Source organism: Leifsonia sp. GW821-FHT13C09 (genome assembly GCF_058806435.1).
This window is the reverse complement of sequence record NZ_JBXAPS010000004.1, coordinates 1-219155: the sequence shown is the minus strand read 5'-3', so window position 1 is coordinate 219155 and position 219155 is coordinate 1. Positions and strand designations below refer to the sequence as shown.

Annotated in this window: 220 protein-coding genes and 2 pseudogenes; 98 read left to right on the top strand and 124 right to left on the bottom strand. The window is 70.8% G+C overall.

Translation table 11 applies throughout. From position 1 onward, the window contains the following. Positions 1-33: 33 nt before the first annotated feature. Positions 34-1752 (top strand): DEAD/DEAH box helicase, encoded by a 1719-nt coding sequence (locus AC1ROW_RS14795; protein ID WP_493019680.1) that lies wholly within the window; start codon positions 34-36, stop codon positions 1750-1752. Positions 1753-1861: 109 nt separating this feature from the next. On the opposite strand, the gene AC1ROW_RS14790 is transcribed toward AC1ROW_RS14795, so the two are convergent. Genes AC1ROW_RS14790 through AC1ROW_RS14780 form a run of 3 tightly spaced genes read right to left on the bottom strand, consistent with a single transcriptional unit; the run spans position 1862 to position 3943 of the window. Beyond that, positions 1862-2458: a TetR/AcrR family transcriptional regulator gene (locus AC1ROW_RS14790; RefSeq protein WP_493019679.1), complete on the bottom strand. Its 597-nt coding sequence runs from the start codon at positions 2456-2458 to the stop codon at positions 1862-1864. Continuing rightward, complete coding sequence (locus AC1ROW_RS14785) at positions 2451-3305, bottom strand: alpha/beta fold hydrolase (protein ID WP_493019678.1); 855 nt, start codon at positions 3303-3305, stop codon at positions 2451-2453. The genes AC1ROW_RS14790 and AC1ROW_RS14785 overlap by 8 nt, the downstream gene beginning before the upstream one ends. Before the next feature lie 56 nt (positions 3306-3361). Beyond that, the gene (locus AC1ROW_RS14780; protein WP_493019677.1) at positions 3362-3943 is read right to left on the bottom strand and encodes an NUDIX hydrolase family protein; all 582 of its coding nucleotides are present in this window, start codon (positions 3941-3943) and stop codon (positions 3362-3364) included. A gap of 111 nt (positions 3944-4054) precedes the next feature. On the opposite strand from AC1ROW_RS14780, the gene AC1ROW_RS14775 reads away from it, so the two are divergent. The 6 genes from AC1ROW_RS14775 to AC1ROW_RS14750 all read left to right on the top strand — a co-directional run bounded on the left by AC1ROW_RS14775 (position 4055) and on the right by AC1ROW_RS14750 (position 13476). After that, the gene (locus tag AC1ROW_RS14775; RefSeq protein ID WP_493019676.1) at positions 4055-4705 is read left to right on the top strand and encodes an alpha/beta hydrolase; all 651 of its coding nucleotides are present in this window, start codon (positions 4055-4057) and stop codon (positions 4703-4705) included. 254 nt (positions 4706-4959) lie between these two features. Beyond that, positions 4960-9663: an Lhr family ATP-dependent helicase gene (locus tag AC1ROW_RS14770; RefSeq protein ID WP_493019675.1), complete on the top strand. Its 4704-nt coding sequence runs from the start codon at positions 4960-4962 to the stop codon at positions 9661-9663. Between the two features lie 6 nt (positions 9664-9669). After that, positions 9670-10446: a DNA-formamidopyrimidine glycosylase family protein gene (locus tag AC1ROW_RS14765; protein ID WP_493019674.1), complete on the top strand. Its 777-nt coding sequence runs from the start codon at positions 9670-9672 to the stop codon at positions 10444-10446. A 57-nt stretch (positions 10447-10503) separates the two neighbouring features. Then, on the top strand, positions 10504-11043 hold the full coding sequence (locus tag AC1ROW_RS14760; protein ID WP_493019673.1) for a hypothetical protein: 540 nt from the start codon (positions 10504-10506) through the stop codon (positions 11041-11043). 49 nt (positions 11044-11092) lie between these two features. Beyond that, complete coding sequence (locus tag AC1ROW_RS14755) at positions 11093-11593, top strand: MarR family winged helix-turn-helix transcriptional regulator (protein ID WP_493019672.1); 501 nt, start codon at positions 11093-11095, stop codon at positions 11591-11593. Between the two features lie 131 nt (positions 11594-11724). Then, on the top strand, positions 11725-13476 hold the full coding sequence (locus AC1ROW_RS14750; protein ID WP_493019671.1) for an LCP family protein: 1752 nt from the start codon (positions 11725-11727) through the stop codon (positions 13474-13476). A 116-nt stretch (positions 13477-13592) separates the two neighbouring features. Here AC1ROW_RS14750 and poxB read toward each other — a convergent pair whose 3' ends face one another. Next, complete coding sequence (poxB, locus tag AC1ROW_RS14745; protein ID WP_493019670.1) at positions 13593-15326, bottom strand: ubiquinone-dependent pyruvate dehydrogenase; 1734 nt, start codon at positions 15324-15326, stop codon at positions 13593-13595. 148 nt (positions 15327-15474) lie between these two features. On the opposite strand from poxB, the gene AC1ROW_RS14740 reads away from it, so the two are divergent. Next, the gene (locus AC1ROW_RS14740; RefSeq protein WP_493019669.1) at positions 15475-16107 is read left to right on the top strand and encodes a ScbR family autoregulator-binding transcription factor; all 633 of its coding nucleotides are present in this window, start codon (positions 15475-15477) and stop codon (positions 16105-16107) included. Positions 16108-16340: 233 nt separating this feature from the next. Continuing rightward, positions 16341-16718 (top strand): DUF3566 domain-containing protein, encoded by a 378-nt coding sequence (locus tag AC1ROW_RS14735; protein WP_493019668.1) that lies wholly within the window; start codon positions 16341-16343, stop codon positions 16716-16718. On the opposite strand, the gene AC1ROW_RS14730 is transcribed toward AC1ROW_RS14735, so the two are convergent. Then, positions 16699-17343, bottom strand: a complete 645-nt coding sequence (locus AC1ROW_RS14730) for a TetR/AcrR family transcriptional regulator C-terminal domain-containing protein (protein WP_493019667.1) — start codon at positions 17341-17343, stop codon at positions 16699-16701. The two genes, AC1ROW_RS14735 and AC1ROW_RS14730, sit on opposite strands and share 20 nt — an antisense overlap. Before the next feature lie 57 nt (positions 17344-17400). Here AC1ROW_RS14730 and AC1ROW_RS14725 point away from each other — a divergent pair, with 57 nt between their 5' ends. The 6 genes from AC1ROW_RS14725 to AC1ROW_RS14700 are packed head-to-tail and all read left to right on the top strand — an operon-like array spanning position 17401 to position 21987. Next, complete coding sequence (locus tag AC1ROW_RS14725; RefSeq protein ID WP_493019666.1) at positions 17401-18138, top strand: biotin transporter BioY; 738 nt, start codon at positions 17401-17403, stop codon at positions 18136-18138. Next, entirely contained in the window at positions 18135-19253 is a 1119-nt protein-coding gene (locus tag AC1ROW_RS14720) for an AMP-binding enzyme (RefSeq protein ID WP_493019665.1), read from the top strand. The genes AC1ROW_RS14725 and AC1ROW_RS14720 overlap by 4 nt, the downstream gene beginning before the upstream one ends. Next, positions 19243-20364, top strand: a complete 1122-nt coding sequence (locus AC1ROW_RS14715; protein WP_493019664.1) for a thiolase family protein — start codon at positions 19243-19245, stop codon at positions 20362-20364. Before AC1ROW_RS14720 ends, AC1ROW_RS14715 begins: the two co-directional genes overlap by 11 nt. Beyond that, the gene (locus AC1ROW_RS14710) at positions 20361-21062 is read left to right on the top strand and encodes an energy-coupling factor ABC transporter ATP-binding protein (protein ID WP_493019663.1); all 702 of its coding nucleotides are present in this window, start codon (positions 20361-20363) and stop codon (positions 21060-21062) included. Before AC1ROW_RS14715 ends, AC1ROW_RS14710 begins: the two co-directional genes overlap by 4 nt. Continuing rightward, the gene (locus AC1ROW_RS14705; RefSeq protein WP_493019662.1) at positions 21056-21667 is read left to right on the top strand and encodes a CbiQ family ECF transporter T component; all 612 of its coding nucleotides are present in this window, start codon (positions 21056-21058) and stop codon (positions 21665-21667) included. The genes AC1ROW_RS14710 and AC1ROW_RS14705 overlap by 7 nt, the downstream gene beginning before the upstream one ends. Next, positions 21664-21987 (top strand): CHY zinc finger protein, encoded by a 324-nt coding sequence (locus tag AC1ROW_RS14700; protein ID WP_493019661.1) that lies wholly within the window; start codon positions 21664-21666, stop codon positions 21985-21987. The genes AC1ROW_RS14705 and AC1ROW_RS14700 overlap by 4 nt, the downstream gene beginning before the upstream one ends. A gap of 125 nt (positions 21988-22112) precedes the next feature. Here the strand turns inward: AC1ROW_RS14700 and AC1ROW_RS14695 are convergent, their stop codons facing one another. Beyond that, entirely contained in the window at positions 22113-26906 is a 4794-nt protein-coding gene (locus AC1ROW_RS14695; RefSeq protein ID WP_493019660.1) for an ExeM/NucH family extracellular endonuclease, read from the bottom strand. 208 nt (positions 26907-27114) lie between these two features. Here AC1ROW_RS14695 and AC1ROW_RS14690 point away from each other — a divergent pair, with 208 nt between their 5' ends. Continuing rightward, on the top strand, positions 27115-27987 hold the full coding sequence (locus AC1ROW_RS14690) for a LysR substrate-binding domain-containing protein (RefSeq protein WP_493019659.1): 873 nt from the start codon (positions 27115-27117) through the stop codon (positions 27985-27987). A gap of 2 nt (positions 27988-27989) precedes the next feature. On the opposite strand, the gene AC1ROW_RS14685 is transcribed toward AC1ROW_RS14690, so the two are convergent. Continuing rightward, the gene (locus AC1ROW_RS14685) at positions 27990-28571 is read right to left on the bottom strand and encodes a TetR family transcriptional regulator (protein ID WP_493019658.1); all 582 of its coding nucleotides are present in this window, start codon (positions 28569-28571) and stop codon (positions 27990-27992) included. 331 nt (positions 28572-28902) lie between these two features. Here AC1ROW_RS14685 and AC1ROW_RS14680 point away from each other — a divergent pair, with 331 nt between their 5' ends. Next, positions 28903-29301 (top strand): DUF805 domain-containing protein, encoded by a 399-nt coding sequence (locus AC1ROW_RS14680; protein ID WP_493019657.1) that lies wholly within the window; start codon positions 28903-28905, stop codon positions 29299-29301. Between the two features lie 28 nt (positions 29302-29329). On the opposite strand, the gene AC1ROW_RS14675 is transcribed toward AC1ROW_RS14680, so the two are convergent. After that, complete coding sequence (locus tag AC1ROW_RS14675) at positions 29330-29809, bottom strand: nucleoside/nucleotide kinase family protein (RefSeq protein ID WP_493019656.1); 480 nt, start codon at positions 29807-29809, stop codon at positions 29330-29332. 112 nt (positions 29810-29921) lie between these two features. Between AC1ROW_RS14675 and AC1ROW_RS14670 the strand changes: the two genes are divergently transcribed. Then, complete coding sequence (locus AC1ROW_RS14670) at positions 29922-31103, top strand: toxic anion resistance protein (RefSeq protein ID WP_493019655.1); 1182 nt, start codon at positions 29922-29924, stop codon at positions 31101-31103. On the opposite strand, the gene AC1ROW_RS14665 is transcribed toward AC1ROW_RS14670, so the two are convergent. From AC1ROW_RS14665 to fdhD, 4 genes are read right to left on the bottom strand one after another with little or no spacing between them, the layout of a single operon-like run. Then, positions 31096-31341, bottom strand: coding sequence for a hypothetical protein (locus AC1ROW_RS14665; RefSeq protein WP_493019654.1), 246 nt, complete (start codon positions 31339-31341; stop codon positions 31096-31098). The two genes, AC1ROW_RS14670 and AC1ROW_RS14665, sit on opposite strands and share 8 nt — an antisense overlap. 45 nt (positions 31342-31386) lie before the next feature. After that, on the bottom strand, positions 31387-32982 hold the full coding sequence (locus AC1ROW_RS14660; RefSeq protein ID WP_493019653.1) for an alpha-amylase family glycosyl hydrolase: 1596 nt from the start codon (positions 32980-32982) through the stop codon (positions 31387-31389). 31 nt (positions 32983-33013) lie between these two features. Then, positions 33014-35308, bottom strand: a complete 2295-nt coding sequence (locus AC1ROW_RS14655; protein ID WP_493019652.1) for an FdhF/YdeP family oxidoreductase — start codon at positions 35306-35308, stop codon at positions 33014-33016. Beyond that, positions 35308-36174, bottom strand: a complete 867-nt coding sequence (gene fdhD, locus AC1ROW_RS14650) for a formate dehydrogenase accessory sulfurtransferase FdhD (protein ID WP_493019651.1) — start codon at positions 36172-36174, stop codon at positions 35308-35310. Before fdhD ends, AC1ROW_RS14655 begins: the two co-directional genes overlap by 1 nt. A gap of 117 nt (positions 36175-36291) precedes the next feature. On the opposite strand from fdhD, the gene AC1ROW_RS14645 reads away from it, so the two are divergent. The 5 genes from AC1ROW_RS14645 (at position 36292) to AC1ROW_RS14625 (ending at position 42020) form a co-directional block, all read left to right on the top strand. Continuing rightward, entirely contained in the window at positions 36292-37449 is a 1158-nt protein-coding gene (locus AC1ROW_RS14645) for a molybdopterin molybdotransferase MoeA (protein ID WP_493019650.1), read from the top strand. A 111-nt stretch (positions 37450-37560) separates the two neighbouring features. Next, positions 37561-39828 (top strand): maltose alpha-D-glucosyltransferase, encoded by a 2268-nt coding sequence (treS, locus tag AC1ROW_RS14640; protein ID WP_493019839.1) that lies wholly within the window; start codon positions 37561-37563, stop codon positions 39826-39828. A gap of 85 nt (positions 39829-39913) precedes the next feature. Continuing rightward, entirely contained in the window at positions 39914-40306 is a 393-nt protein-coding gene (locus AC1ROW_RS14635) for an ArsR/SmtB family transcription factor (RefSeq protein WP_493019649.1), read from the top strand. Then, positions 40303-41403 (top strand): cation diffusion facilitator family transporter, encoded by a 1101-nt coding sequence (locus AC1ROW_RS14630; protein ID WP_493019648.1) that lies wholly within the window; start codon positions 40303-40305, stop codon positions 41401-41403. Before AC1ROW_RS14635 ends, AC1ROW_RS14630 begins: the two co-directional genes overlap by 4 nt. Then, complete coding sequence (locus AC1ROW_RS14625) at positions 41400-42020, top strand: cation efflux transmembrane domain-containing protein (RefSeq protein WP_493019647.1); 621 nt, start codon at positions 41400-41402, stop codon at positions 42018-42020. The genes AC1ROW_RS14630 and AC1ROW_RS14625 overlap by 4 nt, the downstream gene beginning before the upstream one ends. 39 nt (positions 42021-42059) lie before the next feature. Here the strand turns inward: AC1ROW_RS14625 and AC1ROW_RS14620 are convergent, their stop codons facing one another. After that, on the bottom strand, positions 42060-42737 hold the full coding sequence (locus AC1ROW_RS14620) for an NADPH-dependent F420 reductase (protein WP_493019646.1): 678 nt from the start codon (positions 42735-42737) through the stop codon (positions 42060-42062). A gap of 139 nt (positions 42738-42876) precedes the next feature. Between AC1ROW_RS14620 and AC1ROW_RS14615 the strand changes: the two genes are divergently transcribed. The 3 genes from AC1ROW_RS14615 to AC1ROW_RS14605 are packed head-to-tail and all read left to right on the top strand — an operon-like array spanning position 42877 to position 45314. Beyond that, positions 42877-43443, top strand: a complete 567-nt coding sequence (locus AC1ROW_RS14615; protein WP_493019645.1) for a TetR/AcrR family transcriptional regulator — start codon at positions 42877-42879, stop codon at positions 43441-43443. Positions 43444-43497: 54 nt separating this feature from the next. Beyond that, positions 43498-43941 (top strand): hypothetical protein, encoded by a 444-nt coding sequence (locus tag AC1ROW_RS14610; RefSeq protein WP_493019644.1) that lies wholly within the window; start codon positions 43498-43500, stop codon positions 43939-43941. Further along, positions 43938-45314: an MBL fold metallo-hydrolase RNA specificity domain-containing protein gene (locus AC1ROW_RS14605; RefSeq protein WP_493019643.1), complete on the top strand. Its 1377-nt coding sequence runs from the start codon at positions 43938-43940 to the stop codon at positions 45312-45314. Before AC1ROW_RS14610 ends, AC1ROW_RS14605 begins: the two co-directional genes overlap by 4 nt. Here AC1ROW_RS14605 and mgtA read toward each other — a convergent pair. After that, positions 45286-47928 (bottom strand): magnesium-translocating P-type ATPase, encoded by a 2643-nt coding sequence (mgtA, locus tag AC1ROW_RS14600; protein ID WP_493019642.1) that lies wholly within the window; start codon positions 47926-47928, stop codon positions 45286-45288. The two genes, AC1ROW_RS14605 and mgtA, sit on opposite strands and share 29 nt — an antisense overlap. After that, positions 47925-48833, bottom strand: coding sequence for a universal stress protein (locus tag AC1ROW_RS14595; RefSeq protein WP_493019641.1), 909 nt, complete (start codon positions 48831-48833; stop codon positions 47925-47927). Before AC1ROW_RS14595 ends, mgtA begins: the two co-directional genes overlap by 4 nt. A gap of 158 nt (positions 48834-48991) precedes the next feature. Here AC1ROW_RS14595 and AC1ROW_RS14590 point away from each other — a divergent pair, with 158 nt between their 5' ends. Next, a complete protein-coding gene (locus tag AC1ROW_RS14590) occupies positions 48992-49546 on the top strand; it encodes a flavodoxin family protein (protein WP_493019640.1) in 555 nt (184 codons plus the stop codon). Positions 49547-49590: 44 nt separating this feature from the next. Here AC1ROW_RS14590 and AC1ROW_RS14585 read toward each other — a convergent pair whose 3' ends face one another. Genes AC1ROW_RS14585 through AC1ROW_RS14575 form a run of 3 tightly spaced genes read right to left on the bottom strand, consistent with a single transcriptional unit; the run spans position 49591 to position 51392 of the window. Further along, positions 49591-50052, bottom strand: coding sequence for a universal stress protein (locus tag AC1ROW_RS14585; protein WP_493019639.1), 462 nt, complete (start codon positions 50050-50052; stop codon positions 49591-49593). A 22-nt stretch (positions 50053-50074) separates the two neighbouring features. Beyond that, positions 50075-50494: a pyridoxamine 5'-phosphate oxidase family protein gene (locus tag AC1ROW_RS14580; protein ID WP_493019638.1), complete on the bottom strand. Its 420-nt coding sequence runs from the start codon at positions 50492-50494 to the stop codon at positions 50075-50077. Continuing rightward, positions 50481-51392: a universal stress protein gene (locus tag AC1ROW_RS14575; RefSeq protein ID WP_493019637.1), complete on the bottom strand. Its 912-nt coding sequence runs from the start codon at positions 51390-51392 to the stop codon at positions 50481-50483. Before AC1ROW_RS14575 ends, AC1ROW_RS14580 begins: the two co-directional genes overlap by 14 nt. A 131-nt stretch (positions 51393-51523) precedes the next feature. Here AC1ROW_RS14575 and AC1ROW_RS14570 point away from each other — a divergent pair, with 131 nt between their 5' ends. From AC1ROW_RS14570 to AC1ROW_RS14555, 4 genes are all read left to right on the top strand, one after another. Continuing rightward, positions 51524-52525: a zinc-binding alcohol dehydrogenase family protein gene (locus AC1ROW_RS14570; RefSeq protein WP_493019636.1), complete on the top strand. Its 1002-nt coding sequence runs from the start codon at positions 51524-51526 to the stop codon at positions 52523-52525. 13 nt (positions 52526-52538) lie between these two features. Continuing rightward, positions 52539-53438, top strand: coding sequence for a universal stress protein (locus AC1ROW_RS14565; RefSeq protein WP_493019635.1), 900 nt, complete (start codon positions 52539-52541; stop codon positions 53436-53438). 111 nt (positions 53439-53549) lie between these two features. Then, a complete protein-coding gene (locus AC1ROW_RS14560) occupies positions 53550-55190 on the top strand; it encodes a GAF domain-containing sensor histidine kinase (protein ID WP_493019634.1) in 1641 nt (546 codons plus the stop codon). Then, entirely contained in the window at positions 55187-55831 is a 645-nt protein-coding gene (locus AC1ROW_RS14555; RefSeq protein ID WP_493019633.1) for a response regulator, read from the top strand. The genes AC1ROW_RS14560 and AC1ROW_RS14555 overlap by 4 nt, the downstream gene beginning before the upstream one ends. 51 nt (positions 55832-55882) lie before the next feature. Here the strand turns inward: AC1ROW_RS14555 and AC1ROW_RS14550 are convergent, their stop codons facing one another. Then, positions 55883-56644 (bottom strand): SDR family NAD(P)-dependent oxidoreductase, encoded by a 762-nt coding sequence (locus AC1ROW_RS14550; RefSeq protein WP_493019632.1) that lies wholly within the window; start codon positions 56642-56644, stop codon positions 55883-55885. A gap of 14 nt (positions 56645-56658) precedes the next feature. After that, on the bottom strand, positions 56659-57090 hold the full coding sequence (locus AC1ROW_RS14545; protein ID WP_493019631.1) for an Hsp20/alpha crystallin family protein: 432 nt from the start codon (positions 57088-57090) through the stop codon (positions 56659-56661). Positions 57091-57234: 144 nt separating this feature from the next. Here AC1ROW_RS14545 and AC1ROW_RS14540 point away from each other — a divergent pair, with 144 nt between their 5' ends. The 4 genes from AC1ROW_RS14540 to AC1ROW_RS14525 are packed head-to-tail and all read left to right on the top strand — an operon-like array spanning position 57235 to position 61748. Next, a complete protein-coding gene (locus AC1ROW_RS14540; RefSeq protein ID WP_493019630.1) occupies positions 57235-57945 on the top strand; it encodes a BON domain-containing protein in 711 nt (236 codons plus the stop codon). Positions 57946-57986: 41 nt separating this feature from the next. After that, a complete protein-coding gene (locus tag AC1ROW_RS14535; RefSeq protein ID WP_493019629.1) occupies positions 57987-59138 on the top strand; it encodes a DUF8173 domain-containing protein in 1152 nt (383 codons plus the stop codon). 22 nt (positions 59139-59160) lie between these two features. Further along, on the top strand, positions 59161-60081 hold the full coding sequence (locus tag AC1ROW_RS14530; RefSeq protein ID WP_493019628.1) for an ABC transporter ATP-binding protein: 921 nt from the start codon (positions 59161-59163) through the stop codon (positions 60079-60081). Next, positions 60078-61748 (top strand): ABC transporter permease, encoded by a 1671-nt coding sequence (locus AC1ROW_RS14525; RefSeq protein ID WP_493019627.1) that lies wholly within the window; start codon positions 60078-60080, stop codon positions 61746-61748. The genes AC1ROW_RS14530 and AC1ROW_RS14525 overlap by 4 nt, the downstream gene beginning before the upstream one ends. Positions 61749-61803: 55 nt before the next feature. Here the strand turns inward: AC1ROW_RS14525 and AC1ROW_RS14520 are convergent, their stop codons facing one another. Next, positions 61804-62730: a universal stress protein gene (locus tag AC1ROW_RS14520; protein ID WP_493019626.1), complete on the bottom strand. Its 927-nt coding sequence runs from the start codon at positions 62728-62730 to the stop codon at positions 61804-61806. A gap of 82 nt (positions 62731-62812) precedes the next feature. Between AC1ROW_RS14520 and AC1ROW_RS14515 the strand changes: the two genes are divergently transcribed. The 4 genes from AC1ROW_RS14515 (at position 62813) to AC1ROW_RS14500 (ending at position 65805) form a co-directional block, all read left to right on the top strand. Continuing rightward, the gene (locus tag AC1ROW_RS14515) at positions 62813-63115 is read left to right on the top strand and encodes a DUF5652 family protein (RefSeq protein WP_493019625.1); all 303 of its coding nucleotides are present in this window, start codon (positions 62813-62815) and stop codon (positions 63113-63115) included. Positions 63116-63167: 52 nt separating this feature from the next. After that, on the top strand, positions 63168-64832 hold the full coding sequence (locus AC1ROW_RS14510; RefSeq protein ID WP_493019624.1) for a SulP family inorganic anion transporter: 1665 nt from the start codon (positions 63168-63170) through the stop codon (positions 64830-64832). A gap of 92 nt (positions 64833-64924) precedes the next feature. After that, positions 64925-65074: a hypothetical protein gene (locus AC1ROW_RS14505; protein ID WP_493019623.1), complete on the top strand. Its 150-nt coding sequence runs from the start codon at positions 64925-64927 to the stop codon at positions 65072-65074. Next, positions 65071-65805, top strand: a complete 735-nt coding sequence (locus tag AC1ROW_RS14500; protein WP_493019622.1) for a cytochrome b N-terminal domain-containing protein — start codon at positions 65071-65073, stop codon at positions 65803-65805. The genes AC1ROW_RS14505 and AC1ROW_RS14500 overlap by 4 nt, the downstream gene beginning before the upstream one ends. Positions 65806-66733: 928 nt before the next feature. Here the strand turns inward: AC1ROW_RS14500 and AC1ROW_RS14495 are convergent. The 5 genes from AC1ROW_RS14495 to AC1ROW_RS14475 form a co-directional block, all read right to left on the bottom strand. Next, positions 66734-66976: a ferredoxin gene (locus AC1ROW_RS14495; RefSeq protein WP_493019621.1), complete on the bottom strand. Its 243-nt coding sequence runs from the start codon at positions 66974-66976 to the stop codon at positions 66734-66736. Further along, the gene (locus AC1ROW_RS14490) at positions 66973-68217 is read right to left on the bottom strand and encodes an NADH-ubiquinone oxidoreductase-F iron-sulfur binding region domain-containing protein (RefSeq protein ID WP_493019620.1); all 1245 of its coding nucleotides are present in this window, start codon (positions 68215-68217) and stop codon (positions 66973-66975) included. Before AC1ROW_RS14490 ends, AC1ROW_RS14495 begins: the two co-directional genes overlap by 4 nt. Continuing rightward, positions 68214-68795, bottom strand: a complete 582-nt coding sequence (locus AC1ROW_RS14485) for a ferric reductase-like transmembrane domain-containing protein (protein WP_493019619.1) — start codon at positions 68793-68795, stop codon at positions 68214-68216. Before AC1ROW_RS14485 ends, AC1ROW_RS14490 begins: the two co-directional genes overlap by 4 nt. A gap of 27 nt (positions 68796-68822) precedes the next feature. Then, entirely contained in the window at positions 68823-69176 is a 354-nt protein-coding gene (locus AC1ROW_RS14480) for a hypothetical protein (protein WP_493019618.1), read from the bottom strand. 116 nt (positions 69177-69292) lie between these two features. Continuing rightward, the gene (locus AC1ROW_RS14475) at positions 69293-70945 is read right to left on the bottom strand and encodes an FAD-dependent oxidoreductase (RefSeq protein WP_493019617.1); all 1653 of its coding nucleotides are present in this window, start codon (positions 70943-70945) and stop codon (positions 69293-69295) included. A gap of 124 nt (positions 70946-71069) precedes the next feature. On the opposite strand from AC1ROW_RS14475, the gene AC1ROW_RS14470 reads away from it, so the two are divergent. Further along, complete coding sequence (locus AC1ROW_RS14470) at positions 71070-71246, top strand: DUF8730 family Cys-rich protein (RefSeq protein ID WP_493019616.1); 177 nt, start codon at positions 71070-71072, stop codon at positions 71244-71246. Positions 71247-71248: 2 nt separating this feature from the next. After that, positions 71249-71515, top strand: coding sequence for a metal-sensitive transcriptional regulator (locus AC1ROW_RS14465; RefSeq protein ID WP_493019615.1), 267 nt, complete (start codon positions 71249-71251; stop codon positions 71513-71515). Here the strand turns inward: AC1ROW_RS14465 and AC1ROW_RS14460 are convergent. Continuing rightward, positions 71499-72653: a cation:proton antiporter gene (locus AC1ROW_RS14460; protein WP_493019614.1), complete on the bottom strand. Its 1155-nt coding sequence runs from the start codon at positions 72651-72653 to the stop codon at positions 71499-71501. The two genes, AC1ROW_RS14465 and AC1ROW_RS14460, sit on opposite strands and share 17 nt — an antisense overlap. A gap of 140 nt (positions 72654-72793) precedes the next feature. Between AC1ROW_RS14460 and AC1ROW_RS14455 the strand changes: the two genes are divergently transcribed. The 5 genes from AC1ROW_RS14455 to AC1ROW_RS14435 are packed head-to-tail and all read left to right on the top strand — an operon-like array spanning position 72794 to position 77407. Beyond that, on the top strand, positions 72794-74179 hold the full coding sequence (locus AC1ROW_RS14455; RefSeq protein ID WP_493019613.1) for a ferredoxin reductase family protein: 1386 nt from the start codon (positions 72794-72796) through the stop codon (positions 74177-74179). A 13-nt stretch (positions 74180-74192) separates the two neighbouring features. Beyond that, positions 74193-74681 carry an FMN-binding protein gene (locus AC1ROW_RS14450; protein ID WP_493019612.1) on the top strand — a complete coding sequence of 163 codons (489 nt, stop codon included), beginning with the start codon at positions 74193-74195 and terminating at the stop codon, positions 74679-74681. 13 nt (positions 74682-74694) lie between these two features. After that, positions 74695-75453, top strand: a complete 759-nt coding sequence (locus AC1ROW_RS14445) for an FAD:protein FMN transferase (RefSeq protein WP_493019611.1) — start codon at positions 74695-74697, stop codon at positions 75451-75453. A 59-nt stretch (positions 75454-75512) separates the two neighbouring features. After that, complete coding sequence (locus AC1ROW_RS14440; RefSeq protein ID WP_493019610.1) at positions 75513-76181, top strand: response regulator transcription factor; 669 nt, start codon at positions 75513-75515, stop codon at positions 76179-76181. Further along, positions 76178-77407 (top strand): sensor histidine kinase, encoded by a 1230-nt coding sequence (locus tag AC1ROW_RS14435; RefSeq protein ID WP_493019609.1) that lies wholly within the window; start codon positions 76178-76180, stop codon positions 77405-77407. Before AC1ROW_RS14440 ends, AC1ROW_RS14435 begins: the two co-directional genes overlap by 4 nt. Before the next feature lie 74 nt (positions 77408-77481). Here the strand turns inward: AC1ROW_RS14435 and AC1ROW_RS14430 are convergent, their stop codons facing one another. Continuing rightward, the gene (locus AC1ROW_RS14430) at positions 77482-78405 is read right to left on the bottom strand and encodes a S1C family serine protease (RefSeq protein WP_493019608.1); all 924 of its coding nucleotides are present in this window, start codon (positions 78403-78405) and stop codon (positions 77482-77484) included. A gap of 61 nt (positions 78406-78466) precedes the next feature. Next, entirely contained in the window at positions 78467-79810 is a 1344-nt protein-coding gene (locus AC1ROW_RS14425) for a wax ester/triacylglycerol synthase domain-containing protein (protein ID WP_493019607.1), read from the bottom strand. 170 nt (positions 79811-79980) lie between these two features. Here AC1ROW_RS14425 and AC1ROW_RS14420 point away from each other — a divergent pair, with 170 nt between their 5' ends. From AC1ROW_RS14420 to AC1ROW_RS14405, 4 genes are read left to right on the top strand one after another with little or no spacing between them, the layout of a single operon-like run. Beyond that, entirely contained in the window at positions 79981-81084 is a 1104-nt protein-coding gene (locus AC1ROW_RS14420; RefSeq protein WP_493019606.1) for an ABC transporter ATP-binding protein, read from the top strand. Beyond that, positions 81081-82289: an ABC transporter substrate-binding protein gene (locus AC1ROW_RS14415; protein ID WP_493019605.1), complete on the top strand. Its 1209-nt coding sequence runs from the start codon at positions 81081-81083 to the stop codon at positions 82287-82289. The genes AC1ROW_RS14420 and AC1ROW_RS14415 overlap by 4 nt, the downstream gene beginning before the upstream one ends. 13 nt (positions 82290-82302) lie before the next feature. Continuing rightward, positions 82303-83121 (top strand): ABC transporter permease, encoded by an 819-nt coding sequence (locus tag AC1ROW_RS14410; RefSeq protein ID WP_493019604.1) that lies wholly within the window; start codon positions 82303-82305, stop codon positions 83119-83121. Further along, positions 83118-83933 (top strand): ABC transporter permease, encoded by an 816-nt coding sequence (locus tag AC1ROW_RS14405; RefSeq protein ID WP_493019603.1) that lies wholly within the window; start codon positions 83118-83120, stop codon positions 83931-83933. Before AC1ROW_RS14410 ends, AC1ROW_RS14405 begins: the two co-directional genes overlap by 4 nt. Before the next feature lie 72 nt (positions 83934-84005). Here AC1ROW_RS14405 and AC1ROW_RS14400 read toward each other — a convergent pair whose 3' ends face one another. The 3 genes from AC1ROW_RS14400 to AC1ROW_RS14390 all read right to left on the bottom strand — a co-directional run bounded on the left by AC1ROW_RS14400 (position 84006) and on the right by AC1ROW_RS14390 (position 86260). Beyond that, positions 84006-85016: an aldo/keto reductase family protein gene (locus tag AC1ROW_RS14400; protein WP_493019602.1), complete on the bottom strand. Its 1011-nt coding sequence runs from the start codon at positions 85014-85016 to the stop codon at positions 84006-84008. Between the two features lie 160 nt (positions 85017-85176). Continuing rightward, the gene (locus tag AC1ROW_RS14395) at positions 85177-85761 is read right to left on the bottom strand and encodes an ABC transporter substrate-binding protein (protein ID WP_493019601.1); all 585 of its coding nucleotides are present in this window, start codon (positions 85759-85761) and stop codon (positions 85177-85179) included. 172 nt (positions 85762-85933) lie between these two features. Next, entirely contained in the window at positions 85934-86260 is a 327-nt protein-coding gene (locus tag AC1ROW_RS14390) for an alpha/beta fold hydrolase (protein WP_493019600.1), read from the bottom strand. 203 nt (positions 86261-86463) lie between these two features. Here AC1ROW_RS14390 and AC1ROW_RS14385 point away from each other — a divergent pair, with 203 nt between their 5' ends. Beyond that, on the top strand, positions 86464-86910 hold the full coding sequence (locus AC1ROW_RS14385) for a DUF805 domain-containing protein (RefSeq protein ID WP_493019599.1): 447 nt from the start codon (positions 86464-86466) through the stop codon (positions 86908-86910). Between the two features lie 3 nt (positions 86911-86913). On the opposite strand, the gene AC1ROW_RS14380 is transcribed toward AC1ROW_RS14385, so the two are convergent. Further along, positions 86914-87549 carry a TetR/AcrR family transcriptional regulator gene (locus AC1ROW_RS14380; RefSeq protein WP_493019598.1) on the bottom strand — a complete coding sequence of 212 codons (636 nt, stop codon included), beginning with the start codon at positions 87547-87549 and terminating at the stop codon, positions 86914-86916. A 129-nt stretch (positions 87550-87678) separates the two neighbouring features. On the opposite strand from AC1ROW_RS14380, the gene AC1ROW_RS14375 reads away from it, so the two are divergent. After that, entirely contained in the window at positions 87679-89202 is a 1524-nt protein-coding gene (locus AC1ROW_RS14375; RefSeq protein WP_493019597.1) for an MFS transporter, read from the top strand. A 129-nt stretch (positions 89203-89331) separates the two neighbouring features. Here the strand turns inward: AC1ROW_RS14375 and AC1ROW_RS14370 are convergent, their stop codons facing one another. From AC1ROW_RS14370 to AC1ROW_RS14340, 7 genes are all read right to left on the bottom strand, one after another. Then, positions 89332-89505, bottom strand: a complete 174-nt coding sequence (locus tag AC1ROW_RS14370; protein WP_493019596.1) for a hypothetical protein — start codon at positions 89503-89505, stop codon at positions 89332-89334. Positions 89506-89622: 117 nt separating this feature from the next. Continuing rightward, the gene (locus tag AC1ROW_RS14365; RefSeq protein WP_493019595.1) at positions 89623-90387 is read right to left on the bottom strand and encodes a class I SAM-dependent methyltransferase; all 765 of its coding nucleotides are present in this window, start codon (positions 90385-90387) and stop codon (positions 89623-89625) included. Next, positions 90384-90920, bottom strand: coding sequence for a hypothetical protein (locus tag AC1ROW_RS14360; protein ID WP_493019594.1), 537 nt, complete (start codon positions 90918-90920; stop codon positions 90384-90386). The genes AC1ROW_RS14365 and AC1ROW_RS14360 overlap by 4 nt, the downstream gene beginning before the upstream one ends. Next, on the bottom strand, positions 90917-92719 hold the full coding sequence (locus AC1ROW_RS14355; protein WP_493019593.1) for an alpha/beta fold hydrolase: 1803 nt from the start codon (positions 92717-92719) through the stop codon (positions 90917-90919). Before AC1ROW_RS14355 ends, AC1ROW_RS14360 begins: the two co-directional genes overlap by 4 nt. 207 nt (positions 92720-92926) lie before the next feature. Beyond that, positions 92927-93097: a hypothetical protein gene (locus AC1ROW_RS14350; protein WP_493019592.1), complete on the bottom strand. Its 171-nt coding sequence runs from the start codon at positions 93095-93097 to the stop codon at positions 92927-92929. A 16-nt stretch (positions 93098-93113) separates the two neighbouring features. Continuing rightward, the gene (locus tag AC1ROW_RS14345; protein ID WP_493019591.1) at positions 93114-94313 is read right to left on the bottom strand and encodes an ABC transporter permease; all 1200 of its coding nucleotides are present in this window, start codon (positions 94311-94313) and stop codon (positions 93114-93116) included. After that, positions 94310-95233 (bottom strand): ABC transporter ATP-binding protein, encoded by a 924-nt coding sequence (locus AC1ROW_RS14340; protein WP_493019590.1) that lies wholly within the window; start codon positions 95231-95233, stop codon positions 94310-94312. The genes AC1ROW_RS14345 and AC1ROW_RS14340 overlap by 4 nt, the downstream gene beginning before the upstream one ends. A 123-nt stretch (positions 95234-95356) precedes the next feature. Between AC1ROW_RS14340 and AC1ROW_RS14335 the strand changes: the two genes are divergently transcribed. Beyond that, the gene (locus AC1ROW_RS14335; RefSeq protein WP_493019844.1) at positions 95357-95509 is read left to right on the top strand and encodes a hypothetical protein; all 153 of its coding nucleotides are present in this window, start codon (positions 95357-95359) and stop codon (positions 95507-95509) included. A 31-nt stretch (positions 95510-95540) separates the two neighbouring features. On the opposite strand, the pseudogene AC1ROW_RS14330 reads toward AC1ROW_RS14335, so the two are convergent. Next, positions 95541-95828 (bottom strand): annotated as a pseudogene (locus AC1ROW_RS14330) (HAD family hydrolase); the annotation flags it as partial. Between AC1ROW_RS14330 and AC1ROW_RS14325 the strand changes: the two are divergent. From AC1ROW_RS14325 to AC1ROW_RS14315, 3 genes are all read left to right on the top strand, one after another. Further along, positions 95827-95991, top strand: coding sequence for a hypothetical protein (locus AC1ROW_RS14325; protein WP_493019589.1), 165 nt, complete (start codon positions 95827-95829; stop codon positions 95989-95991). The pseudogene AC1ROW_RS14330 and the gene AC1ROW_RS14325 overlap by 2 nt on opposite strands. A gap of 127 nt (positions 95992-96118) precedes the next feature. Further along, complete coding sequence (locus AC1ROW_RS14320; RefSeq protein WP_493019588.1) at positions 96119-97606, top strand: MinD/ParA family ATP-binding protein; 1488 nt, start codon at positions 96119-96121, stop codon at positions 97604-97606. Between the two features lie 113 nt (positions 97607-97719). Continuing rightward, complete coding sequence (locus AC1ROW_RS14315) at positions 97720-98706, top strand: Abi family protein (RefSeq protein ID WP_493019587.1); 987 nt, start codon at positions 97720-97722, stop codon at positions 98704-98706. A 23-nt stretch (positions 98707-98729) separates the two neighbouring features. On the opposite strand, the gene AC1ROW_RS14310 is transcribed toward AC1ROW_RS14315, so the two are convergent. Then, positions 98730-99131: a VOC family protein gene (locus AC1ROW_RS14310; protein ID WP_493019586.1), complete on the bottom strand. Its 402-nt coding sequence runs from the start codon at positions 99129-99131 to the stop codon at positions 98730-98732. Positions 99132-99191: 60 nt separating this feature from the next. Here AC1ROW_RS14310 and AC1ROW_RS14305 point away from each other — a divergent pair, with 60 nt between their 5' ends. Further along, positions 99192-99668, top strand: a complete 477-nt coding sequence (locus AC1ROW_RS14305; RefSeq protein WP_493019585.1) for a MarR family winged helix-turn-helix transcriptional regulator — start codon at positions 99192-99194, stop codon at positions 99666-99668. A 10-nt stretch (positions 99669-99678) separates the two neighbouring features. On the opposite strand, the gene paaK is transcribed toward AC1ROW_RS14305, so the two are convergent. The 7 genes from paaK to AC1ROW_RS14270 form a co-directional block, all read right to left on the bottom strand. Continuing rightward, positions 99679-100992 carry a phenylacetate--CoA ligase PaaK gene (paaK, locus tag AC1ROW_RS14300; RefSeq protein WP_493019584.1) on the bottom strand — a complete coding sequence of 438 codons (1314 nt, stop codon included), beginning with the start codon at positions 100990-100992 and terminating at the stop codon, positions 99679-99681. A gap of 15 nt (positions 100993-101007) precedes the next feature. After that, a complete protein-coding gene (gene paaI, locus AC1ROW_RS14295) occupies positions 101008-101436 on the bottom strand; it encodes a hydroxyphenylacetyl-CoA thioesterase PaaI (RefSeq protein WP_493019583.1) in 429 nt (142 codons plus the stop codon). A 124-nt stretch (positions 101437-101560) separates the two neighbouring features. Next, entirely contained in the window at positions 101561-102733 is a 1173-nt protein-coding gene (locus AC1ROW_RS14290; protein ID WP_493019582.1) for a glycoside hydrolase family 1 protein, read from the bottom strand. A gap of 39 nt (positions 102734-102772) precedes the next feature. Beyond that, positions 102773-104464 carry an ABC transporter ATP-binding protein gene (locus AC1ROW_RS14285; RefSeq protein WP_493019581.1) on the bottom strand — a complete coding sequence of 564 codons (1692 nt, stop codon included), beginning with the start codon at positions 104462-104464 and terminating at the stop codon, positions 102773-102775. After that, entirely contained in the window at positions 104461-105423 is a 963-nt protein-coding gene (locus AC1ROW_RS14280; protein ID WP_493019580.1) for an ABC transporter permease, read from the bottom strand. The genes AC1ROW_RS14285 and AC1ROW_RS14280 overlap by 4 nt, the downstream gene beginning before the upstream one ends. Further along, positions 105420-106400, bottom strand: coding sequence for an ABC transporter permease (locus AC1ROW_RS14275; protein ID WP_493019579.1), 981 nt, complete (start codon positions 106398-106400; stop codon positions 105420-105422). Before AC1ROW_RS14275 ends, AC1ROW_RS14280 begins: the two co-directional genes overlap by 4 nt. A 73-nt stretch (positions 106401-106473) precedes the next feature. Then, a complete protein-coding gene (locus tag AC1ROW_RS14270) occupies positions 106474-108129 on the bottom strand; it encodes an ABC transporter substrate-binding protein (RefSeq protein WP_493019578.1) in 1656 nt (551 codons plus the stop codon). 171 nt (positions 108130-108300) lie between these two features. Between AC1ROW_RS14270 and AC1ROW_RS14265 the strand changes: the two genes are divergently transcribed. From AC1ROW_RS14265 to AC1ROW_RS14255, 3 genes are all read left to right on the top strand, one after another. After that, entirely contained in the window at positions 108301-109389 is a 1089-nt protein-coding gene (locus AC1ROW_RS14265; protein WP_493019577.1) for a LacI family DNA-binding transcriptional regulator, read from the top strand. Positions 109390-109541: 152 nt separating this feature from the next. Continuing rightward, a complete protein-coding gene (locus AC1ROW_RS14260) occupies positions 109542-110510 on the top strand; it encodes an alkaline phosphatase family protein (RefSeq protein ID WP_493019576.1) in 969 nt (322 codons plus the stop codon). A gap of 45 nt (positions 110511-110555) precedes the next feature. Then, entirely contained in the window at positions 110556-111743 is a 1188-nt protein-coding gene (locus tag AC1ROW_RS14255) for an alkaline phosphatase family protein (RefSeq protein WP_493019575.1), read from the top strand. Positions 111744-111767: 24 nt separating this feature from the next. Here AC1ROW_RS14255 and AC1ROW_RS14250 read toward each other — a convergent pair whose 3' ends face one another. After that, entirely contained in the window at positions 111768-112502 is a 735-nt protein-coding gene (locus AC1ROW_RS14250) for a GNAT family N-acetyltransferase (protein ID WP_493019574.1), read from the bottom strand. A gap of 89 nt (positions 112503-112591) precedes the next feature. On the opposite strand from AC1ROW_RS14250, the gene AC1ROW_RS14245 reads away from it, so the two are divergent. Both AC1ROW_RS14245 and AC1ROW_RS14240 read left to right on the top strand, forming a co-directional pair. Further along, entirely contained in the window at positions 112592-113551 is a 960-nt protein-coding gene (locus tag AC1ROW_RS14245; protein ID WP_493019573.1) for a diacylglycerol/lipid kinase family protein, read from the top strand. Positions 113552-113866: 315 nt separating this feature from the next. Continuing rightward, positions 113867-114304, top strand: coding sequence for a VOC family protein (locus AC1ROW_RS14240; protein ID WP_493019572.1), 438 nt, complete (start codon positions 113867-113869; stop codon positions 114302-114304). A gap of 5 nt (positions 114305-114309) precedes the next feature. Here the strand turns inward: AC1ROW_RS14240 and AC1ROW_RS14235 are convergent, their stop codons facing one another. Then, positions 114310-114753 (bottom strand): tautomerase family protein, encoded by a 444-nt coding sequence (locus AC1ROW_RS14235; protein WP_493019571.1) that lies wholly within the window; start codon positions 114751-114753, stop codon positions 114310-114312. 68 nt (positions 114754-114821) lie between these two features. Between AC1ROW_RS14235 and AC1ROW_RS14230 the strand changes: the two genes are divergently transcribed. The 7 genes from AC1ROW_RS14230 (at position 114822) to AC1ROW_RS14200 (ending at position 120975) form a co-directional block, all read left to right on the top strand. Beyond that, positions 114822-115415 (top strand): TetR/AcrR family transcriptional regulator, encoded by a 594-nt coding sequence (locus AC1ROW_RS14230; RefSeq protein WP_493019570.1) that lies wholly within the window; start codon positions 114822-114824, stop codon positions 115413-115415. A gap of 229 nt (positions 115416-115644) precedes the next feature. Beyond that, positions 115645-116415, top strand: a complete 771-nt coding sequence (locus AC1ROW_RS14225) for an amino acid ABC transporter ATP-binding protein (protein WP_493019569.1) — start codon at positions 115645-115647, stop codon at positions 116413-116415. Between the two features lie 3 nt (positions 116416-116418). Continuing rightward, positions 116419-117057: an amino acid ABC transporter permease gene (locus AC1ROW_RS14220; protein WP_493019568.1), complete on the top strand. Its 639-nt coding sequence runs from the start codon at positions 116419-116421 to the stop codon at positions 117055-117057. Beyond that, positions 117054-117725 (top strand): amino acid ABC transporter permease, encoded by a 672-nt coding sequence (locus AC1ROW_RS14215; protein WP_493019567.1) that lies wholly within the window; start codon positions 117054-117056, stop codon positions 117723-117725. The genes AC1ROW_RS14220 and AC1ROW_RS14215 overlap by 4 nt, the downstream gene beginning before the upstream one ends. Before the next feature lie 35 nt (positions 117726-117760). Further along, positions 117761-118606: a substrate-binding periplasmic protein gene (locus AC1ROW_RS14210; protein ID WP_493019566.1), complete on the top strand. Its 846-nt coding sequence runs from the start codon at positions 117761-117763 to the stop codon at positions 118604-118606. A 45-nt stretch (positions 118607-118651) separates the two neighbouring features. Beyond that, a complete protein-coding gene (locus AC1ROW_RS14205) occupies positions 118652-119488 on the top strand; it encodes a substrate-binding periplasmic protein (protein ID WP_493019565.1) in 837 nt (278 codons plus the stop codon). 83 nt (positions 119489-119571) lie between these two features. Further along, positions 119572-120975 carry a DUF6421 family protein gene (locus AC1ROW_RS14200; protein WP_493019564.1) on the top strand — a complete coding sequence of 468 codons (1404 nt, stop codon included), beginning with the start codon at positions 119572-119574 and terminating at the stop codon, positions 120973-120975. Here the strand turns inward: AC1ROW_RS14200 and AC1ROW_RS14195 are convergent. The 4 genes from AC1ROW_RS14195 to AC1ROW_RS14180 all read right to left on the bottom strand — a co-directional run bounded on the left by AC1ROW_RS14195 (position 120956) and on the right by AC1ROW_RS14180 (position 124024). Beyond that, positions 120956-121336: a type II toxin-antitoxin system death-on-curing family toxin gene (locus AC1ROW_RS14195; protein WP_493019563.1), complete on the bottom strand. Its 381-nt coding sequence runs from the start codon at positions 121334-121336 to the stop codon at positions 120956-120958. The genes AC1ROW_RS14200 and AC1ROW_RS14195 overlap by 20 nt on opposite strands. An 11-nt stretch (positions 121337-121347) precedes the next feature. Further along, the gene (locus AC1ROW_RS14190) at positions 121348-121575 is read right to left on the bottom strand and encodes a hypothetical protein (protein WP_493019562.1); all 228 of its coding nucleotides are present in this window, start codon (positions 121573-121575) and stop codon (positions 121348-121350) included. Between the two features lie 137 nt (positions 121576-121712). Further along, on the bottom strand, positions 121713-122699 hold the full coding sequence (locus AC1ROW_RS14185) for a LysR family transcriptional regulator (protein ID WP_493019561.1): 987 nt from the start codon (positions 122697-122699) through the stop codon (positions 121713-121715). Between the two features lie 5 nt (positions 122700-122704). Beyond that, positions 122705-124024, bottom strand: a complete 1320-nt coding sequence (locus tag AC1ROW_RS14180; RefSeq protein ID WP_493019560.1) for an amidohydrolase — start codon at positions 124022-124024, stop codon at positions 122705-122707. A gap of 95 nt (positions 124025-124119) precedes the next feature. Between AC1ROW_RS14180 and AC1ROW_RS14175 the strand changes: the two genes are divergently transcribed. The 3 genes from AC1ROW_RS14175 to AC1ROW_RS14165 all read left to right on the top strand — a co-directional run bounded on the left by AC1ROW_RS14175 (position 124120) and on the right by AC1ROW_RS14165 (position 126409). After that, positions 124120-125070: a LysR family transcriptional regulator gene (locus AC1ROW_RS14175; protein ID WP_493019559.1), complete on the top strand. Its 951-nt coding sequence runs from the start codon at positions 124120-124122 to the stop codon at positions 125068-125070. 143 nt (positions 125071-125213) lie between these two features. Then, complete coding sequence (locus AC1ROW_RS14170; RefSeq protein ID WP_493019558.1) at positions 125214-125678, top strand: RidA family protein; 465 nt, start codon at positions 125214-125216, stop codon at positions 125676-125678. Beyond that, positions 125675-126409 carry an aspartate/glutamate racemase family protein gene (locus AC1ROW_RS14165; protein WP_493019557.1) on the top strand — a complete coding sequence of 245 codons (735 nt, stop codon included), beginning with the start codon at positions 125675-125677 and terminating at the stop codon, positions 126407-126409. Before AC1ROW_RS14170 ends, AC1ROW_RS14165 begins: the two co-directional genes overlap by 4 nt. 34 nt (positions 126410-126443) lie before the next feature. On the opposite strand, the gene AC1ROW_RS14160 is transcribed toward AC1ROW_RS14165, so the two are convergent. The 8 genes from AC1ROW_RS14160 to AC1ROW_RS14125 form a co-directional block, all read right to left on the bottom strand. After that, positions 126444-127388 carry a nucleoside hydrolase gene (locus tag AC1ROW_RS14160; protein ID WP_493019556.1) on the bottom strand — a complete coding sequence of 315 codons (945 nt, stop codon included), beginning with the start codon at positions 127386-127388 and terminating at the stop codon, positions 126444-126446. 16 nt (positions 127389-127404) lie between these two features. Beyond that, entirely contained in the window at positions 127405-128370 is a 966-nt protein-coding gene (locus AC1ROW_RS14155; protein ID WP_493019555.1) for a nucleoside hydrolase, read from the bottom strand. Positions 128371-128402: 32 nt separating this feature from the next. Beyond that, positions 128403-129197, bottom strand: a complete 795-nt coding sequence (locus tag AC1ROW_RS14150; protein ID WP_493019554.1) for an energy-coupling factor ABC transporter ATP-binding protein — start codon at positions 129195-129197, stop codon at positions 128403-128405. Further along, positions 129178-130050 (bottom strand): energy-coupling factor ABC transporter ATP-binding protein, encoded by an 873-nt coding sequence (locus AC1ROW_RS14145; RefSeq protein ID WP_493019553.1) that lies wholly within the window; start codon positions 130048-130050, stop codon positions 129178-129180. Before AC1ROW_RS14145 ends, AC1ROW_RS14150 begins: the two co-directional genes overlap by 20 nt. Continuing rightward, a complete protein-coding gene (locus tag AC1ROW_RS14140) occupies positions 130041-130862 on the bottom strand; it encodes an energy-coupling factor transporter transmembrane component T family protein (RefSeq protein ID WP_493019552.1) in 822 nt (273 codons plus the stop codon). The genes AC1ROW_RS14145 and AC1ROW_RS14140 overlap by 10 nt, the downstream gene beginning before the upstream one ends. 2 nt (positions 130863-130864) lie before the next feature. Next, the gene (locus AC1ROW_RS14135) at positions 130865-131533 is read right to left on the bottom strand and encodes a hypothetical protein (protein ID WP_493019551.1); all 669 of its coding nucleotides are present in this window, start codon (positions 131531-131533) and stop codon (positions 130865-130867) included. A gap of 134 nt (positions 131534-131667) precedes the next feature. Continuing rightward, positions 131668-132684, bottom strand: a complete 1017-nt coding sequence (locus AC1ROW_RS14130; protein ID WP_493019550.1) for a LacI family DNA-binding transcriptional regulator — start codon at positions 132682-132684, stop codon at positions 131668-131670. Beyond that, positions 132681-133658, bottom strand: coding sequence for a ribokinase (locus AC1ROW_RS14125; RefSeq protein WP_493019549.1), 978 nt, complete (start codon positions 133656-133658; stop codon positions 132681-132683). Before AC1ROW_RS14125 ends, AC1ROW_RS14130 begins: the two co-directional genes overlap by 4 nt. A gap of 248 nt (positions 133659-133906) precedes the next feature. Between AC1ROW_RS14125 and AC1ROW_RS14120 the strand changes: the two genes are divergently transcribed. Further along, a complete protein-coding gene (locus AC1ROW_RS14120; protein WP_493019548.1) occupies positions 133907-134527 on the top strand; it encodes a trimeric intracellular cation channel family protein in 621 nt (206 codons plus the stop codon). 91 nt (positions 134528-134618) lie between these two features. On the opposite strand, the pseudogene AC1ROW_RS14115 reads toward AC1ROW_RS14120, so the two are convergent. The 3 genes and pseudogenes from AC1ROW_RS14115 to uriH all read right to left on the bottom strand — a co-directional run. Continuing rightward, a pseudogene (locus tag AC1ROW_RS14115) lies at positions 134619-135494 on the bottom strand (ribokinase); the annotation flags it as partial. After that, positions 135491-136927 carry a uridine transporter UriT gene (gene uriT, locus AC1ROW_RS14110; RefSeq protein ID WP_493019547.1) on the bottom strand — a complete coding sequence of 479 codons (1437 nt, stop codon included), beginning with the start codon at positions 136925-136927 and terminating at the stop codon, positions 135491-135493. The gene uriT and the pseudogene AC1ROW_RS14115, both read right to left, overlap by 4 nt. Next, the gene (gene uriH / locus AC1ROW_RS14105; RefSeq protein WP_493019546.1) at positions 136924-137925 is read right to left on the bottom strand and encodes a uridine-preferring nucleoside hydrolase UriH; all 1002 of its coding nucleotides are present in this window, start codon (positions 137923-137925) and stop codon (positions 136924-136926) included. The genes uriT and uriH overlap by 4 nt, the downstream gene beginning before the upstream one ends. A gap of 100 nt (positions 137926-138025) precedes the next feature. Here uriH and AC1ROW_RS14100 point away from each other — a divergent pair, with 100 nt between their 5' ends. Further along, positions 138026-139048: a LacI family DNA-binding transcriptional regulator gene (locus tag AC1ROW_RS14100; protein ID WP_493019545.1), complete on the top strand. Its 1023-nt coding sequence runs from the start codon at positions 138026-138028 to the stop codon at positions 139046-139048. Between the two features lie 60 nt (positions 139049-139108). On the opposite strand, the gene AC1ROW_RS14095 is transcribed toward AC1ROW_RS14100, so the two are convergent. Genes AC1ROW_RS14095 through AC1ROW_RS14085 form a run of 3 tightly spaced genes read right to left on the bottom strand, consistent with a single transcriptional unit; the run spans position 139109 to position 140484 of the window. Beyond that, positions 139109-139930 (bottom strand): DUF1206 domain-containing protein, encoded by an 822-nt coding sequence (locus AC1ROW_RS14095; RefSeq protein ID WP_493019544.1) that lies wholly within the window; start codon positions 139928-139930, stop codon positions 139109-139111. A 9-nt stretch (positions 139931-139939) separates the two neighbouring features. Further along, on the bottom strand, positions 139940-140167 hold the full coding sequence (locus AC1ROW_RS14090; RefSeq protein WP_493019543.1) for a hypothetical protein: 228 nt from the start codon (positions 140165-140167) through the stop codon (positions 139940-139942). Further along, complete coding sequence (locus tag AC1ROW_RS14085; protein WP_493019542.1) at positions 140164-140484, bottom strand: hypothetical protein; 321 nt, start codon at positions 140482-140484, stop codon at positions 140164-140166. The genes AC1ROW_RS14090 and AC1ROW_RS14085 overlap by 4 nt, the downstream gene beginning before the upstream one ends. 217 nt (positions 140485-140701) lie before the next feature. Here AC1ROW_RS14085 and AC1ROW_RS14080 point away from each other — a divergent pair, with 217 nt between their 5' ends. The 6 genes from AC1ROW_RS14080 to AC1ROW_RS14055 all read left to right on the top strand — a co-directional run bounded on the left by AC1ROW_RS14080 (position 140702) and on the right by AC1ROW_RS14055 (position 145757). Beyond that, the gene (locus AC1ROW_RS14080; RefSeq protein WP_493019541.1) at positions 140702-141055 is read left to right on the top strand and encodes a DUF7882 family protein; all 354 of its coding nucleotides are present in this window, start codon (positions 140702-140704) and stop codon (positions 141053-141055) included. 42 nt (positions 141056-141097) lie between these two features. Then, positions 141098-141664, top strand: coding sequence for a MarR family winged helix-turn-helix transcriptional regulator (locus AC1ROW_RS14075; protein ID WP_493019540.1), 567 nt, complete (start codon positions 141098-141100; stop codon positions 141662-141664). A gap of 10 nt (positions 141665-141674) precedes the next feature. Continuing rightward, positions 141675-142160, top strand: coding sequence for a MarR family winged helix-turn-helix transcriptional regulator (locus tag AC1ROW_RS14070; RefSeq protein ID WP_493019539.1), 486 nt, complete (start codon positions 141675-141677; stop codon positions 142158-142160). A gap of 200 nt (positions 142161-142360) precedes the next feature. Further along, positions 142361-142912, top strand: coding sequence for an RNA polymerase sigma factor (locus tag AC1ROW_RS14065; protein WP_493019538.1), 552 nt, complete (start codon positions 142361-142363; stop codon positions 142910-142912). A gap of 66 nt (positions 142913-142978) precedes the next feature. Then, the gene (locus AC1ROW_RS14060; RefSeq protein WP_493019537.1) at positions 142979-143980 is read left to right on the top strand and encodes an AraC family transcriptional regulator; all 1002 of its coding nucleotides are present in this window, start codon (positions 142979-142981) and stop codon (positions 143978-143980) included. A 145-nt stretch (positions 143981-144125) separates the two neighbouring features. After that, the gene (locus tag AC1ROW_RS14055) at positions 144126-145757 is read left to right on the top strand and encodes a glucoamylase family protein (protein WP_493019536.1); all 1632 of its coding nucleotides are present in this window, start codon (positions 144126-144128) and stop codon (positions 145755-145757) included. A 65-nt stretch (positions 145758-145822) separates the two neighbouring features. Here AC1ROW_RS14055 and AC1ROW_RS14050 read toward each other — a convergent pair whose 3' ends face one another. Both AC1ROW_RS14050 and AC1ROW_RS14045 read right to left on the bottom strand, forming a co-directional pair. After that, entirely contained in the window at positions 145823-146032 is a 210-nt protein-coding gene (locus tag AC1ROW_RS14050; RefSeq protein WP_493019535.1) for a hypothetical protein, read from the bottom strand. A 10-nt stretch (positions 146033-146042) separates the two neighbouring features. Further along, positions 146043-146711 (bottom strand): hypothetical protein, encoded by a 669-nt coding sequence (locus AC1ROW_RS14045; protein ID WP_493019534.1) that lies wholly within the window; start codon positions 146709-146711, stop codon positions 146043-146045. 156 nt (positions 146712-146867) lie between these two features. Between AC1ROW_RS14045 and AC1ROW_RS14040 the strand changes: the two genes are divergently transcribed. After that, a complete protein-coding gene (locus tag AC1ROW_RS14040) occupies positions 146868-147563 on the top strand; it encodes a hypothetical protein (RefSeq protein WP_493019533.1) in 696 nt (231 codons plus the stop codon). On the opposite strand, the gene AC1ROW_RS14035 is transcribed toward AC1ROW_RS14040, so the two are convergent. Then, positions 147564-148016 carry a hypothetical protein gene (locus AC1ROW_RS14035; protein WP_493019532.1) on the bottom strand — a complete coding sequence of 151 codons (453 nt, stop codon included), beginning with the start codon at positions 148014-148016 and terminating at the stop codon, positions 147564-147566. A gap of 134 nt (positions 148017-148150) precedes the next feature. On the opposite strand from AC1ROW_RS14035, the gene AC1ROW_RS14030 reads away from it, so the two are divergent. From AC1ROW_RS14030 to AC1ROW_RS14015, 4 genes are read left to right on the top strand one after another with little or no spacing between them, the layout of a single operon-like run. Beyond that, entirely contained in the window at positions 148151-148870 is a 720-nt protein-coding gene (locus AC1ROW_RS14030) for a histidine phosphatase family protein (protein WP_493019531.1), read from the top strand. Continuing rightward, the gene (locus AC1ROW_RS14025) at positions 148857-149732 is read left to right on the top strand and encodes an NAD(P)H-hydrate dehydratase (RefSeq protein ID WP_493019530.1); all 876 of its coding nucleotides are present in this window, start codon (positions 148857-148859) and stop codon (positions 149730-149732) included. Before AC1ROW_RS14030 ends, AC1ROW_RS14025 begins: the two co-directional genes overlap by 14 nt. Positions 149733-149741: 9 nt before the next feature. Continuing rightward, positions 149742-149969, top strand: a complete 228-nt coding sequence (locus AC1ROW_RS14020) for an RNA-binding S4 domain-containing protein (protein WP_493019529.1) — start codon at positions 149742-149744, stop codon at positions 149967-149969. A 49-nt stretch (positions 149970-150018) separates the two neighbouring features. Beyond that, positions 150019-150273, top strand: a complete 255-nt coding sequence (locus AC1ROW_RS14015) for a Smr/MutS family protein (RefSeq protein ID WP_382461460.1) — start codon at positions 150019-150021, stop codon at positions 150271-150273. Positions 150274-150279: 6 nt separating this feature from the next. Here the strand turns inward: AC1ROW_RS14015 and AC1ROW_RS14010 are convergent, their stop codons facing one another. Beyond that, positions 150280-151353 carry an alkene reductase gene (locus AC1ROW_RS14010; protein ID WP_493019528.1) on the bottom strand — a complete coding sequence of 358 codons (1074 nt, stop codon included), beginning with the start codon at positions 151351-151353 and terminating at the stop codon, positions 150280-150282. Between the two features lie 255 nt (positions 151354-151608). On the opposite strand from AC1ROW_RS14010, the gene AC1ROW_RS14005 reads away from it, so the two are divergent. Continuing rightward, positions 151609-153471 carry a pectate lyase-like domain-containing protein gene (locus tag AC1ROW_RS14005; RefSeq protein ID WP_493019527.1) on the top strand — a complete coding sequence of 621 codons (1863 nt, stop codon included), beginning with the start codon at positions 151609-151611 and terminating at the stop codon, positions 153469-153471. A gap of 88 nt (positions 153472-153559) precedes the next feature. Here AC1ROW_RS14005 and AC1ROW_RS14000 read toward each other — a convergent pair whose 3' ends face one another. Continuing rightward, positions 153560-153880 (bottom strand): hypothetical protein, encoded by a 321-nt coding sequence (locus AC1ROW_RS14000; RefSeq protein ID WP_493019526.1) that lies wholly within the window; start codon positions 153878-153880, stop codon positions 153560-153562. Positions 153881-154412: 532 nt separating this feature from the next. Then, positions 154413-154688, bottom strand: a complete 276-nt coding sequence (locus AC1ROW_RS13995) for a MerR family transcriptional regulator (protein ID WP_493019525.1) — start codon at positions 154686-154688, stop codon at positions 154413-154415. Between the two features lie 415 nt (positions 154689-155103). On the opposite strand from AC1ROW_RS13995, the gene AC1ROW_RS13990 reads away from it, so the two are divergent. Further along, positions 155104-155529: an Hsp20/alpha crystallin family protein gene (locus AC1ROW_RS13990; protein ID WP_493019524.1), complete on the top strand. Its 426-nt coding sequence runs from the start codon at positions 155104-155106 to the stop codon at positions 155527-155529. Between the two features lie 148 nt (positions 155530-155677). Here AC1ROW_RS13990 and AC1ROW_RS13985 read toward each other — a convergent pair whose 3' ends face one another. The 6 genes from AC1ROW_RS13985 to AC1ROW_RS13960 form a co-directional block, all read right to left on the bottom strand. After that, a complete protein-coding gene (locus tag AC1ROW_RS13985; RefSeq protein ID WP_493019523.1) occupies positions 155678-156382 on the bottom strand; it encodes a BON domain-containing protein in 705 nt (234 codons plus the stop codon). Positions 156383-156470: 88 nt separating this feature from the next. Then, the gene (locus AC1ROW_RS13980) at positions 156471-157541 is read right to left on the bottom strand and encodes an alcohol dehydrogenase catalytic domain-containing protein (protein WP_493019522.1); all 1071 of its coding nucleotides are present in this window, start codon (positions 157539-157541) and stop codon (positions 156471-156473) included. A gap of 68 nt (positions 157542-157609) precedes the next feature. Further along, positions 157610-158470: a universal stress protein gene (locus tag AC1ROW_RS13975; RefSeq protein WP_493019521.1), complete on the bottom strand. Its 861-nt coding sequence runs from the start codon at positions 158468-158470 to the stop codon at positions 157610-157612. After that, on the bottom strand, positions 158467-158922 hold the full coding sequence (locus AC1ROW_RS13970; RefSeq protein WP_493019520.1) for a universal stress protein: 456 nt from the start codon (positions 158920-158922) through the stop codon (positions 158467-158469). The genes AC1ROW_RS13975 and AC1ROW_RS13970 overlap by 4 nt, the downstream gene beginning before the upstream one ends. Before the next feature lie 4 nt (positions 158923-158926). After that, on the bottom strand, positions 158927-161368 hold the full coding sequence (gene ppsA, locus AC1ROW_RS13965) for a phosphoenolpyruvate synthase (RefSeq protein WP_493019519.1): 2442 nt from the start codon (positions 161366-161368) through the stop codon (positions 158927-158929). A gap of 79 nt (positions 161369-161447) precedes the next feature. Then, a complete protein-coding gene (locus AC1ROW_RS13960; protein ID WP_493019518.1) occupies positions 161448-162467 on the bottom strand; it encodes a 1-phosphofructokinase family hexose kinase in 1020 nt (339 codons plus the stop codon). Positions 162468-162559: 92 nt separating this feature from the next. Here AC1ROW_RS13960 and ftsH point away from each other — a divergent pair, with 92 nt between their 5' ends. Next, positions 162560-164500, top strand: a complete 1941-nt coding sequence (ftsH, locus tag AC1ROW_RS13955) for an ATP-dependent zinc metalloprotease FtsH (protein ID WP_493019517.1) — start codon at positions 162560-162562, stop codon at positions 164498-164500. On the opposite strand, the gene AC1ROW_RS13950 is transcribed toward ftsH, so the two are convergent. Beyond that, the gene (locus AC1ROW_RS13950; RefSeq protein ID WP_493019516.1) at positions 164421-167072 is read right to left on the bottom strand and encodes a cation-translocating P-type ATPase; all 2652 of its coding nucleotides are present in this window, start codon (positions 167070-167072) and stop codon (positions 164421-164423) included. The two genes, ftsH and AC1ROW_RS13950, sit on opposite strands and share 80 nt — an antisense overlap. 173 nt (positions 167073-167245) lie before the next feature. Here AC1ROW_RS13950 and AC1ROW_RS13945 point away from each other — a divergent pair, with 173 nt between their 5' ends. From AC1ROW_RS13945 to AC1ROW_RS13935, 3 genes are all read left to right on the top strand, one after another. Continuing rightward, positions 167246-170377, top strand: a complete 3132-nt coding sequence (locus AC1ROW_RS13945; RefSeq protein WP_493019515.1) for an HAD-IA family hydrolase — start codon at positions 167246-167248, stop codon at positions 170375-170377. 88 nt (positions 170378-170465) lie between these two features. Next, on the top strand, positions 170466-170918 hold the full coding sequence (locus AC1ROW_RS13940) for a hypothetical protein (RefSeq protein WP_493019514.1): 453 nt from the start codon (positions 170466-170468) through the stop codon (positions 170916-170918). Continuing rightward, on the top strand, positions 170911-171210 hold the full coding sequence (locus AC1ROW_RS13935) for a hypothetical protein (protein WP_493019513.1): 300 nt from the start codon (positions 170911-170913) through the stop codon (positions 171208-171210). The genes AC1ROW_RS13940 and AC1ROW_RS13935 overlap by 8 nt, the downstream gene beginning before the upstream one ends. A gap of 210 nt (positions 171211-171420) precedes the next feature. On the opposite strand, the gene AC1ROW_RS13930 is transcribed toward AC1ROW_RS13935, so the two are convergent. Then, positions 171421-172173 (bottom strand): PASTA domain-containing protein, encoded by a 753-nt coding sequence (locus tag AC1ROW_RS13930; protein ID WP_493019512.1) that lies wholly within the window; start codon positions 172171-172173, stop codon positions 171421-171423. A gap of 106 nt (positions 172174-172279) precedes the next feature. Further along, positions 172280-172588: a hypothetical protein gene (locus AC1ROW_RS13925; protein ID WP_493019511.1), complete on the bottom strand. Its 309-nt coding sequence runs from the start codon at positions 172586-172588 to the stop codon at positions 172280-172282. A gap of 182 nt (positions 172589-172770) precedes the next feature. Here AC1ROW_RS13925 and AC1ROW_RS13920 point away from each other — a divergent pair, with 182 nt between their 5' ends. Beyond that, positions 172771-173376 carry a DUF1269 domain-containing protein gene (locus tag AC1ROW_RS13920; RefSeq protein WP_493019510.1) on the top strand — a complete coding sequence of 202 codons (606 nt, stop codon included), beginning with the start codon at positions 172771-172773 and terminating at the stop codon, positions 173374-173376. Positions 173377-173448: 72 nt separating this feature from the next. Here AC1ROW_RS13920 and AC1ROW_RS13915 read toward each other — a convergent pair whose 3' ends face one another. From AC1ROW_RS13915 to AC1ROW_RS13875, 9 genes are read right to left on the bottom strand one after another with little or no spacing between them, the layout of a single operon-like run. Continuing rightward, on the bottom strand, positions 173449-175128 hold the full coding sequence (locus AC1ROW_RS13915) for an FAD-dependent oxidoreductase (RefSeq protein WP_493019509.1): 1680 nt from the start codon (positions 175126-175128) through the stop codon (positions 173449-173451). Next, entirely contained in the window at positions 175128-175349 is a 222-nt protein-coding gene (locus tag AC1ROW_RS13910) for a UBP-type zinc finger domain-containing protein (protein WP_493019508.1), read from the bottom strand. Before AC1ROW_RS13910 ends, AC1ROW_RS13915 begins: the two co-directional genes overlap by 1 nt. Positions 175350-175377: 28 nt before the next feature. Beyond that, positions 175378-175893 carry a thioredoxin gene (gene trxA, locus AC1ROW_RS13905; protein WP_493019507.1) on the bottom strand — a complete coding sequence of 172 codons (516 nt, stop codon included), beginning with the start codon at positions 175891-175893 and terminating at the stop codon, positions 175378-175380. Continuing rightward, positions 175890-178541 (bottom strand): ATP-dependent chaperone ClpB, encoded by a 2652-nt coding sequence (gene clpB / locus AC1ROW_RS13900; RefSeq protein ID WP_493019506.1) that lies wholly within the window; start codon positions 178539-178541, stop codon positions 175890-175892. The genes trxA and clpB overlap by 4 nt, the downstream gene beginning before the upstream one ends. Next, positions 178532-178849 carry a chaperone modulator CbpM gene (locus AC1ROW_RS13895; protein WP_493019505.1) on the bottom strand — a complete coding sequence of 106 codons (318 nt, stop codon included), beginning with the start codon at positions 178847-178849 and terminating at the stop codon, positions 178532-178534. The genes clpB and AC1ROW_RS13895 overlap by 10 nt, the downstream gene beginning before the upstream one ends. Continuing rightward, positions 178846-179796 carry a DnaJ C-terminal domain-containing protein gene (locus AC1ROW_RS13890; RefSeq protein WP_493019504.1) on the bottom strand — a complete coding sequence of 317 codons (951 nt, stop codon included), beginning with the start codon at positions 179794-179796 and terminating at the stop codon, positions 178846-178848. The genes AC1ROW_RS13895 and AC1ROW_RS13890 overlap by 4 nt, the downstream gene beginning before the upstream one ends. A gap of 4 nt (positions 179797-179800) precedes the next feature. After that, positions 179801-180352, bottom strand: coding sequence for a nucleotide exchange factor GrpE (locus AC1ROW_RS13885; protein ID WP_493019503.1), 552 nt, complete (start codon positions 180350-180352; stop codon positions 179801-179803). Between the two features lie 13 nt (positions 180353-180365). Continuing rightward, on the bottom strand, positions 180366-182240 hold the full coding sequence (gene dnaK, locus AC1ROW_RS13880) for a molecular chaperone DnaK (protein ID WP_493019502.1): 1875 nt from the start codon (positions 182238-182240) through the stop codon (positions 180366-180368). Further along, positions 182233-182694, bottom strand: a complete 462-nt coding sequence (locus AC1ROW_RS13875; RefSeq protein WP_493019501.1) for an Hsp20/alpha crystallin family protein — start codon at positions 182692-182694, stop codon at positions 182233-182235. The genes dnaK and AC1ROW_RS13875 overlap by 8 nt, the downstream gene beginning before the upstream one ends. A 156-nt stretch (positions 182695-182850) precedes the next feature. Here AC1ROW_RS13875 and AC1ROW_RS13870 point away from each other — a divergent pair, with 156 nt between their 5' ends. Beyond that, positions 182851-184521, top strand: coding sequence for a PucR family transcriptional regulator (locus tag AC1ROW_RS13870; RefSeq protein WP_493019500.1), 1671 nt, complete (start codon positions 182851-182853; stop codon positions 184519-184521). On the opposite strand, the gene AC1ROW_RS13865 is transcribed toward AC1ROW_RS13870, so the two are convergent. Then, a complete protein-coding gene (locus AC1ROW_RS13865) occupies positions 184509-186329 on the bottom strand; it encodes a hypothetical protein (RefSeq protein ID WP_493019499.1) in 1821 nt (606 codons plus the stop codon). The two genes, AC1ROW_RS13870 and AC1ROW_RS13865, sit on opposite strands and share 13 nt — an antisense overlap. A 119-nt stretch (positions 186330-186448) precedes the next feature. On the opposite strand from AC1ROW_RS13865, the gene AC1ROW_RS13860 reads away from it, so the two are divergent. After that, the gene (locus tag AC1ROW_RS13860; RefSeq protein WP_493019498.1) at positions 186449-186670 is read left to right on the top strand and encodes a CsbD family protein; all 222 of its coding nucleotides are present in this window, start codon (positions 186449-186451) and stop codon (positions 186668-186670) included. Positions 186671-186725: 55 nt separating this feature from the next. Here the strand turns inward: AC1ROW_RS13860 and AC1ROW_RS13855 are convergent, their stop codons facing one another. Next, positions 186726-187298, bottom strand: a complete 573-nt coding sequence (locus AC1ROW_RS13855; protein ID WP_493019497.1) for a TetR/AcrR family transcriptional regulator — start codon at positions 187296-187298, stop codon at positions 186726-186728. 79 nt (positions 187299-187377) lie between these two features. Here AC1ROW_RS13855 and AC1ROW_RS13850 point away from each other — a divergent pair, with 79 nt between their 5' ends. Further along, positions 187378-187674, top strand: a complete 297-nt coding sequence (locus AC1ROW_RS13850; RefSeq protein WP_493019496.1) for a hypothetical protein — start codon at positions 187378-187380, stop codon at positions 187672-187674. 93 nt (positions 187675-187767) lie between these two features. On the opposite strand, the gene AC1ROW_RS13845 is transcribed toward AC1ROW_RS13850, so the two are convergent. The 14 genes from AC1ROW_RS13845 to AC1ROW_RS13780 all read right to left on the bottom strand — a co-directional run bounded on the left by AC1ROW_RS13845 (position 187768) and on the right by AC1ROW_RS13780 (position 200659). Next, positions 187768-188217 carry a DUF1931 family protein gene (locus AC1ROW_RS13845; protein ID WP_493019495.1) on the bottom strand — a complete coding sequence of 150 codons (450 nt, stop codon included), beginning with the start codon at positions 188215-188217 and terminating at the stop codon, positions 187768-187770. A gap of 7 nt (positions 188218-188224) precedes the next feature. Next, positions 188225-188623 (bottom strand): hypothetical protein, encoded by a 399-nt coding sequence (locus AC1ROW_RS13840; RefSeq protein WP_493019494.1) that lies wholly within the window; start codon positions 188621-188623, stop codon positions 188225-188227. 133 nt (positions 188624-188756) lie between these two features. Further along, complete coding sequence (locus AC1ROW_RS13835; protein WP_493019493.1) at positions 188757-189620, bottom strand: sugar phosphate isomerase/epimerase family protein; 864 nt, start codon at positions 189618-189620, stop codon at positions 188757-188759. 24 nt (positions 189621-189644) lie between these two features. Then, positions 189645-190400 (bottom strand): AraC family transcriptional regulator, encoded by a 756-nt coding sequence (locus AC1ROW_RS13830; protein ID WP_493019492.1) that lies wholly within the window; start codon positions 190398-190400, stop codon positions 189645-189647. Between the two features lie 51 nt (positions 190401-190451). Continuing rightward, positions 190452-191327: a sugar phosphate isomerase/epimerase family protein gene (locus AC1ROW_RS13825; RefSeq protein ID WP_493019491.1), complete on the bottom strand. Its 876-nt coding sequence runs from the start codon at positions 191325-191327 to the stop codon at positions 190452-190454. Then, positions 191324-192325, bottom strand: a complete 1002-nt coding sequence (locus AC1ROW_RS13820; RefSeq protein WP_493019490.1) for an alcohol dehydrogenase catalytic domain-containing protein — start codon at positions 192323-192325, stop codon at positions 191324-191326. Before AC1ROW_RS13820 ends, AC1ROW_RS13825 begins: the two co-directional genes overlap by 4 nt. Then, positions 192322-193344, bottom strand: coding sequence for an ABC transporter permease (locus AC1ROW_RS13815; RefSeq protein WP_493019489.1), 1023 nt, complete (start codon positions 193342-193344; stop codon positions 192322-192324). The genes AC1ROW_RS13820 and AC1ROW_RS13815 overlap by 4 nt, the downstream gene beginning before the upstream one ends. Next, positions 193341-194348, bottom strand: a complete 1008-nt coding sequence (locus tag AC1ROW_RS13810) for an ABC transporter permease (RefSeq protein ID WP_493019488.1) — start codon at positions 194346-194348, stop codon at positions 193341-193343. The genes AC1ROW_RS13815 and AC1ROW_RS13810 overlap by 4 nt, the downstream gene beginning before the upstream one ends. Then, a complete protein-coding gene (locus tag AC1ROW_RS13805; protein WP_493019487.1) occupies positions 194345-195868 on the bottom strand; it encodes a sugar ABC transporter ATP-binding protein in 1524 nt (507 codons plus the stop codon). Before AC1ROW_RS13805 ends, AC1ROW_RS13810 begins: the two co-directional genes overlap by 4 nt. A gap of 42 nt (positions 195869-195910) precedes the next feature. Continuing rightward, a complete protein-coding gene (locus AC1ROW_RS13800; protein WP_493019486.1) occupies positions 195911-197026 on the bottom strand; it encodes a sugar ABC transporter substrate-binding protein in 1116 nt (371 codons plus the stop codon). 53 nt (positions 197027-197079) lie between these two features. Continuing rightward, a complete protein-coding gene (locus tag AC1ROW_RS13795) occupies positions 197080-198081 on the bottom strand; it encodes a sugar phosphate isomerase/epimerase family protein (RefSeq protein WP_493019485.1) in 1002 nt (333 codons plus the stop codon). Positions 198082-198085: 4 nt separating this feature from the next. Then, positions 198086-198940, bottom strand: coding sequence for a sugar phosphate isomerase/epimerase family protein (locus tag AC1ROW_RS13790; protein ID WP_493019484.1), 855 nt, complete (start codon positions 198938-198940; stop codon positions 198086-198088). After that, a complete protein-coding gene (locus tag AC1ROW_RS13785) occupies positions 198937-199737 on the bottom strand; it encodes an alpha/beta fold hydrolase (RefSeq protein WP_493019483.1) in 801 nt (266 codons plus the stop codon). Before AC1ROW_RS13785 ends, AC1ROW_RS13790 begins: the two co-directional genes overlap by 4 nt. Further along, positions 199724-200659 (bottom strand): sugar phosphate isomerase/epimerase family protein, encoded by a 936-nt coding sequence (locus AC1ROW_RS13780; protein WP_493019482.1) that lies wholly within the window; start codon positions 200657-200659, stop codon positions 199724-199726. Before AC1ROW_RS13780 ends, AC1ROW_RS13785 begins: the two co-directional genes overlap by 14 nt. Positions 200660-200896: 237 nt before the next feature. Here AC1ROW_RS13780 and AC1ROW_RS13775 point away from each other — a divergent pair, with 237 nt between their 5' ends. After that, entirely contained in the window at positions 200897-201877 is a 981-nt protein-coding gene (locus AC1ROW_RS13775) for an AraC family transcriptional regulator (protein WP_493019481.1), read from the top strand. Between the two features lie 39 nt (positions 201878-201916). Here the strand turns inward: AC1ROW_RS13775 and AC1ROW_RS13770 are convergent, their stop codons facing one another. The 13 genes from AC1ROW_RS13770 to AC1ROW_RS13710 all read right to left on the bottom strand — a co-directional run bounded on the left by AC1ROW_RS13770 (position 201917) and on the right by AC1ROW_RS13710 (position 214552). After that, the gene (locus AC1ROW_RS13770; RefSeq protein WP_493019480.1) at positions 201917-202336 is read right to left on the bottom strand and encodes a GlcG/HbpS family heme-binding protein; all 420 of its coding nucleotides are present in this window, start codon (positions 202334-202336) and stop codon (positions 201917-201919) included. After that, a complete protein-coding gene (locus AC1ROW_RS13765) occupies positions 202336-203796 on the bottom strand; it encodes an APC family permease (protein WP_493019479.1) in 1461 nt (486 codons plus the stop codon). Before AC1ROW_RS13765 ends, AC1ROW_RS13770 begins: the two co-directional genes overlap by 1 nt. Before the next feature lie 198 nt (positions 203797-203994). Then, complete coding sequence (locus AC1ROW_RS13760; protein ID WP_493019478.1) at positions 203995-204294, bottom strand: putative quinol monooxygenase; 300 nt, start codon at positions 204292-204294, stop codon at positions 203995-203997. Continuing rightward, positions 204291-205241 carry a phosphotriesterase family protein gene (locus AC1ROW_RS13755; RefSeq protein WP_493019477.1) on the bottom strand — a complete coding sequence of 317 codons (951 nt, stop codon included), beginning with the start codon at positions 205239-205241 and terminating at the stop codon, positions 204291-204293. The genes AC1ROW_RS13760 and AC1ROW_RS13755 overlap by 4 nt, the downstream gene beginning before the upstream one ends. Further along, complete coding sequence (locus tag AC1ROW_RS13750; protein WP_493019476.1) at positions 205238-206167, bottom strand: shikimate dehydrogenase family protein; 930 nt, start codon at positions 206165-206167, stop codon at positions 205238-205240. Before AC1ROW_RS13750 ends, AC1ROW_RS13755 begins: the two co-directional genes overlap by 4 nt. Continuing rightward, the gene (locus AC1ROW_RS13745) at positions 206164-206814 is read right to left on the bottom strand and encodes a bifunctional 4-hydroxy-2-oxoglutarate aldolase/2-dehydro-3-deoxy-phosphogluconate aldolase (protein ID WP_493019475.1); all 651 of its coding nucleotides are present in this window, start codon (positions 206812-206814) and stop codon (positions 206164-206166) included. The genes AC1ROW_RS13750 and AC1ROW_RS13745 overlap by 4 nt, the downstream gene beginning before the upstream one ends. Continuing rightward, positions 206811-207788, bottom strand: a complete 978-nt coding sequence (locus AC1ROW_RS13740) for an NAD(P)-dependent oxidoreductase (protein WP_493019474.1) — start codon at positions 207786-207788, stop codon at positions 206811-206813. Before AC1ROW_RS13740 ends, AC1ROW_RS13745 begins: the two co-directional genes overlap by 4 nt. Next, positions 207785-209293: a xylulokinase gene (gene xylB / locus AC1ROW_RS13735; RefSeq protein ID WP_493019473.1), complete on the bottom strand. Its 1509-nt coding sequence runs from the start codon at positions 209291-209293 to the stop codon at positions 207785-207787. Before xylB ends, AC1ROW_RS13740 begins: the two co-directional genes overlap by 4 nt. Then, positions 209290-210345: an ABC transporter permease gene (locus tag AC1ROW_RS13730; RefSeq protein ID WP_493019472.1), complete on the bottom strand. Its 1056-nt coding sequence runs from the start codon at positions 210343-210345 to the stop codon at positions 209290-209292. Before AC1ROW_RS13730 ends, xylB begins: the two co-directional genes overlap by 4 nt. Continuing rightward, the gene (locus AC1ROW_RS13725; protein WP_493019471.1) at positions 210335-211951 is read right to left on the bottom strand and encodes a sugar ABC transporter ATP-binding protein; all 1617 of its coding nucleotides are present in this window, start codon (positions 211949-211951) and stop codon (positions 210335-210337) included. Before AC1ROW_RS13725 ends, AC1ROW_RS13730 begins: the two co-directional genes overlap by 11 nt. A gap of 5 nt (positions 211952-211956) precedes the next feature. Continuing rightward, positions 211957-212997, bottom strand: a complete 1041-nt coding sequence (locus AC1ROW_RS13720) for an ABC transporter substrate-binding protein (RefSeq protein ID WP_493019470.1) — start codon at positions 212995-212997, stop codon at positions 211957-211959. 57 nt (positions 212998-213054) lie between these two features. Further along, on the bottom strand, positions 213055-213651 hold the full coding sequence (locus tag AC1ROW_RS13715; protein WP_493019469.1) for a glucose-6-phosphate isomerase family protein: 597 nt from the start codon (positions 213649-213651) through the stop codon (positions 213055-213057). Between the two features lie 88 nt (positions 213652-213739). Continuing rightward, on the bottom strand, positions 213740-214552 hold the full coding sequence (locus AC1ROW_RS13710; protein WP_493019468.1) for a GntR family transcriptional regulator: 813 nt from the start codon (positions 214550-214552) through the stop codon (positions 213740-213742). A 199-nt stretch (positions 214553-214751) separates the two neighbouring features. Between AC1ROW_RS13710 and AC1ROW_RS13705 the strand changes: the two genes are divergently transcribed. Beyond that, positions 214752-215759: an AraC family transcriptional regulator gene (locus AC1ROW_RS13705; protein ID WP_493019467.1), complete on the top strand. Its 1008-nt coding sequence runs from the start codon at positions 214752-214754 to the stop codon at positions 215757-215759. Between the two features lie 470 nt (positions 215760-216229). Here the strand turns inward: AC1ROW_RS13705 and AC1ROW_RS13700 are convergent, their stop codons facing one another. Then, complete coding sequence (locus AC1ROW_RS13700) at positions 216230-217327, bottom strand: FAD-dependent oxidoreductase (RefSeq protein ID WP_493019466.1); 1098 nt, start codon at positions 217325-217327, stop codon at positions 216230-216232. Then, positions 217324-217836 (bottom strand): GNAT family N-acetyltransferase, encoded by a 513-nt coding sequence (locus AC1ROW_RS13695; protein WP_493019465.1) that lies wholly within the window; start codon positions 217834-217836, stop codon positions 217324-217326. Before AC1ROW_RS13695 ends, AC1ROW_RS13700 begins: the two co-directional genes overlap by 4 nt. A gap of 99 nt (positions 217837-217935) precedes the next feature. Between AC1ROW_RS13695 and AC1ROW_RS13690 the strand changes: the two genes are divergently transcribed. After that, positions 217936-218961 carry an LLM class flavin-dependent oxidoreductase gene (locus AC1ROW_RS13690; protein WP_493019464.1) on the top strand — a complete coding sequence of 342 codons (1026 nt, stop codon included), beginning with the start codon at positions 217936-217938 and terminating at the stop codon, positions 218959-218961. Positions 218962-219155: the final 194 nt, after the last annotated feature.

Genomic DNA, 219155 nt, shown 5'->3' with positions numbered 1-219155 from the left:
CCACCGTGGGCCGACTCTGCCAGAAAGGCACCAGTGACCAACCAGACTTTCGCCGACTTCGGCGTGCCCGCTCCCCTCGTCGCCGTCCTCGCGGCCGACGGCAAGTCGGAGCCGTTCCCCATCCAGGCCGACACCCTGCCCGACACGCTCGCCGGACGCGACGTCCTCGGCCGCGGCAAGACCGGCTCTGGCAAGACGATCGCGTTCTCGCTGCCGATGGCCGCGCGCCTCGCCGCGTCCGCCGCTGCGTCGACCGGCCGCCCCTCCCGCGGCCGCCGCCCCCGCGGCCTCGTGCTCGCCCCGACCCGCGAGCTCGCCACCCAGATCGACGCCACGCTGAAGCCGCTCGCGGCCGCGCTCGGCCTCACCACGACCACCATCTTCGGCGGGGTCTCGCAAAGCCGCCAGGTGACCGCGCTGCAGGCCGGCGTCGACATCGTCGTGGCCTGCCCGGGCCGCCTCGAGGACCTCATGAAGCAGGGCATCGTCCACCTCGACAAGGTCGAGATCACGGTGCTGGACGAGGCCGACCACATGGCCGACCTCGGCTTCCTGCCGACGGTCACGCGCATCCTGAACGCCACTCCGGCCCGCGGCCAGCGCCTGCTGTTCTCGGCGACGCTGGACAACGGCGTCGACAAGCTCGTGAAGAAGTTCCTCCAGAACGAGGTGCTGCACTCGGTGGACGACGCCACCAGCCACGTGGAGGCCATGACCCACCACGTCTTCGAGGTGGCCGACCAGGACGCCAAGAAGGACCTCATCCACGCCCTCGCCTCTGGGCGCGGCCGCCGCATCCTCTTCATGCGCACCAAGCACCAGGCCAAGCGCCTCGCCAAGCAGCTGACGTCGGCGGGCATCCCCGCCGTGGACCTGCACGGCAACCTCAGCCAGGGCGCCCGAGACCGCAACCTCGCCGCGTTCGGCAGCGGCGACGTGCGCGTGCTGGTGGCGACGGACGTCGCCGCCCGCGGCGTCCACGTGGACGAGGTGGAGCTGGTCGTGCACGTCGACCCGCCTGCGGAGCACAAGGCGTACCTGCACCGCTCGGGCCGCACGGCGCGCGCCGGAAGCGCGGGCGACGTCGCCACCGTGATGCTGCCGGAGCAGGCGGGCGACGTGAAGCAGCTGCTGCGCGCCGCCGCGATCACGGCGGCACCGCAGCGGGTGACGGCCGAGTCGGCCGCGGTGACCGCCCTGGTGGGCGAGCGCGCGGAGCGCGTCGCGCCGGCGCCGGTCGTGAAGGCGGCCGGGAACGGCGGCGGTCGCGGTGCCGGGAACGGCGGCGGCCGCGACGCTGCTGCCTCGGGCGCGGGCAACGGCGGTGGCCGGAGGCGGCGTCGTGGCGGCCAGAACGGGGCCGCGGGTGACGCGGGCCAGAACGGCGCGGGCCGCGAGGCCGGAGGCCGCAACGGCGGCCGGAACGCCGCCGGCCGTGAGGCCGCAGGTGAGAATGCCGCGGGTCGCAACGGCGGCGGCCGCAACGGCGGAGGCCGCAACGGCGGCCGCGGCGCCGACCAGACCGCCTCGGGCCGCAGCGCCGGCGTCCGCGGCGGCCAGAGCGACAGCTCCTCGCGCGGCAACGGTCGCGCCCGCCGCGCGTCCAGCGGCGACGCCGCTTCGCACACCACCTCTGGACACAAGGGCGGCTCGAACCACGGCTCGAACGCCTCGCGCCAGGGCATGCGCGTCGGCGACCTGGTGAACGCGGGCACCACCCGCGGCCGCGGCACCCGCCGCGCCCGCGGCTGACCCACAACGCACGCACAACGGAGGAGATCCGGCCCACAACCGGCCGGATCTCCTTCGTTGACTGCTTTTCGGGCCGTTTCCCGACTGGAACTCCTCCGTTGCCGCCGCGCTAGCGGGTCGCGGGGGCGGCCAGGGTGGCGATGCCGGCCTCGATGCCGTCGATGAGGAGGCGGAAGCTGCGGTCGAGGTCGTCGGGGAGGCCGAAGCCGCCGCCGAGCTCGAGGGTGACGAAGCCGTGCAGCGCGCTGCGCAGCATCCGGATGGCGTCGACCGTCGCGTCCTCGGGCAGCCCGAAGCCGCGCAGCGCGGCGGCCAGGACGGCGATCGTCTCGGCGGCGCGCGCTGCCAGTTCGGCGTCGGCCTCCGAACCCAGGTCGGGCGCGACCTGCGTGGCTGCGTATCGTCCCGGATGGCGGTGCGCGTAGGCGCGGACGGCGTCCGCCGCCGAGTGGAGGGCGTCCGGGCCGGACCGTCCGATCGTCGCCTCGGCGAGCACCGCGGTCAGCTCGGTGACGCACTCGGTCGCGACCACGCGGCGCAGGTCGTCGAGCGAGGCGACGTGCTTGTACAGGCTCGGCACCGCCACACCGGCGCGGGAGGCCACGGCGGCGAGCGTGAGCCGGTCCAGGCCGTTCACCCCGCCCTCGTCCACGAGGTCGAGGGCGACGGCGGCGACGGCGGCGCGGGTCAGCCCGGCCCTAGGCACGCTTCTCACCCCACCCGCTCGCCCGCCGCTCCGCCAGGAACCGCAGGGTGGCCGGCACGATCACGTCCGGCCGCTGGGCCTGCGGGTAGTGGCCCGACTCCGGCACGCGGACGACCTCCGCGCCGAAGGACTCGATCCAGTCGGCCTCGGCGGCCGGGTCACGGTAGTCGGGGTCGAGGGCTCCGACGAAGGCGAGGATGGGGGCCTTCACCTCGGACATCCGCGGCTCCACCACCGAGTGGGTGAGCTGGACCGTCAGGTGGCGGAACGAGCGCAGGCGGCCGGGCTCCTTCATGTTGCGCTTCAGGTCTGCGGCGTGCTCGTTCAGCCAGGGCGCGGTGCGGCCCTTGTTGATCGAGCGGTAGTAGCCGGCCCAGACGCCCGGACCCCACGGGCCGGTGAACAGCACCCGGTACATCCCGTGGATGGCGGCCACCGTGAGGCGGCTCATCGCGGGGTCGCGCAGCAGCGGTCCGTAGAGCACGAGGCCGGCGATCGCGTCGGGACGCTCGGCGGCGGCCCACGCGGCGGCGGCCGCGCCCATCGAGTTGCCGAGGACGACGGCGTTGCCGCCGAGCTCGTCGATCAGCGCGATCAGGTCACGGGCGGTGGCGATGTCGCCGAACTCGCGGAAGGTCGTGTCCGACTCGCCGTGCGCCCGCAGGTCGGTGACGGCGACGCGATAGCCGGCCTCCAGCAGCGGGCCGGTCAGCTCGCGGTAGGTGGAACGGAGATCGCCCATCCCGGGGACGGCGACGACGAGCGGGCCGGAGCCCTCGACGGTGTAGCTGATGCGTCCCTCGGGGCGCTGCAGGTACCGGACCTGCGAAGCGATGGAAGTGTTCATAGCCCTAAAGCTAATGGCATTAGCTAACAAGCACAAGAGGGATTTCGAGAATCGCGTCAGACGATCTTGCCGACCGACGCCATCGCCGCCTTCACCAGCACCCCTCGGCCGCCCTCCAGCTCCTCGCACACCGTGTGGGAGACCGCCTCCTCCGGCGTCATCCAGGTGATCTCGAGCGCGTCCTGCCGCGGTTCGCAGGTGCCGGTCACCGGCACGACATACGCGAGCGAGACCGCGTGCTGCCGCTCGTCGGTGAACGCGGTCACTCCCGGCAGCGGGAAGTACTCCGCGACCTGGAACGGCACCGGACTCGCCGGCAGAAGGGGGAACGCCATCGGCCCGAGGTCCTTCTCGAGGTGCCGGAACAGCGCCTCCCTCAGCGTCTCCCCATACATGACGCGACCGGAGACGAGCGTGCGGGTGATCTCCCCCACCGCGTTGGCCCGCAGCAGGACGCCGACCTCTGTCACCTGGCCGAGACCGTCGACCCGCACCGGCACGGCCTCCACGTAGAGCAGCGGCAGCCGTCGCCGGATCTGCTCCAGCTCGATGTCGCTCAGCCAGGCGGGGCCGGGCTGGACGCCCTCGCCGTCGAGCGGGTCGGGGGTCGGGTCCGGGTCGGGGGTACGCACGCTCATGCACTGATCCTACGGATCACGCCTCCCGCCGCCACCAGCACAGACCGATCTGTGGACTGCGCCGCGATCTGGGGGGATGTGGAGGACTACATGTCGTGAGCAGAATGGATCATGCCCTTCCCCGCCCCCGAGCTCCACCTCGACCACGAGGCCGTGCTCTGGTCCGCCGGCGAGGCCGACCGCGTCGGCCGCCCCCGGCTGATCCTTCTGCACGGCTACGGGTCGGACGAGGCGGACCTGTTCGGGATCTCGGCGTACCTGCCGCTGGAGCCGGTGATCGCCTCGCTGCGGGCGCCGATCCCGGAAGGGCCAGGCTTCGCGTGGTTCTCGCGCTTCACCAACATCTCGGTCGATCCGCTCGCCGCCAACGCCGACGCGGCCGCCCGCGCCGTCCTCGACTGGCTGGACGACCAGCCGGACGTGCCGACCGGCCTCCTCGGCTTCTCGCAGGGCGGCGCGCTCGCCATCCAGCTCATGCGGCTGGCGCCCGAGCGCTTCGACTTCGCGGTCGCACTGTCGGCGTTCGTCGTGCAGGGCTCGGAGGAGGGCGACACGGCGCTCGCCGAGCGCCGACCGCCGGTGCTCTGGGGCCGCGGAACGCACGACGACACCATCCCCGCGGCCGGTGTCGCGCGCGCGGCGGAGTGGCTGGCCGCACACACCGACCTCGACGCGCGCATCTACGAGGGCCTCGGCCACGGGATCTCGCCGCTCGAGCTGGGCGACATCTCCTCCTTCATCCGGACGCACCTGCCGCGCTGACGGCCCGCTGCGGCGGCCGCGGGCGGCCTCCCGTTGGCGGTGTCCGCGCTGACCGCCGAGACCGGGGCCGGCCGGTGTCCCCTTGGCGGTGTCTGTCCCCTTGGCGGTGTCTGCGCTGACCGCCGAGACCGGGGCCGGCCGGTGTCCCCTTGGCGGCGTCGTGTCCCCTTGGCGGTGTCTGCGCTGACCGCCGAGACCGGGGCCGGCCGGGTGTCCCCTTGGCGGTGTCGGTGGCCGGGAGCAGGATGGAGGCGATGAGCGACGTGCTCGACCGGTTCTCCCCCGCGACCCGTGAATGGTTCCGCGGGGCCTTCGCCGCGCCCACCGACGCCCAGACCGGAGCGTGGGAGGCCATCTCGCGCGGACGCCATGCGCTCGTCATCGCGCCGACCGGCTCGGGCAAGACGCTGGCGTCGTTCCTCTGGGCGATCGACCGGCTGGCGAGCGAGGAACGACCCGCGGACGCGCGACCCGGTACGCGCGTCCTCTACATCTCGCCGCTCAAGGCGCTCGGCGTGGACGTGGAGCGCAACCTCCGCGCGCCGCTCGTCGGCGTCACGCAGACGGCGCGGCGGCTCGGGGCCGAGCCTCCCCACGTCAGCGTCGGCGTGCGCTCCGGCGACACGTCGTCGGCGGACCGCCGCGCGCTCGTCTCGTCGCCGCCGGACATCCTGATCACGACGCCCGAGTCGCTCTTCCTCATGCTCACCTCGCAGGCCCGCGAAACCCTCACGAGCGTGGAGACCGTCATCGTGGACGAGGTGCACGCTGTCGCGGCCACCAAGCGCGGCGCCCACCTCGCGCTCTCGCTCGAACGGCTCGACGCCCTGATGGAGAAGCCCGCCCAGCGGATCGGCCTCTCCGCCACCGTGCGTCCGCCGGAGGAGGTCGCCCGGTTCCTCGGCGGCAGCTCGCCGGTGGAGATCGTGGCGCCGGCCGCGGGCAAACGGTTCGACCTCCGGGTGGTCGTCCCGGTCGAGGACATGAGCGAGCTCGGCACGTCCACCTACACGAGCGACAACGACGACGGGTCCGCGCCGCAGGCCGGCTCAATCTGGCCGCACGTGGAGGAGGCGATCGTCGACCGCGTGCTGGAGCACCGCTCGTCGATCGTGTTCGCCAACTCGCGTCGCCTGGCCGAGCGGCTCACCGCCCGGTTCAACGAGCTGTACGAGGAGCGCGTTCTCGGCGGGGAGGCGGGAAGCGCCGCCTCCCGGCCGCCGGCGGAGCTGATGGGCGGCTCCGGCCAGACCAAGGGCTCCGCCGCGGTGGCGGACCCCGAGTCGCTCGTGCTCGCCCGCGCGCACCACGGCTCGGTCAGCAAGGAGCAGCGCGCGCTGATCGAGGACGACCTCAAGTCCGGGAGGCTGCGCTGCGTCGTCGCGACCTCCAGCCTCGAGCTCGGTATCGACATGGGCGCCGTGGACCTCGTCGTGCAGGTGGAGGCGCCGCCGTCGGTCGCGAGCGGCCTCCAGCGTGTCGGCCGCGCCGGCCACCAGGTCGGCGAGGTGTCGCGCGGGGTGGTCTTCCCCAAGCACCGCGCCGACCTCATCCACTCGGCGGTCGCCACCGAGCGGATGGTCGGCGGCCTGATCGAGACCATGCGGATCCCGACCAACCCGCTCGACATCCTCGCCCAGCAGACCGTCGCCGCAACGGCGCTCGAACCGCTCGACGCCGACGACTGGTTCGACACCGTGCGCCGCAGCGCGCCGTTCGCGACGCTGCCGCGCAGCGCCTACGACGCGACTCTCGACCTGCTCGCCGGCCGCTACCCCTCCGACGAGTTCGCCGAGCTGCGCCCGCGCATCGTGTGGGATCGCGACGCCGGGACGCTCACGGGCCGTCCCGGCGCGCAGCGCCTCGCCGTGACCAGCGGCGGCACGATCCCCGACCGCGGGATGTTCGCGGTCTACATGGTGGGCGAGCGCGCCAGCCGGGTGGGCGAGCTGGACGAGGAGATGGTCTACGAGTCGCGCGTCGGCGATGTATTCGCGCTCGGGTCCACGAGCTGGCGGATCCAGGAGATCACCCACGACCGCGTGCTGGTCTCCCCCGCGTTCGGCGAGCCCGGGCGCCTGCCGTTCTGGAAGGGCGACGGCATCGGCCGGCCCGCCGAACTCGGTGCGGCTGTGGGCGCGTTCGTCCGCGAGCTGAGCGCGGCCTCCCCCGCCGACGCGGAGCTGCGGTGCGTGGAGGCCGGGCTCGACGCCTTCGCGACCGCCAACCTGCTGGCCTTCCTGCGCGAGCAGAAGGAGGCCACCGGGCACGTGCCGACCGACCGGACGCTCGTGGTCGAGCGGTTCCGCGACGAGCTCGGCGACTGGCGCGTCGTACTGCATTCCCCGTATGGCATGCAGGTGCACTCTCCGTGGGCTCTGGCGGTGCAGGCGCGCGTGCGCGAGCGCTACGGCATCGACGCCGGGGCGATGGCGGCGGACGACGGCATCATCGTGCGTATTCCCGACACGGAATCCACGCCTCCCGGCGGCGAGCTCTTCGTCTTCGAACCGGCCGAGCTGGACGAACTGGTGACCCTGGAGGTCGGCGGCTCCGCGCTGTTCGCCTCCCGGTTCCGCGAGTGCGCGGCGCGTGCGCTGCTGCTGCCGAAGTACAACCCGGGCAAGCGGTCGCCGCTCTGGCAGCAGCGCCAGAAGGCATCGCAACTGCTGGACGTGGCGCGCAAGTACCCGAGCTTCCCGATCATCCTGGAGACAGTGCGCGAGTGCCTGCAGGACGTCTACGACCTCCCGGCGCTGGACGAGGTGGCGCAGAGCATCGCCCAGCGGCGCATCACGCTGGTGGAGGCCGCGACCGAGACGGCCTCACCGTTCGCCCGCTCGCTGCTGTTCGGCTACGTCGCGGCGTTCATGTACGAGGGCGACAGCCCGCTCGCCGAGCGGCGAGCGGCGGCACTGTCGCTCGACGCTAGCCTGCTCGCCGAGTTGCTCGGCCGGGCGGAGCTGCGCGAACTTCTCGACCCGATGGTGATCGAGCGGGTGGACTTGCAGCTGCAGCGACTCGATCCTGAGCGGCGGGTGCGCGGCGAGGAGGGCGTGGCCGACCTGCTGCGGCTGCTCGGGCCGCTGACGGCGGCGGAGGTCGCGGAGCGGTTGCAGGGTGAGGACGCGGGCGACGACGGGACTCCCTCGCGCGCCGAGGTCGCGGAGGGCGACGCCTCTTCCCACGACGCGCCCGCTGCCGCACCGCACGCCAGCCTGGCCGTCGCCCGCACGCACCTCGCCGCCCTGGTCGACACCAAGCGCGCCCTCGCCGTCACCATCGCCGGCGAGGAGCGCTATGCCGCGATCGAGGACGCCGGCCGCCTGCGCGACGCGCTCGGGGTCCCGCTGCCCATCGGCGTGCCGGTCGCCTTCATCGAACCCGTGGACGACCCGCTCGGCGACCTGGTCAGCCGGTTCGCGCGCACCCACGGCCCGTTCGAGGTGGCGGAGGTCGCCTCCCGCTTCGGCCTCGGCCCCGCGATCGTGCACGACGCGCTGCGCCGGCTCTCCCGCGACGGCCGGGTCGTGGAGGGCGAGTTCCGCCCGCACGCCACCGGCTCGGAGTGGTGCGACGCCGAGGTCCTGCGGCGACTGCGGCGGATGTCGCTCGCCGCGCTCCGCCAGGAGGTCGAGCCGGTCGAGACGACGACCTTCGCGCGATTCCTCGGCGACTGGCAGCACGTCGGCTCCACCCTGCGCGGCGTGGACGCCGTCGCCTCGGTGATCGAGCAGCTCGCGGGAGCGCGCATCCCGGCCTCCGCGTGGGAGTCCCTGGTGCTGCCGAGCCGCGTCGCGGACTTCAGCCCCGCGATGCTGGACGAGCTCACCGCCACCGGTGAGGTGATCTGGGCGGGCGACGGCTCGCTGCCGGGAAACGACGGCTGGATCAGCCTCAACCTGGCCGACTCCGCGCCCCTCACGCTGGCTCCGCCGACGGACCACGATCCCGACGAGCTGCAGCGCGGCGTGCTGGCGGCGCTCGCGCGCGGCGGCGGGTACTTCTTCCGCCAGCTCTCCGACACGCTCGGCGCTGAACGCGGTGAGGCGATCGAGGACGCCGTGCTGGTCACCGCCCTGTGGGACCTCGTCTGGGCCGGGCTGGTCACCAACGACACGCTGGCTCCGCTGCGCACACTGACCGGAGGCGGTGGAGCCCACAAGCGGCCGCGCCAGCCGACCCGCTCGCGGATGTACCGCGGCCGCGTCGGGGCCCCGAGGACGTCCGCGATGGTCACCCGGATGGGACCGCCGACCGTCGCAGGGCGCTGGTCGCTGCTCCCGGAGCGCGACCTGGACTCCACGATGCGCGCGCACGGCCAGGCCGAGACGCTGCTCGACCGCTACGGCGTCGTGACCCGCGGCTCGGTGATGAACGAAGGGACGCCTGGAGGCTTCGCCCTCGCCTACAAGGTGCTCAGCGGGTTCGAGGACAGCGGCCGGGCACGCCGCGGCTACTTCGTGGAGACGCTCGGCGCGGCGCAGTTCGCGAGCGGACCCACCGTGGACCGGCTGCGCACCTTCGTCCGCGACCACACCCAGCCACGGCCGTTCGACGCGGTCGCGCTGGCGGCGACCGACCCCGCCAACGCGTACGGCGCGGCGCTGCCGTGGCCGGCCGTCCCGGCGCCGAGTGGAGGGGTGGAGGGCGGCACAGGCCACCGGCCAGGGCGCAAGGCGGGCGCGCTGGTCGCGCTGGTCGACGGCGAGCTCACCCTCTACGTCGAGCGCGGCGGCAAGAGCCTGCTCTGCTTCGCGGACCAGGAGGACGAGGCGGTGCGCCCGGCGCTCGTCGCGGCCTCCCGGGCGCTCGCCGGACTGGTGACGTCCCGTCGCGTCGACAAGCTCGCGATCGAGACGGTCAACGGCGCCTCCGTGCTCGGCAGCCCGCTCGGCGCGGCCCTGACCGAGGCCGGGTTCCTGGCGACCCCGCGCGGCCTCCGGCTGCGCCGGTGACGGCGGATGCCTGAGGGCGACACCGTCTACCAGACCGCCGCGCGCCTGCGCCGCGCGCTGGAGGGGCGCCTGCTGACCGAGACCGACTTCCGGGTGCCGCAGTACGCGACCGTCGACCTCAGCGGGCGGCACGTCGATGAGGTGCTCAGCCGGGGAAAGCACCTGCTGATCCGGGTCGGCGATCAGACCATCCACAGCCACCTCAAGATGGAGGGCTCGTGGGAGGTCTACCCGCCGGGCGGTCGCTGGCGGCATCCCGCGTTCCAGGCGCGGGTCGTGCTGCAGACCGCCGAGACGCAGGCGGTCGGGTTCCAGCTCGGCGTTCTGGAGGTGGTGCCGCGGGCCCACGAGGACGAGGTCGTCGGCCACCTCGGACCCGACCTGCTCGGGCCGGACTGGGACGCCGAGGAGGCCGTCCGCCGGCTCGCCGAGCAGCCGGACACTCCGATCGCCGTCGCGCTGCTCGACCAGCGGAACCTCGCCGGCATCGGCAACGTCTACGCCAACGAGCTGTGCTTCGTGCGCGGGATGCTGCCGACCCGCCCGGCAGGCGAGGCCGACCTCCCAGCGACCGTCGACCTCGCGCGCCGCATGCTCGTCGCCAACCGCGACCGGCCGCTGCGCGTGACGACGGGCGACACGCGACGCGGCCGCAACACCTGGGTGTACGGCCGCGACGGGCGGCCGTGCCGGCGCTGCGGGACGCTCATCCGCCGCTCGGAGCTCGGGCGCACCGAGCTCGAGGAGCGGGTGACCTACTTCTGCCCGGTCTGCCAGACCTGAACTCGTCCGGCGGCGATGTCTGCGGCCCCGGCGACGGCCGCCCGCTAGTCTCGACGCATGTCCGACCGGCGCGTTCCCGACGACGCTCATCTGCCCGCCGACGCCACCGAGGAGGAGCGCAGGGAGGCCGGCGACCGCCTCCGCGAGCGCATCTACGTGACCTTCACCGCACTCGCGATCCTGATGGCGCTGAACGCGCACGGCGAGCACCTCGACTCCCCGACGGTGCTCTGGACGCTCGTCATCTCGGTCGTGGGCGTGCTGCTCGCCGGCCTCGCCTCCGACCTGGTCTCGCACATGATCGTGCACAACACCCTCCCGACGGCGCGCGAGTTCCGGCACCTGCTCGCCGTCGCCTCCCGCGCCCTCGGCGTCATCGTCATCCCCGTGCTGGTGCTCGTCGCCGCGATGCTCGGCTGGATGGAGGCGAGGACGGCCGTCGTGATCGCGATCACCGCCCTCATCGCGTCGCTCGCGGTGATCGCCCGGATCGCGGTGTCGCGCACGGGGCTCGCCTCGTGGAAGCAGCTCATCGTGCTGGTGGGGATCGTGGCGCTCGGTGTGCTGGTCGTGTTCCTGGAGCAGCTCGCGCACTGAGCCGGGCGCGGGCGGTCACGCTGTCCGGGGGCGCGTGCAAGGATGACGTATGCCGATCGCGCGCACCCGACCCGATCCGCGCAAGCTGAGCGCGGCCGAAGCGGAGCTCTTCCACGCGTTCTACCTGATGCGGCGCGGATTCGACCGCACGCTCGACGCCCAGCTGCAGCGCGACGACGGCATCTCCATCTCCGAGCTCGAAGTGCTGATGGCGCTCGTGCGCTCACCCGGGCGCCGGTTGCGCGTGCGCGACCTGGTCGAGCTGACCGGCTGGGAGAAGAGCCGCGTCTCGCATCAGGTCACCCGCATGGAGGGCCGCGGCCTGGTGGAGCGCGAGGACTGCGCCGAGGATCGCCGCGCGAGCTGGGTCCGTCTCAGCGGCGACGGTCGCCGGGTGGTCGTGCGGGCGCTCCCCAAGCACACCGCGACGATCCGCCGCATCCTGTTCGACGCGCTCACGCCGGCGCAGCAGGACGAGCTGCTCGCGATCTCCACCCGGATGACCGAAGCGATGGGCTCCGGAGACGCGCAGGCCGCACCGGACGCGTGAGGGTTCTCGCAGCCCCCCGCCGTCGCATTGCCGTGAGCATGCTGAGAACTGCTCGCTGATCTGCTGGCCATTCCGCCGGAACACCGCGGGAAACCAGGCTGTTCGCAGGTCGCACCCCCTAGCGTTCTGGTGTGCGACGCCCGAACTATCCCTCAGGTGACTCCGGCGCCGGGCGGGACGACCGTCCCGAGCCGCCGACCGAGATCTTCGGACGCGTGCCCGCAGCCGACCCGCGCCGGCCGGTGCGGGCGACGCGGCCGGCGCCCGGCGTGCCCTCCGGGCGCGGCGGCGGTGGCCGGGCTGCGGGAGCCGCGGGGGCGGGTGCAGCGGCGGGCGCCGCGGGAGCGAGCGCCGCGGGAGCGAGCCCAGCGGGTGCGCCCTTCGACCTCTTCGGGCTCTCCGGATCGCCGGACCCGAGCCGCGCGGACGGCGGCTTCGGCGACGGCGGTCACGGTGACGGCGGCGACGGCTCCGGCGGCGGCGCGGGCGGCGGCAAGCCCCCGAGGAAGCACCGCCGCGCCAAGCGCATCATCGTCTGGACCGCGGCGGGGCTGGCCGTCCTCCTCGTCGTGCTCGGCGGTTACGCCGCATACAGCTACTTCCGCTTCGTCGGCGGCGTCAACCACGTGAACGTGATCAGCAAGAACGGGCACGACGTGGACGGCGCGGACCAGAACATCCTGCTCGTCGGCGACGACCACCGCCCCGACAACGCCACGCAGGCGGAGCTGAACCAGCTGAGCACCACGCAGGACGGTGGCGGCACCAACACGGACACGATGATGATCCTGCACATCCCGGCCGACGGGAAGTCGGCGACCCTCGTCTCCCTCCCCCGCGACTCCTGGGTGGATGTGCCCGGCCACGGGATGAACAAGCTCAACGCGGCGTTCTCGCTCGGCGGCGGCGCCAGCGACCCGACCAGCGGCGCCAAGCTGCTCATCCAGACGGTGCAGAACCTCACGGGCCTGTCGATCGACCACTACGTGCGCGTCTCGCTGCTCGGCTTCTACACGATCGCGAAGGCCCTCGGCCCGGTGCAGGTGTGCCTCAACAATGCGGTCAACGACCCGTACTCGGGCGCGAACTTCCCGGCCGGCGTGTCCACGCTCAACGCGCAGCAGGCGCTCTCGTTCGTGCGGCAGCGGCACGGCCTCCCGCGCGGAGACCTGGACCGCGTCGTGCGCCAGCAGTACTTCCTCTCGGTGGAGGCCCACAAGTTCCTGTCCGCGGGGACGCTGCTGAACCCGGGCAAGCTCACGAGCGCGCTCGACGCCATCAGCGGGTCGCTGGAGACGGACCCCGGACTGAACTTCCTCCAGCTGGCGGCCCAGTTGCAAGGGCTGACCGGCGGCAAGATCCAGTCGGCGACCATCCCGATCTCGGGGACGCCGACCATCACGGTCGACGGCTCGGACGTGTCGATCGTTCAGGTCGACACCGCGGCGATGCCCGCGTTCATCAAGAGTCTGATGGGCACGCCATCCGCCTACGACAGCGCGACGGCGGCCAAGCCTTCGGACACGAAGGTGACGGTGCTCAACGGCGGCAGCACGAACGGCGCGGCGGGAACGGCGACGCAGACCTTCAGCAAGGCGGGCTTCAAGACCGGCACCGCCGGCGACGCCCCCTCGCAGCAGACGACGACCATCCAGTACCCATCCGGCCAGGAGTCGCAGGCGAAGGCCGTCGCCGCCCTGCTCCCGGGCGCCGCAGTGCAGGAGAGCGGCAGCGTCAAGGGCGTCACCGTCGTCCTCGGCGACGACGGCCTGATGCCGGCCGCTCCCGGCGCCGCCCCCAGCGCCGCCGCCCCGGCCCCCGCGCCGTCCCCCACCCACTCCGGCCCCACCACCAACTACTCCAGCACCGTCTGCATCAACTGACCGACACCGCCGAGTACGCAGATTCTCTGCGTACTCGGCGGTTTCCGGCTGACTTTTCGCGTACTCGGCGGTTGGGCGCGGGGCGGCGGGGCGGCGGGGCGGCGGGGCGGAGGGGGTTAGTCGAAGAGGCGGCGGAAGACGTTGGTGTCGGCCAGGTCGATGAGCTCGTCGCCGCGGCCGGACATGATGGTGCGCAGCGCGTAGAGGGTGAAGCCTTTGACCTGCTCGGCGGTGATCGCCGGGGGGATGCTCAGCTCCTGGCGCGCTGTGACCACGTCCACGAGGGCCGGTCCGTCGTGAGCGAACGCCGTGCGCAGGGCGCTCTCCAGCTCGTCCGGCTTCTCGACCCGCTGACCGTGGATCCCGATCGCCTGCGCGACTCGGGAGAAGTCCGGGTTCTCCAGCCCCGTCCCGAAGTTGACGAAGCCGGCGGCCTTCATCTCGACCTCCACGAAGTTCAGCGAGGAGTTGTTGAAGACCACGATCTTGACCGGCAGCTTCCTCTGGACCAGCGTCAGCAGCTCGCCCATCAGCATCGCCAGACCACCGTCGCCCGCCAGTGCGACCACCTGCCGGCCCGGGAAGGCGGCCTGCGCGCCGATCGACTGCGACAGGGCGTTGGCCATGCTGCCGTGGTTGAAGGAGCCGATCAGCCGGCGCGAACCGTTCATCCGCAGGTAGCGTGCGGCCCAGACCACCGGCGATCCCACGTCCGGGATGAAGACCGCGTCCTCGCTGGAGAGCTCGCTGATCAGCCGGGCGACGTACTGCGGGTGGATGGGCGTGCGGTTGCGGTCGTTCACCGCCAGCTCGTCCAGGCTCTTGCGGGCCTTCAGGTAGTGCGAACGGGACGCCTCGAGGTGCTTGGTGTCGTTCCGATCGGCCAGCAGAGGGAGGAGCGCCTCGACGGTGTCCTTGACGCTGCCGACCAGCCCGAGGTCGATCGGCGTTCGCCGGCCCAGGTTCTCGCCGCGGAGATCGACTTGGATGATCTTCGCCTTCGACGGATAGAACTGCTGGTACGGGAAATCGGTGCCGAGCATGAGCAGCGCGTCGCAGGACTCCATCGCCCGGTAGCCGGAGGAGAAGCCGAGCAGGCCGGTCATCCCGACGTCGTAGGGGTTGTCGTACTCGACGAACTCCTTGCCGCGCATGGCGTGCACGACCGGCGCCCGCAGTGCGCCGGCGATGTCGATGAGCTGCGGGTGGGCGCCTTCGACGCCGGCCCCGGCGAGGATGGTGACCTTCTTCGCGGCGTTCAGGATGTCGGCGGCCGCCTTCAACTCGCCGTCGGCCGGCCGCGTGACGCGGGGCGAGTAGGCGATCGGCGCTGACGGCTTGCGTCCGACACTGTCCGCAAGGAGGATCTCGCCCGGCACGACCACGACCGCGACGCCGCGACGCTCGATGGCGGTGCGCATCGCGATCTCCAGCACGCGCGGAAGCTGCTCGGGGATGCTGACGAGCTCGGTGTAGACCGCGGCCTCCCGGAACAGGTCCTGCGGGTGCGTCTCCTGGAAGTAGGTGCTGCCGACCTCCGGCCCGGGGATCTGCGCGGCGATCGCGAGGACGGGGACCCGGCTGCGGTTGGCGTCGAACAGGCCGTTGATGAGGTGGAGGTTGCCGGGGCCGCAGCTTCCGGCGCAGACGGCCAGCTCGCCGGTGAGCGCGGCCTCCGCCCCCGCCGCGAACGCCGCGGCCTCCTCGTGCCGGACGTGCTCCCAGGTCACGTCGCCGGCCCGGCGCAGCGCGTCGGTGAAGCCGTTGAGCGAGTCACCGGGGATGCCGTAGACGCGCTTGACGCCCGCCTCCCGGATGATCTGGACGATGGTGTCGGCGACGGTGGTCATGCGACCTCCCTCTCGGTCGGCGTTGCTGAGTGATCCCGGCGACGGATGTTCCTCACGCTACTCCGCGGGCGTCCGCCGCGTCTGGTCCCGCCCCGATCCCGGTTCATGCATCACGCACAGAGGTCGGCCGCACTACTGTGTTCAGGTCATGGTCACGCAGAATCGCGCCCTCGCCACCCGCGACGCCATCCTCCGGGGTGCGGCCGAGGTTTTCGGCGCGCGCGGGTACGGGCTGGCCTCCATCTCGGACATCGCGAAGGCCGCCGGGCTCACGAAGGGCGCGCTGTACTTCCACTTCGCGTCGAAGGACGAGCTGGCCCTCGCGGTCGTCGCCGAGGAGCACCGCCGGACGATGGAGGCCTCGGCCGCGATCCTGGCAGAGGGGCGGCCCGCGCTGGAGACGCTCGTGCTGCTCAGCCGGAGCCTCGGGCGTCAGCTCCTGGAGGACCCGCTGGTGCAGGCCGGCATCCGGTTGACCACGGACGTCGGGACGGCCGGTCAGGCGATAATCGAGCCCTACGAGGACTGGTTCCGCGCCATCGAGGAGCTGACCCGCCGGGCGATCGAGGAGGGCGACGTCTCGGAGCGCGTGGACCCTGCGATGTTCGCGCATCTGCTGTCGCCGGCCTACACGGGGGTGCAGCTCGTCTCCGAGGCGCTGACCGGTCGCGCGGACCTGCTGCAGCGTGTCCGGGAGTTGTGGATCGTGCTGCTTCCGGGGATCGTCGCGGAGGGGCGGCTCGACGCGCTGCGGGCACTGCCGGACCTCGTCGTGGAGTGACCTGATCGCGTCCCCTCGGGAACCGCCCGACCGACATCCCCCCAGTGGTCGCCGTTGCGACGTGCACGTCGGTCGGGCGTTCGCCCCCGCACGCCCATATTACATGCATAACCGGTCGCTCGGTTTGTTTCGACGGCCCGGTCGCTCCCGGTGCGCGGCGGCGTGTCGGTTAGACTCGCCCGATGGGGGAGCCGCCGAGCGGTTCGGGAGCAGCACCACCGGGGAGGTCGCCGATGTCGGCACGGACGAAGCAGAAGAAGCGCGCGACGATGCGCCTGGTCTACATCGACTTCTGGTCCGCGCTGAAGATGTCGTTCCTGATCAGCGTCGTGCTGGCGGCACTGACCGTGGTGCTCGCGTTCTTCGGCTGGTCGCTGCTCGACAAGGTCGGGGTCGTGGGTTCCATGACGACGTTCCTGGAGAGCATCGCGGGGGCTCAGGGCGCCGCACTGCTCGCCGGACTGACCTTCGGGAACGTCATGATGTTCACGCTCGTGGTCTCGCTGCTGGAGGTCATCGTCGTGTCGGCGCTCGGGGCGATCTTCGCCGCGCTGTTCAACCTGGCGACCATGGTGGTCGGCGGGTGGAAGGTCACGTTCGGGAGCGACTGACGTTCCCGGCCGCACTGTCGGTGACCTCGGCGTCGCGCTGCCGCTGGAGCCCGCCGACGAGGAGGTCGACGCCGAAGGCGAAGGCCGCGGCGGAGTCCCCCTGGTCGAGCGGGTCGGACGCCTCCCCCGTCGCCAGGACGCCGATGCTGTCGAACTGCATCCGCTGCTGCTCATGGGAGACGTGGCCGAGCACGAAGTGGAGCAGCGCGGTGGCGGCGCGGTCCGCGGTCTCCTCGCTGAAGCCTCCGGAGCGGACCGCGGTCTCCAGGCGCTGCTGCGCGGGCGCGGAGCCCAGGCCGAGGGCGGCGGTGCTGGCGACCACCTCCGCGCCGTCGCGGTAGGCGAGCAGGGCGTCGCGGAGAGACGCGGACTCCGCGCGCACCCGGTCGGGCCAGGGCGCTTCGGCGGGCGTGACGGCGGCGCGGCCGACGATGCGGTCGGCGAGCTCGGCAAGGAGGGTCTGCTTGTTCGGGAAGTGCCAGTAGAGCGCGCTGGGCTGCACGTCGAGCGCGCCGGCGAGGCGGCGCATGGTCAGGTCCGGGAGGCCGTAGTCGTCGAGGATGCGCAGGGCCGTCTCGGCCACGTCGTCGCGGCTGTGTCTGCGTGCGCTTTCGTTTCCCGTCACGGTTTCACTATAGTGAACGCTGTTCAGGTGAACAGCGTTCAGGTGAAGGAACCCTCGATGACCGACTCCCCCCGCACCACCCCGGCCGCACCCGCGCCGGCAGACAGCGCAGCCGCACAGCCCGCAGCCGCACAGCCCGCAGCCGCGCACCCCGCAGCCGCCCACCCCACAGCCGCACGCCCCGCCGACGCGCGCCCGGCCCGCCGCGGCCTGGACGCGACCGACATCGCGCGCGTCGCCGTCGTGGCAGCGATCGTCGCCGTCCTCGGCCTCCCCGGCGGCTTCACCGTGTTCGGCGCGGTTCCGATCACGGCGCAGACCCTCGGCGTCATGCTGGCCGGAGCGCTGCTCGGCCCCTGGCTCGGCGCGCTGTCCATGACCGTGCTGCTCGCGCTTGTGGCCGCCGGACTCCCCCTCCTGGCCGGCGGCCGTGGCGGGATCGGCGTCTTCGTGGGGCCCTCGGCCGGCTACCTGTTCGGCTGGATCGCCGGGGCAGCGGTGATCGGCCTCATCGTCCACGCCGGCAACCGTAAGCCGGTCGTCTGGCGGACGCTCGTCGGCGTCGTCGTGGGCGGTATCGGCGTGGTCTACGCGTTCGGCATCCCCGTGCAGAGCCTGGTCACCCGCCTGCCGCTCGGCGAGACGGCGCTCACCAGCCTGGTGTTCGTGCCGGGCGACCTCATCAAGGCCGTCCTCGCGACCGCGATCGTGGCGACGCTGGTCCGCGCGTACCCGCGAGCGTTCCGGCGCACCTGGGCGGCGACTCCCCGTCGGGACGGTGCGCCCGCCGCATGACCGCGATCGTCCCGCTGCGCGACGACGACCCCGCCCTGCTCGACCGGCTCCGCGAGGCGCGGTCGGCCGGCGACGTCCCGCTCGTTCTCGACGGTCGACGCCCGGCTTCGCACCGGGCCGCGGCGGCGGAGACGGCGGCGCGCGCCGACCTGGAGGACCAGGACGGGTGCGGCCGGATCGGCTGGGCGACCCTGACCTCCGGCAGCAGCGGTCCGCCGCGGATCGTGCTGCGCAACCACGCGTCGTGGGCGTCGTCGTTCGCCGCGGTGGCCGAGCTGCTGGGCGGCGGCCGGACGGTCGCCCTCCCGGCGCCCGCATCCTCGTCGCTGACGCTGTTCTCGCTCGCGCACGCACTGGACGGCGGCCCCCGGCCGGCAAAGGACGGCGCCGCCGCTGACTGTTTCCATGGCACCCCCGAGGCGCTGCGTCGCCTGCTGGAGTCGGGGTCCGCGTCCGGCATCCGCTCGGCGCTGGTCGGCGGGTCGCATCTCGACCCGGCGCTCCGGGCCGGAGCCGAGGCCGCCGGAATGCGCGTGACGGCCTACTACGGTGCGGCGGAGCTCTCCTTCGTGGCCGTCGATCGTGGCGACGGTCTCGTGCCGTTCCCGGGTGTCGAGCTGCGAGTGCGCGACGGGGAACTGTGGGTGCGTTCGCCCTTCGTGGCCCGCGGCTACGCCGGCGCGGCCGGTCCGCTGCGCCGCGACGGGGACTGGGCGACGGTCGGCGACCGCGCCGAGCTGGTGCGCGCGCCGGACGGCGGCGAGCGCGTCCGCCTGCTCGGCCGAGCGGACGACGCCATCCTCAGCGCGTCCGCGACGATCGTGCCGGACGAGGTGGAGGCCGCGCTCCGGTCGGTGCCCGGCGTGCGCGACGCCGTCGTGTTCGGCCTGCCGACCGGGCGCGTCGGCGCGCTCGTCGCCGCGTTCGTGGAGCCGGACGGCAGCCTCCCGCCATTGGCCTCGCTGCGCGCAGCCGCGGCAGAACGCCTCGCCCCCGCCCATCGCCCGCGGCGCTGGTACGCGGCCGAGCTGCCGCGGACCGCCGCGGGGAAGCCGGCCCGCGCGGAGGCCGTGCGGCGGGTGCTGGCCGGGGAGGTGGCGCCGTATGCCGGCTGAGGCCCCCGTCGTCATCGCCGCCCGGCGCACCCCGATCGGCACCCGCGGTCGCGGCCTCGCGCGCCTCCGGGTGGAGGAGCTGGCCGCGTCCGTGCTGCGCGCGGCCCTCGACGATGCCGTGACCGCGACCGGCGCGCCGGTCGAGGTCGCCGATGTCCTGCTCGGCAACTGCATGGGCCCCGGCGGCAATCCGGCGCGCGTCGCGGCGCTCGCGGCCGGACTGGACGCGGCTGTCCCGGGCGGCACCGTCGACCGCCAGTGCGGCAGCGGGCTCGCGGCCGTCCTCGACGCGGCCGCGGCGATCCGGGCGGGCGACCAGAGGCCGCGGCTCGCCGGTGGCGCGGAGAGCGCCTCCACCGCACCCGTCCGTTCGGTCGGCGGGGTCGCGTACGACCGGGCGCCGTTCGCGCCGGAAGGCTTCCCGGATCCGGACATGGTCCGGGCCGCGGAGGACCTGGCCACGCACGACGGCATCCCGCGGTCGCGGCTCGACGCGCACGCCGCGCGAAGCCATGAGCGGGCGCGTGCCGCGTTGGACGCCGGGCGGTTCGCGGACGAGCTGGTGCCGCTGGCAGGCCTCGACCGGGACGACGCCATCGGCGGGGCCGAGCGGCTGCTGACCCGGCTGCCCGCGCTGTTCCCGGACGGCGCGCTCACCGCGGGAACGTCGACCCGGATCGGCGACGGGGCGGCGGCCGTCGTGCTCGCACCCTCCGGCGCCGCGCCAGGACTCGCCGTGCGGGCGGGTGCGATCGTCGGCTGCGACCCGGCGCTGCCCGGGATCGGCGCGGCGCCCGCGATCCTTACCGCGCTGGCGGACGCGGGCGTCGCCCAGCGCGAGGTCGCCGCGTTCGAGCTGGTGGAGGCGTTCGCCTCGCAGAGCATCGCCGTGCTGGAGCGCGTCGGTGTCGCCGAGGACGATCCGCGGGTGTGCGCCGACGGCGGCGCGCTGGCCCTCGGGCACCCGTGGGGCGCGAGCGGCGCGGTGGCCGTCGTGCGGCTGTTCAGCCGGCTGGTGCGCGGCGGCGCCCCCGCCGGGACGCTCGGGGTCGCGGCGGCGTCGGTCGGCGGCGGCTTGGGCGTGGCGGCGGTCTTCGAGGTGGTGCGATGAGCGCCCTGCAGCTCGACGGCGTCGGCGTCCGCCTCGGCGATGTGGACGCCCTCCACGACGTCACCCTCCACCTCGACGCCCGCACCATCGCGGTGATCGGCGAGAACGGGTCGGGCAAGTCGACCTTCGCGCGCCTCCTCGGCGGCCTGATCACGACCTCGGCCGGGGAGCTGCGCATCCTCGGACTCGACCCCGCGCGCCAGTCCGCCGAGCTGCGACGGCGGATCGCGGTCGTGTTCAGCAATCCGGACGCCCAGATCATCATGCCCACCGTCGCCGAGGACGTCGCCTTTTCGCTCCGCGCCGACCGCCTCGGCCGGGAGGCCACGGCCGCGCGGGTCTCCGAAGCCCTGGACCGCTTCGGGCTGACCGACCTGGCCGACCGGCCCTCGCACGACCTGTCGGGCGGCCAGAAGCAGCTCCTCGCGCTGTGCGGCGCGTTCGTGCGGCGGCCGGAGCTGGTGATCGCGGACGAGCCGACCGCGTACCTGGACGCCCGCAACGCCCGGCGCGTCTCCGACCACCTGCTCGAGGACGCCGGGCACCGGCTCGTCCTCGTCACGCACGACCTCGCGCTCGCCGCCCGCTGCGACACCGCGGTGCTGTTCGCGGAAGGGACGGCGGCCGCGGTCGGCGAGCCCGGCGACGTGGTGGCGGCGTACGAGCGCCTGCTGGCCGAGAGGAGCCTCCCGTGCTGACGCTGTACCGACCGGGAACGGGACCGCTGCACCGGATGCCGGCCGGCCCCAAGCTGCTGCTCGTGCTCGCGGCGGCGCTCGCGGTGTCGCTGCTGCCCTCCACGTGGGGCGCGGCCATCGCCGCGGCGACACTGCCCGTGATCGCGTACGCCCTCGCCGGGCTCGGCGACGGGATGCTCGGGATGCGCGAGCTCGCCCGTCAGGTGCTCGCCGTACGCTGGGTGATCGTGATCACCCTGGGCGGCCAGCTCCTCTTCCTCGGCCCGGAGCCGGCGGTCGCGAACACCGCGCGCGTGGTGTCCGCGGTGGTGCTCGCGGCGCTGCTGGTCCTGACGACGCGCGTCGCCGACCTCCTGGATGCGGTCGAGCGTGGCCTGCGACCGCTCGCGGCGCTGCGGATCGACCCCGCGCGGACGGCGCTGCTGCTGACCGTGACGCTGAGCACGGTGCCGGTGCTCGCGCGGCTGGCGGGGGACGTCCGCGACGCCCAGCGCGCGCGGGGCGCCCGGGCGGGACTCCGGGCGTTCGCGGTGCCGTTCCTGGTGGTGGCGTTCAAGCACGCGGACGAGCTGGGTGACGCATTGACGGCGCGCGGGGTGCGATGACCGCCGCCCCGCGCGTGCTCGGTCCCACAGTGGACGACCAGACCCGCTGCATCCACTACCGGACCCCGCTCGACGTGATCGCGATCCGGTTCGCCTGCTGCGGCGAGTTCTACCCCTGCCACGCCTGCCACGCGGAGACGGCCGGACATCCGGCGCAGCAGTGGCCCGTCGCCGCGCGGGGCGAGCGCGCGGTGTTGTGCGGGGTGTGCGCGGCGACGCTGACGATCGCCGACTACCTGGAGACGGAGTCGTGCCCGGAGTGCGGGGCGGCGTTCAACCCGGGGTGCAAGCTGCACACGGAGTTGTACTTCCAGGTGTGAGCGGCGGGATTCGTGACGAATGTCGCGAAAGCGCCGCGCATCGCGCGATTCGTCACGAATGCGGGGCGCGTACGAGCGACCGCCGGGCGCAGCGTGCGCGCCCGGCGGTCGCCGTCAGTCAGGGACTACTGCTGTTGCCAACCCCAGAGCCAGCCGGTGAGCCAGTTCCAGATCAGCGTCCACACCCAGTGGCCGACCGCGTTGCCGTTGGAGACCTTGAGGTCGTCCCAGCCGATCACCGAGTTCGTGCTGTCCTGCACGGACAGCTTGTGGTCTCCCTTGGCGAGCGGCTTCGGCAGGGTGAGGTGCAGCACGCCGTCAGCGGGCACCTGGATCCAGCCGGCGCCGACGGCCTGCGGCTGCGAGTACACCCACACCGAGACCCACTGGCCCGCGCGCGCCTTGCCGACCGACACGTCGATCGGGTCGCCCGCGTGGTAGGCCTTGTCCTTGAACGAGATCTTGCCGTTCAGGGCCTTGGTGAGCGCGGACTCGGCCGCCGCCTTCGGGTCGGTCGTGGGCTTGCCGTCGGTCGGGGCGGCCTCCACCGTGAGCGGGATGCGCACGGTCGTGCCGGACTCCTTGGCGGTGAGAACCAGGGTGCTCGCGCCCGCGGCCGAGGCCGGGACCGTGAACGTCACGGTCGCGTTGCCGGAGGCGTCCACCGGCACGCTGCCGATGACCGCCGAGCCGCCCCAGCTCAGTTCGAGCGAAGTGTTGGCCGGGCTGCCCAGGCTGGTCAGGTTCAGCTTCTGCACTCCGAAGCTCACCTGCTGGCCGCGCGTCAGCGTCGCCGTCGGCACGTCCGTGACGGACACGCCGCGGCGGGCGAAGCTCGGCGACAGCGGGCTGTGCGCGGTGATGTAGCCGATCCAGGCGTCCCGGTCGATGAGGCCCGAGTCGCGCGTGTCGGTCCCGGCCGCGAACGCCCGGAAGTTGTCGCCGCCCTGCGCGAGGAACGAGAACGTGCCGATCCGGTACGACTTCGCCGGGTCGATCGGCGTGCCGTTCACGATGATGCTCGTGATGCGGTCGCCCTCCGGCCGGGTGGCGTCGTAGGTGTACGTCACGTTCTTCGACAGCCCCAGGTTGAGGAACGGCCGGCTCGGCACCGTGCCGTCCGCGTTCCGCTGCCACTGCTGCTCGAGAGCCTGCTTGAACTGCGCCCCGGTGAGGGAGGTCGTCCACAGGTTGTTCACGAACGGCAGCACGGCGTTCGCCTGCGCGTAGCTGACCGAGCCGTCCGTGCCGTACAGCAGCTCGGCGCGGAGGCCGCCCGGGTTCACCACGCCGATCTCGGCGCCGCCCGACTGGGCGGGCGACAATGTCGACAGCAGCGAGTCGGCGACGAGGTTGCCCAGGGTGGACTCGCTCATCCGGTCGTCACGCGCGCCGTTGATGTACGCCGTGGTGATGTCGGAGGTGACCGAACCGATCTTCTGGTTGCCGATGACCGCCGCGTCGGCGAGCGCCTTGTCGACGATCGTCTTCACCTTCGCCACCCGCGGGTACGCGGAGACCAGGCCCGCGTCGGCGTCCGTGGTGCGCTTGACGTTGCGAGCGGTGTACGAAGTCACCGCGCGGGTGTCGGGGTCGACGGTGAGCTTCACCTGGCCGACGTTCTCGCCGTAGCTGCCGGTCTGCACGATCGGACGGGTCGCACCCGCGACGCCCGGGACGGGGCCGTCCCAGCTGTATTCCTTGTGCGTGTGGCCGGTGAAGATCGCCGACACCTTCGCGCTCGTCTTGGTGACGATGTCCGCGAACGCGCCGCCTGCCGCGACCTCCTGGTCGAGCGTGGCGCCGTCCGGCGTGCCGAAGCCGGCGCCCTCATGGTACTCGGCCACGAGCACGTCGGCCTCACCGTTGGCCGGGTCGCCGTCGGTGAGCTGCGCCGCGACGCGGTTCACCGCCTCCACCGGGTCGCCGAAGTCGAGCGTCGAGATGCCGCCGGGCGAGACGAGGGTCGGTGTCTCCTGCGTCACGGCACCGATGACGCCGACCTTGAGGCCGTTCACGGTGAACACCGCGTACTCCGGCAGCGCCGGGGTCTTCGTGCCCTTCTGGTAGACGTTCGCACCGAGATAGCCGAAGTTCGCGGCGTCCTTCACGCGACCGGTGAGGTCGGCGAAGCCCTTGTCGAACTCGTGGTTGCCCACGGCGCTCGTCTTCAGGTCGAGCGCGTTCAGCACGTCGAGGGTGGGGACGTCGCCGGCCGAGGCCGAGGCGAACAGGGAGGCGCCGATGTTGTCTCCGTCGGAGAGGAAGAGGGTGCTGCCCTCTCCGCCCTCCGCGCGCAGCTTCTCGACAGTGCCCGCGAACTTCACGGTGTTGCTGTCGATCCGACCGTGGAAGTCGTTGATGTTCAGCAGGTTGAGCGTCACCGGGGTTGCCTTCAGAGCCAGGCCGACGACGATCGGGTCGTGGTCGCTGGAGCGGTACGGGTCCGCCGCGTAGAAGTTGGTGACGTTGTAGTTGTAGCGGCTGTACTCCAGGGCCACCGACTCCACGGAGTTGATGTTCCAGACATCCGCGCCCGTGATGGCCGCGTTGGCCGACGGGGACGCGAGCACGTGGTCGAGCGAGCCGACCGTGCCGCCGAAGGAGTAGGTCGCCTTCGCGGTGCGGCTGCTGACCTGGTCGATGTAGCCGGCGTCCGTGAGCACCTTGATCGGGTCCTCGTTGAGGTAGGCGTTGAAGTCACCGATGAGCAGCACCTTGTCGGAGCCGAGCGCGGTCGTGCGCTCGTTCGCGAAGGCGACGAGGGCGTCGGCCTGCTTGACGCGGGAGGCGTTGGACGCGCCCTGCCCGTCGCCCTGGTCGGCGTCGGCGCCGGTCCCGGAGCCCTTCGACTTGAAGTGGTTCACGATGGCGATGAACGCCGACGAGTCCTGCGAACCGACCTTCTTGAACGCCTGCGCGAGCGGCTGGCGGGCGTTCGAGAACGCCGCATCGTCGAGGATCTTCGACGCGCCGACCGGGGCCGCGACGGCCTTCTTGTAGATGAACGCGGTGCGGATGACGTCCTCGGAGGCCGGGACCGCCGCCGGGGACGGGACGAACGCCCAGACATCGCTGCCGGCCGCGGCGTTGAGCGCGGAGACCAGAGTCTTCAGCGCGTCGTCGCGGTCGAGGCCGAAGCGCTTCGAGTTCTCGATCTCCTCGAGGGAGACGACGTCGGCGGTCAGCGCGTTGATCGCGGCGACGATCTTGTCCTGCTGGCGCTTCAGGCTGATCGCGTCGGCGGCGCCGCGGGCGTCGCAGCCGGAGTTGACCGTGATCTTGTTGCCGTCGCGGTCGGTGTAGAACGTGCAGCCGGTGAGCTGGTCGCCGGTGGTCGGAAAGTAGTTCAGCACGTTGAACGTCGCGAGCCGCAGGTCCCCGCCGACGTTGGCCGGGGCCGCGGTGCGGGTGTTGCCGAAGGTCACGGGCTGGACGGCGGACGCGTTCGCCGGGGTGAGCTCGGCGGTGGGCTGGAACTTCCAGGTGTCGTTGCGGTAGTCGAGGATGACCGGCTTGGTGAAGGTGACCGGCGCGCCCACGCGGACCGGGCTGGTCAGCGAGAGGTACGGCAGCGGCTTGGACTTGTTCGCCGAGCTGAGGAAGTTGGTCGAGGCCCCGTCGTCGAGGGTGACGGAGCGGGTCTTGTTGTCGGCGACGGCCGCGGCGTAGGCCGCGGTGCCGGGACGGGCGGTCTCGGTCGCCTGGACGAGCGGCTTGTCGCCGGCCGCGAGGCCGATCTCGCCGTACTGGTTGGCCGAGTAGACGTCGGTGACGGTGAAGGCGCCCTGGGGGGTCAACAGCATCCCCTCGAGGCTCTCGCGCTGCGCGTCGGTGGCCGGGAGGCCGACGACCGCGGGAGTGGGTGCGGTGACGGTGTTCTTGTCGAGCGTGTCGACCTTCGTCGCGGTGAGCTCGGTGAGGCCGTTGAACTCGCTGACCGCGCCGGTCACCTGGACGTAGTCGCCGACGGCGACGCCGGAGGCGGCTGAAGAACCGAAGACGAAGATCGCGTCGGACGCGGTGTGCGTCGCGAGGTCGATCGCGCCGCCGGTGCCCGGGGTCTGCAGGTAGAAGCCGTTGAAGCCTCCGGTCGGGTAGGCCGCGGTGACGACGCCGACGGTGCTGACCGTCTGGCCGGCCTTCGGGCTGGTGTCACCGGTGCCCTGGATGTCCGAGATGGCGATCGTGCCGGGCGGACCGGGGTCGGTGCCCGTGCCGGGGTCGGTGCCGCCGCCGTCTCCGGGGTTGCCCGGGCCGGTGGCCGACGCGGTGTTCTGCGGGGTGATCGTCGCGCTCAGCGAGATGTCCGCGGAGTTGTCATCGGTGTCCGTGAAAGCCGTGCGATTGAGAGACTTCACATCCGTGTTGCCGCTCGGGGCGGTCGCAGCCTTCGAACCTTCGAAGGTGTTCGAACTGCCGTAGCCGATGAGGTCGGCGACGCTCGGGTTGCCGGTGACCGAGCCCGTCGGGAGGGTCAGCGCGGTGGCCGACGTGGCCAGGATGAGGGTGCCGGAGGCGCCGGACGGGTTCAGTCCGTTGCTCGCGGCGTCGGGGGTCGGCAGGGCGGCGCCGGCGGTGCCGTTGGAGGCGCCGGCGACCAGGTAGTAGCCCTTGGCGGCGATCGTGCCGCTCAGCGGGACGACGCCGTTCGCCGCGCCGGTGCTGGTCGCGGAGCGGTACTGCACGCTCCAGCCGGTCAGCGCCACGGGCTGGTCGCCCGGGTTGTAGAGCTCGACGAACTTGTTGGCGTAGGCGGCACCGGCGCTGCCGCCGGACAGGTACGCCTCGTTGATGACGACACCAGTGCCGTCGGTGCTGGCGAACGCCGGTGTCGCGGCAAGGGAGCCGGCTGCGAGGCCGGCTCCGACAGCCACGGCGGTGGCGGCGCGCCACAATGTGCGCAATCTGGATGACATTTCTCTCCTCGGTCGGGAAGGGGGAACTCGTGCGAGCCCGCGGTCACCTTAGGGATCGCAGAGAACCGCGCACTGTCTTGTGTGTGAACGTACAGAAAACTCGAACGGGGGTAGACCGCTCATTTGAGCACTCACCCGTTCCCGCCGGTCCCGTCCGTGACCGCCGGTCTCCCGGCGCTCGCCGCACGGGTGGGCCATGATGGTGTGCATGCGGATCGACGAGATCGCCCACTTCCGGGCGCTGGCGGCGGAGGGCCACCTGGCGCTGGCCGCCGAGACGCTCGGGGTCTCGCAGTCGACCCTCTCCCGTTCGCTGGCCCGACTGGAGGCGGAGGCCGGCGTCGAGCTGTTCGACCGCCGCCGCGGCCACCTGGAACTCAACCAGTACGGCGAGATCCTGCTGGCCCACGCGTCCCGCGCCGAGGCCGAACTGGAGACCGCCCGCGCCCGCATCGACGCCCTGCGCGACCCGGCCGCGGGGATCGTCTCGCTCGCCTACGTCTCGTCGTTCGGGAGCTGGCTGCTGCCGCGCGTGGTCAGCGAGTACCGGAGCCTGTTCCCCGACATCCGCTTCGCCCTGCGCGGCGGGACGGCGGACACGGTGCTCGACGCGCTGCGCGAGGGCTCCGCCGATCTGGCGTTCCTCAGCCCCGATCCGCGCGACTCCGAGATCGACTGGGTGCCGCTGACCGCGGAGCGGCTGGTGCTCGGCGTTCCGGTGGGGCATCCGCTCGCCGCGCGCACGGAGGCGTCGTTCGCGGACCTGTCCGCCGCCGAGCTGGTCGCGCTGCGCCCGGGATCAGGGCTACGGACGATCGCGGACGCCTACTTCGCGGCGCACGGAGAGGTGCTGGCCCCGGTGATCGAGGTGACCGAGCTGTCGACCCTGCGTGCGCTCGTGCGCGACGGGGTCGGTGTCGCGCTCATCCCGGACACCCCCGCGGAGCCGGGGATCGTGGCCGTGCCGCTCGCCGACGAGGCGGAGCGCGTCATCGGCCTCGCTCGCAACCGCACCCGCTCGCAGTCGGCGGCGGCGGAGCAGTTCGCGCGCTTCGTCCGCGAGGAGCTCACCGCGCTCTGAGCTCAGGCCCCCTTCGCGGCGAGCGCGCCCAGCGCGACCCACAGCCGTTCGACGTCGGCCGGGAGCTCGTCGAGGCGGCCGCGCTCCGCGGCGATCATGTACGCGCCGAAGACGCCCTGAACCGCCAGGAGCGCGACCGCTCGCGGCGTCAGCCCCTCCGGCAGCGCACCCTCCTCCTGCTCCAGGTAGCCGGCGACGACGCCCACCCAATGCTCGTAGCGGTCGGCATCCGGCCCGGGCCGGAGGATGGTCTGGGTGAGCGCCATCGCCGCCCGCACCCGTACGTTGGACACGATCAACGCGCAGACCCTCCTGGTCAGCTCCGCGGCGGCCGCCACGCCGCGCAGGCCGCTCGCGTCGACCTCCGAGACGATCGCCGGCCAGTCGGCGTGCCTCTCCACGACCAGGGCCTTGGCCAGGTCGAGCTTCGACCGGAAGTGGAAGTACACCGCGCCCTTGGTGAGCCCGGTGCGCTCGACGATCCGTTCGAGCCGGGCGCCGGCGTAGCCGTGCTGGTCGAACTCGTCGGCGGCCGCCTCGAGGATGCTGGCACGGCTGCGCTCGGCGCGCTCCTGACGTGGCATGGCGGGGTCCTCGAATCCGTTCGATGCGGCGGTCCCCCAGCGGCCAACTCTAACCCGCGAGCGGACGTAGGACACGAAACGGCGCTCGATTGATCGGAGACCCGCGTCGCGGCCTCGGCAGGCCCGGGCGGCCCGGCGCTCCCCGACGCGGACGAAGACGCTGGTGCGCGGGCCGGCCCGACGTCGCATCCTGGACTCGTAGCCTCGCGAGGGGAGGACTTCGATGTCGACGACGCCACCACCCGCACCGCCACCACCCGCACCGCCGCCGCCCCCTCCCGAGCCGCCCTCCGGCCCCGTCCCGCTCTGGGCGCCGCTCTACGGAGCGAACATGGGCGACGCGATCCGGCGGTTCTTCACCAAGTACGCCGACTTCACCGGCAGGGCGAGCCGCACGGAGTACTGGTGGTTCTTCCTGTTCGACGTGCTCCTGGCGATCGTCTACTGGACCTTCGTCGTGGTGATCGGCCGCCTGAGCGGCAGCCTGCGCCTGACCGGATCGGCGCGCCTGGTCGGCCCGCTGTTCTGGGTGCTCCTGGCGGTGTGGATCGTGTGGGTCTTCGCGACGCTGGTGCCGCACCTGGCACTGGTCTGGCGCCGCCTGCACGATGCGAACCTGGCCGGCCCGTGGTACTTCCTGTCGTTCGCGCCGTTCGGCTGGGTGGTGCTGCTCGTGCTCACGGCGCTGCCGTCGAATCCACTCGGGGCGCGCTTCGACCGGCCGCGCTAGGACCCGCGCTCGGAGGGGAAGCCGGCGCTCAGCAGGAGTCCGCGAACAGCCGCCGCGGCCGCTCCGGCTCGGCGTCGTCGAACAGCACCGACGCGACCTCGCGCGGCGCGCCCAGCGGGTCCTTGCGTCCGGTGGCCACGAACGACCAGTCGGCGTCGCGCTCCGGGTCGTGCTCGATCCAGACCGAGAAGTTCCAGAACCCGCGCAGGTTCTCGCCCAGGAGCCCGGGGCCGTCGACGACGAGCACGCCCTCGGGGGACGCGGCGCGGAACGGCGTCACCACCTCTGCCCGGAGCCCGTCCGGGGTGGCGTGCGCGGTCGCGTGGGTGCGCTGGACCTCCTGGCCGGACGCGCGCAGGGCCTCGGCGAGGTCGTCCGCCGCCGCGGGGAGGTCGGCGCCGGCGACGCCCGTGACCGCGATGAACCGCGGGCCGCGCGTGTAGTGCTGGAGGAACTCGGCCGCGAGCCCGTCGAAGAAGGAGGCGCGGTCGGTGGTGGTGCTGCCCATGCGGCGAGTATCCCACCGGGGCGGGGAGCCTGCCAGCGGACCGGACCTTACCGTTCACGCAGGTGCGCGGCCTACGCTGGAGACGTTGCGGTCCTGGTGGGAGGAGAACGACATGGGAACGGACCCCGGAGACGGGCTCCAGGCGCCAGAGGCGGTGCCGGAGCTTCCCGACGAGCGCGCGATGGGCATGATGAGCGTGTCGCCGCAGCGGGCGGCCGAGCTGGAGGCCCGCGCGCGCGAGTGGATCCGCGACCTGGCCGCCGCGGAGCCGGACAGCGACGCCTTCCGCCGCAAGATCACCGGCTTCTCCCGCCTCGGCGACGCCGAGATGCGGGAGTCGAGCGAGGCCTCCCGGCAGTTGCTGAGCCGCCCGGCCACGGCGCTCGCGGCGGCACGCGGCAAGGCGGTGCGTTCGGACCCGCAGTACGGCGTCCTCCGCACCCTCCAGGCCCTGCGGGCGACCGTGAGCGACTTCGATCCGCAGCACGCCAGCAGGAGCTACCGGATGCTGGCGCGGATGCCCGGCGGACGCCGCCTCCGCAAGTACGTCGAGCGGTTCGAGTCGGCGCAGAAGCAGCTCGACCAGATCGTGGTCTCGCTCGACCACGGCGAGGAGTGGCTGCGCCGCGACAACGAGGAGATCGAGAACGAGCGCACGGCGCTCTGGAAGACGACCGAGCGGCTGAACGAGTACGTAACGCTGGCCGCCGCGCTCGACCGCGCGACGGTGGAGCGCGCCGACGACCTCCGCGGCACCGACCCGGTGAGGGCGACGACGCTGGAGAAGGAGGCGCTGTTCCCGATCCGCCAGCGCCGCCAGGACCTCACCACCCAGATCGCGGTGTCCGTGCAGGCCTACCTCGCCCTGGACGTGATCAAGAAGAACAATGTCGAGCTGATCAAAGGCGTCGAGCGGGCCAAGACCACCACGGTCTCGGCGCTGCGCACCGCCGTCGTCGTGGCACAGGCCCTGGAGAACCAGCGCCTCGTCATCGACCAGCTCGGCGCCCTCCACCAGAGCACGAACGCCCTGATCGGCCGCACCGGCGAGGTGCTGCGCGACCAGACGGAGCAGATCCAGAAGGAGCAGACCACCTCCGCGGTCGACGCGCAGGTGCTGCAGCGTGCGTTCGACGACGTGTTCGCGACGATGGACGGGATCGACGTCTACCGCGGGCAGGCGATCACGAGCATGTCGCAGACGGTGGACGCGCTGGAGCATCAGGTGGCGCGGTCGCGGAGCTACCTGAAGCGGGCGCGGCCGGGCAGGGAGGACGAGCGCCCGGTCAGCTGAAGATCGCCCACTCGGTGCGGTCGAGGCGGGTGTTCTCGCCCTGCACCCGCAGGTACCAGTACCGTTCGTCGCGGTGCAGATAGTGGCCGAGGATGGTGGTGTAGCGCCACTCCCCGTCGACCAGGGCCCAGTGGATCAACGAGATGAACTGCTCGTGCCGCAGGTACGGCACGGCCGCGAAGTCGTCCCGGGTGAAGGGGGACGAGTGGTGCGCTTCCTCCGCGTTCGCCGTGCTCATGGGGCAACGATGCCGTGCGGGGGAACGAGCAGGTAGGGACCAAAGTCACGCGGTCCTCAGCCACGCGAACCCGTAGGGGGCGAGCGGGCCCGCGTCCCAGCCGTCCGACAGGAGGGTGGCGCTCGTCGCCCCCACATCGACGGCCGCCTCCCGGCCCGACAGGTTGTGCAGGGTCAGGAGGCCGTCGCGTCGCAAGCCCAGCACGGCGGGGTCCCCGACATCCACCGTGGTCCAGCCAGCGGCCGCGGCGTGCTCCTCGCGCCGCACCCGGGCGAGGTCGCGGGCGAGTGACAGCAGCGAGCCGGGGTCGCCCTCCTGCGCCCGGGCGTTGACCGTCCGGAAACCGAACGGTCCGTCCATCTGAGCGCCGAGCGTGAGCGGGGACGCGGCGGCGGAGGTGAACCCTCCCCACTCGGAGTCGTCCCACTGCATCGTCGTGCGCGCGGCGCCGCGGCCCTCCACCGCGAGGTCGTCGCCCGGCCCCAGTTCCTGGCCGGCCAGCAGCAACGGTACGCCGGGGAGGGCGTGCAGGAGGCTCAACGACATCCGCACCCGCTCGGCCGGCTGGAGCATCGGCGCCCAGCCGCGCCGGATTCCGCGACCGTAGATCAGGGCGTCATCGTCGCCAGCGAACGCCGCGAACACCTCCCGGCGCTCGTCGTCGCTCAGCAGCGACAGGTCGAGCTCGTCGGCGTTGCGCATGAAGTTGAGCCGCGACTCGGCCGGGATGTTCTGGTCGAGCCGGCGGAGCGCGTCCACGATCGGCTGCGCCCGCTCGCGCGCGAGAGCGAGGAAGGTCGCGTTGTTGAGGCTGAAGTCGATGACCGCGTCGAAGCGGTCGTTCTCGATCAGCGTCGCCATCGCCTCCGGCGGCTCGGACGCCTCCGCGACGAGCGCCACGTCGGGCCGGATCTCCCGCAGCCGCGCCCGCAGCCGGTCGAAGAAGACGTCGTCGTCGACGTCGGTGTCCGGCCTGCCCTTGCCCTGGACGAGCAGCAGCGCGGCGTCGATCCGGAAGCCGTCGACGCCGACGCCGAGCCAGAAGGTCAGCAGCTGGACGATCTCCTCGAAGACGTCGGGGTCGGTGGCGTTGATGTCCGGCTGGAACGAGTAGAACTGGTGATGGTAGTACCGTCCCGCACGCTCGTCGAAGGTCCAGACGCTCGCCTCCTCGCCCGGGAACATCGGATGGTCCCCCGGCTCGGTGGAGTCGTCGTCGCTCCAGACGAAGAACTTCCCGTCTCTGCCCTCGGTGTCCTCCCGCGCCGCGAGGAACCAGGGGTGCCGGTCGGAGGTGTGGTGCGGCACGGCGTCGATCAGCACGCGGATCCCGAGGTCGTGCGCCCGCGCGACGAACCGGCGCAGGTCGTCCACGTCGCCGAACCGCGGATCGATGGCCAGGTGGTCGTCCACGTCGTAGCCGTTGTCGCGTCGCAGACTCGGGTAGAAGGGCAGCAGCCAGATCCAGGTGACGCCGAGCGACGCCACGTACTCGAGCCGGGCCATCGCGCCGGGGAAGTCGCCGAACCCGTCGCCGTCGCTGTCGGCGAAGCGGGACAGGTCGAGGCCGTAGACGAGCGCGCCGGGGTCGGCGGCCCAGCCTGCAGGGTTGTCGGGGGTGCGTTCTCGGGTGGACGGCATGATCCACTGATACCCCGGTTGTCGCTCGGCGTCAGGAGGTGGCCGGCTCCAACCGGACGATCACCGCCTTCGACACCGGCGTGTTGCTCCCCGTCGCCGCGCTTTGCTGCGGAACGAGCACGTTGGCCTCCGGGTAGTAGGCCGCCGCGCAGCCGCGCGCGGTCGGGTACGAGACCACCCGGTAGTTCGCGAGCACGCGGTCGACCCCGTCCGTCCACTCGCTGTGGATGTCGACCCGCTGGCCATCCGTCAGCCCCAGCTCGACCAGGTCGTCCGGGTTGACGAAGACGACGTCGCGGCCGTTCTTGATGCCGCGGTAGCGGTCGTTGAGGCTGTAGATGGTCGTGTTGAACTGGTCGTGCGAGCGCAGCGTCTGGAGGATCAGCCGGCCCTCCGGGCGCTCCAGCGGCTCCAGCTCGTTGACCGTGATCATCGCCTTGCCGGTCGCAGTGTCGAAGCGGCGCTCGTCGCGGGGGCCGTTCGGGAGGACGAAGCCGCCTTTGCGGCGGACGTCCGCGTTGAACGTCGCGAAGCCGGGGACGACGCGGCTGATGTGGTCGCGGATGACGTCGTACTCGGCCTCGAAACCGGACCAGTCGATCCCGTGCCTGTCGCCGAGCGTCGCCTGCGCGAGACGGCACACGATCGCCACCTCGGACAGCAGCCCTGGCGCGACCGGCGGGATCTTGCCGTGCGTCGCGTGCACGGCGCAGACGCTGTCCTCGACGGACAGGAACTGCGGGCCGCCGGCCTGCAGGTCCACCTCGGTGCGGCCGAGCGTCGGCAGGATCAGCGCCTCCTCGCCGGTCACCACGTGCGAGCGGTTCAGTTTCGTGGAGACCTGCACGGTCAGGCCGGCGCCGCGCATGGCCGCCTCGGCGGCGGCGGTGTCGGAGATCGCGGCGACGAAGTTGCCGCCCATCGCGAAGAACACGTCGATGTCGCCGCGCTGGAGCCCGGCCAGCGTCTGCAGGGCGTCGAAGCCGTGCGCGCGCGGCGGGTCGAAGCCGAACTCGGCCTGGAGCGCGTCGAGGAAGGTCTCAGGCATCTGCTCCCAGATCCCCATCGTCCGGTCGCCCTGCACGTTGCTGTGCCCGCGGATCGGTGAGGCGCCGGCGCCGGGCTTGCCGATGTTGCCGCGCAGGAGCAGCAGCGTGATGAGCTCCTTCAGCGTGGCGACCGCGTTCTTCTGCTGGGTCAGGCCCATCGCCCAGGTGATGATGACCCGGTCGGAGCGGATGTACAGGTCGGCGAGGAGGTCGATCTCCTCCAGGGTCAGCCCGGTGGCCTCCAGCACGGTGAAGTCGTCGAGCGCCGCGATGTGCGCGCGGAACTCCTCCAGGCCGAGCGTGTGCTCGGCGAGGAAGTCGTGGTCGAGCACCGTGCCGGGCGCGGCGTCCTCGGCCTCCAGCACCCGCTGCGAGACGGCCTGCAGCAGCGCCATGTCGCCACCCGACCGGATCTGCAGGAAGTGGTCGGCGATCTGCGTGCCCTTGCCGATGATGCCGCGCGGCTTCTGCGGGTTCTTGTAGCGGATCAGCCCGGCCTCCGGCAGCGGGTTCACCGCGACGATGGTGGCGCCGTTGCGCTTGGCCTCCTCCAGAGCGGTCAGCATGCGCGGGTGGTTCGTGCCCGGGTTCTGGCCCATCACGATGATCAGGTCGGCCTTGCCGAAGTCGTCGTAGGCGATGGTCGACTTGCCGATGCCGATGGTCTCGCTGAGCGCGGTCCCGGTCGACTCGTGGCACATGTTCGAGCAGTCCGGGAGGTTGTTGGTTCCGAACGCGCGGGCGAAGAGCTGGTAGACGAACGCAGTCTCGTTGGCCGTGCGGCCGCTGGTGTAGAACGCGGCCCGGTCGGGCGACTCGAGGCCGTTCAGGCGGTCGGCGATGAGCGCGAACGCCTCGTCCCAGCCGATCGGCTCGTAGTGGTCGGCGCCGGCCGGCTTGTGCACGGGCTCCACCAGCCGGCCCTGCATCCCGAGCCAGTACTCCGACTTGTCGAGCAGGCTGGTCAGCGAGTTCTCGGACCAGAAGCTGGTCGGGACCGTGATCGGCGTGGCCTCCCAGGTGACCGCCTTCGCTCCGTTCTCGCAGAACTCCAGGATGTTGCGGTCGCCCGGGTCGGGCCACGCGCAGCTCATGCAGTCGAAGCCGTTCTTCTGGTTGATCGCCGTCATCAGCTTCGCGGTGCGGGCCGGCCCCATGTCGCGGATGGCGGGCTCCATCGAGTGCAGGATCGCCGGGACGCCGACGGCCCACTTCTTGTTGGGGCCGACCTCCAGGTCGGGGTACTCGGTGCCGGGGTTGACGTCGGTGTCGGGCATCAGGCCATCGCTTTCTGTTCGGTGCGCACCGGTTCCGTGACGACGATCCGCTCGCCGCCCGCATAGACCACCATCGAGGACCCGCGGAGGAATCCGACGACGGTGAGTCCGAGCTCCCGGCCGAGGTCGACCGCGAGCGACGACGGCGCGGAGACGGCCGCCAGAATCGGGATGCCGGCCATCGACGCCTTCTGGACGAGCTCGAAGCTCGCCCGGCCCGACACCATGAGCACGGTCCCCTTCAGCGGCAGCCGGTCCTCCTTGAGCGCCCAGCCGACCACCTTGTCGACCGCGTTGTGCCGGCCGACGTCCTCGCGCAGCACGAGCAGCGCGCCGGTCGCCGCGTCGAACAGCGCCGCCGCGTGCAGGCCGCCGGTCTTCTCGAACATCGCCTGCCCCTCGCGCAGCCGGTCGGGCAGCGTGGTGAGCAGTTCGTCGGTGACGGTCACCGGGTCGGCCTCGACCGGATACGCGGAGCGGGTGCGCACAGCGTCGATGCTGGCCTTGCCGCACAGGCCGCAGGAACTGGTCATGTAGAAGTTGCGGTCGAGGCTCACGTCCGGCCGCGCGACGCCCGGCGCCAGGGTGACGTCGAGGACGTTGTAGGTGTTCTCGCCGTCCACCGTCCCTCCTGCGCAGTAGCGGATGGCGCCGAGCTGGTCGCCGTGCGAGATCACGCCCTCCGAGACGAGGAAGCCGGCCGCCAGGTCGAAGTCGCTGCCCGGCGTGCGCATGGTGATCGAGAGCGGTGTTCCCGCCACCCGGATCTCCAGCGGCTCCTCGACGGCCAGCACGTCCTCCCGGCGGCTGCGCGATTCGCCGACGACGATGCGCGTGATCTGTTTTCGCGATGTCGTGCGGCTCATGCTCCAGGCTTATCACGGCGTAGCGTGTCACCGGAACGGAATGCCCGCAGTGGGTCATTCGAATACTGCGGGAAGAGGATCGCGAATGGGCATGGCGCGGTGACAGGGGCCGGCACGGTGACCGGGAATGGCGCACGACCGACCTGGCACGAGGCCCGGGCCATCGCCGCGGCGGCGGGGACCGCGCTCCCGCCCGAGAGCGTCGCACTGCACGACGCCGTCGGGCGACGCCTGGCGGCGGACCTCGTGACGCCGATCGACCTGCCGCACTTCGCGTCGGCGGCGATGGACGGCTGGGTGGTCGCCGGCGACGGCCCGTGGACGCTGGTGGCCGGCTCCCCCGGGCGCGGTGAGGCGAGCCCGGTCGTCACCGGGGCGCTCGTGCCGCCCGACGCCTTCGCCGTGCTGCGCAGCGAGAGCGGCGAGGTCGACGGCGGCATGCTGCGCTCGACCGTCGCGGGCGAGCCGCGCGCGGGCCACCACATCCGGCGGCCGGGCACGGAGGCGTTGCGCGGGGAGCGACTGATCGCCGCGGGGTTCCGCCTCAACCCGGCGCACATCGCACTGGCAGCGGCGACCGGGGCCGACGAGCTGCCGGTGGTGGCGCTCCCCCCGGTCGGGCTCGTCTTCACGGGCGACGAGGTGGTGACCTCCGGGGTGCCCGCGCCGGGGCGTGTGCGGGACAGCTTCGGCGTGCAACTCCCCGCGCTGGTCGGGATGCTCGGCGGCCGGGTGACGAGCACGGCGCGCGTGCCCGACCGCCTCGAGGACACGGTGGCCGCGCTGCGCGACGCGGATGCGGCGCTGATCGTCACGACGGGCGGGACCGGGGCGTCGTCGGCCGACCACCTCCGCGACGCACTGCGTGCGCTGGGGGCGCGCCTCCTCGTCGACGGGGTGGCGATGCGTCCGGGCGGCCCGACGCGGATCGCGGAGCTTCCGGACGGCCGGCTCGTCGCCGCGCTGCCGGGGAATCCGCTCGCGGCCATGGTGTCCGCGATCACGCTCGTGGAGCCGCTGCTCGCCGGCCTCGCGGGACGGCCTCCCGAGCCGGTGCGGACGGTGCGCGGCGCGGAGATCGACGGGCGTGCCGGGTCGACGGTGCTGGTGCCGTACGCGGAGACGCACGGGCGCGCGGAGGTCGCCGCATGGCGCGGGGCGGCGATGATGCGCGGGCTCGCGGGCGCGACGGGGATCCTCGTGGTGCCGCCGGAGGGCGTGCGGAACGGCGAGGACGCGGAGAGCGTGCGCGTTCCGTGGGGCGGGCTGGGCTGAGCGGTTCGTCCGCCGGAATCACCACGCACCCCCCTCTCTGTTCTCCAAGCTGGGATACGGTGGCAGTCGCCGGAAGGAGAGCAGATGGACGAGCCGATCGGAACCGCCCGCATGGACAGCACCGAGCCCGACACCACCGAACTCGAGGCCGGGGGGCTCGAAACTGAGGAGACGGAGGCCCCGGAGACGGGGATCACCTACGACGAACAGCTCTACCCGGCGCGGCCGCGCCGGCTGCGGCCACGCGCCAACCTGCGCGGCGGCTCGATCCGGCGCACGGTCTCCGACCCGCGTGCCGCGAACGGCCTGAACCCGGCCTACGTGCAGTGGCTGGTCCGCCAGTCGATGCTGAAGGACGCCGACGTGCTCAGCCGTCAGCTCTCCGGCTCGCCCAGCATGTGGCGCAACCCGTACGCGCGGCCCGACGCCCGGCGCGCGGTGTCGACCTCCGACGTCTGGTTCACGGCGTACCCGATCTCGCTCATCACCCGCAGGGACCAGAGCTTCCTCGCGGCCCTCGCGGACCCGGAGCTGTGGAGCGTGTTCGAGCGCATCGGCATCAACGGCGTGCACACCGGTCCGGTGAAGCGCGCCGGCGGCATCCGGGGCTGGCAGGAGACCCCGAGCGTCGACGGGCACTTCGACCGGATCGGCACCCAGATCGACCCGATCTTCGGCGACGAGGAGACGTTCCAGCGGATGACGGACGTCGCGGAGGAGCACGGCGGCGTCGTCATCGACGACATCGTGCCGGGCCACACCGGCAAGGGCGCCGACTTCCGCCTGGCCGAGATGGCCTACAAGGACTACCCCGGCATCTACCACATGGTCGAGATCCCGCCGGAGGAATGGCACCTGCTGCCGGAGGTCCCGGAGCATCGCGACTCCGTGAACCTCGACGCGGCGACGGAGGCGTCCCTCGCCGAGCGCGGCTACATCATCGGCGAGCTGCAGCGCGTCATCTTCTACGCGCCCGGTGTCAAGGAGACCAACTGGAGCGTCACCGCCCCTGTGGTCGGCGTCGACGGCGTCACCCGGCGCTGGGTCTACCTGCACTACTTCAAGGAGGGCCAGCCGTCGGTCAACTGGCTCGACCCGACGTTCTCCGGGATGCGGCTGGTCATCGGCGACGCCCTGCACTCGCTCGGCGACCTCGGCACCAGCGCGCTGCGACTCGACGCGAACGGGTTCCTCGGCGTCGAGAAGAGCGCGGAGGGACTGCCGGCCTGGTCGGAGGGCCACCCGCTCTCGCACGCGGCCAACCATGTCATCGCGGGCATGGTCCGCAAGGTCGGCGGGTTCACCTTCCAGGAGCTCAACCTGACGGTCGAGGACATCCGGGACACCGGTGCGGTCGGCGCGGACCTGTCCTACGACTTCATCAACCGGCCCGCGTACCACCACGCGCTCGCGACGGGCGACACCGAGTTCCTGCGCCTGACGCTGCGCACCTCGCTGGAGCTCGGGGTGGAGCCGGCGAGCCTGGTGCACGGCCTCCAGAACCACGACGAGCTGACCTACGAGCTGGTGCACTGGGCCACGCTGCACAAGAACGACCTGTACCCGTTCCGGTACGAGGAGATGCCAGGCGGCGAGCTGGCCGAGCTGATCCGCTCGGAGCTGATCGAGAAGCTGACCGCCCCCACCGCCGACTACAACCTCGTGTTCACGACGAACGGGATCGCCTGCACCACGGCCTCCCTCATCGCCGCGACGCAGGGCCACGCGACGCTCGACTCCATCACGGAGGCGGACATTCCGGCGATCCGTGACGCCCACCTGCTGCTGGCGGCGTTCAACGCCTGGCAGCCGGGCGTCTTCGCGCTGTCGGGCTGGGACCTGCTCGGCGCGCTCACGCTCCCCCGCGAGCAGGTCGCGGATCTGATCGCCGACGGCGACACCCGCTGGATCGAGCGCGGCGCCCACGACCTGCTCGGCATCGCGCCGGAGGAGGAGCGCTCGGCGTCCGGGATGCCGCGGGCGCGCTCGCTGTACGGCACGCTGCCCGAGCAGCTCGCCCGCCCGGACTCCTTCGCCAGCGGGCTGCGCGACCTCCTGCGCATCCGCTCCCGCTACGGGATCGCGACAGCACGCCAGGTCGACGTGCCCGATGTCGCGCACCCGGGGATGCTCGTGCTGGTGCATGAGCTGGAGTCGCTGGACGAGCAGGGCCTCCCGATCGTGCAGCTGTCGGTGCTGAACATGAGCGCCGAGGCGGTCGACGGCACCGTCCGCTCTGACGCGCTGCCGCTCGGGGCGACCGTCATCGACGCGGGGGACGACAGCGAGGTGGCCACGGTCGACAACCTGAGCAGCTTCCCGCTGAGCATCGGGCCGTACGGGGTGCGATTCCTCGTGCTGCGGCGTCCGGAGGCGTGAGGCGATTCGTGCCGAATGTCGAGAAACCGCGCGGCTGAGCGCACATTCGGCACGAATGTCCGGGGCGATGTGATTTAATCTGCGTATGCATGCAGATAAGGCGATATGCGGACGATTGCCCGACAGCCAGTTCGTCGAGCTGGCAGTGGAGGTGTTCGGGATGCTGGCCGACCCGACCCGGGTTCGGATCATTCTCGCCCTCCGCGACGCCGGTGAGTTGTCGGTGAACCACCTCGCGGACATCCTCGACAAGCAGCCCGCGGCGGTCTCCCAGCACCTCGCGAAGCTGCGGCTCGCCCGGATCGTCGCGACCCGGCAGGACGGCCAGCGGGTGTTCTACCGGCTCGAGAACGAGCACGCGAGCCGGCTGGTCACCGACGCGATCTTCCAGGCCGAGCACTCGCTCGGCGGGACGCCGCGGCACCACCACGCGGAGGCGGCCTCGGCGGAGACGCCCACTGAGGAGGCCTCGGCATGAGCAGCGGCACGCAGGCGGGGCACGGGCACCCGCACGAGCATGAGGACGAGCACGGCCATGACCACGGGCACGGCCACACCCACGACCACGGCGACGAGCACGAGCATGGCCATGACCACTCGCACGAGCACGGCCATGACCACCACCACCCGACCGGGTTCAAGGGCTTCCTCCACGGCCTGTTCGTCCCGCACTCGCATGACGCCGCCGACTCCATCGACGACGCGCTCGAGGCCAGCACCGAGGGCGTCCGCGCGCTGAAGATCAGCCTGTTCGTCCTCCTCGGCACCACGCTGCTGCAGGCGATCATCGTCGCGTTCAGCGGGTCGGTCGCCCTGCTCGCCGACACCGTCCACAACTTCTCCGACGCGCTGACCGCCGTGCCGCTCTGGGTCGCCTTCGTGCTCGGCCGGAGGGTCGCCTCCCGGCGCTACACGTACGGGTACGGCCGCGCCGAGGACCTCGCCGGCCTGTTCATCATCGCCGTCGTCGCGCTGTCCGCGATCGTGGCCGCCTGGCAGTCCATCGACCGGTTCTTCCACCCGCACCCGCTGGAGAACCTCGGCTGGGTGGTCGTCGCCGGCCTGATCGGCTTCGCCGGCAACGAGGCGGTCGCGATCTACCGCATCCGCGTCGGGCAGCGGATCGGCTCCGCCGCGCTCGTCGCGGACGGCGTGCACGCGCGCATCGACGGCTTCACCTCGCTCGCCGTGGTGATCGGCGCGATCGGCGTCATGCTCGGCTTCCCGCTCGCCGACCCGATCGTCGGCCTCCTCATCTCCGCCGCGATCATCGTGCTGCTGTGGGGCACGGTCCGCAGCATCGGCCGCCGCCTCCTCGACGGCATCGAGCCGGAGCTCGTCGGCCGCCTCGAGCACGCGCTGGAGGACACGCCGGGCGTCGCAGCCGTACCGCGCGTCCAGCTGCGCTGGGTCGGGCACCGGCTGCACGGCAGCGCGCGGCTGACCGTGGATGCAGCGACTCTCGCCGACGCCCAGCGCATCACCGCGGCCGCCCGCGCGCACGCGACGGCGCACCTCCGGAACCTCGACGAGCTGAGCCTCGAACTCGTCCCCGCGGCGGAGGCGACACGGTGACCGACGCGCAGCTCGACCTCTCGACCCGCCGCCGACTCATCCGGTTCGGCATCGGGCTGGAGGCCGTCACGCTCGGCTGGAACATCGTCGGCGTGATCGTGCTCGCCGTCCTGGCGTACACCAGCGCCTCGGTGGCGCTGCTCGGCTTCGGCCTGGACAGCCTCATCGAGATCTTCGCCAGCGTCGTCGTCATCTGGGAGCTGACGGGCGTCGGCGAACGTCGCCAGCGGCTCGCGCTGCGGCTGATCGGCGTCGCGTTCGTCCTGCTGGCCGCCTACCTGCTCGTCCAAGCGGTCGTCGCGCTGATCGCCGGCCACCGCGCGGCCCCGACGCCGGGAGGCGCGGGCTGGACGGCCGTGACGGCGCTCGTGATGTTCGCCCTCGCCTTCGGCAAGGCCCGCACAGGCCGCCGGCTCGGCAACCCCGTGCTGATCACGGAGGGGCGGGTGACCCTGGTCGACGGCATCCTCGCGACCGCCGTCCTGGTCGGCATCGTGCTCGACGGCCTGCTCGGCTGGTGGTGGGCGGACCCGGTGGCGGGACTCGTGATCGTCGGGTACGCGGTGCGCGAGGCCGTGGAGATCTTCCGGGGCGGGGAAGACCACCCGGCCGAGTAGGGCCGCCGCTGGAGCGACCCGCTCAACCGGGCGGGCGGTTCAGCGGACGATCTTGAAGTTGAACGTCGCCGTGCCGAGGGCGCCCATGAGGCGCAGCCAGATCGGGAGGAGCATCTCCGTCCCCCGGGCCGCCGTGATGTCGCCGAGGTCGATGATGTCGGTGTGGCCGAACTCGCGCAGCAGAGCGGTCGTGACCGCCTTGGCGTCGGCGTCGTTCCCGGCGATGAAGAGGGTTCCGGGGTCGCTCAGCGCCGACGGGTCGGCCATCAGCCCGGCGTTGAGGGTGTTGAGCGCCTTGACGATGCGCGCGTCGGGGTAGGCGCGCTGGAGCTGCTCGGCCAGCGAGTCGGTGTCCTTGACGAAGAGCGTCGGAGGCATCCCCTTGCTGAAGTCCAGCGGGTTGGCGATGTCGACGATCACCTTCCCGGCGAGGTTCGCGGCGCCGGCGAGGGCGAGGACGTCGAGGGAGGCCCCGCCGTTGGTGGCGTTGAGGATCGTCTCGGCGCTCGCCGCCGCCTCGGCGAAGGTGGCGACATCGACACCGGGGTGCTGCTGGGCCCACGCCGCGAAGCTCTCGCCGCTCATCCGGTCGGCCTCGGTGCGGGCGAGGGTCGCTCCCGGGTCGCGGGTGCCGATCGTGACGGCGTGGCCGAGCTCGTTGAGCCGGGCGGCGAGCGTGCGGCCGACGACTCCGGTTCCGAATACGGCGATGTTCACAGAGGTCTCCTGAGGGTGTTGGGAGCCGGCTCGTGGCCGGCGTTCGTATGTGACGGATCGTTCACATACAGATTGTGACGGATCGTTCCGTCTGTCAAACTGGATGCGGACATTCTCAGAACGAAGGGATGGTGGAGCCGTGGCACGCCGCACCGCAGAGGAGAACCGCCAGGCCGTGCTCGGGATCGCCACACGGCTCTTCTACGAGCGCGGCATCCGCGCGGTCGGAATGGACACGGTCATCCGCGAGGCCGACATGGGCAACGCGACCGTCTACCGCGCGTTCCCGAGCAAGGACGCCCTGGCCACCGCCTACGTGCAAGGCTGCGCCGACGCGTGGTTCGACAGGATGAACCGCGCGATGGAGTCGGCCGCCGGCCCCCGGGAGAAGCTCGCCGCGGTCTTCGAGGCGCTCGCGGAGGAGACCAGCGGCACCGGTTACCGGGGCTGCCCGATGCTGAACACGAGCACCGAATTCCCGGAGGGCGACCACCCGGCCCACCTGGTGTCGGTCCGGCACAAGCAGAGCGTCAGGGACCTCTTCCACGCGCTGGCCGGCGACGCCGGGATTGCCGACCCGGACCGGCTCGCCGACGACCTGCTGATCGTCCTCAACGGCGCCTACGCCACGGCAGCGGTGCTGGACGGCCCCGGCTACGGTGCGCGAGCCGCCGCGCTCGCGCGGAGGCTCATCGACGCGGCCTGATCCGCGGGCCTTTCGGCCCTCCACCACGCGCGCACGACGAACGAGGCTCGACGCATGACCATCGGAGGAGTCATGCCGCGCTGGACCCGGATCACCCTGAGCATCCTCACCGCCCTCGTCGGGCTGACCGCGATCGCCGGCGGAGCCGCCCTGATCTTCGGGGCGGTCACCTCGTCGACGCTCGGCGGGGCCGTCCCCGGCCGGTCGTTCCTCGACGGAAGTCCGTTCTCGTCGTACCTGGCCCCCGGCCTGGTGCTGGCCGTCGTCGTCGGCGGGACCCAGCTGCTGGCCGCCGTACTCGTCGGGCGCGGCGCACGGTCGGGGCCGTTCGCCGCGGCCGTCGCCGGGTTCGGCCTCCTGATCTGGATCTTCGTGCAGATGATGTTCATCCCGTTCAGCCTGCTCCAGGCCGCCTACTTCGCTGCCGGCCTGGCGGAGCTCGGGCTGGTGCTGGTCGGCCTGGGTCTCCTCCGCCGCGACCGGGTCGCCACACCGTGACCGCGACTCTCCGGTTCCTCGGCGCGACGGACACGGTGACCGGATCGCGGTACCTGGTCGAGTCGCAGGGGCACCGCATCCTGGTCGACTGCGGGCTGTTCCAGGGCTACAAGGTCCTGCGCGAACGCAACTGGCAGCCGTTCCCTGTCGACCCGGCGAGCATCGACGCCGTCGTGGTGACGCACGCCCACCTCGACCACACCGGCTACCTGCCGGCATTGGTCCGCGACGGCTTCCGCGGGCGCGTCCACGCGACGCACGGGACCACCGAGCTGAGCCGGCTGATCCTGCCCGACAGCGGCCGGCTGCTCGAGGAGCAGGCGGAGTTCGCGGGGCGGCACCACAGCTCCAAGCACGACCCGCCGCGCCCGCTCTACACCGAGCAGGACGCCCTCGCCGCGCTGGAGCGCTTCCAGCCGCACTCGTTCGACGAGACGGTGGAGGTCGCGGGCCTCGCCGTACGGTTCGTCCCGGCCGGCCACATCCTCGGCGCCGCCCAGGTGCTGCTGGAGGCCGAGGGCACCCGGCTGCACTTCACCGGGGACCTCGGCCGACCCGACGACACGCTGATGAAGCCGCCGCGCCCCCTGGAGTCGACCGACGTGCTCGTCTGCGAGTCGACCTACGGCGACCGCCTCCACCCGGACACCGATCCGGCCTGGCCGCTCGGGGAGATCGTGCGGAACGTCTGCAGCCGAGGCGGCGTCGTCATCCTGCCGGCGTTCGCGGTCGGCCGTGCCGAGACGCTGCTGCTGCAGCTCAGCCGGCTGCGGGCGCGGCACGCCATCCCGGACGTCCCGGTCTTCCTCAACAGCCCGATGGCCGTCGACGCCGCCGAGATCTACGCACGGCACCCGGAGGAGCACCGCATCCGCCCGGCCGAGTTCGAGGCGATGTACCGGCTGGCGACCCTGGTGCGCACGGTGGACGACTCCAAGCTGCTCAACCTGCGCGGCGGCCCGGCCATCATCATCTCGGCCAGCGGGATGCTCGAGGGCGGCCGGGTGCTGCACCACATCGCCGCGTACGGCTCCGACCCGCACAACGCGATCGTGCTGACCGGCTTCCAGGCCGGCGGCACCCGCGGCGACGCACTGCGCCGCGGCGAGCGCAGCCTCCGGATCTACGGGCGCGACATCCCGATCCGCGCGCAGGTGCACGTGCTGGACATGCTCTCGGCGCACGCGGACGCGCAGCAGATCGTGGACTGGCTGGGCACGGCTCCGACCGCGCCACGGGCGATGTACCTGACGCACGGGGAGCCGCACGCGGCCGACGCGCTGCGCCTCCGGGTGCAGCGGGCGCTGGGGTGGGAGGCGCGGGTGCCGGAGTTCGGGGAGACGGTCAGGCTGACCGCGGGGATCGGGTCGTGAAGCGTGCCGCCCGCCGCGCCACGCGGTGCGGGTACGCCCGCCGCCGCGCCACCGGCGCCCGCGGGGCGCTCAGCCGCGCGTAGTACCAGACCTTCGCGAGTTCCACGAGCACGAGGTACACCAGCACCAGGCCGACCAGCGCGAGGAAGAACAGCGCGGGGAGCGGCGTGAAGCCGAGCAGTCCGGACAGTGGCGAGTACGGCAGCCACGCGCCAACGGCCACGACCGCGAGCACGGAGACCGCGAGAGGAAGGGATGCGCGGCTGCGCAGGAACGGCACGCGCCTCGTCCGGATCACGAACACGATCAGTGTCTGCGTCGCGATCGACTCGATGAACCAGCCGGAGCGGAACTCGGGCGGCGCCGCGGTGAAGACGAACAGCATCAGCCCGAACGTGGCGAAGTCGAAGAGCGAGCTGATCGGGCCGAACAGCAGCATGAAGCGGCGGATGGCGCCGATGTCCCAGTGCGACGGCACCTTCAGCTGCTCCGCGTCCACGTTGTCGCTCGGGATGGCCAGCTGGCTGGAGTCGTAGAGCAGGTTGTTGAGCAGGATCTGCCCGGGCAGCATCGGCAGGAACGGCAGGATGACCGACGCGATCGAGGCGCTGAACATGTTGCCGAAGTTGCTGGAGGTGCCCATCAGCACGTACTTGATGGTGTTCGCGAAGATCCGGCGTCCCTCGGTGACGCCGTCCGCCAGCACGTCCAGGTCTTTGTTCAGCAGCAGCACATCGGCGGCGTCCTTCGCCACGTCCACGGCCGAGTCGACCGAGATGCCGATGTCGGCGCTGTGCAGGGCCAGGGCGTCGTTGACGCCGTCGCCGAGGAAGCCGACCGCGCGTCCCTTCTGCCGCAGGGCACGGATGATGCGCGCCTTCTGTTCGGGCGAGACGCGGGCGAAGACCGTGGCGGCGCGGGCGGACTCCGCCAGCTGTGCGTCGTCGAGGGCGTCGACCGCGTCGCCGCTCAGCGTGCCTGTGGCGGGCATTCCGAGCTCCGCGCAGACGCGCTCGGCTACGACGGCGCTGTCGCCGGTGGCGATCTTCACCCCGACGCCGAGGTCCGCGAGCCGCCGCAGGGAGGCGCGCGCGTCCGGCTTCACCCCGTCCACGAACGCCAGGAAGCCGCGCAGGGTCAGGCCGTTCTCGTCTCCGGGGGTCAGGGCGGTGAGGTCGCCTGCGGCCTTCGTGGCGATGGCGATGACGCGCGAGCCGGCGGCGTAGAGCTGGGACAGCGTCCCGGAGGCCGACGGGTCCACCTCCGCGCACTGCGGTAGGACGGACTCCGGCGCGCCCTTGACGACCACGATCGGGGCGGAGCCCGTCGCGGCGACCAGCGCGCCGGCCATGCGCCGTTCGTGGTCGAACGGCACGGCGTCCAGCCTCCGGTACGCCGAGACCGGGGCCGAGGCCGCCTCTGCGCTCTCCCAGAGGGCGGCGTCGAGCGCGTTCAGTCCGACCGTCTGCGGGGCGGCCGGGTCGGTGTCGGTGGCGAGGAGGCCGAGCAGCAGCACCTCGTCGGCCTCGACGTGGTCCAGCGGCACCGGGCGGTCGAAGACGATCCGGCCGGTCGTCAGCGTCCCGGTCTTGTCCGTGACCAGGAGGTCGAGGTCGCCCAGGTCCTCGATGCAGACCATCCGCTTCACCAGCACGCGCCGGCGGGCGAGGGCGCGCGAGCCGGCGGCGAGGCTGGTGCTGACCACGGCGGGGAGCAACTGCGGGGTGATGCCGACCGCGATGGCGAGCGAGAACAGCAGGGATTCGATGAGCGGCCGGCCGAGCAGCAACGCCGCCACGAAGATCAGTGTCGTCAGGATGATCGCGACCAGCAGCAGGAAAGTCGAGAACTGGCCGAGGCCGCGCTGGAACTCGGTCTGCGGCTGCTGCGTGCCCAGCCCTACGGCGATCCGGCCGAACTCCGTCGTCCCACCGGTCGCGACCACGACGCCGACGCCGCCCCCGGCGTGGACGACGGTGCCCATCAGGGCGCAGCAGCCGAGGTCGCCGACGCCGGCGCCCTCCGTCACCGGGTCGAGCGACTTGGCGGCCGCGTGCGCCTCGCCCGTCACGATGCTCTCATCGCACTCCAGACCGTTCGCCTCAATCAGCCGCAGGTCCGCGGGGACGACCGTGCCCACCGAGAGCACGACGACATCCCCGGGGACGAGGTCGGTGACGTCCACGCTGCGCCGTGCGCCGCCGCGCAGCACGATCGAGGTGTGCCGGAGCCGGTCGTGCAGGGCGTCCGCCGCCTGCTCCGCGCGGAACTCGTTCACGAAGCCCAGCCCGACGCTGACCACGAGGATGACGGCGATGATGACGGCCTCCGTCCCCTGGCCGACGAACGCGGAGATGATCGCGGTCGCGAACAGCAGGATGAGGATCGGGCTGCGCACCTGCCGGCCGAGGACCCGCCACGGGCGGGCACGGTGACCGCGGACGGCGTTCGGTCCGACGCGGGCGAGCCGGGCGGCGGCCTCGGCGTCGCTCAGCCCGGCCGTCGAGGTTCCCTGGCCGGCGAGCACGGTCGCGGCATCCTGGGGCGCCGCGACTCTGACTGGACTCAGCGGCGCGAGGGCGACGACCTCGGCCGTGCCCGGGGCCCCGGTCACTCGGCCTCGCGGTGCGGGCGGGCGATCACGACCGGGACGCGTACGTTCAGCAGCACATCGTGGCCGACGGAGCCGAGCATCACGCGCTTGGCGCCATGGCGATCACGGGTTCCCACGACCAGCATTCTGCTGCCTTCCGCCGCGTCGACCAAGCCCCGGGCCGGCGCCGCCTCGATCGCGTCGGCGCGGACCTCGACCCCCGGCTGCAGTTTCCGCGCGCGCCCGGCGGCCTCATCGAGGACGCGCCGCCTCCGTTCGTCGAGGGTGACTTCGGGCACGAACCCCGCGAGCAGCGGGTTGGCGGTGTAACCGACGCAGACGATCCGCAGCGGCTCGCCGAGCGCCGCGGCCTCGTCCGCCGCGAAGCCGACCGCGGATTCGGCGGGCCGCTTGCCGTCCACGCCGACCACGACACCGGCTCCGGAGCCGTCCCAGCCGTGCGGGACGACGGCGACCGGGCAGGCGGCGGTCGACGCGACGCGGAGATGCAACGAGCCGGCGAAGCCGCGGTCGCGCTCCGAACGCGAGCGGGCGCCCAGCACCAGCAAGTCGGCCTCGCGGGAGGCCGACGTCAGCTCGGCGCCGACGTGGCCGTACAGGTAGCGCGTCCCCACCTCGAGAGCGGGGCGCTGCAGCGGCGCGGGTTCGGGGCCGGTCAGAGCGGGCACCCGGGTCGACGCGGCCTCCGCGATGCGGAGGGCGGCCTCCCGTTCCGTCGCCAGCAGGGACTTCGCCGCCAGGACGAGCAGGTCGCTCGGGCCGTCCGCCTCGTCGCCCCAGGAATGCTGCAGCACGAAGACGAGCTCCAACTGGGAGCCGTCGCGGACCGCGCGTCGCGCCGCCCACTCCAGCGCGGCCCGGTGCTCGGCCCTGCCGTCGACGCCGACCATGATCGTCCCGGCCATCGCATCCTCCAGCCCTCAGTGAATGCGACGAGTCTCGCAAGCCGGGTCGCCGTCCCGCAGTGCCGAAAGTCCCGCAGTGCCGAAAGTCCCGCAGTGCCGAAAGTCCCACGTGACCTTCGGCCTTGCGCACCGCGCCAGGCCCGCGCGAGGGTGGCGGCATGAACGAGACTGCACCGGCCGCCCGCGCGGCCATCGTCTACGAGTCCATGTTCGGCAGCACCCGCCGGGTCGCGGAGGCCATCGCGGAGGGGCTGCGACCGTTCGCGTCGGTGACCGTCGTCAAGGTCAAAGACGCGCCGGAAGCCTTCCCGGACGTCGATGTCCTGCTCGTCGGCGCGCCGACGCACGTGCACTCGCTGAGCCGGCCGTCCACCCGCGTGGAGGCAGCGAAGTGGGGCGACGACCCCGAGCGCCGGCTCGCGCTGGAACCCGACGCCGAGGGCATCGGCGTGCGCGAGTGGCTGGAGACGTGCGGCGAACCGCCCGCGCAGTTCGCCGCGTTCGACACGCGCGCCGATATGACCGAGATCTTCAGCGGATCGGCCGCCGCAGCCATCGACAAGCGCCTGCGCAAGCTCGGATCGCACCGTCTGCTCGCCAAGCACAGCTTCCTGGTCGACAAGAACAGCGCGCTGGAGGCCGGGCAGCTCGACGACGCACGCGAGTGGGGGCGCACGATCGGCGCGGCGCTACGGACGACGGCCGCCGTCTGAAGGCGGCGCAATCCCGACGGCGGCGCAATCCGGAGCGGCTCAGCTCACGATCCGTGGATCACGAGCACCGGGCAGTCCGCGTGCTCGACCACCGAGCGCGACACCGAGCCCAGCAGCAGCCCGGTGAACCCGCCGAGACCGCGGCTGCCCACGATCAGCATCTCCGCGTCCTCCGCCTCCGCGATCAGCTGGCGCGCGGCCGACCCGGACCGGATGACGGTCGAGTACCAGGACGGCAGCGTGTCGCCGAAGACCTCGTGGGACGCCTCCTCGGCGATGGTGTGCGCGTCGCGCTCCGGATCCCAGCCGCCCATGACGTAGCCGGGCCAGGACGGCGGATACTCCCACACCGTCACGCCGACCAGGGTGCAGCCCAGGCGCTCGGCCATCCGGGCGCCGCGGCGCAGCGCGGACAGCGACTCCGCCGAGCCGTCGAGCCCGACGACGATGCGGCCGCCGGGGTGGATACGGTCCTCGGACTCATCGGCGCGGGGTGCGTCGCTCATGGTGCTTCCTTCCGTGCGCGGATCACCAGCGCTCGGGCTCCGGCTCGCGCCGGAACCGCCGGCCGGACATCGAATCGATGTCGATGTGAACGTAGCGGTACTTGAGGGTCGGAATCCAGGGCTGAAGCGGCGTCTTGTCCGCCTCGTCGATCTCGGCCTGATGTTCGAGCTGCCTGGCTCGGCCGTGGACGATGACGCTCCAGGCCTCGTCCTCGGTCCAGCCGTCGGTCTCGAACGCCACCGTGTCGTGCACGGTCAGCTCCAGCAGCTTGGTGCCGGGGGCGGTCCTGATCAGGATGCTCGACCCGTCGGAGTAGAAGTTGACCGGGTAGATGTCGGGCTCCCCGGCCACCGCGGTCGCCAGCCGTCCGACGGTCGCGCCCTTCAAGGCCTCCCGGCACTCGTCGCGGTCCATCACGTGGACGGGGTCATCCGATGACATGGCTCTCTCCTTCCGCCTTCTGCTGCTCCACCCGGACCGCGGCGGTCGGGGCGTGCACCACGATCGTCGGCGAGGACAGGTTGAGCAGCACGTCGTACGCGACAGCGCCGAGGCTGCCGAGCTGCGCGTGGGCCCGGCGCGAATCCCCGATCACGAGGAGCTCCGCGCTGCGGGCCAGTTCGTTGAGCGCCGCACCAGCCGGCCGGCGCACCACGCGGCTGCGGATGACGATGCCGGGCTGCCGCGCCCGCGCCCGGGCGACGGCCGCCGCGAGGAAGCCCCGAGCCTCGTCGTCACGGCGGAGCTGCCAGTCGCGGCGCTCGTCGGGGTCATCCGGATCGAACGGGATGTGCGCGTCCGACGAGCGGACGGTCATCAGCTCGCAGTGGTGATCGCAGGCCAGGTCCGCTGCCAGGTCGACCGCGGCCTCCCCCGCCGGGGTGTCGTCCACGCCGACGATCACGCCGCGCCGCATCCGGGAGGCTGCCTCCGGGATGATCGCGACCGGACCCGTGGCGAGGTTCGCGAGCTGGAGGCTGCGCGAGCCGAACGCGCGCCCGTAGTGGAAGCCGGTCTTGTGGGTGCCGACGGCGATCATCGTCCCCTCGTCGCTGTACGAGGCGAGCTCTGCCATCGGGCTGCCGGTCCGGACCTCGCCGTGGATCGGCACGTTCGCCCCGAGCGACCCCGCGTAGGCGAGCTCCTCGGCCAGCCGCTTCTCCGCGTCCTGGTCGACCTCGTCGATGAGCAGCGAGCCCACGGCGCCCCACTCGTCGTCGGCGACATGGACCAGGGTCACCCCGACTCCACGCTCCCGTGCCCCCGCGACTGCCCAGCGGATCGCTGCCCGGGCGGGCACCGAGCCGTCGACGCCGACGATGTACCTGCGGATCTCCATGAGGGCACCTCCATCTGCAGTCTCTTCACCGCGCCGGACGACCCGAAGGGCCTTAGGTCCCGTGGGACCTTCGACCCGCCCCGGCGCGCAGTGGCGGCGCTTGACTCGGTGACGGAACGGGGAGGCGGGAGATGCCGATCATGCGAGCGTGGCGCACCACGGGAACCAGCGGCGGCCTCGAAGCGGTCGAGGCGACGGTGCCGGAGCCCGCAGCGGACGAGGTGCTGGTCGAGGTGCAGGTGTGCGGGATCTGCCGCACCGACCTCCACGTGATCGACCACGAGATCCCGGTGCACCGCACGCGCGTGACGCCGGGCCACCAGGCGATCGGGACGGTGGTCGACGTCGGCGAGGCCGTGACGTCGCTGGCCCAGGGCGCCCGCGTCGGCGTCGCCTGGCTGCGGCGCACCTGCGGCGAGTGCGCCTTCTGCCGCCGGGGAGCGGAGAACCTGTGCCCGAACTCGGAGTACACCGGCTGGGACGCGGATGGCGGCTTCGCCGAGTACCTGGTCGCGCCCGCCGCGTACGTCTATCCGATCGCGGCTGACGCCGACGCGCTGGAGACGGCGCCACTGCTGTGCGCCGGGATCATCGGCTACCGCGCTCTGCAGCGGGCGCAGCTTCGTCCGGGCGGGAACCTCGGCATCTACGGGTTCGGGTCGAGCGCGCACGTGACCGCGCAGCTCGCGATGGCGGGCGGCGCACGGGTGTTCGCGATGACGCGCGGCGTGCAGAACCGCCAGCTCGCCCGAGAGCTCGGCGTCGACTTCGTCGGCGAGGAGGACGAGGAGCCGCCCGAGGCGCTCGACTCGGCGATCGTCTTCGCGCCGGCGGGCGGCCTCGTCCCGGTCGCGCTGCGGGCGACCGCGAGCGGCGGCACCGTGGTGCTCGCAGGCATCGCGATGTCCGACCTGCCGCCACTGTCGTACACCGAGTCCCTGTTCCGCGAGCGGGACCTCCGCACCGTCACCGCGAACACCCGGGAGGACGGCGCGCGCTTCCTCGCTCTCGCGCGGAACCTCCGGCTGCGGCCGACGGTGACGGCGGTGCCGTTCGACGGGCTGGGCGACGCGATCGATGACCTGCGACGCGGCAGAACCGGCGGCTCGCTGGTGCTGCGCGTCGCCTCCTAGAAGGGTGAGGACGATGACGGACCGGACGGTGGTCTGCTGGGACGGCTCCACGGCAGCGGAGGCGGCGCTCGCCTGGGCGCTCCGCCGCGCCCGTGCCGAGAACTCGACGATCGAGCTCTTCGACGTCGTCGACACGGGCATCTACCTGGGCGACGACGCCGCCCTGGACCGGGCGACCGCGCAGGAGCAGGACCGGCTCGACGCCCGGGTGGAGGAGCTCGCGGCATCGCATCCCGGGGTGGTGTCCCGCGCTGAGCTGCTGGTCGGCGATCCGCTGGAGCTGCTGACCGGCCAGACCCGGGCCGACACCCTCGTCGTGGTCGGCACCCGTCACCGGATCGGGCCGCGTGTCCGCTACGGCTGGTCGCTCGGATCGCGGCTCGCCACCGCTGCGGCAGGCCCGGTGGCCGTGGTCCCGGTCGAGGAGGCGGAGGCCGTGGAGGCGCGGACGGGCGTCGTCGTGGGAGTGGACGGCTCCGAGGTCGGCCGGCTCGCCCTGGAGTTCGCGGCCCGCGAGGCCGAGGACCTGCGGCAGCCGCTGACCGTCGTGCACTGCTGGGTGGCGCCGCTGTCCGAGCAGCCGCTGATCGTCCCCGACGACGAGTTCGTCACCTCGCAGCAGAGCGAACGGCAGGACCTGCTCGACGACCATGTGCGCACGGTCGGCGCGCTGCACCCCGAGGTGGCCGTGCACTCCGTCCTGCTCCGGCAGAACCCGATCTCGGGTCTGCGGGTGGAGTCCGAGCGCGCGTTGATGCTCGTCGTCGGCAGCAGGCGGCTGACGGGCTGGAAGCGCACTTGGCTGGGCTCGGTCTCCCACGGCCTCGTCCTCGATCTCGCCGCCCCCACCGTGGTGGTCGGCCAGGATACGCAGGTGTACGCGACGCCGCCGGAGGCTACACTCAGCGCGTGAGGGCACGCGCCGCTCCCGGCTCGCGGCCCGCTACCCGCAGTCCGCAGCCGAGAGGAGGCCGCCATCCCGAGCGATGAGCCGATCACGTTCCCCGACGCGCCCCGGGCCGAGTTGGACCGCGCCCTCGGCGAGCTGGTGGAGCAGGCGCGGAAGGTGCTGGACACCCAGGGCCGGCTGCGCGCGCTCGTCCGCGCGAACCGGGCGGTGGTGTCGCACCTGGAGCTGCCGGTGGTGCTGCGGACGATCATCGAGGCGGCCGTCGAGCTGGTCGGCGCGCGGTACGGCGCGCTCGGGGTGATCGCCGAGGGCGGCGGACTGGAGCAGTTCATCCACGTCGGGATGTCGGACGACGTGGTGACCCGGATCGGGCACCTGCCCGAAGGCCACGGCCTCCTCGGCGCCCTCATCGACGATCCCCGCCCGATCCGCCTCGACTCGATCGCCGACGACCCGCGTTCCTCCGGATTCCCGGCTGGCCACCCGCCGATGACGGCGTTCCTCGGCGTCCCGATCGCCGTCCGCGACTCCGTGTACGGCAACCTCTACCTGACCGACCCGGTCGCCGGCGGATTCACCGAGGACGACGAACAGCTGGTGAAGGCGCTGGCCGCCAACGCGGGCTTCGCGATCGACAACGCCCGGCTGTACGCCGAGACCGTCGCGCGCCAGGCCTGGAGCGCGTCGGCCGCGGAGATGACGGCCAGCATCCTCGGGAGCGACACCGCTGAGGCGCACGAGGAGTTCGCGGCCCGTTGTGCCGCCCTCCTCGGGGCGCGGTCTGCCGTCGTGCTGGGCGCCGCCGAGCCCGGTGACCCCTCGCCGGTGCTCGCGCGGAGCGACGGACCGGTCGGCGACGCGGGCCTGATTCTCTACAACGACCGAGTCCTGAGCGCGCTCGAGGGCGAGCAGCCGACCCGGCTGGACGAGTTGAGCGGCTACGCGCTCGCCGACGACTGGGAGCCTGGTCCCGCGCTGGTGGTGCCTTTCGACGGGAAGACCGGGCAGCCCGAGGTGCTGATCGCCGTCCGCGAGAGCGGAGCGCCGCCGTTCACCGCGTTCGAGCTCGAGCGGGCCGTCACGTTCTCGCGCCAGGCCGCCCTCGCGATGGAGCTCGCGGAAGCGCGCACCGACCGCGAGCGCGTCGTGCTGCTGGAGGACCGCGCGCGCATCGCCCGCGACCTGCACGACCACGTCATTCAGCAGCTCTTCGGCGCTGGGCTCGAACTCCAGAGCGTGCAGTCGGCGCTCGGCCCCGGCCTGCTGGCCGACCGCATCGAAGGCACCGTGAAGTCGCTGGACGACGCGATCGCACAGATCCGCACCGCGATCTTCTCCCTGTCGCATCAGCAGGGACCGGCGGAGAGCCTCCGGCACCGGCTGCTCGACATCGTGCAGGAGGTCGGCGAGGCCCTCCCGCGGCCGGCCACGGTCTCCTTCTCCGGCCCGGTCGACCTGGTCGCGGACGCCGCGCTCGCCGACGACGTCGCGGCGTTCGTCCGGGAGGGCCTCACCAACGTGGTGCGGCATGCGGGCGCCGACACCGCCACGGTCGAGGTCGTGGCGTCGGCGGACGAGATCACCGTCGACGTGGCGGACGACGGCGCCGGGATCGGCGAGACGAGCAGGCGCAGCGGACTGGCCAATCTGTCCGAGCGCGCCGGACGCCGCGACGGCGTGCTCGATGTCGAGTCGACCCCGGAGGGGACCCGGTTGCGGCTCCGCCTCCCAGTGCCCGTCGAGAGGACTCGATGAGCGCGCCTCCGATCCGCGTCTTCCTCGCCGACGACCACGAGGTCGTCCGCCGCGGCGTGGCCGCCCTCATCGACGGGCAGGACGACATGGAGGTCGTGGGCGAAGCGGCGACGGCCGCTCAGGCACGGGCGAGGATCCTCGCCGTCCGGCCCGACCTGGCGGTGCTGGACGTGCGGCTTCCCGACGGCAGCGGCATCGATGTCTGCCGGGCCGTCAAGCAGGCCGAGCCGGGCATCCGCTGCCTGATGCTCACCGCGTACGACGACGAGGACGCGCTGCGCAGCGCGATCATCGCGGGAGCGGACGGCTACGTGGTCAAGGACATCCGCGCGAGCACCCTGCTGGACGACATCCGCGCCGCGCACCGCGGCAAGCGCCTCATCGACCCGCGCGTCGCCGAGCGCGTCTCGGCGACCCTGCGCGAGCCCGCCGACGACCCGCGCTTCTCATCGCTGGGCCTCCGGGAGCGGCAGGTGCTCGCGCTCATCGCCGACGGACGGACCAACCGGCAGATCGCGGAACGGCTGGGCCTGGCCGAGAAGACCGTGAAGAACTACGTGAGCTCCTTGCTGGCCAAGCTCGGCCTGGAGCGGCGAACGCAGGCCGCGGTGCTCCATCTCGAGCACCGCGGCCGCGCCTGACCGGACTCGGGCTCCGGTCAGCCCCCTCGTCCCCCGCTTCTTGCCCGGGTCTCAGATCACCGACCAGCCCGCGTCGGACGGGAGGACGGCGCCGTTGACGTTCGACGAGTCGTCGCTGAGCAGCCAGGTGATCGCCGCCGCCAGCGCCTCCGCCGTCGCCGGCTGCGGCACGTTGGTCTGCATGTACGGCGCCATCCGCTCGCCAGCGAACGCCGAGCGGAACTCCGCCTGGATGTTCGTCAACGTCGCGCCGGGAGCGACCGCGTTGCAGCGGATCCCCTTCGGCCCGTAGAAGAACGCCGTGCTCCGGGTCAGTCCGTTCACGGCGTGCTTGGACGCGGTGTAGGCGGCGCCGGCCGCCGATCCGCGGAGCGCCGCCTCGGAGGAGACGTTGACGATGGTCCCCGCGCCGCGCTCCAGCATCCCGGGCAGCACGGCACGGGTGAGACGCATCACCGCGGTCAGGTTCACCCTCAGCACCCGGTCCCAGACGGCGTCCTCCACCTCGGCAGGCGGGAGGAAGTCGTCCATGATCCCCGCGACGTTCGCCAGCGAGGTGACCCGGCCGTCCGCGACCTGCATCACATCCGCCACGACGTCCTCGTCGCTCACGTCGCCGGTGAAGGTCAGGAGGCGGTCCGAGCCGAACTCCTCGGCGAGCGCCGCCAGCCGCGGCTCGCTGATGTCCGTGGCGACGACGGTCGCGCCCTCGGCCAGCAGGCGGACCGCGGTGGCCCGGCCGATGCCGGAGCCCGCGCCGGTCACGATGACGCGGGCGTCGGCGAACCGGCCCTCCACGATGTGCGTCGACATCTCGCGCCCGCCTGTCAGGCTTTGGACCCGGCGGTGATCGGGACCTTCGTCGGCGCCGGCAACGGCGCGAACGGCACGTCGATCTTCAGCACGCCCTTCTCGAAGGTCGCGGCGATCTTCGACTGGTCGGTCTGCTGCGGGAGCATGATGCGCCGGTAGAAGCTCTGGCTGGACTCCCGGATGACGTACTTCTTGTCTTTGTCCTCCTCCTTCTCGTGCTTCTCGGCCTGGATCACGAGCGCGCCCTCGTCGATGTCGACGGAGACGTCGCCGTCGTCGAAGTCCGGGAGGTGGACCTCGACCACCATCTCCTTGTCGTCCTTCGTGTAGATGTCGGTGGTCGGCAGCATCGTGCGCCGCGTCCCGAGCATCCCGTCCTCGAAGAAGTCCCGCTCCATCCGGCTCAGCTCGGCGAACGGGTCGAAACGGACCAGATTGCGTGCCATGACGGTGTCCTCTCTCGTCGGTGTCCGTAGTTTACGGCGACACCGTATGCCGGCGCGGCGGCGCGGCGGTGGGCCGAAGGTCCCGCGCGACCGGCAGGACCTTCGACTCATCCGCGCGACCGCCCGGGCGCGGACGCTGGGTCCATGAGCATCAGCAGCGCACCCGAATCCGCGACGTCGAGCACGCCCGCCCGCACCTTCAGCGACCTGACGATCCGCCGCGCCGTCGAGTCGGAGCTCGCCTGGACGCCGGATGTGACCGCACCCGCCATCGGGGTGGCCGTCGACGGCGGCGTCGTGACGCTCACCGGGCAGGTCGCCACCCTCCACGAACGCATCGCGGTGGTGGAGGCCGCCCAGCGTGTCGCCGGAGTCCGCACGGTCGCCGACGAGCTGCGGCTGCCCGAGCCGGGCGACGACCCGCAGGGGCGCACGCTCGCCGCGGCGGTCGACGGGATCCTCGCCTGGACCGCGGGAGTGCCGCACGAGGGCATCCACGCCGACGTGCAGGGCCACCGCGTGGTCCTGACCGGCGAGGTCGAATGGGATTCGCAGCGGGTGGCCGCCAAGCGCGCCGTCGAACGACTGCACGGCGTCCACGCGGTCGAGAGCCGCATCGAGCTCACCCGCAGGCCGCAGGCCGACGACGTCGCAGAGGAGATCCGCAACGCGCTGGTGCGCAACGCGATCCTCGACGCCGGCCGCATCGCCGTCAGCGTCGACGGCGACGAGATCACGCTGACCGGCTCCGTCGGCTCCTGGACCGAGCACCAGCAGGCGCTCCGGACAGCGTGGTCGTCGCCGCACGTGCGCCAGGTGCACGACCGGCTGCGGGTGGAGCCGCGGGAGGTCTGACAGCGGGCACACACTGTCCCGCTCTGAGGGGGGTCTTCGACATGAACACGCGAACCACGCACTTTCTCCGGCTCGCCGGCGCTGCCGCGCTGGCCGGCTTCCTCGCGCTGACGCTCGGCGCAGGCTCGGCCGCGTCCCCGGCGCAGCCTTCGGGCGGCGCCGGGCCGCACTTCTACAGCGGCGTCGCCGTTGACGTGTCCGGGCCGGTGAACGGGGACGTGTACGCCGCCGGGCAGAGCGTCACCGTCAGCGGCGACGTCACCGGCGACGTCATCGCCGCGGCGCAGACCATCACGATCAGCGGCCGCGTCGACGGCAACGTCCGGCTCGCCGGGCAGGACGTCACGATCACCGGCCACGTCGCGCGCAGCGGCACGATCTTCGCCTCGAACCTCCTGGTCGACGCCCGGGGGTCCGTCCAGAACGACATCGTCGCGACCGCGACCTCGATCCGCGTCGCGGGGGACGTCGGCAGGGACCTGCTGGTCAGCGTCACCGACCTCCGGATCGACGGGACCGTCGGCGGCGACGTGACCTACGCCAGCACCGCCACAGCGCACATCGCGGACGGCGCGGTCGCCGGCAGCGTGGAGCACGTCCAGACCCAGCAGCCCTCCACGCCCCAGATCTCCCCGTGGGCTGCGGTGCTCGGCTGGTTCCTAGGGCTGGTCTACGCCCTGGTCGCCCTCAGCCTGCTCACCGTCGCCGCGGGGCTGCTCGTCCCCCGCCTGCTGGTGCGCGTCACCGACCGGCTGCTGCCGTCCCCCTGGCGTGCGCTCCTCGTGGGCTTCGTCGCCGCGATCGTCGTGCCGATCGGGCTGCTGTTCCTGCTCGTCACCATCGTGGGCGCGCCGCTCGCGCTCGCCGGACTGCTGATCTGGATCGTGCTGACACTCGCCACCTTCCTGGTCGCCGCGCACTACCTCGGGCGGCTGGTGCTGCGCACGTCCCCGCACCCGGTCCTGCAGTCGTTCGTCGGCGGCCTGATCCTGATCTTCGGACTGCAGATCCCGGTGCTCAACATCCTGGTGTGGCTGGCGATGGTCTTCTTCGGGCTCGGCGCCGAGCTGCTGGAGCTGTACCGGCAGCGGCCCTGGCGGGTCGGCGTCCCCACAGCCCCTGTCGCCCCACCGGCGATGGCGGCCCCGCAGGAGGCGCAGCCGGCCGTGGCGAGCGAGCCGCCGCGGCCGTAGCGGGCGCGGGAGAAGGAGCCTCATGTCGACCACCGGCGCGGCCGTCGAAGTCCGCGACCTCCGCAAGTCCTTCGGGCGCACGATAGCGCTCGATGGGCTGAACCTCACCGTCGAAGCCGGGCAGATCGCCGGCTTCCTCGGCCCGAACGGCTCCGGCAAGACCACCACGCTGCGCGTGCTGCTCGGGCTGCTGCGGGCCGAGGCCACCACGCTGCGCGTCCTCGGCGCGGACCCCTGGACCGACGCTGTGGACCTGCACCGCCGGATCGCCTACGTCCCCGGCGACGTGAATCTCTGGCCCAACCTCACCGGCGGCCAGATCATCGACATCCTGAGCCGGCTGCGAGGCGGAGTCCGGCCGGCGCGCCGGGACGAGCTCGTGCAGCGCTTCGACCTCGACCCGTCCAAGAAGGCCCGCGCCTACTCGAAGGGCAACCGCCAGAAGGTGGCGCTGATCGCGGCCCTGGCGTCGGACGCGGAGTTGCTGCTCCTGGACGAGCCGACGGCGGGGCTGGACCCGATCATGGACGCCGAATTCCGGACCTGCGTCCGCCAGGTGCAGGCCGACGGCGGCTCGGTGCTGCTGTCGAGCCACATCTTCGCGGAGGTGGAGCGGCTGTGCGACACCGTGACGATCATCCGGAAAGGTCGCACCGTCGAAGCAGGGACCCTCGCGGAGCTCCGCCACCTGAACCGCACCAGCGTCTCGGTGGTCCTGGACGATGCGGGCGGCGCGCTGTCCCGGATCCCTGGCGTCCACGATCTCGCGCTGGACGGGCCGCGAGCCACGTTCACGGTCGCCGACGAGGACCTCGGTGACGTGCTGGCCGCGCTCTCCCCGCTGCGGCCGCGCGCGCTCGTCTGCACGCCGCCGTCGCTGGAGGAGATCTTCCTCCGGCACTACGGCACCGAACTGTCCGCCCTCGGCACCCCGGTCTCATGAACGCCTCCGCCACGGCCGCGTCGCTCGGACGACCGACGGCCCCCCTCACCCGGCCGGCGCCCCGGGCCGACCTGCACGGCCTCCCGCACATGCTGCGGTTCGTCGTCGCGCGCAACTGGTTGCGGCTGCTGGTCTGGGCGATCGTGCTCGTCGGCATGATCCCGCTGGTCTACGAGTCGCAGCGGTCGGCGTTCCCGACCCAGGCCTCGCGCGAGGCGTACGCGCGCATCGCGGACACACCGTCGGTCGCCGCGCTGACCGGCACGCCGTACGCTGCGAACACGCTCGGCGGCATCCTGGTCCTCAAGATCTGGATGACGATCGCGCTCAGCCTCGCGCTGGCCACGGTCTTCCTGATCACCCGCAACGGCCGCGCCGACGAGGAGGCCGGACGGGCGGAGCTGCTGCGCGCCGACTCCCTCGGCCTGCACGCCTACACGGTCGCGAACTACCTGGTGGTCGGCGCGTTCGACGTCGCCGTCGGAGCCGCGATCACGGTGACCGCCGCGGCGCTGACGCTGCCCGCCGCCGGCAGCCTGGTGCTCGGAGGCTCGCTCGCCGCGGTCGGGCTGTTCTTCCTCGGCGTCTCCGCGCTCTTCGGCCAGCTGGCCTCCACCGGCCGCGGCGCCAACGGATGGAGCACGGCCGTCCTGGGCGCCCTGTTCGTGATCCGGGCCGTCGGCGACCTCAACGGCACGGGGACCTCGCCCTCCTGGGTCTCCTGGCTCTCCCCGCTCGGCTGGGGCCAGGGCATGCGGCCGTACGGCGAGAACCGCTGGTGGCCGGCGGTGCTGCTCGTCGGCGGGGCCGCGCTGCTCTGCGCGATCGCGCTGCGCCTGGAGGGCCGCAGGGACCTCGGCGCCGGCGTCCTGGCCGACCGCGCGGGTGCACCACGAGCAGGAGGCTTCCTCACGTCGCCGTTCGGGCTCGCCGTGCGCCAGCAGCGCGGGGCACTCATCGGATGGTTCGCGGGCGCGATCGTCATGGCGATCCTGTACGGGTCGGTGGCCACCGCCATCGCGAACCTGCTGGGCTCCAACCCGCTGTTCGCGGCCTACATCGGCGGCCACACCTCCACCTTCGTCGACGCGATCCTGGGCTGGCTGGTGATGCTGAACGCGATCATCGCCAGCGCGTTCGGCGTGCAGACGGCGCTGCAGGCGCGGAGCGAGGAGGCGGCCGGCTTCGCGGAGCCGCAACTGGCCGGCGGCATCTCCCGGCTGCGCTGGGCGGCCTCCCGGCTGCTCGTCGCGGCGCTCGGCTCCGCCGTTCTCCTCGCCGTGAGCGGCTTCGTCATGGGCGCGGCGTACGGGACGTCGCGGTCCGACTTCTCGCAGGCGTGGACGCTGACCGGCGCATCACTGGCCTACGGGCCGGCCGTGCTGGTGAGCGCGGGTGTCCCTGTGCTCCTGTTCGGCGTGCTGCCACGGCTCGCCGCCGTGCTGTCGTGGAGCTACCTGAGCGCGATCGCGCTCCTCAGCTTCGCCGGGACGCTGTTCGGCCTGCCGTCCTGGCTGGTCGACCACACCCCGCTGACGGCGACACCGCGGCTGCCCGGCGCGGACTTCGACGGGCTCCCACTGGCGATCCTGGCGGCCGTCGCGGTCGTGCTGTGGACGGTCGGCCTGATCGCCTTCAGCCGCCGGGATCTGGCGGTGGACGCGTAGCGGGCGCGCGTCACCACTCGCCGTGTCACCACTCGCCGTGTCACCACTCGCCGTGTCACCACTCGATTGGGTCGTCCGGCCCGTCCGGCACGACGAAGGAGAACTCCTTCGGCGTGACCAGCACCGGGCACGGGAGGTTCAGCAGCACGTCGTGGCTGACCGAGCCGAGCAGCGCGGAGGCGAAGCGGCCTCGGCCGCGCGTGCCGACGACGATCGCCACAGCGCCCGCGCCGCGCTCGATGAGCGCTTCCGCCGGATTCCGGCGCACCACGATGTCCGTGATCGGCGCCGTCCGCGCGATCGGGACGTCGGCCACCGCCCCCGGGATCACGGCCTGCTCGCGCTTCAGGAACGCGGGGTCGGCGTGCTCGCCGGAGTCGAGGGCGGCGTGCAGGGCCTCCGGAACGTCCCACGCGTGCACCGCCTCGACCTGCGCGTCGGACCAACTCGCCTCGGTCACGGCGAGCGCGAGCGCGGAGCGCGCGAACGCGGAGCGGTCGACGCCGACCACCACCACGTTCCGTTCGGGCCGGGGTGAGGCGGGGATGACGGCCACGACGCAGTCGGCCTTCGCCGCGAGCTTCAGCGGCAGGGTGCCGATCCGCGCTCCGCGCTGCAGCGGCCCCTTGTCGGTCCCGACGACCAGCAGGGCCGAGCCCGCGGCCTCGCGGAGGAGCGCGCTCGCGGGCGGCCCCTCCACCCAGCGGACCTCCACGGCGATGCCAGGGGCGAGCGCACGAACATGGTTCCGCGCCTGCTGGAGCCCGGTCTCGACGGTGGTCTCCAGGTCGAACCGCGGACCGAAGACCGCGCCGCCCAAGCGCGTGTCGATCGCGTGCACGACCTCCAGAACACCGCCACGCGCGGCGACCCGGCCGGTCGCCCAGTCGAGCGCCCGCCACGCCGAGGGCGAGCCGTCGAACCCCACCACCGTGCGCCCGTCGATCACCATCGTCACCACTCCCCCTCGGGTCTGCCTCACGTCGAGCCTGCCCCGCCTGCCCGCCGCCGGCCAGGACCTTCGACCCTTGCCGCGCCGCAGGCGCACGCGGTCTGATGGCCCCATGAGAAACCACTACGAAGCGTCCCGGATGGGGATGCACGATGTGCCGCCCGCAGGCCGCGTCCTCGTCGTCGCGGTCGTCGCCTGGAGTCTCGCCTGGAAGGGCGCGTCGCTCTGGCGCGCCGCCCGCAATGGCAGCAAGCCGTGGTTCGTCACCCTGCTGCTCACCAACACGCTCGGCATCCTCGACGCGGTCTACCTGTTCGGCGTGGACCGCCGGCACGGCAGGGAGGAGCTCGAGGAGCTCGCGATCCTGGAAGTGACCGGCGAGCCAGAGCAGGAGGGCCACACGCAGGAGACCTGAGCGTCCGTCGCGAGACCTGAGCAGTTGTGGTCACGGCGAAGCCGGCTGAGCCATGCTGTCGATTTCGCACCTCCTTCGAGGGCGCGTTCTCGCCGGTCTGACCGTCCGCACGCTCCCCCGCGAGTTGCTGGCCGGCGTGACACTGCTCGCGATCTCCGTTCCGGTGAATCTCGGCTACGCCCAGATCGCAGGGCTGCCGCCGGCCACCGGGCTGTACGCGCTGATCGTCCCGGCCGTCGTGTACGCCCTCATCGTGTCTTCGCGTCAGCTCGTGGCGTCGCCCGACGCGGCCGCCTCGGCTCTGGTCGCGTCGTCGCTCGGCGGGATGGCGGTCGCAGGCTCGAAGGACTACCTCGCGCTGGCCTTCGCCCAGGCCATCATCGGCGGCGTCGTCTTCGTCCTCTGCGCCGTCTTCAACCTGGGCTTCCTCGCGGACTTCCTCTCCAAACCGATCCTCATCGGCTTCGTGAGCGGGCTCGCTCTGGACATCCTCGTCAGCGAGATCGCGACGATGCTCGGGGTGCGGATCACCAGCAGCGCAGGCTTCCTCACCCGTACGTCCGAGCTCGTCACCGGGCTGGGCGACGCCAACGGCTGGGCGATCGCCATCTCGGCCGGATCGCTGGCCGTACTCGCTCTCGGCCGGAGGTTCGCGCCGCTCGTCCCCTGGGCGCTGATCGTGCTGGTGGCCTCCACGTCGCTGGTGGCCTTCACCGGGTTGGAGAGTCTGGGCGTCCGTACCCTGGGCCCGGTCGAGCGCGGCGCCCCGACCTTCGCCTGGCCCGACGTCGGCTGGTCGCAGTGGCTCGCGCTCGTGCCGTCCGGACTGTCGCTGACGATGGTCGCGATGAGCGAAGGACTGCTCGTCTCGCGCGCCTTCGGCGAGCGCCGCGGCTACCGGGTCAACCCTGACCGGGACCTGCTGGCGTTCGGCGCGGCGAACATCGCCTCCGGCCTCACGGGCGGCTTCACGATCGGGTCGTCGACGTCCCGCACCGCCGCGATGGACCACGCCGGCTCGCGCAGCCAGCTCCCGGCGCTGGTGACGGCGGCGGGGACGCTGCTGCTGGTCGTCTTCGGCACGGCCCTGCTCGAACACATCCCATCGCCGGTGATCGGCGCCATCGTCGCGGTCGCCGTGCTGCCGCTACTGGACGTCCGGGAGTTCGTCTCGCTGTGGCGGCTGTCCCGGTTCGAACTCGCGATCGCGGTCGCCTGCTTCCTCGCCGCTTTGCTGGTCGGGCCGGTCGCGGGAATCGTGATCGCGGTCGTCCTCGCCCTCATCAACCTCGCCCGGCGGGCGGCGAATCCGGCGATCGACGTGCTGAGCACGACGGACTCCCCCGAGCACTCGCTCCTGCCGGTGGAGGGGGAGGTCACCCAGACCGCGCCCGGGCTGATCGTGCTGCGCTTCGCGGCGCCGTTGTTCTTCGCCAACGCCGGGGTCTTCGAGGAGGCGGTGAGAACGGCCGTCGCCGAGGCCGGCCCCGACCCTCTCGAGCACATCGTGCTCGACCTCGAAGCGGTGACCGACATCGACGTCACGGCTGCGGAGCGGTTTCACGCCGTCCAGGACTGGCTGAGCGAGCGCGGGATCCTGCTGCACTATTCGCGCGTGCGCCCCGACCTGGAATTGCGGCTGGACCACTTCGGCCTGATCGGGGACCGCACGTTGTACGGGACGAATCAGGCGGCCATCGACGCGCTCGCCCCCTGAGCGGCCTGTGGCGCCGCGATCGGGCCGCGGGACCTTCGGCCCGCCCGCCGATCCGCACGAGGATCAGGCTGGTCCCGACCGAAGGAGGCACCGTGGACATCGTCGCAAGCGCGCCGGGCATCTACGTCGGCTGGGGTTCGTTCACCATCCAGCTCGGCAATCTCATCGTCATCGTGGTCATGCTCGTGCTGTTCGCGCTGGCTCTGCTGCTGCCGTTCCCGAAGGCGAGGCGCCGGCGATGAGCGGGACGCACGCGGCGAGCGGCCCGCCGAGCGGCACGCAGGAGACGGACGAGGAGGTCTATACCTGGACCGGCCGCGTCCGCCGCTGGCTCCTGAAGCGCCTGCCTCCGCAGAAGCTTCTGCCGCAGGACCAGCCGAGCTACGTCTCCTCCTGGATCTACGTGTTCGGGATGGCGTCGCTCGCCGCGTTCGCCGTGGTCATCCTGTCCGGCCTCGTGCTCAGCCTGAACGGCCCGGCCTGGTACCACGTCTCCAGCCTCGGGCACTTCACGAACAGCGTGCACCTCTGGAGCGTCGAGCTGTTCTTCCTGCTGATGGTCGTGCACCTGTGGGGGAAGTACTGGATGGCCGCGTGGCGCGGCGGCCGGGTGCTCACCTGGATAACGGGCGTGATCGCCTTCGCCGTTTCGATCGCGGCGGCGTTCACCGGCTACCTGCTGCAGACGAACTTCGACTCGCAGTGGATCGCCTTCGAGGGCAAGGACGCCCTCAACGCCGTCGGGATCGGCGCCTGGTTCAATGTCGCCGACCTCGGGCAGATGTTCACCTGGCACATCGTGCTGCTGCCGATCGGCGTCGGCGCGATCGTCGTGCTGCACGTCCTCCTGGTGCGCACGCACGGGGTCGTGCCGCCGATCGACGCGACCGAGAACGACGATCAGGTCGTGCACGCCTACAACGAGTCGACGTTCAACGAGTCGACCTCCAACGAATCGGAGGGGCCGCGATGAAGCGCACACCCAGCATGACCTGGCGGCGCCACGACGACGTCGCCGGCCGGCCGTGGCGCGGACGCGTCCGCGACTACGACCTGCTCAAGGAGGTCACGATCGGCTTCGTCGTCGTCGGAGCCGTGACGCTCGGGCTCGCCGCCGTGTTCGGGTCGCCGGACGAACCGGGCGTCACCTTCGCCTCCTGGTCGGCGGCCGACCCTGTCGACTTCGCGTCGACCGCCACGGCCGAGCTCGGCGGGACGAGCGACACCGCCCAGTACGGGCCGCCGTACAACGACACGCAGGGTGCGACGCAGACCATCGGGCCCCTCGACCTGCAGAGCCTGTCCGGCGTGCGGCTCCCGATCGACACCGCGAAGGCCTTCGTGATCGGCCCGCTGCGGACGCTGCCGACCGTGCCGGCCGCCGTCGCCCGCTGGACGAGCGCGACGCCCGCGCAACAGGCGAAGTGGACGGCCGCCTACGAGAAGGCCCTGGCCGCCGACAAGGGGACGGCCCTACCGAAGCCGTTGCCGGAGTACGGCCCGGTGCCCGCGATCATCTCGTCGCTCGGCGGGATGGCGCGCAGCGGCGCACTCGACGGCGCGCTCTCGAGCCAGGGAGGTTTCTACCCGCTCAACCACACGCCGGCGATCCTCTTCCTCGGCGACGGCCAGTACTTCCAGAACCTCGCATCGGCGCAGCACCTCACCGGGGACCAGTGGGGGATGATGAACGAGACCGGCAACACGCCGGGCCAGGCCTGGTTGTGGCTGTTCTCGCTCTTCTATCAGGTCCAGCCGTTCGCGTCGCTCGCCAACGCCGACCTTGTCATCGTGCTCATCATGGGCGCGCTGACGCTGCTGCTCGCCCTGCTGCCGTTCATCCCTGGCCTGCGCACGATCCCGCGCTGGATCCCGCTGCACCGGGTCATCTGGCGGGACTACTACAGGGCGACTCGCGTCAGCGCGAGCACCGGGCAGAGCGCAACGGCGTCGTCCGCCGCATCGAGCTCGTCGGCGCGGAGCGGCACGTCGGACCGCCGTGACATGCCAGAGGGAGTGGCCTCGTCGCGCAGCGAGACGGGATAACCCCAGTCGTCCCGCGTCAGCGCACGGTCGAGGATCTCCGCGCAGAGGCCGCGTCCGTCGCATTTGGTCCAGTCGATGTGGAGGGCGTACGAGGTCATCGCGCTCTCCGCACACAGCGGCCGCGGGCGTGCGAGCGCACGTCGTGGTCGAAGACCGTGAGCGCGCTCCGCACCAGGCGGGCGGTCCCGTCGGGGTGGTGGCAGGAGCCGCGGCCGACGACGAGACCGGTGAGCCGGGCGAGGTCCGCGGCGTTCTCGGCGACGGCCTGCCCGGAGGCGACGGCGGCGAAGCGGTCGGCCATCGTCGGGAGGCCGAACATGCACGGGCCGCACTGACGAGCCGACTGCCCGGCGAGGTATTTCACGATCCCCGCGGTGACGTCGAGCCCGCAGCGGTGGTCGCCGAGCACGTGGACGATCCCCGCTCCCGGCGACGCGTCGAACGGGGCGAGGTCGAGAGCGGTCAGCGGGAGGTCGAACGCGTTCGCGGGCACCCAGGCGCCGTGGTAGCCGCCGATCAGCGCGGCGGAGACCGTCCCGAAGTCGAGCCCGAGTGCGGCCAGGGTCTCACGCACGGTGGCGTCGGTGCGGATCTCATAGACACCCTGCTTCGGCACGTCGCCGGTGACCGTGACCAGCCGCGTCCCTGGGTCGACCGGATCGCCCACCGACCGGAACCAGCGGGCTCCGTGGCGCGCGATCAGCGCGACGTGCGCGAGGGTCTCGACATTCTGCACGACCGTCGGCCGGCCGCGGAGGCCTGCCGTCGTCAGGCGCTTCGTCCGGTCGACAGGGCGGGGGTCGTCGTTCTCGATCAGATTGACCAGCGCACTGGCTTCGCCGGAGACGAAGCCGCCCGCGCCCTCCACAACCTCGATGCCGCGCGCGTCGGCCCGCTCGGCGATCGCGCGGTCGACCGCGCGGAGGGCATCGCCCTCGGCGACGATGAGCACGTTCCGCGCGCCGATCGTCTTGGCGGCGGTGATCATGCCGTCGATGACGAGGTGGGGCGCGTTGCGCAGCAGCACGGCGTCCTTCGAGGACAGCGGCTCGCCTTCGGTGCCGTTCGCGATGAGGATCGGGGCCCGGCCGCGACGGCGTCCGCCGGACTCGAGGGCGGCGGACAGCTTGCGCCAGACCGGGAAGGCGGCGCCGCCGCGGCCGGTCAGGCCGGAGGCCTCCAACTCGGCGAGCATCGCGTCGGGGTTCCGCTTCGGCAGCTCGCCGTAGGCGCGCAGGTGCGCGTCGAGCGTCGCCCTGTGTCCGGCGGCGAAGAGCCGTCCGGCGTCCACCGCGCGCATCGATCCTCCCGACGTGGTCGGATCCATCGTCATCGTCATGCGTCGTCTCTCCTTCCGGCGAGGCCCGTGGCGAGGCGTCGCGTGTGCGAGTGCTCCACGAACCGCGCCGACAGCCGCCAGATCACGGCCGCGACCACGAGGAGGGTGCACCCGGCGGTGGTCAGGAGGAACCAGCCGCTGGTGCCGTTCGTCCCGTTGCCGATGCCGTGCAGCACGGCGATCGGCCACATCGCGTAGGTGAACCAGTGCACGAACCGGAAGGCGCGCTGCCCGATCCGGCGGCGCAGCAGGCCGGTGATGGTGATCGCGAGAACCAGGTCGAACGCGACCGTCCCGAGCCCCTGCCAGAACGGCTTGAACGACCCGGCGAACGGCACCACGATGTCGAGCAGGGAGAGCTTGGCGTACGAGTCGAACATCAGCGTCCCCACGTGGAGCACGAGGAAGACGCACGCGAGCAGCGACACATTGCGGTGGATCAGCGACACCGAGAACCGTGGCAGCCCGGGCAGCGGGCGCCCGGAGCGCGTGACGATGCCGAGCACCAGGGTCAGGGTGAACAGCAGCAGCGCGATGAGGCCGGACGCCCGGCCGAAAGCCCACAGCAGCTCACTCATCGCCGCTCCCCTCCGTCGGCCTTCGCATCAGGAGCCTGACGACGTGCTGCTGGAGGAGCCGCCCTGGCTCGGCTGGACCGGGGCCGGGGCGGGAGCGGGCGGCGCGGGCGCCGGAGCCGGCGCGGCCGGGGCCGGGGCCGGAGCCGCGGTCGGGGCAGGCGCGGCAGGAGCCGCGGTGGGTGTCGGCGGGGCGGTCGGGGTGGGCGTCGCCGATGGCGTCGCCGCCGGGGTGCGCGCCGGCTGCGCGGCAGCAGCCGCGTGCGTGGTGCGCGTGGTGTCGAACAGGGCGGCGCCGACGGCGCCGGCTGCGCCCACGCTCGTCAGGCCGATCACGCCGGTGAGCACACCGACGATCCGCTTGCCTCGTGTCCAGGTCGCCATCCGTCCCTCCTTCGTCCGAGTCGATACTTGTGAGTCGATACCTCCACCCTCCCGGCGAATTCTTGACGGATTCTTACGTCACATGGGCAGAACCTGACGATCGTCTATCCATTGCCCTAGGCTGCGACGGCCGCCCGCTCCCGCGTCGCCGCGCCCGCGGCCCAGGTCCGGTAGCCCCCGTCGAGGTTGACGACATCGAACCCGTGCTGGGCGAGGATGCGCGCGGCGGTGTGTCCGCGCTGCCCCACCTGGCAGTGCACGACGACGGGCCCGGCGGGCAGCTCGGCGATCCGGTCGCGGAGGTCGTCGACGGGGATGTTGACGGCCCCCGGGATGGCGCCGGCCGCGTGCTCCCCCGCCGTTCGGACATCCACCAGCGTCGCGTCGGCCGCGAGGGCCGCGTCCAGCTCGTGCCACTGGATCGCACGGGTCGCGCCGGTGCGGAGGTTGTCGGCCACGTAGCCGAGTTGGTTCACGGGGTCCTTCGCCGAGCCGAACTGCGGAGCGTATGCGAGCTCGAGGCGCGCGAGCCCGGACGCGGTGATGCCGCCGGCCATCGCGACCGCGAGGACGTCGATCCGCTTGTCCACGCCCTCCCCGCCGACCACCTGGGCGCCGAGGATCGCGTCCGTCGCCGGGTCGACCAGCAGCTTCATCGACATCGACTGCGCGCCCGGGTAGTACGTCGCGTGTGAGGCCGGGTGGGTGTGGATGACGCGGTGCTCGCGCCCGGCGGCGACGAGCTGTCGCTCGCTCCAGCCGACCTTCGCGGCGACCGTGCCGAACACCGTCGCGATCGCGGTGCCGAGCGCGGGTGTGTTGGGCTCGTCGTGGCCGGCTATCACATCCGCGACCGAGCGGCCGTGCCGGTTGGCCAGGCCGGCCATCGTGACCAGCACCTGCTCTCCGAAGAGGGCGTCGACCTTCTCGACCCCGTCGCCGACGGCGTAGATGTGCGGGTCGCTGGTTCGGTTGCGCGCGTCGACCGCGATCCCGCCAGTGGGACCGAGCGCCAGTCCGGCGGTGCGCGCCAGGTCCACGCTCGGCACGACCCCGGACGCGTCGACGATGAAGTCGGGGCGCAGCGCACTCCCGTCGCCGAGGACGACGAGGCCGCCCTCCACCGAGTCGATCGTGAGGCCGGTGCGCACATCCACGCCGTGGCTGCGCAGCTGGGCCTCCAGCGGCGCCACCATCTCCGGGTCGAGCGGGCTCAGCAGGTGCGCGCCACGCTGGACGAGCGTGACGTGGATGCCGCGCCGCACCAGGTTCTCGACGGCCTCCAGGCCGATGAATCCGCCGCCGACGACCAGCGCGGACGGATTGTCGGCCGCCGCGTCCACCAGCGCGCCGATCGCGTCGACGTCGTCCACCGTGCGCAGGGTGTGCGTGGGGATGCCGGGATGCCCCGCCGCCTCCCGTGCGGAGGCGCCGACCGCGAGGATCAGCTCGTCGTAGCCTTCGGTCGCCGTCTCGCCGCTCGCGAGGTCGAGCACCGTGACCGTGCGACGTTCAGCGTCGACGCCGAGCACTTCGTGACCGGTGCGGACGTCCAGCCGGAACCGGGACGCCAGCGACTGCGGGGTCTGCAGCAGCAACGACGACCGGTCCCGGATGACTCCCCCGACGTAGTACGGGAGGCCGCAGTTGGCGTACGAGACGTACGGGCCGCGCTCGAAGACGACGATGTCGCGCGACTCGTCCAGTCGGCGCAGCCGGGTCGCCGCCGACATGCCTCCGGCGACGCCGCCGACGATGATCGTTCTCACTGGGATGTCCTTCTTCCGTGCCGGGTGTCCTGGGAGCCGATTGCGTATACCCCCATCGGTATCGTACTATACCTGCGGGGGTATCCCGAATCCCCCAAGAGCGAATCCACAGAGAGGACCCGCCATGTGTTATCCCGTCACCTGCTCCACCTGCGGCAAGACGACCTGGAACGGCTGCGGGCAGCACGCCGCCGACGTGCGCCGCAACGTCCCGGCGGCGCAGTGGTGCGACGGCCACGCCGAGCAGCCCACGACCGCGACCGGCGCAAGTTTCCTCGGCCGCCTGTTCGGACGGAGCTGACCATGAGCGCCACCCCCGCCGACATCAAACCCGTGCTGAACCGCCTGCGCCGCGCGCAGGGTCAGTTGAACGCGGTGATCGCGGCCGTCGAGAACGGCGGGAAGTGCCGCGACGTCGTCATCCAGCTCGCCGCAGTCTCCAGCGCGCTCGACAAGGCCGGCTTCCAGATCATCGCCACCGCGATGGAGAAGTGCCTGAACGACCCGGACGACACCACCGACCCGATGACGGTCGGAGAGCTCGAAAAGCTCTTCATGACGCTGGCGTAGCCGGCACGGCCCCTCCCGCCCGCCGCGCCACCGCCGCCACCGACACCGCAGAGGTCGTCAGGCTGATCAGCGCCCCGAGCAGGATCGCGCCCCCCTCGCCTGCGGCCAGCGTGTGCGTCTGCAGGCCGAGCGTCACAGCCGCGACCGGCACTCCGAGCTGACCGGCGGAGGCGACCGCCTGCGCCCACGGCAGCCCGGCTCCCCGGGAGGCCAAGTGAGCCAGCACCGCTCCGAGACCGAGGGCGGCGCCCAGAAGGATCATGCCCGGATGCGCCACGAGCGCGCGCAGATCCAGGGAGGCGCCGAGCCAGACGAAGAACAGCGGGCCGAAGAAGCCCTCCGTCATCCCGAACAGCTGCCGCGCCAGCCGATGCGGCTCCCCGACGGCCGACAGCACCAGCCCGAGCGCGAATCCCGCGATCATGATCGACAGCTGCGCGAACTGCGCGATCGCGGCGAACGCGAACAGCACCAGCAGGCTGAGCCGCAGCTCCAGCGCGAACCGCCGGCGCTCCGAGTAGGCGTGCAGCGCACGGCGGCGGTCGGAGCGGACCCAGCGGGTCAAGGCCACCCACAGCCCCACGGCGAGCGCGGCGATGACGAGCACCCCGATCCCGGCGGTCAGCGCCCTCCCCGGCACGACGACCAGCGGGAGGAGGACCACGCACACCACGTCCGCGACGGCGATCTGCGCGACGAGCTGCGCCGCGGACCGCTTGTCCACGTTGACGGACTGGAGCATCGGCAGCACGAGAGCCGCCGACGACGACGCGAGCAGGACCCCGTAGAGGAGGCCGTTGCCGGAGTGCGCCACAGCGGCGAGCAGTGCAGCGATCACCGCGGAGGCGACGCCGACCAGGCCCGCGCCGAGCGCGCCGCGGGCGAGCGCCGCTCGCACGACCGGGTCGCGCACCGGCACGTGCGAGCCGACGACGACCATCGTCAGCCCGAACCCGATGGAGGCCAGGAGCTGGAAGTCGTCGTTCGCCGGGTCGACCAGGTGGAACCCCGAGACGCCGATCACGAGCCCGCCGAGCAGCTCGCCGGCCACGACCGGCACGCGCCAGATCGACCGCGCGGCCGCCAGCGGGCCGAGCAGACCGACCGCCACCACGAGCGCGAGCACGGCGAAGCTCATGCGGAAACCGTAGCCGCATCCCGGGTGTAGGCGGGGTGCGTGGCGCCGCGACGGCGTGCCGCCCCACTCCATAGCCGATCCTTAGCCGGTTCTCAGCCGACGTAAGAAACCACAAAGATTCGTCCAGCATCGTGGGGGACATGGTTGACACACGGGCCGCGACGACGGCACCCCCGCGCCGCCCCCGGGTGCGCCGCGGCGCCGCGGGCCGGCACCGGCGCGGTTCGCGCACGGTGCGAATACTGCTGGTGGCCAGTGTCATCGCCGTCCTCGGGATGTGGTGGTTCAGCGTCCCGCCGAACTTCGCCTCCACCCCGGCCAACGCCATCACCTCGCTCGGCGAGCTGAGCGGCCTGGTCGGCGCACTGCTGGTCTGCTACCAGGTGCTGCTGATCGCCCGGGTGCCCTGGTTCGAGAACGCGGTCGGGCTCGACAAGCTGGTCTCCTGGCACCGATCGCTCGGCGCATCGGTGATCTTCCTCGTCGTCGCGCACGTGGTCTTCATCGTGCTCGGCAGCGAGGTGATCGACAAGAGCACGCCGTGGGACGAGTTCTGGACCGTCTACCGCTCGTACCCGGACATGCTCCCCGCGCTCGTCGGCACGATCGCGTTCCTCGCGGTCGGGCTGTCCAGCGCGCGCCTCATCCGGACGAAGCTGTCCTACGAGGTCTGGTACTGGCTGCACCTGACCACGTACGCGGCGATCTTCCTGACGTTCCTCCACCAGCTCAGCGCCGGGCTCCACTTCGTCGGGTACCCGGTGAACCGCGTGCTGTGGATCCTCCTCTACCTCGGGACCGCGTCGGCCGTGCTGACCTGGCGCTTCATCCTCCCGACGATCGACGCCTGGAAGGGCCGCATGCGCGTCGTCGCCGTCGTCCCGGAGGGTCACGGCCTCAACAGCGTCTGGCTCGAAGGGCCGAACGTCGGCAGGCTGGGTGTCCGCGCGGGCAACTTCCTGCTCTTCCGCTTCTTCGCCTGGGGCCACCTCGGCACGGCGCACCCCTACTCGGTGTCGGCGGTGCCGGCGAACGGGCGGCTGCGCATCACCGTCGGCACCCTCGGTGACCACTCCAGCCGGCTGACCGCGCTGAAGCCCGGGACGCTGGTGTTCGCCGAGGGACCCTTCGGGCACTTCACCGCGGACCGCGCGAGCCGGGGCAAGCTGCTCCTCATCGCTGGCGGCGCGGGCATCGGGCCGATCCGGGCGCTCGCGGAGGAGCTCGTCTACCGCGGCGGCCGCCCGGTCGTCCTCTACCGGGTGAGCGCGCCGGAGCAGCTCGCGCTCCTCGGCGAGCTGCAGGCGATGGAGGGCGTCACGGTCATCCCGCTGGTCGGGCGCCGCGCGCAGCTCGGCTACGACCCGCTCGGCCCCGGCTCGCTGGCCCGCATCGTCCCCGACCTCCACAATTGGGAGGCGTTCATCTGCGGGCCGGAGGGCATGGCCGAGCAGGTGGAGTCCTCCCTGCGCGAGCTGCGGATGCCCAAGCGTTTCATCCACCGAGAAGAACTGAGCATGTCATGAACGGACGGCGATCATGAACAACAAGTCCTGGCGCGGGACCGTCCTCTTCACCATCATCCTCGTGGTGATGGGCGCCACCGTCGGCCTCAAGCTCTACGGGGTCGGCGAGCAGACCAGCGCGCTCTCGTCGGCGCACGCCACGACCGCGCCCTCCCCCGCGCCCGCGCCGACGGCCACCGGCACGGCGCCCGCGACCTCGGCCGCCCCCGCCGCTCCCGCCCCGGCCGCCGCCACGAAGACGGTCACCGGCAACGCCGTCGACACCCGTTACGGCCCCGTCCAGGTGAAGGTCACGTTCGAGGGCACGAAGATCACCGCCGTCGACGCCATCCAGTACCCGACCGAGAGCGGCCGCGACCAGGAGATCAACTCGCAGGCCATCCCGATGCTGCAGCAGGAGGCGATGGCCTCCCAGTCGGCGAAGATCGACACCATCTCGGGCGCCACCTACACCTCGGAGGGCTACATCCAGTCGCTGCAGTCGGCCATCGACCAGCGATGAGGTTCGACCAGCGATGAGGTTCCTCGAGACCGTCATGGGCATCCCGATGTCGATCGACATCCGGGAGGCCGCGGAGGATGTCGCCGCGGCAGCCGCCGAGCGCGCGTTCCGCGTCCTGCGGGAGGCCGACGCGCGGTTCTCCGCCTACCGACCCGACAGCGAACTCAGCCGGGTGAACGCCCGCGGCGGCGGCGCGTCGGGGGTGAGCGAGGACTTCGCGGAGGTCGTCGGGCTCGGCTCGGCGATGGCGGACGCCGCGGGCGGCGCGTTCCGCATCCGGCGGCCGGACGGGACCTGGGACCTCGACGGCGTCGTGAAAGGCTGGGCGGCCGACCGCGCCGCGCGCTCGCTCGCCGCGAGCGGACTCCGCGACTTCTGCCTCAACGCGGGCGGGGACGTCGCGGTCTCCGGAAGCCCCGGCGAGGGCCGGCCCTGGAACGTGGGCGTGCGCTCCCCCGAGAGCGCCGGCGAGCTGCTCGCCGTACTGGAGCTCCGGAACGGCGGCGTCGCCACCTCCGGCGCGTACGAGCGTGGCGCGCACATCGTCGACGGCCGCACCGACCGCGCCGCGACCGGGCTGCGCAGCGCGACCGTCGTGGCCGGCGACCTCACGACGGCCGACCTCCTGGCCACCGCCGTCTTCGCCCTCGGGGAGGACGGGATCGGCTGGGCCCTCGGCAACGGCGCGCGCGGTGTGCTCGCGGTCGACGCGGCGGGGCGGCTGCTCGGGCTCGGCGACCTGACCTTCGCGGGAGCGGAGCAGGCTCGATGAGCGGCGAGGGGGCGTCCGGCGTCGACTCCTCTACTGGCGCCGACTCCTATACTGCGGGGATGAGTGATCGCCGCCGCGTGCTGGTCGCCGAGGACGATAGCCGTCTCGCCGGGATGCTCGAGACGTTGCTCGTCTCCGACGGCTACGACGTGGAGCTGGCCCGCGACGGCCAGCGCGCGCTGCACCGCGGCCTCACCGAGCAGTTCGACGCGGTGGTGCTCGACCGCGGCCTCCCGGCCGTCGACGGCCTCGGCGTGCTGCGCGGCCTCCGCGCCAACGGCGTGACGACGCCCATCCTCATCCTCTCGGCGCTCGGCACCGCCCCCGACCGGGTCGACGGGCTGAACGCCGGGGCGGAGGACTACCTCGCCAAGCCGTTCGACATCGACGAGCTGCTCGCCCGGGTGCGTGCGCTGATCCGCCGGGCCTCGTCGGATGTTCCGACGGTGCGCTTCCCCGGCGGCCGGCTCGACGTCGGCAGCCGCACGGTCACGCTCGGCAGCGGCGAGCGCACCGTGCTCTCCGACCGGGAGGCCAGTCTCCTCGAATTGCTGGCGCGCCGACCGGACCAGGTCTTCTCGCGCGCCGTGCTGCTGGACGAGGTGTTCGCAGACGCGGACGACCCCGGCGTGGTCGACACCTACGTGCACCACCTCCGCAAGAAGTTCGGCCGCACCCTCATCGAGACGGTGCGCGGCGTCGGCTACCGCCTGGGCGGAGTCGGATGAAAGCCGACCTCCAAGAGCTGCGCACGGCGTCGGCGCGGCTCGCCCTGCAGTTCGCCGGCATCATCCTGGCCCTGTTCGTCGTGCTCGGCGCGGTCGTCTACATCGTGGTGTCCACCGGCCAGGCGGAGGCCGCCAAACGCGCGCTGGCGGACGCGTCGCAGGTCGACTCGGTGCACGACGCCCCGCACGACCTCCTGGTCACCGTCCTCCTCCCGGAGGGCAGGGACGTCTCGCCGAACATGCCGGACGGCCTCCCCGACGAACGGGCTCTGCAGGATGTCGCCCGCAACGGCGGATCCATCACCCAGACCGTCGTGGCGGACGGGAAGAGCTACCTCACCCAGACCGATGTGCGGCGCGGCAAGGTGGTGCAGATCTCTTACAGCCTGGCCGAGCAGCAGGAGGAGATGGGGCGCCTGCTCACCGCGCTGATCATCTCCGGCGTCATCGCCACGGTGGCCGCGGCGCTCGTCGGGCTGCTGCTCGCCCGCCGCTCGATGCGCCCGATGTCGGAGGCGCTGGCGCTGCAGCGCCGGTTCGTGGCCGACGCCGGGCACGAACTCCGCACGCCGCTGACGCTGCTGAGCACCCGCGCCCAGCTCCTGCGGCGGCGGCTCTCCCGGGGCGGCGGCGACGCCGGCCCCTCCGCGGACGAGGACGTGCGGTCGGGACTGGACGAGATCGTCGACGACAGCCGGGCCTTGACCGAGATCGTCGAGGACCTCCTGACCGCGGCGGACCCCCGCCAGAATGCGGAGCCGGAGCGCGTCGACATCGGCGAGCTCGCAGCCGTCGTCGCCCGTTCGGCCGAGGGCCGCGCGCAGGAGCGCGGCATCGCGCTGGCCACGCACGCCACCCCGGGAGCCGTGGTCACCGGCGCTCCCGTCTCCCTGCGCCGGATGATCGTCGCCCTCGTCGACAACGCCCTCGACCACGCGGCCTCGCGCGTGCTGATCGACGTGTCCACCGACCGGGACGACGTGGTGCTGTCCGTCGCCGACGACGGCCCCGGGTTCGGCGACGACTTCCAGGACCGCGCCTTCGACCGGTTCGCCTCCGCGCGCCCGGCGGACAACCCGGCGGGCCGTGAGCGCCACTACGGGCTGGGGCTGGCGCTCGTCGCGGAGGTGGTCGACCGGCACCGCGGTCGCGTGAGCGCGGCCGATCGGGAGGGCGGCGGCGCCGAGGTCGTCGTGCGGCTGCCGAAGGGCGCCGTGCGCAACTGACACCCTGGCGATTCGTGCCGAATGTCGACTTCCGCCGAGCGAGAGTCGACATTCGGCACGAATCCCGGCGCGGTTCAGGCGTCGGTGAGTTCGGTGGGTTCGACGATGGCGTCGACAAGGGCGCCGTTTCGCCAGACGGTGAGCTCCAGACGGCGGCCGATGGTGCTCGCGATCATGAGGCGTTGGAGGTCGGCGACGGCGTGGATGCGCATCCGGTCGAGTGAGATGAGGACGTCGCCCGTGCGGATCCCGGCGAGATCGGCGGGACTGTCCGGGACCACCGACATCACCTGGATGCCGGTGCGAGCGCCGGCCTTGCGGGCGATCTCCGGGTTGAGGGTGATCTCCGCGCCCGCGATCCCCAGCCAGCCGCGGCGGACCCGGCCCTCCCGCATCAGCGTGTCCATGATCTGCCGGCTGGTGGCGTTGACCGGGACGGCGAGGCCCAAGCCGGTCCCGGCGACGGCGGTGTTCACGCCGATCATCCGGGCGCTGCTGTCCGCGAGCGCTCCCCCGCTGTTGCCGGGGTTGAGCGCGGCGTCGGTCTGGATGACCTCGTCCACGACGCGGCCAGACCGGGTCGGCAGCGACCTCCCGAGCGCCGAGACGATCCCGGCGGTCACGCTGCCGGCCAGGCCCAGCGAGTTCCCGACCGCGACGACGAGCTGGCCCACCTGGAGCTTCGCGGCGTCGCCGAGCTCGACCGGCGCGGGGACGGGCGCGTCCGCCAGGAGCATCGCGAGGTCGGAGAGCGGGTCGCGCCCGATGACGCGGGCGCGCACCCGGGTGCCGTCCTCGAACGCGAGGTCGACGCTCCCTGCGCCCTCAACGACGTGCGCACTGGTCAGGAGGTGCCCTTCGGCGGAGACGACGGTGGCGCTGCCGAGGCCGACGCCGCGCGAGGTGCGCGCGGTGACGGCGGCGACCGCCGGGCCGACCACACGCGCGACGCGCACCACCGCCGTCGAGTAGGCGTCCAGCGCGTCCGCATCCGTCATGAGACGAGTGTGCGCCTCGCGCGGGGCGCCGGGGCCGCCCGTTCGCCGACGGCTGACGGGGTCAGCGGCGCGCGATCGACGCCAGGGCGGCGGCCATGGCGTCGGCCACGACCCGCGCCGGCGGGAGGTGGTCGGCGTCGGTCTGCACGCTGACCCGGAAGCGGCCGGCGTACGAGGCCCCGACCGCGCCGACGCGCACGTTCGCCGAAAGCAGCGACAAGGGCCAGGCGCTCTCGAGTTCCGAGCCGTCGAGCCGCAGCGCGCGCGACGGACCGGGGAACTCGGAGGCGATGGCCGCGACCGCACGCTGGGTGCGCGCGAAACGCATCAGCAGCGCGGCGGCCCGGGGGCTCGCCATCCACTCGAAGGTGCCCGCTGCGCGGGCGCGGGCCTTCTCCGATCGCGTCTCCGCCGCCACCCGCGCGACGCCGGCAACGGCGTCGGTCTCGGCCACGGGGACGTGCACGAGCATGACGCCGGTCGCGTTCCCTTCACCCGCCCGGCGCGCCAGACGCACCGGCGAGGAGACCGGCAGCGTCTCGGGCAGCGCCTCGTGCGCCGCCGTGAGCACGGCACGCAGCCCCTGCCCGAACGCCGCGAGAAACGCGTCGCCGACCGTGCCGCCCGCGCGCTTCGCGCCGTCGTGCAGTTCGGCGAGACCGACGTCCAGGAAGGCGACGTCGCGCGTGAGTCCGAGCGGCCCCAGAAGCATCCGCGAGCGCACGGTGCGGCGGAACACCGCGACGGTCTGCGCTCCCGCTTCGCGGAGCCGCGCGAGCACGGGCCTGCGCTCGACCGGTGGAGCGGGCGGGAGCGGACGCGTCGCTGCGGTCGCGCGATCGGAGCCGGCGCGTCCGGCGGCACCGGCACCGGCCCCGGCCCCGGCCCCGGCCCCGGCCCCACCATCCCCGTCGCAGAGCGCGGCCACCAGCGCCTCCGCCTCCAGCCCGTCCGCGAGCGCGTGGTGCAGCCGGAACAGGACCCCGCACCGCGCCCCCGCCGCAGCGGGCACCAGGAGCAGCTCCCACAGCGGCCGGTCCAGCGGAAGCCGCGTCATCAGCGTCCGTGCGCAGACCTCCTCGAACGAGGGAGAGGCGCCCGCGTCAGCGCTCTCCGCGTCCGGCTGCCAGAGGCGGACGTGGCGGCTCAGCTCGGGCGGCGCCGGTTCCCAGCGCCACGCCGAGCCCGTCGAGACCGGCCGCCGGCACAGCGCCGGGACCGCCCGCACCCGATCGGCGAGCACCCGCCGGAGCCGTTCGACGTCCGGCACGCCCCGATCGTCGACGAAACCTCCCGGCGCCAGCAATCCCGCCAGCGCGACGACGTTGGGCTGCGCACGCTCGAGGGCGAAGTTGGCCGCGTCCACTGCTGCGATCGCCCCGGCCGGAGCGTCACGCCCCTTCATGCCGACAGGGTAGCCGGGGTGTGGAGAGGCGCGCACTGAAGATTCGGACCGAAAATACTTGCCGGACGTTCGGAATCGACATCTGTGACCAATTCTTGCTGCGGAAACCGTAGTCTCGTCAACATCTGATCGCATATGATTGCGACGCCCACCGTCGAAGGAGACTGGATGTGAGCGAGCAGCCCGCCATCAGGCTGACCGGATTGACCAAGCGATTCGGGTCGGTCGCCGCCGTCGACGACCTCGACCTGGAGATCGCGGCCGGGGAGTTCTTCTCGATGCTCGGCCCCTCCGGCTCCGGCAAGACCACGGTGCTGCGCTGCATCGCCGGCTTCGAGCAGCCCACCGCAGGAACGATCGAGCTGTTCGGCCAGGACGTGACCAGCAAGCCTGCGGCCGCGCGAGACGTCAACACGGTATTCCAGGACTACGCGCTCTTCCCGCATATGTCGGTGCTGGACAACGTCGCCTACGGACTGCGCGTGCGCGGCGTCGGCCGCGCCGAGCGGCGTCGGCGCGCGATGGACGCGCTCGCCTCCGTGCAGCTGATCGGCTTCGGCGACCGCAAGCCGGCTCAGCTCTCCGGCGGCCAGCGCCAGCGCGTGGCGCTCGCTCGCGCCACCGTCGTCCAGCCGAAGGCGCTCCTGCTCGACGAGCCGCTCGGGGCCCTCGACCTCAAGCTGCGCCAGCAGATGCAGGTCGAGCTCAAGCAACTGCAGCACGAGCTCGGGATCGCGTTCGTCTTCGTCACCCACGACCAGGACGAGGCGCTCACCCTCTCCGACCGGATCGCGGTCTTCAACAACGGCAGGATCGAACAGCTGGGGACACCGCGCGAGCTCTACGAGCACCCGAACTCCCGGTTCGTCGCCGACTTCGTCGGCACCTCGAACCTGTTCGACCGCGACCACGCGCACAGCATCCTCGGCCTGGACGGCGAGTACTCCATCCGCCCCGAGAAGCTCGAGCTGCACACCCTCCCCGGCGGGTCCGGCTCGCCGTCCGCGGCCGGGACGTTGGTCGAGTCGGTCTACGCGGGCAACAGCATCCGCCGGGTGGTCGACCTCGACGCCGGCCTGCGGATCTCGGTCCTGGAGAGCAACGACCGCACGCACCGCGCCGAGCTCGACCGCGGCTCGCGCGTGCACGTGACCTGGAACGACGACGACCTCCGCAGGCTCGGCGGCAGCACGCCGGACACGGCCACGGACGCCGATCTCCAGACGGCAGATGTACCTCGCAGCAGAGGTGTAGAAGAGAGGCAGGACTCATGATCCGTGCAACGAAGCGCGTGGCGCGCTCGGCGGCCGCAGCGGCGGCCGTCTCCGCCGCCCTCCTGGTGCTCGCGGCCTGTTCCGGCGGCGGCTCCACCGGCGGCTCGGCCGGCTCGGTGCCGAACGTCCCGATGGCGAAGAAGCTCGGCGCCGCCGAGGGCCAGCTCAACCTCATCGTCTGGGCGGGCTACGCCGAGGACGGCTCCAACGATCCGAAGGTCAACTGGGTGACCCCGTTCGCGCAGAACACCGGCTGCAAAGTCAACGCCAAGGTCGCCGGCACCTCCGACGAGATGGTGCAGCTCATGCGCACCGGCGACTACGACGGCGTCTCGGCCTCCGGCGACGCGACCCTCCGCCTGGTCTACGGCGGCCAGGTCGCACCGGTCAACACCAAGCTGGTGCCGAACTACACGACCATCTCCTCCTTCCTCAAGAACAAGGCGTGGAACTCGGTCGACGGCCAGATGTACGGCATCCCGCACGGCTGGGGCGCCAACGTGCTGATGTACAACAAGGCCACCGTCACCCCGGCGCCCGACTCGTGGTCGGCCGTCTTCGACGACGCCTCCAAGTACGCCGGCAAAGTCACCGCGTACGACTCCCCGATCTACATCGCCGACGCCGCGCTCTACCTGAAGGCGCACGACCCGTCGCTGGGGATCAAAGACCCGTACTCCCTGACCGAGAAGCAGCTCGACGCTGCGGTCTCGCTGCTGAAGAAGCAGAAGACCTCCATCGGCGAGTACTGGTCGGACTACACCAAGTCCGTGCAGTCGTTCGAGTCCGGCAGCAGCGTGGTCGGCACGTCGTGGCAGGTCATCGCCAACCTCATCCAGAGCGACGGCAAGGTGCAGGTCGGCACGACGGTCCCGAAGGAGGGCTCCACCGGCTGGTCCGACACCTGGATGATCTCGTCCAAGGCGAAGCACCCGAACTGCATGTACCAGTGGATGAACTGGATCACCTCCCCGACGGTGAACGCGCAGGTCGCCGAGTGGTTCGGCGAGGCGCCGGCCCAGACCAAGGCGTGCGACAAGACGCAGGATCCGACGTTCTGCACCCAGTACCACGCGCTCGACGCCGGCTACGCCTCCAAGATCCACTACTGGACCACGCCGCAGACCAAGTGCGTCGACGGCAGCGGCACGAACTGCACCGCCTACAGCGAATGGGTGACCAAGTGGCAGCAGATCAAGGGATGACGGGAGGCCGGGGATGAAGGCCCGCCTGGGCTTCCTGCTCGGGCCTCCCTTGCTCTGGCTGGTCGTCATCTACCTGGGCTCGATCGCCGTCCTCCTGGTCTCCTCCTTCTGGACGGTGAACGGGTTCACGGGTGCGGTCGTCCCGACCTTCACGCTGGAGAACTACGCGACGCTGTTCACCGACCCGCTGTACGGGACGGTCGCGCTGCGGACGCTGCTCGTGTCGCTCGGGGTGACCCTCATCGACGCCGTTGTCGCCTTCCCGATGGCGCTGTACATCGCGAAGGTGGCCCGGCCGAGCCGGCGCGCGCTCTACCTCGTGGCGGTGACGACGCCGCTCTGGGCCAGCTATCTGGTCAAGGCGTACGCCTGGCGCATCCTGGTCGAGCCCGGCGGCCCGATCGCGGTGGCGACAGGCGGCTGGACGCCCGGGTTCGGCCTCCCGGCGACGGTCATGACGCTGGCGTACCTCTGGCTGCCGTACATGATCATCCCGGTCTACGCCGGTTTCGACCGCGTGCCCGACTCGCTGTTCGAAGCCAGCTACGACCTGGGGGCGTCGACCTGGCGCACGATCAGGACGGTCGCGTTCCCGCTGGTGTTCCCGGCGATCGTGGCGGGGTCGATCTTCACTTTCGCGCTGAGCTTCGGCGACTACATCGCGGTCGGGATCGTCGGCGGCAAGACCCAGCTGCTCGCGAACCTGATCTACGGGCAGCTCGTCACGGCGAACAACCAGCCGCTGGCGGCGGCGCTGTCGGTGATCCCGCTCGTCGCGGTCGTGCTCTACCTGCTCGCGGTCCGCCGCACCGGCGCATTGGAGAACGTGTGAAGCTGCTCTCGACCCCCGCGCGCATCGTCGTCGGCCTCTGCCTGGCGATCGGCCTGGTCATCCTGTACGTGCCGCTGCTGCTGATCGTGCTGAACTCGTTCAACAGCTCGCGGACGTTCTCCTTCCCGCCGCCCGGCTTCACGCTGCAGTGGTGGGTGGACGCGTTCCAGTCGCGCGGCGCGGCGGACGCCCTGGCGACCTCCGTCTTCGCCGGGCTCTGCGCGTCGGCGATCGCGCTGGCGCTCGGGACCATGGCGGCGTTCGCGGTTCAGCGGTTCCGGTTCTTCGGCCGGCAGAGCATCAACTTCCTGGTCGTGCTGCCGATCACCCTCCCGGGAATCGTGACCGGCATCGCGCTGGCGTCGACCTTCACGACGGTGCTCGGCCCGGTCGGCGTCACGCTCGGGATGGCGACGGTCATCATCGGCCACGCCACGTTCTGCATCGTCATCGTCTACAACAACGTGCAGGCCCGGCTGCGGCGGATGGGGACCTCACTGGAGGAGGCCTCCGGCGATCTCGGCGCGCGCGGTTGGCAGACGTTCCTCTGGGTGACGCTGCCGCAGGTGCGCGGCGCTCTGGCGGCCGGCGTGCTGCTGGCGTTCGCGCTCAGCTTCGACGAGATCGTGGTGACGACGTTCACGGCGGGGCCGGCCGTGCAGACGCTGCCGATCTGGATCTTCCAGAACCTGTTCCGGCCGAATCAGGCGCCGGTCGTGAACGTGGTCGCAGCCGTCCTGACGATCCTGGCGATCATCCCGGTGTGGGTCTCGCAGCGGCTGGCCGGCGACTCGGTCACCAGTCGCGTCTGACCGCGCACGATTCGTGCCGAATGTCGGCTCTCGCCCGGCGAGAGTCGACATTCGGCACGAATGCGCGAGGGGTCAGGCCTCGCGGTGCTGCGGCGAGCGCGTGGCGGTGTGCGAGGGGTCGCGCTCGACGGCGCCGCCGAGAGTGTCATCGATGCGGGCGAGCAGCTCGGCGGGGATGGTGACGCCGGAGGCCTTCACGTTCTCCACGACCTGCTCGGGGCGGGAGGCGCCGATGATCGCGGTGGCGACGTTGTCGTTCTGCAGCACCCACGCGACCGCGAGCTGCGCCGGCGTCAGGCCGAGCTCCTGCGCGATCGGGGTGAGCTCCTGCACGCGGGTGAGGACGTCGTCGGTCAGCCAGCGCTTGACCGCTCCCGCGCCGCCCTTCTCGTCGGTCGCCCGGCTGCCCTCCGGCAGCGGCGCGCCCGGCTTGTACTTGCCGCTGAGGACGCCCTGCGCCACAGGCGACCAGACGATCTGCGAGATGCCGAGCTCCTTGGAGGTCGGGACGACCTCCGCCTCGATGACCCGCCACAGCGCCGAGTACTCGGGCTGGTTGGAGATGAGCTGGAAGCCGAGGTCCTTCGCGAGCGCGTGCCCCGCGCGGAGCTGATCTGCCGTCCACTCGCTGACGCCGATGTAGAGCGCCTTGCCCTGCCGGACGATGTCGGCGAACGCCTGCATGGTCTCCTCGAGCGGCGTGAAGAAGTCGAAGCGGTGGGCCTGGTACAGGTCGACGTAGTCGGTCTGCAGGCGGCTCAGCGAGCCGTCGATGGACTCCAGGATGTGCTTGCGCGAGAGCCCGACGTCGTTGTGCCCCTTGGGGCCGGTCGGGCCGAACACCTTCGTGAAGATCTCCAGCGACTGGCGGCGCTCGCCCTTCAGCGTCTCGCCGAGCACGGTCTCCGCCGCGGTGTTGGCGTAGACGTCGGCGGTGTCGAAGGTGGTGATCCCGGCGTCCAGCGCGGCGCGGACGCACGCGGCTGCCGCGTCGTTCTCGATCTGTGAGCCGTGGGTGAGCCAGTTTCCGTACGTGATCTCGGAGATCTTGAAGCCGGAGTTGCCGAGGTACCTGAACTGCACTGTCGTTCCTTTCGAGCGGAGGTCGGTTCGATCGTAGGCAGGAGGCATTCAGCGAAGCCAACAGCGGTTGGTTCTGGGATTCAGTGCTGTCACTGCTGAGTCGCCCGGACCGCGAGGGCCCGGCCGGACGTCCGGCCGGGCCCTCGCGTCACGCCGTCGGTCAGAGGGCGCCGATGAGGTTGTTGAGCAGGTTGGTCAGCCCGGTCAGCGCGTTGCCGTTGTCGAGCAGTCGCGCCACGCTGCAGAGCAGGTTCCCGAGCAGGTTGCCGCTGCCCGGCTGAGCCGTGATGTTGAGGTTCACCTGGTTGAGGTCCACGACCAGGCCAAGCAGGTCGAGGTGCAGCGGGCCGAGCGTGAGGCTCAGGACGTTACAGGCCGTCGGCGTTGCGGCCGCGGCGGCGCTGTTGGCCGCGTTGGTCACGACGCTGCTGCCCGCGACGTTCGTCAGCGGGGTGACCGCTCCGGTCGCGGAGGTCAGCGTTCCGTTGAAGACTCCCTGGGCGACGAGCTGACCGCCCTGGTCGATGAAGCGGGTCAGCGTGAAGGTACCGGCCAGAGTGCTGCCGTCGGGCAGGACCTGGTTGATCGTCACGGGCGCTGCGGTGGCGCGCGCCGTGTGCGAGGCTGCGGCTGCGGCGTGGGTGGGCGCCGGGGCCGCCTGGGCCGCGCTCACCCCGCCGACGACGAACGCGCCCGAGAGCGCGGCGGTCAGTGCAATGGATGCCAGCTTGCTTGTGCTTCTCATGGTTCTTCGTTGCTTCCTGTGAGAATGTCGGGCGCGAGCGCATCCCCGACTACCGCTCCCGTGCGCTTCGCCCCCGTGCCTCCGTATGGAGGGCTTCGGTCGGGGACGGTACGCCGCACGTCCTCATCGGCTTAAGGGGGTTGCCGCACACCGGAGGGGCGGGTAGCCGTCATCAGCCCGCCCGGACGCACGCGAGCCCCTCCCGCACCGCGTCCGCGACCTCCCGCGGCTTTCCGCCGTCCTTCCCGTTCTGCGTGGCCGAGTGCCCGACCCCGCGGATCGTGCGGGTGCGCGCGCCCGGCAGCAGCTCCCCCAGCCGTGCGACCGCGTGCCGCAGGTAGGCCGGGGACTTCTCCGCCGTGATCAGCAGTACCGGGCCGCGGATCGCCGCATGGTCGGCGATGCGGTCGGCGCGCTGGGCCACGATGCGCATGTCGTACGGCACCGCGGCCGCGAGCTCGCGCATCGTGGTGCCCGCGCGCCGGGAGCGCTCCGGCATCCTTCGCGAGCATCTTCCGCGTGCTCGGCGCTCGCTCTGACATTCGTCACGAATGTCGCGAAACGGCGCCCCATAGGCGACATTCGTCACGAATGTCATGGCGTGACACGCCGTAACACACGCTCCTCGAAGGCCCCGCGGATGCGGTTGACTGGCGCCGCTCCATCTCGACGCCAGCCATGACCTCCTGGAAAGGATCCACCATGACCGCACCGCAGAGTTCCGTTTCCGCACCGCTCGACCAGCCGCTGTACGGCGCCTCCTTCGGCGACGCCATCCGCCGGTTCTTCAAGAAGTACGCCGACTTCACCGGACGGGCCAGCCGCAGCGAGTTCTGGTGGTGGTTCCTCTTCGCCGTGCTCGTCGGCATCGTCTATGGGATCCTGCTCGGGACCCTCGGGACGATCGGCAACGGTGGCCGGGGGTACGGCCCCATCGCCTGGATCCTGATCGTCCTCTACTCCCTGTGGGGGCTGGCGATCCTGGTCCCGAGCCTCGCACTGATCTGGCGCCGCCTGCACGACGCCAACCTCGCCGGGCCGTTCTTCTTCCTCGGCTTCATCCCATTCGTCGGCCCGATCATCCTGCTGGTCTTCTACCTGCTCCCGTCCAAGCCGGAGGGCGCCCGCTTCGACCGCCGTCGCGTCTGACGCTCAGCTCTGCGTGGCTGCTCCCGGCCGGATGCCCACCGCCGGGAGCAGCACCCCGTCGATCAGCGAAAGCAAGTACTCCCGGTCGACGGGCTGCTGCAGGATGAGCACCCGGTAGGCCGTCATCGACGGCATGATCATCGCCAGCGTCTCGACGTCCGTCTCCGCCGGGATCTCGCCGCGCTCGATCGCCCGCTGCATGAACAGCCGGTTCAGCGACGCGCGCGGCTCCACGATCGCGGCCGTCACGGCGTCCACCAGGTCGGGGTCGCGGGCGAGCATCGACGTGAGCCCGGCCATGATCTGGAGCTTGCGCTCCCCGTCCTCGATCGCGTGCGGCTTGATCACCGCGACCAGGTCACCGCGCAGCGTGCCCGTGTCGGGCAAGTGGTCGAAGTCGATCGCGTTCTTCTTCATACAGGCGATCGCCTCGACCACGAGCTCACCCTTGGAGGCCCAGCGCCGGTAGACGGTCGCCTTGCCCGCCTTGGCGCGCGCAGCGACCATGTCCATCGTCATCCGGTCGTAACCCGTCTCGGCGAGGACCTCCAGTGCGGCCTCGAGAATGTCGGCGTCGCGCGTGTGATCGCGTTTCCGGCCGAGCTTGGGCGCGGAGCCGGCGGCGTCGAGCTGCGTCATTGCGGCTTTCCCCCTGGGTGTGTCTGCGACGGGTGACGTCGGGTCTGGTGATGTCTTCTGGACCATTCTAAGGTTAATTTTAGAACTCGGTAGATCCGAAACTACTGAGTTTCGTATATGCTGTCCCGCATGACCCAGACTTCTCCCTCTCCCTCGGTCGCGCCCGCGGCTCCGGACGGCGGCGTTCCGCACTCGCGGCGCTGGTGGACGCTCGTCACCGTGGCGATGGCCCAGCTGATGGTCGTCCTCGACTCGACCGTCGTCAACATCGCCCTCCCGGCCGCGCAGCAGGACCTCGGCTTCTCCAACGCCGACCGGCAGTGGATCGTCACCGCCTACTCGCTCGCCTTCGGCAGCCTCCTGCTCCTCGGCGGCCGCATCTCCGACCTGATCGGCCGCAAACGCGCATTCATCATCGGCCTGATCGGGTTCGCCGGGGCCTCCGCGCTCGGCGGCGCGGCCGGCACGTTCGGGATGCTGGTCGGCGCCCGCGCGCTGCAGGGCGCGTTCGGCGCACTGCTCGCCCCCACCGCCCTCGCGGTCCTCACCACGACCTTCACCGTGCCGAAGGAGCGCGCCCGCGCGTTCGGCATCTTCGGCGCGATCGCCGGGGCCGGCGGCGCGGTCGGCCTGCTGCTCGGCGGCGTGCTGACCGAGCAGTTCAACTGGCGCTGGAACCTCTACATCAACGTCTTCATCGCCATCGCAGCGATCATCCTGGCCGCGTTCTTCGTCACGGCGGGTCACCGCTCCGGCCCACGCCCGAAGCTCGACATCCCCGGCACGATCCTGGCCTCCGGCGCGTTGTTCTCGCTGGTCTACGGCTTCTCGAACGCCGAGAGCGACGGCTGGGACTCGCCGCTGACCTGGGGCTTCCTCGCCGCGGCCGGCGTGCTGCTGATCGCGTTCGTGCTCTGGCAGCGGAGGGCCGCGCACCCGCTCCTCCCCCTGCACATCGTGCTCGACCGCAACCGCGGCGCCTCCTACAGCTCGATCCTCATCGCGGGCTCCGGCATGTTCGGCATCTTCCTGTTCGTCACCTACTACCTCGAGACGACGCTGAAGTTCACGCCGATCCAGACCGGCCTCGCCTTCCTGCCGATGATCGTCATGCTGGTCATCGCCGCGCAGTTCTCGACCAACCTGTTCGTGCCCAGGTTCGGGCCGAAGGTCATGGTCCCGATCGGCATGGTGATCGCGGGATCCGGGATGCTGCTGCTCACCCGCCTCGGCGTGAGCGCGAACTACGGCACGGAGATCCTCCCCGCGCTCATGGTGATGGGCGTCGGCATGGGCTCGATCATGCCCGCCGCCATCCAGACGGCCACCCTCGGCGTCGACCGCCACTTCGCGGGGGTCGCCTCCGCACTGGTGAACACGAGCCAGCAGGTCGGCGGCTCGATCGGCACCGCACTGCTCAACACGCTCGCCGCGACCGCGCTGACCGACTACCTGGCGGCGCACCTGCCGCCGACGCCGCACGTCATCCAGGAGGCCGCTGTGCACAGCTACTCCACCGCGTACTGGTGGAGCGCCGGGTTCTTCGCCTTCGGAGCGGTGCTGTCCGCGCTGCTGTACCGGCGACGCCGGCCGGCCGCCGCGGCGAGTACCGAGACCCCGGCCGCCGACGCCGAGCGTGTGGTGGCGCACTAGGTGGTAACGGCACCAAGCAAGGGCGTCCGCTCGGCTCGCTGGGGAATTTGATTGGCGGGGGTAGTGGGGGGGGGGTTTCCCCGGACTGGCCCCCCCCCCCCCCCCCCCCCCCCCCCCCCCACTACCTACTCAGCGGGCTGCTGCGACGCCGAGTGCGCCCCCGGCTGCCGAGGTGACCACGGTGACGGCGATGATGCCGAGCATGGCGGGCGTGGCCATGACAGGCTGGGCGCGGTTGACGTTCAGCTTGGCCTCGCGCAGACGTGAGGTGCTGCTGACGTTGAAGTGGTTTTCGATGGACATGGTTGCTCCTTACTTGTGGTCCTCGCGGTAGTCGAGGTTGAGTTCTCCCCTGCAACGTGGAGGCCGATCTATCCGTCGGTGGATGGTGCATCCGTGCGATGTCGCTGTGGGGAAGAGTCAGTGGGGGCGGCGGTACTGGGCAGTGACCGTGCCGCTGTTGGGGCCGATGGCCGCGCCGTCGAGTCCGGCTGAGTGCGCGACGGGGTCGAGGCCGGCGGCGCGGGCGTAGGTGTCGAGTTCGGCGAGGGTGGTGACGCGGCTTGCTTCGCTGGCGAATCGAGTGGTGCCGTTGTCGATCCAGCAGTGGTCGATCGTCCATGCGGCCTCATCGAGGGTGGAGAAGCTGACGAGCGCACGCTGGCCGCCCGCATAGGGGACCGCGTATGTGATGTTCGCGTGGGGTCCGTGAAGGCTTCTAACAACGTCGGCGTTGTGAGTCTCCACGACGAGCGTTCCGCCGAGCTTGAGGGCCCTCGCGGCGTTGGTGAAGACCTGGGCCTGCTTGGCGGGGTCAGTGATCATCGAGATGGTGGCGCAGAGGCACAGGATGGTGTCGTACGTGCCGCCGTAGTCGATGTCGACGATGTCGCCCTGTATGGCCGTCACGTGTTCGGCGGTGTCGGCGCCGGAGAGCTGGTGGAGCATTTCCGGGCTGATATCGATGCCGTGGTAGCCGACAGCGTGTTTCTTTTCGGCCAGGTGCTGGGCGAGCGGAATGGCGATGCGGCCGGTGCCGACGCCGAGCTCGAGCACCTGGGTTCCTGTTCCGATCCGATCGGCGAGCCATACGAGCTCGTCGGTGGTGACCGCTTCACGAGGGAAGATCGCGTCGTAGATGTCGGCGAAGTCGGCCCCATAGGACTGATACGTGGGGGTGGTCATGCGTTCTCCAGGGGAATGTAAGGGGAGGTGAGGAGTTCCTCCGGCTCATTGCTTTCGTCGTACCCGGTGCTTGTGGCGAGCATGAACTGGTAGCCGTCGATGGGGTATGTCGTGGTGTCGGTGATCCGACGGCGCACGAAAGCAGCGATCGTCCGGTACGCAGGGGACGCAAGGATCTGGGCTTCGCCCTGTGGGACGACCGCCATGAGGTCGGCGACGGCGTCGAAGAGCCCTTTGTCCATGCGCCGGTCTGGGAACCAGACGACGTGCGAGAGCTTTCGAGGCGTCGTGCGGCGGGTTTCTACCCAGTCGGACTCTGCACCCCCGCGTGAGAGGGTGCGGTGCAGGATATGGAAGTCGCTTTGCGCCGGATCGGGCGCGAAGAACCGCCAGTTGGGTAGCCAGAAACCGAGTTTGTCGGTGCTGCGCAACCGGTCGAAGAGGCGGTTGGGATGCTGGGAGAAGAAGGTCATGAACAGCATCGCTGCTGTCGCCGCCGCGACTACCGCTTCCACGGGGTCGACACGCTTCATGGACGGCCCTCCATCTCGTCGATGAAGTCAGCAATGACGTCGCTGGTCGTCGCGGCGTGCGCCGCGTTGCTGAGGATCGAGTCGTGGTCGGCCTCGAGGATGACCACGCGATGCGCTCGATCCTTGTGGCTAGTGGCCAGGTCGCCGTGGAGATAGTCCTGTGCTTGGTCGGCGCGGAGGGTCCGCTCGGCGGTGACGACCAGAGCGGGGATGTCAATCGTTTCCAGACCGACTCCGTGGCGGCGACTGAACTCTCGGCGTGCGTTCTTCCACTCGAGTGTGCCCGCCTTCCAGAGCCGGGAGTCCCGGTACTGGTCCAGGCATTCGTCGCGGACATGCTCGGGGAGCGTGTCGACCCAGTACGGTTTCGGAAGAAGCCAGCCGAGGCCGGCGCTTACGCTGCTGGGCACGAAGGCGAGCGCACCGTTGAGCCCCTCGACGCCGCGGCGTTGTCCTGCGGAGATCGCCAGCTGCCCGGGGTGGGAGGAGTCGAGGTAGATGATTCCTGCGATGTCGCGCCCGCTGATTTGCGCAGCTCGCCGTGCTACGAGACCTCCGAGGGAGTGTCCGCCGACATAGAGGGAGGCATCCGAGTCCGGTAGCGACTCGATGAGATCGACGAGGTCCTCGGCGCTGTCGTCGGTGCTGTAGCCGGCGGTGGCATTGATGCTGGGGCCGTAGCCCGCGCGCCAGTAGGTGATGATGTCAATGGTGGGGCTGAGGCGGTCGACGATCGAGGCGAAGTGCTGTGGGGTAGCGAGCATCCCGTGTTCCAGGATGAGGATGGGAGCACCTGGCCGGCTGGTTGCGCGTCGGTAGTGCAGGGTGTTTCCGCTCGAGCACCTGACACTCTGACCTGGGTCGGCCTGCCGCTGGACGCGCCGGCGGCGCAGCACGGCAGCAGTGGCCCCAGCGCCGAGAGCGGCCACAATCGAGGTCGCCGCCAGGGTAGGCACGAGCTTCGACTTGGGCCGGTCGTTGGTCGCGTAGGCCACCGCGGGGAGCAGGGATCCGAACGCGGTGAGAAATCGGCCGAGACCCATCGACCCGGCAATGATCGAATGGAAGCCCACTGCTGCGGCGATAAACGGACGGATGAGGCGCCCGCGCGAGGCGAAGACGATCGGGAAAAGCCCCTCAAAGGCGAGCATGCCGTGCGCGCTGAGCGCGGCCAGCCGGGGGCGGTCTTTGAAGAACTCCCAGAGCCGCTTGTTGCCGTAAGCGCGGGTACGCATCACTCCGGGGACTGCTGTACCGGTGCGCCAGGACCGGCCGAAGAGTTTGACCCAGCCAGAGACCGCGTAGGAGAGCGCCGACTGTAGGCCCAGGTACCAGATTGCCGCGTCTTGAACACCAGGTGTGGGGATGGCGCGGGCGACGAATGCGGCGGTCGACGTTTGGAAGCTGACCTGGTCGGACCCGTCTCCGCCGTAGTTGCCGCGGGGGTAGAGCGCCGCTGAACTCAGCGCGAGGTATCCGTCTGCCACTGCTCGTAGGGCAGGAGGGGTTCGTGCCAGGAGGACGATGGAGGCTGCGATCCGGCCGACATGGAGTGCCTTCGCTGTGCGAGGGCGTGAGGCGACGCTGAGGACCCGCTTCTGCCACGGGCGGAGGTGCACGAAGCGTTCGTGAACGAGGTTCCAGTCCCCAAGGGAGCCGACCTCGAATTCGTGCTTCCGCGACAGGTACTCGGCGGCGGATACCAGATGGGTGCCGGCACCGATTCTTTCGATGGAGCGAAGGGTGCCTTCACGATCGATATTGATCGGAGTGAAGGCACCCTTCAGGAATTTAGCCACGGCAGGTTGCTTGGCCTACGGCGAACCCCACGCCGAATGCTCCGAGCAACGCTGCTGCGCCAGCGATGACGGGGGTTGCCGTGATGGGCGTGACGGCCGAGTTCACACGCAGCGATGCCTCCTGCATAGGCGTGGCGGTCGCGGTAGCGAGTTTCAGTCTGTGAGTGATGTTCATGACTCTCCTTGAAGTCTTGGTGCGGTCGGGGGCTAGCGGACCGCGGCGCCGATGAGCAGGCCGATGCCGAACGCGACACCGACGGCGGTCACGGCGAGCACCGGGGTGGCCGTCACAGGTACGGCGACATCGGTGACGCTCAGGGTGGCGTCCTTCATCGGGGGCCGCTTCTGGCTGTTGAGTGAGCTGACGATGGCGGACATGGATTCCTTTCGTTGGTTACCTGCTGTTCGAGATGAGGTCACTGGGCCGAAGCGGTCGGTCGTACTGGATGACGCCTCGCTGGAATGCGGACACGGCCACCCGCAGGATCAGCGCGCCGAGCAAGAAGAGTCCTGCGGCGATCGCCGTACCCAACCACGGGTTGAGGGCTCCGGTCGCGTTCAACATCAAGGCGGTCATCGGCGCGGTGAGAGGGAAGTAGATCAGGGCCGCGATCATTGGACTATCCGGGGTGTGCAGGATAGTCGTGATGAAGTAGAACGGCGCGATGGTGACGATGACCACGACGCTGTAGTACGGCGCGGCGTCTTTAGCTGATGGCATTGCTGCACCAGTCAGGACGAGGAGCCCGAGCAGGGTCAGCAGGCCGCCGAGCAGCAGCAGCACCCCGACCGTGACGCGCATCGGATTGACCACGATCTCACCGAGACCCAGCTCGTCGAAGCTCATCCTCGGCGCCGCGAATGCGAAGATGGCTGCAGCGGCGATGAGGACGATACCGATCTGCACGAGCCCGAGAAGGGCCAGCGCGATGATCTTGCCGTGGATAAGCGCACGCGCGGGAAGCGACACCAGAAGCATCTCGCTGAGGCGATTCTCCTTCTCCTCAACGGTGGAGTTCAGCATCTGGTTGCCCAGCAGCGACACGATGAGGATCAGCAGGACGGCGAGCATCCCGGGGACGAGCATGGCTCCGATGCCGCCGGCAGGTTGGCCATCGATGTAGGTGTCAAGCGTCGTAGAGACCTGGGCACGCACCAGCGCGACGGTGCGCTCGGTGCCTAGGACTTCGTCCACGCTGGCAGCGAACAAAGCACTCGCGAGGCGCGAGTAGTCGGCATTGCCGAACAGGCCGCGATCCGCCGCGACGATCGTCACGGGTTCGGTTGTCGGGTTCGCGGGGAACTTCAGGAACGCGGTCAGCTCACCGGATTTCGCGCGTTGCTCCGCGTTGGGGCTGGCTGGTCGGCCACCCAGATGTTCTGCCGCTGCCTCCGAGATGATCCCGGAGGCGTCGCTGTACTCGAAGGTGATCGGTTCCCCGGCCGCCGCCTTGGACGTGCCGGACCAGGCCATGATCAGCACGACGCCGGCCATGAGCACCGGGAGCAGCAGGGCGGCGACCCAAAACTGAGGCTTCCGGATCGTTCGTACGACTTCGAATCGTGCGACGATGCGGGCCTGGCTGACGCTCATGCGTTGGCCTCCTCGGTGGATCCGTAGATGCGCACGAAGACCTGGTCCATCGACACGCGGTTGGGCTCGAATCGGACGAGGCGTGCACCGCCATCGACGAGCGCGTCGAGAATCTCCTCGTCCGTGGCTCCCGGGGATGGGACAAGTTCGACCAGTTCACCCGCGCGGTCTGCCACCGAGTAGAGCGGGGACGCCGGCAGCTCACCGAGTAGCCGGGTCGTGATGGTGCGAGCGCCGAACCCATCCTGGATCTCGTGGACAGTGCCGTATGCTGCGGCCCTTCCGTGGCGCAGGAGGAGCGCGCGATCGCACAGCCGCTCGACATCGTCCATGTTGTGTGTGACAAGGATGACCGTCGCACCGGTCTCTTGTCGCTCAGCGATCAGATCCATCAGCAACTGTCGGTTCACCGGGTCCAAGCCCTTGGCGGGCTCGTCCAAGATCAGAAGCTCCGGGTCTCCCATGATGGACACCCCCAGTTGCACCTTCTGCTGCTGACCGCCGGAAAGCTTCTGCAGCCGCACCCGCGCCTTGTCGCCTAGGCCTACGCGTTCCAGATACGTCTCCGACCAGAGTCGAGCACTCCGTCGATCCAGTCCTTTGATCTCGGCGAAGTAGGCCATCACGTCCAGGGTCGTGTCCTTGCGGTAGAGGCCACGTTCCTCCGGGAGGTAGCCGACCTGGGCGTGCGAGCCAGGGCGGAAGGGCCTGCCATCAATCAAGAGGTCACCGCTGGTCGGCCGCAGCATCCCGAGAAGAGCCCGCAATGTCGTGGTCTTGCCCGAACCGTTGCTCCCGAGGAACCCGAACGTCTCTCCGGCCTCGACCGAGAAGGAGAGGTCGTCGATCACAACACGATCCCCGAAGACCATCCGGAAGTTTGAAATATCAACACGCATGTAACCCTTGCCGCCTGTCATTTCACTTTAGGCAAAGCGTACCGGAGGTAGAAGCCCGTGTCTACTAGACGATCTCTTCGCGTTGGGCCGCCGGACGAGGCGGAGTCGATACGGCAGGCGTTGGACCGCCGACGGCGGACCATCGTGGCCGAACTGAACACCCGAGTACTGGTGGAGCGCCGGGTTCTTCGCCTCGGGCGCGGTTCTCTCGGCGCTGCTTACCGGCGCCGCACGCCGGCCGTCGCGACGGACGCCGATGCCCCGGCCGCGGACGCGGAGCCGGTGGCGGCGCACTAGCGCCGACGAACTCCGGCACCTCCGCCACCGACGCCAACACCGCGTCGTGGTCGGCCGCCTCCAACGCCTCCCGCGGGGTCTGGCCCGTGAGCACGCCGACCGCGACGGCGCCCGCGTTGCGCGCGGCCTCCAGGTCAACCACGGTGTCGCCCGCGGCGAGCACCCGCCGGGTCAGCGTCGAGACCGCCGTGAACGCCAGCGTCCTGGCTGTCGCGGACCCAGGTGCTGGTGCGCGTGGTGCTGCCCGCACTGCTGCCGGCGATCCACGCCGCCGCGGGCCTTGCGGTCGCGCTGTGCACGGGCGAGCGGGGGCGATCATGGTCTATCCGACCTCCTCGCGCACCCTTCCCGTGTCGATCTTCACCGCGTCCGACCGCGGGGATCTGTACTTCGCGGCGGCGACTGCTCTCCTGCTGATCGCCGGAACGTTCGTGACGGTGGCGCTGAGCGCGGCGCTGACGAAGCGGAGGCGCACGCGCTAGCCGTGGTGCCTGCGCCGCCTGGCTATCGCCTGGCAGTCCCCTGAGTACGGGTGTACCGTCGCCACCGACCGGTCTACCGTCCACCTTCGGTCTGCGTTCACTCGGCGCGGACCGCGGAAGGAGTCCCGTGGCCCTTAACCTGCCCCTGTCACCGCACCTGAGCGTGCGCCTCGACCCGGACGCGACCGGCGAGCTGCTGGTCGATGGGTCGCCCGAGTGGTTCTCCGAGGCGACCACCGAGCGGTTGCGCGAGGTCGTCCTCGACCGCGTCGGCGAGATCGCCGCGCAGGCGGGGCACCCCGTGCAGTTGACGGTCTCCGACGAGGAGGGCGACTGGCTGCTGGTCGTGCACCCGGACGGCTCCATCGGCGACGAGGAGGAGCTGGCCGCCCAGAGCATGGCCGAGCAGCGCATGGCCGCCCAGAGCATGGCCGAGCAGCGGATGGCCGAGCCCGTGTCGTTCTCCGACGCGCGGGAGTCCGGACGGCACCACGGGCCTGTATCGTTCAGCGACCTGGCCGGCTCGGCCGGTCGCGATCCGAAGCCGGCGGCAGCGCCGTTCAACGATCTGCTCGGCTCGCCGACGACGACCACGCCCGTCCCGCTGCCGACGGCCCGGCCCGAGGCTCCGTCACGCCCGGTGAACCCGTCGCCGGTCACCCCGCCGGAGCCCGTCGAGCTGGTGCCGCGCTCCCCGGAGCGGACGTCGTTCCTGCACGTCGAGAAGCCGCGACCCGACCTCGCGCGGTCCGGTTTCCGCGGAGCACTGTCGCGTGCGGGCATCCCGATGTCGCCGTCGGCGGCGGAGCTGAAGGAGCGCGAGGAGCTCGAGTCCGTCAGCCGGCACTGGGCCGGCCCGCGCACGATCGCGATCGTGAACGGGAAGGGCGGCGCCAACAAGACGCCGACGACCGCGCTGCTGGCGGCCGTTTTCGCCCGCAACGGCGGCTCCGGCGTGCTCGCCTGGGACAACAACGAGACCCGCGGCACGCTCGGCTGGCGCACGGAGCAGGACGACCACGACGCGACGCTCCAGTCGCTGCTGCCCGCCGCGGATCAGCTCCTCTCGGCCGGCGCCCGCAGCGCGGACATCGGCCACTTCGTCCACCACCAGAACGCGGACAAGTACGACGTGCTCCGCTCCAACCCGACGATGCTGGCGAACCAGCAGCGCATCTCGAGCGCCGACTTCGACCGCCTCCACCAGGTGGCGACGAAGTTCTACCGCCTGGTGATCATCGACAGCGGCAACGACGAGTCCGCCGAGCGCTGGCTCCGGATGATCGACCACACCGACCAGCTCGTCATCGCGACGACGGCGCTCGGCGAGCACGCCGAGGCCGGCGCCCTGCTGCTGGAGGCCCTGATGCAGCGCGACGCGCAGTCGGCCCGGCTGGCGCGCGACGCGGTCGTGATCGTGTCGCAGTCGGAGCGCACCGGCCCGGAATCGAACGTGACCGGCGTCGCGAAGGGCTTCGAGCCGCTGGCGCGCCGCGCGGTCACGATCCCGTTCGACCCGGAGATGCACGGCGGCCGGCTGGCGTTCGACACGCTCGCACCGCGGACGCGGCGGGCATGGCTGCACGCGGCGGCGGCGGTGGCGGAGGGGTTGTAGGGGGTAGCTCGCTACGGAGGGTTGCGTCCGGGAGCCGAACTGCTAGGCTGGAATCATAAACACCAGCCCCTCTGCCCTTCGGGTACGGGCTGGTTTTCTTTTCCTGGAGCACCATGCAGTACGACAAGCCCCATCTGACGATCGAGCAGCAGCTCCGGCTCCTTTCGGCACGCGGGCTAGAAGTCGACGACGACGCGGCTGCACGCCGCACACTCGAGACGGTCGGGTACTACCGCTTCAGCGCGTACACGTATCCGTTCCGGAGACCGATGCCGAACGACGTTGCTCCGGAGACCTCGGTCCAGTTCCGGGTCAACGCATTCGAGATCGGCGCCCGATTCGATTGGGCTCTGAGCCTCTGGGCCTTCGACCGCTCCCTTCGGCTCCACATCCTCGACGCCGTTGAAACGGTGGAGATCGCGCTGAAGTCCAAGATCGGCTACCACCTCGGGCGTAGAGACCCGTTCGGCCACCTCGACCGCGAGAGCCTCGACGCCGCTCGGTGCGACCGAGCCGACATCGAACACCCGGATCGAGCCGTCTTCGACGTCTGGCTCGAACGGCTTGCTCGGCATCAGAAGAAGGCCCAGGCGGAGGACTTCGTCCAGCACCACGTCGAGAAGTACGACTCGAAACTGCCCATCTGGGTCGCCACCGAGATGATGGGGTTCGGTCAGCTCGTGCGGCTTTTCGGCCTCATGCGCGATGACGATCAGTCGCTCACCTCGAAGGACATCGCTCAGGTCTCGGGAGCCGTGTTCGCGCGGTGGATGAAAGTCGCGAACTACGCGCGGAACCTCAGCGCTCACCACGCGCGGCTCTGGAATCGCCGGCTCACCTACAAAGTCGGACGCATCCCCGACAATGCGCCGGACCTGGTCCACCTCAACGAGGCGCCGGAGAGCAGACAGCGGATCTACGCGGCGTGCGTCGTGCTGGCGTTCCTGATGCGGGCGATCCGTCCCGAGTCGCGATGGCCAGCGCGACTAGTCGACCTGCTCGACACCTTCCCCACCGATCTGCCCGTGTCGCCTGAGGGGCACATGGGATTCCCGGTCGGCTGGAGGTCGCTGGAGGTGTGGTCGACTGCTCGGGTCTAGCGGGTGAGCGCCAACGCGACTTCCTACCTCCCCCCGAACCGCGCCACGGCCTCCGGCGTCACCGGCGTGAAGAAGTTGAGCACCGTCCCGTCCGGGTCGCGGAACAGCATCGAGCGGTTGCCCCACGGCAGTGTCGTCGGCTCCATGACGAGCTCACCGGCGAGCGCCGCGATGCGGTCGCGGTGGGCGTCGACGTCGTCGACCAGGAACTCCAGCATCAGGCCGGCGTTCGAGCGCGGCGCGACCGAGGCGGCGGCGAAGCGGTCGGTCAGCGCCGTGGCGCTGATCGCGATCGTGCCGCGGGACGTGACGATCTCGGCGAATTGGTCGTTCGCCCACTGCGCCGTGACGCCGAGGGCCTGTTCGTAGAAGGCGACGAGCCCGGGGACGTCGTCGGTGGGGAAGCGGACGGATGCGAATGTCATGAGCGGTCTCCTAGCGGCTATGTCAGTCAGCTTATATAAGTTGACTGATACAGTGCAAGCATGACCGAGCAGCACATCCACGGCCCGCGCGACTTCGGCGATCGGCTGACCTATCTCGTCCGGCGCATCGACGGCGCGCTCGCGCACCGTCTCGACCAGCGCCTTCGCGACTACGGGCTCACGCCGGCGCAGCTGTCGGCGCTCGCCCAGCTCGACATCGAGCACCCCGGCACGCTGACCGGTGCGCAGCTCGCCGACCGTTCGGGCGTCACAGCCCAGTCGATGTCCGCGGCCATCGCCCGGCTCCTCGAACGCGGTCTGGTCAGCCGCACGCAGAGCACCGTTCACGGCAGGCGGCTGGACGTCTCCCTCACGCCCGCCGGCGCCGAGCTCCTGCACACGGTCCAGCACGAGACGCTGGACGCCGAGGCCGCGGTCGACTTCGGGCTGGACGACGACGAGCTCGACCAGCTCAAGGAGACGCTGCGTCGCGTCGCGCGGGCCCTCGGCGTCTTCCTCCCCGCCGACGAACGCTGAGCCCCGCGCCTCAGCGGTAGTCGTACACCCGCTTGTACTTCCCCTCGCTGCGGGGCAGCTCCGCCGGCTCGGCGAGCACCACGTCGACGGTCGTGCCGATGTGGACCTTGATCTTCTGCCGGAGCACCTGGGCCGCGGCTTCGCAGACCTCGCGGTCGAGCTCGGGGTGGCGCTCGATGCGCACGGTGAGCGCGTCCATCCGGCCGTCCTTGCGCAGTTCGAGGACGAAGTGCGGCGTCAGCGTCTCGATGCCGAGGACGAGCTCCTCGATCTGGGTCGGGAACAGGTTGACCCCGCGCAGGATGATCATGTCGTCGTCGCGGCCGGTGATCTTCTCGATGCGGCGCAGGGCCGGGTAGGCGCTGCCGGGCAGCAGCCGGGTCAGGTCGCGCGTGCGGTAGCGGATGACCGGGAACGCCTCCTTGGTCAGCGACGTGAAGACGAGCTCGCCGGTCGTCCCGTCGGCCACCGGCAGGCCGGTCTCGTGGTCGATGACCTCCGGGAGGAAGTGGTCCTCCCAGACGTGCGGGCCGTCCTTCGTGACCACCGACTCGCTCGCGACGCCCGGCCCCATCACCTCGCTGAGTCCGTAGATGTCGACCGCGTCGAGGCCGAGCCGCCGCTCGATCTCGTGGCGGAGCTCGTTCGTCCACGGCTCGGCGCCGAGGATCGCGACCTTGAGCGAGGTCCCGCGCGGGTCGAGCCCGGCGGCCTCGATCGCGTCGGCGATGGTCAGCAGGTAGCTGGGCGTGCACATGATGGCGTCCGGCTCGAAGTCGTGGATCAGCTGCACCTGCCGCGCGGTCTGGCCTCCCGACATGGGGATGACGGTCGCTCCGAGCCGCTCGATGCCGGCGTGGGCGCCGAGGCCGCCGGTGAACAGCCCGTAGCCGTAGGCGTTGTGGACCTTCCAGCCGGCGGCGACCCCAGCGGCCTGGAGCGAACGCGCGACCAGCCCGGCCCAGCGGTCGAGGTCGCCCTGCGTGTAGCCGACGACGGTGGGCCGCCCGGTGGTGCCGGAGGAGGCGTGGATGCGGCGGACCTCCTCCATCGGCACCGCGAACATCCCGAACGGGTAGGTGGAGCGCAGGTCCTCCTTGGTGGTGAACGGGAGGCGCACGACGTCCCCGAGCGTGCGGATGTCGTCCGGGCGGACACCGGCGGCGTCGAACTTCGCCCGGTAGAGCTGCACGTTCTCGTAAGCGTGCCGCACCGTCCACTGCAGGCGCTTCAGCTGGAGGTCGCGGAGCTCGTCGAGGCTGATCGCGGTGGGGTCGACCTCGGTGAGGTCCGGGGCGGCAGGGGCCGGTGTCGTCGTCGACATGGTGTCCTTACGGGGTCATTCGGTGGTGCTGCCGCCGTGCTCGACGGCCGACCGGTTGGTGGTGAGCGAGCGGCCGCGGAACTCCGCGACGACCTCGCCGGTCTCGTCGGTCACAGTGACGTCGTAGACGCCGTTACGGCCGACCACCGTGCGGCGCACAGCACGAGCGGTGAGGGTCTGACCGGCCCGGGTGGACTTGAGGAAGGTGATGTCGGCGCCGGCGGCGACGGTCACCCGTTCGTCCTCGTTGCAGGCGATCGCGAAAGCGGTGTCGGCGAGCGCGAACACCAGGCCGCCGTGCGTGATGGCGAACCCGTTCGTCATGTCCTCGCGGACGGCCATGCTGACGATCGCCTCGCCCGGCTCGTCCTTCTGTACCACCATGCCGAGCGCCGCGGAGGCGCGGTCGCGGAGCATCATGGGCCGGACTGATTCTGAGCTCATCTGCGCACCACCCGCGGAACCTCCTCGTTCCTTACCGATCGTTCAGTAAATAGTGGCATCGAGGGTGCGCAGACGCAACAGCGGGCGGGTGAATTCACCCGCCCGCCGGATCAGGAGGCTGCGCTCACAACCCGTTCTGCCGCGCGATCGAGCCCAGCCGGCCGAGCGACGGCTTCGGCGTGCGCTCGAACGTCGCCAGGTCCACCCCGATGAGCCCGAACGTCGGCCGGTACCCGCTGGCCCACTCGTAGTTGTCCAGGGCGCTCCAGTGCAGGTAGCCGCGCACGTCGACGCCCTCGGCGATGGTCTCGTGGATGGCGCGCAGCGACGCCTCGGTGTAGTCGATGCGGCGGTGGTCGTCCGAGGTCGCGATGCCGTTCTCCGTGACCATGATCGGGGTGTGCCCGCTCTTCTCCCACGCCGAGCGGATGCCGTCGGCGGCGGCCTGCGGGAAGTACTCCCAGCCGGTCAGCGTGGTCTCGGCGTCCTCTGCGACGGGACGCGGACCCTCGGGTCCGATGAACGTGCGGGTGTACGCCTGCACGCCCACGAAGTCGTCGCCGGCGGACTCCTCCAGATACCAGTCGTCGCGCGGGTAGCCGTACTCGTGCAGCATCTCCGCCGAGCCGGGCTCGTCGGTCGGCATGAAATCCTGCGTCGCGATCGTCCAGCCGCTCTGCAGGCCGGACACCGACGACAGCACCTCGCGCGACCGGCGGTGCGAGGCCAGCAGGGCGTCCGCGACCTGGAGGTCGGGGTTCGGGAGGCCGTAGGCGACCAGGTTCTCCGCCTTCTCCCCTCCCGCAAGCATCGCCGCGATGTTCGGCTCGTTGATCGTGCAGACGTAACGCACTCCGTCCTGCAGGATCGGCAGCACCGTCTCGGTGTAACGCGCGAACAGGTCGGGCGCCTCCGGGTTGCGCCAGAAGCCGGCCTGGTCCATCCAGCGCGGCACCGTGAAGTGCATGAGCGTGACGACGGGCTCCAGGCCGACGTCGAGGCAGGCGTCGATCACCCGCCGGTAGTGGTCGAGGTTGGCGCGCGAGACGAAGCCGCGCTCCGGCTCGATGCGCGCCCACTCCACCGAGAAGCGGTAGCTGTTCAGGCCGGCGTCCGCGAGCAGGCGCAGGTCCTCCGGGTACCGGTTGTAGTGGTCGGCGGCGTCGCCGCTCGGCTCCACGATCGACGTCCCCGGTGTGTGCTCCATGACCCACCAGTTGCTGTTGACGTTGTTGCCCTCCACTTGGTGAGCGGCGGTCGCGGCGCCCCAGAGGAAGCCGTCGGGGAAAGTGAGCACAGAGTTCTCCTTGGTGTTTCGGTCGAGTGAGGGGGCCGATCAGCCCCGCGACGGCGTCGGCACGGCGTCGAGCAGCCGCACCGTGTAGTCGTCCTGCGGGCGCTGCAGCACCTCGGCGGTGTCGCCGCGCTCGACCACGACGCCCTTGTCGAGCACCATGATCCGGTCCGTGACGAGCCGGGCGCTGAGCAGGTCGTGGGTGATGTAGAGCATGCTGACCCCGCGGGTGCGGCGCAGCTCCTCCAGCAGCGCGAGCACACCGGCGCGCAGCGACATGTCGAGCATCGAGACCGGCTCGTCGGCGATGATCACCTGCGGGTCGCTGGCGAGCGCGCGGGCGATGACCACGCGCTGGCGCTGGCCGCCGGAGAGCTGGTGCGGCAGGCGGGTGGCGAACTTCTCGACCGGCGTGAGGCCCACTGTCTCGAGCAGCTCCAGCACGCGGGTGCGTGCGGCGCGCCCGCGCAGGCCGGTGAAGTTCTCGACCGGCCGGGTCAGGATGTATTCCACGGTGTGCAGCGGATTGAGCGCCGCGTAAGGGTCCTGGAACACCATCTGGACCTCGGAGTGGAGCTGCTTCAGCGCGCGGCGGCCGCGGAGGGTGTCGATCCGCGCGTCGCCGAACGCGATGGTGCCGGAGGTCGGCCGCTCCACGCCGGTGATCATCTTGGCGATGGTCGACTTGCCGCTGCCGCTGGCGCCGACGAGCGCCATCGACATCCCGGGCTCCAGCGTGAACGACACGTCGTCGACGGCCCGCGTCGCGCCGCCCCTGCGGCCCTTCGGGTAGACCTTCGTGAGGTGGGAGACGACGATCGGCTCTCGGGCGCCGATGCTCTGCCGGGCGGCGTTCCCGGTGGCGCGCGCGCCGGAGACGGCGCCGGTCACGGGAGCCGGCCGCGCCGCGCCCGCGGTGCGGCGCTCCAGCCCGGGCACGCTCACCTCGGCGGCCCGCGGGTCGCCGTAGTGGCTCAGCAGCATCTGTGTGTACGGATGCTCCGGCGCGTTCAGGATGCGGCCGCTCGGGGCGTCCTCCACGATCACGCCGTCGTGCATCACGAGCACGCGCTGGGTGGCCTCCAGCACGACTCCGAGGTCGTGGCTGATGAGCACGGCGGTGAAGTTCTCCGACGCCTGGAGCTGGCGGATGGTGTTCATCACGGCGTGCTGCACGAGCACGTCGAGCGCCGTGGTCGGCTCGTCGAACACCATCAGCCGCGGCTCGAGGGCGAGCGCGAGCGCGATGGAGACGCGCTGGCGCATCCCGCCGGACAGCTCGCCCGGATACCGGGAGAGCGTGGCCTCGGGAAGCTCGACCTTGGCGATCAGCTCCTCCGCTCGGGCGGCGCGCGCCCGCGGCGGCACGTGTCCGTGCGCGGCGAAGATGTCGAGGAAGTGGTTGCGGATGGTGCGCACCGGGTTGAGCGCGTTCATGCCCGACTGCAGCACCATCGCGAAGCCGCCCCGGCGCTGGGTGCGCACCTCCTCCGTGGAGAGGGCGGCGATGTCGATGCCGTCGAACAGGATGCGGCCGCCCGCGATGCGCGCGGGCGGCTTCGACAGCCGGGTGAGCGCGTAGCCGAGCGTGGACTTGCCCGACCCGGACTCGCCGACCAGGCCGACGAACTCGCCCTGGTCGAGCTCGAAGCCGACGTGCTTGACCGCCTCGAACGCTCGCCCCTTGCCCTCGTCGTAGACGACGGACAGGTCTTCGACCTTCAGCAGGCTCATCGTGCGGCCTTCCTCTCGCGCAGGCGCGGGTTGCTGAGCCCGTCGACCCCGAAGTTGATGAATGTCATGGAGACGGCGAACAGCGCGATCATGAAGCCGGGCGCGAAGAGCTGCACCCACTGGCCGGTGAGCAGCACGTTGCTGTTCTGGGCCCAGAAGAGCATCGTTCCCCAGCTCACCGTGTTCGGGTCGCCGAGGCCCAGGAACTCCAGGCCGGCCTCCGCGAGGATGGCCGCGGTCGCCGCGCCGAAGAAGCTCGCCACGATCAGCGACGTCATGTTGGGCAGGATCTCCCGGAACACGATCCTGCTCGGGCTCTCGCCGCTGAACTTCGCCGCCGTGACGAAGTCGCGGGAGCGAAGGGTCTGCGTCTGCGAGCGCAGCACGCGGGCACCCCACGCCCATCCCGTCACCACGACGACGAAAACGATCACGGCGATGCCGCCGTTGTGCAGGTACGCGGCGATCACGATCATGAGCGGCAGCGACGGGATGACGAGGAACAGGTTGACGACGAAGCCGACCCCCTCGCCCCAGAACGCGCGGACGTAGCCCCAGCTGAGCCCGACCAGGATGGCGACGATCGTGCTCAGGAGGCCCGCGATCAGCGCGACCGAGACGGACACCCTGGCGCCCCAGATGAGTTGCGACAGCACGTCCTGGCCCACGCCGGTGGTGCCGAGCAGGTGCGCGGCGCTGCCGTCCTGGTTGTGCGGGAAGGACGTGTCGTGCGGGTCGTAGGGCGCGATCAGCGGCGCGAAGATCGCCATCAGGACGAAGAGCAGGAGGAGGACGACGCCGAAGCGGGCCTTCGGCTCGGACCAGATGGTCCCGACCGCGCGGCCGAGCACGCGGAACGGGTTCCACTGTCTCTGCTCGCCCGCGGAGGCGGCTGCGAGCTCCGTCGCACGGACGGACGTGGTACTCGGTGGCTGTGTGAGCTGGTCTTCTGGGGTCATCGTCTGGTCCTCGGGTCGAGCACGCCGTACAGGATGTCCACGAGGAAGTTCGCGATCAGGACGCTCACTGTGATGATGAGGAACAGCGCCTGCATCAGCGGGTAGTCCTGGTTGGTCACCGCGTGGAAGAGGAGGAGGCCGACGCCCGGGTAGGCGAACACGGTCTCCACCAGCAGCGAGCCGCCGACGACGCCGCCCAGCACCATGCCGAACGACGTGAACTGCGGCAGCAGCGCGTTGCGGGCCGCGTAGCGCAGCGCGACGGTGCGCGTCCGCAGGCCGTTGGCCTCCGCGAAGGTCACGTAGTCCTCGCCGAGGGTGTTCACCATGGTGTTGCGCATCCCGATGATCCAGCCGCCGAACGCGGTCAGCAGGATCGTCAGGCCGGGCAGGATGCCGTGGTACAGCGCGTCGGTGAAGAAGTCCCAGCTCCAGTTGGGCGTCGCCGTCTGCGAGTACGCGCCGCTGGTGGGGAACCAGCCGGCCACGTAGCCGAAGAAGAACAGCAGCAGCAGCGCGATCCAGAAGTACGGGAACGCCGACAGGAACTGGCCGCCCACCGTCGGGATCGTGTCGAGCGCCGTGCCGCGCTTCCAGGCTGCGAGCACGCCGAGCAACGTGCCCAGCACGAACGCCAGGACGGTGACGGTGCCGACGAGGACGAGCGTCCAGGGCAGCGCCGCGCCGATCAGGCTCGACACGGACTGCGGGAAGTAGCTGAACGACGGCCCGAAGTCGAAGTGGACGACCTGGTTCAGGTACGTCACGTACTGGTCCCACAGGCTGCCGGTCGGCACGCCGAGCTGGGCCTCGATCGAGGCGCGCATCGCGGGCGAGACAGGGCCGTTCTGGCTGAGCTTGGCGATCGCCGCGTCCGCGGGCGAGCCGGGCATCAGTCGCGGCAGGATGAAGTTGACCGTGACGGCCGCCCAGAGGGTGAGGACGAAGAGTCCCAGCTTTCCGAGCAGATAGCGCACGACGACCTCCTTTCCGTGTTCGTGGCAGGCGGGAGCGGGCCGGTCGCGGGGCGGCCCGCGACCGGCCCGGCGATCACTTCGCCTTCGTGAGGTGCGTGAGGATCAGCAGCGAGTTCTCGGTCCAGGTGGCCGGGGTCGCGTACGGGTCGCTCGCGCTCGGCCAGCCGGTGAAGCTCTTGTCGCTGAACAGGCCCCACAGGCCGCCGTAGAACATGCTGATGACGGGCATCTTGTCGTACATGACCTGCTGGAGCTGGTCGATGTACTTCTTCTGGTCGCTCGTCGAGGTGGCCGAACGGAGCTGCTGGAGGAGCGAGTCCGCCTGCGGGTCGCTGAACCGCTCGAAGTTACCGGACGCGGCCGTGCCGACCGGCTTGACGAACTCACTGCTCATCAGCGTGTTGAAGTCCTGGTAGACGCTGCCGGCGCCGCCGAACGCGCCCATCAGGAGCTGGAAGTCGCCGTGGTTCTGCGCCTGCGTGTAGGCGGCCGGCTGCGGCTGGTCGATCGTGACCTGGATCCCGATCGCCTGGAGTTGCGCCTGGACGGCCTGCACACCGCGCAGCCAGTCCGTGTAGCCGTTCGGGGTCGTGATCGTGAGCGCGAGCTGCTGACCGGCGGCGTTGACGAGCTTGCCGCCCTGCTGGGTGTACCCGGCCTTGGCGAACGAGGCGAGCGCCTTCTGGGTGTCCTGCGAGATCATGCCCTGGTTCGGCAGCGACGAGTTGAGCCACTGCTGCGAGTTCGGCAGGAGCAGGCCGTTCTGGCCGGCGGCCTTCACGTAGCCTTCCTCGGCGTCCTGCGCGATCTTGTCGCGGTCGAGCGAATAGCTGAGGCCCATCCGGAAGTCGACGTTGTTGAACGGTGCCTTGGTCAGGTTGGGGATCAGCGAGATGGTGCCGCCGGGCGGGAACCAGTACTTGTTGTGCTGCTTGTTCGCGCCGACCCAGGTCTTGTCGACGTTGTCGATGAACGAGTAGGCCCAGTCGTAGCCGCCCTTGACCAGCTGCAGGCCGCTGTTGGAGGCCGGCAGCACCAGCTTCTCGGCGGCGACCTTGTCGGCCTGCCAGTACTTGGTGTTCTTCACCATCGTGTACTGGTTCGGCGCGAAGCTGCCGACCACGTACGGGCCGGTCGCAACCGGGTTGTCGTTGGTCCAGGTCACCGGGTCCTTGACCGACTTCCAGATGTGCTCCGGGACGATGATCTGCTGGTCGATGATGCTCGCGGCCGGCACGTTCGGGCTCTTCAGGTGGAACGTCACGGTGTCGCCGGAGGTGCTGATCGTGTCGATGTTCTGCCACTGGCCGAGGAGGTCGAGCGCCGAGGTCTTCTTGATGAGGTCGAACGTGTAGACGACGTCCGCGGGGGTGAACGGCTTGCCGTCCGACCAGTTCACGCCCTTGCGGATCGGGTACTCGATCGTCTTCGGGTCGACGACCTTGTCGCCCGTCGCCAGGAACGGAGTGGCCTTGCCGTCGATGGAGTTCACCACCTGGAGCGGCTCGTACATGTAGTGCGCGCCGGTGCGCGCGGTCGGTGCGAACGGGTTGAAGTTGCGCACGAACGTCGGGTTGCCGCCGTCGGCGCCGAAGAGGAGGGAACCGCTGGCGGCGCCCGAGTTGTTGTTGTTCGACCCGGAGGTCTGGAGGCTGCAGGCGCTCATCGCGAGCAGTGATGCTGCTGCGGCGACGGCCACGAGTGAACGGCGGAGGCGCGTTCTGGACATTTTCATCGCGGTGTGGTCCCTTCAGTCGACGATGACTTGGTGCTCCGCCACTGTAAGCGCATACGAAAAGTGTTTCAACCCCACCCGCAAACAAGTCTCCTCGTGCCACAATGAGAATCTGGCAACGGATTCACAGACGAACTCGGGGGAAATGTGGCGAGAAAACCGACGGTGTATGATGTCGCTGCGCACGCGGGCGTGTCCATCGCGACGGTGTCGCGCGTCCTCACCCGACCCGACGATGTACGCGCTTCCACTCAGGAACGGGTCCTCGCCGCCGTGCGCGAGCTCCGCTACGTGCCGAGCGGGAGCGCCCGCGGCCTCGCGGCCCGCCGCACCGGCGTCCTCGGCCTGTTCCTTCCCGGGGTCGACGCGGTCGAGGACCTGAGCGATGCGGAGGTCAGCGACACCGGAACGGTGGAGGTCCGCCGCGACCCCGCCAAGCCGGACCACGGCAATGGGGCCAACCTGTACTTCGAGGAGGTGCTGCGCGGCTGCGAGCTGGAGGCGTGGCGCCAGGGCTTCTCGCTGATGATCTGCGTCGGGCGCGGCCGCTCCCCGGAGAGCGTCGAACTCACGCTGAACGATCTCGCAGGCAAGGTGGACGGCCTCGCCGTCATCGCGCAGAGCGCGCCCCATGACGTCCTGAAGCGGATCGGCGACACCATCCCGGTCGTCTACCTCGCCGGCCAGCGCCGCGGCGACCACTTCGACCACCTCACGGTGCGCAACCGCGAGGGCATGCGCGCGCTCACCGAGCACCTCATCGACGACCACGGCATCCGCGACCCCGTCTATCTGACGGGGCCGTTCGACTCCCCTGACGACGCCGAGCGCTACGCCGGCTTCGCGGACGCGCTGGAGGGCCGCGGGATCAACCCGACGGCGCTCCCGGTCCTGCACGGCGAGTTCTCCCGCGAGCGCGCCCGCGCGGTCGCCGACGACCTGATCGCCCGCGGCCGCCTCCCGCGCGCCCTGGTCTGCGCCAACGACCAGATGGCGCTCGGGGTCCTGGACGCGCTGCGCACCGCCGGCGTGCGGGTCCCGGAGGACATCATCGTCACCGGCTTCGACGGCATCGACGAAGGCGCCCGCTCCGAGCCGCGGCTGACGACGGTGATGCAGCCGATGCTGGAGCTCGGCCGCGCCGCGGTGCGGGCGATGGTCGCGCGGGTCACCGACCCCGACCTGGACCCGGTGAGTACGGAACTGCCGGTGACGGTGCTGCTGCGGGAGAGCTGCGAGGGGCCCCTGGGCTGAGTGCGCCGGGTCCGCTGAGCGGGCGGGTCCGCTGAGCGCGCGGGTCCGCTGAGCGGGCGGGTCCGCCGAGCGGGCGCGTCCGGTGGGCGCGCACGGCCTGCCGGCGTACTGTGCTGCCATGAGCGGGAGGTCCCGATGATCGGGAGGCCGCAATGATCGGGAGACCAGTGGCGGCCGGATGCGCGGCGGCGCTGCTGCTCGCCCTCGCCGGCTGCGCACCCGGCGGGCCGCCGCTCGGGGCGCCGAGCCTGGTGCCGAGTCGCGCGCCGACGTCTTCCACCGCGGTGCCGCTGCCCACACCCTCCAGGGCGTCCCCGGCTCCCGCGTCCAGCGCGATCCAGCACATCGTCGTGATCGTCGATGAGAACAAGCCGGCGCACTCCGTCATCGGCGACCCGCAGGCGCCCTACCTGACCTCCCTCGCTCGGGAGGGAGCGCTGGCCACTGCGTACTCGGCGGTGACGCACCCCAGCCTCCCGAACTACCTGGCCCTGACGAGCGGCACGACCGACGGGATCACCTCGGACTGCAACCCGCCGGGCGGCTCCTGCCTGGTCATTGGCCCGAACCTCGCCCAGGAACTGGACCGCGCCGGCCGGTCGTGGCGGATGTACGCCGAGAGCATGCCCACGCCCTGCGAGACAGGGAACACCCCCTTGTACGCGGTCAAGCACAACCCGTTCCTGTACTTCCCGAGCGTGACGTCGTCCGCGGCGTACTGCGCCGCGCACGACGTCCCGTACTCCCGCTTCGCCGGCGACCTCGCCTCGGCGTCGAGCCTCCCGGCGTTCTCCTTCATCAGCCCGAACCTCTGCAACGACATGCACGACTGCTCGGTCGCGACAGGCGACGCCTGGCTGAAGGCGAACGTCCCGGCGATCCTGGCGTCGCCGGCGTTCATGACGCAGCGGTCGCTGCTCGTGATCACGTTCGATGAGGGGGACTCGGGCGACAACGTGGTGGCCTGCGTGTTCGCCGGGCCGGCGGCGCGGGCGCACACCGTCGTCGCGACGCCGTTCACGCACTACTCGCTGCTGCGGACAGTCGAGGAAGCGTGGGGGCTGGGGACGTTGACGGGTGCGGATGCGGGGGCGGCGGCGATGACGGGGATGGTCGGGTGAACTGACGACTGGCGCGTCGCCTCCTCCCGTGCTTGCGTAGTCCCCATGGCAGCCGTGAAGCGCGTGATCGTCTTCATCCAGGAGAACAAGACAACCGACTTCTACTTCCCCTCCCTCGCGGACTGGGGCGCCGAGGTCGCGAACCGCGGGAACCTGCGCACCAGCGCACCCGACTTCGATCAACCCCACGACCGGAACGCGTGGGTGCACTACGCGACGGGCGATTACCCGGCCGAGCCCATGCAGCTCGACAACGACCAGGTCATCCCCTATTACAGCTGGCTCGCAAAGAGCTTCGTGTTCAGCGACCACCATTTCGGCTCCGGCTCGAACTCCACGCCCGGCCACATGCTCGCGGTGGGCGGCCAGATGCCGACGCTCAAGAACCCGCCGTTCGTCGGGGCGCACCCGGTCTGGGACATCCCCTCGATCTTCAGCGTCGCCCAGAAAGCCGGCGTGAGCTGGGGCGCGTTCCCCGACCAGGACGGCTACCCGGTCAAGTTCTACAAGACCACCTCCACGCCGCCCGGGTCGAGCGAGGTGCACCCGCCGTCGCAGTTCATCCCGATGGCGAAGGGCGGGACGCTGCCGGACGTCTGCTACGTCTGGTCGCCCGCCGGTTACGACGAGCACCCGCCGGCGACCCCCGCGCCCGACTACATCACCAAGGGGCAGGGGCTGGTCTGGCAGCGCGTCCAGGCGGTGATCGACGGCGGCGGCTGGGACGAGACGGTCTTCATTCTGACCTGGGACGACTGGGGAGGCTACGCCGACTCGGTGCCGACGCCGGCGATCGAGACGGCGCCGGACGCGCTGCACCCGAACGGCTTCCAGGTCATCGGCGGCTCGCGCATCCCGCTGCTCATGTTCGGCGGCGCCGTGACGCAGGCGATCGACCCGGAGTGGCACTCGCACGCCTCCATCCCGAAGACGATCTGCGACCTGCTCGGCCTCGGCACGTTCGGGGTGCCCCGGGTGGACGACGCCCCGTCGCTCGCGCACTTGGTTCAGCCGGGCCTCGGGAGGCCGGTGCCGCCCGCGCCCGGGAGCACGATCACGCAGCCGACCCCGCCGAGCCCGCGGCCCACGCCCGTGCCGCCCAAGCCGTGGCCTGCGCCGCTCGGGCAGCCGCTCCCGGCGATGGTCACGCTCGACGGCAGCACCGTCCCCGCCCCCACCGACGGCAAAGTGAACCCCAAACCCCCCAAACCCCCCATCGCCCCGCCCGCGTAGCGGGCCGGCGGCGACGGAGTTTCGTCACGAATCGCGCGAATGCAGCAGCGTTTCGCGCGATTCGGCACGAATGTGCGACGCCACGCGGCAGACCAGCACGTTCAGCCGCTTCCGGCGGGTGAACCCGAGCCGCTCGTAGACGGCGATCGCGCGCTCGTTCACGGTCTCGACGTGCAGGAACGGCTGCTCACCGCGGTCGAGGATGCCGCGCATGACCGCGAGCATGACCTGGACCGCGAAGCCGCGGCCGCGCCACTCGGGATCGGAGCACACCGCACTGACCTCGCACCAGCCGTCGGGGCGCATCCGCTGGCCGGCCATCGCGGCGAGGCGGTCGCCGACGCGCACGCCGTGGTAGCCGCCGAAGTCGATCGTGCGCGGGAAGAACGGGCCGGGCCGGGTGCGCTCGACCAAGTCGAGCGCGTCGGCAACGTCGGCCTCCCCCAACGGCACCAGGCGGGCGTCGTCCCCGAGCACGGGCGCCGCCGGGAGCTCAGCACCCTCGAACACGTACTGGTAGCAGTCGTAGCCGGCGACGGCCTCCCAGCCCTCCGGTGCCGCTTCGGCGAACACGCCGAGCGTCGCGCCCGGGCCGACGAGAGAAGCCAGCCGGTCCCAGTCGGCGACGCTGCCGCGGTCGGCGACGGACGCGAACGGCGACATGTCCGGCGGGTAACGGCGGGCCCGGTCGTCCCCCACCGCGAAGGCGGCGTGCGGGCCGGTGAGGGCGTTCCAGGCGGGGTCGTCGAGCACGTGCACGCGTCCAGCCTCGCACACGCCGGCGCGCGGAGGCGTACTGTCTGGGTCAGCGTCGCGCCGCCCGAGCACGACGCGCGAGAGGGAGACGGATGAGCAAGGCCGCGATCGTGGTCAACCCGACGAAGACCGACCCGGAACGGTTGCGGGAGGCCCTCGCGGCCGCCGAGCGCCGCCACGGCTGGGAGAGCACACTCTGGCTGGAGACCACGGCCGACGACCCCGGCACGGGTCAGACCCGCGAAGCGCTGGAACAGGGCGTCGACGTGGTGATCGCGGCCGGCGGCGACGGCACCGTGCGCACCGTGGCCGAGGAGTTGCGCGGCACGGACACCCCGCTCGCCCTGCTGCCCTCCGGCACCGGCAACCTGCTCGCCCGCAACCTGTCGCTGACCCTGGACGACGCCGAGCACGCGCTCGACACCGCGTTCGACGGCGCCGACCGGCCCATCGACGTCGGCGTGGCCGAGCTGCGCGACGGCCGGGACGGCACCGAGCGCCGCGCCTTCCTGGTCATGGCGGGCCTCGGGATCGACGCCAAGATGATCGCGGCGACTGACGACGACCTGAAAGCCAAGGCCGGCTGGGTCGCCTACGTGCACGCGATCGGCAAAGTGCTGCGCGACAAGAACGAGCTGCGCCTGCGCTACCAGCTCGACGGCGGCCGGACGCACACCCTGCACGCGCACACCGTCATGATCGGCAACTGCGGTTCGCTGCAGGCCGACATCATGCTGCTGCCGGACGCGGCGGTGGACGACGGGATCCTCGACATCGTGGTGCTGCGCCCGGAGGACGTGCTGGGCTGGCTGCGGATCGCCGTCAAGATCTTCTGGGAGAACGGCGTCCTCCGCCGCACCAGCGTCGGGCGCCGTCTGATGCGCGAAGACCACGAAGTGCACGCGATGAACTACCTCAAGGGCAAGGAGATCGTCCTGAGTTCCAATCGTCCGGAGCAGGTCGAGCTCGACGGCGACCTCTTCGGCGAGGTGAGCTCGATGCGCGTGCGGGTCGACCCCGGCGCGCTGCGGGTGCGGGTGCCGCGGGAGTGAGCCGGCGACCCCGGTGACGGACGCCGGGGACGGACGTATGCTGATGGTTCCCCGTAGCTACGGGTATGGGGAAAATACGCCAGAGCCCGGCCGAGCGATCGGTCGGGCTCTGGTGCACCCGCATACGCGAAACCCGCTGTTGCCAAGCACGGATTTCCGATGCATCATGCAGCCGAAGGCAGGTGTTCTCCCAGCCTGACCGGCGTTCGCGCGCGGCCGCCGGATTCCCGCTGTTACGGGGGTTTCCGCGGATGCACCGGGGTCGCGCGCGAGCCTCAGAGTACCCGTGCGCAACGGGTGGGTACGATGCGACGCATGCCCATCAGACTCGACAACGTCGGCATCGCCGTCCGTGACCTGGAGGCGACCATCGCCTTCTTCACCGATCTCGGGCTGGAGGTCGTCGGCCGCGACACGGTCAGCGGCGAGTGGACGGACACCGCCGTCGGGCTCGACGGCAACCACGCGAAGATCGCGCTGCTGCAGACGCCGGACGGCCAGGGCCGCGTGGAGCTTTTCGAGTACCTGCACCCCGACGCGATCGAGACCGGGCCCACCCTCCCGAACGAGATCGGCATGCACCGGGTCGCGTTCCAGGTGGACGACATCGACGCGGCGCTGGAGGTCGCGGCGAGGCACGGCTGCCGCCCGCTGCGCGGGGTCGCCAACTACCGGGACGTCTACAAGCTGACCTACCTGCGCGGGCCGAGCGGCATCCTGGTGATGCTGGCGCAGGACCTGACGACCGGCTGACCGGGTCAGTCCGTCTGTCGCGCCGCCTGCAGTTCGGCGATCTGCGCGCGGGCGGCCAGCACGAGCTCCTCGTTGGTGTTGGCATGCCCGCCCAGGCCCCAGCCGCCCTCGACCGCTTCGGTGAGGAGCACCCAGGTGCGGTCCGCCAGCGACGGATCGCCCGCGGCCTCCGCGACGATGGCGGTGAACCGCTCGACGACGGCGAGCTGCTTCGGCCGGTCGAGCGCTCCCGCGTTGGTCAGCACCTGCACGCGCACGTAATCGGAGTCGCCGTCGACGTTCGAGAGCGCACCGTCGGCGAGCTCGTGCACGAAGGCGGCGGTGTTCTTCCGGAACAGCGGGATGTCGGGCACCTGCTCGATGGTCTTGAGGGCGTCCGCGAGGGTCGCGGCGAGCGTGCGCGGGTCGGCGAAGGTGCCGGCGGTCGCGTAGACGTCGATCATGGGCATAGGACTCATCTCCTCGGTTGCGGGGTCGCGCGTCCAGTGTGGATTATGATGAGCGTCATAGTCAAGGTGTGTCGACAGGAAGGTCCCGGATGGTCTCGGACGCGAAGGCGCGCATGATCGAGGGCGCGGCCCGGCTGCTGGCCGAGAAGGGCCTCCAGGAGACCTCGTTCTCCGAGGTGCTCGCCCTCACCGGGGCGCCGCGCGGCTCGATCTACCATCACTTCCCCGGCGGAAAGGCGAGCCTGGTCGCCCAGGCCCTCGACCTTCAGCGCGCGAAGTCGATCGCGGTCATCGAGTCGGCGCGCGGCCTGCCCGCGGTGGAGGTCGCCGAGACATTCCTGAACGCCTGGCGGCAGCTCCTCCTGGTCTCGCACTTCCAGATCGGCTGCTCGGCCGTGGCCGTCGCGGTCGCGGCGGACTCGGACGACCTGCTCGAGCGCTCCGGCGCCGTCTTCCGCGACTGGGCGGACCTCCTCGCCGAACTGCTCGCGGTCGGCGGCGTTCCCTCGGACGCGGCCGGCGGCGCAGCCGCGCTCCTCGTCGCCGGCAGCGAGGGCGGCGTCATCCTGAGCCGCGCGCAGGCGAGCATCGAGCCGTTCGAGGCGGTCGCGGGGCAGTTGATCGCGCACCTGCGCGGACTGTCCGAGCCGCTCGGAGGCTGACGCGGCGCCATCCGCACACCCAGCGAAAACACTCCTTACGCCACCCCAACCGACAGCGGCGCTCCATCCGTAGCGCACGCGGTGGCGTCGCCGCATCCTGGTTCCAGCACAATCCACGACAACGACGCCGCAGTGTTCCCGCCGGCGTCTCCGCATCGCGGCGGAGGCACGGACACCTCGGACACCGTCCCGGTCGATTGTCTCCACAGCCTCCAGGAACGAGTTCGACATGCTGGAACCAGATCACCGCGACGGAGTCGCAATATCGTTGCGCTCCGTCGTCAAACGCTACGGCGAACACACCGTCATCGACGACGTGTCGCTCTCCGTCCGCGAGGGCGAGGTCGTCGCGATCATCGGCCCGAGCGGCGCGGGCAAGAGCACGCTGCTGCGCTGCATCAACCTCCTCGAGGTGCCGGACAGCGGGTGCGTGAGCGTCGAGGGCACCCAGATCGACGCCGGCGCCGAGATCAAGCAGAAGCAGCTCCAATCGCTGCGCCGGAACGTCGGCATGGTGTTCCAGTCGTTCAACCTGTTTCCGCACATGACCGTGCTGCGCAACGTCAGCCTGGCGCAGGAGCGCGTGCTCGGCCGCAGCCGGGCCGAGGCCGACGCCCGGTCGATCGCGCTGCTCGAGCGGGTCGGCCTGGCCGACAAGGCGAACCAGTTCCCCGGGCGCTGCTCCGGCGGGCAGCAGCAGCGCATCGCGATCGCCCGGGCGCTCGCGCTCGACCCGCACGTGATGCTGTTCGACGAGCCCACCTCTGCGCTCGACCCGGAGGTCGGGCTGGAGGTGCTGGCGGTGATGCGGGAGCTCGCGAAGTCCGGGATGACGATGGTCGTCGTCACGCACGAGATGCAGTTCGCGCGCGACGTCTCCGACCGCGTCGTCGTGATGGCGAACGGCGCCATCCTCGAGGAGGGCGAGCCCGAGCAGGTGTTCACCGCCCCCGGCACCGACCGGACCCGGCAGTTCCTGCGCGCGGTCCTGGAGCGCTGACCCATGGACCACCTCGCCGTCGTCGTCCAGGGCGTCCAGATGACGCTGCTGGTGACCGTGTGCTCCTTCGCACTCGGCGCCCTCGGTGGCGTCCCGCTCGTCCTCGCCCGCCGTTCCCGGTTCGCAGCGCTGCGCGCGACCGCCCGCGCCGTCATCGAAATCGTCCGCGGCATCCCCCCGCTCGTGTGGCTGTTCATCCTGTACTTCGGGATCGGCAGCGGCGCGATCAAACTCGACCCGTTCACCGCCGCGATCATCGCCTTCGGCGTCGTCACCTCCGCCTACATGGCGGAGATCTACCGCGGCGGGCTCACCGCGATCAGCGACGGGCAGTGGGAGGCGAGCGACGCCCTCGGGATGTCCCGCTCGGCGACGCTCATCAGCGTCATCGGGCCGCAGGTGCTCCGCGTGTCTGTCCCCGCCGCCGCCACCTACGCGATCGGGCTGCTCAAGGACTCGTCGATCGCGTCCGTGATCGGCGTGCAGGACATCGTGTTCTTCGCCGGGCAGGACGCCAGCCAGACCGCGAACGGCATCGTCCCGTTCCTCTGGGCCGCCGCCCTCTACATCGCCATGACCATCCCGTGCGCCTGGCTGACCCGGCGCCTCGACACCACGCTCCGAAAGAGGGTCGCACGATGAATCTCGTCGAGGACTGGATCCAGTTCTGGCCGCAACTGCTCGGCGGACTGGGGGTGAGCCTGCGCCTGACCGGGGCGATCCTGCTGGTCGGCCTGCCCGCCGGACTGCTGCTCGCGCTCGGCGCGAATGTGAAGAACCGGGCGCTGCGGGCGACCACGATCGTCATCGTCGAGATCGGACGGGGGACCCCCGCGCTGGTCGTGCTGCAGCTGGTCTACTTCGGCCTCCCGACCGTCGGCGTCACCTTCGACTCCTTCACCGCGTCCGTCATCGCCCTCGGGCTGACGACCGCCGCCTACACCAGCGAGATCATGCGCGGCGGCCTCCAGGCCGTCCCGGAATCCGAGGTCGAGGCGGCCGACGCGCTGGGACTCAGCCGCCGCGACGCGCTGCGCTACGTGGTCGTCCCGCAGGGACTCCGGATCGCGATCCCGCCGCTCGTCGGCTTCTCGATCATGATCTTCCAGGCGACGTCGCTCGCGTACACGATCGCCGTCCCCGAGCTGATGTCGCAGGCGTACTCGATCGGCTCGACCACGTTCCGCTACCTGAGCATCCTGACCCTGGCGGGCATCCTCTACGCGGCCATCACCATCCCCGCGAGCTGGCTGACCACTCGCGTCGAAAAGCGGCTGGCGCGCTTCCGCGAGCCCGTTCCCACCCCCTGAAGCCACTCCCCATCCCCTCTGAAAGCGAGCCCACCATGAGACACCGTCTCCTTTCCGCAACCACCGCAGCAGCAGCCGTCGTCGTCGCCGTGACGACCGTCCTCACCGGCTGCAGCGGCGCCGCCAATACGGGCGTCGCAGCAGGCTGCAAGCCCAAAGACACCTTCAGCACCATCGACAAGGGGACCCTCATCGTCACCCTGTCGTCCCTCCCTCCGTTCATCACCTCGCAGGGCACAACGCTCGGCGGCGTCGACGGCGACATCCTCAACGCCTTCGCCACGGAGGAGTGCCTCACCGTCAAGGCGACGCCGGTCGCCACCGCCGCGGTCATCCCGGCCGTGCAGACGCACCGCTCCGACATCGCCGCCGGTTCCTGGTGGCGGTCCGCGGCGCGGGCCAAGATCGTCGGGCTCACCGGCCCGGTCTACCTGGACCAGATGGCGATCATCTCCAGGACCGGCATCGACAAGCTCTCCGAGCTGAAGGGCAAGACGGTCGGGACCGTGGACGGCGACCTGTGGGTCGGCGAGGCCAAGGCCTACTTCGGCGACCAACTGAACGTCTACAAATCCACGACGGACATGTACCAGGACCTCAAAGCCGGGCGCATCCAGACCGTGATCGACAGCACCGGCTCCGGCTCGTTCAACGCCCCGACCCTGAAGGTGAAGGTGGCGAAGCCGGACCCGGCGATCGGCGCCTCGCTCCAGCCGCCGCAGACGACCTTCCCGGTCGCCCTCGACAACCCCGAACTGCTGAAAGCGCTCGACAGGTTCGTGACGACCATCAAGGCGGACGGCCGGCTCGCGAAGATCCTCGTGAAGCACGGGCTCTCGGCCACCGCGGTCGACACGGGCGCGCCGCGCCTGATCAGCTGACACGCCGCTCCACCCCACCCACCCCTTCCCCGAAGGAGCAGCACCATGAGACACCGCCTCGTCACAGCAACCGCAACAGCCGCCGCCCTCGCCACCGCCGTCACCGGGTGCAGCGCGGCCGGCGGCGGAGGAGCCGACTCCGGGTGCACGCCCAAGGACAGCTTCAGCACGATCAGCAAGGGCGACCTGACGGTCACCACCTACTCGATTTCCCCGTTCGTCACGGTGAACGGTGCGGCGATCGGCGGTATCGACGGCGACATCCTCAACGCCTTCGCCACGGAGGAGTGCCTCACCGTCAAGGGTGTCCCGGTCGCCCCGGCCGCGGTCATCCCCGCGGTCCAGAACGACCGCTCCGATGTCGCCGCCGGAGCGTGGTGGCGGTCCGAGGCTCGCGCCAAGATCGTCGGCCTCACCAACCCGGTCTACCTCGACCAGATGGCGTACATCTCAAAGGAGGGCTTCGACACGCTCTCCTCGCTCCAGGGCAAGCCCATCGGGACCGTCGACGGTTACCTCTGGGTCGCTCAGGCCAAGCAGTACTTCGGCGACGCGCTGAAGGTCTACAAGTCCCCGACGGACATGTACCAAGACCTGAAGTCGGGCCGCATCGAGGCGGCGATGGACAGCTTCGGCTCAGGGAAGTTCAACGCCCCCGGCCTGAAGGTGAAGGTCGCCCGGCCCGACCCCGCGATCGCCGCCTCCACCGAGCCCGCGCAGACCGCGTTCCCCACCTCCCTCGACAACCCCAAGCTCCTCGCGGCGCTCGACCGCTTCGTGTCGGCGATCAAGAAGGACGGCCGGCTGGTGAAGATCCTCGAGAAGAACGGGCTCCCGGCGTCCGCCGCCGAGACCGGAGACCCGCGCCTCATCGGAGGCTGACAGACCGGCGGCGGGCGATGCGACCTCAACACCGTCGCCCGCCGCCTTCCACTCCCGCCCGCCATCGCCACGAAAGGGATCTGATGAACACCGAGACCGAGTACGCCGCCACCGCGACGCGGAACCGCGACCGCCTGCGCGCCAACACCGACTGGCTCGCCCTGAAGCAAGCCGCCATCGACCTCCAGCAACTCCAGGTGAAGGACGGCTCGCTCGACGAGCTGGCCAGCCGCACCTGGGCGGTGGAGCTGGTGCGCTCCATCCGCGAGTCCGTCGCGGCGCTCGCACCCCTCTTCCCGCACGACGCGGCGTACTTGGCGGCCCTTGGCCGCGACTTCGCCCGGTGGGCGCACGAAGGCTTCGGCGTGCCGGACTTCCGAGAGTCCCTCGTCGCCTTCCGGCCCGAGCTCCACCGGGAGGACGGGCTCGCGCATCTGGTCGCGTTCCCGATGTACACCCAGAACGGCAGCACGAACCGGTACGTCGAGGCCGTGCTGGTGGAGGTCATCTGGCCGGACTTCATCGGCGCGCTGGAGCAGCAGTACACGAACGGCCTGTTCGTGTCCCTGTCGTTCATCGACTTCACGCCCGGCTACGACACGAACTCCGCGGTCCTGTTCCCGGAGAGCGTGTCCGTGGCGGAGATTCCGTCGTTCACGTGGGGGGCGATCTTCCAGGATCGGGAGGCCGCCCGCTATCGCCGGGTCGTGCGTGCCGCGGCACAGATCACGAAGCTGGAGCTGCCGGAGGACGCCGCCGTGATGCTGGAGGACCAGCGCCTGACGGAGGAGACCTTCGTGATGTGGGACATCATCCACGACCGCTCCCACATGCGCGGCGACCTGCCCTTCGACCCGTTCATGATCAAACAGCGCATGCCCTTCTTCCTCTACTCGCTGGAAGAACTGCGCTGCGACCTCACCGCGTTCCGCGAATCCGTCCGGCTCGAACGACAGTTGGGCGCCCTGCCGGAGTCGGAACTGTCCGAGCCGCAGAAGCAGATCCGCGACCACGCGAAACTGGTGCAGTACGCGGTGATCTTCGACCGGATCTTCCGATTCGCGATCACCGGCAGCCGCATCCGCAACTACGACGGCCTCGGCGGGCAGTTGCTGTTCGCCTGGCTGCACCAGCACAATGTCCTGCACTGGACCGACACGCAGCTCACCATCGACTGGGACGAGGTCCCCGACGTGGTCGTGGCCCTGTCGGACCGGATCAACGACCTGTACTGGAGGTCGATCGACCGGCCCAAGGTCGCGCACTGGCTCGCCGCGTACGACATGCTCACCGAGACCCTGACCCCGAACCCGGCGTCGGTGTGGGCACGCGGCCTGTCCGACGAGGTGCTCGCGGGGCCACCGAAGGGGTACACCGACGCCGTCCTGGACGACGAATTCCCCCTGTCCATGTTCTACGAAGCGCTCAACAAGAAGATGACCGCCGTCATCGAATCCACCTCCGGGATCACCGGGGAGAGCGAGTGAACCACGACGAGAGCCGGAGGGCGATGTCGCCGATCTCCTCGAGTTCGCCGGCCGCGATCGACAGGATGACGTCGAACATCGCGTCCTCCTCGTAACGCTCCTCATAACCGTTGACGTGGAAGAAGAGCACGCACAGGATCCACCCCGTGCGCTTGTTCCCGTCGAGGAGCGCGTGGTTGCGCAGCAGCGAGTGGAGCAGCGCAGCACCCTTGGCATGGACATCCGGATAAGCGTCCCGGCCGAACAACGTGGCCTTCGGCCGTTCGAGCGCCGACTGCAAGAGGACGATGTCGCGCACGTACTCGAGGGGCTCACCGCCGTGCACGGCCGTGATGACGACGAGCGCCTCCTCCAGAGTCACATACCGTACGCTCACGCGTCCCGCAGCCGCTCGAGCAGGCCGGCGTTCTCCGCCACGATCCGGTCGACCATCTGCCGGGTCGTCCGGTCGTGTGCGGCGATGTAGGCATCCACGGCATCGAGCACCGTCGCGGTGAAGTTCGTGTGCGTGTCCGCCGCAATGGCCGCGAGCGCCGCGACCTGATCGTCCCGGAAGGCGATGAGCTTCTTACTGCGGGCGGGGGGCGCCGTCTGAGTCATGAATCCGTCTCCTATATATCGACGTGGGTCGAGTATATATCGAACCAACGCCTACATCACGGAGAGGGCACGCACATTCGTGCCGAATGTCGCCTTTCGCGAGCCGAGAGTCGACATTCGGCACGAATGTGCGTGGGCTAGCCCGCCGCCGCTACGCGCTGCGCGAGGTACTCGACCTCTGCGACGCGGCGGCGCGGCGCGCCGGGCGCGGACAGGCCGGTGCGCTCGTCGACCAGCCCGCTCGCCGTCGCGGCCATGGCCGCCACCGCGTCCGCGGCGAGCGCGCTCTCGTGTTCCGTCCGGTGCAGCGCCAGCACGTGGCGCCGCAGGCCCGGCTCGAGGGTCAGCAGCTCCGTCCCCTCGCCCGGCAGCGTGGACAGCGCGGGCACGAGGGCGATGCCGATCCCCGCCTGCACGAGGCCGCGCACCGAGTCCGTCCGGGCGCCGCGCATCGCGATGAGCGGGTCGAAGCCCGCTCCCCCGCACAGGCGCACGAGGCAGTTGTCGCCGGCCGAGCCTTCCGGGGTGGAGACCCAGGTCTCGGCGGCCAGGTCCTCGATCGCGGCCGTCCCCGCGCCGGCGAGCGCGTGGCCCTCCGGCACCAGGAGGAACAGCTCCTCGTCCAGCAGCGGCGTCACGGTCGCAGCGGATGGCCAGCGCTGGGGCACCAGGTCGTACTCGGCGACGACCGCCACATCCAGCAGCGCGTCGTGCAGCTTGGCCACCAGCTCATCCGGCTCCCCCTCGTCCAGTGCGAGGTCGACGTTCGGGTGCGACCGGCGGTAGGCGGCGAGGCTGCACGGGAGCACACGCTCGTTCACGGCCGCGAAGCCGCCGACGCGCAGACGGCCGAAGCCTCCCGAGCTGAGGCCGCGCATGTCGTCCTCCAGGGCGCCGAGCGCCATCAGGATGTCGTGGGCGCGCTCGGCCAGGAAGAGCGCCGCCGCGGTCGGCCGGATGCTGTGCGCGTCCCGCTCGAACAGGGTCGCCCGGAGGCTCCGCTCCAGCGCCGCGACCTGCTGCGAGACGGCGGAGCCGGTGTAGCCGATCTGGCGGGCGGCGTCCGCGAACGAACCCGTGCGGACCACGACGGACAGCGTGCGGAGATGGACCGGGTTGAGCATGATCGTCAGGTTCCGGAGAAGGTGGAGGCCGGGGCGAGCGCGCTCGCCGGCGCCGCGAGCAGCCGCTCCACGTCCACCCGGCCGCCGGCCGCCGCGAAGTCGCGGTCGACCGCGTCGCGCAGGGCCGGGTCGGCCAGGTAGTCGGCCATCGTCGCCGCGAGCCCGAACGCGCTGTCGATCACGGCGGCGTCGCCGAGCGGGCTCACCGCCTGGCGGCCGAAGGGCGCCGTGTGCATGACGATGGGCTTCGGCGAGATGCTGACCGTGGGGTGGATCGACGGCCTGCGGACGCTCACGTTGCCGAGGTCGGTCGACCAGCCGCCGCCGACGAGGCCGGGTGGGTCGAGCACGATCCTGCGGCCGCGCGCGGACATGTGGGTGAAGTAGCGGGCCGCGAGCGGCGCGTTGCTGCGCACCGGGAGGTACGCCGGGAACGGATCCCAGCGCGCCTCCAGCCGAGTGCCGGAGAGGAGGGCCGCGCCGTCGAGGATGTGCTGCACGCGCCCGGACAGCTCGACCAGTTCGTCGAGCGTCTCCGAGCGCAACTCGACGGTCAGGCTCGCGGTCGCCGGGACGACGTTGGTCGCAGCGCCGCCGTTGGTGATGATGGCGTGCAGCCGGTCGGTGGCGGGGATGTGCTGACGCAGGGCGGCGACCCCTTGATACGACGCCACCACCGCGTCCAGAGCATTGCGCCCCGCGTGCGGCGCGGAGGAGGCGTGCGCCGCGACGCCGTGGAAGGTCGCCTCCACGTCGCGCACGGCGAGCGAGGTGAACGACGCCACCTCGTCGGGCCCGGTGAACGGGTGCACCATGACGACGGCGTCGATGTCGTCGAACGCGCCGGCGCGCTCCAGCACCTCCTTGCCGCCGCCGTTCTCCTCGGCCGGCGTGCCGAGCAGCACGACCGAACCGCCCAGCTCCCCGAGCTGGGCGCTCACGCCGAGGAAGGCGCCGACCGCCGCGGCGCAGATGACGTTGTGTCCGCAGCCGTGCCCGACCTCGGGCAGTGCGTCGTACTCGGCGAGCACCGCGATCCGCGGGCCGCCCGTGCCGGCCTGTGCGCGCAGCGCGGTCGGCATCCCGAACACACCGACGGTCGGCGCGAAGCCGTGCCGGCGTAGGAACTCGGACACGATGGCGGCCGAGCGGTGCTCCTGGAACCCGACCTCCGGCGTCGAATGGATGCAGTGGCTGAGCCAGATCAGGTCGGACCGGGCCTGGCCGATCGCGTGCTCGACGGCCCGGAGGACGTGGCCGGCGGCGCCGGTGGTGCGGGGCGCCGCGGTCGCCGGGGCGTCGGCGGAGGAGCGTTCGGATGACATCGTCGTCTACTCGATTCGGGGGCGAGAGTTGAAGCTTTTTCTTACGATAAACCCTACACTGTCGTAAGTACAACTAATCATGGAAGAATGTGCGCATGACGGACAACTCGCTCCCGGACGTCCCTCGCCTGCGCCTGCTCAGCGAGGTGGCGCGGCAGGGCTCGCTCGCCGGGGCGGCGCGGACGATCGGCATCAGCTCCTCCGCGGTCTCGCAGCAGATCAGCATCCTCGAGCGGGAGGCGGGCGTGAAACTGCTCGACCGCTCCCCCCGCGGCGTCGGCCTGACCGGCGCCGGCGAGATCCTGGTCGAGCACGCCCGCGGCATCCTCCGTCTCCTGGAGGCCACCCGCGCCGAGATGGACCAGCTGAGCGGGGAGCTCGCCGGCCGGGTGCGCATCGGCACCATCCCCTCGTTCGCCCGCTTCGTCCTGCTCCCGGTCGCCGAGAGCCTCGCCGCCGACGCTCCCGACATCGAGCTGACCGTGAACGTCATCGAGCCTGGCGAGAGCATCGACCTGCTGCTCGGCGGCGCATTGGACATCGCGATCATCGACCTCTACGACAACGTGCCGATGGCGTTCCCCGACTACCTGCGCACGACCGAGCTCCTCCGCGAGCCGCTTGTCGTCATCGCACCGCCCTCGTTCGGGCTGCCGCCCAAGGTCCGGCTCGCCGACCTCAAGGATCAGCCGTGGGTGATGCCCGACGAGCTGGGCGCCTGCGGCCAGGCGGTGCGCTTCGCCTGCCGGACGGAGGGGTTCGAGCCGAACGTCCGCTGGCTCACCGACGACCTCCTCCTCCTGGTCGAGTCCATCTCGCGCGGCCGCGGCATCTCGGTGCTCCCGCCGTTCTCGATCGACCGCGATGTCGCGCCGGTGAGCATCCACGTGCTGGACCGGCCGCACCTCAGCCGCCGCGTGCTGGCGGTGACCCGCGCCGCCGACGAGCGCCGGCCGATCGTCCGCGAGGTGCTGGACCAGATCAGCCGCGCCGCCGTGACCCAGAAGGCCACGATCGAGGCGGCGGTCGCGGCCGGGAGCTGGTGAGCGCGGCCCAGAGCTGCTGAGGCCCAGCCGAAGAATCCCTTGCGGCAGCATCAGCGTCCGCCGTCCTCGAAACGATGCGCGGCCGCGCTCCGGCTCGCACACTGGTGATCGACCCCCCATCACCGGCTTTTCGAGGAGACACCATGACCGCCGAACGACTCATCGCACAGGTACCCGGCCACTGGCAGGTGCCCGGCCACTTCACCATCAACCACAGCCACGGCATCCGGGTCGGCGACATGATCTGGGTCGGCGGCCAGGAGGACCTGGACGAGCACGGCAACGTGCGGCACCCCGGCGACATCGAGGCGCAGTGCCACGCGGTGATGCAGTCGCTGCAGGCGGTCATCGAGGACCTCGGCGGGACGATGGGCGATGTGGTGCAGTTCAACACCTTCTACTCGGGCGAGCTCAGCGTCGAGGAGTGGCAGCGCACCTACGACATCCGGTTCAGCTACTTCCCGAAGCCGGGGCCGACCGCGACCGGCATCCTGATCGGCAAGGAGCTGAACATCCCCGGCATCCGGGTGGAGGTCAACGCCGTCGCCGTCGTCGGCAGCGCCGCGCGCGAGACCGCGGGATCGGTCGTGACCGCGGTGTCCGCATGACCGTGCGGACCCTCGGCGTCGTCCTCTGCGACCTCGACTCGTACGCGGTCGACGACCTCGACTGCGTCGAGGCGGGCGCTCCCGCCATCAGCGCCAACCCGGTCGGCTTCTTCGAGAACCCGGCGAGCTGGCCGGGCATCCCGGTGTCCTACGCCGTCGCGCGCGGCGCCCGGGTGGAGCAGCTGGTCGCGGGCGACCCGGTCGCGATCGACGCCTTCTGGCGGGCCAGGGAGCGGCTGGCGCACTGCTCGCTGATCATCACGGACTGCGGCTTCTTCTACTACGCCCGCCAGTCCGGCCTGCCGACCGCGAACACCCTCACGAGCAGCCTCGACCTCCTCCCGCTCGCCGCCGCCCTCACGAGCGGACGGATCGGCGTGCTCACCGTGTCCGCGCCGCTGGCGACCCGGATGCTCGCGTCCGATCCGCTGTACCCTCGCCTGACGATCGTCGGGCTGGAGGACCAGCCGGGCTGGGACGGGATCCTCACCAACGACCATGCCTACGGCAACGGCTGGGACCTCGACACGCTGCGCACCGGCGTGGAGGCGGTGCTCGAACGCGAGAGTGCGCCGGGCGGGCGGCTGGAGGGCATCGGCGCGCTGGTGCTGGAGTGCACGCTGCTGCCCGAGTTCCGGCGGACGATCGCGCAGTACACGGCGGCGCCGATCCTCGACGTCGCGTCGTTCGCGCTCAGCGCGCTGGGAACCGGGTTCGATCGCGGCGAGTAGCGGGCTGCTCGGCCCGGTCCCGATGACGACTCGCTCAGCCGAGCACGCGCTCCAGCAGGTGCGGGGCGAGGTCCGGCTCGGTGCGCAGCACGACGCGCACGTGCGCGCCGGGCCGGTCGACGGATCCGGAGCGCTGTCCGCGCAGGTCGCAGATCGTCTGGCCGCGGCCGGGCCCGTCCGTCGCGTCGACCTCCACCGGCACGGCCGGCGCCAGCACCGCGCGGACCCCGCCGACGGCGAGCGCCGCCGCCAGCGGGTCGTGCAGGGCGCTGGAGCGGCGGCCGTACTCCGTGACGTAGAAGTCGAAGTAGTGGTCGAGCATCCGCCCGACCGCGCTCGCCAGCGGGCCGCCCTCCTCGACCAGGCGGACCCGGTCGGTCTCCTCGAGCACGTTGTCCATCGTGGAGTCCAGCGGCACCAGGACGATCGGCCACTCCGCCGCGATCACCGCGCGCGCCGCCTCCGCGTCGTTGCCGATGTTCGCCTCGGCGACCGGCGTGATGTTGCCGGGGACGAGCGCGGCGCCGCCCATGATGGTGACCTTCGCGATCCGGCCGGGCAGCCCGGGGTCGCGCTTCAGGGCGCGGGCGAGATTGGTGAGCGGGCCGACGGCGACGACCTCGAGTGCGCCGTCGTGTTCGTGCGACAGCCGCAGCAGCATGTCCGCGGCGTCCTCGGTGACCGGGGTCGCCGTGGCCGCAGGAAGCTCGACGCCGCCGAGGCCGTTGGCGCCGTGCACGTGCGCCGCGCCGCCGTGGAAGGTGCCTGCGATCGGGTGGTGCTCGCCGACGGCCACCGGCACGTCGCGCCCGGCCAGGGCCAGCAGGCGCAGCGTGTTGTCGGCGGCCTGCGCCGCGCTGACGTTGCCGCTGACCGTGCCGATGCCGGCGAGCTCGACCTCGGGGGAACGCAGCAGGTAGGCGAGCGCGAGGGCGTCGTCGACGCCGGTGTCGCAGTCGAAGTAGAGAGGGGTGGGCATACCGCGATCTCCGCTCTCAGACGCGGACGCCGGTGACGACGTCGAAGAACAGCTGGAGTGCGGCTGCGGTGTCGACATCGAGGGCGACGTCGACGCGCGGCCAGGGCGCCTGCCCCGGAGTGTAGACGGCGTCCTCGCCGCCGTAGCCGCGGCGGTCCACGATCGTCTGGCCGCGGCCGACGCCCTGGCTGATGTCCACCTGCACCGGCAGGGTCTCGAAGCGGAACAACTCGGGGGCGACCAGCGCGCAGACCGCTCCCGCGTCACCGATCAGCGGGTGGCTGAACACGGTCCCGTCGGCGGGGTCCACGAGCTGGAACCCGAGCAGCGACCCGAGCGCGGCGTCGACGGCGCGCTCGGACGCCACCAGCTCGGCCACCCGTTCGGCGGCGACCTCGACCACGTTGAACACGTCCAGTCCGTACATCGTCAACGGGATGCCGCTGGAGAGTACGATCGCCGCGGCCTCGGGGTCGTGCCAGATGTTGAACTCCGCGACCGCGCTGGCATTGCCGACCGACGCGGATCCCCCCATGAACACGATCCGGCCGACACGGTCCGCCAGCTCGGGGTAGACGCGCAGCAGGAGCGCGAGATTGGTGAGCGGCGCCAGGGCGACGATCGTCAGCGGCTCGTCGGCCGCGAGCAACTCGCGGCGCAGCAGCTCGACGGCGTGCACCTGCTCGGGCGTGCGGGAGCCGACGGGCAGGCGGAGGTCGCCCAGTCCGGTCTCGCCGTGCACCCAGGAGGCATCCCTGGCGGGCTCGATCAGGGGCCGGCGGGCGCCTGCCGCGACCGGGATGTCCGGGGCGCCGACCAGGTCGAGCACGGCGAGCGTGTTGGCGACGACCTTGTCGACGGAGACGTTGCCGGAGAGGCAGGTGATCGCCTTGACGTCGATGTCGGGGTGCTGCACGGCGAACATGATCGCCATCGCATCGTCGATGCCGGTGTCCACGTCGAGGATGACCGAGTGCTTCATTGTGGCCTTTCGTTGGAGGTTCGAGGGCAGAGTCAGGGGATGAGGGCGGCGATCGCGTCGATCTGCAGCGCGGTGCTGCTGAGGCCGAGGTCGCGCGCGAGCTGCGCGGCGACCGGCCGCTGCAGCCGGGAGGCGTGCAGGACGGCGTCGTCCGCGAAGACATTCTCCACCGCGCCGTCGGCGACGACCTTGCGGTTCGCCATCGCCACCACGCGGTGGAAGGAGTCCGCGACGAAGCGCATGTCGTGCGTGATCGTGATCACCGCGACGCCCTCGGCGCCGAGCTGATCGATCATCCGGTTCAGCAGGGCGAGGCCGCGGCTGTCGAGACCGGCGGTCGGCTCGTCGAGGATGACGTAGCGGGGCTCGCCGACCAGGACGGCGCCGATCGCGACGAACTTCTTGATCGCGAACGGGAGGTCGCTCGGGTTGGTGTCGAGGAAGCGGCCGATGCCCGTCATCCCGACAGCGCGCTGCACGCGCTCGGCCGTCTTGTCACCATCCCACTTGTCGTACCGCGGCATGTACTCCAGCTCGCCGCGCACGTCGGGCGCGAACACCTGGTCGTCCGGGTTCTGGAAGACGTAGGCCACGGTGCGGGCGGTGGTCGCCGTCGTCTGCGTCGTCGTCTCGACGCCGTCGATCGCGACCGTGCCGGAGGTCGGTTTGAGCAGGCCGTTCATCAGTTTGACGGTCGTGGTCTTGCCTGCGCCGTTCTGGCCGACGATGGCGACCCGCTCCCCCGGGTCGATCCGCAGGCTGACGCCGTCGACGGCGAGCGAGCCGTCCGGGTATGCGAACGTGACGTCATCGAGCACGATGGACATCGGCCACCTCCTGTACGCGCGCCTCGATCAGCTGCCGGGCGTCTTCTCTCGTGATGGGCGTGCGTTCGAGCGGGCGGCCGTCCGCGGCGAGCCGGGCCGCCACGCGGGTGACCTCGGGCTGCGGGACTCCCGCCGCCTCGAGCAGCGGCGAGGCCAGGACCTCCGCTGCGGGGCCCTCGGCCGCGACGGTGCCGCGCTCCATGACGATGACGCGGTCGGCGTACTCGGCGATCAGGTCGATCTTGTGCTCGACGAGGACGATCGAGGTCCCACGCTCCTTGAGCCGGCGGATGATCGCGAAGATCGCCTCCGAGGACTCCGGGTCGAGCTGGGAGGTGGGCTCGTCGATGACGAGGAAGTCGGCCTCCATCGCGAGGATCGACGCGAAGGCGACCTTCTGGCGCTGGCCGCCGGACAGCTCGTTGGGGTTCTTCGCGATGAGTCCCTCGATCCCCAGCTCGTGGACGACGCCGACCACGCGCTCGATCATGGTGTCGCGGTCGACGCCCATGTTTTCCAGCCCGAGGGCGATCTCCTCGAACACCGTGCCGCGGATGCCCGAGATCTGGGTGAACGGATTCTGGAACACATAGCCGATCTGCTGGGACAGCACGGCGGGATCCCAGTCCGCCAGGCTCGTTCCCAGCACCTGGACGTCGCCGGTCAGCTCACCGTCGTGGAAGTGCGGGACGATACCGCGGATCACGTTGCACAGCGTCGACTTGCCGCTGGCGTTGCGCCCGACGACCCCGTAGACCAGGCCCGGTTCGAGGGTCAGGTTCACGCCCTCGAGCGCGGCCTCTTCGGCGTGCAGGTACGTGAACGACACGTCCCGCATGGTGACTAGTGCCACAGCAGTACCTTTCCGACGATCGCGAACACCGCGCCGGCGTACACGAGGACAAGGGCGCCCCACTGCACGGCGGTGGTGCGGGGCAGGAAGACGAGCCGCGTCTGGGCCGTCGGAGCGTTGAAGGCGCGGGCGTCGAGCGCGAGCGCGCGCTCCTCGGTCTGCGCCATCGCGGACAGGAACACCGGCGTCAGCACCGGGAAGAACGCGCCGGCCCTGCGCAGGAGCGACCCCTCGGTCTCGATACCGCGCGCCTTCTGCGCGTCCATCACCGTGCGGGTGTTGGCGCCCAGATCGATGATCGCCTGGAAGGAGGCGAGCACGACGTAGCTGGCCTTGCGGCTGACGCCGACGCGCTCCAGGGCGAGCATCAGGTGGCCGACCGGGACGAGGGCGAAGAACAGCGTCAGCACCCCGCACATCGCCATGACCACGAACACGAACGCCGCGGCGTCGGTGATGCTCGAGACGCTGATCGCGAAGGGACCCCAGGCCCAGAGGGCGCTCTGCCGGTCCGAGGCGAAGATGACGCGGACGACGAAGAGCAGCACGCCGACGATCCCGAACAGCCGGAGGTAGGTCTTGGCGAAGCTCGCGCCCACGCCGCCCAGAGCGCCGAGCACCAGCATCGCCACGCAGACGGCGGCGGGGCCGACCAGCTTCGGCAGCGTCGCGGCCATGACGGCGACGGGGATCGCCGAGCCGAGCACGATCAGCGGGTTCGCGTCCCGGAGCGGGTTGCCCAGCGTGGCCGGCCTCCGGAACCGGTCGACGAAGGCCTCGTCGAGGGCCGGCGCGTTCGCTGTGGAGGTCATCGTCAGCGCCCCAGCGACAGGTCGTCGTCGGTCTCGTAGGCGGTCGGGGCGGAGGCCGCGGTCTTCTTGGTCTTGCGGTAGATCGAGCCGAGCGGCAGCTTCGTGAGCAGGCGCTCGGGGACGCGCTTGAGGATCAGGAAGACGACCAGGACCGTGAGGAGCTTGTCGAGCACGTCGAAGGGGATGCCCGCGAGGTACACCGCGGTGTTCAGGTCGAGGCCGGCCGCGTGCAGCGCGGCGACGATGACGCTGTTGCCGCTCGGGGTGAGGCCTCCGAACAGCCAGATCGTGATGAGCGCGCCGCCCGCGCCGCCGACGAGGGAGAACGGGATGACCGTCAGCAGCGCCTTCCACAGCTTCAGGAACCAGCCCGCCCGCGAGAACCACCCGGCGAGGATGCCGAGCACCACGCTGATGATGGCGTAGGCCATCGTCGTGGGGTTGGTGATCGAGTTGATCACGTTGGAGACGGCGCCCACGACCGCTCCCGGAAGGCCGCCGCACAGCGCGCCCACCAGGATGGTGCCGATGCTGTCGAGGTAGATGGGCAGTTTGAGGAGGTTCGCGAGCTGGCCGCCGATGAAGTTCGTGGCGACGCCGATGGGGATCAGGAAGATGGTCAGGCGGCCGTAGCCGGCGAAGAAGCGGGCGAGGCGGTTGGGGTTCGACACGGGAATGCCTTTCGTTGTCGTCGTTGACGTGCACCGGACCGGGGTCGGCCTGGGCCGGTGCTTCGAGGGGTAGAGGTGGTGCGGTGATGCGGCAGTACAGGTGGTGCGGTGGTGCGGGTGGGTCGGGTGCGGTGTCAGTCCTTGTGGGGGCCGCAGGAGGGTCGGATGCGCAGTTCGTGCGTCACGACCCGGGAGGTGGGCGATGCGCCGTCCGTCGCCGCCGCGAGCATCGCGACAGCGGCGCGGGCGATGTCGGCGAGCGGCTGGACGGCGCCGGAGAGTTTCGGCACCGTGTAGTCGGACGCCTCGGTGCCGTCGAAGGAGATCACGGCCAGGTCGTCCGGGACCCGGACTCCGAGTTCCGCCGCCGCCGCGAGCAGACCGATCGCCTGCTGCTCGTTGGAGGCGAAGACCGCGCGCGGCCGCTCCGTCGTGGCGAGCAGGGCGCGGCCGGCCTCCAGACCGCCGCGGCGCGTGAACGGCGCCTCGACGACCCAGCGCGCGTCCGGCTCGATCCCGGCCGCGGCGAGCGCCTGCCGCCAGCCCTCGTACCGGTCTTGGCCGGTGTAGAGGTGCCGCGGCCCGGCAATGATCGCGAGGTCGGTGTAGCCGTGCTCCAGGAGGTGCTGCGTGACGTCGCGCGCTGCGCTGATGTTGTCGACCGCCACGGACGACGCTGTCTGGTTGGGGGCGACGCGGTCGAGCACCACCACCGGGACCTGGTTGCCCGCGAACGGGGCGAGGTCGGGGGCGTTGTCGACGCCGACGAACAGGAGCCCGTCGACGCGGCGGCGCGCGAAAGTCTTGAGGAGCTCGGTCTCGCGCGCCTTGCTCTCCGCGGAATCGCCGAGCAGCACCACGCGGCCCGCCTCGGACGTGGCGTCCTCCAGCTCGTGGGCGAGCGCGGCGAAGAAGGGGTTGGAGATGTCCGGGACGATCAGGCCGTAGCTGCCGGTGACCCCGGAGGCCAGGGCCTGCGCGATCGTGTCGGGCTCGTAGCCGACCTTCTCGATCGCTTCGAGCACGCGGCGCCGGGTGGCCGCGGAGACGGGACGCGGGCCGTTGTTGATCACGTAGCTGACGACCGCGGTGGAGGTCCCGGCCTCGCGGGCGACGTCCTCGCGGGTGACGCGGGCGGCACGCGGGCTCACGGGACCACCACCTCGTCCCGTGCGAGCACGCGGAGCGCGTCGTAGGAGTCGACGGTACCGAGCGCTGCCACAGCAGCGGAGCCTGCGGCGGCGCCCCGGCTCACGGCCGTCTCCAGGTCGGCGCCACGGGCGAGGGTGGCCGTGAGCGCGCCGACGAAGGCGTCTCCGGCTCCGGTCGTGTCCACGACGACGGCCGGAGCCGGGGCCGGCTGATGCCACTGACGGTCCCCCGTCGCGGCCACAGCGCCATCCGCGCCGAGGGTGATGACGACGGACTCCGCGACGGTCCCCGCCAGGCGCCGGGCGGCGTCGAGCGCGTCCGCGGCCCCGAACGACGCAGCGTCGCCGCCGCGGCCGAGCAGGGCCAGCGCCTCGGTCTCGTTGACGATCAGCGGATCGGCGAGCCGGAGGACGTCGGACGCGATGTCGACCACAGGCGCGAGATTGAGGACGAAGCGCAGGCCGCGGGCGGCGCACGCGCGGGCGAACGCCTCGACGGTCGCCGGGCGCAGCTCGCCCTGCGCGAGCCCGATCGCGCCGGGCGCGTCGAGCAGGGCGGCGGCCTCCGCCGACATGACGATGTCGGGTCCCAGCTCGGCGTTCGCCCCCGAGACGACCACGATGGTGTTCTCGCCGGTTCCGTCGACGGTGATCTGGGCGCTCCCGGTGACGGCGTCGGGAGCGACACGGAGGCCGGAGGTGTCCACACCGGCGCTCGCGAGCGCGTCGCGGACGAACGCGCCGCCGTCGTCGGCGCCGATCTGGCCGAGGAATCCCGTCGCCGCGCCCATCAGAGCGGCTGCGACGGCCTGGTTCGCGCCTTTGCCGCCGAGGCCGCGGCGACCGGCCGTGCCGAAGACGGTCTCACCGGGCTGCGGGAAGCGCTCGAGGTAGACGTACGAGTCGATGTTGGCGGACCCGAGGACCACGACGCGGGCGGCGGTGAGCGTGCGCTCGTCGTCGAAGCGTTCCACGGGGTGTCCTCTCCATCAAGGCGGCTGATCTACGCGCATTGTCTACGCGCGTAGCTCGGTGTTGATACGCAAACATAGACCGTCCGGGCGAGTGCCGTCAACAGAGGCCACTCGGGGCGCGGGGCGCGGTTCACGAGGCGAACACTGGTTCATGCCGGGAATCGATGAAGCGCATCCGAAACGGCGAAGTGCCGCGGGCGCGCACCGTGCGCCGCCGTGCGCGCCCTGTTCCGTGAGAGAGTGGCCCCATGGTGGTGCCCCTCGTGCTGGACCTCCTCGGCACGTTCTTCTTCGCCATCTCCGGCAGCCTGCTGGCCGCCCGGCGCGGGTTCGACGTGATCGGGTCCCTGCTGCTCGGCTCGCTGACCGGTCTCGGCGGCGGCGTGATCCGGGACGTCATCCTCGGCGTCACGCCGAACGCCTTCGCGAACCCGATCTATCTGGCCCCGCCGGTCGTCGCGGCCGTGCTGGTCTACTTCCTGGTCGGGGCCGTCGCGCGATTCCCGCGGACGCTGCTCGTCTTCGACGGCGGCGGCCTCGCGCTGTTCTGCATCACAGGCACGGTCATCGCCCTGGGCCACGGAGCCAATCCCATCTCCGCGGCCGTGCTGGGCGTGACCACCGCGGTGGGTGGCGGGCTCCTCCGCGACGTCGTCGCCAACCGCGACCCGCAGCTGTTCGATCCGCACGACCTTTACGCCGTCCCGGCGATGCTCGGGGCGGCGATCATCGTCGTGGTCTGGAGCGCGGGCGGCTACAACCCGTGGAGCGAGGCCGCGGTCGCGGCGCTGGTCTTCGCGTTCCGGATGCTGTCGCTGCGGTTCCGCTGGCACGTCCCCCTCGCCGCCGCGTCGCGCCACACGGTCTGAGCCTGAGTTCTCGTCGTAGGGGCGCGCCGGTCAGGCCGCGGTGCTGCGCTCCGCCAGGAAGGACGCGAGTTGCCCGGGGGTCCGGATACGACGCCTGGGCGCCGGGGTGCGCGGCCGCGTAGCCGCCCACCCCGACCGCGAACCGCGCGGCGTCCACCAGCGCGTCGCCCTCCGCCAGCCGGAAAAGCAGCGAGCCCATGAAGGCGTCGCCCGCGCCCGTCGTGTCGACGGCCGTGACCCGCACCGCGGCGACGCGCGCCGGGGCCGCGTCGCCGTCCACGATCAGGCAGCCGTCCGCTCCGCGGGTGACGACCGCGCGCGCGATCCCGAGCGCGGCGAACCCGTCGCGCACGGCGGCCGGGTCGGACGCGACGGCGCCCTCCGCGAGGCCGAGGAGCGCCTCCGCCTCCCCTTCGTTGACGAGCAGGACGTTGGCGACCGGGACGAGGCCGCGCGCGGTCTCGCCGAACGGCGACGGGTTGAGCACGACGGTCGCGCCGGCCGCGTGGGCACGCTCGGCGGCGGCGCGCACGGTCGCGGACGGCACCTCCAGGCACAGGCCGAGCACGGCCACCCCGTCGAAGACGTCGTCCGGAAGGTCGTCCGGCGCGAGCGAGCCGTTGGCGCCGGCGGAGACCACGATCGTGTTCTCGCCGTGGGCGTCCACGGTGATGAGAGCGGTGCCGGTCGCGACGCCGTCCCGGACGACCACGTGGGAGGTGTCCACACCGGCGGCGGCCACGGCCGAGCGCAGCAGCTCGCCGTGCGCGTCGTCCCCGACCGCGCCGACCAGCGCGACGTCGCCGCCGATCCGGCCGGCGGCGACGGCCTGGTTGGCCCCCTTGCCGCCGGCGCCGACCAGCAGGTCACCGCCGGCGACGGTCTCGCCGGCCCGTGGGAACCGCTCGGTGCGCACGACCAGGTCGGCGTTGAGCGACCCGACGACGACGATCCGGCCCGTGCTCACCGTGCGGCCTCCGGGGCGGCCACCTCGGCCGAGACGGGACGCGGGATGAGGAACGAGACGGCGAGCGCCGCGGCCGTGATGACAGCACCGAGGATCATCCCCGCAGAGTATCCGGTCGTGGAGTGTCCCGTCGCCCCCGTCGCGATCTGGATCGCCGGCAGCAGCGCGAAGCTGAGCCCGGCGCCGAGGTTGAAGGCGCCCGCGTTGAGGCCCGGCAGGAAGCCGGGGTTCGCAGCCGGGGAGAGCACGATCCCGAGGCCGTTCAGCATGATGTTCGCGATGCCCGCGTAGGTGATGCCGAGCAGCACGGTGGCGGCGATCAGCACCGGGAGGGAGTGCACGCCCACGAACGCCATGATCAGCGTGCCGATCACGCTGCCGGCCAGGCCGATCCGGAGGATGCGGCGGTAGCCGAGCGTCGGCGCGAGGCGTCCGGCGAGCGGGCCGACCACCCAGCCGACCAGCGCGTACGGGGTGAGGAAGGCGAGCGACGCGAGGTCCGGAGCCATCCCGAACCCGGCGTCCGGGTTCTGGGCGATGGAGGTGACCAGGCCGTTGACGACGGCGAACACGCCGGTCATCGTCAGCAGGGTGGTGAGCAGGAGCGCCCAGGTGGAGCGGGGCTTCAGCAACGGGGTCGGGATGAGCGGCTCGCTGCGGCGGTTCTCGATCGCCCAGAAGGCGGCGAAGGCGAGCACGGCGACCAGCAGCGCCCCGATCACGAGCGGCCAGTTCGCGGCGGCGAGCTTGCCGGCCTCGTTGAGACCGGTCAGCAGCGCCGCGAGCGAGAGGGCGAGCGGCAGCACGCCCCACCAGTCCATCCGCACCCCGGCGGACGGCCGGGACTCCACGCCCCAGGCGGCGAGCATGACCACGGCCACGACGGTGACTCCCGCGATCACCCAGAAGACCGCCCGGAAGCCGAAGGCCGTCGCAAGCCAGCCGCCGGCGATCGCGTCGATGCCGGCGATGCCGCCGTTGACGGCGGTGAGCAGGCCCATCGCGGCGCCGTAGCGGCGCGGGTCGGAGATCTCGGAGCGCAGCATGAGCAGGCAGATCGGGACGACCGGACCGGCGACGCCCTGGATGATGCGGCCGATGAAGAGCATCTCCACGTTCACGGCGAGCGCGGCGACGACGCTTCCGGCGAACATCACCACGAGCATCCCGAGCAGGACGCGCTTGCGGCCGGCGATATCGCTGAGGCGCGGGAGGAACAGCGAGAAGACGGCGGCGACCGTGAAGAACAGGGTCTGGGACAGGCCGATGGTGGCGTCGTCGCTGTGCAGCTCGCGTGCCATCGTCACGAGGACCGGGCTGAGCATGCTCGCGTTGAGCTGGAACGCGACGCACGCCGCGAGCAGGGCCGCGGTGAGGGCGGCTATGCGGACCGGGCGACCGGTCGGGGCGGAGGTGGCGACGGGGGCGGTCATGCGACGGCTCCCTTCGCGGCGGTGGCGGCGGTGGCGGCGGTCGCTGTGGCGGCCCCGGCCTCCGGGTCGCCGATGCGCTCGAGGGCGTCGACGACGAGGCCCCAGAACCGCTCGCGGTCCAGCTCGAGCGCCGCCCAGGTCGCGCAGTCGTCGGGCGCCGGACCGCGCCGGTCGGCCACGGTCATCCCCGTGGTCAGGCGTCCCTGCGTCTCGATCGCGATCGGCATGCGCTCGGCGCGCACGATCGTGGGATCGATCACGTACGCGACGGCGCACGGGTCGTGGACGGGCGGGCTGGCGAAGCCCTGCGCCTCCGAGTAGGTGTGCCCGAAGAAGTCGAGCAGCTCGCCGACGAAGCGGGCCGGAGCCGTGCCGACCGCGGCGATGCTCGCGCGCACCTCCGGGGTCGCGAGGGCCTGGTGCGTCAGGTCGAGACCGACCATCACGACCTTCCAGCCCGCGCTGAAGACGATGTCCGCCGCCTCCGGGTCGATCACGATGTTGAACTCCGCGACCGGGCTCCAGTTGCCGACGTGCACGCCGCCGCCCATGAGGACGACCTGCTTGACCCGCTCGACGATCCGCGGCTCGCGGCGCACGGCCAGCGCGATGTTGGTCAGGGCACCGGTCGGGACAAGCGTGACGGTGCCGGGCTCGTGCGCCATCACGGTCTCCACGATGAGGTCGACCGCATGCCGGCCGTCGAGCTCGATCAGCGGCTCGGGAAGGACGGGACCGTCGAGGCCGGACTCGCCGTGGATGGACGGCGCGACCTCGATCGGGCGCACCAGCGGACGGTCGGCGCCGGCCGCGAACGGGACGCCGGCGATGCCGGCGACGCGCGCGACGGACAGCGCGTTGCGGGTGACCTTGTCGAGGGTCTGGTTGCCCGCCACGGTCGTCACGGCGAGCAGCTCGATCTCCGGGTTTCCGTGGGCGAGCATGAGCGCGATCGCGTCGTCGTGACCGGGATCGCAGTCGAGGATGATCTTCTCCATGGGGTGGAGCCTCCGCTTCTTCGAGGAACGTAAAACGTTTGACACGATAAGCCTAAAGCGCTTGACGCGCAAACGGACCGGCCCTCGGTATCATGGGCGGGTGTCGACGCCGCCCCCTCCCCCGCCGCGCAAGCGGGTGACTGCGGCGATGGTCGCGGAGCGCGCGGGCACGAGCATCGCCGCCGTCTCCCTCGTCGTCAACGGCAAGCATCGCGGCCGGATCTCCGACGAGAACGCGGAGCGCGTGCGCGCCGCTGTACGCGAACTCGGCTATGTGGTCGACAGCACCGCGAGCGCGCTGGCCCGCGGCACGAGCGACGTCGTCGTCCTGCTCGCCCCCGACCTCCCGAACCCGTTCTTCGGTCGCGTGATCAACGCCGTGCAGGAGGCCTTCGGCTCGCGCTTCCAGCTGCTGCTGTTCGCCTCGCCGACCGGCGAGCAGCCGTCTGTCGCCGACGTGCGCCGCCTCGCCGCGCTGCGCCCGGCCGGGCTGCTCGTGTCGGCTCCGACGGCGGCGTTCCTGGACGACGCGCCCGCGGGAGTCCCGCTGGTGCTGCTGGACGCGCCCGGGCTGGAGGACCGCGCGCCGACCGTCAACTACGACCTCGCGTCCGGGGTGCGCGCGCTGATCGCGCACCTCGCCGAGCGCGGCCACACCGTCATCGGCTACCTCGACGGCTCGACCCCGGCCGCGACCTACGACCTGCGCCGCACGCTGCTGGAGGCGGAGGCCGGGCGGCGCGGGATGAAGCTGCTCACGACGCCGCACGTCCGCAGCCGGCCGGACATCGCCGAGGCGATGGCCGCGACCCAGGCGGCCCTGCCGGCCTGGCGAGCCGCCGGCGCCACTGCCGTGATCGCGGCTTCCGACACCCTTGCGCACGGCGTGCTCGCAGCGTGCGCGCGGGCGGGCCTGCGGGTCCCGGAGGACCTCGCGGTCGCCGGATTCGACGACCTCCCCGCCTCCTCCGTCACGGCCCCTGCCCTGACCAGCGTCGCGCTGCCGGGCGACCTGCTCGGCTCGGTCGCCGCCCGCCTCCTGGTCTCGCTGATCGACGGCGGCGACGCACCGGAGACCCAGGAGCTCCCAGCTGAGCTCGTGGTGCGTGCCTCGACCGGCTGAGGGTCCACGTCGCGTCGAGGGACGTGCGGCGTGCCGAGCGCGTACGTCAGGAACGGCGGCTCAGAATCGCGCCAGCCACGCTCGGGCGATGTTGTACACGCCGGAGGCGATGAGCCCGAGCCCCACCACGACGATCACGATGCCGCCGAACGGCAGCTGCTGCAACGCGGCCAGGCCGCCCGCAAGTCCCGTCGCGGTCGCCGGCTGCGCACTGATCGCCGCGACGATGAAGGCGACCCCCGCGAGGACGACCACGACACCCTTCGCGATGTAGCCCACCACGCCGAGGACGACGATCACGTGCCCGGCGGCGCCGCTCGGCACGTGGACGTCCTCACGGAATTTGCGGCGGATCCCCTTGACGACGAAGTACCCGCCGACCGCGCCGGTCACCAGGCCGAGCACTCCCAGCCCGACCTGACCTGCCGGTGACGCGAGGATTCCTGCGCTGACCTGGCGTGTCGTGGTGCTGGCGTGCGTGGGATGCCCCTGGGCGAAGGCGACCGCCGTGAAGCCAAGGGCGGCGTAGGCGACAGCCTTCGCGACGTACTCGCCGCGCGCGATCCAGCGGTCCGCGGTCGACCCGGCTCTCACCAGCACCGCCTCGGTCAGCAGCCAGAGGGCGAGGGCGAAGAGTCCGACGGCGGCGATCCAGAGGACGATGAACCCGCCCGGGATCTTGCTCACCTCGCCGAGGGCTCCGGTCTGGTCGGCCTCCCCGGCGTGCGCCGCGCCGAGCTGGATGGCCAGACCGCCCAGCAGGACCTGGATCAGGCCGCTGGCCACGAATCCGGCGCGCGCCGGGATCTCGAGCAGCTTGCTGTCGCCTGCCGTGCGCGCGGCCTTCCGGAGCTGCGCCTTGCCCTCCGCTGCGGTGCTCATGGCGTGAACCTAGTCCTCTTCGATGCTGCGGAGCACGGTCCAGCCATCCCCGGGCGCGAGGGCGAGTTCGCCGTCGCCCTCCGGGGAGTGCGCGAAGAACACCGCAGAGCCTTCCCGCTCGCCCGGGCCGCCGTAGGTGGAGAGCAGGTCGTCGCCCGCCGGCGAGCGCAGGACGTAGGCGCGTTTCGGGAGGAGTTCGCTCCAGTCGGTCACGACCTCCTCGGTGTCGTCGGTCATGCCCGGCGCAGCCAACCGAAGAGTCCCGTCTTCTGCGGCCGGAACCAGACCGCGTAGACCGCGATCTTGGCCTCGGCGAGAACGGCGAAGGAGCCGAGCGAGCGTCCGTCGCCGGCCGACGCGACGAACCCGTCGTTCGTCTGCTCGATCATTCCGAGGTAGGCGGACGGAGTCTCGGCGACCCAGAGTCCCTCCACCGGCTGGCGCCACGCGAGGTGCTCGCTCTGGGCGGGCGCTGCGGCCATGCGGGGGCTGCGGCGCACCCGGGTCTCGGTGCGCTGCGGAAGCGGTCGTGCTGCCTTAACCGCGATCGTCATGACTTTCCCTTCGGGCCGGACACTGCTGTGGAGATCGATGAAGTAACTAGAGTTTCTAGCTAATCGGGGGTCTCGACAAGTTTTGCCCGGGGGGTTGATTCGAGGACTTCGACCTGCTAGTGGCATGGTGATCGAGCATCTAGAAACTCGTGTAGCTAGACACGCTAGCGATCCGCTAGGCTCATCCCGCACGTTCGACAAGCGGAGGGAAAGCGCAATGGGGACACTGATCTACGACGGCGAGAGGATCGCCTTCGAGGACCGGACGCTGGCCCACCTGCAGGCGGCCATCACCACCAAGCTGCGGCGGCGCGAGCCCTTCCTGCTGAGCTGGAAGCGCGAAGAACCGGGCCTCCCGGTGCGCAAGTCGCTGTGGATCGACAACGCGATCCCGATCCGCTATGAGTTCGAGCGCGCCGACCTCGGCGGCCTGAACGGGGCGTGGCTCAACAGCATGATCGAGATGGCCGGACGCACCAGCGGGCTGCTCGTGACCGAGGAGCCCACCGACCTGGGCGAATACCGCGACCGCCGCGACCGCTCCAACGTGCGGAGTGTCGCAGTCAGCTAGTCTCTAGCTTCTCTAGCTTGTAGATGGTCTATCATCTGTTCCATGACGACGGACAGCAGGAGTCCGGCGCCCCACTACTGGTACAGCGCCGAGACGGACCGCGAGCGCGCGATCGAGGTCCTCGAGCACCTGCGCGCCTACGGCGCGGCCGACAGCGCCATGCAGCGCCGCTCCGAGAAGGCCCTGCGGCTGAACGAGAACGACATCTCCGCACTGCGCTACCTGCTTCGCGCGCACGAACACGGCACGACGGTCGGGCCGCGCGAGCTCGCCGAGTATCTGGGCATCCAGAGTTCGTCCGTCACCGTCCTCCTCGACCGTCTCGAGAAGGGCGGCCACATCCGGCGCGTCCCGAGCCCGTTCGACCGGCGTGCGCTGATCATCGAGCCGACGGTGCCGACCGACCAGCTGCAGCGCGCCATCCTCGGCGACGTCCGTGAGGAGCTGGTCGCAGTGGCGTCCGGCCTGACGCCGGAGGACGCGGAGACCATCGTGGACTTCATCGACCGCCTCCGCGAGGCGGTCGACCAGCTCGACACACCCCGCGCCGCGGACACGACCACGAGGCGGCGCACAGCCAAGGCGGCGGCGAAGGCACCATCGCACTAAGATCGTCCCGATGAGCGAGGCGCCCTGGTACGACGCGGCGCCCCCGCACGCCGTCCGCGTCATCTCCTCGCTGCGCGACTACCGCACCGCCGAGCAGGCGATGCGCCGCCGCACGCGCGAGTCCATGCGCATGGGCGAGGCCGACCTGAAAGCTCTGCGGTTCCTCCTGAAGGCCGAGGCGGAGGGACGCCACGCGACCCCCGTCGAGCTCGGTGCGCACCTGAACATCAAGTCGTCATCGGTGACCGCGATGCTCGACCGGCTGACCGCGTCCGGCCACGTCACCCGACACCCGCACCCGCAGGACCGCCGCAGCCTCACGATCCGCGCCACGCCGGGGGCGGACGAGGAGGTCAGGCACACCCTGACCGCGATGCACCGCCGGATGCTCGCCGTCGCGTCCGGGCTCGACCCGCGGGCGTCGGCGACGGTCATGGCGTTCCTGGCTCAGCTCACGGTGATCGCGGAGCAGGGCGAGCGGGCCTCGGCCGACTGACCGAATCCGGCCGACACCGTGTCCCGGATCGGCTTTCGGGCGCCCGGTGCCGGAAATAGGTTCTTTCCATCCCACAGCCGCCCGGCCCGCGGAGCCCCCCTCGGGCACCCGATCCGGACCCTCCGCACCGGCAGGCGGCGCTCTCCCGCATCGTCGGGGCGGCCCGGCGTCGTGCGCGGCCTCCCCCGGAAGGAACCGTCATGCGCCCGCACGCAGACACCACCATCGACGACGACCTCGTCGCCCGCAGCCGAGCCGGCGACAACGCGGCGTTCGCCGAGCTCTGGCGTCGCCACTCCGGCGCCGGCCGCCGGTTCGCGGCCTCGGTGACCTCCGCCTTCGACCCCGACGACCTCGTGTCGGAGGCGTTCGCCCGGATCTACCGGGCGCTCCGGAACGGCAACGGACCGGTGCGCGGCTTCCGCGCCTACCTCTACACGACGATTCGCAACGCGGCCGCCGGCTGGGGGACGGCCCGGCACGAGATCGCCGTCGAGGATCCGGGCGAGTTCCGCGACGAGTCGTGGACCGAGGAGCATCAGGACGTCGTCTGGGAGCGGTCCAGGGTCGCCGCCGTCCTCGGCGCGCTCCCGGAGCGGTGGCGCAACGCGCTCTGGTACAGCGAGGTCGAGCAGCTCACCTCGTCGGAGGTTGCCGGAGTCCTCGGGATCTCGCCGAACGCGGCGGCCGCGCTGACCTACCGGGCGCGCGAGGGCCTGCGCCGGGCCTGGGACGCGCAGCTCGCCGCCTGAGTGCGATACCGTCCGGAGCTCTTCGCGTCCGTGCCGTCCGCAATGGGGAAGCGCATACTTCTTCCCATGGAGCCGACACCGGAGAGGACGCTCGCGGACGGCCGGGTGTCGTCCTTCGCGACCGGCGACGTGGACGAGGCGCGCAACGTCGGGTCGCAGATGTTCTACGGCGGAGCCATCCGCCCGACCGGCCGCGGCTTGGACTTCGAATGCCGCGTCGTCGGCACCCGTGTCGGGCCGGTCTCGCTCGGCCTGGTGGGCTTCGGCACCCGGGTGAGGATCGGATTCCGTGATCTCGAGGGCTCGTACGGGGTGAGCGTCCCGGCCCGCGGGCCGCTCGACCAGCAGGTCGGATCGCACGGATTCACGGCCACGCCCGACGTCGCCTCGGTCTACGGGCCCATCGACGCGCTCGAGGTCGACGGCTGGCAGTCTCCCGGCGACCGGCTCGCGCACGTGCGGTTCGACCGGGCCGTGCTGGAGGGCGAGCTCTGCCGCATGCTCGGCGTCGACGCGGTGGAGGAGATCCGGTTCCCGTACCTCCTGGACATCCGCACCGGCCGCGGAGCCGAGTGGATGCGCCTCGCCCGGGTGCTGCTCGGCGCGCTCGACGGTCCGAGCGGCCTGGCCGGCAACACGCTGTTCTCGACGCAGCTCACGAGCGCGCTGATGACGGGGCTGCTGCTGGCGACCGACCACCAGTACCGGGAGGCGCTGGAGTCACCGTCCCGGCCGGCGCCGCCCGCGACGGTCCGCCGCGCCGCGGCCTTCATCGACGAGAACGCCCACCTGCCGATCACCGTGCCCGACATCGCAGCGGCGGCCGGGGCGAGCGTCCGCACACTCACCCGCGGATTCCGCGACCACCTGGGCACCAGTCCCGGCGCCTATCTCGCGCGGGCGCGCCTGGACGGCGCCCACCGCGATCTGGCCGTCGGCCGCCCGGAGACCACATCGGTCTCGCAGGTCGCGGCGGACTGGGGATTCTTCAACCTGGGCCGCTTCGCGAGCCGCTACCGCGCGACCTTCGGGGTGCTGCCGTCGCAGACCCTGCGCGCGGGGGCGTGAGCGGCTGAGCCACGGTCTCCGACTGCTGCTTCCCGGGTCTTGCGCGATCGAATGTATGCGCATACGGTACGCGAGGTGATCGCTCTGCGGGAGTGCGTTCCCGCGCGAGCAGTTGTCGACGAAGACACGAAACGGAGACCGTCCCATGACCAGACCCCATCCGCCGCGGCGTTCACGCCGCACCACCGCGATCGTGCGGGCCGGCGCAGCAGCCGTCTTGGCCGTCGCCTCCCTCGCGACGGCTCAGACGGCTTTCGCCACCGGCGCGCCGGGCGAACAAGGCCAGAACGCCCCAGGCCAGAACGCCCACGGCATGCAGGGCATGAGCGCCCAGCCGCCGCTCACCGACGCCCAGAGGGCGAGCCTGCTCCAGGTCGCCGAGGACACCTGGAACTTCTTCCAGAACGACACCGACCCCGTCACCCACCTCCCGCTCGACAACCTCGGTCCGGGGACCACGAGGGGCCAGTACACCTCCGCCGCGAACATCGGCACCTACCTGGAGGCCGTGGTCTCCGCCGGCGACCTCGGCATCGTCAAGCGCCCCCAGGAGCGCGCGCTGATCTCGTCCACCCTGGACACCGTGGCCACGCTGAAGCGCTCGCACGGCTTCCTGTTCCAGTGGTACGACACCACCAACGGCCACACCATCCTGAACCCGGGCGCCGCCGACTGCTCCACCGAGACCACGCCGAAGCAGGACAACTGCTCGTTCCTCTCGGCGGTCGACAACGGCTGGTACGCGTCCGGCCTGCTGGTCGCACGCCAGGCGCTCCCCGAGCTGCGGAAGCAGATCGACGCGCTGATCGCGCCGATGGATTTCTCGATCTTCTACGACAATCGGGCGCAGACCGCGTGCAACACGAACCCGGCCATCGCGGGCAACCAGCCCACCGGCCAGATGTACGGCGGCTACTACGCCGACCAGGGGCCGGCCGGTTACCACAACGGCGCGCTCTACAGCGACCCGCGCATCGCGATGTACATCGGGATGGGCCTCCACCAGATGCCCGGCGACGTCTGGTGGCGAACCTGGCGCACCCTCCCGCCGAAGCAGTGCCCCACGGATCCCGACTTCTCCTGGCAGGGCCAGTGGCCGGTCGGCGGTGACTGGCAGAAGTACACCGACCCGCAGAGCGGCAAGGTCTTCAACGTCTGGGAGGGCCACTACACCTACCCCGGCACCGCGATGACGTTCCTGCCGACCTGGGGCGGCGGAATGTTCGAGGCGATGCTCGCCAACGAGATCGTCCCCGAGACCATCTGGGGGCCGAACGGCTTCGGGCTGGCCGACGTGAAGACCGCGCAGGTCCAGGAGAAGTACGCAACGCAGACCCTCGGCTACCCGGTCTGGGGGATGTCGCCGTCGAGCACCGCCGACGACACCGGCGGCTACGGCATCTACGGCGCCACCGGCCAGAAGTTCCCCGCCGGCCAGGCGCTCGCCCAGTGCCCGGGCTGCTCGACGGAGGACGTCGTCACACCGCACGCGTCGTTCACGACGCTCGGCGTCCTGCCGCAGGACGCCTTCGCCAACATCCAGAAGCTGCGCACGCTCTACCCGGGCATCTATACCCCCGACGGCGGCTTCTACGACGCGGTCAACCCGGCGACCGGCCAGATCGGCCACCGCCGCCTGGTGCTGGACCAGTCGATGATCATGATGTCGATCGACAACGCCCTGCGGGACGGCGCCCTCCGCCGGCACTTCGCGGACGACCCCGCGTCGTGGGCGGCGAAGACGTACCTGGGGATGGAGACGATGACGTTGAAGTAGGCAGGCGACGAGCGTAAGAATGCGCCCCCGAGTGCGAGGCACCGGGGGCGCATTCTTGCGCGGGGTCAGCGGCTCCGCGGGCCGGATGACCCATCGACACGCGAGCGGACCCACCACCACACCAGCGCGAGACCGATGCCGACGCCCCCGAGCAGGTTGACCCCACTCGAGCCGTAGAGCGGCCTGCCGAGGCTGAGACCGACGATGAGCAGGGCGACGACGGCGCCGGCGATAGCACCGGTCGCGAAGCCGATCACTCGTTCCAGCGACTTCATGTCGGGGCCGCTACTGCGCCCAGCAGATGAAGCCGGAGAAGGCGACCTCGACGCCTGTGCCATTCCGGGAGCAGGCCTCGATCGAGGCGGCACTCCACGTCAGCATTGCGGGCATGATGGCTGACACCGCCCCGATGGGGCCGCCTGCGGCCGTGACGATGATCGAGGCGACCGTGGTCGCACCCACACCAGCACGCAGCGCGTCGATCACCTTCTTCGTGTTGCAGGAGTCGAGCTTGGCGTGCCACCCCAGCCAGTCGCTCCACATGCTGTTGGATCCTCGGCAGGCGGCTCGCGCCTGCTGCGGAGGAAGGCCGGTCATAGCCGCGGCCGGCGCGCCGACCACCCGGCCGCCGGCGAGGATGACGCCCCGCGCCCACTCTGTGGCGACGCGCTCGTCTACGCCGAGCGCCAGCGCCGTGGTGTAGTCGAACGCGCCACCAGCAGTCGCCCTCTCGATGGCCGGAAGGTCGTTGTCGAGCTCAGCCAGCTCTGCCGCTTGCGCGGAGGTCAGGTGCGAATCTGCGCCTTCGGACAGCGTCATCCCGCCGTCGTCGAGGAGCGCGCTCATCGTGCTTCGCGTTGGCTCGGCGGCCTGCACCGGCACGACGGGGAGCAGGGCGAGCGCACTCGCGGTTGCCAAAGCCGCCAGACCCGTTGCGGTTTTCGTGAGCTTCATGGAAGGCCTCTCTCGTCGTTGAAAGTGTGAAATCTCAGGCATAGCACCTGAGATTACACACGATAGCGGAGCCACAATCGGGTGGCAACCGTTGGGCGTCGTCGTGATCGGCGCCTCCCTGGCGAGTCTCTGAGCTTCTTCAGCCGCGTTTCCCAGGTGTTCACCCGATGGGGGCCCGGGCCCTCGGCCGCGACCCGGTACACCTACCAGGGCCTCACCCACGGCGGCGGCACGGACGCCATCTCGGTCTCGCACGGCTCCATCATCGTGAGCGCCTCCAACCCGAGCGTCCCCAACGGCCCGGCGGCGTACCGGGTCGCTCTGCAGGGCTCCGACGCCGTGCTCACCCCCGTGCTCTTCGACAACAGAGTCGCGACCAGCGCCAACGCGTCCACCGCGGGCCAGCAGGTCCAGCTCGCCCTCACGGACCCGGACTCCAACACGATCGTCCAGCGCTCCAGCGCCCGCTTCGGGGGTTCGTTCCTGCTCGACGCGCAGGGCGACCAGCAGCTGGTGTTCCTGAACCCGTCCGCCCGCCACGACGCGGCCGCCCACGGCGTCCAGGTGCTGTCGGTCGCCCAGCCGGTCGACGACACGGCCTTCGCGACCGCGTCGCACCGCACCCTGTGGGCCACCGACCCGGCGCACGACACCGTCGACGAGATCACGGGTCCGTTCACGCCCGGCGAGGCCGTCTCCACCGTCACCCCGGACAGCGGGCCGACCTCCCTCGCCCGGCTCAGCCTGACCGATGCCTCGCTGACCCCGATCCCCGGCCTCACCACGGTCACGCCGAAGGGTCTGCTGTTCGCCAGCGGCGCGCACGGCGAGGGCGCCCAGGACCAGCGGTAGTCAGTCGACGCGCGCGCTCCGTGCCGTCGCGACGGCGCCGGCACGGAGCAGCGCGCTCGCGCCCACGACCACATACAGCACGGCAGCGGCCACGAACCCGACGGACATCAGGAACGACAGCCAGCCGCTGCCGGTGAACAGCGTCCCGATGCCGGCGAGGAACGTCAGGATGATCACGACGAACGCCCACAGCGCGGCGCGCGGAGCGATGTCCTCGCGACGGGCGGTCAGCCAGGCCCGCACCGAGACGACGATCAGCCCGATGCCCACGAGAGCGTGCAGGCCGAGGACGACACCGGCGACCACGCGGGCGGCGCCGACGTTCTCCTCCGGGCTCCCGATGAGGTTCGCCGCCATCCCGAGCAGGAACTGCACGGCGAGGGCACTCAAGGCCTCGCGGGAGCGGCGGGCGACGCGTGCTGGAGAAGCGGGCAAGGTGCGCGCGACGGACATGGGGGTCCCTTTCACTCGACGGATCGCAACGTTCGGGCCCATCCTCGCCGGGCGACGGGTCGGCGTCATCCGGCCGGTGGAGTAGGTGCGGCTACTCTCCGGGGAGCAGTGGGACGGCGCGTACACTCCGGGGCATGACCGCCGCGAAGATCCTGCTCGTCCGCCACGGTGAGAGCACCGCCAACGTCGCCGCCACGGCCGCGGAGGCCGCCGGCGAGGAGGTGATCGCCGTCGAGGCGCGCGACGCCGACGTGCCGCTGTCCGAGCTGGGCGAGCGGCAGGCGGCTGCGCTGCGTCCCCGGCTGGCGGCCGAGCTGGCGGCGGATCCCCGCGGTGCGCTGGTGTGGAGCTCGCCGTACCGCCGTGCGGTGAGCACGGCCCGGCTCGCCCTGGACGGCGACGCGTTCGTCGTCGATGAGCGCCTGCGCGACCGCGAACTCGGCATCCTGGACGCCCTCACCCGACGCGGCGTCGACACGCGGCTGCCCCAGGAGGCGGCCCGGCGCCGCTGGCTCGGGACCTTCTACTATCGACCACCCGGCGGCGAGGCGTGGACCGATGTCGCGCTGCGGCTGCGCTCGTTCGCCCGCGAGCTGCCGCCCGCCGACGGTCGCCCCGTGCTGGTGTTCACGCACGACGCCGTCGTGAACCTCTTCCTCTACGTCCTGCTGGGCTGGACGGAGGAGGAGCTGAACGCGTACCTCCTCGACCGCGTCGTCGGCAACGCCACGGTGACCACCCTCGTGCCCGACGGGGCCCGCTGGCGGGTGGAGGCCTTCGCGGACGACGCGCACCTGACCGCGGCGGGCCTGCCTGCCACCGCACATCCCGGAGCGGCCCATGTCACCGAGTGAGTCCGCGCGTCAGCGCGTCGACGCTGCGCTGCTGCGCAGCTGGCCGCTCCCGGAACCGGGTGACTCGAAGAAGTCGCGCGGCGACGTCGTCGTGGTCGGCGGAGCGCCCCGGTCGCCGGGCGGCGCGCTGCTCGCCGGCCGCGCTGCCCTGCGCGTGGGCGCGGGCCGGCTCACCTTGGCGATCGCGTCCTCCGTCGCGGCAGAGACGGCCGTCGCCTTCCCGGAGTGCGGCGTGGTGCCCCTGCGCGAGAACAGGCGGGCGCGCGTCCGGGGCTCGGCCCTGGCGGCGGCGGCCTCCGATGTGCGCGGGGCCGACGCCGTGCTGCTGGGACCAGGGTTGGACGACATCGGCGAGACCCGGCAGATGCTGCGGAAGCTGGCCGGGCTCGCGAGCCGGCAGAGCACCGTCGTGCTCGACGCCTTCGCTCTCGGAGCGCTGTCCGGCCGGCGCGTCCCGGCGCACGACACGATCCTGACCCCCAACAAGGAAGAGGCGGCCGTGCTGCTCGGCCGCCGGCTGCGCGACGAGCAGGCGGACATCGCCGAGATCGCGCGGCGGTATCGCGCCGTCGTCACCTGCCACAACGTGGTCGCAGCGCCCGACGGCCGGATGTTCCTCGTCGAGGGCGGCGGACCGGGGCTCGGCACGTCGGGCAGCGGGGACGCCTTGGCGGGTGCGATCGCCGGCCTCGCCGCACGCGGGTGCTCCCCCGTGCAGGCGGCGGTGTGGGGCACCTTCCTGCACATGGCGGCCGGCGCCTCACTCGCCCGCGCGGTCGCCCCGCTGGGCTTCCTGGCCTCCGAGATCGCCGACCGCCTTCCGTACGAGCTCGCAGCGGTGGAGCAGGCCCCGGTCGACTAGCCTACGGGGATGACCGATCAGTCCCGCGCAGACGACATCTCCATCGGCGGTGAGGCGATCCGCCTCGGCCAGTTCCTGAAGTTCGCCGGGTTCCTCGACTCCGGCGGGGCCGTGAAGGAGGCCATCCTCGACGGCCTGGTGACCGTGAACGGCGAGGTCGACCGCCGGCGCGGACGGCAGCTCCAGGTCGGCGACATCGTGGGCTTCGAAGGTCGCCGGCTCCGCGTCCGTCCGTGACCGCCGTGAGCGCGGCGCTGGGCCGCGCTCACGGGTGCAGGATGGGCGCATGAAGCTGACGCTCGACCTGCACGACATCTACAACCGGGGCGGCGACATCGATCGGGCGCTGCGCGGGATCATCGCGGACGCGGTCGCCAAGAAGGCTCCCCTAGTCGAGATCATCCCCGGAAAGGGCTCAGGCGCGCTGAAGAAACGGGTGCTCCGCTTCCTCGACCAGCCGGAGATCAAGGCGCAATACCACCGGGTCGAGAAGGACTCGAAGAACTTCGGGCGGGTGTTCGTGCACTTCCGGTGGAAGTGAGGGCGCTTACGCGCTCAGACGCGGGTAGTCCGTGTAGCCTTCGGCGCCCGAGCCGTAGAACGTCGCCGGGTTCGGCTCGTTCTCCGGGTGCTCGCCCTTCCAGCGCTCCACGAGGTCCGGGTTCGCGATGGCGAGCCGGCCGACGGCCACGGCGTCCGCGTGCGAGTCCTCGACCAGAGCGATCGCCTCGTCGCGCGTGGTGACGGAGCTGAAGCCGCTGTTCACGATGAACGGGCCGCCGACGCGCTCGCGCAGGTCCTGGACGAGCGCGCCGGTGGGCTCGCTGTGCAGCACGCTGACGTAGGCGAGGCCGAGCGGCGCGATCCCGTCGACGACGGCCTCGTAGGTGGCGGTGGCGTCGGCGAGGTCCGTCTCGAAGACATCCTGGATGTTGTGCATCGGCGACAGCCGGATGCCCACCCGGCCGGCGCCCACGGCATCGGCGATCGCCGTGGTCACCTCGACGACGAAGCGGGCACGCGCCTCCGGGGAGCCGCCGTACTGGTCGTCGCGGACGTTGGAGACCGGCGACAGGAACTGGTGCAGCAGGTAGCCGTTGGCGCTGTGCACCTCCACCCCGTCGAGACCCGCTTCGATGGCGTTCTTCGCCGCCGCCACGAACTCCTCGCGCACCGTCGCGAGCTCGTCGGTGGTGAGCGCGTGCGGCACCGGGAAGGCGACCTTGCCGGTGGTCGTGCGCGTCTCGCCGTCGATCGCGACGGCGCTCGGGGCGACGATGCGGTCCGTACCGTTGATGAGCGGGTGCGAGACGCGGCCGCTGTGCATGAGCTGCATGACGATGCGGCCGCCCCGGGCGTGCACCGCGTCGGCGACGGCGCGCCAGCCGGCGATCTGCTCGTCTGTGACGATGCCGGGCTGGCCGGGGTAGGCACGCGACTCGTGGCTCGGGTAGGTGCCCTCGGTGATGATCAGGCCCACGCTCGCCCGCTGCGCGTAGTGCTCCGCCACCAGCGGTCCGGGGACGCCGGCGTCGCCCGAGCGCGTGCGGGTGAGCGGCGCCATCACGACGCGGTTGGGAAGGTGGAGGTCGCCGAGAGAGACGGGGGAGAACAGATCCATCGAGGTGATGCCTTTCGGTGTGGGACGCGCACCCGGGTAGGGGTGGCGGTTGCGCGGTCGGGCGCAGCCTCTCGGTCGAACGACGTCCGCGTCCGCACTATTCCTCCATCGGCCCGGAGGGAAGCCGTTGACGATCCCGAGTTGAACCGGTTAAGCTGCGGCAGTTCCTTACCCAGACGGCCGATGACGCCCACCCGGAGAACCCATCCGCGGAAAGGACGGCACGGCTGCCGCCTCGACGGAAGCAGGTTCACGGTGCCCACATCCCCACGACAGCCGATCGCTCCGGCCCCGTCGCATCGACGCTCCCTCGGATCGGCCGTCGTGGCCGGTGCCGCGGTCCTCGGCGTGCTCCTGTCCACGCAGACCGCCGTCGCCGCCCCGCCCGCTGCGCCGTCCGACCTCGGACCGAATGTGATCGTCTTCTCGCCGGACATGCCGCAGGCCGACATCCAGGCGAAGGTGGACTCGATCTACGCGCAGCAGGTGAACAACGAGATGGGCACGGAGCGGTACGCGCTCCTGTTCAAGCCAGGGACATACGGGTCCGCGGGCACGCCGCTGGACATCAAAGTGGGCTACTACACCGAGGTCGACGGCCTCGGCCAGGACCCGTCGGCCGTCACCATCAACGGAGGCGTGACGGCGACGGGCAAGAACGGCAGCGGCGCGCTGGACACCTTCTGGCGCTCGGTCTCCAACCTGACCATCCACGTGGTCCCGACCTCCGACGGGTGCCACACCGGCAACGAGATGTGGGCGGTGTCGCAGGCCGCGCCGATGCGGCGCGTGGACGTCAAGGGCTACACGACGTTCATGCCTTACTGCGACAACCCGAACTACGCGAGCGGCGGCTTCGTGGCCGACTCGCGGCTGGAGGGGGGCGCGCTCAACGGCTCGCAGCAGCAGTTCTACGTGCGCAACAGCGACCTCGGCTCCGGCTGGTCCAACGCCGTGTGGAACCAGGTGTTCTCGGGCGACATCAACGCCCCGGCGCAATCGTTCCCGAACCCGCCGTACACCACGCTGACCGCGACGCCGGTGTCCCGCGAGAAGCCGTACCTGTACGTCGACGCGGACGGGAACTACCGCGTGTTCGTCCCCAGCGCACAGACGAACTCGGCAGGCACGACCTGGGCGAACGGCCACACCCCGGGGCAGTCGCTGCCGTTGAGCAGCTTCTTCGTCGCCCACCCCGGTGACTCGATCGCGAAGATCAACTCCGCGCTGGCCCAGGGGAAGAACCTGCTCGTCACGCCGGGCGTGTACGACGTCGCGCAGAGCATCGCGGTGAAGCGGGCCGACACCGTCGTCCTCGGGCTCGGGATGGCCACGCTGACGGCGCAGGACGGCGCCGTCCCGCTGACGGTGGCCGACGTCCAGGGCGTCGACATCGCCGGTCTGACCTTCGACGCCGGCCCGGTGAACTCGCCCACCCTCCTCCGGGTCGGCAGCGGCCACGACAAGGGCGGCCCGCACGTGGCCAGCGCGAGCGACCCGACCGCCTTGCAGGACGTGTTCTTCCGCATCGGCGGCCCGCACGTCGGCAAGGCCACCACGAGCCTGGAGGTCAACAGCGACCACACCATCCTCGACGACGTCTGGGCGTGGCGGGCGGACCACGGAGTGGCCGGCTCGGTCGGCTGGACGGTGAACACGGCCGACACCGGAGTCGTCGTGAACGGCGACGACGTGACCGCGACCGGTCTCTTCGTCGAGCACTACCAGAAGTACAACGTCGTGTGGAACGGAGAACGCGGCCGGACCGTCTTCTTCCAGAACGAGCTCCCGTACGACGCGCCCGACCAGGCCGCGTGGCAACACGACGGCACCGACGGGTACGCGGCCTACAAGGTGGCGGACACCGTGCGGAGCCACGAGGCGTGGGGCCTGGGCAGCTACATCTACACCAACGTCGACCCGACGATCCACGCGACGCAGTCGTTCGAGGTCCCCGACACGCCTGGCGTGGTCATGCACGACCTCAGCACCGTCGCACTGAACACGAACGCCGGCACCATCGATCACGTGATCGACGGCCAGGGTTCCGCCGCAACGGGAACGAACAGCGGCAAACCGCAGACCGTCACCACCTACAGCAACGGGGTGGCGCAGTAGGCGCCATTCCGTAGCGAAGAACCTGTGGCCCGGGCGCGCGAACCCGGGCCACAGGTGCGAGACGGACCGGTCTCCCGGGAATCTCCGATCACCGGTGACGCAGCACCCGGTGAAGCTGCCCGTGCGTTGCGGGTGCGCACACCAGATCCGCCAGCCCCAGCTCGATCACGGCGAGCCGAGCTCTCAGGACGGTCGAGCGCGGGAGGCCGGTCAGTTCCGCGAGCCACGAATGGCTCGCGGTTGAGATCCCGCCGCGCGAGGCCGCGGACGCCTCGCAGCGCGCGACCGCGAGCACGCACTCGCCGTCGATGCCCTTAGCGGCCAGGATCGGCGACGCGTCAGGGCGCGCCAGAGCGCGCTGGACCGCGGCCAGCCACTCGTCGCAGTCCTCGAAACGGGCGTCCTCCACGGGCTATCGCCTGCCGAACCGGATCATGCGCCCGAGCCCGCGGCGGTTCTGCTCCCCAGGCTCGACTCCGGTCTCCTCGTCCTGACCGCTCCGGCGGTCGGCGAGCCGGATAGGGAGAAATCCGATGAACTGACAGCGCGTGCAGCTCAGCAGGTGGCTGTGGACGGCCAGGCCCACGCCGAAGAAGGGGTTGCTGACGACCCGTGCGCGGGCGCCGCAGAGCGGGCACGGACCCGGTCGCTTCGGCCGTTCCGACTCTCTCATCGGGCGCCGACCGCGCTTGTGTGTTGCATTCGCTTCCGCCTCGACTCGTTCTCCGGCTGCCCTCGCAGTGCGGCGCAGAAGGTGCGGTGGCCCCCGCCACCCGAAGGCGGGGGCCACCACCAGTCGCCACCTAGGGGACGCGGCGACGAGTCAACGTTATGAACGGCGAGGCCTGGCCGATATCCGCCCTGCGCGGCCGGCTGTCCGAAAAGCGCGTGCGGTGCGGCGGCTCCTGCCGAACGATCTCGCCGTCGTCAGCGCCGGGGTCTCAACCGTCGAGCCGGCGGCGGAGCTCGGCGTTCTCGGCCTGCAGCTCGAGCACCCGCCCGACGCCCGCGAGGTTGATCCCGTCGCCCTGCAGCACCGCCACCTCGCGGATCGCGGCGATGTCGTCGTCGCTGTAGCGGCGCGTGCCGCCCTCCGTGCGGGCGGGGGTGACCAGGCCCTTCTCCTCATAGAGGCGGAGCGTCGCGGCCGGGAGCTCCGCCAGCTCCGCGGCCACGGCGATGCTGTAGAGGGGGAGACTCCCTGGCCGGTCCGTCATCCTCAAAGTTTCCTGTTAATCGGAAGTTTTGTCAAGCGGTGGGTGTATTAAATCTACATCACGCGCTGTAGGTAATCTCATTGATCCGCAGGATGGGAGGCTCCGAGATGCAGACGGCGATCGAGACGGCCACGGCAGGGTTCGCAGACCTGATCTGCTCCGACCCGGACTGGGTGGAGGCCGAGTTCGCCGCAATCGTCGCCCGTTCACGCTTGGAGCCTCCCGTCCGCGTCAGCGCCTCAGGCCCGCGTGCTTCGGGTCCGGGCGCCGGGGCATCCGCAGGGCCGCGCAGGCTTCGTCCTCGGCCGGAGTGGGGGGAACGCGACCGACGCCTCCGTGCGGTGGCGCGCTACCCGCCGACACTGGACCGACCCGCACGAAAAACCGCACACCACGATGAAAGGAGTCCACACCCATGGCCATGTCGTTCGATCCTTTCAGCCAGCTGGACAGGATCGCTCAGAGCGTCTTCGACACCAGCCGCCAGCCGCGCATGATGCCGGTCGACCTGTCGCGTGAGGGCGACAAGTACCTGCTCAATGCGGACCTCCCGGGCATCGATCCCGGATCCATCGACATCGACCTGGACGGCCACCTGCTGAGCATCCGCGCGCAGCGCTCGGCGGGCGAACGCCAGAACAGCCGCTGGCTCCTCCAGGAGCGGCCGTTCGGCAGCTACCTCCGCCAGTTCACGATCGGGGACGACGTCGACACCGACGGAATCAGCGCGAGCTACGACAACGGCGTGCTCAGCGTCCTGATCCCGATCGCGGAGAAGGCCAAGCCGCGCAAGGTCAGCGTCGGATCGGCGTCGGAGAGCCACAAGGCCGTCACCGCCTGAGCGACGGCCCGGCGAGCGGGCTCCACGCCGGTGCAGGCCGGACCGCATGATGCGGGCGGCGCGCCTCGCTCGCCCAGTACGACCGGAGGCCGCCCCTCACGGGGCGGCCTCTTCGTGTCACCACCGTACGTCGTCGAGTGCGAGGAGATCACAGACCGTCGCCGAGGTGACCGTCGCCGAGGTGAACGACGAGCCGGTTGTGCACCTCGGTGACGTTGGGGGACGACCAGGCGGTGCGCTCCGCCTCGTGCTTCTCGATCCACGAGCGCACGCTCCCGCTGAGCGTCAGCTCCGTCCCCTCGACGGTGACCACGATGTTGCGCGCATCCAGCGCGGCGTTGCGGATGATCGCCTCCCTGACGCGGTGCTCGACGTCCTGCGCGTCCGGGCGGCCGGTCAACTGGATGCGGTTGTCCACCGCGTGCACGCCGTCGATCCTCCGCACCGCTTTCGCCGCCGCCGTCCGCTGATAGTTCCAGTCGACCAGGCCGCTCAGGATGACCATGTGGCCCTGCACTTCGAGGTGGACCTTGTCCTCCGGGATTCCCGACGTCCAGCGCAGCACATCGTCGACCGCCTTCGCGAGCGCCAGGCCTTCCGGTTCGCCGAGGATGTGCCGGAGGTGCAACTCGTCGTTCACCGCGCGGACTCCGACCACCCGCTGGGCGGCGGTGACCGCCGTCAGGCGTTGGCTGAGCGACCCGACCTCGCCGCTGAGGGTGACGACGCCTCCATCGACGGCGACGCCGATATGGGCCGGCTCATCCAGCCCGGGTTGCCAGCCCAACTCGGACTGGACGTCGTGACGGATCTTCAGGTCCTCCGCGGAATGCGTGACGATCTTCGTGTTCATGGTCCCAGACTGAGGCCCGGACGGGTGGGTCAGGAGGGGCGAAGGTCCCGCCGCTCGAACTCGAGAGGTCCGGTGCGGCGGCGCGACGTCAATCAACGTCGGGCGACCGGGCGACGTTCTGCTCCTCGATCTCCGCGGGGAGCCCCGAGTCGTAGACGAAGACCAGGCGCGCGGGCACCTCTCCGGCGAGCACGCGCGCGACGGCCCGGTTCACATCGCGGATGTCGCTCCGGGCGGCCACGACCCTCGTGCGCCCGGCTGCGTGCAGGGCGAAGACCTCGGCGAGGTCCTGGCGTGTGCCGACGATCGACCCGATGACCGAAATCCCCTTGAGGACGGTGTCGAAGACCGGGACGGTCAGCTCGCCGCCGGCGGGGAGCGAGACCAGAATGAGACGTCCTCCCCGATTGAGCGAGCGGTAGGCCTGGTCGAACACGCTGGACGCGACCGCGAAGACGATCGCAACGTCGGCCCCGCCGAGGTGGTGGATGACGGTGGACGGGTCCACGTCCGTGGCGTTGATCGCGTGGTCGGCGCCGAGCTCCACCGCCAGTTCGAGCTTCTCCTCCTCGATGTCCACGGCGACCACCTGCGCCCCGACCAGTCGGGCGTATTGGATGGCCAGGTGTCCCAGACCGCCGATGCCGAACACCGCCACCCGCTCCCCAGGGACCACGTGCGCGGCCTTGATCGCGGCGTAACTCGTGACCCCGGCGCAGGTGAGCGGCGCGGCGTCGATCGGCGACACGTCGTCGGGCACCGGGACCGCGAACCGGGCGTCCGCGAGCGCGTACTCGGCGTAGCCTCCGTCGACGGCGTACCCGGTGTTGTACTGCTTCTCGCACAGGTTCTCCCGGCCGTCGACGCAGTACCGGCATTCGCCGCACGCGTGCCCGAGCCAGGGCATCGCCACGCGCTGGCCGAGGGTGCGGGAGGTGACACCGTCGCCGAGCCGCTCGACGATCCCGACGCCCTCATGGCCGGGAACGAAGGGGAGGGTGGGCTTGACCGGCCAGTCGCCGTTGATGGCGTGGATGTCCGTGTGACAGAGGCCGCACGCCTCCAGCCGCACGAGCACCTGCCCGGGGCCTGGGGACGGGATCGGGCGCTCCTCGATGGTGAGCGGCTGCTGGAACTGGGTGACGACGGCTGCGCGCATGGCAACTCCTTCCGGTGCGCCCAGTGTCGCCGCGGATCTGCGGAACGGGATGGGCCGAAGGTCCCCTGTCAGATCAGGCACTCGGGTGCGACCACGATCGTCGGCACCCGGATGGCGAGGATCAGTGCGTGGCTCGCCGAGCCGAGCATCCAGCGGCCGAATCCGCGTGCCTGCTCGGTTCCGACGACGAGCAGGGCCGCGTCATCGAGCCGTGCGAGGATCGCGTTCCGCGGATCGTCCCGGACGAGGTCGGCGGTCACGGTGAGGTCTGGATTGGCTGCGCGCACCGTTCGGGCGACCGACTGGAGGATGGCGTCGTGCTCCTCCTCCAGGTCGACGGCGAAGCGGCCGTCGGGCTGCTGCACCTCGGGGATCCCGACGAGAGGTTCCAGCCAGGCGTGTACGACCCGCAGCTCGCCGCCGAGCCGTCTCGCTTCCCGCGCGGCGAACCGCGCAGCCTTCAGCGAGACTTCCGACCCGTCGACCCCCACCACGACCGTCTTGCGTCGACGGTCCGGGAGCGCCGGGATGATCGCCAGTGCGCCGATGACGACCGCCGCCAGTTGTGCCCCCAGGGACCAGTCGTAGCGCACGAGCGGCCAGTGCCGCTCCCCGGTGCCCACGACGACGAGAGTGTCGGGCCGAGTGAAGCGGCGAAGCTCTTCCCGGCGGTCACCCGCCATCACATGAGTGCTGATGCTCAGGAACCCGTTGGCGTCGGAGACGCGCTGCGCCTTCGCGTCCGCGGCCAGGTGCCTGCGCGCGACGAGCTCGGGTGTGATGACCTGACCGGGCGCAAGTGCGGCGGGATCCTCGATATCGACCAGCAGGATTCCGTCGCGCTCGGCCCTGGCGCGCTCCACCGCCCACGCGAGCGCCACGTCGGACTCCTCGGATCCGTCCCATCCCACGATCGTCCTGTCGGTCATGAGGCTCCTCCCTTCGGCGGCCGCACCACCAGGACGGGGCAGGCGGCTTGGGTGGTGCAGTACAGGCTGACCGACCCGAGGAACGGCGACGCCAGTTCGCTCCCGCCGCGGCTGCCGACGACCAGCAGTGCCGCGTCCCGCGACGCCTCCACCAGCACCGTGCCGGGGTGTCCCGGCTCCGCGCGGAGCGTCAGCCACTCGGGACGCTCGTCCCCGAGCTCCGCGCGGACCACGTCCTCCACGATCCCGTATGCGACGACCTTGGGCGACCGCTCGGGATCGGGGAAGTACGCGTTGTACATCGAGGTCGACGCCGGCCACGCCATCACGACATCGAGCCGGGCGTCGAGGGCCCGCGCCAGCCTCAGGGCCTCGTGGAACGCCCGGCGGGACTGCTCGGACCCGTCGACACCGCACACGACCGGCGGCGAGGCCATCTTGGATGCATGCATGCGCTCACTCCGCTGTCGCACGAGCCGCGGCCCGGGTCTCCCGAGCGGAAGACCGAGCCGTCGGGGTTCTGGCGGCCCTCTCCGCGCCCGCGATGCGATCCACGGTCCGCAGGAGACTGTCCGGGTTGAGAGAGATCGAGTCGATGCCCTGCGCGACCAGGAACTCGGCGAACTCCGGGTGATCGCTCGGCCCCTGCCCGCAGATGCCGATCTTGATGTTCGCCTCGTGCGCCCGGCGGATCGCCTCGGCGATCATCCACTCGACCGCGGGGTCCCGTTCATCGAACAGCGCGGCGAGCTGCGCCGAGTCGCGATCCACTCCGAGGGTGAGCTGGGTGAGGTCGTTCGACCCGATCGAGAACCCGTCGAAGCGGGACGCGAACTCGACCGCGCGGATCACGTTCGACGGGATCTCGCACATCATGTAGACCTGCAACCCGTTCTCACCGCGCACGAGGCCGTTGCGCGCCATCTCGGCCAGCACCCGGTCCGCCTCTTCCGGCGTGCGGCAGAACGGCACCATCACGATGATGTTCCCGAAGCCGATCCGCTCCCGCGCGCGCTTCAGCGCCCGGCACTCGAGCGCGAAGGCCTCGCGGTACTCGGGAGCGTAGTAGCGCGACGCCCCACGGAACCCGAGCATCGGGTTCTCCTCCGGCAGCTCGAAGGCCTCGCCTCCGACGAGGTGGGCGTATTCGTTCGCCTTGAAGTCGCTCAGCCGGACGATCACGTCGTGCGGATGGTAGGGCGCCGCCAGCTTGGCGAGCCCCCGCGCCAACGTCTCGACGAAGAACTCGGCGGGGTCGTCGAATCCCGCCGTCAGCTCGCGGATGCGCCGGCGATCGCTGCCGTCCGTCACCCGCTCGGGATGGACGAGCGCCATCGGATGCACCGTGATGAGGTTGTTGATGATGAACTCCATCCGGGCGAGCCCCACGCCGGCCGCCGGGAGCCGCCACCAGCGGAACGCGGACGCGGGACTCGCGACGTTCACCATCACCTTCGTGCGGGTGGCTGGCACCTCGGTCAGGTCGATGTCGGTGCTCTCGAAGCTCAGGATCCCATCGTAGACGTGGCCCACGTCGCCTTCCGCGCACGACAGCGTCACCGCCTGACCGTCGGCGATGGCCTCGGTCGCCGTGCGGGTGCCCACGACTGCGGGGATGCCGAGCTCCCGGCTCACGATCGCCGCGTGGCTGGTGGAGCCGCCGTGGTCGGTGATGATCCCCGAGGCGCGGGTCATGACCGACACCCAGTCCGGATCCGTCATCTCGGCCACCAGCACCGCTCCGTCCCGGAATTCCCCGATCTGCGCGGGGTCGCGGATGACGCACGCCGTCCCCGAGGCGATCGAGTCGCCGATCGCCGCTCCGGAGAGGAGCAGCCGGCCGGTCCCGGTCAGATGGTGCTCGGTGAACCGGGTTCCGCTCCTGCCCGCCTGCACGGTCTCTGGTCGGGCCTGGACCAGGAACATGGCTCCGGTTACGCCGTCGCGGGCCCACTCCATGTCCATCGGACGGCCGTAGTGGTTCTCCACCAGTACCGCCCAGCGCGCCAGTCCGAGGATCTCCTCGTCGTCCAGCACGAACGCCCGGCGCTGCTGAGCCGGAGTGTCGGCGATGCGGGTGCGCTTCGTGCCGCCCCGGCTGTAGACCATCATCCGGGCCTTCGCGCCCAGCGTCCGCTCGATGATCGGAGCAGTCCCCGGCTGATCGAGCAGCGGCTTGAACACCAGATAGCGGTCGGGCTCCACCTCGCCCTGCACCACCAGCTCCCCCAGCCCCCACGCGGCGCTGATCACGACGACCCGCGGGAATCCGGTCTCCGTGTCGATGGAGAACATGACGCCGGACCCGCCCCGATCGGAGCGGACCATCTGCTGCACGCCGATCGAGAGGGCGACGTCGAGGTGGCCGAAACCCTTGACCTCCCGATAGCTGATCGCCCGATCGGTGAAGAGCGACGCATAGCAGCGGCGGCACGCGGCCAGCAGGTCGCGCTCCCCCACGACATTGAGGAACGTCTCCTGAGCGCCGGCGAAGCTCGCATCGGGCAGGTCCTCCGCCGTGGCGCTGCTGCGGACCGCGACCGCCGGCGCCGAGGTGCCCACTCGGTCGGCGAGCCTGCCGTAGCCCGCCGTGATCGCGGCAGCGATCTCCGACGGGAACTCCCCGGCCAGGAACAGCTCCCGAAGCGCTTCTCCGGTCTCGCGCAGCGTCGCTGCTCCCTCGCGGTAGCGCTCCAGCAGGCCCCGCATCGACTCCTCGATGCCGTTGGCCTCGACGAACGCACGATAGGCGGCGGCCGTGGTGGCGAAACCGTCCGGCACCCGGATCCCCTCGGCCGTGAGGGAGCGCATCATCTCGCCGAGCGAGGCGTTCTTCCCGCCGACCTGCGGGACGTCGCGCATTCCGACATCCTCGAACCACACGACGTAGTCATCCATGAGTTCGTCCCTCCCACGTGGCCGGGACACTCCTCGTCGACCGGTCCGCCGCTCACGCTACGTTCGCGATCCACCCCGGCTATAGGGCCATTGGGCCCGCCTCGGGCGAGAGCCCGAGCTCGAGCCGTTCGACCTCCTCGCGGTGACAGAGCTCCGAGGCAGGGGTCGTGACCGCCGCCGTGCCTGCCGCGACCGCTGTGCGGAAGGCGTCGCGGACGGAACGGCCCTGGGAGAGACGGAGCACGAAGCCCGCGAGGAAGCTGTCACCGGCGCCCACGCTGCTGACCGCGTCGACGGCCGGAGCAGTGAGCCGGTAGGTCTCGTCGCGCGACGCGAGCACAGCCCCCTCGGCTCCAAGGGTGAGGGCGACGTACTCGGCCGCCCCGTCGGCGATCAGGGCGGAGGCGGCCTCCACCCTGCTCTGCGCGCTGTCCAGCGACGCCCCGACGTGCGCCTCCAGCTCCCGCCGGCTCGGCGTCACCAGGAACGTCCCTTCGGCGAGCGCCGCCGCGAGGGCGGGTCCCGTCGAGTCGACCACGCAGCGGGCGCCGGCGTCCCGCGCGAGCCTGACCACCCGTGCGTAGAAGTCGTCGGGCACTCCCGGGGGCAGGCTCCCGCTGGCGACGAGGTAGCCGCCGGGCGCGACGGTCTGCGAGATGTAGTCCAGGCACGATCTCCACTCGGCTTCGCTCAGCCGCGGGCCGGCGAGGACGAAGCGGTACTGCGCTCCGTCCGACGTGTCGTCGACCGTGAAGCTCTCCCGGGTGCTCCCCTCGATCGGGATGACCACGCTCGGCACCCGCTCGGCCTCGACGAGGCGGCGATACGCCTCCCCGATCGGGCCGCCCGCGGTGTACAGGGCCAGCGTGCGTCCGCCGAGGCGCCGCACCACGCGTGACACGTTGACACCGCCGCCGCCGGGCGCCAACCGGCTCGTGCTGCAGCGCAGTTTGTGCTCGGCGACGACCTCGGCGGTCGACGTGCTGATGTCGAGCGCCGGGTTCACCGTCACGGTGAGGATCTGGGCCGGGGCGCTGGAGGAGTCCATATCGATCGAGCTTTCACCGTCCGGGCCCCCGGACGCAGGGTCGAAGGTCACGCGGAAGTCCTGGGCCGTAAGACCCTTCCCCGCTATCCGGGCACGCGCTTCACTGAGCCCATGGCAGCCGACGACCTCCGCTCCCCCGGCCCATGACGACCGTTCCCGGCGGGACGCCCCGCCGTCGCTCCTGGGTCCTCTGGCTGTTGTCGGCCTTCGCGCTGATCGGTGTGGGGGTCGCCGTGTTCCTTCCGGGGGCGCTGGGCGCCCCCACGACGACGCTCACCTACACGGCCTTCGTCACCGACGTGCAGAAGCACAAGGTGTCGACCGCGACGATCGACGCCGACGGCACCGTGAGCGGAACGCTGACCTCAGGTGATGCGTATGAGACGGTGATCCCGCTCCCGCTCGCGGGACAGCCGGTGCTGGCGTCGCTCCGGTCGGCCGACGTCACGGTGACGTTCGTCCCGGCGAGCACCGGCTCGTTCTGGTCGAGCCTCGGGACGTGGCTGCTCATCCTGGCGCCGATCGTGCTCGTGTGGTGGTTCATGGCGAGGATGGCGCGGCGGGCCGGGGCCTCCGGCGGGATCTTCGGCGTCACCAAGTCCTCGGCGAAGCTGTTCACGCCGTCAGCGAGGACGACGACCTTCGCGGACGTCGCCGGGTACGACGGGGTGAAGGCCGAGGTCTCCGAGATCGTCGACTTCCTGCGCAACCCCGAGCGCTACCGCAGGCTGGGAGCCGAGGCGCCGCGGGGCGTGCTGCTCGTCGGACCTCCCGGCACCGGCAAGACCCTTCTCGCCCGCGCCGTGGCCGGGGAGGCCCAGGTCGACTTCTTCTCCGTCGACGGCTCCGGCTTCGTCGAGCTGTTCGTCGGTGTGGGAGCCTCCCGGGTGCGCGACCTCTTCCAGACGGTCCGCGCGAACGCGCCGGCCATCCTCTTCATCGATGAGATCGACGCGATCGGGCAACGACGTTCGAGCGCCAGCTCGTACGCGTCGAACGACGAGCGCGAGCAGACGCTCAACCAGTTGCTGGCCGAGATGGACGGCTTCGAGACCTCCTCCGGCGTTGTCGTGCTCGCGGCGACCAACCGTCCGGATGTCCTGGACGCTGCGCTGCTGCGACCCGGACGGTTCGACCGCCATATCACCGTCCCGCTCCCGAACGCCGCCGAGCGCACCGCGATCCTGGCGGTGCACTGCCACGGAAAGCCGCTGGACCCGGCCATCGACCTGGAGGCGATCGCGCGCGGGACGCCCGGTTTCTCCGGCGCCGACCTCGCCAACCTCGCCAATGAAGCGGCGATCGAGGCCGTGCGCGCCGGCCGGGAGCGCATCGTGGGTTCGGACTTCACGGCCGCGCGCGACCGGTTGATCCTGGGACGCCGGGAGAGCTCCAGCGTCCTGCTCGTCGAGGAGAAGAGGCAGGTCGCCGTGCACGAGTGCGGCCACGCCGTCGTGGCCGCACTGAGCGAGCACGCCGACCCCGTCGACAAGATCACGATCCTCCCCGCGGGCGACACCCTCGGCGCCACCGAGCAGCTCCCGCTCGCCGAGCACCACCTCCAGGGGGAGCGCGCCCTCCTCGACCGTCTCGCCGTCGCGCTGGGCGGCCGCGCCGCCGAGCTGATCGTGTACGGCGAGGGCTCGACGGGAGCCGCGTCGGACCTCGCCGCCGCCACAGCCCTGGCGACACGCATCGTGCGGGACTTCGGCCTGTCGCCCGCGCTCGGCCCGGTCGGCTACCCGACGGGCGAGGACGCCGCCGAGAGCGGCGCGACGCTGAACCGCCCGTACTCCGAAGAGACCCAGCGCGCCGTCGACACCGAGGTCGCGCGGCTCGTGCGGGAGGCCGAGGCCAGGGCGACCGACCTCCTCTCCCGCAACCGCGACGCTCTCGACACGCTCGTCGCCCGGCTGTTCGACGCCGAGACGCTCGACGGAGCGGTCGTGTACGAGCTCCTCGGGAAGCCCGTCCCGGTGCGCGTCCCCGAGCTGGTCGCCCAGCTCAGCCCCGCCGAGTCCCGGCGCGAGCTGCCCGGCGTCGCGCGAGCCAGCGCGACAGCTCGTCGGCTCCCCAGACGATGACGGGGCACGGCACCAGCAGGGCGACGACCCATCCGGGGAGTGCGGCCGTGCCGAACACCGACTGCAACGGCGGCAGATAGCACAGCGCGGCGGCGAACAGCAGCTCCGCCCCGATCGCGGCCAGAAGGGGACGGTTGGAGAAGACGCCGAGGGCGCGCAGCGAGGTGCGCTCGGTCCGCGCCGCGAACGCGGTGCCGACCTGGCAGGCGACGATGGTGGCGAAGGTGGCCGTGGTCGCCTGGAGGTAGAGCGGATGCAGCGCATCGCCGGGGCCGACCGGCGCTCCTGGAGTCCAGCCGCCCGCAGCGAGGACGGCGAAGTAGACCGCGAGCGCGAGCACCGCCGAGATGCTCCCCATGAGCGCCCAGGCCCGGAACAGCAGCCGCCGCGTGATGAGCTGCTCCGATCGCGGTCGCGGACGCCGGGACATCAGGTCGGGCTCCCCGCGCTCGCGGCCCAGCGCGAGCGCGGGGAGGATCTCGGTGCCGAGGTCGATCGCGAGGATCTGGAGCACCGTCAGCGGGAGCGGGATGAGGCCGCCCGACAGCGCGAACAGCACGAACGGGACGACCTCCGGAACCGCGTGGACGAAGATGTAGAGAACGAACTTGCGCAGGTTGTCGTACGCCCGCCTGCCTTCGCGCACGGCGGTGACGATGGTCGCGAAGTTGTCGTCGGTGAGGATCATCGCGGCGGCCTCCCTGGCCACGTCCGTGCCCGATCGCCCCATCGCCACACCGATGTCGGCGCGGTGCAATGCAGGCGCGTCGTTCACTCCGTCCCCTGTCATCGCGACGATCTGGCCCTCGTGCTGCAACGCTTCGGCGATGCGCAGCTTGCCCTCTGGCGTGCTCCGGGAGAAGACGATCTCGCCCGGCTCTGCGAGGAGCCGGTCGAGCTCTGGCTCGGACAGCGCGTCGGCGTCGGGCCCGGCGACCACCCGGTCCGCGGCGATCCCCACCTGCCGGGCGATCTCGGTCGCCGTCCTGCCGTTGTCGCCTGTCACGACGTGGATGGTGATCCCGGCACTGTGACAGGCGTCGACCGACGCGGCGACCTCGGGACGTGGCGGGTCGAGGAGCGCGACGAGCCCCAGCAGGCACAGCTCGGACTCGGCCGACGCCGCATCCGCCGGCACCTCTTCCGTGCTCTTCGCCGCGAGCGCGAGGACCCGGAGGCCACGGCGGGCGAAGCCGTCGACGGCCGCGGTCGCCGCCTCGCGTGCCGACTCCGACATCGGCTCGACCCCGCCCGCGCCGCCGATCGACGCGCAGAGCGGAAGCAGCCCCTCCGGTGCGCCCTTGACGGCGACGACGAGCGCGCCGGAACGGCGGCTCACGACACTCATGCGCTTGCGCTCCGGGTCGAACGGGAACGTCGTGACGCGCGGCGCCATGTCGATCCCCGCCTCCGAGGCCGCGTCGCGCAGCGCCGCCTCCATCGGATCGGACGTGCGCTCGAGCTGGTTGCAGTCCGCCATCACCTCGGCCAGTGCGGTGAGCGCGCCACCGCGCTCCGCGGGATCGTGGTCGCCGTCCACCGTCCACAGCCGGTTCACCCGCATCGCGTTCTGGGTCAGCGTCCCCGTCTTGTCCGTGCAGATCACCGTCGTCGACCCGAGCGTCTCGACGGCGGACAGCTGCTTGACCAGGGCGCCCTTGCGCGCCAGCACCCGCACCCCGACGGCGAGCGCGAGGGTGATCGTCGGGAGCAGCCCTTCCGGCACATTCGCGACCAGCAGGCCGATGGCGAACACGGCGGCGTCCGGAAGGCTCAAGCCGGCGACCAGACCGAGCGGGAGGAACAACGCGCCGACGCCGACGGCGACGGCGGCGATGAGCCATGTGGAGCGGCGGACCTGGCGTTCGAGCGGGCTCGCGACCGGCGCCCCACGCCGGGACAGCGCCGCGATCCGGCCGAGCTCCGTGGCGGCCCCGGTCGCGAAGACGACCGCTCTGGCGTCCCCGGACGTGCACTCGGCGCCGGAGAACACCGCGTCGGGCGCGTCGACCAGCCGCTCGGCCGTGTCCGCTCCGCCCGCCTCTCTGATCACGGGGGCCGACTCCCCGGTCAGCGCGGACAGGTCGACCTCGACACTGCCGCGGAGCAACCTCGCATCGGCCGAGACGCGGTCCCCTTCCGAGATCACGAGCACGTCGCCGGTGACCAGCTCTGTGGCCGGGATGGTCGTGACGGAGCCGTCCCGCACGACGCGGGCCTGGAGTGGGAGGTAACGCGACAGCGCTTCGACCGCCTTCTCGGCCTGGTGCTCCTGAAGGAACGCCACCAGCGCGTTGATGACGATGACCACGAGGATCGCCCACGTGAGCACGGGCGTGCCGGACACATAAGCCAGAACGGCCGCCACCCACAGCAGGAGCGCGAGCGGATGGGTGAACTGACGCAGGATCTGCCGAGGCCAGCCCGCACGACGGGCACGCGGAAGCACATTCGGCCCCTGGACGGCCAGGCGCCGAGCCGCCTCCCTGCTTCCCAAGCCGTCGGCGCTGGTGCGGAGATCCCTCAGCAGCAGTTCGACCGGTTCGCGCGTCGGCCGCTCCTCCTGCAGCACAGGCTCACTCCTTCCCGACCACCGCGATCCATCCAGTCAGCGACGGCCCGTCGGCCACAGGGGCTTTCGGCCCATCGTCCGATCGATCGCACTCACAGGACCTTCGCCTCCCCCAGCAGCTCCGTACCGCGTTAAGGTGCGGGTGCCGATGACGACGAGCGATCGGAGGACGGATGGAACCGCTGCTCCCGTTCCCGGTGTCGGCGGCCGTTCTCGACATGGACGGCGTGGTCACGGACACGCGCGAGGCCCACCTGCGGGCCTGGACACTGCTCTTCGACGCGGAGCTGGGACGGATCGGCGCCGACGCACGCCCCTTCACGCCGGTCGACTACGAGCGCTACGTCGACGGCAGGAGCCGGGAGGACGGCATCCGGACACTGCTCGCGGCGCGCGGCGTTCAGAGCGCCGGGGTGACGCAGGAGCTCGTCGCCCGGCTGGCCGCTCGCAAGCAGGAGCTCTTCACCGAGGAGTTGCGCCGCAACGGCGTCTCCCTCCTCCCGGGCGCTCGCGAACTGCTCGAGGCATTGCGGGCCGCGGGGGTGAAGACAGCGCTGGCGACCGCGAGCAGGAACGCGCGCGACATCGTGGCGCGCATCGGGATCGAGCCTCTTCTGGACGCGCTGGTGGACGGGACGGACGCCGCGGATCTGGACCTGCCGTCGAAGCCCGCTCCTGCACTGTTCGTCGAGGCCTGCCGACGCCTCGGCGCGTCCCCCTCGCGAACCCTCCTCATCGAGGACTCCGAGGCCGGCATCGAGGCCGCCGCCGCGGCCGGCTTCATCCTGACGGTCGGCGTCGGCGCGGACCCACGCCGGGCGGCCGGGCTGCGACGCTCCGGCGCCGACACCGTCGTGTCCGGTCTCGACGCCCTCGAGGTCGCACCGACCGGAGTCGTCGGCCGGAGCGGGCCGCCCGACGAATGGGTGCTCCGCTTCGACGGCTACGACCGGGAGGCGGAGACCACCAGGGAAAGCCTCTGCACCGTCGCGAACGGTTACTGGGGGACCCGGGGTTCCGCGGAGGAAGCCACGGCCGGCGAGCGGAATCGTCCCGGCACCTATCTGGCGACCGTCTACGACGCGGTGGACGACGGGACCGTACCCGCGGAGGAGATCGTGAACGCCCCCGACTGGCTGCGCCTCGACCTGCGGCCCGAGGGCGGCGAGCGGTTCAGCGCGGACCGGGCCGACCTGCTCGGCTTCTGGCAGGACCTCGACGTCCGCCAAGGCGTCCTTCGGCGGACCGCCACGTACCGCGACGACGCCGGCCGGGAGACGACGGTTCGCTTCCGCAGGTTCCTCTCGCAGGCCGACCCGCACGTCGGCGCCGTGGAGGCGACGATCATCGCGCGCAACTGGTCGGGCACGATGACCGTCCGCAGCGGGATCGACACCGAGGTCCGCAACACTTCCACCGACACGGCGAGCACGGATCGGAACCGTCGCGGCAGACGGCATCTCCTGATCAGGGAACATCGCCCCGTCTCCCCCGACATCGTTCTCGTCGGGGTGGAGACGCGCTCCTCCCGAGTGCAGATCGCGATGGCGCAGCGCACTCGCGTCTACCGGGCCGGCGAACCGGTCCCGTCGCGTCCGGCGTTCGCACAGGAGAAGGGACTGGTCTTCCACGAGTTCTCCCTCGACCTCGAGGAGGGGGAGCCGGTCGTCGTCGAGAAGGTCGTCGGCGTCAGCACATCGCGAGATCGTGCCACCGGGTCCCCCTCCGCCGCAGCGACCGCCACGGCAGGACGTGCTCCACGCTTCTCCGCGCTGCTCGCCGACCACGCACGCGAGTGGGACGGGCTCTGGTCGGCGTTCGCCGTCGCGATCGTGCCGGCCGGCGGCCACAGCCTCGCCGTGAACGTCAACACGTTCCATGTGCTGCAGACGCTCACCCGCGCCGACGAGGACCTCGACGCAGGAGTCCCCGCACGCGGTCTGCACGGCGAGGCTTACGGGGGCCATGTCTTCTGGGATGAGCTGTTCGTCTACCCGCTCCTCACTCTGCGCCGTCCGTCGCTGAGCCGCTCCCTGCTCCGCTACCGGCATCGCCGGCTGCCTCAGGCCCGCCGGGCGGCTGCGGACGCGGGGCTGGACGGCGCGATGTTCCCCTGGCAGAGCGCGACCACCGGGGAGGATGTCACACCCGACCGCCTGCTCAACCCGCTCACCGGTCGATGGATCCCCGATCACTCGCACCTGCAGAGACACGTCGGACTCGGCATCGCCTACAGTGCGTGGCAGTTCTACCAGACGACCGGAGACATCGACTACCTCGCCGAGGAAGGCGCGGACCTCATCGTCGAGGTCGCCCGGTTCTTCGCCTCGCTCGCGATCTGGAACGAGGACACCGGCCGGTACTCGATCCGCGGGGTAATGGGCCCCGACGAGTTCCACGACGGGCCGCCGGGCGAACCAGGCGCCGGGCTCACGGACAACGTCTACACGAACGTCATGACGGCCTGGGTCCTGCGTCGCGCAGCGGACACCGTGGCGCTGGTCGCGGCGCTGCCCGACCCCGCCTGGGCCGGATCATTGGCCGTCTCTCCCGAAGAGCTCCAGCGCTGGGCGCGGATCGCCGGGCACCTGCGCATCGTCTTCAACGCGGACGGGACCCTCTCCCAGTTCGACGGCTACGACGCGCTGGCCCCGCTGGACCTCGCACAGTTCCGGGAGCGGTATCCGACCTTGGGGCGGCTGGACCTCGTTCTGGACGCGCAAGGCGACACGGTGAATCGGTACCAGGCGTCGAAGCAGCCGGATTCGCTCATGCTGCTCTATCTGCTCTCTGCCGAGGAGCTCCGCGAGCTCCTCGCGCACATGAGCTATGCGCTCGACGCCGAGACGATCGTGCGGACGGTCGAGCGCTACTCCCGGTCGTCGACGTACGGTTCGACGCTCTCCAACGTCGTGCATTCGTGGCTGGAAGCCCGGCGCGACCGCTCCCGGTCGTGGGAGTTCCTCGAACGCGCCCTCCTCAGCGACCTGGCCGACATCCAGGGCGGGACGACCCGCTACGGTGTCCATCTGGCGGCGATGGCGGGGTCGGTCGACTTGCTGATGCGCTGCTACACCGGGCTCGAGACACGCGCCGACACGCTGTGGTTCCACCCGCTGCTGCCTGCGGAGCTCGAGTCACTGACCTTCATCATCATCTACCGCTCGCACCGGCTGACGGTCTCGATCAGCCACACCTCCATCCGACTCGAATCGGCGCCCGGCGAGGCCGATCCGATCCAGGTGATCGTCGAAGGCCGGCGGGACGTCCTGCACACCGGGCAGTCACGCAGCTTCGACCTGTGATCGGGTCAGCCGAGCCTCGCAGGACTAACGGCCCCCTCCGGCGCACCCCACGCGAGCAGAGTGTGGGCGGACGCGAAGGAGGCACGCGATGATCACAGCGAAACATGTCGGTCAGGCACGGCGGAACGCGCCGCGACCGGACGCGCACCGCCGGGAAGCCGGTGCGGGAACCGACCCCGTCTTCCTCGTAGCCGGCCCGAACGTTCCTCCGGCCGTCGTGATGCGGCATTGTGCGGCAGCGCTCGCGGCCGGTCGCCCGTTGGAGTTGCTGCAGTTGGGCGATGTGACGCTCGTCGAGCGGCGGGTTCTGCGAGCGCTGGAGCGGCGGTACGGCGAGGAGAGTGTCCGTACGGTCGAAACGCACAGTGATTGGCTGGCGCTCCCGTTCGAGCGGATGCTGGTCGTCCTGTCCGACAACGGATTATGGTGCGGCGACGACCGCATCGCGGACAACGACGAGATGCTGGCGATGCCGGATGCGGCGCTCAGCCGGCTCTACGAGGCCGGAGCTCATGCGGAGAGGAGCCGGTCAGGTGCGTGAGACGGACACCGCGCGTCACGATCCGGTGACCCTGGTTCTCGAGGAAGGCCTCCCCGTCCGGCTCGACTGGAACGGCCTCCGGTTCTACCCCGACGGCCCGCCGCTCCCCCGCGGACGGGTGCAGTTCACCCGCGACGACGACGTCCCGTTGCCGGTTCTGGTCACCGGTTGGGAGGTGGGTGCGAGCACCGCCGACGGTGACACGCACGTCTTCGTCGTCATCAGCGGGGACGGGGGACGCTGGTGGCTGACAGCGTTGGACCCCGATGATGCTCACCCCAACGGGACTTAAGCCCCTGACCAGGATGTTCGGCACCCGCGAGACTGGATGCGTTCGAGCCGATCGGTCCCGTCCGCACTGGACGCCGATCGGCGGTCACCGACAACGCCCCGGACCCGCGGTCGAGGCGGGACGGACGATGGCAGGTCGGTGACAGGGCTCGCGCCGCCCACCGGGGGGTCGGCGGCGCGAGCCATCTTTTCCTGCGACGAGCGGAGTCGGCTAGAGGACTCCTCGGAGCACGCCGCCGACGACACGGAGAGGTGAGAGCGGAAGCGGCACGGAGGGCAGCGGCGTCGGCGCGGGGACCACCGGCGGCGGCGCGACCGGGGGTGCCGCCGGTGGGGCCGCCGGCGGCTGCGGGGCAGGAACCGGCGCCGGTGCCGGCTGGGCAGGCGCCGCGCCACCACTGCCGGCCGTGCTCGATCCTCCGGCTGCGCCCGCGTTTCCGGCCCCGCCGGCTCCTCCGCCTGCCCCTGCCGCGGGCGCCGCGCTCGACCCGGCCGGCACCGAGACGGTCCCTGGGTCTGTCGAGCCGCCCGCGTTCGGCGGAGGGGTCGAGACGCCGGGTCCTGACGGTGCGACGGTCACGGTGATCGTCGCTCCCTTCGCCGCACGCGATCCGGCGCCAGGGGACTGCCGGATCACGACGTCATCGGTCCGCCCCGTCGCGGGCTCCCCGGACTCGGTGCGGGCCTGCATCGAGAACCCTCGAGCCTGCAGCGCCTCCCTGGCGCGGGCCTCCGAGACGCCGATCACGCTCGGCACGGTCAGAGCGACGACGGGAGCCGCACCCGTCGCAGGAGAGAGCGTGTGGGCGGGCGTCGGCGTCAGTTCCGCCGTTCCCAGCGGCGCGACGGCCAGCGCCGCCACCAGCGCGGCGGTCACGACGGCGCCCGCCGGCAACGGGTGTTCGACGATGAAGTCGCCCACACGGCGGAGCCCGCCGGCCCGCGCGACGTGCCTTCCCGCCATGCTCACTTCCCTGCCGATTCCCGTCGACGGGCGGACCGCCGGCCGACGGCGAAGACAGTACGCCTCGCTCGCAGTGTTCGGGAGGGGTGGAGCCTGCGCGGCAGGCTCAGTCCTCCGGAACGAGCGTGTACACGGCGGCGTCGCCGTCTTTCGTGTAGCGGGCGGCGACGATCTTGAAACCGGGGTTGCGCTCCGCGATGACCGGCAGCCACGGGTCGGCTCCGCCCGCACGCAGCCGGTGCTCCACGTCCGCAGGCAGCCGGGGGATCGTCGTCGTGTCCTTCGGTGCTTCGATCACGTCGAGCAGCCGCTGCCGGTGGTACTGCGGCCTCGCGCCGACCGCCCGACGCTCCGCGGGCGTGTACGGGCGTGTGACGCGGGAAAGACGTCCGGCTGCGTTCTCGACGGTGGTCATGGTCCCTCTCTCCGCTCGGTGACCCATCCACACGTACCACCCTTGGCGAGTCTGTTCGACTGCGCTGCTCGATGTCTCACCCGCCCGCACGCACCGCCTGGATTCCGGGATGGCCGCACGGAGAACTCGCTCCTATAACTTCGCCCGAAACGGCAGTCACCCGCTCGTGAAGGAGACCCGACATGACCGATACACCACCCACCCCCGCCGGCGGAACCGGCGCGGATGACACGGACGTCGACGTGGCGGCGGCGGCCGTCAGCGACGGCGCGTACACACTGCTCGCCGCCGATTTCGCGGACACCGACATCGCATTGGAGGCGTACGAAGCACTCAAGAAGGCCGAGGACGGCGCGACGGTCAAGATCGACGGCGTCGTCGTCGTCAGACGGAACGCGGACGGCAAGCTCGAAGTTCAGAAGGCCACCGACCACAGCACCCGCGAGGGCCTCACCTGGGGCGCGGTCGGCGGCGCGGTCCTTGGCGTGCTGTTCCCGCCCTCGATCATCGGCAGCGCCCTGGTGGTCGGCGCGGGCGGCGGCCTCATCGGCAAGCTGCGTGAGCGTCACCACAGGAAGGAGCTGGCGAAGGAACTCGAGGACGCGATCGAGCCCGGCCACTCCGGCATCATCGCGCTGGTCTCCAACCCCGGCGAAGTCAAGATCCGCGAGGCGCTCGACAAGGCCGACCGGATCGTCGAGAAGGCCATCGACAACGCGGCCGCGGCGGACATCAAAGCCGCGGGCAAGGCTGAGGACGCCGCGGCCTCTGCTACTGAGGACAAGTAGGACGCGGCGCGGGGCGATCCCCTGGCCCGAGGAACGGCGCGGATTCCACCGTGCCGTTCCTGCTGAACGCCGTCAGAGCCGGGAGCCTCCCGTGGCGAGATAGTCGTGCACCATCTTCACGACGCTCGCCCCTTCGCCCACCGCCGCCGACATCCGTTTGACCGACCCGCTGCGCACATCGCCGACGGCGAAGAGGCCCGGTATGGAGGTCTCGAACGGCTGGACGTGGGAGTCGGAGTCGGGCGACCGCGGCCCGGTCAGGAGGAACCCGTGCTCGTCCCGGTCGATGTCGTGCCCGAGCCATGCCGTCGCCGGAACCGCCCCGATGAAGACGAACAGGTGCGCCGTCGCCAGTTCCCCGCGTGCGCCTGAGAGACGATGCTCGACGGTGACCGACTCGAGCCGGTCGCCGCCGGCCGCCTCCACCACTTCCGATCGCGTGTGCACCATGATCCGCGGATGCTCCTCGATCTGGACGACCAGGTACCGTGACATGTCCCGGCCGAGCTCGGCCGCGCGTGCGACCAGGTGAACGCGCGAGGCTGTTCCCGCCAGGAAGAGAGCCGCCTGGCCGGCCGAGTTCCCGCCGCCCACCACCACGACCGGGTCCGTTCCGCACTCGCGCGCTTCGTTGATCGTCGCGGCGTAGAAGACACTGCTGTACTCGAACCGATCGAGGTTCCTGGCCTCCAGGCGGCGGTACTCCATCCCGGTCGCGACGACGACGGCGCCCGGCGTGAGAGTCGTCCCGTCGGAGAACCGCACGGTGAGCCCGCCGCCTTCGACGTCGAGTGTCTCGGCGCCGGCCGGCGCGAAGACGGTGGCTCCGAATTTGACCGCTTGGAGACGCGCCCGCTCGGCGAGTTCGGCGCCGGAGATCCCCGCCGGGAAACCGAGATAGTTCTCGATCCGGGAGGACCGGGCGGCCTGCCCGCCGGTGGCGACGGCGTCGGCGAGGACCACCGACAGCCCATCGGATGCCGCATACACCGTCGCGGCGAGACCCGCCGGCCCAGCGCCGACGACCAGCAGGTCGCAGGTGGGCCGCGGCAGCCCACTCCCGATGCCGAGCGCCTCCGAGAACTCCGCCGTGGACGGGTTCCGCAGGATCCGCTCACCCCCGACGATGACGACCGGGAGGTCGGACACGTCCAAGCGCAGCCGGCGGACAATGACCTCCGCCGCGCGATCGCCGTCCAGGTCGAGCAGCCGGTGCGGGATCCGATTCCGTGCGGCGAGTTCCAGCAGCCGGCGGGTGTCCGGCGAGAAGCGCGAACCCACGATGCGGAGCCCTGCACCCGATCCGATCGCCAGCGACCGGCGGATGAGATACGCGCGCAGGATGATGTCGCCGAGCCCGGGGTCGCTGGTGACGATCCGCTCCAGCGCCGGTATCGGCACGACGAGCACCGTGCCGGCCTCGAGCGCGGTCACGGTGGCGAACGACGGCTGTCCCTCCAGCAGCCCGATGTCGCCGACGAAACGACCGGGACCGTGCACCTCCCTTCGTGCTCCCTGTCCGTCCGCGCCCGGGTCCTCAACCGCGACCCGGCCCTCGATCACCGCGAAGAACGCGCCGATCGGCTCGCCCGCCCGCGCGAGCACCTGGCCCTCCGAGACGGGCTCGGTGGTGCCGTGCTCGCTCAGCGCCTGCAGCTGCGGCGGCGTGAGCCGCGGGTACGCTCCGAGCGCGTCCGGGGTCTCCGCCGCCACGTGCGGAGCCTCCGCCGCCTCCGGGCGGGGGCCTTCCATCACACGTAGTCCTCGTCGATGTAGCACCACCGCCAGCTCTCCCCTGGCTCGTGCGATTGGACGATGGGATGCCCCTCGTGCGCCGCGTGCGCCCGCGCGTGCCTCATGGGCGAGGCGTCGCAACAGCCCACCTTGCCGCAGGTCAGGCACAGCCGCAGGTGCACCCACGGCGTGCCGAGCGCCAGGCAGTCCTCGCACGCGCCCGGCGTGCGTGGAGTCACGGGACGGATGAAGACGATATGGGGATCCTTACGGACGATCACGGGGCGCCCCTCCTTCCCCGGCGTCGCCGGCGCTCTTCCCGGCGCTCTTCCGGGCGCGCCGCTGCTGCACCATCGCGTCGTCGAACCAGCGGCGGAGGACGGCCACGGGCGCTGCCCCGGCCTGCCGGGCGATCACTTCCCCGTGGTCGAGGATCATCAGGGTCGGGACGGCCTGCACGGTGAACCGGGACGACAGCCGGGGCGCCCGGTCGACATCCACCTTCACGAGCTTGACCTCCCCCGCCCGCTCGGCCGCCAGTTCCTCCAGGACCGGGCTGACCATCCGGCAGGGGCCGCACCAGGTCGCCCACATGTCGACGATCACGGGCAGGTCGGCCCGCTCGGCGATCTCCGCGAACGTGTCGTCCAGCGCGTCGGCGATCCACGGGAGGGGCTTGTGGCAGTTCGCGCAGCGGGGGCGTCCGCTCGCCGCGGCCGGGACACGGTTCTTGCGCCCGCAGTTCGGGCAGCGGATGACCCTGGTCGCGTCGACGGCGCTCATACCGGCGCCTGCGCTTCCGCGTCCGCCGGCGTCGGCGCATCGACCACGTCGACGACGATGTCGCCGTCCCGCACGTCGATGCGCACGGTCGAGCCGTCCAGCACCGCGCCGGAGAGCAGCGCCCTCCCCAGGCGCGTCTCGATGTCGTGCGAGATGTATCTGCGCAGCGGTCTGGCGCCGTAGAGCGGGTCATAGCCGCGTTCCGCGATCAGTCGACGCGCCTCGGGCGTGACGTCGAGCTCGATCTGGCGTTCCGCGAGGCGGCGCGCCAGGTCGCCCATCAGGAGGTCCACGATCGATTCGATCTGCTCCAGGCCGAGCGGCGCGAACACGATGATGTCGTCCACCCGGTTGAGGAACTCCGGACGGAAGCGGCCGCGCAGCTCCGCGAGCACCAGATCCTTCACATCCTGCGGGATCGCGCCATCGCTGTCCCGGGAGCCGGTGAGCAGATGCTCCGCCCCGATGTTGGACGTCATGATCACGATGGTGTTGCGGAAGTCGACGGTGCGGCCCTGGCTGTCGGTGATCCGCCCGTCGTCCAGCACCTGCAGCAACGTGTTGAACACGTCAGGGTGCGCCTTCTCGATCTCGTCGAAGAGCACCACGCAGTACGGTCGGCGGCGCACTGCTTCGGTGAGTTGACCGCCCTCGTCGTACCCGACGTATCCCGGAGGGGCGCCGACCAGCCGGCTGACGGTGTGGCGCTCCTGGTACTCGCTCATGTCGAGCCGGATCATCGCGGACTCGCTGTCGAAGAGCGCACTGGCCAGGGCCTTCGCGAGCTCCGTCTTGCCGACGCCTGTCGGGCCCAGGAAGATGAAGGAGCCGATCGGCCGCCGGGCGTCGCGGATACCTGATCGCGCCCGGATGATCGCGTCGGTGACGAGCCGCACGGCCTCCTCCTGGCCGACGACACGCTCGTGCAGGATCTCGTCGAGCTTCAGCACCTTCGCGCGCTCCCCCTCCTGGAGGCGCGCGACGGGGATCCCCGTCCAGGCCGCCACGATCTCGGCGATCTCCTCCTCGGTCACCACCTCGCGCAGGAGGCGCTGCCTGCCCTGCTTCTCCTGCAGTCGCTGCTCCTCGGCGGCGAGCTGTCGTTCGAGTTCGGCGAGCCTGCCGTAGCGCAGCTCGGCCGCACGATTGAGGTCGTACCTGCGCTCGGCGTCCTCGGCCTCGCGCCGCACCTGCTCGAGTTCGCTTCGGAGCCCCTGCACCTTGCGGATGGCCTGACGCTCCGCCTCCCACTGGGCACGCTTCGCGTTCGCCTCACCTCGCAGGTCGGCGAGTTCGCGCCGCAGCTCCTCCAGCCGCACCTGGCTCGGCTTGTCCTTCTCCTTCTCCAGGGCAGCCTCCTCGATCTCGAGCCGGGTCACGCGCCGGGTGAGCTCGTCGAGGTCGGCCGGCATCGAGTCGATCTCCGTGCGCAGGCGGGCGCAGGCCTCGTCGACGAGGTCGATGGCCTTGTCCGGCAGGAACCGGTCGGTGATGTAGCGATGCGACAGGGTCACCGCGGCGACGAGCGCGTTGTCCTGGATGCGCACCCCGTGGAAGACCTCGAGGCGTTCGCGCAGCCCGCGGAGGATGGAGATCGCGTCTTCGACGCTCGGCTCGTCCACCAGGACGGTCTGGAAGCGCCGTTCGAGTGCTGCGTCCTTCTCGATGTGCTGCCGGTACTCGTCCAAGGTGGTCGCGCCGATGAGGTGGAGCTCCCCTCGGGCGAGCATGGGCTTCAGCATGTTCCCGGCGTCCATGGCGCCCTCGGTCGCCCCCGCACCGACGAGGGTGTGGAGCTCGTCGATGAACAGCAGGATGCGCCCTTCTGCGGCCACGACCTCGGCCAGCACGGCCTTCATCCGCTCCTCGAACTCGCCGCGGTACTTGGCGCCGGCGACGAGCGCCGCGAGATCGAGCTGGAAGACCGTCTTGTCGCGGAGCCCTTCGGGAACGTCGGTGTTGACGATCCGCTGTGCCAGTCCCTCCACGATCGCCGTCTTGCCGACACCCGGCTCGCCGATCAGGACCGGGTTGTTCTTCGACTTGCGCGACAGGATCTGGATGACGCGGCGGATCTCGGTGTCGCGGCCGATGACCGGGTCGAGGCGCCCAGCCCGGGCATCGGCGACCAGGTCACGGCCGTACTTCTCCAGTGCCTCGTAGGTCTGCTCGGGGGTCGCCGAGTTCACGTGCTGATTGCCGCGGACGGCGGTCAGCGCCCGGAGGAAGCTCTCGCGCGTCACCCCGTTGCCCTGCAGGAGGCGTGCGGCGGCCCCTCCACTGGGATCGTCGGCGAGCGCGAGAAGCAGGTGCTCGACCGAGACGTACGAGTCCTTCAGCCGGGTCGCCTCCCGCTCGGCCCGGTCGAGGGCGGCCGCGAGCGTCCGGGAGAGGAACACCTGACCGGGAGTCGCGCCGGGGCCGGTGGTCCGCGGTTTCCGTTCGATCGCCTGCTGCACCTCCGTGAGAAGAACGGTCACGTCCACCCCGGCCGCTTCGAGCAGCCGGGGGATCAGGCCGCCCTCCTGTGTCAGCAAGGCGAGCAGCAGATGCTCGTTCTCGGTCTCGGTCTGCCCGTTCCGGCTCGCGATGCTCTGGGCCTCCTGCAGCGCCTCCTGGGACTTCTGGGTCAGCTTGTTCATCTCCATGGCGGAGTCTCCCTTCCGGAGCGGATGATCGATCGCTGCGCCTCGAGCACGTCGATCCGGGCGAGCAGGTCGATGACGAGAGCGACAGCGGCGTAGTTGAGCGACAGGTCGGCGTGCAGCCGCACGATCCGCCGCACCTGTTCGGGGGCGTCGGGGGTGAACCACAGCCGGCCCGACGCGTCGGCGCGCGCGCGGATGAGGCCGAGCTCGACGAACCGGAGGACCAGCTCGGGATGGACGGCCGCGGCGACCGCGACCATCCCGAGGTCGAGTCGGGGCGGGATCACCGGAAGCAGAGGGGAGCTCATGACGACGACCTCGGATCGAAGGTGGACTCGCGCTGCAGCTGCTCGAAGAGCTCGCGTTCGCGAGCCGTGGGATGCGGAGGGACCATGATCTTCACCTTCGCGAACAGGTCGCCCGGCTTTCCTCCCTGCTGGGGCATCCCCTGGCCCTTCAACCGCAGCCGGCGCCCGCTCGACGAGCCGGGCGGGACCCGTACAGTGATCGGTCCGCCTGGTGCGCGCGTCCGGACGCTGGCGCCGAGGGCGGCCTCCCACGGCGAGATCAGGAGGTCCATCTCGATGTTCTTGCCGTCGAGACGCAGCCGCCGGTCCGGCTTGACCCGGAGCGTGATCACGAGGTCGCCCGCCCCGCCGTCCTGCCGTCCGGGTCGTCCTCCCCCGGAGACGCGGATGCGCTGCCCGTCGAGTGCGCCGGGCGGTATCTGCAGCTCGAAGGTCTGACGGTCACCGTCGGGCCCGGCGAGGACGACCGTCCGCGGACCGCCGCGGAAGGCCTCCTCGACCGTCAGCTCGAGCTCGGCCTCGGAGTCCATCCCGCGCATCGAGCCGAAGACGTCGCCGAAGAGGTCGTCCCAGTCGACCGACGCACCGCCCGGACCCGCTCCCGCCTGCGCACTCGACCAGCTGAACCCCGACGGTCCCGGCCGGGCGCGCGTGCGCGCTCGTCCGCCGCCGCCCGCGCCTCCGCCTCCGGCCCCCTGCGAGGCGTACTCGCGTTCCGCCTCCACGTAGCGCCGGAACTCCGGTCCGAACCGGTCGTACTGGGCCCGCGACTCGGGGTCGGCCAGCACGTGGTAGGCCTCGCTGATCTTCTTGAACGTGTCCTCCGCGCCGGCCTGCTTATTGACGTCGGGATGGTACGTGCGGGCCAGTTTGCGGTAGGCACGTTGGATCTCCTTGGCGTCGGCGCTGCGCGAGACTCCCAGCAGCTGGTAGTAGTCGTCCGCCACGGCGTCACTCCCGCCCCCGGGCGACGACGACGCTCGCGGGCCGCAGCAACCGCTCGGGAGTGCCGAAGCCGAGCCGGGCGACGGCCACCACCGTCTGGGGCGCCAGCTCGTCGCTGTCGATGACGGAGACGACCTCGTGGATGCGCGGGTCGAACGGCACGCCGACCTCGTCGATGCGGGGGTAGCCGAGACGTTCGAGCGCGACGACGGCCTGTTCCCGGATCGACTCGATCCCTTCGGTCAGCGGGTCGCCCACCTGCTTCGCATAGGCGAGCGCGTCGGTGAGGCCGTCCACGACGGAGAGGAAGACCGACGCGGCGCGAGCGCGCTCCGCGTCGCGGACGAGGGCGACTTCGCGCGCTGTCCGCTTCCGCACGTTGTCCAGGTCCGCAGCGGCGCGGCGCCAGCGATCCTCCAGCTCTGCGAGACGGGCGTCCCGTTCGTCGGAAGGCGCCGCGGGCGGCTCGTCGGTCGCGCCGGCATGGGCTTCGGCGTCGGCGGGGGCGCCCGGGTCAGGTTCCTCCACGCTTTCGGCCCGCGCATCCGAGGTGTCCATATCCCGGCGTCCTTCAGTTCCGGTCGAAGTCGGCGTCGACGACATCGTCGTCGTCCGCACCGGGCGCGGCGTCGGGAGCCGGCTCACCCTGAGCCGGGCGGGCGACGGACAGTGCGGCGTCCACCTGCCGCAACTCGCTCGTCAGCTCGCGCGCCTCGGACGCGGAGACCTCCCGTTCGACGGCCTCCCTGGCCTGTCCGACCAGCAGCTCCGCCCGCGACCGCTCGTGGGCCGGCGCGGAGTCGCCGTGCTCCGCGAGCGCCCGCTCCACCCGGTAGGCGGCGGCGTCCAGCTCGTTCCGCGCGTCGATGTCCTCGCGCAGCCGCTGATCCTCGGCACGGTTCTGCTCGGCCTCGCGCACCATCCGATCGATCTCCGCCTGATCGAGTGTGGTGGTGCCGCTGATGGTTATCCCCTGCTCCGCCCCGGTGTCCTTGTCGCGAGCGGTGACGTTGAGGATGCCGTTCGCGTCGATGTCGAAGGTGACCTCGATCTGCGGCTCACCGCGCGGCGCCGGCCGGATCCCGGTCAGCGAAAACCGGCCGAGGACGCGGTTGTCCGCCGCGCGTTCGCGCTCGCCCTGGAGGACGACGATCTCGACCGAGTCCTGGTTGTCCTGCGCGGTGGAGAACACTTCGCTCCGGCGCGCGGGGATGGTCGTGTTGCGCTCGATGATCGGCGTCATCACGCCGCCGCGTGTCTCGACTCCCAGCGAGAGCGGGGTCACGTCGAGCAGGAGGACGTCGCTGACCTCGCCTTTCAGGACCCCGGCCTGGATGGCCGCGCCGATGGCGACGACTTCGTCCGGGTTCACCGTCATGTTGGGGTCTTTGCCGCCGGTGAGGCGCTTGACGAGCTCCTGCACCGCCGGGATCCTCGTCGAACCCCCGACGAGGATGACCTCGTCGATGTCGTTCTCAGTGACCTTCGCGTCCTCCATCGCCCGGCGTACCGGGCCGAGGCAGCGCTCGACCAGATCGGCGGTGATGTTCTCGAAGGTGGCTCGCTTGAGGGTGGTCGTCAGGTGCTTGGGACCAGCCGCGTCCGCGGTGATGAACGGGAGGCTCACCTGCGTCTGGCTCACCGAGCTGAGTTCGACCTTCGCCTTCTCCGCCGCTTCGAACAGCCGCTGCAGGGCCTGAGGGTCGTTGCGCAGGTCGATCCCGTTCTCCTTCTGGAACTCGTCGGCCAGGTAGTCGACGATGCGGCGGTCGAAGTCGTCTCCGCCGAGGTGCGTGTCGCCTGCGGTGGACCGCACCTCGACGACGCCGTCGCCCACGTCGAGCAGGCTGACGTCGAAGGTGCCGCCGCCGAGGTCGAACACCAGGACCGTCTCGTGCTCCTTCTTGTCGAGCCCGTATGCCAGGGCGGCCGCGGTCGGCTCGTTGATGATGCGCAGCACCTCGAGGCCCGCGATCCGGCCCGCGTCCTTCGTCGCCGTGCGCTGGGCGTCGTTGAAGTACGCGGGCACGGTGATGACCGCCTCGGTGACCTTCTCACCGAGGAACTTGGCTGCGTCGTCCGCGAGCTTCCGCAGTACGAGAGCGCTGATCTCCTCCGGTGCGTACAGCTTGCCCCGCACATCGAAGCGGGCTTCGCCGTTCGGACCCGCGACGACGTCGAAGCCGACCGCCTTCGCCTCCTCCCCGATCTCGTCGAACGAGCGTCCGATGAACCGCTTGGCCGAGGAGATGGTCCCTTTCGGGTTCAGGATCGCCTGGCGGCGGGCGAGCTGCCCGACCAGCCGCTCGCCGGTGTCGGTGAACGCGACAACGGACGGGGTGGTGCGGGCGCCCTCGCTGTTCGGGATGACTCTCGCCTCGCCGCCCTCCCAGACCGCGATCACCGAATTCGTGGTGCCGAGGTCGATTCCGACTGCCTTAGCCATGGGTTGCTCCTCCTTCGTGGCCCGTCGGGTTGATCGGGCGATCTTCCGCGCCCTCCGACGATGAGATGTTGACCTGACGTGATTCGCTGGATTCGTCGACCGGGACGAGCAACGTCAGCACTCCACTTCCCAGATGCGCCATCAGCCGGGACGAGTCCAGGCTGTCGCCGAGGAAGAGCTGCCGGACGAACTCGCCGCGGGGGCGCTCGTCGATGAGGACGTGGTCGCCTTCGGCGAACTTCGGCCGGCGCTGGACGGTGATCGTGACCACGTTGCGCTCCACGCGGACATCGATGTCGCGGATGTCCACTCCCGGCGCATCGGCTATCACGATGTACTGTCCGCCCCGCCGATACGCTTCCAGCGGCACCGCGTAGGTGCGGCGGTTGACGCCGAGCGCCTGCTCGACCGCTCGATCCACGTCGCGGAGGGTGTCGAACCGCATCAGGGCCATGAGCGTCACCTCCTCGATCGCTCGCGATCCACTCGACGCGAGTGTCCGCCACCGCTCCGGGACCGCGCTTCGACCCCGCAGGACGAAAGAAGATCCGCACGTTGCACTGTCGAGTCGAACCGACGAGGACTACGGTGACCCCACGGGAGATGGCCGATGAGCGCATCGCAGTATCCGGAATCCGTCGCACAGCCCGTCCCCGACCCGGAAGGGCCGCCGGGCCTCTACGACATCTTCAGGGTGGGCTCCCGGATGTTCGAGCACCCTTCCATCCGGGGGACGTTGCGGCTCGCGGAAGCGTCCGCGATGGAGATCGCCGGGTGCGTCGTCGCGGCCGTCTACCTCGCCTCGCGCGGGCGCCTCGTCCGCCATTCGGGCAAAGCGGACCGCCGGCTCGATCTGCTCATGGAGGCGCGCGGGGGGACCAGTGGCCTGCTCGAGAGCGACGGGGAGTGGCGCTACGCAATCTTCTTCCGCAGCGGGGGAAAACTGAGAGGTGCCTTCGCGCTCCAGGCAGCGGAAGAGCCGTCGAGTGCGCAGATCTTCCTGCTGCTCGCGCTCACCGAGCCGACCGGAGCGGCGCTCGCCGCAGCCGAACTGCTCGCCCGCGAGCGGCACCAGGCGCGCGAACTCCGCCGACTCGGCGAAGCGCAAGTGGCCTCTAACCGCTCGATGGCCGCCACGATCGTGAAGCTGAACGCGCAACAGCGCATCCGCGACTCGATCGTCGCGTCGGCCCGCTCGGGTAACGGAGAGACGCAGATCATCGAGACGGTGAGCGAGCTGACCGGGCGTTCCGTCGTCCTTCAAGACTCTTTCGGAAACGAGCTCGCCCGTGTCTCGGCCGCGGACGCCACCCCGTCTTCCGGAACCACCCCCATCGAAAACCTGTCGAGGGGAGGACGGTCGAGCACCGGCTGGCGGTCGACCGCCATCCGGTCAGCCGGTGGGATGCTCGGGGTCCTCGGGATCTTCGATCCCGAGGACGACCAGAGCGACGACGACCGATTCGCGGTCGAGTACGCGAGCGCGACCATCGCCGTGGAGCTCGCCCACCGACGGAATGTCGCCGAAGTCGAACTCCGCCTCGGTCGCGAGCTGGCAGACGACCTCGTCGCAGGAGGGGAGGTCGTGGACGGTCTGGCTCGCGCAGAAGCGCTCCACTTCGACCTCGGCGGCTTCCATCGCGTGGTGCTGGTCGCCTGGGAGTCGCCCACCCCGAACGGAATCGACATCAGTGCCGCCGTCCGCAATCAGCTTGCGGTCATGCAGGTCCCCGCGCTGGTCTCCCGACGGCCGGAGGCGACGCTCGCGGTCGTCGCCGACGGCCGCGACCTCTCCAGACTGTACGACAAGGTGTCCGCCGCCTTGACCAGCGTGCGAGGCACGATCGGCATCGGCGGACGGTGCACGGCCCAGGAGCTTCCGCGGTCGTTCGCCGAGGCGAGCCAAGCACTGCGCATCCGAGCCGAATCGCGACAGCCGCTCGGCCTCTCCAATCACGACGATCTCGGCCTCCTCCGCATCCTCGACACGTCGGACGAGGGGGCCATGCTGCAGCGGTACATCACCGAATGGCTCGGCGCCCTCATCGACCATGACCGGCTGCACAGCACCGAACTGGTGCGAACACTCGCCGCGTACCTGGACTCCGGCGGCAACTACGACCGCACGTCGGCTGCGCTGGTCATCCACCGGAGCACGCTGCGCTACCGCCTCGGCCGCATCCGCGACGTGTGCGGGCTCGACCTCAACGACCCGGAGGCCCGTCTGAACCTGCACATCGCCCTCCGGGCACGCGCCTCGCTGACGGACTACTTCGGCTGACCGTCATCCGACGCGTCGGCGAGCGCGGCGTCTCGCGCGCGATCGATGAAGCCAGGCAGCGCCGAGTTCCCGGTGCGTCCGGCGGGCGCACTGTGCGTCTCCCACCGGTCCCATCGGCTGAACGGCGTTCCCCCTTCCACGACCGCGCGCGCCGCGACGATGTCGTCCGAGGATCCGTCCGAGACCAGCGCCGCTGCGAGGTCCGGGTCGGGCGTGTAACGCTCGTCGTCCGCATCGGCCAGGTAGCCGAGCCACCCGGCCAGGACCAGCAGACCGGCCCGGACTTCGGAGCGAGCGGCCCCGTCGGGGTCCAGTTCGAAGAGCCGCCGGAGTCCTTCCGCCGCGAGTTTCGCGATCTCGGGCCTCCGTGCGTCCAGGGCGAGCTTGACCAGCTCGACCATGGCCCAGGTGCCGCGCGACCGCAGGGCGTGGGGCTCGCTCGCGGAGGGGTCCGAGTACAGGGTCAGGTTCTGAACGCACGCGATGATGCGAACGGGGAGCGCGTCGAACTCCGGCCCGCCCCGGCTCAGGATGTCCGACCACTGCCGCATGAAGCTCCGCAGGCATTCGTCGATGTACTCGCCGGACCCGGTCGCCGCTGCTTCCAGCGTCCGGGTCGTCGTCGCGGTGATGAAGACCTCCGCCACCTGCGGCGAGAGCAGGACGTCCTGCTCGGCCTCGACGATGCTCTGGAGCAGCCCGCTCCCCCGCGTCTGGAATGCCGCTTCGGCCGCGTCGGGCCGGTCGAGTCCGGCCATCCACACGCCCTGCACGATCTGTCCGAGGAGTTCCAGCGCCCGCTCGGCGGTCGCCAGAGCGCCGGATCGGAGGCTGGTGCCGATGGCGTCCATGAGGGTCGCGATCTCGTGCGCGGTCTCCTCGTACGCGGTGGCGGCCTCCGGCGGCTCCAGCTCGATGCTCGACTGGAGGAGCTGAACCAGCCGGGCGGCCGCGGCATCGTCGAGCCGGGTCGACGTGACGATCCGGAATGCCGTGGCCCCGAGGCGGGTGCGGTCCCCCGGACGGACATCGAGCACGATCTGCGGCGGCTCGTCGTCATCCGCGAGAGTAGGATCCGTTGGACGGCGGCCGGTCTCCGACGAACCGAGGGATGCGATCGCCTGGCGCACAGCATCGGGATCGATGGCCCGGATGACCCGCCCGGCCTGCGGCACCGGGACATACAGCGTCGAGACGGAGCGAGTGGAGGTGCGCGAGGAGTCGGTGGTCAGGAGTTCCTGGAGGCCGGTCCTCGCGTCGGAGTACCGGCGCGCCACCCGGTCGAGCCGATCGGACAGCGTCTCGATCAGCGAGGACCGCACCACCTCGTCCAGGCGGGACGGATGCCCGAAGAGGTGCGTGAGCCGGGATGTCGACACCATGAGCAGCACGGCGGTCGCCGCGAGCCACGCGACGGCGATCGCGACGCCCGTCGCACTCGGCAGCCAGATGGCTTCGAAACCCATGACCGCGTTCCCCGCGAGTCCCACGGTCACGAACCAGCTCGCACCGATGTACGCCAGGACGCGCTTGCGGGACGTCCCGATCGCGAGGGGCGCCTCCGCGAACAGCTGGGCGGCGATCGTCAGCCCGGCGAAACCCACCGACAGGAACGTCGTCTGAACCTGCCAGATCGCGACATCGGAGCCCGGGACCGGCGACAGGTAGCGGTGCACCAACGCCGGATCGCCTGCGGCGTGGAAGACCACCAGGAGCACCAGGCTGACGAGCAGCGCGCAGGCCACGATCGTGACCTCGCGCCACCACGCGCCTCCCGGTGCGTCTGCTCCTCCACGCTTCCCGCGCATGACGCGACACTACTCACCTGTGGGCTGCTGAGAAGTCGTGCAGCCCCTTATGCCCGTTCCATTTCCGCGTACCCTGATCGGCAATCGAGCAAGCGTCCGCATCCATCGAGGAGGAGATCATGGCTCTCGACGACAAGGCCAAGGCGAAGGGCGACAAGCTGAAGGGCAAGGTCGACGAGGTCGTCGGCAAGGTCACCGACGACGAGTCGCGCGTGCTGAAGGGCAAGGCGGAGCAGGCGAAGGGAAGCGTCGAGGATACCGTCGCCGACGCGAAGGCGCACCTGAGGGACACCGCCGACACGTCGCACGACGACCGTCGCGACGACACGGGCGCGCTCTAGGACCGCGCGTCGTCCTTCGGCGGGCGCGGCTGCCATTCCCCGCCGAAGATCGGCCTCAGCGCGCGACCATCGCTTCGGCGGTGGCGACGACGTGGCTGCGGTAGCGGCTCTTCGCCTCTTCCGGAGCCGCCCCGCCGAACACCATCCGGACGAGTTGCGGCGCGGCCACGTACCAGTAGCACATCGCGATGATGGAGAAGTAGATCGCCTCGGCGTCACCGTCGCCGCCGAGAGCGTCGCGAACCGCGGCGACCCGCGACTGGAAGTAGCCGGTGCGCTCCGCGAGCGCGGGGACGTCGCCCGTGCCGTAGTGGAGTCCCTCCTGCTCGAACAACCATGCCACCACCGGCTCGGCGGTGAGGAAGTCGAACAGGTCTCCGGCGTAGGCCGCGAGGTCGTCGGGCTCGATCGCGACCCGGTCCGCGAGCTGGCCGAGCTTGGTCTGCAACGCCGCCTGGAACAGCTCGTCCTTGTTCCCGATGTAGGAGTAGATCGACGCCTTGTTGACTTCGGCGCGCTCGGCGATGCGATCGACGCGCGCCCCTCCGACGCCGTGGCGGGCGAACTCTTCGGCGCTCGCTTCGAGAAGCAGGCGGACGCTTTCATCCCGGTCGTACCGTCTGGCCATCGATTCGGACCTCCCTCTTCCCTTTTGCGTAATTGTGATCTACTATACAACTAAACGTTTAGTTATATTGGAGATCGGAATGAACACCCAACTCACCGCACGCACCATCACCGAGGCTCGGCTCGACGCCGCCGAGGTGGCAGAACTGAGCAGCCGCCCCCAGGGCGCCGGCCCGCAGGTGGTGCTTCAGGCCAAGGGCCTCGGCTCGCCCACGCAGTGGACCTCGCAGTTCGCCACCGCCGCAGAGCGCATCGTCGTCGAGTACGGCCCGGCGGCCCGTCGCTCCGAGCGGGCATGGGTCCTCTCGGCCCAGACCGGCAGCACCCGCTACTACACGCTGGCGCACGACACCGACGGCGGGTACGTCAGCCGCTGACCGCGACGGCTCACCCGACGAGCGGCTCACCCGACGACCGATAGGGGGCGCAGCATCCGCTGCGCCCCTTTCGTCGTCGAGCCGTGACGCGCGCTACAGGAGCACGTCGAAGACGCGGCCGGCCTGCTCCCAATGCCGGGTCTGCGGGTTCTTCACCTTCTCGTCGAGGATCCGGATCGTGCGGGCCAGCGCCACACCGAGACCCCCGGCGATCTGCGGCAGCCTCTCACTGGTCTCATCGCTGTAGACCAGGTCCAGCGGAGGGCGCCTGGTCAGCCGCTCCAGGATCGCGTCCAGCGACAACTCCTCGTCGATCGCCTCGAAGGAGTGGATGGCCTCCTGCAGACCTTTGGTGATCGGCAGGTCGTACGGCTCGATGACGTCGCGCCCGTTGGCCTTCGCATTCGCGACGCCGCGCAGCAGGAGGTCGTAGAGCCGATCGTTGACGAAATCGTCGAAGCGCCGCAGGTCGTCCTTGTCGACGTCGAGACTGGCGGCCTCGCGGAAGAAGCGTTCGAGCGAAGCGATACCGAAGAGTTCCATGACGCCGTCACCGCCCTCCGCGCCGCGTGAACTTCTCCGCCAGCCGTTTGGCCATGCCCTTCGTCTCCTGCTCCACGCGCTGCGCGAGCTGCTGAAGGGTGCGGAGCGCACTGATGACGGGTGACCGACGGTGACTCGACTCCTCGGCCGTCGCTTCGAGCGGCACGACGAACTCCTCGTCGGCGATGGTTACGACGTAGGCGGAGTCGTCTTCGTTCAACGCGATGCTCACCGGCACCGGCTCGCCCGTGTCCGGATCGACGGCGACCGCGTTGACGACGAGGTCGACATGCGACCCGTCGTCCGCCTCCACGATGTCGACTTCGGCGAGCGGACCGCTCTCGATCGCGAGCACGAAGTCGTCCTGCGTGGGCGTCCTGTCCTCGTCGTCTCTTTCTCCGGCCATGGTGACTCCTTCGTTGGCAGGGGTGCTCTCGCGGAACGCTACGCGGGGCGCCGAAGCCGGACTATGTCCTGTCGGGCCCAAACGCGGCTCGCAACTTCACCCCCCGGAGCAGAGGATCGGCTGCCGGCTCAGGTCACCGGGCTCCGGCGAGCGAGTCCACGAGAGGCCGGACGTAGCCGTCGGCAGCGGCGAGCTCCCGGGTGATCCGCTCTGCCGGCCAGCCCTGAGTGCCGTGGCACTTGAGGCTGGCGGGGCCGGTGTAGCCGAGCCGGTGGAGGGTCTGGAGCAGCAGGGCGTGATCGAGCGTGCCGTCCGGGCGGGGCAGCTGACGCTCACCCGGCCCGAAGTTCAGGCCGTCGACGCCACGACGGTAACGGCGGTCGATGTCCCAGACGTAGTAGTAGAAGAGTCGCTTGCGCTCGGCCAGGTACGTGAGCACGTCACTGATCGTCTCCTGCATCACCCACAGATGCGGAGGCGCGACGCAGACGCCGAGATACGGGTCGTCGATGTCGGTGATGAGTCTCTTGATCTGGGCGAAAGTGTCGACGCCCTCGTCCCAGCGATTGCCTTCGTTGACGCCGGTCTCGAAGTCCGCTGAGAACGGGACGGTCAGGTGGTTCTCCACGGCGATCCGCACACCCCGCCGCCGCCCGGCCTCGACGATCGGGGGCAGGAAGTCCGTGACGAAGTCGGAGTACGAGGCCTCGCAGTCGAAGATCACGGTGTCGACGCCGAGCTCGGCGGCGAAGTCGACGCGCTCCAGGATCTCGGCCTGATTCTTGCCGTAGACCGTGAGGCCGCACGGAGTGACGCCGTAGCGCTCCAGCGTGCGGAGGATCGACGACACGTCGTCCCCCGGGTTGACGTGATGGCCCAGCGGCGACGCGGCCGACCAGAGGTTGATCTCGGTGAAGCCCAGGGCCGCCAGGTCACGGACGGCGACCTCGAACGGCATGTCGTGGTACGGCAGGATTTCGGCCGTGTAACGGAACATGGAATCGAATCTCCTTCAGCCGGCTCACACCGGCAATTTGAGTGACGACGGAGCAGCGCTACCGCCGAACTTCTCCCGGTAGCGCCCGGGGCTCATCCCCTTCCGCGCGACGAAGTCGTGGGTGAGGTGGCTCTGGTCGGAGTAACCGCACTGCGTCGCCACCTCGGAGATGGGCAGCTCAGAGGCCGACAGCAGGTTGCACGCGGCGGCCAGCCGGACCTGTTTCAGGTACGCGTGCGGCGTGATGCCGAAGCGCGCCTTGAACTGGCGGTTGAACTGGCTCGCCGACAGACTCACGCTGCGCGCGAGATCACTGACCGACAGGTCGCGCGAGAACTCCGTCATGATGAGCTCGATGGCCGGCGCGAGTCCGAGGAACCGGCTCGACGCGTGCTGCCTGCGGCTGACGTTCCTGGTGATCCCGGCGACCCCGATGATCCCCTCTCCGGACACGTCGACCGGGAACTTGGTGGTGCTGAACCAGTCGTACGACCCGTCCTCGTTGTGCACCAGCTCGATCATCTCCGCGATGGGCTCGCCCGTCTCGAGGACGCGGAGGTCGTCCGACCGGTACTTCTCGACCAGGTACTCCGGGGAGACGTCCTCGTCGCGCAGTCCGATCAGGTCGGACTTCCCGAACCCCATCAGCACGGCGAACGGCCGGCTGTAGTAGACGAACCGCCGGTCGACGTCCTTCACCCAGAGGTAGACGTCGTCCATCCGGTCGACCGCCTCGAGCAGGAAGGGGATCCCAGCCCGCTCGAGGAAGTCAGTCGTCAACACCGGATTCGTCGGGACTGCCGTCGTCAGGGGTGAACTCGCCGGCCGCACTCACCACTCCCGCAGCCAGTCCTGGAGGAACCGCAGACCATCGGTGGCGAGGCGATCCTGCGTCGGGGCGAGCGGACGCCAGATCGAGGCAGCTGTCGCGATGGTCTTGTTGTCCGCCGTGAACGACTCGATGCCGATCACGCCGCGGTAGTCCACGGCGCGCAGTGCGTCACGGATGCCCGCCCAGTCGAGGTGATCCTCCCCGGGGGTGCCCCGGTCGTTGCCGGCCACCTGGTAGTGCACCAGGCGATCACCCGCGGCCCGGATCGCCGCGGCCGGGTCCTTCTCCTCGATGTTCATGTGATACCCGTCGAGGTTGAGACCGACCGACTCCGCCGGGAGGCCGTCGATGAGCTCGAGGAGCTGCGCCGTGGTGTTGAACACGCTGGTCTCGTAGCGGTTGAGGGGTTCGATGCCGAGCATGATCCCGCGTTCTCCCGCGTGCGCCGCGATCGGCCGGAGGGCCTCCCGCAGGTCGCGGAGCATGTCCCGCCGCTCGTCGGGGTTCAGCCGCCACGTGCGCCCGACAGCGGCGTAGATGGGACCGACGACGGCTTTCGCCCCGAGGTCCACGGCCGCGTCGATGCAGCGGAGGAGGTACTCCGTCGTCGTCGCCAGCTCGTCCCCGTTCGGCGCGACCAGGTTCCGGCCCGGAGGCATGACTGCGCACAGGACGGGCGTCAGCCGGTGCGAGCGCAGAAGCTCGCCGGCTTCCTCCGGGTCGAAGTCGCCGATGGACTCGAGGGGCAACTCGATCGCCCGGAAGCCCCAGTCCGCGACCTTCGGTGCGAGCTCCCGCAGCGACGCGTCGTCGAGCGGCGAGTACCAGACGAACGAGTTGACCCCGAGGAGGGGCCGCGTGTCGGTCTCGGTCATGCGGTGAACACCATCTTCTCTGCGGATCGGGCGGCCAGCATCTCGAAGGCGCGAGGCGCGTCGTCGAGCGTCAGCTGGTGGCTCACGAGCTCGAGCACAGGGACCTTCCGGTCGAGCAGGAAGCTCGTGATCGCGTCGTACTGGTAGATCGGGAAGTACCAGGCGCCGATCACGGTGATCAGCTTGCGCAGGAACTGGTTGCTCGGGTCGATCTCCGCTCGGCGGCTCTCGCCCACGAAGGCGACGCGGCCGAACGACCGGACGGCGTCCAGGGCGGCACTCTGCGCCGCCGCGTTGCCGGAGCACTCGATGACCACATCGGGCCGCGAGGAGGGTCCGAGGAGAGACTCGTCGATGGCCGGCAGCACCTCGTCCGCGCCCATCCTGGTCCCCAGCTCACGGCGATGCTCCACGGGGTCGATCGCCACGACGCGGGCGCCGCGGGCCTTCGCGACGGCGACCGCCGCAGCGCCCATCGGACCGAGCCCGGAGACGAACACCGTGTCGGCGCCGGAGACGCCGAGCCGGTGCTGTGCGCTGAACTGGGTTCCGAACATGTCCGTCGAGACGGCTCCCTCGACGAAGCCGAGACCGTCCGGAAGGGGCATGCAGTTCACGGCCGGGACGACGACCAGCTCGGCGTCCCCGCCCCAGCGGTCGAAGCCGATGATCTTCGCGTTCGGGCACGCCATGAGGTTGCCCTGGCGGCAGAACGTGCAGCGCATGCAGCCGACGGCGAGATAGACCGCGACCCGGTCACCCACCTGGAGACCGGTCGCGCCCGGTCCGACCGCTTCGACGACGCCGGCGATCTCGTGACCGGGAACCAGATGCTCCGGCTTCTGGCCGACGACCTGATCGCCGCGCAGAGCGCTCATGTCGCTGCCGCAGACGGCGGACGCCTGCACACGCACGAGCACCTCGCCCAACTGAGGCACCGGGTCCGGGAGCTCCTGGAGCTGCACCGTCATGTCACCGGGAAGGACGACAGCCTTCATCGCTGCGTCTCCTTTCTGTTCGAGGGGTTGGAGGAGGCGGACGTGCGCCGGAGCGGACGACCGGACAGCATCTCGGCGGCGAGCGCGGCGAGCAGCAGCGCCCCCGTCAGGAAGTCGGTCACGAAGACCGGCGCGCCGAGGACCGTGATCGCGTTGGAGATGACGGCGAGCGCGAGCGCGCCGAGCACGATCCCCCAGGTGCTGCCCCGCCCGCCGCTCAGCGCGATGCCGCCGATGACGGCCGCGGCGATGGAGGTCAGGAGCACATCGCTGAACCCGGTCGGGGTTGCCCCGCCGGCGGAGAGCGAGACCAGCGCACCGGTGAGCGCGCCCATGCAGGCCGAGAAGGCGAACGCGACGACCAGCGGGCGCCGTGCCGAGACCCCCGACGCCGTGGCCTCGCGGCGGCCGCCGCCGATGGCGTACAGCTCGTGGCCGAGGCGAGTGAAGTGCAGGAACAGCCACAGCAGGATCGCAAGCACGATGAAGATCAGGCTCATCGGGGTGAAAATCCAGTAGCGGGTGCTCAGAGCCACCCCGATGTCGAAGTTCGTCAGCGACACCGAGTTCTCATTCGCGATGATGTAGGCCGCTCCCTGGAACAGGATGAGAGTGCCGATCGTCACCACGAGCGAACTGATCTTGAGCCAGCTGATGAGCAGGCCCTGGAGCGCGCCGAGCACTCCGCCGACGACCAGGGGGATGAGCAGGGCGGCGACCGGCCCGGCGTCCGCGAAGCGGACCGCGAGCACACCGCCGAGAACGGCGGAGGAGCCGATCGACAGGTCGAACTCGCCGGCGATCATGGTCAGCCCGACGCCCAGGGCGGCGATGCCGATCGGTGCGAGCACCTGGAGCAGGGCGGCGACATTGTTGAGAGTGCCGAATCCCGGGATGAGGAATGCGGCGACGATGACGATGACGACCGAGAGCGCGATGCGCGCCGTCAGGTCGCGGTCGACGAAGCGCACAGCCGTGCCGCGTCTGCGGCCACGGGCGCTGGTGGTGGCGGTGGTCACTTCCCACGTCCCTTCATGAGTGTGTAGCCGGTGACGGCGAGCACGACTGCGCCTCCGACGCAGAGCAGCTGGATGCCGGTCGAGAGGCCCATGATCTGCAGGTAGTTCCGGAGGAGCGAGATGAAGACCGCGCCGACGACCGTCTGCAGGGCAGAGCCCTGGCCGCCCTTGATCGCGGTCCCTCCGACGAGGACCGCCGCGACGGCGTCGATGTCGAGGTTGGGGAACTGAGCGGTGTCCGCGACTCCGAACTCCGCGGCGCTGAGCATCCCCGCGATGCCGGCGGCCAGGGCCGAGATGACGAAGGCCGCGACGATGACGAGCCGGACGTTGACGCCCACCGCCCGCGCGGTGGCCTTGTTGGCTCCGACCAGGATGGTCCGGCGTCCGAGGGTCGTCTTCTGGAGGACGAGGTGGCTGACCACGGCGAGGACGACGAAGGTCCAGGTGGCCATCGGTATGCCGAGCGGGGTCGCCCCACCGATCTGGACCGCGAGGCTGTCGGCCGGTGCGTGCAGCAGCACGCGGTTGCTGTCGGTGACCCACAGCACCAGGCCGAGGATCGCGGCTCCCGCGGCGAACGTGACCACCACCGGGTTGCCGCCGACGCTGATGACGAGCCCCTGGACGGCGCCCACGATGAGAGCGGTCGCCACCATGGCGAGCAGGCCGCCCCAGAATCCCGCCACCGACGCCGTGGCGGCGTACACCACGCTGGAGAGCACCGCGGTCTGCAGGACGCTCAGCGAGAAGTAGTGGCCGGAGATCGTCACGAAGGTGAGCCCGAGCGCGACGATGCCGGTGATCGACGCGGCGCGCAGGACGTTGAGGAGGTTCGAGACGGTCAGGAAGTTCGGCGCGGTGAGCGCGCCGAGCACGAGCAGGACGATGACGACGACGACAGCCACGATGACGCCGAGGTACTGCTTGGCCGCGGGACGGCCGGCGGCCGCCCGCGGCGCCGGGGCGGTGACGACGCCGTCGGCTTGAGGAGTGGTTGTCACAGGGACTCCAATACGGGAGTTGCCGGAGGGTTGCTCAGCAGGTGCTCGAGCTGCTCCGACTCGATGTTGGATGCGCGGTCCGTTCCGAGGTAGGTGCCGCGGTAGAAGCTGGAGACGACGTCGGCCAGACCGATGACCTCTTCGGCCTCGGAGGCAGTGAAGACGATGGTCAGACCGGCATCCGCCAGCTGCTGCAGATAGGTGTAGATGTCGGAGCGCGCCCCCACATCCACACCCCGGGTGGGCTCGTTGATGAGCAGGAGCGCCGGTTCGATACCGAGCCACTTCGCCAGGACGACCTTCTGCTGGTTGCCGCCGCTCAGCGACTCGACGTGGTACTCCATCCGCCCAGACGTGACCCCGAACGTCTCCGCCAGGGACTGGGACAGTCTCCGTTCGGCCTTCTTGAGGATCCACCCGGCCTTCGCCACGCTGGAGAGGCCCGGCGCGGAGAGGTTCTCCTGCACGCTGCGGACGCCGAAGATGCCGTCGAGCTTCCGATCCCCGGAGCAGTAGGCGATCCCGGCCCGCTTGGCCTGCCGGGGGTTCGAGGTGGAGAGGCGCTTCCCGTCCAGATAGATCGCACCGGAGGTCAGCGGACGGACGCCCGCGATGACCTCCAGGAGCACGGCCGCCGCGCTCCCGAGCTGGCCGGCGAGCCCGTGGATCTCCCCGTGCGGCACGACGAGCGAGACGGGCTCGTCGATGCCCTCGGCGGTGACCTCCTCCAGCCGGAGCAGTTCCCCGCTGCGCGGGGCCCGGTCCACGCTCGGGTAGAGCGCTTCGAGCTTGCGCCCGAGCATCAGTTCGATGATGCGTTCCAGCCGCACCTCCTCGCCGACCAGCGGCTCCAGCGAGCGACCGTCCCGGACGATGGTGACCCGGTCGGCGATCCGTACGACCTCATCCAGCCGGTGACTGATGTAGACGATCGAGCGGTTCTGCCGTTTCAGGTCTTCGACCACCGCCAGCACGCGCTCGATCTCCGGGTCGGAGAGCGCAGCCGTCGGCTCGTCGAGGATGACGACCTGGGCGTTGCGGGCGAGGGCCCGGGCGAGCTCCACCAGCTGCTGCTCTCCGACCGACAGTCTTCCGGCCGGGATGCGGGGGTCGACATCGCCGACCCCCGCCAGCTCGAGGAAGGGACGGGCGCGTCGCGCCGCGGTCTTCGCGCTGTACACGGAGCCGATCGAGGCGTTGCCGAGGAAGACGTTCTCCCCCACCGACATGGTGGGCACGAGGCTGATCTCCTGCTGGACGACGGCCACCGGGGAACCGATCCGGGCGAGCTCGGCGGCGGAGATCGGCCGACCGTCGTAGAGCAGCTCACCGCTGTCGATCCGTTGCTGGCCGCAGAGGAGCGAGACCAGGGTGCTCTTGCCTGCGCCGTTCTGGCCCAGCAGGGCCATCACCTCGCCGCGACGAAGCACGATGCTCGCATCGGCGACGGCGGTGACGGCCCCGTAGTGTTTGCTGACGTTCCGCGCCTCCAGGAGGGCGGGAGTCACTGTGTCCGACATGGTTCTGCCTTACGACTCGTGGGTGGTGTGATCAGCGGGTGATCAGTAGGTGCACCACTGGCTGACCGGGGTGCCCCAGAGCTTCGCCGACGCGTAGTCCTGGGACTGCACCACCGGGGTGGGGATGATGTTCGACGTGCTGATCGTCGACGGGAAGGTCGGGACCGCGTCGGGGGTGCTGGGCGCGATGTAGGTGCCGTTCGCGACCTTGGGGTTCTTCAGGTACTGGAGCATGCGGTTGACCGCGAACCGCCCCTCGAGCCCGGCGCCCTGGATGATGGTGTTGAACTGCTTGCCGTTCGCGACCTGCGACTCGTCTCCGTGGCACGAACCGCCGATGACCTGGACATCCTTGCCGGGGGTGTAGCCCGCCTGGGACAGGGCACGGATGGCGCCGACGGCGAAGTCGTCCTCGGGGGCGTAGACCAGGTTGAAGTTCTTCGACCGGTCGGCCGCGATCATCTGGCTGGTCAGAGTGAACGCGTCCTGGGCGGCGAAGCCGGTGGCGTTGCCCACGTCGACGACCGTGATCCCGGATCCCTTGATCGCCTCCTTGAAGCCGCCCAGGCGGTTCACCGTCGCGCCGTAGCCGACAGGGAGGTTGGGGACGATGGCCGTCCCGCCCTCGGACGCGGGGATCGCGCCGGACTTGCGCAGCGCATCCCGCGCCTCGACGGCGGCCTTGCCTGCGACCTTGCCGATCTCCAGGTCGGAGACCCCGGCGTAGGCCGTGATGTACTTCTCGCTGCCGGTGACCGGAAGCTGGTTCACCTGGAAGACGGGCACCTTGCTCCCGTGCAGCTGGGCGAGGCTGCCGACCTGCGACGCCGGGTCGACCGGCCACCAGACGAACAGCGCGGGAAGGTTGCCGCCGCCGAGCACCTGCTGCACCTGGGTGGCGGTCGCCGACGCGCTGTTCTCGGTGACCACGCGGATGCTGTAGCCCGACTTGGCCGCCTCGGTCTTCCCCGCCTTCAGCCAGTTGGCCACGTACGGGTCGCTGGCCGGAGGCAGGAACGCCACGATCTGCTTGCTGCCCGAGCCGCCGGCGGCTGCTCCGCCACCGCTGCTGCAGCCGGCGAGGGTCGCCACGGCGGCCACGGTCAATGCGGCGCCGACCACGGCGCGCCAGGACATCTTCCTTGATGTGTTGTTCACGTTGTCTCTCCTGTTTTCGGGTGAATCTGCTTGTTGTGGATGGGCCCGAGCGGTTACTCGGGAGTGCTGAACGAGCTGAACCAGGTGGCGGATGGCTCGTCGAAGCTGAGGCGCCGGAGGTACTCGACGCTTTCGGCGGCGCCGAGCTCGCGGTCCATCAGCGAGTCCTCCCACTCGACGGCGAGCGGTCCGCGGTAGTCGACCTCGTTGAGGGCTCGGATGATGGACTCGAACGGGACGTCGCCGTGCCCGACGGACACGAAGTCCCAGGCTTTGTCGCCGTGCCCGGACGGCAGGTGGCTTCCGAGGATGCTGCGCCGGCCGTTCAGGCTCACTCGAGCGTCCTTGATGTGGACGTTGTAGATGACCTCACCGAACTCGCGGATGAAGGCGACCTCGTCGAGAAGCTGCCAGTGGAAGTGGGAGGGGTCGAAGTTGATCCCGAACGACTTCCGGTGGCCGATGGCCTCGAGGGCGCGATGCATGGTGGAGATGTCGTAGGCGATCTGGCCCGGCATCACCTCCAGGGCGAATCGCACCCCCTCCGCCTCGAACACGTCGAGGATGCGGTTCCAGCGCTCGGCGAAGTCGTCGTAGCCGCCGTCGAGCTCGGCATCGCTGAAGGGCGGCCAGCCGTTGAACATGTGGAAGATGCGGGACCCGGTGAAGCCCACCACGGTCTCCACCCCGAGTTCCGCAGCCGCTCGGGCGGTGTCCTTCATCCGCTCTTCGGCGCGTCGCGACACGCCTTCGGGCTCGCCGTCGCCCCAGATGCTGGGCGAGAGGAGGCGCCGGTGGCGCTCGTCGACGCGGTCGCCCACGGCCTGCGAGACCAGGTGGGTGCTCAGCGCGGTGAGGGCGAGGCCGCGGCTGGACAGTGTCTCGAGGATGGACTGTCCGTACTCGGCATCCCGCAGGACGCGGGGGACGTTGAGGTGGCTCCCCCAGCAGGCGAGCTCGACGCCGTCGTAGCCCCATCCCGCCGTCTTGTCGGCGAAGACCTCGATGGGGAGGTCGGCGAACTGCCCGCTGAACAGGGCGATCGGTCGCTTCATGGTGTCATGCCTCTCGATTGTTGATGCCGGCCCCGACCAGGGGCTCCAGAACGGTGCGCACGTACTCGCCGGCCGCCCGCGTGACGGCGTCGGGATCGCTCACCGCGTCGTCCGACTCGTCCTCGACGACGACCCAGCCGTCGTACCCGGTGTCGCGCAGGTACCCGACGATCCCTGCGAAGTCGACCGACCCCTGGCCGGTCAGTTGCCAGCCTTCTGACGCGGAGTAGTCCTTGAGGTGGATGTGGTCCACGCGGCTGCGGTAGGTGCGGATGACGTCCAGCGGGTTCATGCCGCCCTTCGCCAGGTGACCGGCGTCGGGCGTGAATCCGACCCCTCCCCGGTCGAGACCGTCGAGGAGGATGTCGTAGTCGTCGCGGGTCCGGAACACCGAGCCCGCCGGCGAGTTGGCGTGGAAGCTGGTGCGGACCCCCGCTGCGGCGGCGCGCTCCCCGATCGCCCGGACGCAGGCGATCGCGTTCTGCTGCCGCTCCTGCAGGTCCTCCCTGTCGGAACCGGGCGCCTGCACGAGCAGGAGGAGCGCGCCAGGGAAGCTGGAGACGAAGCGGATGAAGTGGTCCGCGGCCGCGCGCTCCGCGTCGGTCTCGCGGGCCGAACGCCAGTCGGCCACGAACGCCACGGAGGAGAGCTCCAGGGCACTCGGGTCGATCACGGCGTGGGCGCGCTCGATGTCCGCGTAGTCGCCGAGCATGAACGGCTCGGCCTCGAGGCCTGCGAACCCGGCGTCGGAGGCGACCTCGACGAACCGCGGGAGCTGGCCGGTGTAGGTCGTGCCGCTCATCTGCCACGCGTAGGTCTGGCAGCTGAAACGGATCGCGGATGACTGCTCACTGCTCATGCCAGAAACTCCTCGATCGCGTCGTTGAACTCGTCCAGCCGCTCCCAGTGGTGCGCGTGCCCCGCGCCTTCGAAGACGCGGAGACGTGCCTGCGGGATGGCCCCGGCCAGTTCTGTCTGGAGAGCCACCGGGATGAAAGCGTCGGCATCGCCAGCCGTGACGAGGACGGGCACCCGCAGCTCGCCGAGCCGATCGCGGGTGTCGTGCCCGATGCAGGCCGCGGCCTGCGCTCGGAACGAGTCCACCGATGTCGCCGGGACGTCCGAGCGACCGGCTGCGAGCTCCTGCCGGTTCACGCTGAAGTACGGCGGCGCCCAGATCATGAGCTGCAGCATCCGCCCGAACGCCTCGTCGGAGAGCACGCCTCGGGCTTCGGCCAGCTGCCGGAAGGCGTCCTCGGCGAAACCGTCGACCGCGGCCCAGGAGGAGACGAGGACGAGGCGGCTGACCAGTTCGGGATGACGCAGCGCCAGCTCCTGGGCGATCGCGCCGCCCATCGAGATCCCCACGACCGGGACCCGGCCGAGGCCGAGCTCGGTGATCAGGCCCGCATAGTCGTCGGCCATCTCGGCAGTGCTGTAGGGACCGGCCGGACGGTCAGAGGCGCCCGCCCCGCGGTTGTCGACGGCGTAGCAGGTGAAGCTCTTCCGCCACGCGCCGACGTGCCGCTCCCACGCGGTGCTGTCGGCCCCGAGTCCCATGATGAGCACCAGCGGGTCGCCCTCGCCCGTGCGGGTGTACGCGATCTCGACCCCGTTTGTCAGAACCCGCTCGGCGGTTGTGTTAAACAGCGACACTGTCATCACGTCCTTTCGGCGAGGCGGATGCGAATTCGCCCATCAGGGTGCGGACGAACGGGACCGCGGTGCGGGCGTCCCGTTCCGTGGTCGGGCAGAAGCAGAAGTCGACGGTCCACCAGGGCAGCGTGTCCAGGGACGGCTGCAGGGCCCGGAGCGCGGCCGAGAAGTCGACGAGGCCGTCACCGAACGGAAGGTGCGCGCTGGTCTCCTCGTCGTGGAGGCTGCCGTCCGAGTCGATCAGGTGGAGGTGGCCCAGGTAGGGCTCGATGAGCCGGGCGTACTCGCTGACACCGCCGGCGAGGAGCTCGGGGTTCGCGCCCTGACGGGCGCCGGACACCCCGCTGGTGTACGCGTGGCTCGTGTCGAACAGGACCTTGAAGTTCGGGTGGGCGACGGCTTCCAGCAGCCGCACGACCTCGGATGCCCGGTTGAGCCAGAAGCCCGGCTCGAACTCCCAGACGAGGCGCACGGACGACTTCGCTGCGAGTTCCGCTGCCGCGTTCCACGTGCGGGCGAGGCGGGCGAACCGCTCCTCGTACTCGGCCGCGGGCAGCTCCACCGGCGGGCTGACCGTGTCCACCCGGAGGATCGAGATGCCGAGGCGGTCGCAGAAGCGGAGCGCCGCCTCGAACGCCTCCAGGTAGGTCGCCTGGTCGACGACCGCCGGAGGAACATCGTGGAAGTCGGGAGCGTATCCCGAGTACTCGAGTCCCAGATCGTCGCGCAGGGCGATCAGTTCGCGGAAGTCGTCCGCACCGGTGAAGTCTCGGAAGTAGGCGTGCGGTCGGAACCCGTTGATCTCGACGCCGTCGTAGCCCGCCTCGGCCGCGTAGCGGCACAGTCGATCGAAGCTCCAGGGAGCGCTCTCGAAGGGGCCGAACGAGAAAGCCCAACTACCGAAAGAAAGCCTTGGCTGCATTGTGTAACACCTTTGTCGCGCATGGAATCGTTGCGTCCAGTCAAGGCGAGGGCTTCGGGCCGCGGCTTGTAAAAGCCCGCTGGCCACTTGTCAAAAACGCGCATTCGTGGACCGACGGCATCCACGTTAGGAATCCGCCCGCGGCGCGCTCTATCCGGAGAACGAGGGAGAAAGGTCAGTTCGCGCGGCCCGAGCAATTGTTAGGGCACACACAATTAGTGAACTTAGAATGCGCGTGTGCAGCCAGATTTCGAGATGTTCGGCAGCCGCCGCATCGCCTCGGTCCGGGGCGTCGAGGAGGCGCGCCATGCGCTCTCCCACGCCTTCCTACCGGTGGACTTTCCCACCGCCCGGGCCTCTGGCACGGTCGACCTCACCCTGAACGCCGTCATGGTGGGCCGGATCACGTGCGGATACATGCGATTCGGAGACGCCGTGCGGATCGACACCGCAGAGGCCGAGAACTACCACGTCGACATCCCCACGACCGGCCGCGCCACCATGCAGGCGGCTCTGGAGGCGCCGATCCACGCGACCACGCTGACCGCAGGGGTGTTCATGCCAGGACGCCCGGTGACGCTCGACGTCGGCAAGCGGTTCTCCCAGCTCTCCCTCATGGTCCCGCGCGATGTCGCGCGACTCGGATTGGAGGACCTCCTCGGCAAGCCCGCCAAGCGCCCACTGGAGTTCGCATCCGGCTTGAGCATGCGAAGCGCAGCAGGCCAGACCATCATGCAAGCCCTCCGCATGATCGACCGCGCGGCCGGGCAGACGAGCGGCCCGCTCGCCCACCCGCTGGCATCGCAACGGCTGGAACAGATGCTGCTCCACAGCCTCCTGTTCGGGCAGCCCCACAACTACACGGCGGCGCTCGCCGCCCCGCTGCCGGAATCAGGGACCCGCCCCGTGACGAAGGCCGTAGAGCTCCTGCGGGCCGACCCCGGCCATCCGTGGACCGTGGTCGAGCTGGCAGCGAAGGTGTCGATGAGCGTCCGCAGCCTGCAGGAAGCGTTCCGCCGGTCACTCGACACGACGCCGCTGGCCTACCTGCGCGGGATCCGGCTGGAGAGGGCCCACCACGAGCTGGCCGCCGCAGCGCCCGGCACCATCACGGTGACCGAGGTCGCCACGCGCTGGGGCTTCCTGCACCTCGGCCGGTTCGCGGCGGCCTACGTGCGGACCTACGGGGAGCGGCCGTCGGCCACTCTGCGGCGCTAGGCGCGGGGGCCCGGCGCGACCTCTGCCCGGCCAGCCCCGTCAGTCGGCGAAAGCAGCGACGGCCGCCCGGGCGCAGGCGGTGTCGTCCGCGACATCGGCCCCGCTGACCCCGACCGCGCCGACGATCGCGCCCCCGCTACCTCCCTCGGAGCGCAGGGGGATGCCGCCGCCGAAGATGACGTATCGCCCGCCGCCGTTGGCCTGCAGTCCGTACAGCGGACCGCCGGGCAGGCACAGCTGCGCGAGCTCATCGGTGGGCGTGCTCTGCGACACGGCCGTGAAGGCCTTGTCGACGGCGAGCGTGGGTCCGGCGATCTCAGCGCCGTCCATCCGGCCGAAGGCGACCAGATGCCCGCCGGCATCCACCACGGCCGCGCTCACGCGCACGTCCAGTTCGCAGGCCTTCTCGATGGCGGCGGCCACCAGGTGCTGGGCGGTGGCGAGATCCAGCGCCGGCATCAGCCCAGTTCCCCGACGGCGTCCGCCTGCCGCGCGTCGGCGGCGGCGAGCTCCTCCTCGGTCTCGCCGACGGCCATGACGGTTCCGGCGCGGCGCAGCGTCTCGGGCCGGGTCTTGCCCATCCGCCACGCGATCACCGACATCACGACGATGAACAGCAGCACGAGGTACGGGAACAGCGTCAGCGGCATCGGGGGCGCCGGGTAGAGCTGGCCGACGATCGGGATGATCAGCACCAGGATCCCGAGCACCGGGACGACCACGTGCTTGAACACGCTCCGCTCGGCTCGGCGAGCGCGGGCGAAGTGCCGCATGCAGGCGATCGCGGTGAGGATGTACACCGGGATGATCGCGAGCGTGAGGATCGAGCCGAGGTCGACGTACGCGTTGAACGGACCGGTGAGCAGGCCGACCCCGAACGTCAGCACCACCGAGACCACCGCGACGAACCAGATCGCGGTCGTCGGAGTCTTGTGCTCCGGGTGCACGTGGCTCAGCGACCGCGGCAGCAGGCCTTCGCGCCCCATGGCGAAGATGATGCGCACGACGCCGTTGTTGGTGTTCATGGTGACCGCGAAGATCGAGGAGATGCCGGCGAGCCCGACGAGGATCTGCATCCACGGCGCGTAGGTCTTGGCGAGCGTCGTGAACGGGGCGGCGTCGCCGGTCAGCTTCGCCACGTTGTCGACGCCGAATCCGTTCATCTCCGCGAACGTGCAGAACAGGTAGATCAGGCCGACGAACACCAGCGACAGCATGATGGCGCGCGGCACGTTGCGGTGCGGCTTCTTCACCTCTTCGCCGAGGGTCGTCGCCGCCTCGAACCCGACGAACGACAGGATGCCGAACGTGAGCCCCATCGCGATCCCAGGGATGCCGGTGGGCGACGACGTCGGGCTGAGAGGCGCGAAGGTGATGCCGTGGGCTCCCCCCTTGGCGAGCACGATGATGCTCAGGAGCAGGATGATCGCGACCTCGATGCTGAACAGCGTGGCCGCGGTGCGCAGCGACCCGGAGATGCCGCGCAGCGACAGGATCACCATGAGCACCGTGAACAGCGCCGAGACGACGATCCAGGAGATGTGGATGCCGTAGCCCGTGAGCAAGTCACTGGTGTAGTAGCCGATCAGCGCCAACTCCGCCGGCACCAGCAGTGCGTAGGCGACGAACATCAGGCCACCAGTCACGAACCCGCTCTTCGGTCCGATGCCGTTCGCGACGTAGGTGTAGAAGGAGCCGGCGCTGGGCAGTGCCCGCGACATCTCGGAGATGCTGCCGGCCACGATGAGCATGATCACCATCGCGACGAGGAAGGTGAACGGCATGGCAGCCCCCGCACCTCCGGCCACTACCTGCGGATTGAAGTAGACCGAGACGGCCGGGCCCATGAGCGCCGCCGACATGATGACCGCTCCGCCGAGTCCGACGGCGTTCCTCTTCAGACGTGATGTGTCGCTCACGTCCACCCCTTCCTGTGCGCGTCCTCGCGCACCGCTGGTCTGTGCGGTACGAATCTGCCAGTCCGGCACGATGCGCAGCAACGACTCTCGCCCGACACTGTGGCTGCTTGTTGCGCCGTTGTCAGACGGACTGTGTCGCGGGGGCCCGGTGGCGAAGCCAGCGCCTTCCGTCCCTCATCGCCCGAGGCCGCGCCTTGTCTAGGTGCGGATCGGACGGTCTAGGAAGTCGAGTCGGGACCCTTCTCCGACGATCAGGGAGTTCAGTTCCGCATTGAAGGGGATCCCGGCCGGGTTCGCCAGATGTTCGTCGAACGCGGCATCGTCCTGGTATTGCTCGAAGACGAGGAAATCATGGTCCGACGCGTTGCGTGTGAAGACCTCGAACACGAGGTTTCCCGGTTCCTTCCGTACGGTTTCTGCGAACTCCTCCACGAGGAGGGCCACACGCTCCCGCTGCCCGGGTCGGGCCGTGAACGTGGCGATCAGTGTTTTCGTCATGCGGTACTCCAGGTGAGATAGCGCGCCGGGTTGGTGACCAGGACACGATCGGTGGCGAGTGAACCGATCACGTCGCGCACCCGGGGCACATAGCGACGTCCGAGGTAGGCGAGCCCGGGGAGGCCGCCAGACGCCGACCAGCTGGACGCGCGCGCGACGTCGCCGCCGATGAGGACGCGGTTGCCGTGGCCGGCCGAGACGACCTTTTCGAGACAGTCGAGCAGCACGGACTCCGGCCAGTCCCTCAGCCTGGCGGCGCCGTCGTACCCGAGATACGCACCGGTGGAGGCGATCTCGGCGTGCAAGCCGGGGTCGGGGTTGCGGTCGGCGTGTGCGATGGCGACCCGGGAGGCGGCGACGCCCTCCTTCGCCAGTTCGTCCAGCAGCTCGAAGACAGCGCTCGTGCGTTCCGTGTGAACCATCACGGGCGCACCCGTCGCACGGTGTGCCATGCCGGCGGCGGTGATCGCCCGCCGCTCGGACGGGCTGATCCGCCAATAGTCGATTCCGATCTTCACCTGACCCGCCCGCATCGGCGCGCCGTCCGGGGCGACCGCGCGGGGCCCCTCCGGCTCGGAGTCGCTGGCAGCGATCCCGTCCGTGAGCTCCCGGAGGAACAACGCTCCGAGGTCGAGGTCGTCGTACGCGCCATCCACGTAGTGCGCGTCGCGATGCCGGCCGGTCGAGGCGACGATGGTCCCACCGGTCCTCGCCGCGATCCGCCCCAGCGCCTCGGGTCGTCGGCCGAGGCCGATCGGTGTGGCGTCGATGAGGCCGCGGAACCCGGACGCGAGGAACGACACGCATTCCGCCGTGGCGGCCCCCTCGTCGGCGAGGTCTTCGCCGGGCAGCAGCGGACTCGCGTGGAACAGGTGCTCGTGATAGTCGAGCGCGCCGAGCGAGTCGGGCTCGACGTCTCCGAGCACCGTGCGGACGAGCCCGTTCATCGGACGGTGGACGCGATCTCCGCGAGCTCGGCGACCGTGCTCGGCGGCATCGGGATGTCGAAGACGTCGGCGACTACCTGCGACCAGCCGTGGATGAAGTACACCCATCCGTCCACCACGGTGAGCTCGCGGCTCTGCTCCTGTGCGCGTGCCTGGTGGAGGAACTCCAGGCTGCCCCGGTAATTGAACTCCCAGACCCGCGCGCGGAGCGGGAACACGACGTCATCGGCGACCGGTGAACCGGGCCGGTCCTTGCCCAGACCCGTCGCGTTGACGATGACGGCTCCCTCGCCGGCCGCGGTCACCACAGCGGTCGCGTCGCCCAACGGGTCGCCGTCATCGAGAGGGTGGTAGACGAACCGTGAGGTGTCGATGCCGCCGCGTTCGTGGATCGCGCGGGCATGGTCGAGCGAGTGCCGGCTCCGGCCGACCAGGGTCACCTTCGAGGGCGAGTCCTGGCGGTGGGCGAGGTGCCAGCTCAGGGCGACGCCGGAGCCGCCCGCACCGAGGCAGACGAGCTCCGCGCCGGTATCGCCGAAGTAGGTCGAGGGCACGACATCGTCGAGCGCCAGCCCGACGGTGATCGGGTCCTTCGCCGCGCCGGAGAGGCGTCCGTCGCGCTTGGCGATCGATGATACCTCGCCGCAGGCGCGGGCGAAGTCGTCGACCTCGTCGAACAGGTGGCCTGCGGCTTCGAAGACGCGCATCTTGTGGGTGGTGACGAGGGCGCCGGCCTGGCCCTCGTCGTCCCGGATGCGTTCGACCACCTCGCGGTAGACGTCATCCGGCGCGCCGAGCGGGATGTCGAAGCCCCGCAGTTCGCGCGACGGGAGCCCGAGATGGTCGGCCCAGAGCGGGAACACTTTCTGGATTGACGAGTGCGCCGTGTCGACGCCGACGAAACCCATTCGGCCCTGGTCGATCATGCGGCCGCCTCCTCGACGGCGGCGCGGTAGGCGGCGGAGAACTCTCGCGCCTTCGCCGTGATCGTCTCGTGGCGCCCGGCAGCGAGGTCCGCGGACGACACGAGGTCGCTCCCGGCCCCGACCGCCACCACTCCGGCAGCGACCCACTCGGCGATGTTGGCGGCGTTCACCCCGCCGGTCGGCATGAAGGGGAGGTCGGGGAACGGCCCGCGCAGGTTACGCACCAGTGCCGGCCCGAACAGTCCCGCGGGGAAGAGCTTCACGACGTCGGCGCCGCTCTCCTCGGCGGCCATGACTTCGCTCGGGGTGATCGCCCCGATCATGGTGGTGAGTCCGGTGGCGGTCATCGCGTCGGCGACAGCAGGCCGGAAGCCTGGAGCGACCAGGAACGTCGCCCCGGCATCGGCGGCTTCGCGAGCCTGGTCGGCAGTGCGGACGGTGCCTGCTCCAAGCAGTACGGTGTCACCGAATTCGTCGGCGATGCGGCCGATGGCCGAGGCTGCGTCGGGCGTGGAGTACGTGATCTCGACCCCCGTGACACCACCAGCGACCAGGGCGCGGGCGGCTCCGACGGCCGAGTCGGCGGAGGGCCCACGCACGACGGCGATGACGCCGGTCGCGGTCAGGCGAGAGAGGGCAATTTTCACGAGGAGACCTTTCGTGCGGGAACGGGGGTGACCGGGTTCGGCGGCGCGTCGCCTCCGAGCACGGCCAGGACGTTGGCGACGGCGCCGGCGCCCATCCGGTCGATCGCTTGAACCGTCTGTGCGCCGAGGTGCGGCGTGACGACGACCCGTCCGGCGAGATCGTCCGCGAGCAGCGGCCCCCGCGAGGCGCCGACCGCTTCGGAAGCAAGGGTGTCGGCGGAGTAGGACGAAAGACGGCCGTCGCGGAGCGCGGCGGCCACAGCGTCCTCATCGATGAGATCGGCGCGGGCGGTGTTGACGAGCGCGAGCCCGTCGGCCCGCGCGAGCCACGCGGCGTCGACGATCGTCGCCCCGCCCGGTGCGTGCAGGGAGACGGCGCCGCACGCGGCGAGCTCGGCGACGGAGTCTGCTCGTCGATACCCGTCCGGGAGCGGCTGGTCGGCGGTCAGGAACGGATCGTAGGCGAGCACGCGCGCGCCGAGAGCGCCGGCACGCTCCGCGAAGAGCCGGCCGATGCGGCCGAAACCGGCGACACCGACCTCGAGTCCGTCGATCTCGCGCCCGCGCACTGCGGACCAGTCGCCGTCACGGACCGCACGGTCGCCGACCGCGACCGTGCGAAGCCCGCCGAGCAGGAGCGCGAGCGCCAGGTCGGCAACCGACGCACTGTTGGCGCCGGGCGTGTTGGTGACCACGATGCTCCGCTCCTCAGCGGCGGCCAGGTCGACGGCGTCGAAGCCGACGCCGTAACGGGCGACGATCGCGAGCTGCGGCGCCCGCGCGAGAAGGTCGGCGGTGACGGGAGACGTTCCCGCGATCCACGCGTCCGCCCGCGCCAGCAGCGGCGTGAGCGACTCCGGGTCGTGGTGCGGATCCCCGAAGACGACCTCGCACCCCGCGGCCTCGAGCGTCGACACGAAGTCGACCGAGCCGGAGCCGAACGACCGGCTGGTGACGACGACGGTTCCGCTCATCCGCGGCTCTCCGCGGCACGCGCCGCGAACCACGGCTCCAGGCGGGAGTACGCGTCCACGAAGGCCTCGTGACGCTGCACATATTCTGCGTGCCGGCCCGCGTCCGGCTGGAACTCCGCAGTCACCTCGGACAGTGACCTGGCTGCGCCGAGGTCCGGGATGACGCCGGCGCCGACCCCCGCCACCACGGCCGCGCCGAGGCTGTTGCCCTCGTCGACGATGCTGCGCCTGCGGACGGTCGCACCCCACATATCGGCCATGAGCTGCAGCCAGGCGTCGGAGTTCGCTCCGCCTCCGATGGCGTCGACACCGTCGACGGGCGCACCGGCCTCGCGGAAGGCCTCCACACAGGTCAGGAGGTTGAAGGCCACGCCTTCCAGCACCGCACGCACGAGGTGGCTGCGGTCGTGGTGGCGGGAGATACCGACGAACGCGCCGCGCGCGTCCGGGTTCCAGTACGGCGACCGCTCCCCCAGCAGATACGGCAGGAAGTAGAGCCCCTCTCCCGAGGCGGAGGCCGTGGAGGCATCCCCGACGAGGCGGTCGAACGTCGCCGAGTCGGCCGACGGTTCGAGCAGCTCGGCGATCCACTGGAGAGACCCGCCGCCCGCCTGCATGGTCGCCGTCGGCACGTAGTGCCCGGGAACGACATGCGTGAAGGTCATGGTGCGCATCAGCGGGTCGTGCAGCGGCTGCGTGGCCGACATGGACACCCACGAGGACGTGCCCAGGTAGGCGTACGCCCCGTCCGACGGCTCGACGATGCCGGTGCCGAGCGCGGCCATCGGCCCGTCTCCGCCACCGAGCACCACCGGCGTTCCCTCCGGAAGCCCCATCGCCTCGGCCGCGTCACGCCGTATTCCGCCGACGACCGTCGTCGCAGGGACGACCTCCGGCAGCAGCGCGCGGTCGATCCCGGCTGCCTGAAGGATCTCATCGGACCAATCGCCTCCGAGCTGGTCGAACGCGTTCGTGCTCGAAGCGTCGGACGGGTCGGTGACGAGCCGGCCGGTCAGCCGCTGCACGACGAAGTCCTTCGCCAGGCAGATGTGCCGCACCTGTGCGTACACGTCGGGGCGGTTCTCGGCGAGCCACATGATCTTCGACGCCGAGTACGTCGGGTTGAACTGGTGGCCGGTGATCCGGTATCCACGCTCGCGACCGATCGCGTCAGCGAGACGCTCGCACTGCGCGGAACTGCGCGTGTCCGCCCAGATGATCGCCGGATGCACCGGCCGATAGCTCTCATCGAGGAAGACGGCGCCCATCATCTGACCGCTGAAGCTGACCGCGGTGATGGCCTGTCCGGCCGCTCCGCTGTGGGCGAGGAGTGCGGCGGTCGCTTCGATGACCGCTTTCCACCAGTCCTCCGGGTCCTGCTCCGCCACGCCGCCTGCTGCGAAGTGCGTGCCGTAACGGGCAGTGACCGCGGTGACGAGCGTGCCGTCGTCCTCGTGGAGCGAGGCCTTGTTCCCGGTCGTTCCCAGGTCGTGCGCGATGATCATTGGTCGTTCCCTCCGCCAGTGGTGGCTCCGGCCAGCTTCGCAGGCTCTGCGGTGTCCGGTTCGCGGGAGAGGGGACGTCCGGTCAGGGCCGGCAGCCACTTGGGCAGCTGGTCGACCGCGACCGCGGCGAGGATGAGGACGCCGATGGCGATCTGCAGCCAGAAGGGGTCGATGCCGAGCAGGCTGCCGCCGTTGTTGAGCATCCCGACGATGAGCGCACCGATCAGAGCGCCGACCGCGGTGCCGCGTGCGCCGAACAGGCTCGCGCCGCCGATCACGCAGGCGGCGATCGCCTGAAGTTCATAGCCCTCGCCCGCGGTGGGGACACCGTTGTTGAGGCGCGAGGCGAGCAGGATTCCGCCGAAGCCGGCCAGCAGCCCTGACGCCGCATAGACGCTCACCAGAACGCCCTTCACCGGCACACCGGAGAGCCGCGCCGACTCGGCATTCGAGCCGATGGCATGCACATAGCGACCCCAGGTGGTCTTCGCCAGGACGATCGAGACGATCACCATGACGACCAGGGTGAAGATGATGAGATTGCTCACTCCGAAGACATCGCCGCCGGCGAGCTGCTCGAACGCGGCTGGCAGCGGCTGGATGGTGCGGCCGCCCGAAAGCAGCAGGGCGCCACCGCGCGCGATGCCCATCATCCCGAGGCTGGCGATGAACGGCGGGATGCGCAGGAAGGCCACGAGCAGCCCCGTGAGGAGGCCACTGAATGCACCCGCGAGAAGTGCGACGACCACACCGAACGCGACGCTCGCGCCGCTGGTGGTCTGGAAGACGAGCTGCGCGACGACGATCCCGGTGAGCCCGACGACGGATCCGACCGCCAAGTCGATGCCACCCGTGAGGATGACGAGCAGCTGACCGGCGGCGAGGATCGCGTAGATCGAGACCTGGCGGCCGAGGCTGTCGAGGTTCGTGGGTGTCAGGAAGGTGTCCGTCGTCAGCGCGAGGATGACGGCGAGCACGAAGACGATGGCGAAGCCGCTCGCGTTCGCCTTGAAGAAGCGGGTGAGGGCGTTGCCCCCGCGGTTAGCGGCCATCGTCGGCCTCCGTCCCTGAGATAGCGGTGATGGATGAGGTGAGGTCTTCGGGAGCGAACGCATGGGCGGTGTCGATGCTCGCCAGCTGCATGATCGACTCCTCCGTCGCCTCGGCAGCGGGGAGGTCGGCGACGATGGCATGGTCCTTCACGACGAGGATGCGGTCGCACAGGCCGATGAGCTCGGGCAAGTAGGACGAGACCACCAGGAAGCCCATCCCGCGGGCCGCCATCTCGGTGATCGCCGCATAGATGTCGGCTTTCGCGCCGACGTCGACGCCCTTTGTCGGTTCATCGAGCAGCAGAGCGCGCGCGCCGAGCCCCATCCACCGGGCGATGAGGACCTTCTGCTGGTTTCCTCCCGAGAGCGACGTGATCGGGTCGTCGAGCGAGTTGTACTTCACCCGGAGACCGCGGAGCGCCTTCTCGACGTACTGGTCGATCCGGCGGGTGGACAGCCAGCCGGCGCGGCCGATCCCGCGGTAGCCGGCGACGGTGATGTTTTCGCGGATCGAGAGGTCCGGGAAGATGCCCGACTCCTTGCGGTCCTCGGTGAGCATTCCGATCCCCGAGGCGGCAGCTGCTCCCGGGCGGGAGAAGTTGGCATTCTTGCCTGCGACTCGGACACGTCCACCGGAGCTCGGATCCGCACCGAAGGCGGCGCGGAGGATCTCGCTCCTGCCGCTGCCGAGCAGGCCGGCGATGCCGACGATCTCCCCGGCCCGCACCGTGAGCGAGACGGGTCGGGTGTACCCGCCGACGCCGAGCTCGTCGAGCTCGAGCACGGGCTCCCCCGGCTGAGCGCGCTCGCCTGGGTAGAGGTCCTCCAGGGATCGGCCGACCATCGCCTCGACCAGCGACTCCGGTGTGTAGTGGCCCATTGGGTTCGTCTCGACCAGTCGGCCGTCGCGCATCACGCTGACGCGGTCGCCGATCTCGAACATCTCCTCGATGCGGTGCGTGACGTACAGGATGCCGATGCCCTGGTCGCGAAGCTGCGCGATCCGGATGAGCAGGTCTCCGGCTTCGTGTTCCGAGAGCGCGGTGGTGGGCTCGTCGAAGATGACGAGGTCGGCCTCGTGGCCGAGCACTCGTGCGATTTCCACGAGCTGACGTGTCGCCGTCGGGAGGTCGGAGACCAACGCGTGCAGCGACAGGTCTTCGAGGCCGACGCGGCGCAGATGTTCGCGCGCGGTCTCCCGGTTGCGCGTGCCGTGCAGGTAACCGCCGACACTCGAGTAGGAGCCCATCAGCAGGTTGTCGAGCACGCTCAGTTCCGGGAAGAGACTGAGCTCCTGGTAGACCACGCCGATCCCACGGTCACGCATCTGGGTGGGCGAGACCTGGACGGGCACGTCCTCCCCGGCCACCACATACTCGCCCGCGGTTCGCGCGACCGCACCGGTGAGGATCTTGATCAGCGTGGACTTGCCTGCGCCGTTCTCACCGGCGACGCAGTGGACCTCGCCGGGCAGCAGGTCGATGGTGACCGAGTCGAGCGCGCGGACGGGACCGTAGTCCTTGGATACCTGGCGCAGGCTCACCAGGGGCGCCGCCCCGGAGCGGGTGAGCTCCGGGGAGGCGCCGTCGGAGGTTGCGGGAGACATCGGGATTACTTGCCCGTCTCCTTGGCCGGGTTGAGCAGCGACTTCAGCGCGGGGTCGTCCACGTTGGACTTGTCGACGACGACCGCACCCGGGTCGAGCTTGACCGGCGGCTGGTTGCCCGCGGCGGCCATGGCGGCCTCCACGACACCCTGGTAACCGAAGAAGAACGGGTTCTGGACGATGATGCCGCCGATGGAGCCGTTCTTGACCGCGTCGACCTCGGCCGGGTCGGAGTCGAAGGCGACGACCTGGACCTTGGTGCCGCTCTTGGCGGCGACGGCCCGAGCCGCGCCGGTGCCGGAGGTGTTGTTGTCCGCGAACACGCCCGCGAGGTTCGGCTGCGCGTTCATCACATCGGTCACCTGGCCGACGGCCTTGTTCAGGTCGTTGTCGTTCACCAGCGTCTGCACGATCTTCGCGTCGGGGCACTTCGCGGCGAGGCCGGCGACGAAGCCGTCCTTCCGGTCGACGAGCACCTGCTGACCCGAAGCGGCGGACTCGTAGAGGATGTCGCCGTTCGCCTTGCCCTGCGCGGTGATCAGCGCGCACATCTTCTCGCCCGCCTGCTGGCCGGCCTTGATGTTGTCGGTGCCGATGAAGCCCTCGGACTTCGTCGTGACCGCGTTGTCGACGGTGATGACCTTGATGCCGGCCTTGCGAGCCTTGTCGATCGCCGCGTTCAGGGCAGTGGACGAGTTGGCGGCGAGCACGATCGCCTTCACCTGACGGGTGATCGAGTCCTCGACCATCGAGACCTGCTGGTCGATGTCCGTCTCGGCGGTGGGGCCGGTGAGCTTGATGTCGACACCGAGGTCCTTGCCCGCTGCCTTGGAGCCGGCGAGCATCGACTGCCAGAAGTCGCTCTGGGTGGCCTTGGTGATGACGTCGATCTTGGTGCCGGCGACCGTGCTCTTCGTGTCGGCGGAGGCGGCCGACGAGCTGCTTCCGCCGAAGATGAAGCGGCCGGCGACGAGGCCGACGGCAAGGGCCACGACGGCGACGATCGCGACGATCAGGGGCCAACGCCGTGTAGTTGTCTGTGCCATGAAGGGGAGACTCCTTTGTTCTCTCGTGGGGGTGGGATGGTGCAGGTGATGCGGGGGTTACCGCCGGATCGCCGATCCGGACGTCTGGTAGGGGCGGAGCTCAGGACCCGCCGCGCCGGGGTACACCCGGCTTCCGAAGCCGTGCTCGAGCACCCACGCGTAGTCATGGCCCGCGCCGCCCGGGTAGACGGCGAGGAAGCTGTAGGGCTCGGAGCCGGTGTTCACGCTTCGGTGAGCCCACCCCGGCGGGATGTAGCCGATGCGGTCGGGGCCAATCTCGAGGAACACCACGTCTGTCCCGTCGAACATGAGCAGGCCGCCGTCGCCCTCGAGTCCGAGGTAGATCTCGCCTTCGGCGACCGGGTGCATGTGGCCCTTCGTGAAGTAGAGCTCGCCCGCCACATCGCCCGGCTGGATCGTGGTGATCGACTGCGGCAGCTCCTGCGGAGCCTCTGGAACCGGCGTCGATGCGACCGTGTAGACCACGGGGTCGCCACCGTTCACGCCCGCCTGCCAGGCCGCCTCATCGGCGAACAGGTACTCCAGATCGCTCAACCGCCGCACCAGTGTGGGGCCGAGGGGCGAGAGCGAGACCGACGAGCGGTCCAGAGTGATCGAGAAGGGCCGCAGAGGCGGCGTCGCGAACCGGGTCATGTCCATCCTTGGGCTGTTGTGACAATAGCGTCACTGTAGTCCTGTAATGACAACTACTGCAACTTGTCACAGCAACCCCGTGTGTCCGTCAGACGACCGCGGCCCTCTCGGCGGCCCGGGCGTCAGTGACGACCACGAGCGGCGCAGCCCCGGCTCCGCGATTCGGCCCACGGGTGAGGTCCACTTCGAAGCGGCTCCGATCGCCCCGATGGAAGGCGACGAAGCTCTCTACCGGCCTTCCCGCATCGTCTCGACTGACGCTCCGGAGGACCAGGACAGGCGACCCCGTCGGCACGTCGAGGAGCTCCCCCACGGCCTTGGTGGCCAACGCGGCCTCGATCGAACGGTGACCACGTGCGAGCCGGACGCCGAACTCACCCTCCAGAACCGCGTACAGCGACTCACGCGTGAAGTCCTTCTCGAGCAGACCCGGCGCCAACTCGAAGGGAACATGCGTGATCGTGAGCGCCCACGGCTGACCGTCCACGATCCGGAGGCGCTCCAGCACGACGACAGGCTGGTAGGGGCCGATTTCGAGCTCCGCCGCGAGTCGGGGGTCAGCGGGGACCACTTCGAGTCTCCGGACTTCGCTCACCAGTTCGCCGCCACGCGATGCGACGTCCTCGTAGAGCCCCGTGAGCGACTGCGCGAGGCCCTCGCCGACCTTCGGGGTGGCATAGAACGTGCCCTTGCCTTTGATCCGCTCGATCACCCCGTCGTACTCGAGGTCCGTCAGGGCCTGGCGGACCACCGTACGCGAGACACCGTACTTCTCGCAGAGCTCGAAGTCGCCGGGGAGCCTGTCACCGGGAGCGAAGCCCTGCTGCTGAAAGTACGCGAGCAACGCCTCCTTCAGCTGGTAGTACAGCGGCAGCGGTGAGCTTCGATCCAACCCGGTCATGCACCCATGCTAGTTGTCATCGTGACATGACAGGTTGCACGGCTGCGAGCGCTTCCGTAGTATCCAACCCGGGCACCACACCAACATGGTCCCTCCTGTCCAGCCAGAAGCCCGAACCGCGCTCAATACAGGCACACAGACGCGACACGACCCGGATGGGTCGAAGGCTGGAGTCAACCGATGAGCGGGCCGGTCAACGATGAGTGACGCCCGAGAGGGCGAACCCTCGTTCTCGGAACCGGAGATATTCGGTAGCCGCCGCATCGCATGCACACGCGACATCGATGAGGCCCGTCAGGTACTCTCCGACGTCTTCCTACCGTTGGACTTCCCCTCCGTCAGGCAGACGAGCACCATCGACATGACCTTGAACGCACTGACGGTGGGGACGACCACGTGCGCCTTCGTGCGATTCCAGGACGCCGTGCGGATCGATACCGCGGAAACGGCGAACTTCATCGTGAATATCCCCACGGCTGGCAGCGCGCAAATGCGGGCGGCTTTTCAGGCTCCGGTATTCGGCACGCCACGGACAGCCGCTGTCTTCACGCCGGGCAGACCCCTCGAGCTCCACTTCGGTGAGCAGTTCTCCCAGATCGCGCTCATGATCCCGAAGGGCCAGTTGCAGCTCGAACTAGAGAACCTGCTCGGCGACCGCTGCCGTCGCCCGCTGGAATTCGAAGCCGAACTGAACATCGCCAGCCCCGGAGGAAAGTCGATCCTCCACACTGCCCACGTCATCGACAGCGCCGCGTCGCAGGCGGCCGGCCCACTCGCCCACCCGCTCGCCGTGCAACAGCTGGAGCGGAGCCTCATCCAGGCTCTGCTGTTCGCACAGCCGCACAACTACACGGCCACGCTGGGCGCCCCCACCCCCACTGCGGGCAGGCGGCCCGTCGCGGAGGCGGTGGATCTGTTGCGCAGCAACCCCGCTCATCCGTGGACTGTTGCTGAGCTCGCCGCGGAGGTATCGGTGAGCGTGCGCAGCCTGCAGGAAGAGTTCCGCCGGGCGCTGGACACGACACCGACGGAATATCTGCGTCAGCTCAGGCTTGACGAGGTGCACCGCGAACTCTTGGCGGCGGAGCCTGGAACAGTGAGCGTGACGGAAGTCGCCACACGATGGGGCTTCGTGCACCTCAGCAGATTCGCTGCAGTTTACGCGCGCGCTTTCGGGGAGCATCCGTCGGCGACCCTGCGTCGCTAGGTCGAGTGTTCCCGCCACGGCCCGTAGTGTCCCGCTGTGAGCCGGTCGCGCCTCAGCTCAGGACATTCTGCCGCCCGTTCCCGCTCTGTACGGAGCCGCGGGCGAGCGCTCCAATGCGCATGCGGATCAGCGGCACCCTGATTTGGGCTGCCTCTGATCGGCCACAGATCGCGCCTGCTCGATACCGTGGACACGAATGTCTACGGGGGTCGGGGAGGAGGCTCTCAAAGCGTAGGACTTTGGTCGTGGTCACGTAAGCCGCGGTCGGGACGCTCGTGCTGGCTGGCGCTGGCGTGTGGGGCGGTGTCGCGTAAGACCGTAGTGAAGTCGCTTGTCGCCGACCGCACGTCCGCATCGAAGCTGGACGGTTCGGTCCGCCCACGCTCATCGACGCGATGACTGGGCTGGTGTCCGAGCCGTCACGGAAGACCCATCGCCCGGCTCACGCAGATCGGCTCATTGGAAACACGTCACCTCGAGGCGAGTGCCGCGAGCGTCCGCCCGATCACGGGCGTGAACTTGAAGCCGTGTCCCGAGAAGCCGGCTCCCACGACCACGGGCCCCGTGCGGTCGAGCACGAAGCGGGCGTCGACGGTCGAGGTGTAGGTGCACGTGATCTCGGTGAACGCCGCGGTATCGACCCCCGGGAGCCACTCCTGTGCGTACCGGACGAGCGCCGCGGTCAGCGAGGGGTCGGGAACGTAGCTGCGGCGGTCGGGATCGATTTCGGGTCCGGCCGCGTGCCAGCCGGCCTTGACCCCCTCTCCCGGCGTCAGCATGCCGTACACCGGGGCGGGGAACCAGGCCGTCGCGGGATCGTCACCAGCGGGATGGTGGTTGAACCCGGGCCAGGATGCCGAAGGATCGCGGGGGCGGAAGTGCGCTGGCTGCTCCTGCGTCACTCGCAGCGCGGGGAGGGTGACACCGCGAACCCCCGTGAGCGCCTTCACGGTCCACGCGCCGGCCGTGCAGACGAGTCGTCGCGCGTGGACCCGATGACTCCCATCCGCATCCGTCACGGTGAACCGCACGTCGTCGTCACCGTGTATCTCGATATCGGCGACCGCCGTACGCCAGACCAGTTCCGCGCCGGATGCCGCGGCTCCGCTCAGGAACGCTCGGACGGAGGCATCGGCATCCAGGCGGCCGGCGCCGGGGTTGTGGAGCACCGGCCCGTCGAATCGGAGGCCCGGCCAGCGTGCCCCGGCGGCGGAGGCGTCGAGCAGTTCCGCCTCGAAACCGCCCTCGGAAATAGCGATGCGCGCGGCCTCGAGATCCCGGCCCCGCCCGTGCGTGACGATACCGGTCGGCTCCAAGAGCGCGACCTGCGACTCCCCCTCCAGCTCGCGCCACAGCGTCCGGGCGTCACGGAGCCAGGCGAGATACTCGGGCTCGGTGTACGCGACGTTGAAGTTGCGGGAGGCGCCATGCGAGGCGCCCCGAACGTGGCCCGGCTCGAACTGCTCGAACACCGCGACGTCGCGACCACCCCGCGCGAGGTGCCACGCGGTGGCCGCCCCCATCGCTCCGGCGCCGACGACGGCGACGTCGACGGTGCGCACACTCATCCGGCGACCGTGACGAGCGTCTTCGCGAAGCAGCGCGACGCGCTGAAACGCACGTACGGTGGGAAGATCGGGATCGCCCGGTAGCCGATGCGCTCGTAGAGCGCGATCGCCTCGGGTTGGCGGTCGCCGGTCTGCAGGATGAGCCGTGTCGCGCCGCGCACGGCTGCGAGCCGCTCCAACTCGGCCATGAGCGCGCGACTCGCTCCGCGCCCCCGCGCGCGAGGATCGACGTAGACGCGCTTGACCTCGAGCTCATCGCCGAGGGCGCGCAGGGCCGCGTGCCCGACCGCCTCGCCCGCGTCGTCGAGCACAAGGACGACCTCGACGATCGTCGACGGGTCCACGGCGAAGTCGTCCGCGAGAGCCGCAGCGGTTTCGTCATCGAATGCGGCGAAGGTCTCGGCGTAACGGGGGCCGATCTCGGCATCCATCGCAGCGCGCAGTTCGACCGCCCGCTCGTCGGCCCAGTCGACGTTCTCGATCCTCCACATGCTGCGCGCCTCCGTCATGCTGCCAGTATCGTCACCGAGACAGTGACGCCCTTCATGACGTGACAGCGCGTTACGCGCGAGCGGCCCGCATACGTCGTCCACGGCTACCGTGATCGCGTGACCCGACCGCTGCGCTCCCTGGGCTTCCTCACGATCGGCCTCTTCGACCGCGACGACCCGCGCGCCGGCCATGATTCGACTCTGGCGATCATCGAACGCGCCGAGAGGCTCGGTTTCGACAGCGCCTGGCTGCGCGACCGACACCTGCAGTACGGGATCTCCTCGCCCGTGGCGGTGCTGGCCGCCGCCTCCCAGCGCACCCACCGCATCCGGCTCGGCACGGCCGTCATCCCGCTCGGCTTCGAGAACCCATTCCGCCTCGCCGAAGACCTCGCGACGGTCGACGTGCTCACGGGAGGGCGTCTCGAGCCGGGTTTCTCGGTCGGACCTCCCGGACGGTTCGACGAGATCGCTCCGGCGCTCTACCCCGACACCGCCGAACACGAGCAGTTCGGCTACGAGCGGCTCGTGCGCCTGCGTCGCTATCTCGCGGGTGACCGCGTGAGCCCGTTCTCGGGCATGGAAGGGATCGAAGAGTACTCGGAGCGGATCGAACCACACTCGCCCGGCCTCGTCGATCGGCTCTGGTACGGCGCGGCAAGCCTGACCTCGACGACCTGGGCGGCGGAGAACGGATTCCACCTGCTGACGAGCAGCGTGGTGCAGTCGGTGAAGTCGACGGACTTCGACACCGAGCAGTACGAGCAGATCCGGCTGTATCGGGAGCGGCATCCCGACGGCGAACGGGCCCGGGTGTCACAGGGTCTCGTGGTGATCCCGACGGATTCGGCGACCGCGGAGCAGCGCGAACGCTACCTGGCGTATGCGGAGTCACGGCGAGGACGCGTCGGCGTCCCTCACGGGCCGCGCGGGTTCCTGTTCGCCGAAGACCTGGTCGGCACGTCGGAGCAGATCGCGGATCGGCTGTCGTCGACCCGCTCCTTTCCCGAGGTCGACGAGGTCGCCTTCGCTCTGCCGTTCGACTTCGCCCCGGACGACTACGGCCAGATCCTCGAGGACGTGGCGGGCGGTCTCGCCCCGATCCTGGGGTGGACTCCGCCGGCCTCGTCCATCAGGGCGTGACGCCCAGCGATCGGTAGCGCCAGCGGTTACACCGACCCGAGACCCACGTCGGGCTCACGCGCGGAAAGATGAACAACGTCGCGGTGCGCTTGTGGCCCCGCCGAAAACTCCGCGCGGAGTAGTGCCCCGTAGAGTGGTGTAACGATCCCGGCCAGTAAACGTCAGCGTGGCCACCGGGATCTTCCTTCGAGGAA

What these genes read in the sequence shown, in the direction of transcription:
- AC1ROW_RS14685 (WP_493019658.1), bottom strand. Translation starts at nt 28,571, where the DNA reads ATGCCACGTCAGGAGCGCGCCGAGCGCAGCCGTGCCAGCATCCTCGAG.
- AC1ROW_RS13845 (WP_493019495.1), bottom strand. Translation starts at nt 188,217, where the DNA reads ATGGAACTCTTCGGTATCGCTTCGCTCGAACGCTTCTTCCGCGAGGCC.
- AC1ROW_RS14410 (WP_493019604.1), top strand. Translation starts at nt 82,303, where the DNA reads ATGAAGGCCCGCCTGGGCTTCCTGCTCGGGCCTCCCTTGCTCTGGCTG.
- AC1ROW_RS14490 (WP_493019620.1), bottom strand. Translation starts at nt 68,217, where the DNA reads ATGACGATGACGATGGATCCGACCACGTCGGGAGGATCGATGCGCGCG.
- AC1ROW_RS14565 (WP_493019635.1), top strand. Translation starts at nt 52,539, where the DNA reads ATGACGGACCGGACGGTGGTCTGCTGGGACGGCTCCACGGCAGCGGAG.
- AC1ROW_RS13780 (WP_493019482.1), bottom strand. Translation starts at nt 200,659, where the DNA reads ATGCAGCCAAGGCTTTCTTTCGGTAGTTGGGCTTTCTCGTTCGGCCCC.
- AC1ROW_RS14080 (WP_493019541.1), top strand. Translation starts at nt 140,702, where the DNA reads ATGGGGACACTGATCTACGACGGCGAGAGGATCGCCTTCGAGGACCGG.
- AC1ROW_RS14450 (WP_493019612.1), top strand. Translation starts at nt 74,193, where the DNA reads ATGAACAACAAGTCCTGGCGCGGGACCGTCCTCTTCACCATCATCCTC.
- AC1ROW_RS14025 (WP_493019530.1), top strand. Translation starts at nt 148,857, where the DNA reads ATGTCACCGAGTGAGTCCGCGCGTCAGCGCGTCGACGCTGCGCTGCTG.
- AC1ROW_RS14180 (WP_493019560.1), bottom strand. Translation starts at nt 124,024, where the DNA reads ATGTCATCCGAACGCTCCTCCGCCGACGCCCCGGCGACCGCGGCGCCC.
- fdhD (WP_493019651.1), bottom strand. Translation starts at nt 36,174, where the DNA reads ATGAGCCGCACGACATCGCGAAAACAGATCACGCGCATCGTCGTCGGC.
- AC1ROW_RS14060 (WP_493019537.1), top strand. Translation starts at nt 142,979, where the DNA reads ATGGAGCCGACACCGGAGAGGACGCTCGCGGACGGCCGGGTGTCGTCC.
- AC1ROW_RS14380 (WP_493019598.1), bottom strand. Translation starts at nt 87,549, where the DNA reads ATGACGCAGCTCGACGCCGCCGGCTCCGCGCCCAAGCTCGGCCGGAAA.
- AC1ROW_RS14585 (WP_493019639.1), bottom strand. Translation starts at nt 50,052, where the DNA reads ATGAGCGACGCACCCCGCGCCGATGAGTCCGAGGACCGTATCCACCCC.
- AC1ROW_RS13840 (WP_493019494.1), bottom strand. Translation starts at nt 188,623, where the DNA reads ATGGCCGGAGAAAGAGACGACGAGGACAGGACGCCCACGCAGGACGAC.
- xylB (WP_493019473.1), bottom strand. Translation starts at nt 209,293, where the DNA reads ATGATCATCGCGCACGACCTGGGAACGACCGGGAACAAGGCCTCGCTC.
- AC1ROW_RS14185 (WP_493019561.1), bottom strand. Translation starts at nt 122,699, where the DNA reads ATGCTCAACCCGGTCCATCTCCGCACGCTGTCCGTCGTGGTCCGCACG.
- AC1ROW_RS14675 (WP_493019656.1), bottom strand. Translation starts at nt 29,809, where the DNA reads ATGGGCAGCACCACCACCGACCGCGCCTCCTTCTTCGACGGGCTCGCG.
- AC1ROW_RS14485 (WP_493019619.1), bottom strand. Translation starts at nt 68,795, where the DNA reads ATGAGTGAGCTGCTGTGGGCTTTCGGCCGGGCGTCCGGCCTCATCGCG.
- AC1ROW_RS14535 (WP_493019629.1), top strand. Translation starts at nt 57,987, where the DNA reads ATGAACACGCGAACCACGCACTTTCTCCGGCTCGCCGGCGCTGCCGCG.
- AC1ROW_RS14020 (WP_493019529.1), top strand. Translation starts at nt 149,742, where the DNA reads ATGACCGATCAGTCCCGCGCAGACGACATCTCCATCGGCGGTGAGGCG.
- AC1ROW_RS13755 (WP_493019477.1), bottom strand. Translation starts at nt 205,241, where the DNA reads ATGAACGGGCTCGTCCGCACGGTGCTCGGAGACGTCGAGCCCGACTCG.
- AC1ROW_RS13930 (WP_493019512.1), bottom strand. Translation starts at nt 172,173, where the DNA reads ATGGCGGGAAGGCACGTCGCGCGGGCCGGCGGGCTCCGCCGTGTGGGC.
- AC1ROW_RS13795 (WP_493019485.1), bottom strand. Translation starts at nt 198,081, where the DNA reads ATGAAGCGACCGATCGCCCTGTTCAGCGGGCAGTTCGCCGACCTCCCC.
- AC1ROW_RS14345 (WP_493019591.1), bottom strand. Translation starts at nt 94,313, where the DNA reads ATGAGCGTCAGCCAGGCCCGCATCGTCGCACGATTCGAAGTCGTACGA.
- AC1ROW_RS14550 (WP_493019632.1), bottom strand. Translation starts at nt 56,644, where the DNA reads ATGTCGACGCACATCGTGGAGGGCCGGTTCGCCGACGCCCGCGTCATC.
- AC1ROW_RS14570 (WP_493019636.1), top strand. Translation starts at nt 51,524, where the DNA reads ATGCCGATCATGCGAGCGTGGCGCACCACGGGAACCAGCGGCGGCCTC.
- AC1ROW_RS13705 (WP_493019467.1), top strand. Translation starts at nt 214,752, where the DNA reads ATGAGTGACGCCCGAGAGGGCGAACCCTCGTTCTCGGAACCGGAGATA.
- AC1ROW_RS14680 (WP_493019657.1), top strand. Translation starts at nt 28,903, where the DNA reads ATGGGCGACGCGATCCGGCGGTTCTTCACCAAGTACGCCGACTTCACC.
- AC1ROW_RS14655 (WP_493019652.1), bottom strand. Translation starts at nt 35,308, where the DNA reads ATGCCCGACACCGACGTCAACCCCGGCACCGAGTACCCCGACCTGGAG.
- AC1ROW_RS14225 (WP_493019569.1), top strand. Translation starts at nt 115,645, where the DNA reads ATGCTGGAACCAGATCACCGCGACGGAGTCGCAATATCGTTGCGCTCC.
- AC1ROW_RS14280 (WP_493019580.1), bottom strand. Translation starts at nt 105,423, where the DNA reads ATGACCCCAGAAGACCAGCTCACACAGCCACCGAGTACCACGTCCGTC.
- AC1ROW_RS13695 (WP_493019465.1), bottom strand. Translation starts at nt 217,836, where the DNA reads ATGACGGAGGCGCGCAGCATGTGGAGGATCGAGAACGTCGACTGGGCC.
- AC1ROW_RS14690 (WP_493019659.1), top strand. Translation starts at nt 27,115, where the DNA reads ATGCGGATCGACGAGATCGCCCACTTCCGGGCGCTGGCGGCGGAGGGC.
- uriH (WP_493019546.1), bottom strand. Translation starts at nt 137,925, where the DNA reads ATGGAGAAGATCATCCTCGACTGCGATCCCGGTCACGACGACGCGATC.
- AC1ROW_RS14765 (WP_493019674.1), top strand. Translation starts at nt 9,670, where the DNA reads ATGCCTGAGGGCGACACCGTCTACCAGACCGCCGCGCGCCTGCGCCGC.
- AC1ROW_RS14430 (WP_493019608.1), bottom strand. Translation starts at nt 78,405, where the DNA reads ATGACGGATGCGGACGCGCTGGACGCCTACTCGACGGCGGTGGTGCGC.
- AC1ROW_RS14120 (WP_493019548.1), top strand. Translation starts at nt 133,907, where the DNA reads ATGGTGGTGCCCCTCGTGCTGGACCTCCTCGGCACGTTCTTCTTCGCC.
- AC1ROW_RS14610 (WP_493019644.1), top strand. Translation starts at nt 43,498, where the DNA reads ATGACCATCGGAGGAGTCATGCCGCGCTGGACCCGGATCACCCTGAGC.
- AC1ROW_RS14055 (WP_493019536.1), top strand. Translation starts at nt 144,126, where the DNA reads ATGACCAGACCCCATCCGCCGCGGCGTTCACGCCGCACCACCGCGATC.
- AC1ROW_RS13985 (WP_493019523.1), bottom strand. Translation starts at nt 156,382, where the DNA reads ATGAACACGAAGATCGTCACGCATTCCGCGGAGGACCTGAAGATCCGT.
- AC1ROW_RS14095 (WP_493019544.1), bottom strand. Translation starts at nt 139,930, where the DNA reads ATGAGCACCGCAGCGGAGGGCAAGGCGCAGCTCCGGAAGGCCGCGCGC.
- AC1ROW_RS13925 (WP_493019511.1), bottom strand. Translation starts at nt 172,588, where the DNA reads ATGACCACCGTCGAGAACGCAGCCGGACGTCTTTCCCGCGTCACACGC.
- AC1ROW_RS13835 (WP_493019493.1), bottom strand. Translation starts at nt 189,620, where the DNA reads ATGTTCCGTTACACGGCCGAAATCCTGCCGTACCACGACATGCCGTTC.
- AC1ROW_RS13945 (WP_493019515.1), top strand. Translation starts at nt 167,246, where the DNA reads ATGGAACCGCTGCTCCCGTTCCCGGTGTCGGCGGCCGTTCTCGACATG.
- AC1ROW_RS14445 (WP_493019611.1), top strand. Translation starts at nt 74,695, where the DNA reads ATGAGGTTCCTCGAGACCGTCATGGGCATCCCGATGTCGATCGACATC.
- AC1ROW_RS14235 (WP_493019571.1), bottom strand. Translation starts at nt 114,753, where the DNA reads ATGCCCATGATCGACGTCTACGCGACCGCCGGCACCTTCGCCGACCCG.
- AC1ROW_RS13915 (WP_493019509.1), bottom strand. Translation starts at nt 175,128, where the DNA reads ATGGAAGGCCCCCGCCCGGAGGCGGCGGAGGCTCCGCACGTGGCGGCG.
- AC1ROW_RS14530 (WP_493019628.1), top strand. Translation starts at nt 59,161, where the DNA reads ATGTCGACCACCGGCGCGGCCGTCGAAGTCCGCGACCTCCGCAAGTCC.
- AC1ROW_RS13940 (WP_493019514.1), top strand. Translation starts at nt 170,466, where the DNA reads ATGATCACAGCGAAACATGTCGGTCAGGCACGGCGGAACGCGCCGCGA.
- AC1ROW_RS14215 (WP_493019567.1), top strand. Translation starts at nt 117,054, where the DNA reads ATGAATCTCGTCGAGGACTGGATCCAGTTCTGGCCGCAACTGCTCGGC.
- AC1ROW_RS14455 (WP_493019613.1), top strand. Translation starts at nt 72,794, where the DNA reads ATGGTTGACACACGGGCCGCGACGACGGCACCCCCGCGCCGCCCCCGG.
- AC1ROW_RS13825 (WP_493019491.1), bottom strand. Translation starts at nt 191,327, where the DNA reads ATGACCGAGACCGACACGCGGCCCCTCCTCGGGGTCAACTCGTTCGTC.
- AC1ROW_RS14425 (WP_493019607.1), bottom strand. Translation starts at nt 79,810, where the DNA reads ATGAAGGGGCGTGACGCTCCGGCCGGGGCGATCGCAGCAGTGGACGCG.
- dnaK (WP_493019502.1), bottom strand. Translation starts at nt 182,240, where the DNA reads ATGGCTAAGGCAGTCGGAATCGACCTCGGCACCACGAATTCGGTGATC.
- AC1ROW_RS14665 (WP_493019654.1), bottom strand. Translation starts at nt 31,341, where the DNA reads ATGAGCACGGCGAACGCGGAGGAAGCGCACCACTCGTCCCCCTTCACC.
- AC1ROW_RS14090 (WP_493019543.1), bottom strand. Translation starts at nt 140,167, where the DNA reads ATGACCGACGACACCGAGGAGGTCGTGACCGACTGGAGCGAACTCCTC.
- AC1ROW_RS14035 (WP_493019532.1), bottom strand. Translation starts at nt 148,016, where the DNA reads ATGTCCGTCGCGCGCACCTTGCCCGCTTCTCCAGCACGCGTCGCCCGC.
- AC1ROW_RS14175 (WP_493019559.1), top strand. Translation starts at nt 124,120, where the DNA reads ATGACGGACAACTCGCTCCCGGACGTCCCTCGCCTGCGCCTGCTCAGC.
- AC1ROW_RS13790 (WP_493019484.1), bottom strand. Translation starts at nt 198,940, where the DNA reads ATGAGCAGTGAGCAGTCATCCGCGATCCGTTTCAGCTGCCAGACCTAC.
- AC1ROW_RS14500 (WP_493019622.1), top strand. Translation starts at nt 65,071, where the DNA reads ATGAGCGGGACGCACGCGGCGAGCGGCCCGCCGAGCGGCACGCAGGAG.
- AC1ROW_RS14785 (WP_493019678.1), bottom strand. Translation starts at nt 3,305, where the DNA reads ATGAACACTTCCATCGCTTCGCAGGTCCGGTACCTGCAGCGCCCCGAG.
- AC1ROW_RS14030 (WP_493019531.1), top strand. Translation starts at nt 148,151, where the DNA reads ATGACCGCCGCGAAGATCCTGCTCGTCCGCCACGGTGAGAGCACCGCC.
- AC1ROW_RS13720 (WP_493019470.1), bottom strand. Translation starts at nt 212,997, where the DNA reads ATGGCACAGACAACTACACGGCGTTGGCCCCTGATCGTCGCGATCGTC.
- AC1ROW_RS14470 (WP_493019616.1), top strand. Translation starts at nt 71,070, where the DNA reads ATGTGTTATCCCGTCACCTGCTCCACCTGCGGCAAGACGACCTGGAAC.
- AC1ROW_RS14155 (WP_493019555.1), bottom strand. Translation starts at nt 128,370, where the DNA reads ATGAAGCACTCGGTCATCCTCGACGTGGACACCGGCATCGACGATGCG.
- paaK (WP_493019584.1), bottom strand. Translation starts at nt 100,992, where the DNA reads ATGTCGACGACGACACCGGCCCCTGCCGCCCCGGACCTCACCGAGGTC.
- AC1ROW_RS14010 (WP_493019528.1), bottom strand. Translation starts at nt 151,353, where the DNA reads ATGGATCTGTTCTCCCCCGTCTCTCTCGGCGACCTCCACCTTCCCAAC.
- AC1ROW_RS14075 (WP_493019540.1), top strand. Translation starts at nt 141,098, where the DNA reads ATGACGACGGACAGCAGGAGTCCGGCGCCCCACTACTGGTACAGCGCC.
- AC1ROW_RS14190 (WP_493019562.1), bottom strand. Translation starts at nt 121,575, where the DNA reads ATGACTCAGACGGCGCCCCCCGCCCGCAGTAAGAAGCTCATCGCCTTC.
- AC1ROW_RS13850 (WP_493019496.1), top strand. Translation starts at nt 187,378, where the DNA reads ATGAACACCCAACTCACCGCACGCACCATCACCGAGGCTCGGCTCGAC.
- AC1ROW_RS14670 (WP_493019655.1), top strand. Translation starts at nt 29,922, where the DNA reads ATGGGAACGGACCCCGGAGACGGGCTCCAGGCGCCAGAGGCGGTGCCG.
- AC1ROW_RS14150 (WP_493019554.1), bottom strand. Translation starts at nt 129,197, where the DNA reads ATGTCCATCGTGCTCGATGACGTCACGTTCGCATACCCGGACGGCTCG.
- AC1ROW_RS14375 (WP_493019597.1), top strand. Translation starts at nt 87,679, where the DNA reads ATGACCCAGACTTCTCCCTCTCCCTCGGTCGCGCCCGCGGCTCCGGAC.
- AC1ROW_RS14725 (WP_493019666.1), top strand. Translation starts at nt 17,401, where the DNA reads ATGACCGACTCCCCCCGCACCACCCCGGCCGCACCCGCGCCGGCAGAC.
- AC1ROW_RS14385 (WP_493019599.1), top strand. Translation starts at nt 86,464, where the DNA reads ATGACCGCACCGCAGAGTTCCGTTTCCGCACCGCTCGACCAGCCGCTG.
- AC1ROW_RS14310 (WP_493019586.1), bottom strand. Translation starts at nt 99,131, where the DNA reads ATGACATTCGCATCCGTCCGCTTCCCCACCGACGACGTCCCCGGGCTC.
- AC1ROW_RS14245 (WP_493019573.1), top strand. Translation starts at nt 112,592, where the DNA reads ATGAGCAAGGCCGCGATCGTGGTCAACCCGACGAAGACCGACCCGGAA.
- AC1ROW_RS14700 (WP_493019661.1), top strand. Translation starts at nt 21,664, where the DNA reads ATGACCGCCGCCCCGCGCGTGCTCGGTCCCACAGTGGACGACCAGACC.
- trxA (WP_493019507.1), bottom strand. Translation starts at nt 175,893, where the DNA reads ATGAGCGCCGTCGACGCGACCAGGGTCATCCGCTGCCCGAACTGCGGG.
- AC1ROW_RS14350 (WP_493019592.1), bottom strand. Translation starts at nt 93,097, where the DNA reads ATGTCCGCCATCGTCAGCTCACTCAACAGCCAGAAGCGGCCCCCGATG.
- AC1ROW_RS14390 (WP_493019600.1), bottom strand. Translation starts at nt 86,260, where the DNA reads ATGCCGGAGCGCTCCCGGCGCGCGGGCACCACGATGCGCGAGCTCGCG.
- AC1ROW_RS13715 (WP_493019469.1), bottom strand. Translation starts at nt 213,651, where the DNA reads ATGACCCGGTTCGCGACGCCGCCTCTGCGGCCCTTCTCGATCACTCTG.
- uriT (WP_493019547.1), bottom strand. Translation starts at nt 136,927, where the DNA reads ATGACCGCCCCCGTCGCCACCTCCGCCCCGACCGGTCGCCCGGTCCGC.
- AC1ROW_RS14210 (WP_493019566.1), top strand. Translation starts at nt 117,761, where the DNA reads ATGAGACACCGTCTCCTTTCCGCAACCACCGCAGCAGCAGCCGTCGTC.
- AC1ROW_RS13865 (WP_493019499.1), bottom strand. Translation starts at nt 186,329, where the DNA reads ATGCGCGGGAAGCGTGGAGGAGCAGACGCACCGGGAGGCGCGTGGTGG.
- AC1ROW_RS14710 (WP_493019663.1), top strand. Translation starts at nt 20,361, where the DNA reads ATGAGCGCCCTGCAGCTCGACGGCGTCGGCGTCCGCCTCGGCGATGTG.
- AC1ROW_RS14715 (WP_493019664.1), top strand. Translation starts at nt 19,243, where the DNA reads ATGCCGGCTGAGGCCCCCGTCGTCATCGCCGCCCGGCGCACCCCGATC.
- AC1ROW_RS14255 (WP_493019575.1), top strand. Translation starts at nt 110,556, where the DNA reads ATGGCAGCCGTGAAGCGCGTGATCGTCTTCATCCAGGAGAACAAGACA.
- AC1ROW_RS14555 (WP_493019633.1), top strand. Translation starts at nt 55,187, where the DNA reads ATGAGCGCGCCTCCGATCCGCGTCTTCCTCGCCGACGACCACGAGGTC.
- AC1ROW_RS13740 (WP_493019474.1), bottom strand. Translation starts at nt 207,788, where the DNA reads ATGAGCGGAACCGTCGTCGTCACCAGCCGGTCGTTCGGCTCCGGCTCG.
- AC1ROW_RS14170 (WP_493019558.1), top strand. Translation starts at nt 125,214, where the DNA reads ATGACCGCCGAACGACTCATCGCACAGGTACCCGGCCACTGGCAGGTG.
- AC1ROW_RS14395 (WP_493019601.1), bottom strand. Translation starts at nt 85,761, where the DNA reads ATGAGAAGCACAAGCAAGCTGGCATCCATTGCACTGACCGCCGCGCTC.
- AC1ROW_RS14495 (WP_493019621.1), bottom strand. Translation starts at nt 66,976, where the DNA reads ATGACCTCGTACGCCCTCCACATCGACTGGACCAAATGCGACGGACGC.
- AC1ROW_RS14460 (WP_493019614.1), bottom strand. Translation starts at nt 72,653, where the DNA reads ATGAGCTTCGCCGTGCTCGCGCTCGTGGTGGCGGTCGGTCTGCTCGGC.
- AC1ROW_RS13710 (WP_493019468.1), bottom strand. Translation starts at nt 214,552, where the DNA reads ATGACCGGGTTGGATCGAAGCTCACCGCTGCCGCTGTACTACCAGCTG.
- AC1ROW_RS13895 (WP_493019505.1), bottom strand. Translation starts at nt 178,849, where the DNA reads ATGAGCTCCCCTCTGCTTCCGGTGATCCCGCCCCGACTCGACCTCGGG.
- AC1ROW_RS14510 (WP_493019624.1), top strand. Translation starts at nt 63,168, where the DNA reads ATGCTGTCGATTTCGCACCTCCTTCGAGGGCGCGTTCTCGCCGGTCTG.
- AC1ROW_RS13725 (WP_493019471.1), bottom strand. Translation starts at nt 211,951, where the DNA reads ATGTCTCCCGCAACCTCCGACGGCGCCTCCCCGGAGCTCACCCGCTCC.
- AC1ROW_RS14635 (WP_493019649.1), top strand. Translation starts at nt 39,914, where the DNA reads ATGCATGCAGATAAGGCGATATGCGGACGATTGCCCGACAGCCAGTTC.
- AC1ROW_RS13920 (WP_493019510.1), top strand. Translation starts at nt 172,771, where the DNA reads ATGACCGATACACCACCCACCCCCGCCGGCGGAACCGGCGCGGATGAC.
- AC1ROW_RS14140 (WP_493019552.1), bottom strand. Translation starts at nt 130,862, where the DNA reads ATGACCTCCACAGCGAACGCGCCGGCCCTCGACGAGGCCTTCGTCGAC.
- AC1ROW_RS14240 (WP_493019572.1), top strand. Translation starts at nt 113,867, where the DNA reads ATGCCCATCAGACTCGACAACGTCGGCATCGCCGTCCGTGACCTGGAG.
- AC1ROW_RS13990 (WP_493019524.1), top strand. Translation starts at nt 155,104, where the DNA reads ATGGCCATGTCGTTCGATCCTTTCAGCCAGCTGGACAGGATCGCTCAG.
- AC1ROW_RS14015 (WP_382461460.1), top strand. Translation starts at nt 150,019, where the DNA reads ATGAAGCTGACGCTCGACCTGCACGACATCTACAACCGGGGCGGCGAC.
- ftsH (WP_493019517.1), top strand. Translation starts at nt 162,560, where the DNA reads ATGACGACCGTTCCCGGCGGGACGCCCCGCCGTCGCTCCTGGGTCCTC.
- AC1ROW_RS13970 (WP_493019520.1), bottom strand. Translation starts at nt 158,922, where the DNA reads ATGCATGCATCCAAGATGGCCTCGCCGCCGGTCGTGTGCGGTGTCGAC.
- treS (WP_493019839.1), top strand. Translation starts at nt 37,561, where the DNA reads ATGGACAGCACCGAGCCCGACACCACCGAACTCGAGGCCGGGGGGCTC.
- AC1ROW_RS13700 (WP_493019466.1), bottom strand. Translation starts at nt 217,327, where the DNA reads ATGAGTGTGCGCACCGTCGACGTCGCCGTCGTCGGCGCCGGAGCGATG.
- AC1ROW_RS14070 (WP_493019539.1), top strand. Translation starts at nt 141,675, where the DNA reads ATGAGCGAGGCGCCCTGGTACGACGCGGCGCCCCCGCACGCCGTCCGC.
- AC1ROW_RS14370 (WP_493019596.1), bottom strand. Translation starts at nt 89,505, where the DNA reads ATGTCCATCGAAAACCACTTCAACGTCAGCAGCACCTCACGTCTGCGC.
- AC1ROW_RS14045 (WP_493019534.1), bottom strand. Translation starts at nt 146,711, where the DNA reads ATGAAGCTCACGAAAACCGCAACGGGTCTGGCGGCTTTGGCAACCGCG.
- AC1ROW_RS14415 (WP_493019605.1), top strand. Translation starts at nt 81,081, where the DNA reads ATGATCCGTGCAACGAAGCGCGTGGCGCGCTCGGCGGCCGCAGCGGCG.
- AC1ROW_RS14720 (WP_493019665.1), top strand. Translation starts at nt 18,135, where the DNA reads ATGACCGCGATCGTCCCGCTGCGCGACGACGACCCCGCCCTGCTCGAC.
- AC1ROW_RS14780 (WP_493019677.1), bottom strand. Translation starts at nt 3,943, where the DNA reads ATGAGCGTGCGTACCCCCGACCCGGACCCGACCCCCGACCCGCTCGAC.
- AC1ROW_RS14435 (WP_493019609.1), top strand. Translation starts at nt 76,178, where the DNA reads ATGAAAGCCGACCTCCAAGAGCTGCGCACGGCGTCGGCGCGGCTCGCC.
- AC1ROW_RS14200 (WP_493019564.1), top strand. Translation starts at nt 119,572, where the DNA reads ATGAACACCGAGACCGAGTACGCCGCCACCGCGACGCGGAACCGCGAC.
- AC1ROW_RS14755 (WP_493019672.1), top strand. Translation starts at nt 11,093, where the DNA reads ATGCCGATCGCGCGCACCCGACCCGATCCGCGCAAGCTGAGCGCGGCC.
- AC1ROW_RS14220 (WP_493019568.1), top strand. Translation starts at nt 116,419, where the DNA reads ATGGACCACCTCGCCGTCGTCGTCCAGGGCGTCCAGATGACGCTGCTG.
- AC1ROW_RS13805 (WP_493019487.1), bottom strand. Translation starts at nt 195,868, where the DNA reads ATGTCGGACACAGTGACTCCCGCCCTCCTGGAGGCGCGGAACGTCAGC.
- AC1ROW_RS13855 (WP_493019497.1), bottom strand. Translation starts at nt 187,298, where the DNA reads ATGGCCAGACGGTACGACCGGGATGAAAGCGTCCGCCTGCTTCTCGAA.
- AC1ROW_RS14735 (WP_493019668.1), top strand. Translation starts at nt 16,341, where the DNA reads ATGTCGGCACGGACGAAGCAGAAGAAGCGCGCGACGATGCGCCTGGTC.
- AC1ROW_RS13730 (WP_493019472.1), bottom strand. Translation starts at nt 210,345, where the DNA reads ATGGCCGCTAACCGCGGGGGCAACGCCCTCACCCGCTTCTTCAAGGCG.
- AC1ROW_RS14540 (WP_493019630.1), top strand. Translation starts at nt 57,235, where the DNA reads ATGAGCATCAGCAGCGCACCCGAATCCGCGACGTCGAGCACGCCCGCC.
- AC1ROW_RS14580 (WP_493019638.1), bottom strand. Translation starts at nt 50,494, where the DNA reads ATGTCATCGGATGACCCCGTCCACGTGATGGACCGCGACGAGTGCCGG.
- AC1ROW_RS14740 (WP_493019669.1), top strand. Translation starts at nt 15,475, where the DNA reads ATGGTCACGCAGAATCGCGCCCTCGCCACCCGCGACGCCATCCTCCGG.
- AC1ROW_RS14365 (WP_493019595.1), bottom strand. Translation starts at nt 90,387, where the DNA reads ATGACCACCCCCACGTATCAGTCCTATGGGGCCGACTTCGCCGACATC.
- AC1ROW_RS13975 (WP_493019521.1), bottom strand. Translation starts at nt 158,470, where the DNA reads ATGACCGACAGGACGATCGTGGGATGGGACGGATCCGAGGAGTCCGAC.
- AC1ROW_RS14160 (WP_493019556.1), bottom strand. Translation starts at nt 127,388, where the DNA reads ATGCCCACCCCTCTCTACTTCGACTGCGACACCGGCGTCGACGACGCC.
- AC1ROW_RS14770 (WP_493019675.1), top strand. Translation starts at nt 4,960, where the DNA reads ATGAGCGACGTGCTCGACCGGTTCTCCCCCGCGACCCGTGAATGGTTC.
- AC1ROW_RS14695 (WP_493019660.1), bottom strand. Translation starts at nt 26,906, where the DNA reads ATGTCATCCAGATTGCGCACATTGTGGCGCGCCGCCACCGCCGTGGCT.
- AC1ROW_RS14315 (WP_493019587.1), top strand. Translation starts at nt 97,720, where the DNA reads ATGCAGTACGACAAGCCCCATCTGACGATCGAGCAGCAGCTCCGGCTC.
- AC1ROW_RS13870 (WP_493019500.1), top strand. Translation starts at nt 182,851, where the DNA reads ATGAGCGCATCGCAGTATCCGGAATCCGTCGCACAGCCCGTCCCCGAC.
- AC1ROW_RS13885 (WP_493019503.1), bottom strand. Translation starts at nt 180,352, where the DNA reads ATGGACACCTCGGATGCGCGGGCCGAAAGCGTGGAGGAACCTGACCCG.
- AC1ROW_RS14590 (WP_493019640.1), top strand. Translation starts at nt 48,992, where the DNA reads ATGAACGAGACTGCACCGGCCGCCCGCGCGGCCATCGTCTACGAGTCC.
- poxB (WP_493019670.1), bottom strand. Translation starts at nt 15,326, where the DNA reads ATGACCACCGTCGCCGACACCATCGTCCAGATCATCCGGGAGGCGGGC.
- AC1ROW_RS14360 (WP_493019594.1), bottom strand. Translation starts at nt 90,920, where the DNA reads ATGAAGCGTGTCGACCCCGTGGAAGCGGTAGTCGCGGCGGCGACAGCA.
- AC1ROW_RS14515 (WP_493019625.1), top strand. Translation starts at nt 62,813, where the DNA reads ATGAGAAACCACTACGAAGCGTCCCGGATGGGGATGCACGATGTGCCG.
- paaI (WP_493019583.1), bottom strand. Translation starts at nt 101,436, where the DNA reads ATGAGCTCAGAATCAGTCCGGCCCATGATGCTCCGCGACCGCGCCTCC.
- AC1ROW_RS14525 (WP_493019627.1), top strand. Translation starts at nt 60,078, where the DNA reads ATGAACGCCTCCGCCACGGCCGCGTCGCTCGGACGACCGACGGCCCCC.
- AC1ROW_RS14465 (WP_493019615.1), top strand. Translation starts at nt 71,249, where the DNA reads ATGAGCGCCACCCCCGCCGACATCAAACCCGTGCTGAACCGCCTGCGC.
- AC1ROW_RS14480 (WP_493019618.1), bottom strand. Translation starts at nt 69,176, where the DNA reads ATGGCGACCTGGACACGAGGCAAGCGGATCGTCGGTGTGCTCACCGGC.
- AC1ROW_RS14270 (WP_493019578.1), bottom strand. Translation starts at nt 108,129, where the DNA reads ATGTCCAGAACGCGCCTCCGCCGTTCACTCGTGGCCGTCGCCGCAGCA.
- AC1ROW_RS14205 (WP_493019565.1), top strand. Translation starts at nt 118,652, where the DNA reads ATGAGACACCGCCTCGTCACAGCAACCGCAACAGCCGCCGCCCTCGCC.
- AC1ROW_RS14285 (WP_493019581.1), bottom strand. Translation starts at nt 104,464, where the DNA reads ATGAGCCTGCTGAAGGTCGAAGACCTGTCCGTCGTCTACGACGAGGGC.
- AC1ROW_RS14065 (WP_493019538.1), top strand. Translation starts at nt 142,361, where the DNA reads ATGCGCCCGCACGCAGACACCACCATCGACGACGACCTCGTCGCCCGC.
- AC1ROW_RS14775 (WP_493019676.1), top strand. Translation starts at nt 4,055, where the DNA reads ATGCCCTTCCCCGCCCCCGAGCTCCACCTCGACCACGAGGCCGTGCTC.
- AC1ROW_RS13760 (WP_493019478.1), bottom strand. Translation starts at nt 204,294, where the DNA reads ATGACGAAAACACTGATCGCCACGTTCACGGCCCGACCCGGGCAGCGG.
- AC1ROW_RS13875 (WP_493019501.1), bottom strand. Translation starts at nt 182,694, where the DNA reads ATGGCCCTGATGCGGTTCGACACCCTCCGCGACGTGGATCGAGCGGTC.
- AC1ROW_RS13750 (WP_493019476.1), bottom strand. Translation starts at nt 206,167, where the DNA reads ATGATCGACCAGGGCCGAATGGGTTTCGTCGGCGTCGACACGGCGCAC.
- AC1ROW_RS14165 (WP_493019557.1), top strand. Translation starts at nt 125,675, where the DNA reads ATGACCGTGCGGACCCTCGGCGTCGTCCTCTGCGACCTCGACTCGTAC.
- AC1ROW_RS14050 (WP_493019535.1), bottom strand. Translation starts at nt 146,032, where the DNA reads ATGAAGTCGCTGGAACGAGTGATCGGCTTCGCGACCGGTGCTATCGCC.
- AC1ROW_RS13820 (WP_493019490.1), bottom strand. Translation starts at nt 192,325, where the DNA reads ATGAAGGCTGTCGTCCTTCCCGGTGACATGACGGTGCAGCTCCAGGAG.
- AC1ROW_RS14760 (WP_493019673.1), top strand. Translation starts at nt 10,504, where the DNA reads ATGTCCGACCGGCGCGTTCCCGACGACGCTCATCTGCCCGCCGACGCC.
- AC1ROW_RS13980 (WP_493019522.1), bottom strand. Translation starts at nt 157,541, where the DNA reads ATGCGCGCAGCCGTCGTCACCCAGTTCCAGCAGCCGCTCACCATCGAG.
- AC1ROW_RS13860 (WP_493019498.1), top strand. Translation starts at nt 186,449, where the DNA reads ATGGCTCTCGACGACAAGGCCAAGGCGAAGGGCGACAAGCTGAAGGGC.
- AC1ROW_RS14575 (WP_493019637.1), bottom strand. Translation starts at nt 51,392, where the DNA reads ATGGAGATCCGCAGGTACATCGTCGGCGTCGACGGCTCGGTGCCCGCC.
- clpB (WP_493019506.1), bottom strand. Translation starts at nt 178,541, where the DNA reads ATGGAGATGAACAAGCTGACCCAGAAGTCCCAGGAGGCGCTGCAGGAG.
- AC1ROW_RS14260 (WP_493019576.1), top strand. Translation starts at nt 109,542, where the DNA reads ATGATCGGGAGACCAGTGGCGGCCGGATGCGCGGCGGCGCTGCTGCTC.
- AC1ROW_RS14595 (WP_493019641.1), bottom strand. Translation starts at nt 48,833, where the DNA reads ATGGCCGGGACGATCATGGTCGGCGTCGACGGCAGGGCCGAGCACCGG.
- AC1ROW_RS13995 (WP_493019525.1), bottom strand. Translation starts at nt 154,688, where the DNA reads ATGACGGACCGGCCAGGGAGTCTCCCCCTCTACAGCATCGCCGTGGCC.
- AC1ROW_RS14305 (WP_493019585.1), top strand. Translation starts at nt 99,192, where the DNA reads ATGACCGAGCAGCACATCCACGGCCCGCGCGACTTCGGCGATCGGCTG.
- AC1ROW_RS13770 (WP_493019480.1), bottom strand. Translation starts at nt 202,336, where the DNA reads ATGCCGGCGCTGGATCTCGCCACCGCCCAGCACCTGGTGGCCGCCGCC.
- AC1ROW_RS14340 (WP_493019590.1), bottom strand. Translation starts at nt 95,233, where the DNA reads ATGACAGGCGGCAAGGGTTACATGCGTGTTGATATTTCAAACTTCCGG.
- AC1ROW_RS14325 (WP_493019589.1), top strand. Translation starts at nt 95,827, where the DNA reads ATGGTCTATCCGACCTCCTCGCGCACCCTTCCCGTGTCGATCTTCACC.
- AC1ROW_RS14440 (WP_493019610.1), top strand. Translation starts at nt 75,513, where the DNA reads ATGAGTGATCGCCGCCGCGTGCTGGTCGCCGAGGACGATAGCCGTCTC.
- AC1ROW_RS14085 (WP_493019542.1), bottom strand. Translation starts at nt 140,484, where the DNA reads ATGACGATCGCGGTTAAGGCAGCACGACCGCTTCCGCAGCGCACCGAG.
- AC1ROW_RS14545 (WP_493019631.1), bottom strand. Translation starts at nt 57,090, where the DNA reads ATGGCACGCAATCTGGTCCGTTTCGACCCGTTCGCCGAGCTGAGCCGG.
- AC1ROW_RS14630 (WP_493019648.1), top strand. Translation starts at nt 40,303, where the DNA reads ATGAGCAGCGGCACGCAGGCGGGGCACGGGCACCCGCACGAGCATGAG.
- ppsA (WP_493019519.1), bottom strand. Translation starts at nt 161,368, where the DNA reads ATGGATGACTACGTCGTGTGGTTCGAGGATGTCGGAATGCGCGACGTC.
- AC1ROW_RS14660 (WP_493019653.1), bottom strand. Translation starts at nt 32,982, where the DNA reads ATGCCGTCCACCCGAGAACGCACCCCCGACAACCCTGCAGGCTGGGCC.